This is a genomic window from Paenibacillus sp. Y412MC10, from assembly GCF_000024685.1.
Classification (GTDB): Bacteria; Bacillota; Bacilli; order Paenibacillales; family Paenibacillaceae; genus Paenibacillus_AQ; species Paenibacillus_AQ lautus_A.
In genome coordinates this window covers 3,512,475-3,743,160 of sequence record NC_013406.1, presented here as the reverse complement: position 1 = coordinate 3,743,160, position 230,686 = coordinate 3,512,475, and the positions used below count along the sequence as shown (strand labels likewise).

At 47.4% G+C, this 230,686-nt stretch carries 182 protein-coding genes and 10 pseudogenes (2 of these 192 only partly in view); 167 read left to right on the top strand and 25 right to left on the bottom strand.

Translation table 11 applies throughout. From position 1 onward, the window contains the following. Together GYMC10_RS16110 and GYMC10_RS16105 are read left to right on the top strand one after the other, a co-directional pair. Nucleotides 1-701, top strand: partial view of a carbohydrate ABC transporter permease gene (locus GYMC10_RS16110; RefSeq protein WP_015735485.1) — the 3' portion only. It extends 160 nt beyond the left edge of the window; 701 of the gene's 861 nt are visible here — the last part of the coding sequence; the start codon falls outside the window, past its left edge; its stop codon occupies nucleotides 699-701. 33 nt (nucleotides 702-734) lie between these two features. Then, the gene (locus tag GYMC10_RS16105) at nucleotides 735-2,273 is read left to right on the top strand and encodes an extracellular solute-binding protein (protein ID WP_015735484.1); all 1,539 of its coding nucleotides are present in this window, start codon (nucleotides 735-737) and stop codon (nucleotides 2,271-2,273) included. 50 nt (nucleotides 2,274-2,323) lie between these two features. On the opposite strand, the gene GYMC10_RS16100 is transcribed toward GYMC10_RS16105, so the two are convergent. After that, complete coding sequence (locus GYMC10_RS16100; RefSeq protein WP_015735483.1) at nucleotides 2,324-3,121, bottom strand: helix-turn-helix domain-containing protein; 798 nt, start codon at nucleotides 3,119-3,121, stop codon at nucleotides 2,324-2,326. 120 nt (nucleotides 3,122-3,241) lie between these two features. On the opposite strand from GYMC10_RS16100, the gene GYMC10_RS16095 reads away from it, so the two are divergent. The 8 genes from GYMC10_RS16095 (at nucleotide 3,242) to GYMC10_RS16055 (ending at nucleotide 14,094) form a co-directional block, all read left to right on the top strand. Further along, nucleotides 3,242-4,057 (top strand): phytanoyl-CoA dioxygenase family protein, encoded by an 816-nt coding sequence (locus GYMC10_RS16095; protein WP_015735482.1) that lies wholly within the window; start codon nucleotides 3,242-3,244, stop codon nucleotides 4,055-4,057. A 359-nt stretch (nucleotides 4,058-4,416) separates the two neighbouring features. Further along, nucleotides 4,417-5,193: a hypothetical protein gene (locus GYMC10_RS16090; protein WP_015735481.1), complete on the top strand. Its 777-nt coding sequence runs from the start codon at nucleotides 4,417-4,419 to the stop codon at nucleotides 5,191-5,193. 518 nt (nucleotides 5,194-5,711) lie between these two features. Continuing rightward, on the top strand, nucleotides 5,712-6,659 hold the full coding sequence (locus tag GYMC10_RS16080) for an ABC transporter permease (protein ID WP_015735480.1): 948 nt from the start codon (nucleotides 5,712-5,714) through the stop codon (nucleotides 6,657-6,659). A 13-nt stretch (nucleotides 6,660-6,672) separates the two neighbouring features. Next, entirely contained in the window at nucleotides 6,673-7,548 is an 876-nt protein-coding gene (locus GYMC10_RS16075) for a carbohydrate ABC transporter permease (protein ID WP_015735479.1), read from the top strand. Nucleotides 7,549-7,706: 158 nt separating this feature from the next. After that, entirely contained in the window at nucleotides 7,707-9,221 is a 1,515-nt protein-coding gene (locus GYMC10_RS16070) for an extracellular solute-binding protein (RefSeq protein WP_015735478.1), read from the top strand. 68 nt (nucleotides 9,222-9,289) lie between these two features. Further along, nucleotides 9,290-10,546 carry an FAD-dependent oxidoreductase gene (locus tag GYMC10_RS16065; protein ID WP_015735477.1) on the top strand — a complete coding sequence of 419 codons (1,257 nt, stop codon included), beginning with the start codon at nucleotides 9,290-9,292 and terminating at the stop codon, nucleotides 10,544-10,546. A gap of 25 nt (nucleotides 10,547-10,571) precedes the next feature. Further along, the gene (locus tag GYMC10_RS16060) at nucleotides 10,572-12,212 is read left to right on the top strand and encodes a response regulator (protein ID WP_015735476.1); all 1,641 of its coding nucleotides are present in this window, start codon (nucleotides 10,572-10,574) and stop codon (nucleotides 12,210-12,212) included. Continuing rightward, entirely contained in the window at nucleotides 12,205-14,094 is a 1,890-nt protein-coding gene (locus GYMC10_RS16055; protein ID WP_015735475.1) for a sensor histidine kinase, read from the top strand. The genes GYMC10_RS16060 and GYMC10_RS16055 overlap by 8 nt, the downstream gene beginning before the upstream one ends. Before the next feature lie 350 nt (nucleotides 14,095-14,444). Here GYMC10_RS16055 and GYMC10_RS16050 read toward each other — a convergent pair whose 3' ends face one another. After that, complete coding sequence (locus GYMC10_RS16050) at nucleotides 14,445-15,053, bottom strand: TetR family transcriptional regulator C-terminal domain-containing protein (protein ID WP_015735474.1); 609 nt, start codon at nucleotides 15,051-15,053, stop codon at nucleotides 14,445-14,447. Nucleotides 15,054-16,769: 1,716 nt separating this feature from the next. Between GYMC10_RS16050 and GYMC10_RS16045 the strand changes: the two genes are divergently transcribed. The 22 genes from GYMC10_RS16045 to GYMC10_RS15935 all read left to right on the top strand — a co-directional run bounded on the left by GYMC10_RS16045 (nucleotide 16,770) and on the right by GYMC10_RS15935 (nucleotide 39,523). Further along, complete coding sequence (locus GYMC10_RS16045) at nucleotides 16,770-17,201, top strand: hypothetical protein (RefSeq protein WP_015735471.1); 432 nt, start codon at nucleotides 16,770-16,772, stop codon at nucleotides 17,199-17,201. Next, nucleotides 17,194-17,856, top strand: a complete 663-nt coding sequence (locus GYMC10_RS16040) for a DUF998 domain-containing protein (RefSeq protein ID WP_015735470.1) — start codon at nucleotides 17,194-17,196, stop codon at nucleotides 17,854-17,856. Before GYMC10_RS16045 ends, GYMC10_RS16040 begins: the two co-directional genes overlap by 8 nt. 413 nt (nucleotides 17,857-18,269) lie before the next feature. Further along, nucleotides 18,270-18,947, top strand: a complete 678-nt coding sequence (locus GYMC10_RS16035; RefSeq protein WP_015735469.1) for a response regulator transcription factor — start codon at nucleotides 18,270-18,272, stop codon at nucleotides 18,945-18,947. Beyond that, nucleotides 18,944-19,954 carry a sensor histidine kinase gene (locus GYMC10_RS16030; RefSeq protein WP_015735468.1) on the top strand — a complete coding sequence of 337 codons (1,011 nt, stop codon included), beginning with the start codon at nucleotides 18,944-18,946 and terminating at the stop codon, nucleotides 19,952-19,954. The genes GYMC10_RS16035 and GYMC10_RS16030 overlap by 4 nt, the downstream gene beginning before the upstream one ends. A gap of 92 nt (nucleotides 19,955-20,046) precedes the next feature. Further along, nucleotides 20,047-20,760, top strand: coding sequence for an ABC transporter ATP-binding protein (locus tag GYMC10_RS16025; RefSeq protein WP_015735467.1), 714 nt, complete (start codon nucleotides 20,047-20,049; stop codon nucleotides 20,758-20,760). Then, complete coding sequence (locus tag GYMC10_RS16020; protein WP_015735466.1) at nucleotides 20,757-21,506, top strand: ABC transporter permease; 750 nt, start codon at nucleotides 20,757-20,759, stop codon at nucleotides 21,504-21,506. The genes GYMC10_RS16025 and GYMC10_RS16020 overlap by 4 nt, the downstream gene beginning before the upstream one ends. Further along, nucleotides 21,503-22,261 carry an ABC transporter permease gene (locus GYMC10_RS16015; protein WP_015735465.1) on the top strand — a complete coding sequence of 253 codons (759 nt, stop codon included), beginning with the start codon at nucleotides 21,503-21,505 and terminating at the stop codon, nucleotides 22,259-22,261. The genes GYMC10_RS16020 and GYMC10_RS16015 overlap by 4 nt, the downstream gene beginning before the upstream one ends. A 397-nt stretch (nucleotides 22,262-22,658) precedes the next feature. Continuing rightward, on the top strand, nucleotides 22,659-23,333 hold the full coding sequence (locus GYMC10_RS16010; RefSeq protein WP_015735464.1) for a Type 1 glutamine amidotransferase-like domain-containing protein: 675 nt from the start codon (nucleotides 22,659-22,661) through the stop codon (nucleotides 23,331-23,333). 142 nt (nucleotides 23,334-23,475) lie between these two features. After that, the gene (locus GYMC10_RS16005; RefSeq protein WP_015735463.1) at nucleotides 23,476-23,940 is read left to right on the top strand and encodes a VOC family protein; all 465 of its coding nucleotides are present in this window, start codon (nucleotides 23,476-23,478) and stop codon (nucleotides 23,938-23,940) included. Between the two features lie 213 nt (nucleotides 23,941-24,153). Then, nucleotides 24,154-24,840 (top strand): TetR/AcrR family transcriptional regulator, encoded by a 687-nt coding sequence (locus GYMC10_RS16000; RefSeq protein ID WP_015735462.1) that lies wholly within the window; start codon nucleotides 24,154-24,156, stop codon nucleotides 24,838-24,840. A gap of 23 nt (nucleotides 24,841-24,863) precedes the next feature. Further along, complete coding sequence (locus GYMC10_RS15995) at nucleotides 24,864-25,619, top strand: (S)-benzoin forming benzil reductase (RefSeq protein WP_015735461.1); 756 nt, start codon at nucleotides 24,864-24,866, stop codon at nucleotides 25,617-25,619. 273 nt (nucleotides 25,620-25,892) lie between these two features. Continuing rightward, entirely contained in the window at nucleotides 25,893-26,468 is a 576-nt protein-coding gene (locus GYMC10_RS15990) for a dihydrofolate reductase family protein (protein ID WP_015735459.1), read from the top strand. Nucleotides 26,469-27,184: 716 nt separating this feature from the next. Beyond that, nucleotides 27,185-27,613, top strand: a complete 429-nt coding sequence (locus GYMC10_RS33310) for a protein-tyrosine phosphatase family protein (protein WP_015735458.1) — start codon at nucleotides 27,185-27,187, stop codon at nucleotides 27,611-27,613. Between the two features lie 896 nt (nucleotides 27,614-28,509). Next, nucleotides 28,510-29,328 carry a MerR family transcriptional regulator gene (locus tag GYMC10_RS15975; protein ID WP_015735457.1) on the top strand — a complete coding sequence of 273 codons (819 nt, stop codon included), beginning with the start codon at nucleotides 28,510-28,512 and terminating at the stop codon, nucleotides 29,326-29,328. A gap of 24 nt (nucleotides 29,329-29,352) precedes the next feature. Beyond that, entirely contained in the window at nucleotides 29,353-30,525 is a 1,173-nt protein-coding gene (locus tag GYMC10_RS15970) for an MFS transporter (RefSeq protein ID WP_015735456.1), read from the top strand. 716 nt (nucleotides 30,526-31,241) lie between these two features. After that, on the top strand, nucleotides 31,242-32,228 hold the full coding sequence (locus GYMC10_RS15965) for an ABC transporter substrate-binding protein (protein WP_015735455.1): 987 nt from the start codon (nucleotides 31,242-31,244) through the stop codon (nucleotides 32,226-32,228). A gap of 151 nt (nucleotides 32,229-32,379) precedes the next feature. After that, entirely contained in the window at nucleotides 32,380-33,969 is a 1,590-nt protein-coding gene (locus tag GYMC10_RS15960; protein ID WP_015735454.1) for a helix-turn-helix domain-containing protein, read from the top strand. 167 nt (nucleotides 33,970-34,136) lie between these two features. After that, the gene (locus tag GYMC10_RS15955) at nucleotides 34,137-35,174 is read left to right on the top strand and encodes an NAD(P)/FAD-dependent oxidoreductase (protein WP_015735453.1); all 1,038 of its coding nucleotides are present in this window, start codon (nucleotides 34,137-34,139) and stop codon (nucleotides 35,172-35,174) included. Nucleotides 35,175-35,643: 469 nt separating this feature from the next. Further along, nucleotides 35,644-35,958, top strand: coding sequence for an ArsR/SmtB family transcription factor (locus tag GYMC10_RS15950; protein ID WP_015735452.1), 315 nt, complete (start codon nucleotides 35,644-35,646; stop codon nucleotides 35,956-35,958). A gap of 105 nt (nucleotides 35,959-36,063) precedes the next feature. Further along, nucleotides 36,064-37,065 (top strand): NADP-dependent oxidoreductase, encoded by a 1,002-nt coding sequence (locus GYMC10_RS15945; protein WP_015735451.1) that lies wholly within the window; start codon nucleotides 36,064-36,066, stop codon nucleotides 37,063-37,065. 258 nt (nucleotides 37,066-37,323) lie between these two features. Continuing rightward, nucleotides 37,324-37,836 (top strand): DUF6886 family protein, encoded by a 513-nt coding sequence (locus GYMC10_RS15940; protein WP_015735450.1) that lies wholly within the window; start codon nucleotides 37,324-37,326, stop codon nucleotides 37,834-37,836. A 604-nt stretch (nucleotides 37,837-38,440) separates the two neighbouring features. After that, complete coding sequence (locus GYMC10_RS15935; protein WP_015735448.1) at nucleotides 38,441-39,523, top strand: nucleotidyltransferase domain-containing protein; 1,083 nt, start codon at nucleotides 38,441-38,443, stop codon at nucleotides 39,521-39,523. Nucleotides 39,524-39,707: 184 nt separating this feature from the next. Here the strand turns inward: GYMC10_RS15935 and GYMC10_RS15930 are convergent, their stop codons facing one another. Next, a complete protein-coding gene (locus GYMC10_RS15930) occupies nucleotides 39,708-40,577 on the bottom strand; it encodes an AraC family transcriptional regulator (RefSeq protein WP_015735447.1) in 870 nt (289 codons plus the stop codon). Nucleotides 40,578-40,736: 159 nt separating this feature from the next. Between GYMC10_RS15930 and GYMC10_RS15925 the strand changes: the two genes are divergently transcribed. The 17 genes and pseudogenes from GYMC10_RS15925 to GYMC10_RS31625 all read left to right on the top strand — a co-directional run bounded on the left by GYMC10_RS15925 (nucleotide 40,737) and on the right by GYMC10_RS31625 (nucleotide 59,432). After that, nucleotides 40,737-41,897 carry a Gfo/Idh/MocA family protein gene (locus GYMC10_RS15925; protein ID WP_015735446.1) on the top strand — a complete coding sequence of 387 codons (1,161 nt, stop codon included), beginning with the start codon at nucleotides 40,737-40,739 and terminating at the stop codon, nucleotides 41,895-41,897. A 21-nt stretch (nucleotides 41,898-41,918) separates the two neighbouring features. Beyond that, nucleotides 41,919-42,044: a hypothetical protein gene (locus GYMC10_RS33020; protein WP_015735445.1), complete on the top strand. Its 126-nt coding sequence runs from the start codon at nucleotides 41,919-41,921 to the stop codon at nucleotides 42,042-42,044. 171 nt (nucleotides 42,045-42,215) lie between these two features. Beyond that, nucleotides 42,216-43,613, top strand: a complete 1,398-nt coding sequence (locus tag GYMC10_RS15920) for a catalase (RefSeq protein ID WP_015735444.1) — start codon at nucleotides 42,216-42,218, stop codon at nucleotides 43,611-43,613. A 508-nt stretch (nucleotides 43,614-44,121) separates the two neighbouring features. After that, nucleotides 44,122-44,727 (top strand): hypothetical protein, encoded by a 606-nt coding sequence (locus GYMC10_RS15915; protein ID WP_009593856.1) that lies wholly within the window; start codon nucleotides 44,122-44,124, stop codon nucleotides 44,725-44,727. Nucleotides 44,728-44,749: 22 nt separating this feature from the next. Continuing rightward, on the top strand, nucleotides 44,750-45,154 hold the full coding sequence (locus GYMC10_RS15910) for a hypothetical protein (RefSeq protein WP_015735443.1): 405 nt from the start codon (nucleotides 44,750-44,752) through the stop codon (nucleotides 45,152-45,154). Nucleotides 45,155-45,242: 88 nt separating this feature from the next. Next, nucleotides 45,243-47,234 carry a DUF2207 domain-containing protein gene (locus tag GYMC10_RS15905; RefSeq protein WP_015735442.1) on the top strand — a complete coding sequence of 664 codons (1,992 nt, stop codon included), beginning with the start codon at nucleotides 45,243-45,245 and terminating at the stop codon, nucleotides 47,232-47,234. Nucleotides 47,235-47,540: 306 nt separating this feature from the next. Next, nucleotides 47,541-48,881, top strand: a complete 1,341-nt coding sequence (locus GYMC10_RS15900) for an erythromycin esterase family protein (protein ID WP_015735441.1) — start codon at nucleotides 47,541-47,543, stop codon at nucleotides 48,879-48,881. Between the two features lie 434 nt (nucleotides 48,882-49,315). Next, a pseudogene (locus tag GYMC10_RS33305) lies at nucleotides 49,316-49,570 on the top strand (hypothetical protein); the annotation flags it as partial. Nucleotides 49,571-49,578: 8 nt separating this feature from the next. Continuing rightward, on the top strand, nucleotides 49,579-50,163 hold the full coding sequence (locus GYMC10_RS15895) for a sensor domain-containing protein (RefSeq protein ID WP_015735440.1): 585 nt from the start codon (nucleotides 49,579-49,581) through the stop codon (nucleotides 50,161-50,163). 123 nt (nucleotides 50,164-50,286) lie between these two features. Beyond that, nucleotides 50,287-52,077 carry a hybrid sensor histidine kinase/response regulator transcription factor gene (locus GYMC10_RS15890; RefSeq protein ID WP_041622193.1) on the top strand — a complete coding sequence of 597 codons (1,791 nt, stop codon included), beginning with the start codon at nucleotides 50,287-50,289 and terminating at the stop codon, nucleotides 52,075-52,077. A gap of 531 nt (nucleotides 52,078-52,608) precedes the next feature. Next, complete coding sequence (locus tag GYMC10_RS33015) at nucleotides 52,609-53,016, top strand: copper amine oxidase N-terminal domain-containing protein (RefSeq protein WP_015735438.1); 408 nt, start codon at nucleotides 52,609-52,611, stop codon at nucleotides 53,014-53,016. 138 nt (nucleotides 53,017-53,154) lie between these two features. Next, complete coding sequence (locus GYMC10_RS33010; protein WP_015735437.1) at nucleotides 53,155-53,535, top strand: hypothetical protein; 381 nt, start codon at nucleotides 53,155-53,157, stop codon at nucleotides 53,533-53,535. Between the two features lie 477 nt (nucleotides 53,536-54,012). After that, a complete protein-coding gene (locus GYMC10_RS15880; RefSeq protein WP_015735436.1) occupies nucleotides 54,013-54,429 on the top strand; it encodes a YjdF family protein in 417 nt (138 codons plus the stop codon). A gap of 817 nt (nucleotides 54,430-55,246) precedes the next feature. Further along, nucleotides 55,247-56,263 (top strand): phosphotransferase enzyme family protein, encoded by a 1,017-nt coding sequence (locus tag GYMC10_RS15870; RefSeq protein ID WP_015735434.1) that lies wholly within the window; start codon nucleotides 55,247-55,249, stop codon nucleotides 56,261-56,263. A gap of 754 nt (nucleotides 56,264-57,017) precedes the next feature. After that, a complete protein-coding gene (locus GYMC10_RS15865) occupies nucleotides 57,018-57,773 on the top strand; it encodes a hypothetical protein (protein WP_015735433.1) in 756 nt (251 codons plus the stop codon). 262 nt (nucleotides 57,774-58,035) lie between these two features. After that, nucleotides 58,036-58,701 carry a prolyl oligopeptidase family serine peptidase gene (locus GYMC10_RS15860; RefSeq protein ID WP_015735432.1) on the top strand — a complete coding sequence of 222 codons (666 nt, stop codon included), beginning with the start codon at nucleotides 58,036-58,038 and terminating at the stop codon, nucleotides 58,699-58,701. 194 nt (nucleotides 58,702-58,895) lie between these two features. Continuing rightward, nucleotides 58,896-59,432 (top strand): SMI1/KNR4 family protein, encoded by a 537-nt coding sequence (locus tag GYMC10_RS31625; protein WP_015735431.1) that lies wholly within the window; start codon nucleotides 58,896-58,898, stop codon nucleotides 59,430-59,432. 387 nt (nucleotides 59,433-59,819) lie between these two features. On the opposite strand, the gene GYMC10_RS15845 is transcribed toward GYMC10_RS31625, so the two are convergent. Next, entirely contained in the window at nucleotides 59,820-60,671 is an 852-nt protein-coding gene (locus tag GYMC10_RS15845) for an aldo/keto reductase (RefSeq protein ID WP_015735428.1), read from the bottom strand. 172 nt (nucleotides 60,672-60,843) lie between these two features. On the opposite strand from GYMC10_RS15845, the gene GYMC10_RS15840 reads away from it, so the two are divergent. The 5 genes from GYMC10_RS15840 to GYMC10_RS15820 all read left to right on the top strand — a co-directional run bounded on the left by GYMC10_RS15840 (nucleotide 60,844) and on the right by GYMC10_RS15820 (nucleotide 64,343). After that, nucleotides 60,844-61,287, top strand: a complete 444-nt coding sequence (locus GYMC10_RS15840; RefSeq protein ID WP_015735427.1) for a MerR family transcriptional regulator — start codon at nucleotides 60,844-60,846, stop codon at nucleotides 61,285-61,287. A gap of 2 nt (nucleotides 61,288-61,289) precedes the next feature. Then, complete coding sequence (locus tag GYMC10_RS15835) at nucleotides 61,290-61,607, top strand: DUF2264 domain-containing protein (protein WP_041621996.1); 318 nt, start codon at nucleotides 61,290-61,292, stop codon at nucleotides 61,605-61,607. Nucleotides 61,608-61,663: 56 nt separating this feature from the next. Next, nucleotides 61,664-62,491 carry a stalk domain-containing protein gene (locus tag GYMC10_RS15830; protein ID WP_015735426.1) on the top strand — a complete coding sequence of 276 codons (828 nt, stop codon included), beginning with the start codon at nucleotides 61,664-61,666 and terminating at the stop codon, nucleotides 62,489-62,491. 423 nt (nucleotides 62,492-62,914) lie between these two features. Further along, complete coding sequence (locus GYMC10_RS15825) at nucleotides 62,915-63,562, top strand: hypothetical protein (protein WP_015735425.1); 648 nt, start codon at nucleotides 62,915-62,917, stop codon at nucleotides 63,560-63,562. 310 nt (nucleotides 63,563-63,872) lie between these two features. After that, nucleotides 63,873-64,343, top strand: coding sequence for a serine hydrolase domain-containing protein (locus GYMC10_RS15820; RefSeq protein WP_015735424.1), 471 nt, complete (start codon nucleotides 63,873-63,875; stop codon nucleotides 64,341-64,343). A 407-nt stretch (nucleotides 64,344-64,750) separates the two neighbouring features. On the opposite strand, the gene GYMC10_RS31900 is transcribed toward GYMC10_RS15820, so the two are convergent. After that, entirely contained in the window at nucleotides 64,751-65,146 is a 396-nt protein-coding gene (locus GYMC10_RS31900) for a YmaF family protein (protein WP_081746258.1), read from the bottom strand. A gap of 829 nt (nucleotides 65,147-65,975) precedes the next feature. Between GYMC10_RS31900 and GYMC10_RS15815 the strand changes: the two genes are divergently transcribed. The 7 genes and pseudogenes from GYMC10_RS15815 to GYMC10_RS15795 all read left to right on the top strand — a co-directional run bounded on the left by GYMC10_RS15815 (nucleotide 65,976) and on the right by GYMC10_RS15795 (nucleotide 78,973). Next, a complete protein-coding gene (locus tag GYMC10_RS15815) occupies nucleotides 65,976-70,304 on the top strand; it encodes a discoidin domain-containing protein (RefSeq protein ID WP_015735423.1) in 4,329 nt (1,442 codons plus the stop codon). Between the two features lie 29 nt (nucleotides 70,305-70,333). After that, nucleotides 70,334-74,512 (top strand): DUF4855 domain-containing protein, encoded by a 4,179-nt coding sequence (locus GYMC10_RS15810; RefSeq protein ID WP_015735422.1) that lies wholly within the window; start codon nucleotides 70,334-70,336, stop codon nucleotides 74,510-74,512. Between the two features lie 193 nt (nucleotides 74,513-74,705). Next, nucleotides 74,706-74,978: a DUF2277 domain-containing protein gene (locus tag GYMC10_RS15805; protein WP_015735421.1), complete on the top strand. Its 273-nt coding sequence runs from the start codon at nucleotides 74,706-74,708 to the stop codon at nucleotides 74,976-74,978. Nucleotides 74,979-75,806: 828 nt separating this feature from the next. Beyond that, a pseudogene (locus GYMC10_RS15800) lies at nucleotides 75,807-76,193 on the top strand (AraC family ligand binding domain-containing protein); the annotation flags it as partial. 138 nt (nucleotides 76,194-76,331) lie between these two features. After that, nucleotides 76,332-76,592, top strand: a pseudogene (locus GYMC10_RS33005) (spore coat protein); the annotation flags it as partial. Then, a pseudogene (locus GYMC10_RS31895) lies at nucleotides 76,589-76,657 on the top strand (hypothetical protein); the annotation flags it as partial. The pseudogenes GYMC10_RS33005 and GYMC10_RS31895, both read left to right, overlap by 4 nt. A gap of 1,089 nt (nucleotides 76,658-77,746) precedes the next feature. Further along, complete coding sequence (locus GYMC10_RS15795; protein ID WP_015735418.1) at nucleotides 77,747-78,973, top strand: copper amine oxidase N-terminal domain-containing protein; 1,227 nt, start codon at nucleotides 77,747-77,749, stop codon at nucleotides 78,971-78,973. Between the two features lie 703 nt (nucleotides 78,974-79,676). Here GYMC10_RS15795 and GYMC10_RS15790 read toward each other — a convergent pair. The 3 genes from GYMC10_RS15790 to GYMC10_RS15780 form a co-directional block, all read right to left on the bottom strand. Continuing rightward, nucleotides 79,677-80,387, bottom strand: coding sequence for an ABC transporter permease (locus GYMC10_RS15790; RefSeq protein ID WP_015735417.1), 711 nt, complete (start codon nucleotides 80,385-80,387; stop codon nucleotides 79,677-79,679). Then, complete coding sequence (locus tag GYMC10_RS15785) at nucleotides 80,362-81,309, bottom strand: ABC transporter ATP-binding protein (protein ID WP_015735416.1); 948 nt, start codon at nucleotides 81,307-81,309, stop codon at nucleotides 80,362-80,364. Before GYMC10_RS15785 ends, GYMC10_RS15790 begins: the two co-directional genes overlap by 26 nt. A gap of 97 nt (nucleotides 81,310-81,406) precedes the next feature. Then, nucleotides 81,407-82,969 carry an FAD-dependent monooxygenase gene (locus tag GYMC10_RS15780; protein ID WP_015735415.1) on the bottom strand — a complete coding sequence of 521 codons (1,563 nt, stop codon included), beginning with the start codon at nucleotides 82,967-82,969 and terminating at the stop codon, nucleotides 81,407-81,409. A gap of 121 nt (nucleotides 82,970-83,090) precedes the next feature. Between GYMC10_RS15780 and GYMC10_RS15775 the strand changes: the two genes are divergently transcribed. Continuing rightward, a complete protein-coding gene (locus GYMC10_RS15775) occupies nucleotides 83,091-83,753 on the top strand; it encodes a TetR/AcrR family transcriptional regulator (RefSeq protein ID WP_015735414.1) in 663 nt (220 codons plus the stop codon). A gap of 113 nt (nucleotides 83,754-83,866) precedes the next feature. Here GYMC10_RS15775 and GYMC10_RS33300 read toward each other — a convergent pair whose 3' ends face one another. After that, nucleotides 83,867-84,067: an S-Ena type endospore appendage gene (locus tag GYMC10_RS33300; protein WP_410002325.1), complete on the bottom strand. Its 201-nt coding sequence runs from the start codon at nucleotides 84,065-84,067 to the stop codon at nucleotides 83,867-83,869. A 157-nt stretch (nucleotides 84,068-84,224) separates the two neighbouring features. Here GYMC10_RS33300 and GYMC10_RS15770 point away from each other — a divergent pair, with 157 nt between their 5' ends. The 18 genes from GYMC10_RS15770 (at nucleotide 84,225) to GYMC10_RS15685 (ending at nucleotide 109,731) form a co-directional block, all read left to right on the top strand. Beyond that, a complete protein-coding gene (locus GYMC10_RS15770; protein WP_015735413.1) occupies nucleotides 84,225-84,785 on the top strand; it encodes a helix-turn-helix domain-containing protein in 561 nt (186 codons plus the stop codon). A 221-nt stretch (nucleotides 84,786-85,006) separates the two neighbouring features. Further along, nucleotides 85,007-86,245: a CynX/NimT family MFS transporter gene (locus GYMC10_RS15765; RefSeq protein WP_015735412.1), complete on the top strand. Its 1,239-nt coding sequence runs from the start codon at nucleotides 85,007-85,009 to the stop codon at nucleotides 86,243-86,245. Beyond that, nucleotides 86,238-86,669, top strand: a complete 432-nt coding sequence (locus GYMC10_RS15760; RefSeq protein ID WP_015735411.1) for a universal stress protein — start codon at nucleotides 86,238-86,240, stop codon at nucleotides 86,667-86,669. The genes GYMC10_RS15765 and GYMC10_RS15760 overlap by 8 nt, the downstream gene beginning before the upstream one ends. A 666-nt stretch (nucleotides 86,670-87,335) precedes the next feature. Next, nucleotides 87,336-88,328, top strand: a complete 993-nt coding sequence (locus GYMC10_RS15755) for a LacI family DNA-binding transcriptional regulator (RefSeq protein ID WP_007132617.1) — start codon at nucleotides 87,336-87,338, stop codon at nucleotides 88,326-88,328. A 118-nt stretch (nucleotides 88,329-88,446) separates the two neighbouring features. Then, nucleotides 88,447-89,871, top strand: coding sequence for an extracellular solute-binding protein (locus GYMC10_RS15750; RefSeq protein WP_015735409.1), 1,425 nt, complete (start codon nucleotides 88,447-88,449; stop codon nucleotides 89,869-89,871). A 32-nt stretch (nucleotides 89,872-89,903) separates the two neighbouring features. Next, nucleotides 89,904-92,861: an extracellular solute-binding protein gene (locus tag GYMC10_RS15745; protein WP_015735408.1), complete on the top strand. Its 2,958-nt coding sequence runs from the start codon at nucleotides 89,904-89,906 to the stop codon at nucleotides 92,859-92,861. Beyond that, nucleotides 92,851-93,810, top strand: coding sequence for a carbohydrate ABC transporter permease (locus GYMC10_RS15740; RefSeq protein WP_015735407.1), 960 nt, complete (start codon nucleotides 92,851-92,853; stop codon nucleotides 93,808-93,810). Before GYMC10_RS15745 ends, GYMC10_RS15740 begins: the two co-directional genes overlap by 11 nt. 12 nt (nucleotides 93,811-93,822) lie before the next feature. Continuing rightward, the gene (locus GYMC10_RS15735; protein WP_015735406.1) at nucleotides 93,823-94,695 is read left to right on the top strand and encodes a carbohydrate ABC transporter permease; all 873 of its coding nucleotides are present in this window, start codon (nucleotides 93,823-93,825) and stop codon (nucleotides 94,693-94,695) included. A gap of 11 nt (nucleotides 94,696-94,706) precedes the next feature. Further along, on the top strand, nucleotides 94,707-96,737 hold the full coding sequence (locus GYMC10_RS15730) for a YIP1 family protein (RefSeq protein WP_015735405.1): 2,031 nt from the start codon (nucleotides 94,707-94,709) through the stop codon (nucleotides 96,735-96,737). Continuing rightward, nucleotides 96,730-98,934 carry a DUF5696 domain-containing protein gene (locus GYMC10_RS15725; protein ID WP_015735404.1) on the top strand — a complete coding sequence of 735 codons (2,205 nt, stop codon included), beginning with the start codon at nucleotides 96,730-96,732 and terminating at the stop codon, nucleotides 98,932-98,934. The genes GYMC10_RS15730 and GYMC10_RS15725 overlap by 8 nt, the downstream gene beginning before the upstream one ends. Then, nucleotides 98,931-99,788, top strand: coding sequence for a carbohydrate ABC transporter permease (locus GYMC10_RS15720; RefSeq protein WP_015735403.1), 858 nt, complete (start codon nucleotides 98,931-98,933; stop codon nucleotides 99,786-99,788). Before GYMC10_RS15725 ends, GYMC10_RS15720 begins: the two co-directional genes overlap by 4 nt. A 13-nt stretch (nucleotides 99,789-99,801) precedes the next feature. After that, nucleotides 99,802-100,740 carry a carbohydrate ABC transporter permease gene (locus GYMC10_RS15715; RefSeq protein WP_015735402.1) on the top strand — a complete coding sequence of 313 codons (939 nt, stop codon included), beginning with the start codon at nucleotides 99,802-99,804 and terminating at the stop codon, nucleotides 100,738-100,740. Between the two features lie 26 nt (nucleotides 100,741-100,766). Then, nucleotides 100,767-102,029, top strand: a complete 1,263-nt coding sequence (locus GYMC10_RS15710; RefSeq protein ID WP_015735401.1) for a glucoamylase family protein — start codon at nucleotides 100,767-100,769, stop codon at nucleotides 102,027-102,029. A gap of 33 nt (nucleotides 102,030-102,062) precedes the next feature. Then, nucleotides 102,063-103,340: a hypothetical protein gene (locus GYMC10_RS15705; protein WP_015735400.1), complete on the top strand. Its 1,278-nt coding sequence runs from the start codon at nucleotides 102,063-102,065 to the stop codon at nucleotides 103,338-103,340. Nucleotides 103,341-103,540: 200 nt separating this feature from the next. Further along, nucleotides 103,541-105,955: a beta-galactosidase gene (locus GYMC10_RS15700; protein WP_015735399.1), complete on the top strand. Its 2,415-nt coding sequence runs from the start codon at nucleotides 103,541-103,543 to the stop codon at nucleotides 105,953-105,955. 17 nt (nucleotides 105,956-105,972) lie between these two features. Next, nucleotides 105,973-108,174 carry a beta-glucosidase BglX gene (bglX, locus tag GYMC10_RS15695; RefSeq protein ID WP_049788707.1) on the top strand — a complete coding sequence of 734 codons (2,202 nt, stop codon included), beginning with the start codon at nucleotides 105,973-105,975 and terminating at the stop codon, nucleotides 108,172-108,174. 314 nt (nucleotides 108,175-108,488) lie between these two features. Further along, nucleotides 108,489-108,848, top strand: coding sequence for a DUF3221 domain-containing protein (locus GYMC10_RS15690; protein ID WP_015735397.1), 360 nt, complete (start codon nucleotides 108,489-108,491; stop codon nucleotides 108,846-108,848). Nucleotides 108,849-109,116: 268 nt separating this feature from the next. Further along, nucleotides 109,117-109,731: a DUF1349 domain-containing protein gene (locus tag GYMC10_RS15685; RefSeq protein WP_015735396.1), complete on the top strand. Its 615-nt coding sequence runs from the start codon at nucleotides 109,117-109,119 to the stop codon at nucleotides 109,729-109,731. A gap of 240 nt (nucleotides 109,732-109,971) precedes the next feature. On the opposite strand, the gene GYMC10_RS15680 is transcribed toward GYMC10_RS15685, so the two are convergent. Then, on the bottom strand, nucleotides 109,972-111,456 hold the full coding sequence (locus tag GYMC10_RS15680) for an alpha/beta hydrolase family protein (protein ID WP_015735395.1): 1,485 nt from the start codon (nucleotides 111,454-111,456) through the stop codon (nucleotides 109,972-109,974). A 171-nt stretch (nucleotides 111,457-111,627) separates the two neighbouring features. Here GYMC10_RS15680 and GYMC10_RS15675 point away from each other — a divergent pair, with 171 nt between their 5' ends. The 13 genes from GYMC10_RS15675 to GYMC10_RS31620 all read left to right on the top strand — a co-directional run bounded on the left by GYMC10_RS15675 (nucleotide 111,628) and on the right by GYMC10_RS31620 (nucleotide 130,648). After that, nucleotides 111,628-112,368, top strand: coding sequence for a response regulator transcription factor (locus tag GYMC10_RS15675; protein ID WP_015735394.1), 741 nt, complete (start codon nucleotides 111,628-111,630; stop codon nucleotides 112,366-112,368). Further along, nucleotides 112,365-113,765, top strand: a complete 1,401-nt coding sequence (locus GYMC10_RS15670) for a sensor histidine kinase (protein ID WP_015735393.1) — start codon at nucleotides 112,365-112,367, stop codon at nucleotides 113,763-113,765. The genes GYMC10_RS15675 and GYMC10_RS15670 overlap by 4 nt, the downstream gene beginning before the upstream one ends. Nucleotides 113,766-114,146: 381 nt before the next feature. After that, a complete protein-coding gene (locus tag GYMC10_RS15665) occupies nucleotides 114,147-114,977 on the top strand; it encodes an AraC family transcriptional regulator (RefSeq protein WP_235201633.1) in 831 nt (276 codons plus the stop codon). A gap of 256 nt (nucleotides 114,978-115,233) precedes the next feature. Beyond that, nucleotides 115,234-116,385, top strand: coding sequence for a Gfo/Idh/MocA family protein (locus GYMC10_RS15660; protein ID WP_015735391.1), 1,152 nt, complete (start codon nucleotides 115,234-115,236; stop codon nucleotides 116,383-116,385). Between the two features lie 199 nt (nucleotides 116,386-116,584). Continuing rightward, entirely contained in the window at nucleotides 116,585-117,754 is a 1,170-nt protein-coding gene (locus GYMC10_RS15655; protein WP_015735390.1) for a dihydrodipicolinate synthase family protein, read from the top strand. Between the two features lie 38 nt (nucleotides 117,755-117,792). Beyond that, nucleotides 117,793-118,614 carry a sugar phosphate isomerase/epimerase family protein gene (locus GYMC10_RS15650; RefSeq protein WP_015735389.1) on the top strand — a complete coding sequence of 274 codons (822 nt, stop codon included), beginning with the start codon at nucleotides 117,793-117,795 and terminating at the stop codon, nucleotides 118,612-118,614. A 76-nt stretch (nucleotides 118,615-118,690) separates the two neighbouring features. After that, nucleotides 118,691-119,932, top strand: coding sequence for a Gfo/Idh/MocA family protein (locus GYMC10_RS15645; RefSeq protein ID WP_015735388.1), 1,242 nt, complete (start codon nucleotides 118,691-118,693; stop codon nucleotides 119,930-119,932). Nucleotides 119,933-120,337: 405 nt separating this feature from the next. After that, a complete protein-coding gene (locus GYMC10_RS15640) occupies nucleotides 120,338-121,288 on the top strand; it encodes an ABC transporter permease (protein WP_015735387.1) in 951 nt (316 codons plus the stop codon). Continuing rightward, the gene (locus GYMC10_RS15635; RefSeq protein ID WP_015735386.1) at nucleotides 121,282-122,178 is read left to right on the top strand and encodes a carbohydrate ABC transporter permease; all 897 of its coding nucleotides are present in this window, start codon (nucleotides 121,282-121,284) and stop codon (nucleotides 122,176-122,178) included. Before GYMC10_RS15640 ends, GYMC10_RS15635 begins: the two co-directional genes overlap by 7 nt. Nucleotides 122,179-122,264: 86 nt before the next feature. Then, nucleotides 122,265-123,866, top strand: a complete 1,602-nt coding sequence (locus GYMC10_RS15630; RefSeq protein ID WP_015735385.1) for an extracellular solute-binding protein — start codon at nucleotides 122,265-122,267, stop codon at nucleotides 123,864-123,866. A 106-nt stretch (nucleotides 123,867-123,972) separates the two neighbouring features. After that, a complete protein-coding gene (locus GYMC10_RS15625) occupies nucleotides 123,973-125,415 on the top strand; it encodes a response regulator (protein WP_015735384.1) in 1,443 nt (480 codons plus the stop codon). 398 nt (nucleotides 125,416-125,813) lie between these two features. Next, complete coding sequence (locus GYMC10_RS15620) at nucleotides 125,814-127,265, top strand: sensor histidine kinase (protein ID WP_235201632.1); 1,452 nt, start codon at nucleotides 125,814-125,816, stop codon at nucleotides 127,263-127,265. 260 nt (nucleotides 127,266-127,525) lie between these two features. Then, nucleotides 127,526-130,648 carry a family 43 glycosylhydrolase gene (locus tag GYMC10_RS31620; protein WP_049788705.1) on the top strand — a complete coding sequence of 1,041 codons (3,123 nt, stop codon included), beginning with the start codon at nucleotides 127,526-127,528 and terminating at the stop codon, nucleotides 130,646-130,648. Nucleotides 130,649-131,218: 570 nt separating this feature from the next. Here GYMC10_RS31620 and GYMC10_RS15610 read toward each other — a convergent pair. Together GYMC10_RS15610 and GYMC10_RS15605 are read right to left on the bottom strand one after the other, a co-directional pair. Beyond that, complete coding sequence (locus tag GYMC10_RS15610) at nucleotides 131,219-132,355, bottom strand: choline esterase (protein WP_015735382.1); 1,137 nt, start codon at nucleotides 132,353-132,355, stop codon at nucleotides 131,219-131,221. Nucleotides 132,356-132,408: 53 nt separating this feature from the next. Continuing rightward, nucleotides 132,409-133,068: a TetR/AcrR family transcriptional regulator gene (locus GYMC10_RS15605; protein WP_015735381.1), complete on the bottom strand. Its 660-nt coding sequence runs from the start codon at nucleotides 133,066-133,068 to the stop codon at nucleotides 132,409-132,411. Between the two features lie 912 nt (nucleotides 133,069-133,980). On the opposite strand from GYMC10_RS15605, the gene GYMC10_RS15600 reads away from it, so the two are divergent. Next, complete coding sequence (locus GYMC10_RS15600) at nucleotides 133,981-134,517, top strand: dihydrofolate reductase family protein (RefSeq protein WP_015735380.1); 537 nt, start codon at nucleotides 133,981-133,983, stop codon at nucleotides 134,515-134,517. A 441-nt stretch (nucleotides 134,518-134,958) separates the two neighbouring features. Then, nucleotides 134,959-136,710, top strand: a complete 1,752-nt coding sequence (locus GYMC10_RS15595) for a S41 family peptidase (protein WP_015735379.1) — start codon at nucleotides 134,959-134,961, stop codon at nucleotides 136,708-136,710. 595 nt (nucleotides 136,711-137,305) lie between these two features. On the opposite strand, the pseudogene GYMC10_RS33225 reads toward GYMC10_RS15595, so the two are convergent. Beyond that, nucleotides 137,306-137,539: pseudogene (locus GYMC10_RS33225) on the bottom strand (GlsB/YeaQ/YmgE family stress response membrane protein); the annotation flags it as partial. Between the two features lie 154 nt (nucleotides 137,540-137,693). On the opposite strand from GYMC10_RS33225, the gene GYMC10_RS15585 reads away from it, so the two are divergent. The 9 genes and pseudogenes from GYMC10_RS15585 (at nucleotide 137,694) to GYMC10_RS15545 (ending at nucleotide 145,903) form a co-directional block, all read left to right on the top strand. Next, nucleotides 137,694-138,401 carry a response regulator transcription factor gene (locus tag GYMC10_RS15585; protein WP_015735377.1) on the top strand — a complete coding sequence of 236 codons (708 nt, stop codon included), beginning with the start codon at nucleotides 137,694-137,696 and terminating at the stop codon, nucleotides 138,399-138,401. Nucleotides 138,402-138,472: 71 nt separating this feature from the next. Beyond that, nucleotides 138,473-139,825, top strand: a complete 1,353-nt coding sequence (locus tag GYMC10_RS15580; RefSeq protein WP_261979263.1) for a sensor histidine kinase — start codon at nucleotides 138,473-138,475, stop codon at nucleotides 139,823-139,825. Nucleotides 139,826-139,938: 113 nt separating this feature from the next. Continuing rightward, on the top strand, nucleotides 139,939-140,658 hold the full coding sequence (locus tag GYMC10_RS15575) for a hypothetical protein (RefSeq protein ID WP_144374245.1): 720 nt from the start codon (nucleotides 139,939-139,941) through the stop codon (nucleotides 140,656-140,658). Between the two features lie 692 nt (nucleotides 140,659-141,350). After that, a pseudogene (locus tag GYMC10_RS33295) lies at nucleotides 141,351-141,455 on the top strand (TetR/AcrR family transcriptional regulator); the annotation flags it as partial. A 90-nt stretch (nucleotides 141,456-141,545) separates the two neighbouring features. Continuing rightward, nucleotides 141,546-141,923 (top strand): hypothetical protein, encoded by a 378-nt coding sequence (locus GYMC10_RS15570; protein WP_261979262.1) that lies wholly within the window; start codon nucleotides 141,546-141,548, stop codon nucleotides 141,921-141,923. 121 nt (nucleotides 141,924-142,044) lie between these two features. Then, complete coding sequence (locus GYMC10_RS15565; RefSeq protein ID WP_015735373.1) at nucleotides 142,045-142,677, top strand: NAD(P)-dependent oxidoreductase; 633 nt, start codon at nucleotides 142,045-142,047, stop codon at nucleotides 142,675-142,677. Between the two features lie 68 nt (nucleotides 142,678-142,745). Further along, complete coding sequence (locus GYMC10_RS15560; protein WP_015735372.1) at nucleotides 142,746-143,654, top strand: oxidoreductase; 909 nt, start codon at nucleotides 142,746-142,748, stop codon at nucleotides 143,652-143,654. Nucleotides 143,655-144,518: 864 nt separating this feature from the next. After that, nucleotides 144,519-145,445 carry an NAD(P)-dependent alcohol dehydrogenase gene (locus tag GYMC10_RS15550; protein WP_015735369.1) on the top strand — a complete coding sequence of 309 codons (927 nt, stop codon included), beginning with the start codon at nucleotides 144,519-144,521 and terminating at the stop codon, nucleotides 145,443-145,445. A gap of 143 nt (nucleotides 145,446-145,588) precedes the next feature. Beyond that, on the top strand, nucleotides 145,589-145,903 hold the full coding sequence (locus GYMC10_RS15545; protein WP_036660411.1) for a class I SAM-dependent methyltransferase: 315 nt from the start codon (nucleotides 145,589-145,591) through the stop codon (nucleotides 145,901-145,903). 104 nt (nucleotides 145,904-146,007) lie between these two features. On the opposite strand, the gene GYMC10_RS15540 is transcribed toward GYMC10_RS15545, so the two are convergent. Beyond that, nucleotides 146,008-146,937, bottom strand: a complete 930-nt coding sequence (locus GYMC10_RS15540; RefSeq protein ID WP_015735368.1) for a ketopantoate reductase family protein — start codon at nucleotides 146,935-146,937, stop codon at nucleotides 146,008-146,010. 136 nt (nucleotides 146,938-147,073) lie between these two features. Between GYMC10_RS15540 and GYMC10_RS15535 the strand changes: the two genes are divergently transcribed. From GYMC10_RS15535 to GYMC10_RS15520, 3 genes are all read left to right on the top strand, one after another. Beyond that, the gene (locus GYMC10_RS15535; RefSeq protein WP_015735367.1) at nucleotides 147,074-147,643 is read left to right on the top strand and encodes a TetR/AcrR family transcriptional regulator; all 570 of its coding nucleotides are present in this window, start codon (nucleotides 147,074-147,076) and stop codon (nucleotides 147,641-147,643) included. A gap of 601 nt (nucleotides 147,644-148,244) precedes the next feature. After that, a complete protein-coding gene (locus GYMC10_RS15525) occupies nucleotides 148,245-148,976 on the top strand; it encodes a hypothetical protein (protein ID WP_015735365.1) in 732 nt (243 codons plus the stop codon). 386 nt (nucleotides 148,977-149,362) lie between these two features. Next, nucleotides 149,363-150,166 carry an undecaprenyl-diphosphate phosphatase gene (locus GYMC10_RS15520; RefSeq protein ID WP_015735364.1) on the top strand — a complete coding sequence of 268 codons (804 nt, stop codon included), beginning with the start codon at nucleotides 149,363-149,365 and terminating at the stop codon, nucleotides 150,164-150,166. A gap of 596 nt (nucleotides 150,167-150,762) precedes the next feature. Here the strand turns inward: GYMC10_RS15520 and GYMC10_RS15515 are convergent. Beyond that, the gene (locus tag GYMC10_RS15515) at nucleotides 150,763-151,368 is read right to left on the bottom strand and encodes a TetR family transcriptional regulator (protein ID WP_015735363.1); all 606 of its coding nucleotides are present in this window, start codon (nucleotides 151,366-151,368) and stop codon (nucleotides 150,763-150,765) included. 186 nt (nucleotides 151,369-151,554) lie between these two features. Between GYMC10_RS15515 and GYMC10_RS15510 the strand changes: the two genes are divergently transcribed. After that, nucleotides 151,555-152,373, top strand: coding sequence for an SDR family NAD(P)-dependent oxidoreductase (locus tag GYMC10_RS15510; protein WP_015735362.1), 819 nt, complete (start codon nucleotides 151,555-151,557; stop codon nucleotides 152,371-152,373). Nucleotides 152,374-152,800: 427 nt separating this feature from the next. Further along, nucleotides 152,801-154,222: a hypothetical protein gene (locus GYMC10_RS15505; protein ID WP_015735361.1), complete on the top strand. Its 1,422-nt coding sequence runs from the start codon at nucleotides 152,801-152,803 to the stop codon at nucleotides 154,220-154,222. Here GYMC10_RS15505 and GYMC10_RS15500 read toward each other — a convergent pair. Next, nucleotides 154,212-154,586, bottom strand: coding sequence for a winged helix-turn-helix transcriptional regulator (locus GYMC10_RS15500; protein WP_015735360.1), 375 nt, complete (start codon nucleotides 154,584-154,586; stop codon nucleotides 154,212-154,214). The two genes, GYMC10_RS15505 and GYMC10_RS15500, sit on opposite strands and share 11 nt — an antisense overlap. A 121-nt stretch (nucleotides 154,587-154,707) precedes the next feature. On the opposite strand from GYMC10_RS15500, the gene GYMC10_RS15495 reads away from it, so the two are divergent. From GYMC10_RS15495 to GYMC10_RS15480, 4 genes are all read left to right on the top strand, one after another. Then, nucleotides 154,708-156,336, top strand: coding sequence for an extracellular solute-binding protein (locus GYMC10_RS15495; protein WP_015735359.1), 1,629 nt, complete (start codon nucleotides 154,708-154,710; stop codon nucleotides 156,334-156,336). Next, nucleotides 156,333-157,241, top strand: a complete 909-nt coding sequence (locus tag GYMC10_RS15490) for an ABC transporter permease (protein ID WP_015735358.1) — start codon at nucleotides 156,333-156,335, stop codon at nucleotides 157,239-157,241. The genes GYMC10_RS15495 and GYMC10_RS15490 overlap by 4 nt, the downstream gene beginning before the upstream one ends. Before the next feature lie 12 nt (nucleotides 157,242-157,253). After that, a complete protein-coding gene (locus GYMC10_RS15485) occupies nucleotides 157,254-158,123 on the top strand; it encodes a carbohydrate ABC transporter permease (RefSeq protein WP_015735357.1) in 870 nt (289 codons plus the stop codon). A 226-nt stretch (nucleotides 158,124-158,349) separates the two neighbouring features. Then, entirely contained in the window at nucleotides 158,350-159,687 is a 1,338-nt protein-coding gene (locus tag GYMC10_RS15480; RefSeq protein WP_015735356.1) for an O-acetylhomoserine aminocarboxypropyltransferase/cysteine synthase family protein, read from the top strand. 256 nt (nucleotides 159,688-159,943) lie between these two features. Here GYMC10_RS15480 and GYMC10_RS15475 read toward each other — a convergent pair whose 3' ends face one another. Beyond that, nucleotides 159,944-161,299 (bottom strand): LLM class flavin-dependent oxidoreductase, encoded by a 1,356-nt coding sequence (locus tag GYMC10_RS15475; protein WP_015735355.1) that lies wholly within the window; start codon nucleotides 161,297-161,299, stop codon nucleotides 159,944-159,946. A gap of 386 nt (nucleotides 161,300-161,685) precedes the next feature. On the opposite strand from GYMC10_RS15475, the gene GYMC10_RS15470 reads away from it, so the two are divergent. The 8 genes from GYMC10_RS15470 to GYMC10_RS15435 are packed head-to-tail and all read left to right on the top strand — an operon-like array spanning nucleotide 161,686 to nucleotide 170,185. Beyond that, entirely contained in the window at nucleotides 161,686-163,404 is a 1,719-nt protein-coding gene (locus tag GYMC10_RS15470; RefSeq protein ID WP_015735354.1) for a CocE/NonD family hydrolase, read from the top strand. A gap of 20 nt (nucleotides 163,405-163,424) precedes the next feature. Next, entirely contained in the window at nucleotides 163,425-164,141 is a 717-nt protein-coding gene (locus GYMC10_RS15465; protein WP_015735353.1) for an HAD family hydrolase, read from the top strand. 20 nt (nucleotides 164,142-164,161) lie between these two features. Further along, nucleotides 164,162-165,787, top strand: coding sequence for an ABC transporter substrate-binding protein (locus GYMC10_RS15460; protein ID WP_015735352.1), 1,626 nt, complete (start codon nucleotides 164,162-164,164; stop codon nucleotides 165,785-165,787). An 18-nt stretch (nucleotides 165,788-165,805) separates the two neighbouring features. Further along, nucleotides 165,806-166,747 (top strand): ABC transporter permease, encoded by a 942-nt coding sequence (locus GYMC10_RS15455; protein WP_015735351.1) that lies wholly within the window; start codon nucleotides 165,806-165,808, stop codon nucleotides 166,745-166,747. A gap of 13 nt (nucleotides 166,748-166,760) precedes the next feature. Further along, nucleotides 166,761-167,570: an ABC transporter permease gene (locus GYMC10_RS15450; protein ID WP_041622187.1), complete on the top strand. Its 810-nt coding sequence runs from the start codon at nucleotides 166,761-166,763 to the stop codon at nucleotides 167,568-167,570. An 11-nt stretch (nucleotides 167,571-167,581) separates the two neighbouring features. After that, nucleotides 167,582-168,595, top strand: coding sequence for an ABC transporter ATP-binding protein (locus GYMC10_RS15445; RefSeq protein WP_015735349.1), 1,014 nt, complete (start codon nucleotides 167,582-167,584; stop codon nucleotides 168,593-168,595). Beyond that, nucleotides 168,582-169,595 carry an ABC transporter ATP-binding protein gene (locus tag GYMC10_RS15440; protein WP_015735348.1) on the top strand — a complete coding sequence of 338 codons (1,014 nt, stop codon included), beginning with the start codon at nucleotides 168,582-168,584 and terminating at the stop codon, nucleotides 169,593-169,595. The genes GYMC10_RS15445 and GYMC10_RS15440 overlap by 14 nt, the downstream gene beginning before the upstream one ends. A 23-nt stretch (nucleotides 169,596-169,618) precedes the next feature. After that, nucleotides 169,619-170,185 (top strand): GNAT family N-acetyltransferase, encoded by a 567-nt coding sequence (locus GYMC10_RS15435; RefSeq protein WP_015735347.1) that lies wholly within the window; start codon nucleotides 169,619-169,621, stop codon nucleotides 170,183-170,185. A gap of 207 nt (nucleotides 170,186-170,392) precedes the next feature. Here GYMC10_RS15435 and GYMC10_RS15430 read toward each other — a convergent pair whose 3' ends face one another. Continuing rightward, the gene (locus GYMC10_RS15430) at nucleotides 170,393-170,935 is read right to left on the bottom strand and encodes a GNAT family N-acetyltransferase (RefSeq protein WP_015735346.1); all 543 of its coding nucleotides are present in this window, start codon (nucleotides 170,933-170,935) and stop codon (nucleotides 170,393-170,395) included. Between the two features lie 268 nt (nucleotides 170,936-171,203). Between GYMC10_RS15430 and GYMC10_RS15425 the strand changes: the two genes are divergently transcribed. From GYMC10_RS15425 to GYMC10_RS15355, 16 genes are all read left to right on the top strand, one after another. Next, nucleotides 171,204-172,082: a LysR family transcriptional regulator gene (locus GYMC10_RS15425; protein ID WP_015735345.1), complete on the top strand. Its 879-nt coding sequence runs from the start codon at nucleotides 171,204-171,206 to the stop codon at nucleotides 172,080-172,082. A gap of 139 nt (nucleotides 172,083-172,221) precedes the next feature. Beyond that, a complete protein-coding gene (locus GYMC10_RS15420) occupies nucleotides 172,222-173,058 on the top strand; it encodes a transporter substrate-binding domain-containing protein (protein ID WP_015735344.1) in 837 nt (278 codons plus the stop codon). 33 nt (nucleotides 173,059-173,091) lie between these two features. Beyond that, nucleotides 173,092-173,877, top strand: coding sequence for an amino acid ABC transporter permease (locus GYMC10_RS15415; protein WP_015735343.1), 786 nt, complete (start codon nucleotides 173,092-173,094; stop codon nucleotides 173,875-173,877). Continuing rightward, the gene (locus GYMC10_RS15410; protein WP_015735342.1) at nucleotides 173,874-174,584 is read left to right on the top strand and encodes an amino acid ABC transporter permease; all 711 of its coding nucleotides are present in this window, start codon (nucleotides 173,874-173,876) and stop codon (nucleotides 174,582-174,584) included. The genes GYMC10_RS15415 and GYMC10_RS15410 overlap by 4 nt, the downstream gene beginning before the upstream one ends. Beyond that, entirely contained in the window at nucleotides 174,581-175,333 is a 753-nt protein-coding gene (locus tag GYMC10_RS15405) for an amino acid ABC transporter ATP-binding protein (protein ID WP_015735341.1), read from the top strand. The genes GYMC10_RS15410 and GYMC10_RS15405 overlap by 4 nt, the downstream gene beginning before the upstream one ends. A 13-nt stretch (nucleotides 175,334-175,346) precedes the next feature. Continuing rightward, nucleotides 175,347-176,363 (top strand): LLM class flavin-dependent oxidoreductase, encoded by a 1,017-nt coding sequence (locus tag GYMC10_RS15400; RefSeq protein WP_015735340.1) that lies wholly within the window; start codon nucleotides 175,347-175,349, stop codon nucleotides 176,361-176,363. A 43-nt stretch (nucleotides 176,364-176,406) separates the two neighbouring features. Next, complete coding sequence (locus GYMC10_RS15395) at nucleotides 176,407-177,582, top strand: M20 peptidase aminoacylase family protein (RefSeq protein WP_015735339.1); 1,176 nt, start codon at nucleotides 176,407-176,409, stop codon at nucleotides 177,580-177,582. Nucleotides 177,583-177,741: 159 nt separating this feature from the next. After that, nucleotides 177,742-178,209 carry a DinB family protein gene (locus GYMC10_RS15390; protein WP_015735338.1) on the top strand — a complete coding sequence of 156 codons (468 nt, stop codon included), beginning with the start codon at nucleotides 177,742-177,744 and terminating at the stop codon, nucleotides 178,207-178,209. Nucleotides 178,210-178,245: 36 nt separating this feature from the next. After that, nucleotides 178,246-179,583, top strand: coding sequence for an LLM class flavin-dependent oxidoreductase (locus GYMC10_RS15385; RefSeq protein ID WP_015735337.1), 1,338 nt, complete (start codon nucleotides 178,246-178,248; stop codon nucleotides 179,581-179,583). Nucleotides 179,584-179,595: 12 nt separating this feature from the next. Continuing rightward, the gene (locus GYMC10_RS33000; RefSeq protein ID WP_049788702.1) at nucleotides 179,596-179,916 is read left to right on the top strand and encodes a hypothetical protein; all 321 of its coding nucleotides are present in this window, start codon (nucleotides 179,596-179,598) and stop codon (nucleotides 179,914-179,916) included. After that, complete coding sequence (locus GYMC10_RS32995; protein WP_261979261.1) at nucleotides 179,886-180,284, top strand: hypothetical protein; 399 nt, start codon at nucleotides 179,886-179,888, stop codon at nucleotides 180,282-180,284. The genes GYMC10_RS33000 and GYMC10_RS32995 overlap by 31 nt, the downstream gene beginning before the upstream one ends. A 10-nt stretch (nucleotides 180,285-180,294) precedes the next feature. Beyond that, nucleotides 180,295-180,672, top strand: a complete 378-nt coding sequence (locus tag GYMC10_RS32990; protein ID WP_049788700.1) for a M20/M25/M40 family metallo-hydrolase — start codon at nucleotides 180,295-180,297, stop codon at nucleotides 180,670-180,672. An 11-nt stretch (nucleotides 180,673-180,683) separates the two neighbouring features. Beyond that, entirely contained in the window at nucleotides 180,684-181,253 is a 570-nt protein-coding gene (gene ssuE, locus GYMC10_RS15375; protein WP_015735336.1) for an NADPH-dependent FMN reductase, read from the top strand. Nucleotides 181,254-182,133: 880 nt separating this feature from the next. Beyond that, nucleotides 182,134-183,036, top strand: coding sequence for a DUF3885 domain-containing protein (locus GYMC10_RS31600; RefSeq protein WP_144374244.1), 903 nt, complete (start codon nucleotides 182,134-182,136; stop codon nucleotides 183,034-183,036). Between the two features lie 183 nt (nucleotides 183,037-183,219). Continuing rightward, a complete protein-coding gene (locus GYMC10_RS15360) occupies nucleotides 183,220-184,113 on the top strand; it encodes a phosphotransferase (RefSeq protein ID WP_015735334.1) in 894 nt (297 codons plus the stop codon). A 154-nt stretch (nucleotides 184,114-184,267) separates the two neighbouring features. Continuing rightward, nucleotides 184,268-184,783: a GrpB family protein gene (locus GYMC10_RS15355; protein ID WP_015735333.1), complete on the top strand. Its 516-nt coding sequence runs from the start codon at nucleotides 184,268-184,270 to the stop codon at nucleotides 184,781-184,783. Nucleotides 184,784-184,870: 87 nt separating this feature from the next. Here the strand turns inward: GYMC10_RS15355 and GYMC10_RS15350 are convergent, their stop codons facing one another. Further along, the gene (locus tag GYMC10_RS15350) at nucleotides 184,871-186,268 is read right to left on the bottom strand and encodes an MFS transporter (RefSeq protein ID WP_015735332.1); all 1,398 of its coding nucleotides are present in this window, start codon (nucleotides 186,266-186,268) and stop codon (nucleotides 184,871-184,873) included. Nucleotides 186,269-186,384: 116 nt separating this feature from the next. Here GYMC10_RS15350 and GYMC10_RS15345 point away from each other — a divergent pair, with 116 nt between their 5' ends. Next, on the top strand, nucleotides 186,385-187,272 hold the full coding sequence (locus GYMC10_RS15345) for a LysR family transcriptional regulator (RefSeq protein WP_015735331.1): 888 nt from the start codon (nucleotides 186,385-186,387) through the stop codon (nucleotides 187,270-187,272). Between the two features lie 372 nt (nucleotides 187,273-187,644). Continuing rightward, on the top strand, nucleotides 187,645-188,616 hold the full coding sequence (locus GYMC10_RS15340; protein ID WP_015735330.1) for an alpha-L-fucosidase: 972 nt from the start codon (nucleotides 187,645-187,647) through the stop codon (nucleotides 188,614-188,616). Nucleotides 188,617-188,711: 95 nt separating this feature from the next. Here the strand turns inward: GYMC10_RS15340 and GYMC10_RS15335 are convergent, their stop codons facing one another. After that, complete coding sequence (locus GYMC10_RS15335) at nucleotides 188,712-189,515, bottom strand: AraC family transcriptional regulator (RefSeq protein ID WP_261979747.1); 804 nt, start codon at nucleotides 189,513-189,515, stop codon at nucleotides 188,712-188,714. Between the two features lie 1,486 nt (nucleotides 189,516-191,001). On the opposite strand from GYMC10_RS15335, the pseudogene GYMC10_RS33290 reads away from it, so the two are divergent. From GYMC10_RS33290 to GYMC10_RS15310, 4 genes and pseudogenes are all read left to right on the top strand, one after another. After that, nucleotides 191,002-191,412, top strand: a pseudogene (locus GYMC10_RS33290) (DUF6886 family protein); the annotation flags it as partial. A 162-nt stretch (nucleotides 191,413-191,574) separates the two neighbouring features. Continuing rightward, nucleotides 191,575-192,081, top strand: coding sequence for an NUDIX domain-containing protein (locus GYMC10_RS15320; protein ID WP_015735327.1), 507 nt, complete (start codon nucleotides 191,575-191,577; stop codon nucleotides 192,079-192,081). Nucleotides 192,082-192,216: 135 nt separating this feature from the next. Beyond that, nucleotides 192,217-192,426, top strand: coding sequence for a hypothetical protein (locus tag GYMC10_RS15315; RefSeq protein WP_015735326.1), 210 nt, complete (start codon nucleotides 192,217-192,219; stop codon nucleotides 192,424-192,426). Between the two features lie 292 nt (nucleotides 192,427-192,718). Then, entirely contained in the window at nucleotides 192,719-193,849 is a 1,131-nt protein-coding gene (locus GYMC10_RS15310; RefSeq protein WP_015735325.1) for a phosphotransferase, read from the top strand. 215 nt (nucleotides 193,850-194,064) lie between these two features. On the opposite strand, the pseudogene GYMC10_RS32110 reads toward GYMC10_RS15310, so the two are convergent. Next, a pseudogene (locus tag GYMC10_RS32110) lies at nucleotides 194,065-195,227 on the bottom strand (IS3 family transposase). A 532-nt stretch (nucleotides 195,228-195,759) separates the two neighbouring features. On the opposite strand from GYMC10_RS32110, the gene GYMC10_RS15295 reads away from it, so the two are divergent. The 17 genes from GYMC10_RS15295 (at nucleotide 195,760) to GYMC10_RS32560 (ending at nucleotide 210,900) form a co-directional block, all read left to right on the top strand. Next, complete coding sequence (locus GYMC10_RS15295; protein WP_015735322.1) at nucleotides 195,760-196,092, top strand: DUF4181 domain-containing protein; 333 nt, start codon at nucleotides 195,760-195,762, stop codon at nucleotides 196,090-196,092. Between the two features lie 720 nt (nucleotides 196,093-196,812). Continuing rightward, complete coding sequence (locus GYMC10_RS15290; protein WP_036662941.1) at nucleotides 196,813-197,232, top strand: hypothetical protein; 420 nt, start codon at nucleotides 196,813-196,815, stop codon at nucleotides 197,230-197,232. A gap of 401 nt (nucleotides 197,233-197,633) precedes the next feature. Beyond that, the gene (locus GYMC10_RS15285; RefSeq protein WP_015735320.1) at nucleotides 197,634-198,461 is read left to right on the top strand and encodes a hypothetical protein; all 828 of its coding nucleotides are present in this window, start codon (nucleotides 197,634-197,636) and stop codon (nucleotides 198,459-198,461) included. Between the two features lie 65 nt (nucleotides 198,462-198,526). After that, nucleotides 198,527-198,970 (top strand): hypothetical protein, encoded by a 444-nt coding sequence (locus GYMC10_RS15280; RefSeq protein ID WP_015735319.1) that lies wholly within the window; start codon nucleotides 198,527-198,529, stop codon nucleotides 198,968-198,970. A gap of 915 nt (nucleotides 198,971-199,885) precedes the next feature. Beyond that, nucleotides 199,886-200,383, top strand: coding sequence for a GNAT family N-acetyltransferase (locus GYMC10_RS15275; protein ID WP_015735317.1), 498 nt, complete (start codon nucleotides 199,886-199,888; stop codon nucleotides 200,381-200,383). 549 nt (nucleotides 200,384-200,932) lie between these two features. Beyond that, the gene (locus tag GYMC10_RS32985; protein ID WP_015735316.1) at nucleotides 200,933-201,310 is read left to right on the top strand and encodes a helix-turn-helix transcriptional regulator; all 378 of its coding nucleotides are present in this window, start codon (nucleotides 200,933-200,935) and stop codon (nucleotides 201,308-201,310) included. Nucleotides 201,311-201,327: 17 nt separating this feature from the next. Beyond that, nucleotides 201,328-201,561: a hypothetical protein gene (locus GYMC10_RS32980; protein ID WP_015735315.1), complete on the top strand. Its 234-nt coding sequence runs from the start codon at nucleotides 201,328-201,330 to the stop codon at nucleotides 201,559-201,561. Nucleotides 201,562-202,054: 493 nt separating this feature from the next. Continuing rightward, the gene (locus GYMC10_RS15265) at nucleotides 202,055-202,633 is read left to right on the top strand and encodes a TetR/AcrR family transcriptional regulator (protein ID WP_015735314.1); all 579 of its coding nucleotides are present in this window, start codon (nucleotides 202,055-202,057) and stop codon (nucleotides 202,631-202,633) included. Between the two features lie 231 nt (nucleotides 202,634-202,864). Continuing rightward, nucleotides 202,865-203,563 carry an SDR family oxidoreductase gene (locus GYMC10_RS15260; RefSeq protein ID WP_015735313.1) on the top strand — a complete coding sequence of 233 codons (699 nt, stop codon included), beginning with the start codon at nucleotides 202,865-202,867 and terminating at the stop codon, nucleotides 203,561-203,563. Between the two features lie 451 nt (nucleotides 203,564-204,014). After that, on the top strand, nucleotides 204,015-205,097 hold the full coding sequence (locus GYMC10_RS15255; RefSeq protein WP_015735312.1) for an alkene reductase: 1,083 nt from the start codon (nucleotides 204,015-204,017) through the stop codon (nucleotides 205,095-205,097). 169 nt (nucleotides 205,098-205,266) lie between these two features. After that, nucleotides 205,267-206,280 carry an NADP-dependent oxidoreductase gene (locus GYMC10_RS15250; protein ID WP_015735311.1) on the top strand — a complete coding sequence of 338 codons (1,014 nt, stop codon included), beginning with the start codon at nucleotides 205,267-205,269 and terminating at the stop codon, nucleotides 206,278-206,280. Nucleotides 206,281-206,548: 268 nt separating this feature from the next. Then, nucleotides 206,549-207,679, top strand: coding sequence for an AraC family transcriptional regulator (locus GYMC10_RS32975; RefSeq protein WP_235201787.1), 1,131 nt, complete (start codon nucleotides 206,549-206,551; stop codon nucleotides 207,677-207,679). Nucleotides 207,680-207,691: 12 nt separating this feature from the next. Then, nucleotides 207,692-208,099, top strand: a complete 408-nt coding sequence (locus GYMC10_RS15235; protein ID WP_081746302.1) for a hypothetical protein — start codon at nucleotides 207,692-207,694, stop codon at nucleotides 208,097-208,099. 182 nt (nucleotides 208,100-208,281) lie between these two features. Then, nucleotides 208,282-208,569, top strand: a complete 288-nt coding sequence (locus tag GYMC10_RS15230) for a helix-turn-helix domain-containing protein (RefSeq protein WP_015735308.1) — start codon at nucleotides 208,282-208,284, stop codon at nucleotides 208,567-208,569. A 222-nt stretch (nucleotides 208,570-208,791) separates the two neighbouring features. Then, on the top strand, nucleotides 208,792-208,989 hold the full coding sequence (locus GYMC10_RS15225; protein WP_036662945.1) for a DUF6366 family protein: 198 nt from the start codon (nucleotides 208,792-208,794) through the stop codon (nucleotides 208,987-208,989). 409 nt (nucleotides 208,990-209,398) lie between these two features. Continuing rightward, on the top strand, nucleotides 209,399-210,325 hold the full coding sequence (locus tag GYMC10_RS15220) for a copper amine oxidase N-terminal domain-containing protein (RefSeq protein WP_015735307.1): 927 nt from the start codon (nucleotides 209,399-209,401) through the stop codon (nucleotides 210,323-210,325). 29 nt (nucleotides 210,326-210,354) lie between these two features. After that, nucleotides 210,355-210,900, top strand: coding sequence for a hypothetical protein (locus GYMC10_RS32560; protein WP_015735306.1), 546 nt, complete (start codon nucleotides 210,355-210,357; stop codon nucleotides 210,898-210,900). Between the two features lie 474 nt (nucleotides 210,901-211,374). Here the strand turns inward: GYMC10_RS32560 and GYMC10_RS15210 are convergent. Next, a pseudogene (locus GYMC10_RS15210) lies at nucleotides 211,375-211,684 on the bottom strand (YbjQ family protein). A 13-nt stretch (nucleotides 211,685-211,697) separates the two neighbouring features. Here GYMC10_RS15210 and GYMC10_RS32970 point away from each other — a divergent pair. Further along, nucleotides 211,698-212,246: pseudogene (locus tag GYMC10_RS32970) on the top strand (DNA cytosine methyltransferase). 1,252 nt (nucleotides 212,247-213,498) lie between these two features. Here the strand turns inward: GYMC10_RS32970 and GYMC10_RS31595 are convergent. After that, nucleotides 213,499-214,095 (bottom strand): hypothetical protein, encoded by a 597-nt coding sequence (locus tag GYMC10_RS31595; RefSeq protein WP_235201788.1) that lies wholly within the window; start codon nucleotides 214,093-214,095, stop codon nucleotides 213,499-213,501. Nucleotides 214,096-214,627: 532 nt separating this feature from the next. Between GYMC10_RS31595 and GYMC10_RS31590 the strand changes: the two genes are divergently transcribed. After that, the gene (locus GYMC10_RS31590) at nucleotides 214,628-216,934 is read left to right on the top strand and encodes a stalk domain-containing protein (protein WP_162164394.1); all 2,307 of its coding nucleotides are present in this window, start codon (nucleotides 214,628-214,630) and stop codon (nucleotides 216,932-216,934) included. Between the two features lie 295 nt (nucleotides 216,935-217,229). Here GYMC10_RS31590 and GYMC10_RS15190 read toward each other — a convergent pair whose 3' ends face one another. Together GYMC10_RS15190 and GYMC10_RS15185 are read right to left on the bottom strand one after the other, a co-directional pair. Then, nucleotides 217,230-218,561 carry an ABC transporter substrate-binding protein gene (locus GYMC10_RS15190; protein WP_015735301.1) on the bottom strand — a complete coding sequence of 444 codons (1,332 nt, stop codon included), beginning with the start codon at nucleotides 218,559-218,561 and terminating at the stop codon, nucleotides 217,230-217,232. Nucleotides 218,562-219,301: 740 nt separating this feature from the next. Next, nucleotides 219,302-220,195, bottom strand: a complete 894-nt coding sequence (locus GYMC10_RS15185; RefSeq protein WP_015735300.1) for an AraC family transcriptional regulator — start codon at nucleotides 220,193-220,195, stop codon at nucleotides 219,302-219,304. 169 nt (nucleotides 220,196-220,364) lie between these two features. Here GYMC10_RS15185 and GYMC10_RS15180 point away from each other — a divergent pair, with 169 nt between their 5' ends. The 5 genes from GYMC10_RS15180 to GYMC10_RS15160 form a co-directional block, all read left to right on the top strand. Continuing rightward, the gene (locus GYMC10_RS15180; protein WP_015735299.1) at nucleotides 220,365-221,672 is read left to right on the top strand and encodes an alpha-L-fucosidase; all 1,308 of its coding nucleotides are present in this window, start codon (nucleotides 220,365-220,367) and stop codon (nucleotides 221,670-221,672) included. 948 nt (nucleotides 221,673-222,620) lie between these two features. After that, nucleotides 222,621-225,860, top strand: coding sequence for a glycoside hydrolase family 2 TIM barrel-domain containing protein (locus tag GYMC10_RS15175; protein ID WP_015735298.1), 3,240 nt, complete (start codon nucleotides 222,621-222,623; stop codon nucleotides 225,858-225,860). Then, on the top strand, nucleotides 225,860-227,905 hold the full coding sequence (locus tag GYMC10_RS15170) for a beta-galactosidase (RefSeq protein WP_015735297.1): 2,046 nt from the start codon (nucleotides 225,860-225,862) through the stop codon (nucleotides 227,903-227,905). The genes GYMC10_RS15175 and GYMC10_RS15170 overlap by 1 nt, the downstream gene beginning before the upstream one ends. Nucleotides 227,906-227,910: 5 nt before the next feature. Then, nucleotides 227,911-230,319 carry a glycosyl hydrolase family 95 catalytic domain-containing protein gene (locus GYMC10_RS15165; protein WP_015735296.1) on the top strand — a complete coding sequence of 803 codons (2,409 nt, stop codon included), beginning with the start codon at nucleotides 227,911-227,913 and terminating at the stop codon, nucleotides 230,317-230,319. A 47-nt stretch (nucleotides 230,320-230,366) separates the two neighbouring features. Then, nucleotides 230,367-230,686, top strand: the 5' portion of a protein-coding gene (locus tag GYMC10_RS15160; protein ID WP_015735295.1) for a glycosyl hydrolase 2 galactose-binding domain-containing protein. The gene runs 2,794 nt beyond the window's last position; the window shows 320 of its 3,114 coding nt (coding positions 1-320); it begins with the start codon at nucleotides 230,367-230,369; its stop codon lies off the right edge, out of view.

Below are 230,686 nucleotides of genomic sequence, written 5' to 3'. Positions count from 1 at the left end.
AGGAAATTACGTTTTCCGCTTACCGCACGCTGCTGACGGAGTCCAATATTCCGAAGGCGTTCCAAATAACCGTTCTCATTACGGTGATCGGAACAGCGGTCAATCTCGTCTTGACGGGACTGATGGCGTACCCGCTTAGTCGCCGGAATTTGCCGGGAAGAAACTTTTTTCTTCTCATGATCGTGTTCACCTTGTTGTTCAGCGGAGGGCTTATTCCGACCTATCTGGTCGTTAAGTCGATGGGGCTGCTCGATTCGATCTGGGCGATGATTCTGCCGAATGCAGTCTGGAGCTTTAACGTTCTTATTATGAAAAGCTTTTTTGAAGGGCTCCCGGAGGAGCTGTTCGAGTCGGCCCGAATGGATGGAGCCAAAGAGTTCCGCATCCTGCTGCAAATCGTTACGCCGCTTTCCGTTCCTGTCTTGCTGACGGTTGGATTGTTTTACCTGGTCGGCCATTGGAACGAGTTTTTTCAAGCGATTTTTTATGTGACCGATCGCACGCTGTATCCGCTGCAGGTCGTCGTCCGGGAAATTCTGATGCAAAGCCAGCAGCCGCTGGAGAACGCGGAAAATATGATGCCGACGCAGACGATGCAAATGGCATCCGTCATGATTGCGAGCTTGCCGGTCATCGTGATCTATCCGTTTCTTCAAAAGCATTTTACAAAAGGGATGCTGCTTGGTTCGATTAAAGGTTAACCGATGAAACCAATTCAGAGAGGGGATAAGATCATGAAGAAATTAGGGACTTTGCTAGTAGCCGTTTCATTAGTGGGGGCCATGCTTACGGCTTGTTCGGGGGGGAACAGCGGCGATAATCCAGGGAACCAAACGGGCGCTACAGCCAAGCCCGGAGCGGAAACGACGGAGCAGCCTAGCGGCAAACCGGTTAAGCTCGACATTATCGAGACGGGGAACAATCTTCCGTCGCCCGACAAAGACATGATTAAGCAGGAATTGGATAAGGCGCTGAATATCGACCTGAACTTGACCGTGTATCCAGCAGCGGACGATTACAACAATCAACTAAACGTTCGGATGTCCTCGGGGAACTTTCCCGACCTGTTCATGGTCGACCGGCAGCAGCTCATTCAATTTTCCAAGCAAGGGCTGCTGCTTGATCTGACGCCGTATATGGATAAGCTGGAGCAAACGGTAGCGTTCATCGGGGAGGACAGCGTCAAGAAGGGGATGGTCGACGGGAAAGTATATGGCATCTCCAAATCTCCGCAAATCCCTTACAACACCTTATGGATCCGCAAGGATTGGCTCGACAAGCTGAAGCTGGAAGTGCCGACGACCGTGGAGCAGTTGGCTTCCGTAGCGGAAGCATTCACGAAGAACGATCCGGATGGAAATGGAAAGCCGGACACCTTTGGTCTAACGGGCAGCAAGCTGAGCGCATTCTCGACCGTTTTCGGAGCCTTCGGCGTCGGAATGCCAGGCAACTTCTACGAGAAGGATGGCAAAGTCGTCAATTCGCTGCATGAACCGGCAATGAAGGATGCTCTGGCCTTTATTAAGGACATGATTGGATCCGGATCGGTTGATCCGGAGCTGCTGGCCAACAGCGGTTTGCAGCATCAGGAGAAGGCGATCAAAGGGCAGGCGGGCATCGTCTATATCGATTGGCCCAACATGACGAAGGAGCAGTTCGTGGAACAGATCAAAACCGTTAATCCGAATGCGGAATGGCTGCAAATCGCCGCTCCTTCTGGTACAGGAGGACAATTCGACGGTTCGTGGGATATCGGCGCGGCGCCTGGGAGATATGCCATTCCGAAAGCGCTTGAGAAAGACCCGGAGAAACTGCAGCGGGTGTTCGATCTGCTCAACTATATTTCGAATCCGGACGGAGGCTCGCTGCTCGTGCAGTTCGGGGTGAAGGATACGCACTTCACACTTGAGGACGGCAAGCCGAAGATGACGGACAAAGCGGGCGAAGTCGGCCATTCTTGGCTGTACCAATTCACCGGCAGACCGGAAATGGAGTATTTGCAAGCGAAGTTCGCCGCACAATCGGCTGCAATCGAATTCGCGAACGATCAACCCCGTATTGAAGCGTTGAACGGATTTGTCGACAATCCGGAGGGGTATAACCCTGCCGATGCGAATCGGTACATGGAAGAGGAGATCGCGAAGTTTATTTACGATAAACGTCCATTGACCGAATACGATGACTTTATCAAGACGCTGGAAACGTCCATGAACTACAAAGCGTTAATGGACAGCGCCATGGATCAGCTCAAGGCGCTCGGTTACGGGGACTAAATAACGGGAACGAAAGGCCGACCTCATTCGATGCAGGTCGGCCTGTTCTATTATACGCTATGCGTTTTTCGGTACGACGAAGGATTGACGCCGCACAGTTTTTTGAAGCTTTTGCTTAAATGATGTTCGTCGGTAAATCCGCAATGCTCGGCGATTTGGGCAAGGGTAAGCGAAGAGTATACAAGGAGTTGCTTCACCTTGTCCATTCTAAGATTAGTCGCGTAGGCGCTTGGCGTTATGCGGAACTCGCGTGTAAACAGTCTTGTCAGCTGTACCTGGGTTAGACCAAGCTCCACAGCGATCGACTTCAACGATAGACCGAATTCTGCTTGCTGCTGAAGCAAATGCAGGGCTCGCCCAAGGGTCGGATCCTCGCTGAACAAGGTCATCGTATGCTGCTCAGATTGCTCAATCTGAAGCAAATAGAGCAGATCCCTGAGAAGATGTTTCTTGTACGTATGACCAATCCCTGCATGCAAGTATTGGGCTTCGCGAAATTGAGAGAGGGTGGATTGGAAGCGTTTGTGGTTCAATAGCCGAAGCTTGCCGAAAGTCGGGAAATCCGCCGCACGCGGCGGCCCCTCTAGGGAATTGATCCATTGAAACCCCATGAGATGGAATGATAAACCGTCCGTTTGCCGGTAGAAGGTTAGATCGGGCGGGCATAATACGATGTCATCCTTGACCGCCCTTCCGCTTTGGCTGCCCATTCTGTAATTAAAAGCGCCTTCTTCGACGATGAACAACGCCCAATGATCATATGTATCATGCGTTTTCTGAAATTGAGGGGTATCCTTCACGTAGACATGGTATTGCAAATCGGGATCCAGAAATCCGCTGAACTCCATTGCATGACAACACCCTTTCGTATATTGAAATTATTTACAAGGGAAATCGATTTTTCTTACATTATAACATGATGGTTCGGCAAATATAATTAAATTAAATACAAGTAGGAGGTATAAAGGATGAAGACAGCCCATTTGGGAATACCGAAATTAATGGAGCAATTTCATGAACAGGGGTATTTGGTTATACCAGATATTTTGTCGCAGGAAGAGGTAAGCCGGCTGAATGCCGCGATCGACGAAATTATCTCGATTGAACCGGAAGCGCTTTCGCACAATATTTATAACAGCGTAGAACGCCATGCCGAGATTGCTGCATTAATCGATCAGCCTGCCATTCTTCCGTTAATCGTTAATTTGCTTGGCCACAACATCCAGCTTCATATCTCCCACCTCACGATCAGACAACCGAATCCAAGCGAAACCCAAACGGACACGCACAGCTTTATCGATTGGCATCAAGACGGTCCGCATCCGCAGTTTCCTGTCATTAACGGCTTGACGGCAACCTATTATATTAAGGTTTGTTATATTTTGAGCGATATGTCAGAGCCGGATCGCGGCAATACGAAAGTGATTCCGGGCAGTCACAAGCAGCCGTACAATCCGAATCACAAGGATGTGCGCCAGCAGCTTGACGGAGAGGTACAAGTGTGCGGAAAACCAGGTGATGTCTTCGTGTTCGCCCAAAACTTGTGGCATGCTGGCTCGCCGAATCGCTCCACATTCACAAGAAGGCAGCTGTTCCTGGGCTACAGCCCGATCTGGATGCGTCCTATTGACTATCACTCGGCGTCTGTGAGTCTGCTGAAGGACGCCGATCCGATACGCCGCCAGCTGCTTGGACAGATCAGCGACAACAAATTCAATTATTACGTTCCAGAGGAATCGATGGTGCCTCTCAAATCCATGCTGATCCATCCATCCTCGAAGTAGCTATCACTATCCATTCCAATGGGAAGGATTTTCATCCCTATTGTATTCGGTAGAAGAATGAAGAAAGTCAGGGTTTGTTATGTTGATACCACGGTGCCCTAACGATAGCTCAAACGCACCAGAAAACAGCTTGGCGCCGGCAGCAGCTTCAAAGTCCATTAAATATAGGGCATAATAGATTGAGATCATGTGCGGTGAACCGTAATTACAAATCATGGCAAGTTTTTTTCGATTGACGGCAATAAGAATACGTGATACCTTGATGGCAGGATAATAAAGGCAATGCAACCTTCGGGTTCAACCTCGCTGAAAAGTGGGTTGGACCCTTTTTGCATTCCAAAACTAGGGGAGGGTTCGTAATGTTGAGAACAGAATTGCTGTTACAGCGGCTGGGCGAGATCGGCAAGTCGCTCGAAACCAAGGGGGGAGCTCTTTTATTATTAGGCGTTGGTTCCGTTGGGGTCGAGACAGGACGGTTGGATGAATATTCGGATTTAGATTTCTTTGTCATTGTAGAGCCAAGGGAGAAAAACAGATATATAGACCGATTGGATTGGCTCGAGGACGTACACCCTCTTGCCTATGCGTTTAAGAATTCGGATGTTGGCTACAAAGTATTGTTCGAGGATGGTATTTTCGGGGAATATGCTGTATTCGAGGAGTGGGAGCTGGCGAATGCGACCTATACGGAAGGCAGAGTCATATGGAAGAACCCCCTGTATTCCAATACGGCCATCGCCAAACCTTCCAACCCGGTCCCCAACCTAAAAGTGGATTCCTTGGACTTTCCTTTGAATGAAGCGTTAACCAATCTATACGTGGGGCTCGGTCGCTTTGCAAGGGGAGAGCGTCTCTCCGCGACAAGGTTTGTTCAAGGTTACGCAGTGGATCGGATTCTATCCGTGCTCCATCTGCTGGAGCAAGAGGTGGACTACTTTCCCGATCCGTTTGGCAACGAGAGGCGGCTAGAGAGGAGATACCCGCGTTTTGCTGAAATCATAGGAGATATGATACAGGGATACGATCATGTTCCAGAATCGGCTCTTCGTATTTTAAATTTCATAGAAGAGGTGTATCCAGTCAATCGAAAGTTAAGCGATGAGATACGGCGATTGGCTAACCTGACTTGCCGATAGAATTCTGTCGAGGGACTAGAATTGGGGCAATTGCCGTAAGGGACAAATTGCTGACCAATTCTTTGAAGGTACACTAGAAAAATGACCCTATTGCTTTATGCAATCAGGGTCATTTTTACAAGATTAATGAGTGGCGAACCGAACCTCCATAATGCTGCGCTCCTGACGGACATATCCAGATTTATATTGATCATGCCGGCATCCCAACATGCGTCTGTTTTGGTCAAATGTGCGTTTATGACCGTCTGGCGAACGAGCTTAAAGACGCTGCCGCAATACCTTTTTAGTAATGTGGATCCCGTGAGCAAGCAATCGTTTAGGGGGGCCGATAGGATTTAAAGGACTTTAAGCGTTATCTAAAATTTTTGGCAAAGCAGCACACTACAGGGCCCGGCCAAGTCCCAAGTCCATTCGCAAACTGTGTTGGAAAAGACCAGAAATAAAAGGATCGACCTCTACTCCCTCTGGGCTGCCTCCCCTACAATAAGAGACAAGACAGAGAAAAGTAGGTGGAGATCGTGAGCAAACGTAGCGGAAGAGAAGGTACTCTCCTGTACGCCGGCGGACGGCGTTGGAAACTGATTAGAGGCAACTTGGATATGTATTTGCTGCTTATACCGGGCCTTGTGTTCTTGTTATTGTTCAAATACACGCCGATGTACGGGATCGTTATCGCCTTCCAGGATTTCAACATCTTCGGCGGCATATCCGGCAGCGAGTGGGTAGGGATGGCGCAGTTCGAGAGGTTGCTGCAATCGGATGAATTTCTGCAAGTATTAGTAAATACGCTGCTCATCAGCTTGTACAAAATAACGATTTTATTCCCGATTCCGATCGTCATCGCGCTTATGCTCAATGAAGTGCGGCGCATGTTCTTCAAGCGGACGATCCAGACGATCATTTATTTGCCGCATTTCCTTTCCTGGGTCATTATCTCGGGGTTGTTCCTTAACATCCTGTCACCTACCGGCGGTATCGTGAACGAAATCATCCGTTCGTTCGGCGGAGAGCCGATCTCGTTTTTTACCGACAACAGCCTGTTCCGCAGCTTGGTTGTCTTCACGGCCGGGTGGAAGGAAATCGGCTGGAACGCTATCGTGTTTATCGCCGCGATCGCGGGTATCGAGCAGGAGCAATACGAAGCCGCAGCCATCGACGGGGCGGGGCGGATCAGACAGATGTGGTCGATTTCGCTTCCGGGCATGCTGCCTACCATCGTGTTGATGTTCATCCTGCGGATCGGCAGCCTGCTGGAGGCGGGGACGGAACAAATTTTGACCATGTATAATCCGCTCGTGTACGAGACCGGGGACGTCATCGGCACCTATGTATACCGGATGGGACTCGGCCAGCAGGATTACAGCTTCAGTACGGCGGTTGGCCTATTCAACTCAGCGGTCGGATTCCTGCTAATCGTCATGGGCAACATGCTCAGCCGCAAATTCCTGAATCGCAGCATCTGGTAAAGGAGGAACGACCATGTATAGGAAAACTGTCAAAGATTTCATGCTAGATGGCTCTATCTACGTTCTGCTCATCGCGATGGGGCTTATTACACTGCTTCCGTTTGTAAACGTATTTTCCAAGTCGATCAGTGAAGAGTGGGCCATCCTGTCGGGCCAGGTCGGAATTTTCCCGGTCGGCTTTCAGCTCGAAACGATGAAATTCGTCGTCACGAACAGCCAGTTTCTAAACTCGCTCTGGATATCGGTGCTGATTACAGTCATCGGTACCCTCGCATCGCTGCTCATTACGGCGCTGACCGCTTATCCGCTCTCGAAGCGCGAGCTACCGGGGATGGGCATCATCATCATTTTGTTCATCTTCACGATGATGTTTAACGGGGGCATCATCCCCAACTATCTGCTCATCCGCGAGTTGGGCCTCATTAACCATCTAGGCTCACTCATTTTGCCGGCGCTCATCAGCGTGTTCAACATGCTGGTCATCAAGAGCTACTTTGAAAGCTTGCCGGCCAGTCTGGAGGAATCCGCCAAAATCGAAGGCGCGAGCAATTTAACGGTTCTGTTCCGTATTATTTTGCCGCTAAGTGGTCCCGTGCTTGCGACGATTGGTCTGTTTTACGCCGTTTATTATTGGAATGACTACTTCAACCCGATGCTGTACATCAACAGCTCGTCGCTGAAGCCGTTGCAATTGTACCTACAGGACATCGTCATGAACGCCGATACATCTTCGGCGCTTGACAAGACGGCCGACGATCTCATGAACGTGCCTGCGGAAGGCGTCCGGTCAGCAACGGTCATCGCATCCACGATTCCGATTCTGCTCGTTTATCCGTTCCTGCAGAAATATTTTATCAAAGGCGTGCTCATCGGTTCCGTAAAAGGTTGATGGCAGGCATGTAAAGCAGCTTTCCTAAGGCATTAGCTTTTCCAGCAACGGCGATGAACGTCAAGGCATGACTTCAGGTACCGGAGAATTGCCCCTTCATCGGGACGTTGCGGGAAAATTAATGATATAGATTATATTAATTGCAGGAGGGTCTCATTATGAAAAAAGCATTCAAATTGATGTCTGTCATGGCCATGTCTGCGCTTCTGGCAATGACTATGGCTGCTTGTTCCGGCAACGGAACGAACACGGACAACGAAGCGACGGCTAAACCGGATGCGGAAAAGCCAGCCTTAAAGCGACTGAACGTATGGCAGAACGAAGAATACAATGCATACCCGGTAGCCAAGCTGCTCGAAGAAAAAACGGGCTATAAAGTGCAATACGATATGCTGCCTCAAGACAAGTGGGCGGAGAAGCTGAACCTAATCATGTCCTCCGGCGAAGCGTATGACATCGTCACTTCCTATAACGACATGGCTTTATATTCGGATTATGCGCAAAAGGGTGCGCTCGTCGACCTGACGCCGCTTATCGACGAATTTGGCCCAAATATTAAGGCGGCTATCAAGCCCGAATCGATGGAAGCGCTTAAGGTAAATGGCAAGCTATACGCAATCCCGGTGACCGTTACTTATGATATCAACAGCTCCATACTCATCCGTACGGACTGGCTCGATAAGCTGGGTCTGTCCATGCCGACGACGACCGAAGAGCTGACAAACGTTCTCACGCAATTCAAGGAGAAGGACCCAGGCGGCAACGGCGACCGCAATGTACCACTTACGATCAAGGGTGACCAATCGATGATTGACAACCTCGTAGGCGCGTTCGGCATTTCCAATACTTGGAACGACGTAGACGGCAAGCTCGTGCCGCGTGTCATGGACCCGGCATTTAAGGATTATGTCGCTTACGTAGGCAACTTGTACGAGAAAGGATTGATCGACCGAGAATTCGTAGCCAACAAAGACGCTACAGCGAAGGAGAAATTCGCAAGCGGCGTAGCTGGCGCCATCGTTGTTCACTGGGCGGACATTCCGGCCATCTCGGATTCCCTTGCGAAGACCAAGCCGGAGGCCAAATTCGCTTTCGTGCCGGCGCTCAAGGGGCCTAACGGAGAAGCCGGCTTCGCGGCAAACGCCGGATTTGACCGTCTGACGTTCATTCCGAAAGCATCAAAGCATCCGGAAGATGCGATCAAATGGATCAATGAAAGCCTGGAGCCGGAAACGTTCAAAAATATGGCGATCGGCGTGGAAGGCACGCATTATAAAGTAGTAGACGGAGCATACGAGCCAATCCAGCCGATCTTCACCGACGAGCGAAACTTGGCGAATAACTACATGGCGGGAACGGATGAAGAAAACTATCCGCAATACTGGCAAGCGCGCGTTCGCAAAAACCCGGTTATGTTTGATGCGTTTAACTTCCTGAACAACGAGCAGCCAGCCGAAGTGAAAATCAAAAACGTTCTGGGTCTTGCTCCGTACATGCAGCAATATTCGAAGACGAATCAGCAATTGAGCACCATGGTTGGCGACTACACGGTCAAACTGATCGCCGGCGCGGAGTCCATCGATAGCCTTGCCGACTTCCAATCCAAGTTTATGTCAGCGGGCGGGGAAGCGGCTTCAAAGGAAATTAACGATTGGTACGCAACGACTAAATAAAAAACAGGATAAGCGGTGGTGATCCTTTTTTGCTCACACCGCTACTTCGATCTAAGGGAGAGATCATCATGAAACATGCAATGTATTCGTTCGAACGTCAAGTGAAAACCCATGCCAAGGCCGACGTTGTCGTCATCGGAGGCGGACCTGCGGGGACGGCCGCTGCCATTGGCGCGGCCAGACGCGGCAAACAGGTGATCTTGCTGGAGAAGTCCGCTCAACTCGGGGGGATGGGGACGCTTGCCAACGTAAGCGTGTTTATGCCTGTCGGCAATGTGACCGGCATCTACCGCGAGATCATCAAGGAGATGCTGGCCGACTATCTGCCCGCAGGCCATGACGAATCGGTCGCGCCGCAATATTCGCCATTTTTGCTTCGCCAATACTTGAATGACAAAATGAAAAAGGAAGGGGTATCGGTCTACTTCCATTGTGAATTCGTGGGCACGATCCGCAGCGGCAGCGGGATCGGTTCGGTTATCGTCTCGACGCGCGAAGGCCTAAGGGCGATAGAAGGCGATGTCATCATCGATTGCACGGGCGATGCGCGAGTAGCCATCGATGCGGGTGTACCTTACCGCACGGGCCGCGAGTCTGATGGACTCACGCAGCCGATGACACTTATGTTTACGATGCAGGATACGGGAAAGCCAGTAGAGAAGATACTTCCGGAAGGCTGTTATTATTACGAGGAGGTATCCGATCTGCCGCAGGGGCGCAGGTTATATTGGAAGCAGCGCGAAGACGGCGTTTTGCTCATTAATATGTCGCGCGTCAAGGCGAACGGAGCCGATATGGAGCAAGTCAATTACGCGGAGACCGAAGCGCTTAAGCAGGTGTTCTCGATCGCGCATTATTTGCAGAGAACGGGCTTCGAGACATACGCCATCGCACACATCGCACCGCAGACAGGTGTTAGGGAGACCAATCAAATTGAAGGGCTGTACACGTTGACCGAACAAGATGTTGTAAGCGGCACGCGTTTCCCGGATGTGGTCGCCCAAACAAATTACGAGATCGATATTCATAGCCCGGATGCGGGCAAGACAACCGACGAGCGCCGCGTAGACGGCTACGATATTCCGTATCGCACGATGGTGCCTGTTGGCGATATCGACAACCTGCTCGTTGCGGGCAGATCGATTTCCGCAACGCATGTCGCAATGTCTTCGATGCGCGTCCAAGCGACTTGTTATGCGCTGGGTCAAGCAGCAGGCATTGCGGCCGCGATCTCGCTCGAAGACGCCGTGCCCGTTCGCGAAGTAGACATTGACAAGGTGCAGGCCGAGCTTGCCAATCAAGACGCTAGACTGTTAGGCCGTTAAATTAGGAGAAGGGAGATGGCGGGCGATGTATCGATTGCTTATCGTGGATGACGAACCGGCGGTCCGAGCGGGCTTGCGCGCTTATTTCGATTGGGCCGCTTACGGAATTGAAGTGGCAGGCGAAGCGGATGATGGAGACGTGGCTCTTGAGATGATCGCCCGCGATCAGCCCGATCTTATACTAACGGATGTCCGGATGCCGAACATGGACGGTATTACGATGTCGCAGTGTATCTCGTCCGAATATCCGGCCATGAAGATCATATTCGTCAGCGGGCACGACGACGCCGATTATCTTAAATCAGCGATGAAGGTCAGCGCGGTCGACTATATATTTAAGCCGGTTAATTTGCAGGAGCTGAGTACGGTCATCAAGCGCGTCGTTGCCGATTTGGACGCGGAGAGCTCCGAACGGATTTATAAGCAGGAGCTGCTCGTTAAACTAAAGGAAGGTATGCCGCTCCTGCGTGAGAAGTTCCTGCTCTCCATGATCAGAGAGGGTGCGCCGAAGTCGGAATTGGCGGAGCGGGTGTCGTTTCTGGGATTGGACTTGCCCGTGAATGCTTCCTATTGGGTGATGGTCGTCTGCGTGGATGATCTTGCCGATGTGATGGCCAGCCGTTCCGAGCGCGACCGCCAGCTGCTGTGGTATTCGGTGCTGAACATTTACGAGGAGCTGCTGGATGCGCATCTGCGAGGGTATGCCTTCGAGCAACGTACCGGCGAATTTGTAGGCGTGCTGAAGGTATCGGAGCCCGGCGGCGATTCGGTATCCGAAGCGGCGGAGGCACTGTTTGCGCTGGCCGGCGATCTTCGCTCCAATCTGGAACGCTGGCTCAAGATCGGCGTGACGATCGGCATTAGCGATATGGCAGGCGGCTTATCCGGACTGGCGCCAGCTTACAAGCAAGCTCGCGAAGCGGTCGATTACAAGTGGTACCTCGGCAAAAACCGTATCATCACAATGGACAGTCTGGAGAGCGCAGAGCCGGAGGAAGGCGCCATGCGGAAATACGATTACGAGCTCAATGAGAAGCTGATTTCCGCACTCAAGGCGGACGATGAGGACAAGATTAGCGAAGCCGTGGAGATGATTTTTGCCAGCTTGTCCTACACCCGCCCGGACGGCCTGAAGTACGGCCGCAATCTGTGCATGCAGCTCGTGCTCGCGATCGGACAGCTGCTCATGGAGCTTGGCGCTGGGGACCCCGAACTGGAAGTTATGGAGGGAGAGCTGACAGAGGCGTTGTACGCGAAGGAGACGTTAAAAGATATGCGGGGGCTGATCGAATCGTATCTGGCGACCGTCGGGGAACACATTCGGGAGAAGCGGACTGGCAGGGTGGCAAACGTCATAGAGCGAGTACGCGGGTATATCGATCAGAACTACGCCAACGGCGGGCTTACCGTAGCCGATATCGGCAAGGCGGTCTATTTGTCTTCCACGTACGTCAGTCTCCTGTTTAAGCAAGAGACGGGGCAGACGGTGGGCGAATATTTGACTAAAGTGCGCGTGGATAAGGCGAAGGAGCTGCTGCGCGATCCGCAGTACAAGTTTTATGATATTTGTTACGCGATCGGATATACCGACCCCAGTTACTTCTCAAAGCTGTTCAAAAAGGTAACGGGTGTTACACCTAGCGCATACCGGGGGTCTCATGCGTAGAGCCTGGGTCGCCGTAACCGGCTTGCTTTCGCCGCTGCTCCAGCCAGCGGCGATTCGCCGTTTCTCGATCCCCCGTTCTTGGTTAATCGCGTATCTGCTGCTCATTGTGCTTCCGGCGGGCATTTTCTTGTATGGTTATTACGCGCGTTCCGCGGATATTCTGAGGAGCGAGGTCATCCGGACGATGCAGCAAGCGCTAAAGCAGGCCGGGAGCAATCTCTCCTACCGGCTGGAGCGCATCGAGGATATTAGTGACGCTGCATTCATGAACGCAAACCTGCATTCGTACTTATCCATTAATTCGGATGATCAGTCCATCGGCACACAGATCAAGGTGATTGAGGATTTGCGGTATTTGGTCGAGACCGTACAGTCTAACTCCGACGTGTTTCATGTTCGGGTGTTCGTGGACAAATCTAAGCTGTATGCAGAAGAGAGAATCAATTTCTTTACGCTGGATAGCTTGATGGTTAGACCGTGGTTTCATTCCATCATCGATGGAAACGGTGGGATCGTATGGACGGGTGTCTACGAGGAGTCGTATCTCGGCGGCTCCAATGAGACGATATTATCTGCTGCCCGAATGCTGCGGGATCCCGATAATTATGACAAAGTGTCCGGTGTGCTCATGATCGACGTCCGTCAAGACATCGTCTCCAATATTTTATCCGATCTTCAGTTCGCCCCGGGCACAGCAGTTTACCTTGTTGCTCAGGATGGCTCAATCGTTTATCATCCCGATGAGGCACTTATCGGCAAGGCGGTTGATCCTCACCTATTGGATGCGCTGAACGAGGGGGCGGAAGGAACAAAGTCGCTTCTGCTGAACAATGAACAAAGCGACGTGCTGTATACGACGCTTGCGCCGACGGGCTGGAAGCTTGTCGCCCAGGGAACGGAATCCCAGCTGTCGCCCGCTACGCAGCGACAGACGAAGCAGTCAGAATGGCGCTCGCTGATTGAATATGTCGCGTTGTTTCTGATCCTTCCGTTTGTCCTTCTGGCGATTATCGTGCGGGGGATGAACCGGCGAGTCAACCACGTGATCACCGTCATCCGAAAGGAAGGGAAGGAGGGCAAGGAAGCGATCGACGGTCTGCATGAGTTACCGGCGGTTAATGGTGACTTCCATATGCTGGAGCGAAGCGTCGACCATCTGATCCTAAGGGTGCGTACGCTCGTCGAAGAAAACTACAGAGCTGAGATTCGCGAACGGGAAGCCCAGCTGTCAGCGTTGCAGGCGCAGATCAATCCGCACTTCCTTTACAACACGCTGGATACGATCAACTGGATTGCCATCGGTAAGGGTGCAACCGACATCAGTATGATGATCGACAGTCTCGCGAAGTATTTCCGTCTCAGTCTCAATAAAGGAAATACCATCGTAAGCGTTACGGACGAGCTGAGGCTGGCAGAGGTGTATCTCGAAATTCAGCAGAGCCGATTTTTCGGCTCGTTCGATTTCAAGGTGGCTGCGGGGGATGAGTTGAAGGCATATCGCATGCCTAAGCTTATCTTGCAGCCGATTGTCGAGAACGCGTTGCTGCACGGCATACGCAAGGCGAAGGACCGGAAAGGGCTTATCGATATTACGGTGGAGTTGGATCAAAGCGATCTCGTTTTCGTGATTTCGGACAACGGCATTGGCATGGACGAGGAGATGTCCCGCAGTCTGCTGACGGAGGAGCGAGTCAGCCCTAGTGATCACACGGGCAACGGAAGCTCCTACGGCTTGTTTAACGTGAACGAGCGGATCAAGCTACACTCTGGTGAGGGGTATGGCTTGAGCATCTCGTCGAAACTCAGTGCGGGTACCTCTGTCACCGTCCGGATGAAAGCAGAGTTTATGACCTCCCGGGTTTCTGAAGAAAATAAAGTTTAGCTGCATGCGATAGGGGATCGGGGTTATCCTGGCATCGTCTACGAGCAATAATTGCAGAAGTCATTCGTTGAGTCGGCCTCATTGAAGGGTGGAGACACAGTATCGGAACCTGTTAGAAAGTCGCTATTATAGCGGCTTTTTTGTTATATCGATACAAGTTCATGTCTCGAGGACAAGAACTTGCATCGATTGCAGCAAAGGAAAAGAACATGAACCGACTATTGATTAGATAAGTATCTAGTTAAGTCTACATGCAACTTCATTGATCTAACGAACTGGAATATTGAAGATCCAACAAGCTGAAACGTACCATAAGTAACAGCAAGTCTTTTCGGGAATCGTCTACATACTCATTCATCCATAGCTTGCGAGCACAGCTCCTGAAGATGTCGGCTGACGATCTGCTCAATTGTCTCCGGCGTGTAGAGCTCCGGGCGGAGCAAAGCGAGTATCGTCAAGCCTTCGACAATCGCGGCCAATCTTAATGTTTCAAGTTGAATGTCTACCGAAGGGAGGAGAAGCTTCGCCTCAGCTAGGATTTCGAGGACGGCTTTAGTCAGGTAGTGGAGTCCGTCCGTGAGCTCGTCTTTTTTAGCTTGTAATGCCAGACTCGCGAGGGAGCGGATGGCGAAGACCCACCAGACGCCGCCGGCAGTTCGTTTTTCTGCATCCAAAGGGAGCAGTTGTAACAGAATTTCCCTCGCAGCCTTCATCGGAATAGGGCTTATTTCGAGGCGCTCTTCTGCTCTGGCAACTCCTCTTGTCAAATAATAATCCACGATAAATAGCAACAGCTCGTCCTGTGTTGAAAAATAATGCCGCAATGCGCCGGGTGATAACCCTGCCGCAGCTGCAATGGCACGGATTGACGCGTGTTCGATCCCTTTTTCTTTAATAATATTCCATGCTGATTCGGCGATCAGTTTTCTTTTTTGTTCGTGATCCACGACTTTCGGCAAGGCTAACGCCCCCTTGTTTTATTTAGCACAATGAATTAAAATAAATAACACACTGTGTTATTTAGAGTTTATTTAGTTATATCGCGTCGCAAATAAAACGTCAATAGTATTGGACTTTGTTGTGATTGACGGGAGGGAAGCAATGCTAGAGCAAATCGATGGATTTTTTCGTTTTCGTACCACCTGTTATCATTGCAGAAGAGAGTTTTATGTCATTGAGGGGACTCAAGCTTACGACCGTGTGAAACGAAATTTCAATGGAATGCATTGCTGCGAAGATTGCAAAAACAGGATCGAGCTTGAAGCACGATTGCAGTTAGGAAGACGACTGTTGACCGGCAGAGATTAGGTTGCAGGACAGAAGGGGCCATCCTGAAAAGGATGGCACTCGTCATACTTGCATGTTACAGGCAGAATTCATACTCATATAGGGAAGGAGCTTAGCTCCATTGGGTATTACATGCCTCGGCAATGTCAAGGGACAAGAACATGGCCCCAAGGAAGTCGCTAATTTAGCGGCTTTTTTGTTTTATCGGTACAAGTTCTTATCCCGAACAGCGGACAAGAACTTACGTAGCGCCAATGACAATTATCGACAAGTTAGATAAAATGCCGCGTTTATTATAGCGGCTCCTTGAGTGCGAAACGTCTGTAAACCGCACCGTAGTGCGGTTTTTTCGTGATTATCTCATCAGATACGGCATTTCCGGACATAGAATGGTTTTGTAAGAGCTTGTTCAGGGACAATGCATCCCTAGACAAACAACAATTTCAACGTATGCTCTGGAAATAGTTTCATCAGTCGACATTCTTGACCGGCAGTCAAGTGAAACTGGCTGATAAGAAACAACATCAAGTACTCTATTATCTACATTCGTTTCCAGTGGATGCTTTAAATAATCCTCTCGGTGTCGTTCTGATTTTGATTGACCAGTATCAAATCAATCAGATATTAAGCAAGCTGGATAACCGCCAGAGGCTTTAAACATTAAAAGCTTTCTTGTCAAGGGACAAGAACATGGCCCCAAGGAAGTCGATTTTTTCGATTAAATAATTATTTAACTAGAGTTTACAGCTATTGATTAAGCAATCAATCGGGTAGTTCTTGATAATCTTGATCCTCAACAGCCTCGTAAAGCTTAAACCTCTGCGGGGCTGTTCCTTTCGTGTTACTGATTTTAATTCGAGTTAATATGTTTTAATATATATTGACGTGTATATACGCCATAGTGTATATTTTGTTCAGTAGATCACCAAACATGCAGTTAACGCATTATTTACTTTTGCCGGACCCCATCGATTCAACATGTTGTGTTACCAAGGAATGGACCCGAATTGGTAGGGGTAATCGCCAAGCGCTAGGCATTAGGCATTAGGCAGCCGCATGATAACTTCAAGGAGTATATGCTGGAATACAAGAAGAAGGAGGATTTATGACAGGTATCAACAGTTTTATCGCGAACTACATGCTGAATTATCGCGAAGTCTGGAATCAAAGACTGGATTCCCTTGAAAGCTACCTAAAAAGGATGACTACAAAAGAACAGAAAAACAATCATTCGTAAAAACCGCGATCGCAGAGAACTCACTATCAAGTGTAACGACGCTGAAGCGATGGACCTGTATTGATAGGATTCACCGATGCGAATGGTATCATGGCTCCTGATATAGTAGCAAAAGCTGTAGCAAATTCCGAACGATAAGGAGAATGGGAGAATGACGAATCTTATAACGTTGGACCGACTAGTAGGTACTTGGCAAATCAGCGGCGGAGCAGAAGGAACGGTAACCTATGAGTGGATGGAAGGCGGGCACTTTTTGATACAACGCGTCCATCTTTCCCAAAATGGTCAAGAAGTGAAAGGGATCGAGATGATTGGGCATTTAAAACCCTTCGGCGAAAGCAAGAGTCCGGATATTCGGTCCCGATATTACGATACGTTAGGCAATACCTTCGATTATGTGTATGAATTGGAAGGAGATACGCTCGTCATATGGGCTGGAGACAAAGGATCGCCTTCCTATTATAAAGGGGCATTCCGCTCTGACGGAGATACCCATTCGGGGGCATGGCATTATCCTGGCGGAGGAGGCTATGAAACGACGATGACGAGAGTCTCGCCAATAGGAGGGATTGGGATTGGTTAAGCAGTTGGTCATGGCAAAACCTTTAACGGTGACAGCCTCCATATTCGCGCTAGTGTCAATTTTCTCAGGAGCATTGTTCGTGCTTCTCCTATGCAGCCTGCATCTGCTGCAGCCCGAATTTGATCCAACATGGCGTTTTATCAGCGAATATGCTCTTGGCGACTTCGGTTGGATGATGCACCTGGCTTTTGGATTGCTGGCTCTTGCTCAAATCAGCGTAGCAATTACGATATTCCCGCATATTCGTACGGTTACGGGATACATTGGACTTGTTATTCTTGGAATCAGTGCAATAGGCGTAATAATCGCAGGTATCTTCGTGACCGATCCTATCTCCGCTAGTCCGGATGATGCGACGTTTAGCGGCAGCATGCACTCTATCGGTGCGATGCTGGACTATACGCCGTTAGCCGCATTATTGATCAGTCTTTCGTTATGTCGACTTGATGTTTGGCGTCCCATGAAGCGAGTGATGCTCACAATCGCGATGATTGCAATCGTCGCGATGCTGGTATTCGTTCTTCAAATTCCGCAAGACGGGCAATTCGGACCAGAGGTTTTGGCCGGTATGTTCGGACGATTCTTAATCTTGGCGGAGATTACGTGGCTGATTGTTGTAGGGGTTCATGGAGCCAAGCTCGGAGCTTCTAAATAAGTGTAATCGAGGTAAACGCAAAAGAAAAAATACATGTTCGTAAACCGGCTGCATTGAACTTGCTGCCGGTTTGCGTCTGAAAAAGGGTTTTTCGGTTCAAGTACACATGCGGGAAGAAGGATATTAACCATGGCCGTCATTGTGGATCGGAAGAGGTTAGGCGGAGGCTCTCATAATACTTGAATAATTCATTCGGAACGCAAATCCCCGAAATCCTAGCTATATCAAGGGTTTTTGGGGATTTTCTATTGTTCGTATTAAATCTAATGTCATGAGCAGAAAAGTGCCAATCCGTTAGACGGACCTCTTTTTTATAAAACTCTATTAGCGAACGATAAAATTGTCTTAACTGGAAACTTTTTTTAATAGTGTGTTAATCTGTAGTGGACTCCATTTAAAAAGAGGGATGTTACTTGAAAAGAAACGTATTATATATTGAAGATAACGAGAAAATAGGCAGTTGGGTAAAGGAAGAATTGGAACAGCGAGGGTATTCAGTTCAGTGGCTGCTAACTGGTGAAGGAGCCGAAAAAGAAGTCAATCAGCAAGACATTGTTATTTTGGATATCATGTTACCCGGTTTAGACGGATTTACTGTGGGAAGACGATTAAAGAAGACAGCTTCTGCTGTTCCTATTTTGCTGTTAACTGCTCGAACATCGATAGATGATAAAGTAGATGGTTTGCAATTTGCTGATGACTACTTAACGAAACCATTCCATACAGATGAATTAGTCGCAAGAATAGAAGTATTAATCCGTCGTAGTGGTGGATCAACATCCGATCGCATTTCATTAGGAAATCAGATTGAAGTAGATCCGGAAGGTCAAATGATATTTGACAAATACACAGGAGAAGAAATTATATTAACAGGGAAACAGCATCAAATCTTAATGTACTTCATACGCCACCCTAATCAAGTTTTAACAAAAGAACAAATTTATGAAGCTATTTGGGAAGAAGCTTATATAACAGGCGATAAAACACTGATGGTGCATATCCACCGACTGCGTCAAAAGCTGGAACGTCATCCCGATTCCCCGGAGATTATTGAAACGTTGAAGGGTATAGGCTATCGGGTGAAATTATGAAGCAAAACAAATCATTATTTCGTCGTTTTCTAAAAGTACATTTTCTATTTATCTTTTTTCCTCCCATTACGATTATTTTCATCAGTGCGTTTTTTGGGGTTTCAGATATCCATGATAAAAATGTAAATACGTTAAATCTGTTTTACGTTACCGTACTAGTGTTTGGTTTTATTATTGTCGCATTTGTGATCTTATCTTGGCGCTTCTTCTTGAAACTTCAAAGACGTCTTGCCCGCTTACAAGAAGTCATGTCATTTTCAGCTAAAAACAACTCGTTTCCTAAAACCATATCTGTTCAAAATGATCGTATGGATGAGATAGACCAGTTAGGAAGTTCTTTTAATTGGATGATTCAGCAGCTTGAAGACAGTCGCAAACGAGAATATGAAGAGGAGTTATTACGACATCGACTCATTGCGAATTTATCTCACGACTTACGAACACCGCTTACCATTTTGAGAGGACATGTCACCCGTTTAAATAAAGAACCCATGAGTCAAGAAGGACAAAACTCGTTAACGGAGATCAACCATACGATTACAAGAGTCGGAGATCTAATGGATGATTTACTGTCCTATACATTGCTTACCTCGGGAAAACATCCTTTTGTGCCCGTTTCAACAGATATTGGACGTCTAGTAAGAGCATCTGTTGCTGCATGGTATCCTGTATTTGAAGAAAAAGAAATTCAGCTTGATGTTGATTTACCGGGAGAGGAGACTTTTTATTGGGAAGCAGATCCTAATTGGATGACACGGGTTTTGGATAATTTATTTCAGAATATTCTTCGCCATGCAGCAGAAGGGAAATATGCAAACATTGTGGTTGATGTAGAAAAAGAACAGATCATTATTGCAGACAGAGGTCCAGGTTTGGATAACTCTTCCTATGAGCTTGGGGCAGGGATTGGTTTATCGACTTCAAATTATATGTTGAAAAAAATGAAGCTGAGAGCTGACTTTACCTCAAATGAAAATGGCACAAGTGTAGTTATTGGTAGAGCGTAACCCAAAGGTAACCCGGAAGTAAACACCATGATAACCGTGATGTAACTTTGCTACTTTATAATTGGAACCATAACAGAAAGGGAGTGTTATGGTTGCTTGAAATTAATAACTTAGTCAAACATCGCGGATCTCAAGAAATCTTATCGGGTATCAGTTTTAAAGCTAGACCCGGTAGAGTAACTGGTTTTTTAGGTCCAAACGGGGCAGGTAAAAGCTCAACGCTTCGCATCCTGCTTGGATTAGATCGCGCCACATCAGGGAGTGCACTCATAAATGGCAAGCCATTCTCAGAGTTAGATAATCCTCTAGCAACAGTAGGTGCCGCATTGGATGGATCTGGAGCTCACCGCAGCCGAACAGGACGGGCCCATTTACGCTGGATTGCTCGTGCCGCAGGATTGTCTAACTCACGTGTCGAGGAAGTTTTGGAAATCGTAGGTCTTACTAATGCAGCTGATAAAAGAGTGGGAAAATATTCGCTTGGTATGGGGAGAAGACTTGGAATGGCCGCTGCACTGCTGGGTGATCCCCCAATATTGGTTCTAGATGAACCCGTAAATGGGCTCGACCCGGAAGGAATTCGTTGGATCCGGACATTTTTGCGTAAACGGGCTGAGTCTGGCAACACGGTGTTACTATCCAGTCATCTAATAGGAGAGCTTGCAGAGACAGTTGATGATGTGGTTATTATTAAGCAAGGAACAATCGTTGCAGATGGAACGTTGGATGAAGTAATAGGTAACCATTCCACGCTGGAGAAAGCTTTTTTTGCCCGGACATCTGATCATGCAGGTGGTGTTGTATGAGAGCATTCAACGCGGAACTATCTAAATTGTTCTCCCTGCCGGGCATTTGGCTTGCCATTCTTGTTGGAGCATTTTCTCCTGCGGTCATAGCCGCCTTAGACAGTATAGCTCAAAAAGAGGAGATTATAGCTGGAGTTAGCACACGGCTTTTGGAAGTTGGCTATATTGGATTAGCCCTTGGTGTACAAGGTGTCATCATCGTTGGTGTGCTTGCTGTCAGCAGCGAGTATTTGACAGAGAGCAGTGAATCTGGCGGAGGACAACAGATTACAACAAGTTTAACGGTTGTTTCATCAAGGCTTCAATTTTTGCTGGCAAAAGCAGGCGCTGTGACAGTAATCAGTATACTGCTTTGTATTGTTGCTATAATGACAACTGTGTCAGCCACGCATCTTGTTCTTGGTGAGTATTCCCCTGTATTAGAATGGTCGAAGCTGCTCGGTGCAGTTTGTTACTGGACATTCACTGCTCTATTAGCATTCGGGATTACTGTACTAACTAAGAATGGCACGATTCCGCTTGCTGTGCTCATCATAAATACATCCGTTGTTTCATTTAGTTTCCTGCTTTCTAAAGTTACAAAGTTAGCGTTATACCTACCGGATCGGGCTGGCCTTGAAATGTTTATGTTTCTGAGCGACAGATTTCTCACCCCGTTCACAGGCGGAATAGTCATGTCTGCCTGGGTAGTCGTTCTTTTCATTGCTGCAGCTATTGTATTCCATAGGAGGGACGTTGCTGCATGAGTGTTCCTTCTATTAGAAAGATAACACAAATCCTTCGTGCTGAACTGGATAAATTAGCTACATTACCATTGATATGGCTCACTCTTATGGGTACATTCATTCTTAATTTAGGATTAGCCGCAGCTTTTACTTCTATTGGTTTACAAGGGGCAATAGGGACGCAAAAAATACTGAATATAGGGTTTGCTTCGATGGGTTATCTTCAAGCAGGATTCATTATTCTTGGGATCCTAGCTACTTGTTCAGAGTATATCGGTGGACAGATTCGAACTACGTTAGCTGCGATACCTTGTCGTGGGATTCAATTATCCATGAAGCATTTGGCATTGGCAATCATAACCGTTCCCGCGGCCTTTATTATCGCTGCATCCGGTGTACTCTATACTTATATGATGATGAAAGACACAGCAGCAGTGATTGATATAGATACCATGGTAGAAGCATTAGCAGGTGCAACAGGCTATCTGACATTAACCACACTTCTCAGTGCAGCTATAGGTGCTTTATTAAGACGAACCACCCCTGCTTTAGTGGTACTGCTTGGTTATTATTTCGTTGTCAGTCCATTATCGAGAGATTTTCTGCCTAGTATTAAAATGTATTTTCCGGATACGGCAGGATATTATATGTATATGCCGCCTTCCTCTGATGAAATAAATGTCCTTTCACCAATGCAAGGGACAGGGATTTCAATGATATGGACACTTATTTTTATTACGGCAGCTATTGTATTTTACCGTAAACGAGATGCTTGAGTGTAAGTTTCATCCATTCAAAAATATAACGCTAGTGATTTTTTAAAAAATTTCTGAAAAAGTACGATGGTCTATATGATAGATGTGACGGAGTACAAAAACAAAGTCTCATTGAAAGTTATAGATGGACAAGAACCTAGACCCATAGAAAGTCGCTAATTTAGCGGCTTTTTTGTTTTATCGGGACATGTTCTTGTTAAAACACAATGACAAGAACTTGATAACATTCCCGATATGATTTGATCGACGGCGACAAACGCCCTTATATTGAACTAACGGGCAGATTAGATTAGCAATCTGTAAGAAACAATCCGCACAGAAATGTACTATATTGTAGTTAATGTCGCCCCCTAAAGTCTAAAGAATAAACGACTAACGCAAACAAAGGAGTGAAGTTATGAAATTATTGCTCACATCTGCCGGCATTAATAACAAAAGCATACACAATGCGCTAGTTGACATGCTGGGCAAGCCGATCGCCGACTGCAATGCCCTGTGTATTCCCACCGCGATGTACGGACACCCCTGGGTAGGCCCCGGCGTCAAAGCCTGGCAATTCATTAGCGGGAATTCCGAGAATCCCATGGTCGACCTAGGCTGGAAGTCCGTCGGCGTGCTGGAGCTCACAGCGCTGCCAAGCATCGACAAAGACCGCTGGGTGCCGCTAGTAAGGGAGACGGACGTCCTGCTGGTTGCGGGCGGCGACGCCCTCTACCTGTGCCACTGGATGCGGCAGTCCGGACTGGCAGACCTCTTACCGTCTCTGCAGGCAGTTTATGTGGGACTGAGTGCCGGGAGTATGGTGATGGCACCTAACATCGGGGAATTTTTCGTTGGCTGGACCCCACCCACTGGCGGCGATGAAGCGCTGAGTCTGGTTGATTTTGCAATATTTCCGCATCTGGATCACGAAATGCTGCCGAGAAACACCATGGCTGATGCAGAGAGATGGGCTGCCGGGATGCAAGGGCCAGCGTATGCGATCGATGATCAGACCGCCATCAAAGTGATCGACGGAACGGTTGAAGTTGTCTCCGAAGGGAATTGGAAACGTTTTTCGCACCTCCTATAGGAAGAATGGAGAAGAGCACAATGGAGAAAAGATTTCCTCATTGTCCTCTAGTATTTCTCCAAGCTACACCAGGGGAAAACATCGCATTTAACCTTGTTTTGATAAAAAGCTAGAAAAAGAATGAACAAAGGGATGATAAGCTATGCAGGCAAATGAGGAATTCAAAATGGAAGAAGGGCTGGAAGACATTACGGGAGTTACTTGTATTTACGTACCAGTAAGTGATGTTTACGAGTCTATTAAATGGTATCAAAAGAATTTAGGGTACCAACCTGCAAACAACGATCGTGTTGAGCCTGGGATGGTCATGGCTGTTTTGAATATTCCCAATCGGAATGGAAATCTGCCTTCACCTGGTTTAAGGCAAGTTGTACCCGCTCTGTTCCTTCACAAATCAGACGAAGCGGGCGGGCGATTACGCTTTTCATGGTCATTGGACAACGGCAAGCCCCACGCAATAGCATGTTTTATTACACCACGGATCGAAGAGCTATTAGAACGTTTTAAGAAAAACGGAGTGAATATTTTAGGAGAACGGGTCACAAGCGGACCAAACATAACGTTTGCTGACCCTGACGGTAACATATGGGAAGTTTGGCAGCCTTAATCGATTAATCAGATCAATTTCGCTAACGGGAGCTGAATAAAGAAGAGGAGGCAGCCGGTTAGAGCGATCGGTTGTCTTTTTTTAAATGTCGAGGGACAAGAATATGGACCATTGAAGTCGCTATTTTAGCGGCTTTTTTATTATATCGGCATAAGTTTATTGTACATGGCTGGGGACAAGTACTTGTGCCGGTTACCGATTAGATAGATTTATTTGAATATTTTTGAACGATCGGTCGTTAAATTATTGACAATACATTATGATAATCCTTATAATGGCATTAATTCAGATGAAGGGAGCCTGAAGGTTATCAAGAAAAGAGAGATTACATCAAGTCATATCGTCCAAGCGGCATATGAGCTGTTTGCAGAGCATGGGATAGAGAGAACGAGTTTGGGCTTGATTTCTAAAAAAGTAGGCATAACCAAATCCTCTATATACTACCATTTTGCAACAAAGGAAGAGTTGATTAGCCGAACATTTGATTATATTTTTAGGGATCATTATTTTGCTGCTTACTTTGACGCTGAATCCGTTAATAAAGACAATTTTGTAGAGACGATAATTCGGGGCGGTTTAAATATGCTGCCAAGCGATGATGAAGAGTATCGTTCAACATTAAGAGTGCTTAGTGAGTTCACGATGCTAGCCGAGCGTGATGAGCAATTTAGAGCTCCTTTATTGAAAGTTCAACAAGATTTTATCAACGGTTTCTGTAATTTAATGTCAAAAGGCAGTGATCTGGGTCTAGTTGAACCTACAAAAATCGAAGTCAGTGCTAAAATTCTTGCCCTTCTTATTGATAATTTGTCTAGATGTAAGATGATGAAGATGGATTTGGAGTATCAGATGATTTGGGAAGAAACTGTTAATAGAATTATCATTCGAGAAAATACATAGTTAACTTATAAGGAGGGATCCGGTTGAAACATATATTGATTACAGGTACATCAAGAGGTATTGGTGAATCGTTGGCTAATCAATTAATCGATAAGAACCATCACCTTATATGCATTTCTAGAACTACGAACCAACGGATTATCGATCTAGCCCAGGAGAGGGACTGCAGAATTGATTATTTTAATTTTGATTTAACAAACATTGGCGAGATTGATCAACTTTTTGAGGACATCTTCCGTCAAATTGAGCTTAATTCCAACGATAAAGCGATCTATCTTATCAATAATGCCGCCATGTTGACTCCTGTGAGCCCAATTGAACGGATAGAAACGGATAAAATAATTGAGAACATCCATTTAAATCTATTAGCACCAATGATAATAACAGCTAACTATCTTAAACGTACCCAAGATATGAATGTGGACAAAAGAATTCTAAACATATCCTCAGCATCCGCAAAATATTTATTACCCTCACAAAGCTGTTACAGCACTGCAAAAGCTGGCCTTGACTCATTTACCAAAAGCATAGACATTGAGCAAAAGCTCGTGACATATCCAGCAAAAGTAGTCGCTGTATATCCAGGTATGATCGATACCAATTTACAATCGGAAATTCGATCCGTAAGTAATGATCTTTTCCCATATGTTAATGAGTTCATTCGACTTTCTGAGGAAGGGAAGCTACAAACGCCTGAATACACTGCGCACAAATTAATTGAGATTCTGCTAAGCGAAGATTTTGGTAAGGCTGTTGTTATAGAAACCATGGATCAATAAACGCGAGTGGAAGAACACCTGCGAGACAGGTCGTTTATGGGTGTGATTTGATAGAAGAAGAAGGAGAGGCATTCCAGCGCTTCTCCTTTTCTAATTTATGCTTTAATTAATCTCCTACTACTTTTGATACAGTTCCATCATTCGTCAGCGAGTCAGTTATACAGCTAGCTGAGAACCCATTTGTGATTAGCAATCCGTAAGAAACAACCCAAGCTGAGTTGTCCTATAATGTAGTTAATGTAGAGATCCCTCATGAACAAAGGAGAACTGAAAATGAGAAAACTTGTTCTATTTTTGCACGCATCGCTTGACGGTTTTGTAGAAGGGCCGAACGGTGAAATGGACATTGGCTGGGTTTCTTACGATGCTGATTTGGAGAAGCACGCGAAAGAAATTCTGAGTACTGCCGACACTGTCATTTGGGGACGTGGAACTTATCAGATGATGCACAGTTACTGGCCATCTGTGCCCTCGAACCCATCAGCTTCGCAGCATGAACTTAATCATGCCGAGTGGATCGAAAAGACAGCCAAAATTATTTTTTCCACGACGCTGGAGAAAGTCGAATGGAACAATTCCAGACTGGTGAAAGAAGATGTCGAGGAAGAGATCAAAAACCTCAAACAGCAGCCAGGCAAGGATATGGTCATCCTCGGCAGTCCTAGGTTCGCACACTACCTTATGCAGCTTGATTTAATAGATGAGTATAAAATTACGGTTTCTCCCGTCCTGATCGGCAGCGGGTTGCCGTTATTCCAAGGTCTCAAGGAGAAGGTCAATCTTAAACTTATCGAAAACAAGACATTTGATTCTGGAGCCATAGGCCTCGTTTACCAGACGGTTCGATGACTCTGTCTCCAAAATTAGATTACGCTAACGGGACACGATATATCTCAATGAAGACATTGAAGGTAGCCGACTCCAAAGCCGGCTACCTTTTTCGATATCTATTGCCACAGCCGTGATGAATAGGAAGAAGCGGGCTTGTTATTTAGACACCTGTCGAGGGAAAAGAACATGATGACTTTGAAAGTCGCAATCTATGCGGCTTTTTATATTTATGTTATCTAGTTCTTGTCAAAACATAATGACAAGAACATGGTTACATTCCCAATATGATTTCATCGACATTGACAGCGGCAGACGCCCTGTTATTACTAACGGGCAGGATAGTCCAATCGTTCGGTGAGTAACTTCAAGCATATACATTATGAAAGCAGGGAAGTACATGAAACACGTGGAATAAATATACAGCGATTCAATAGTGGCATGACGGTGAAACTGATGTTCCTACGAAGGTCATGTTTGATTTCGTGTGCAAAGCTGTGGGTAGAGAGTTAGCTGAGTCGACTGAAGAATCTAACGAATGCAGGTGGGTTCCAAAGGGAAATGTTCTGGATTTGATCCCTTTACCCGCAATCCGCATGCGTTATGAAGCTTATTTGAACTTTAACGGCTCTGTGAATTATATGGAGTACGTCACTGCGACGAAGTCAAAATGCAATGTCAAGCTTCAAAGGAATGTTTAGTTGTACGTGTTCTTAAATCCTTAGGAGGGTGACACTATGAATGATACATGGAACCCCGAATCGCCAGGTGTGCTGCGCCTTCCTTCAGGTCGACTCGTCCGCGGCCGAGCACTAAGACGTCCACTTCCCCAAGGGCTTCAGCCCACTTTTGCACTCTACCTGCTTGGACGACAACCAGCGCCCGTTACTTGGGAAAGCCGCTGGATTCCTTGGCCGGACTTCTGGCTGCCAACAAACAAGGTTGCAGCCGCTGATGCGCTTCGCGAAGCATGGACTCGGGCTGAAGTTGAACGGGTTGAAATCGCCTGTGGGGGCGGGATTGGACGAACAGGTACGGCACTAGCCTGTCTCGCTGTGATTGATGGATTACCAAATCATGAAGCTGTCGACTATATTCGGCAGCAATACAGTCCACGAGCTGTTGAGACGCCTTGGCAACGCCGCTTTGTCTCTCGTTTCAAATAGGAAGGGCCCTATAGGTGAGGATAACGCCGTGAGGTAAAGGACAATGGTCAACTGTCGGGTGACAAAAACATAGTGACATTAGAAGCTGCTGATTATGCGGCTTTATATATTTATGTAATCAAGTTCTTGTTGTCAAAACACAATGAGTAATAGGAGGAAATAGATGATAGATATTATTATAGGAATAATATTCTATTCATTTGTAGCGGTCTTTACGATTTGGTTTAGTTTCAAACAAATTAAAAACGGTCTAAAGAAAAATCAAACCAGTACTATAATAAAAGGGTCACTTCTTCTTATGGTAGTAGCGATCCTTACTATTGCGTTCTACAATTTAGCAAAATCATTTATTTTAATTTATAGTACTTAATACAACCTGCCACAACAAGAAATTTTCATTGTGGCAGCTTTTTTTGCGACATTATGTCATCATCCTGAAAACAGGGCAACCTCAAAAAGTTGATCGAATATTTTTGTTACATACCAACCAAATGTATGGCCGGCAAATGAATTGACCCGCCTGGAGCTGATCGTTATGACCGCCAGAGGAAAAAGCTTCGATTGGAATCGGAAGCGAGGGCCGAATTTACCGCTGCAGATCAAATCTCTGCATGAGCAAGACCATTCGTGATCGCAGCAGTTGAAGCGAAACTGGTTCAAGGAAGAGGACAAGGGCTGTTCGCTCCCAGGCTCGTGCAACCCGAGCCGAATCCGTAAGTTTGATTGTTGCACTTCTCGGCCAGTAAACTAAAGTCGAATATATATGGATAGAGCTCGAGAGTACGGTTTCCTGGAAAGCGTACTCTTATGTCATGTTGCATATCTTATAAGGGCTTGACTTTCCCCTGCACAGGAAACTGTATACTCTCATTATGTTACAGATTGGAGATGATATTTTGTTCAAAATCAGTGCATTTTCCAGGCTAAGCAAGGTCTCTTTAAAAACACTGCGTTATTACGACCAGATTGGCATACTTAAGCCGAGAAAGGTAGATCACGATACGGGCTACCGGTACTATTCAGCAGATCAGCTTCTTGAGCTCAATCGAATTTTAATTTATAAGGAATTGGGGTTTACATTGCCCCAAATCACACAGCTGCTCCAGGAAGATATTACATTGGAGAATATTCAAGGCATGTTTAAGCTGAAAAGATGCGAAATTCAGCAAAATATCGATTCGGAACAAGCCAAACTTGTCAGGATTGAGGAGCGTATGCAGCTTATAGAAAGAGAGGGGCAATTCGAAACTGGCCAAGATATACGAATCAAAGCCGAAGGTGCACAAACATTTCTTTTTCAAAAAGCATACGGAAGAGAAGAAGACATTCCAGGGTTATTTCATCAATTGGATCTGTTATTAACAACGGAAATTCGCCAGTTGATCCAAGGCCCTCAAGTTGTTTTATGGGAAAACATAGACGGAAAAGAGGATGAGTTTGAGTTTGAAGTCGGTTATTTCTTAACCTGCGAGCTCCAATCATCTCTAGAGCCATTTCAACTACGGGTTCTTCCTCCTGAACCGATGATGGCTACAATGGCTTTTCATTCAAATTCAAAATTTGATGTTGCGGCCTGTGCCCATATAGCGAAATGGATTGAGAAAAATAACTATCAGATCAAAGAAAACGAAGCGGGTAGAGAACTGTATATATCGTTATCTCCAGAACGAGATGCACAATTCATCGAAATACAAATTCCAATACTAAATAGATAACTGAAGAAGGTGGGTTGGAATAAATTGAAAAATAAAGGGATCATCTACGTCTTGGCACTAGCCGTTTTTTTGATTGGAACCATTGAATATATTATCACAGGAATCATTGAGATGATGGCTGTGGACTTGGGAGTATCAACTTCCGAAACTGGGTTACTGGTGACTGTGTTTGCTCTTGCTGCGGCCATTGTCGCTCCGATTTTGATTGCAGTGACGATCAATGCAGATCGGAAGAAGCTACTAATAGCCGCCCTAAGCGTATTCATTGCCAGCAATGGATTTATGTTGGTAGATCTTTCATATGAAATAGTACTATGGGTACGAATTATACAAGGAGCTAGCGGAGGAATCGCAACCGTAGTGGCCATGGCAGTAGCGACACGACTCGTTGAAAAAGAAAGAAGAGGCAATGCTATCGGTATTATTTTGATGGGGCTTAGCAGCTCGCTAGTGCTCGGTGTTCCCATGGGCACATTTTTTAGTGAGATGTTTGGCTGGAGAATTCTATTTATATTAATCGGTTTATTAAGTGTTTTTCCATTACTTATCATCTATAAAAAGATTCCGGCAATCAAAGAAGAAGAAAAGGTTACCCTTAGAATGCAGCTCTCCATTCTAAGGAATTCATCCATTCTGACCGCCTTGGTTATTACTTTATTTTATATCGGCGGCTATTCTTCACTGTTCACTTATATTACGCCTTTCTTGCAAGCTACATCTTCTCTTTCCATAGCCCAAATTAGCGGTGTTTTATTCCTAGCGGGAGTTTGCAGCTTTGTCGGATCAAGAGTGGGTGGACAATTGGCCGATGCAAAGGGATCGAAATTTACCATATGTCTCGGACTCCTGTTACAAGGGGCGACTCTTCTTTTATTCGCTCTAGCCGGTGTCCATCTCTTGGTATTAATTCTGAATTTATTGATGTTTATGTTAGCAACGTGGAGTATTTCCCCTGCCCAGCAATTATATCTGGTTACTCTAGCGCCTCGAAATCCAGACATCGCCCTTAGCGTAAATACCTCGTTCATCCAATTTGGTTTTGCATTGGGATCTGGATTAGGCGGAGTTGTCATCAGTCGTACATCTGTCCTTTATTTAAATTGGCTGGGTTTGGCCGCTGTAAGCATAGCTTTACTTCTTTCCATCTTGTTATTTAAAAAAATGAACAATAGGATTAAAACTCCTATGGCTACTTAATAAGAAATGGACTGGACTCCGATTGAGTCAGTCCAGGAGATGGTGCGCAGTTTCGTCGGCGTGAAGCACCGATTTCGGTGGGTGGCAACTGTGGGCGACGTGCAATATTTCTGCAAAGCAAAAGTGCTGTTGATCGCGGGAGGTCGAGATAATAAAGTACCGTGGTTAAGCTGCTGCCTGATCGTGACAAGGTACTGTGTTGATAGGAGAAGCGGCCAATCAAATTGAGGCTGCGGCACTATGTTGGTGAAGGCTGGGGCTCGTATAATGGGGGGCTGGTGGTGCTAGTTGAGGTAGGGGGGATCCGCACCCGAAAAAGGGAAAGGTGAATGGTCGAAAGATAAATGTGTAGCTCTTATTTATGAACCGGCCTCCAGCCAGTTCATTGTTTGATGTCGAGGGACAAAAACATGCTCCCATAAAAGTCGCTATTGCAGCGACTTTTTTGTTTTATCGGTACAAGTTCATGTCCAGAGCCACTTGTACCGATTGCTGGAATGGACAAGAACATGGTCCGATTACCGATTCGATAGTTATCTAAATAACGTGGTGAGTAGTGACGAGTTTGTATAAAGCCTGTCGTAGAGAATGTATATTGAGCATGTAATCCAATTTGGTGTAAAATCTACTCAAGCAAAATGATAATGATTATCATTATTAATAATAAATGAATTGTTTTGCTACAAAACATAAAACTTATGGGAGTGAATTAAATCATGGCAAGATCGGGATTTATGAAAACAGGATGGATATCACTTATAACGGCAGCAATGATTACGGTGACGGGCTGCGGCTCGACAGGCGGTACTACCGATCAGCCTGGACAGGCAACCGCAGCGCCAAGTGAAGCTCCGCCTCAGACGGAAACGCGCGTTGTAACCGATGGTTTCGGAGAGGTAGAGATTCCTACAAATCCGAAGCGAATCTCAGCTCTTTATCGTGAAGATTATTTGGTTGCGCTTGGGGTAACTCCTATTGTGCAATATTATAACCCGATGTGGGGCAAGCAGGATTATTTGAAGCTGGACGTGCCGTTGTTCGACGTGACCGGCAGCATCGAAGCTATGCTTGTGTCGGAGCCGGACTTGATCATCGGCGCCGGAGAGGTTGATGCAGCACAATACGAGCTCTATTCCAAGGTTGCGCCGACGTTCCGCTTGCCGGACGACGTACTTGCGGATTCGCGCAAAACATTGACCTTAATCGCCGAATTGCTTGGTCTCAGCGACAAGGCGGAGCAGGTTCTTGCCGATTACGAAGCCCGAATTGTCGACGTAAAGGCGAAGCTGAACGCGGCAATCGGCGATGAGAAGCTTGTTGTTCTGCGGATGAACGTTGTAGACAAATCGATTAATATTTTCGGCATTCATAACACGTTTGTCGGACAAATCTTGTATGAGGATCTTGGTTTGAAGGCACCGGGGTTCGCCGAGGCGATGACGGAGGGCAATATCGTCTTGTCGAAAGAGGTCATTCCGGAGCTTGACGCGGACCATATTATTATGCTTCCGTCCAACGGAACGTGGGAGGAAGAGAGCAATGCGAAAGCGCTTGAGGAAATGAAGGCAGATCCGCTATGGCAAACCGTTCCTGCATTTAAGAACGGCCATGTATATCCCGTAGAGAGATCGTATTGGCAGACGGGAGCCATTACGGCCAACGGATTGAAGATGGATGATTTACTTCGATTGCTGGCTTCTTAGCAGGACATAAGAGTGATTAAGTTCATTGGCAGGACTCATCGCCATAAGTGAGAAAGAGCCGCTTTTCAACGAAGGTTGATGGGTGGCTCGTTTTGATTTACACTATGTTCATTGAGAATGAATATCAATTAAAAAGGGGTTGATAGTAACGATGGATATCGAACAGCGCAAACAAGCTGGGACTGCCCCTTTAGTCCATTATGTGCTGCGATCAATCCGCTTGATCGATGCGGGCGAGCAAGTAGAAATTAGTGATTTGGACGGCAGCGATAAAAACGATAAGGAAAGCTTTGAACTGCTCATTATAATGAGCGGGAAGGGACAAGGAAAATGCTATTTGCAGGGGCCTGGGAGATCTTTATCTGTTGATCAAGAGATTATGAACTGCAGCTATTACCGTGTGTGCTTCGTAACGAGCGGCTATGATGCAGCTTCGAGCTTGCTGCCGGATAAGCAAGAGCTTGCCTGCGCACCTTTCGCTAAGACAATGGAGCTGCTTGATGAGATATATGGACTCCGCGGGGCGACAGGCGGGCTCGAGCTGTTCCAACGATTTGTAAGATTTCAAGAACTGCTGCTTTTTCTATTCCGTCAAAATGCACCTGCAGCCGAGGATAAGGGAACGGATATCGAGCGGCATGGGATAGAGCTCAGCATACGGCATATTCATCAGTATTACCGTGAGATTCTGACCGTGGAGGAGTTAGCCTCCCTCGCAGGCATTGATCGCTGGAAGTATACCCGTCTGTTCAAAGAGGCTACGGGTCAAGTACCGCTTCAGTACTTGAATGAAGTACGGATTAATGAAGCTAAGAAGTGGCTGGCAAGCACCGATGACAAGCTGCTCGATATTGCGCTGAATGCAGGTTTCAACAATGAATATTATTTCAATCGTCGATTCAAGCAGACGGTAGGCATATCGCCCGGACAATACCGCCGCAGCCGCAAGGGAAAGCTTAGAGTAGTAGCGCCGTATTTGGAGGATTTCTTGGTCGCGCTGGATATGCAGCCTATCGCCCAGTACTGGCATGCGAAATGGGGCAAGCAAGACTATCTCGGCTTAAACCATATTCCGACGTTCGACGAGAACGGCGGCAACTTTGACGCCCTTTCCGGTTATAAGCCGGATTTGATATTGCTTATGGATCGTTATGAGCAACAGCAATATTCGCAGTGCCGACGCATATCCAACACGTGCATCCTGCGTGAGCAGACCAATAATTGGCGTACGCTGTTGCGTACCGTCGCCGATTATTTCGGTCGGACAGAGTTGGCCGAAGATGCTATCGCAAAGTATGATTTCAAAGCACGGAGTGCGAGTCATACGCTTAGTCAGGTTATAAAAGGTGAAACTGTCACTTTTTTGCGTATCTCGGCGGACCACATCATTCAATATACGGAAGAAGGGCAAGGCTTTGTTTCGACTGTTCTCTATGGAGATGTTGGCTTGCGTTCCCACTCTGCAGTAGGTGTAGCTTCAAAAGCGAATAGGCCGGGCATGTTCAATCTCTCTGTAGAGGACCTACGCACGTTAACTGCGGATCATCTGTTCATAACTTTCGATAAGTGGCATAGCCAGGCAGAAGGAAAGGAGAGGGAACTGCTAGAGCAGCCAGAGTGGCGTGAGCTGCCTGCTGTACGAAACAACCACGTTTACGAGGTTGATTTTCTAACTTGGATGAATAACGGAATTATTTCCAACGGTAAAAAAATCGATGATATACTGCGTTCTTTAGCTTGATTCGGTTTTGCTTGCCACTGAAAAGTCCGCATCCTCCATTTAGTATTTTGTATAAAGCAACCGTCGATTTTCTCTATTGTTATTATCACATGGCCGAAGCTACAATTATATTGATAATGATTATCACAGCATGGACTTTACATGAGCCGGCTTGAGGAGGATATCAATTGACTGAGCAGCTTGAAATATACGATGTGACGATTATCGGCGGTGGTCCTGCGGGGATGTATACTGCCTTTTATAGTGGAATGCGGGATTTGAAGACAAAGCTAATAGAAGCGAAAGACGAGCTCGGCGGGCGGATGCTTATTTATCCCGAGAAAATGATTTGGGATGTTGGCGGGGTTCCGCCGATCCTATGCGAGAATTTAATCGCCCAATTGTCGGAGCAGGCGATGACGTTCGACCCGACCATTGTATTCGGCCAGCACATCATCGGACTGGAGAAACAAGCGGATTCGACGTACATACTGGAGGCGGCAACGGGGGAGAGGCACTGGACACGCACGGTCATTCTGGCTATCGGCCGCGGCATTCTGCGAATGGCGAAGCTGGAGCTGGAGGGAGCTGAGCGCTATGAGGTGTCCAATCTTCACTATACGGTGCAGGAATTGGAGCCTTTTAGAGGGAAACGAGTACTTATTTCGGGTGGAGGAAATTCCGCTGTCGATTGGGCGAACGAGCTGGTTCCCATCGCCGGTCAGGTCACAGTCGTACATAGGCGCGACCGCTTCGGCGGACACGAGAAGAACATTGTTCGAATGAAGGAGTCTTCTGCCGATGTGCTTACGCCGTATGAAGTCACTCAGTTATTCAGCGGCAACGGAAAGACGATTGAACGGGTGACGATTACCCATCTCGAATCAGGGGACTCGCGCCAGATAGAAATAGACGAGGTTATCGTCAACCACGGGCTGAAGTCCGATTTTACAGGTATCAAGGATTGGGGACTGGATATGGACGAATGGAACATATTCGTCAGCCCCAGACTTGAGACGAACTTGCCGGGCATTTTCGGGGCTGGCGACTTCGCCAATTACGAAAGCAAGCTCAACCTTATTGCAGGGGCGTTCACGGATGCGGCTTTGGCGCTTAATAGCGCCAAACGATACATGGATCCCGAGGCACCAAGAATGGCATATGTATCGTCGCATAATGAGAGGTTTAAAGAACGAAACAAAGCGCTTGGCGTATCCGATGAATAGCAGGGTCTGCTATCATTAGGGCGGACGAGAAATCTATTCTACGGTGTATGAGAGATTGCACTGGATGTGGACTGGTGTCCGCAACTAAATCGATTTTGCCCAAATCATTTAACCGAACAAGTTCTTGTCCTCCGACAGATAATCAGCGTATTGTGTTGAGGAACAAGAACATAGTCCCATTGGAAGTCGCTATTAGCGACTTTTTAGTTTTATCGGTACAAGTTCATGTACCGAGGCGAGGACAAAAACTTGTACGATTGCCGTAAAGGACAAGAACATGAGCAGATTACCGATTAGATAAGTATCTAGCTAAGTTTACATGCAATTTCATTGAGCTAACGGGCAGGATAATTGAAGATCAAACACGCTGAAACGCATCATATAGTAACGGCATACGCTTGATTTTATCAAGAATATAGTTAAAATTAAGTTTAAGCGATTAAACGAACGAACGGAAAGGATGGATCGAATGAGCCAGCGAACCGAGCAAGTTCTGCAACAATTCAAAGAGACCATCCCGCTCTTGGAAGTGCTGACCGATGAAAACCGTCAAGCTATTATTATGGTGCTAGCACAGAACAAATCGGGACTTAATGTAAATGCGATAGCAGGACACATCAATTTATCTAGACCAGCCGTCTCCCATCATCTGAAGGTGCTGAAACAGTCTGGTTATATTCAATCCGAGAAAAAGGGCGTAGAAAATTATTATATTTTGACAGTCCGCAAACCGCTTGAACAACTCAAAACCTTGATTAATGCCATAGAAGCAGAGTGCACTTAGCCTCAGTGACAACCCAAAGACTTAAGTTGAATACGGTAGAGCAGATCATTTTCGCTCGATAGGTTCATTTGTTTAAACCAATAATCCTAATGGGAGTGATATTAAATGAAGGTTATAACCATTGAGAAATACGGTAAAAATGTACCCTTAGTGTTGACAGAACAACCAGTACCTCATATCGGAGAACATGATGTGTTAGTGGAAATTCATGCAGCCAGCTTAAACCCTATCGACTATAAAATTAAGGAAGGGAAAGTAAAACTCCTGCTGAGTTACAAGTTCCCACTAATTTTAGGCAATGATTTCTCCGGCGTTATAGTTAAGGTTGGCAAACGGGTGAGTGCATTTAAACCTGGTGATGAAGTTTATGGCAGACCACGAAAGAGTCGTATTGGCACATTGGCGGAATACATTGCAGTACACGAGGAAGATATTTGGTTAAAGCCGCAGAATCTAAACTTTGAAGAAGCTGCATCTATTCCACTGGTCGGACTTACGGCTTACCAAGCCTTTACCGATATTTTGCATCTCCAAAAGGGCCAAAAAATTCTGATTCATGCAGGATCAGGAGGCGTGGGGACGTTCGCCATTCAACTGGCCAAATTGATGGGAGCTTTTGTTGCAACAACAGCAAGTGATAAAGGGTATGAGTTGGTCAAATCGATGGGCGCCGATCTGATCATTAATTATAAAAAAGAAAATTTTGAAGAAGTGCTTACTGGATATGACGCTGTTTTTGATACGCTAGGAGGAGCGGCTTTGGAAAAGTCGTTCCGTGTCCTGAAGCCAGGAGGACAAATCGTATCCATCTCTGGCTTGCCAAACGCAAGATTTGGAAAAGAAGCAAAGTTGGGTTGGATGAAAACGGCCATTTTGTCCATCGTGAGCCGTAAGATCACAGCACTTGAGAAGAAGTACCATACAAGATATCATTTCCTTTTTATGAAATCGAGTGGAGCACAATTGAAGGTTTTAAAAGAATATATTGAAGGTGGCCACATTAAGCCCGTTATCGATAAAGTGTACCATTTGGAAGAGACAGCGCAAGCATTCTCGTACCTGCAAGGCGGAAGTGCCAAAGGTAAGGTAGTCATTAAAATAAAGTAACTCCTATGCAGCGGAGAGCCAGGAAATTTTATTGTCGGGGCGACAAGAACTAATCCCATTGAAAGTCGCTAATTTTGCGGCTTTTTTGTTTTATCGGTACAAGAGAGTTCTTATCCAGAGTCGAGGACAAGAACATGAGACAATTACCGATTAGATGAGGATCTAACTAGATTTTTCCTGCCGTTTCATTAAGCTAATGAGCAGGATAATCCAATATTTTTATGGAATATAAAAATAAATGGTATGAGGGGGGCGCACATGCTTTTTCACTTCAGTGAAGACGATAGAATCAATATATTTGTACCGAAAGAGAAGCAAAATCGTCCGGATTTTCCTGCGGTAGTTTGGGCACTTGATGAAGAGCACGAGTTTACGTACTATTTCCCTAGGGATTGTCCCCGAATTGTGTGTAGAAAAGATGAGGCGACAACAGACCAACATTTACAACTCTTCTTTAATAATTCAATTGCCAATACCATAATTACAGTAGAAAGTGACTGGTATTCGAGGATATCAAAGCAAAGCATATTTCGATATCGTTTTGACGATGAGGGTTTTGAGCTTTTTGATAAAACAGCTGGCTACTACATTTCTCGTCAAGTAGTGAAACCCAAATCAGTTGAAAAATATGAAAATTTGTTGGAGAGATTATTCCAAAAAGGAATTGAATTAAGAATCACATCAAATTTATATCCGCTTAAGGAAGCAATATTAGCTTCCGACTTCACAGGATATGGGATACATAGATTTAATAACGCAAAAAGACTCTAAATTAAGCTTACTGCGAAACGTTAGTTTAACAAAGACAAGAAGGCAGCCGGTCAATTGATCAGCTGCCTTAATTATGCTAACGGGCAGTTTTATAGAAATTTTGTGACTCTAAAGTATTGCTTTAAATTCAATGTAAGTTATTCCTCATCAAGAATTATTAAGATACGCTTGCATGCGAATAATGAGATTGTGCAGCTGAGTCATGATTTAATGAAATTTTTAAATCAAAATGATGTCAAATCGGAAATACATCTTCAGTAATTTTTTTGTTAAAAGTATTATGGTGAGGTTTATTTTATTTTCCATTAAATTCTTCAATTCACAGAACAATAAGCGGATGCCCGCATAAACGGAGTTACAAAACTAAACTTGCTGCAGGCATTAATCTAACGGACTGTTTATTGGCGGATCGGCATTCCTTGTCATGCGAAAGCATAAAAAGAACTACTGAAATCCGCTTAATCGTCATATCGACGGTTTAGCGGATTTTGTGCAAAGATGAATTAAATCAACTTATACATAGCAACCGCACCTCTAAATCGATAGACTCTAGTTGAGGTTGTTGTGATGAAGGACGGCCAGCTCATACGAAGGGGTGTAACGAATGAACGAAATCATAAAGAAGAAGCTGCTGGACAAAAATGAACTGCTGATCAACATGGTGATCGAACGCGCAAGAAGAGATTTTCAAGACGATATCGCAATTATTGGGCTTACGGGTTCGTTTAGCACCGGGGACTTTCACGAAAAGAGCGATCTTGATTTAATTATCATAAATAATACAGAAAAGGGATGGGGAATATCCGATTGCTTCATCTTAGATGACGTTGGCTATGACATCTATTGCACTCCATGGGATACAAGAATACACGCACAATCCATCTTAGAGAGTCCCAACGTGTCGAGCCTAACCGAGCTCAAAATTCTCTATTATGCAAAGTCTGAGGATTTGGAGAAATTGAACGACTTTAGGCAAAAAGCTCTTGATGCGCTTGCGGAGCCGATAGGAGAAGCGTGTCTTAATCGAGCAAAAAAATGGATCGATCTGGCTAAGCAAGCATACAGCGATACGATGCTGGGTGATCATATCGGTTCAGTGAGACATGCATCTGCCGGCGTTCTGTACAATCTGGTCAATGCCTTGGTTAGCATGAATAACACGTGCATCAAACGAGGTGTCAAGCGATATTTAGAAGAAATACGCTCGTATCGCCATGTTCCAGATGACCTCGAATCCTTATACATGTCTGTCATCGAAGCTCATACCATTGAAGATATCCGAATTGCCTCTTTTAATATGTTGAACAGCGTTACGAGGTTACATAGCAAGATGTGTGATAACTTCATTGTTAAACCCGCTCCGACTTTTGATAATCTGAAGGGAACTTACGAAGAATTGTGGTGCAACTACCGCAATAAAATCTTGAACAGTGTTAAAACGAACGATGCCTCCTATGCCTTTCTTTCGGCCTTTGGAGCACAAGGATATCTTGATGAAATGGCTGCGGAGAAAGGAACCAAGAAATTTGATCTCATGCAATACTTTGATGCAAGTGATTTATCAGTAATGAAAGAGAAGTTCCTTGAAATGATGGATGAATATGTAGACGAATATGGTAAGGTCGGTAGAGAAGTCGAACGTTTTACAACCTTCGAGCAATTATATGACCATTATATCAATCATTGATCTTATATCTCTCAAATCCCAGTTCGTAATAAGTCCGGCGGAAACGCTCCGATACCGGTGAGTGATGCATCGGTTCTTTTTTAGCTTTATTCATCACTGCATGAGTGTACTATCTTTGATCATGCTTGACACGATTAACCTTTTTATCTAAGGTCCATATAAATATCAGGCGCATTCCCGTTATTTAAGTACTCGTCCATTTTTTTCGATATTGATGCGGCGTGATTCCCATTTGCGACTTAAACAATTTGCAAAAATAAGAGCTATTCGTTAATCCGATCTCCTCTGCAATAAGCGAGATCGGTTTTTTTGTAGTCGCTAGGAGCTGTATGGATTGATGAATCCTTCGGGCTGCTATGTATTCCGTGATGCTGATCCCTGTCGCTTCTTTAAAGAGATGTGACAAATGGTAGGGAGATAGATGCAGCGACTTCGCCATGTCGTCCAATCGGAAAGGAATCGTATAATTCGTCTCAATCCAGGTTAAGATGTGCTCCACCCGATGATTTTTACGGGTTTGGTAAGTTGAACTCCGTACTTTCCGCTTATCCCAGATTGGTTTCAAGGAGCGAAAAAGTGCGACAAGAAACAGCGAAATTTCTTCATATTTTTCCGTGTCGGACAGCGTCGGGAATCGATCGTTCATGCTCTTGTATGCACCTTCCAGATACGGGTCGTCGACCTCGTATAAACAAGGGAAAGGAAGATTGCCTAGATAAATAAAATTGTAAAATTCATGAAGAGCGGGCCACTGTTTAAAATAAGCCTCAAACACCGTCGGTTCAAAAATCGCAATCGAACGTTCGAAACATTGATGATCGTCGTATTCAAGCTTTAGGTGGTGGAGTTGACAGGGCTGAAATATACAAAGCATGCCCGGCTTAATCTCATAGCTGTTGTTGTTAACGATCATGGTTCCCCTTCCTTGATGAATGAACAACACCTCAAGGCCAAGATGGGAATGGAAAGTCTCTTTATGCTCGTAATTTTCGCTTTTACGTCTATAGGCAAAGTACAAGGGAGAGATACTGTAGTTGCTTGCAACGAATGACAACTTGTTTGCCTCCTTCTTCCTCGTCTTCGTACATGCATTGAATATACCATACAATCCGCAATCTAGCGTTATTTTTCCCTCATAGCAAAACACATTTACAAGTTTGCACCGGATATAATTTTTATATAAAAAATAAAGTTGGGAGGTAAAAAATAACGTATGTTAAAGGTTGCGATTATAGGTACGGGTGCAATTTCGCCCAGTCATATCGAAGCATATCTGCAGTTTAAGGACCGCTGTAAAATTGTTGCCTTATGCGATCTTTACCCAGAGAAGGCTGAAGTAAGGCGGGAGCAGTACGGACTGGAGGCTAAGATCGCACACGATTATAAGGAACTGCTTCAAGACGGAATCGATCTCGTGTCCATTTGTATGCCTCCGTACGTTCATGCGCAGGTTGCGGTCGATTTCCTGTACGCAGGAAGCCATGTCATTGTTGAGAAACCTATGGCAGCGTCGCTTAAGGAATGTGATGACATGATCGAAGCGGCACGGAATAACGGCAAGGTGTTGTCCGTGATTGCCCAGAATCGATTCAGAAATCCGATTATGAAGCTGAAACAAGTGCTGGATAGCGGTCTGGCCGGCAAGATTCTGCACGCCCAAGTGGATTCTTTTTGGTGGCGGGGCCATAGTTATTACGACTTATGGTGGCGCGGCACTTGGGAGAAAGAGGGGGGAGGCCCTACGCTGAATCATGCCGTACATCATATCGACGGATTGCTGTGGATGCTTGGTCGTCCTAGCCACGTACAAGCCTACATGGCTAATGTCGCGCATGACAATGCCGAGGTTGAGGATTTATCCATCGCGATGATGAAATATCCGAATGGAGCTTTGGGACAACTTACCAGTTCGGTCGTCCACCACGGAGAAGAACAGCAATACATCTTCCAAGGACAGTATGCACGGATTTCTGCCCCGTGGCGGGTAACGGCTTCCACTTCCTTGCCGAACGGATTCCCTGAACGCGATTTGGAACTGGAAGAAAAAATCCAGAAATACTATGACGAATTGCCGGATTTGCCGTACGAAGGTCATACTGGTCAGATCGACAATGTGCTGAGCGCGATCGAGCATGGAACGCCGGTGCTCATCGACGGAGAAGACGGCCGCAGCACATTGGAGTTGATCATGAGCATCTACCAATCCGCAAGCATGGGAGAGAACGTGCAACTCCCGCTACAAAAGAATGATCCCTTCTATACGCAAGAGGGTGCTCAACAAAACGTTCCTTATTTTTACCAAAAGGGCAAGAGCATTGAGAATTTTGAGGATGGGAAGATCACGACAGGAAGCAATTATGGCGAAAAAAAATGATATGGGTGGAGGCTTATGATTATGCAGAAAAGCGACGGAATGAACTATGCCCCGAAGGGGAAGCCCAGTCCGGTGGTGATACCGGGCGAATTTATCATCGCCGCTGTTGCGCTCGAACCGCTTTTATGGCGGCAGAACTGTGTCTGAAAGCGCAGCAGAAAGTTATGCGGATAACGTAGTGTGTTTACAGGATTTCTCTACTATGTGATGGAATGCACATTTACTCATTTCAATTCAATATACAATTTGACATGCTGTCATACCCGTACATAGCCATGCATATATATCCCCGAGAATGTAGGTATGGGAGGCGGGGCAATGGACGGTAACAAAGCTAACAATCAGGCAAACGATCGAAGCTGGCAAAGAGGCCATGCTCAATCACAATGGAATGCTATGCAGTCGCCGGAACACCATTCACAAACGGTGGGGGAACGGGGACCGATTCTTGAACAGGACAGCATGCTGCATGAAACACTTGAAACCTTTGTCCACGAAAAGATATTAGAGCGTCCGGTCCACGTGAAGGGGTTTGGTGCCATGGGTTATTTTGAAACCCTTCACTCGATGGCCGCTTATACGAAACTGTGCTTCTTGCAGCAGCCGGGACAACGGGTACCCGTTACAGTTCGTTTCTCACTTGCGGTCAGCAACAAAGGGACACCCGATACATCCCGCAACGTGCGTGGATTCTCGACGAAATTTTATACCGAGCATGGCGTATTCGACCTGCTCTGTAATCATATCCCCGTGTTCCTCGTACGAGACCCGATCCGGTTCCCTGAGTCAATTCATGCTTTCCTGCCATCACCAGTTAACAATCTCATCGATCCGAATCGATTCTGGGGTTTCATTGCTACAGCGCCAGAGGCAACCCATTTCGTTGTACGTCTGTACTCGGACGAAGGGACGGTCAAGAGCTTCAGCCATACGCCAGGACACAGTGTTAACACCTATGTTTGGAAAAATGCACAGAACGACCGCTTCTACGTCAAATATCGCTGGATTCCGTTGGCTGGAGAGCAATATATCGATGCGCAAGAAGCAGCTCGTTTGGCTTGCGAGAACCCGGATTATTCGGGTAAAGATCTGTATGACACGATTGCCAAAGGCACACCGGTCCAATACGGGCTGTATGTGCAGTTGATGAACCCAGAGGATGAGGCGATGCTGTCGTTCGATCCGCTGGATGACACGAAAGTGTGGGATGTGCATCAATTCCCTCTGCTGCCAGTTGGTCGACTCGTATTGGATACGAACCCTACTGATTATCAGGAGCAGATCGAGAAGTTGGCATTCTCCCCGTCAAATCTTCTGGATGGTGCCGAGCTGTCCGATGATAAAATGCTGCAAGGTCGAAGCAATATTTATTGGGATTCACAGCGGCATCGCCTTGGAACGGATTTCCGCAAAATTCCGATTAACCATCAAGCAAACTGGTCACCGACTGAACAGGTAACGAGCGGAGCAGGGCGCTATGTAGCTGGCCGGCTCGTTCGATCCGATATTCCGAAGGCCGATAATTTCACGCAAGCGGGACAATTCTACCAATCGCTCACACAAGTTCAGCAGGATCATCTTGTTCAGAACCTCGCTGATGACTTATCGGCGGTTTCTCATGAGATTCAGAGGGTTGTGTTAGGCTATTTATTCCAGGCAGATGCAACATTAGCCGATAGGGTAGCACGTCAGATCGCCGCACCGAAGAAGGGATGATTCACGCAATTACAAAAGGAGAATGCGGTCAACCAATCCATTCGGTTGGCCTTTTTTTAATGATAGCTATAGGTATATGGTGCCAAAAAAAGAAATCATGTCGAGGGACAAGAACATGGTCCCATAGAAAGTCGCTAAAATAGCGGCTTTTTTGTTTTATCGGTACAAGAACATGAGCCGATTAGCGATTAGATAAGCATCTAACTATGTATTCCAAACAAATTCATTAATCTAACTGGCAGTTTTGCGTAATGGGTGGTCATTATTATCAGGCAGATGGGGAATGTTTCCTTTATAATATTAGGTGACACTCCATTGCACTAACGGGACATGTTAGTGCAATTTAACACAAGCAGATCAAGATAAGCGATTAGCTGTTTTTTATCCGCAATTTAATCCAATTGTTCAGTGAATATTTAACTAGGTTTAAGAAGTTAAAAGGATAAGGGTGAATGATGTGCCAATAGGGTAAAGCCAGAGAAGAGAAGGAGATGGTGGAGGGATTCAAATGATAAACATAATTGAAGAGCTTAAGAAGATGTCCCAAAAAAGAGGGTATGAAAATAAAGACGATTTTCAACAGCTGCTGGAAAGATGTAAGGATATAACGTTGTCAAATGAAGATGTTGAATTTTTAATAGAACTGTATTTTAAGGCTAAAAATTTGTACATTCGCAACACAATATTGAAAGCACTTGTGTTCTGTGAAGATATTGATTTAAAGGAATTCTTCTTAAAAGCGTTTAAAAAAGAGCGCTACCTAGATATGAGATTGACTGCAATTCGAGGCTATGCAAAGTATGCAACTGAGAAAGAAGTAGAGAAACTGATGACTAAATTCATAGAAATTCTGATGAAGCGTCCTGAAAGCACGCCTTATAACTATCAAGAATATGAACTGCTTCGTTCTGCTTTTGGGCTGCCGTATCTAGTAAATCAATATGGATATGCTTGTTTTGTCCAGGCATATGAGCAGGAAGAAAAACAATATAATGCCATGCCAGATGCTTTCAAAGGACATTTTACTTTAAATGAAAGAGGGGATATTGTTCAGCTTCGCTCATTAGGAGAAAGCAAGAAGACGCTTGATGATTTTTGGAGCAGAGGTAATTGAAGTTTGAAAGGAAGTGACACTAATGATAAAACAACAACTGTTATTTAAATTCAACAGCTTCTCAGCAAATGAAGTTTTGACAGCATGGGAAAACGCGGATAAATCAAAAGATGTAATACTATTAGAATCCGCCCATTCGGATTGGTCAATAGAAGTAGACGGTATCCAAAATATCTCTCATCAAATGTTTGAACACTTTCTATCTAAAATGGATGTATTTGATAATGGAGTGCAGCTTTATTGTAAAGAGGTCTATGAAAACAGTAATTTTAAAATAGAGCATTTTATCGTGTCATTGCAGTGGATTTCATTACATGAAAACTCTATTACACTGGGATATTGGGGAGATTATGTAAACGTAGAGTTAAGATCCATCATAGAGTGTGACAATGGCCTCTGGAAGCAGAAAGACATCTATTATCAATAGTAGCACGATGCTTATATCAACGTGATCTGCTGCCTTCTTGTTCAACAAATGGACAGTGAGACCCTGGTATATTAACGGGAGGTTTACTGTGAAAATAAGGATTAAACATGCGATGCTTTTGGCAGTTAGTATTGTTTGGGTTGTTATCTTAGTCGGGTGTGGCAACGACAATGAGTTAACGATTGATCAAGTGGACGTTATGGCCAAGGTAATGGCGGACGGGGACTTATATGTGGAAGAGCTATTCACTTACACAGTACAAGGAGAGTATGAAAGAATTCCTAGATATATGGATAATTTCGGGGGAGCGAATATTGAATTTTTTGAAGCTTATGTACCACCGAATGACCGAGAGCTCGGTAATCTTGGATATGTTAATTTGGAGCGTTATCCGGTCTATTTAAGAACTAAATCGGGTTCTTATTACATCGAATTACAAGCTAAAGATGAAACGAGGCAGATTTATTATCGCTATAGGCTTGATCGAGAAGCTGTGAAATATGACGATCCTGGAGAGCTGGATTGGACCGTACTCAAAGATAACAGGTTTGATCATCACAACGTAACCGTTAGGGTATATACAGAACAGCCTGCAATAGAAAATTTATCTGGATTTGCCTACGATCGCTCAAGAGGCAGCTTGACAGAAGTAAACAATCGTTGGATCAGGTACGAAAACACGCTATTACCTGAAGGGGATAGTGCGAGGCTGAAGTTGTATTTCCCCCCAGAGATGCTGACGGAGAAGGAAACAGAAGAGACCTCAGCCTCACTCTCGGAACGACTGTTAGCTGAACAGAAGCTTCAGCAAAGATTCGAAAAGCGTGAACATTTACTGAAAGCGGGTCAACATATCAGCCGCTGGCTGACCTATGCAGCCATAGCAGGTATCGTTTATTATTCCCTTTCACTGCGTAGGATTTCATCCTGGTGGAGGGGTAGGCGGATCAGCTTCGAAGATATCGCAGCGATGGATCCAATCGATATGATTTACCTTTTCCGGAAGGGAAAGCTCCGGCTTGCAGATGGGCTGGCCGGTGTATTTTCGCTGCGCCGTAAAGGCATGGTGAGTGTTTCCTTAGTGCCATCAGCTATGCGATTCCAGGAAGATTCGAGAGCGCCGAAGAGGCTTCCCGAGTTTACATTCAAGGGTAATCGTACAGCCCTGAAAAAACCAGACCGTTACTTGCTTGGTTGGCTGTCTCACGGTACGACTGTCCTGAACCTGGATAAATTTTCTGGCCCTACGAAAACAGAGCGCAGGAATAAAGCGACTAAAGGTAAATACATAAAGCGCATGAGAAGTCTTAAAAAGGGACTAAGCCGCTGGCAGGAACTTGTGGAGACTGAGAATAGCAAAGGGATCATGTACAAGGAATACGCGGCGAGAAAAGTCATCATACCTGCTCTAGCTCTCATACATTTGGCTTTGCTCATCTATCTGTACATTGCAGACGTAACAGCTTGGGGTTGGGTTGGAATATTGGCCATTATTTTGGGCGGCGGACTCATATTGGCTTCTTATCGCTGGCGCCTCAAAAGATACATCATCGTCTTTTTGGTCGTTTGCTTTTTCGTGGCAGCTCCAATTTTGTATGATCCTCTGGTAGACGAATACTTGAACTTCGTAATTCTTTCGTTTTTACTTGTTGGGTTTTTACCCCGAGGAGCATTAGATCGGCGTTCGGCAGCTTTCCGAAGCGCTATAAAGCGGTATCGACGAAAGCTGGCTAGAGGCGGACATGACTTAGGAAGGGCTGGTAAAGACCTCAAATGGCTGGAAAAGATGAGGGAAGATGCGCTATTACTTGGTGTAGGAGAACGTTTTATGAGAAATGTAAGCAAAGAAAACCCGGATTTTACTTTCTCAGAGGCTTCTTCTCTGTTTAATAACGATGTGGATACCGCTATCGATTATGTCTTTAATCGTTCTTGGAAGGGAATACCTGGGGGGACAACTTCCGGGAGAACTTGGAGCAGTAATAGTGACAGTGGAGCAGACGGTGGGAGCTCATACGACTACAGTAGTGACAGGGGCAATGATGGAGGTTCGGGAGATGGCGGAGGGGGAGGAGATTGACTAAGTTAGTAAAAATTGTCGGTGACAAAAACATAGTAGCATTAGAAGCCGCTGATTATGCGGCTTTTTATATTTAGGTTATCAAGTTCTTGTCAAAATGCAATGACAAGAACATTGTTACATTCCCGATTTGATTTCATCGAGGCAGCAGACGTCTTTTTATTAAGTTAAGGGGGAAGGGCGTGTCATATGACATTTTGACACTGTTGTACATAACAACGAGTGCAGTAGGATACAGAAGAGAGTTCTGGGAACTAGAATATATCTCATCAAACCAAATCACAAAGTATTTAAGGAGAAGATTTTATGAAAAAGAAAATGGGTATCGCAATTGCTGCTTCGATGTTCACACTGGCTGGTTTTACAGGAAATATTCATGCAACTTCGAAAGTAGGTGCTTCTCTTATAGCTCCCTACAACTCAAATCAAAAAGCCGAGCAGATAAAATGGTTAGAAAAGCATGCCATGCCATTAAAGTCAACGGATCCAACAGCATCTCTTCAGGATTTAAGACCGCTTAAGGATATGATCGGATCAGCTACAATTGTTGGTTTAGGCGAAGCGACGCATGGAGCTCACGAAGTTTTTACCATGAAGCATCGCATTGTTAATTATTTGACAGCTGAAATGGGCTTTAAGGCCTTAGTGTTAGAAGAGGGATGGGACAGAGCATTGGGACTCGATCGCTATGTTCTTACGGGTAAAGGGGACCCAAGCCAATATCTAAGTCCTGTATTTAACACGAAAGAAATCATAGATCTGCTTCAATGGATACGCCAATATAATGCTGATCCAAAGCATAAATCCAAAATACGGATCATCGGGATGGATATCCAGACCGTGAACGAGAGTGTTTATAACAATATCCTAGCGTATGTAAAGAAATACGATCCGAAACTTGTCACTCGCTTCGAACAAAAGATGAAAGGCCTTATTCCTGTAACCAAGGATTTAGATACCTTTGGCGGTCTTAAGAAAGAAACGAAAGCACGGTATGTTTCAGATGCGAAACAAATCAGCGCTTTATTAGAGCAAAATAAACATAAACTGAATGGAAAATCCCCAGAGTTCGCATGGATCAAACAAAATGCCCGTATTATCGAGCAATTTACGACAATGACAGCCGCATATCCTGATAACCTGGGAGACTTTTATTTGAAGCACGATATTGCCATGTATGAGAATGCGAAATGGACAGAAGAACATATAGGAAAAACAATCGTGTGGGGCCATAATGGGCACGTTTCGAAAACAAACCTGATCCCTTTCGTATACCCTAAAGTAGCTGGGCAGCATTTAGCAGAACATTATGGAAAACGGTATGTAACCATTGGAACATCTGTTTTCGAGGGACGTTACAATGTTTATAACACCAGCCAACAATTCGGGCCCTATGGAATCTTAAAATTAGATGACCCGAATAGTTTCAACCACACCTTTGGACAAGTAAAATACGACCAGTTCTTTGTTGATTTACGTAAGGCAAGCGGAGTGACTAAAACTTGGCTAAACGAGCAACATCCCATTTTTGCCGGAGTAACAACGGTAGGTCCAGATATCCCAACAACTGTTGAAGTATCATTAGGTAAAACATTTGACATCATCGTTCAAATTCAGAAAGTGAAGCCATCTCAACTGAATCAATAAAATCTTAATTATGTATGCTTAAAAGTCGCTTAGTTGCGGCTTTTTTGTTTTTAACGATTTATGTTTTTGTCAAATGGCGTCAGGGATCCATCTGGTCTAAATGCCTTATATATAAAATTATGCGCACTGTAGGAGGAACGTCTGGAGTATATGGCTCCATGATATGGACTGCTGATTTGGCATAGTGCTTAATTACTTTTTCCCTTGTAAGATAGTAAGAGAATACTTGGGGATTGTACATATTAAATTTGGTTGAAAGGCGACTTTAAGGAAAGTCAAGTTATGGTGGGTAAGACTCGGATTATTCTGGTCAATTGAAATCTCGAAATAATAATTCAAATAATGAACGTAACGAGAAATACTCAGAAATACTCTTAGGGCTAGTTGTAGAGTAAGTAAATTCTACAACCTAATAGACGAAGGGAGACGTTGTTAATGTAGCTGTATCTGAAGCGTATGGTGCTGGTAAGCGTAGCGTAATAGCATCGTATAAGAAAAGACATAATGAGTTGCGGTTTGTACCTGTATTACTGGCACGCAGGGACCATTCTGAGTTTGAACAATTCTACTGTGCAGTTGGTCATGACCGTAGCTCACGCTCCGTTCATTTTATGTCATATGACATTTTGACACTGGCAGATTTGACATCAAGAGCAGTAGGATACGTTTACTACTTGCAAAGGATGTGAGCTCTTTGATGGCAAGAACCGTCGCCTGTTTTGTTCAAAACGGCTATTTCCTGCTGTTTACTTTCGTCACTGGATTGTTTTACTTCTGCTTTTATCTGGTTGCCATTATTCTGGGTTTGAGTCTTGCGTTTACTGTCGTGGGCGTTCCTCTCCTGGCTAACGTTTTGCGAACGACAACTGCCTTCCTGCAATTCGAACGAGTACAAACCAAGATCTATATGGATATCACCACCGAGCCTTGTGTTAAAGCTGTCACCCCGAAAGTGTCCAACTGGCTCCAAGCGAAAAAGGAGTTGCTGAACCGACGCAACTGGATCGCTATTGGCTGGCTGATGTTGAAGTTTCCGGTAGGGATTTTAAGTCTGGTCAGTGCGGCCTTACTCTATGTGGCGCCGCCTGTATTGATTGCGGTCCCTTTCCTCTATCCGTTTATCAGCCTTTCCATTATGGGTGCGACGGTAGACACGTTTGCCAAAGCTATAATGGTATCGGCCACAGGGGTCGTACTGATGATGGTGAGCTGCTGGCTTGCGGACCGTATGGCGCGCTGGATTGGCGGCTACACGCGTCTAATGATCAAGCATGTGAACTAATAGACGAATGCCCCGCTTAGCCTCGTAGGTCGTCGGAGGATAGTTTACTCTATAGCAGTTTACTTTATAATAGTTACGTAATGTCATACTGAAAGTCTTTAGGGGATGATGGTTTTGTTCGATATGGTCAAGCAATGGTACTGGTACGACTGGCTCATGTTTATAATCCGCCTGATATCCAGCATTTCTCTCGTGTTTACGACAATAAGTCTGCAACAATATTTCACGCTGCCGATTGTAGTCCTTGTCCTATGGCAGCTGATTGCTTTTTCCGTTCCATGGCTTTGCTTGCAGCTCGATTATAAATACTACCTATTTACCGAAATTGTGATCTCGGGTGGGCTGTGTTTGTATTTGGCTTCATTTTTTCCCCAAGCCTACTTAGCATTCCTGCTGTATGCTTTTTTCATTGCTGCTCACAGCGCCCATAGAACCTATCTCTGGTCAGGGCCTGTAACCATCTTGCTCCTGCCCGCCATAATCAAGCAGCTTGCAGAGCAGAGTGAATACTGGGTCATGGCCGTTCACATCGGGCTGGCGTATATCTTCGGATTCTCCTTCCATTTACTCGTGCTCAATCATCGTCAAGGCGAAACGATTCGCGAGCAAAATGCGGTGTTGGAGCAGTACCTGTCCCAAATCGAGCGTATCACGCTTGCCGAAGAACGGAGCCGGCTGTCCAAAGAGCTTCATGATACCGTCGGTCATGCCTACACTTCGCTCATTATGGGATTGGAAACGTTGCGTCCTCAGATGGCAACGGATACGGGAACCGAAAGTCTCGATTCCCTATTGAACCTGGCCCGCCAAAATATGGAGGAGGTCAGAGGTTACGTGCATCAAATCGAATCGCCGCATGAGACTCTCCCGCTGCTTCAGTCTTTGAGGAAGCTGGCGGAGGAGTTTCAGGAACATGCCAAGGTGCCGGTTACTTTCCATGCCTACGGGGAGGAATACCCTGTAATGAAGCAAGCGAAGACAGCGCTCTACCGCTGCCTGCAAGAGTCGTTGACGAATGCCGTGCGCCATGGACACTCGACAGAGATTAAGGTTTCCGTGCATTTCGAGCCCCAGCAAACGAGACTGGAAATTCAAGATAACGGCCGCGGGATGGAGCATGGAAGGGAGGGCTTTGGCCTCAGCGCCATGAAGGAACGGGCGATGATTTTGCAAGGCCATGTGGCCGTTTATACGGAGCGGGGAGAAGGCACTCTCGTTACCTGCACGCTACCCAGACAAACGGAGCTTAAGGATGAAGTCATCCGCCTGTTGGTCGTCGATGACCACCCCGTTATTCGTGAAAGCTTGCGGACTTTGCTGGAAGAGCAGCAGGATTTTCAGGTTGTCGGGACGGCAGAGGATGGCGAGCAAGCGATCGAGCTGTGCAGGCAAGTTAGGCCGCAGCTGGTGCTTATGGATGTTGAAATGCCGAATTTGGATGGAATCTCCGCATCCCGTACGATTAAAGAATCGTGGCCCCACATCCGGATTCTGATTCTCACCACGTTCGAGGATACCAAACAGGCTCTGGAGGCAATGCGAAGCGGAGTGGATGGATACCTATTGAAGTCCATGCAGCCGTTAGAGCTGGCTGAAACGATTCGCACCGTCCACCGCGGGGGCACGCTGATCGATCAGGGCATGTCGCACAAATTATTTGCCCAACTGGAAGCGGACAATAGCCGTGATGATCCTTCGTCAATCAAAGCGTCATCGGCCTATGATTTAACGCCGCGGGAGCTTGAAATTTTACAGTTCGTGTCCGAAGGGCTGCGATATAAAAGCATTGCTTCCAAATTGTATTTATCCGACGGTACGGTTCGAAACTATGCGTCATCGGTTTATATGAAGCTGGGGGTTCGCAACCGGGAGGAAGCGGTGCAAAAAGCCAGGGAGGCTGGGCTTCTGGAATAACCCCAAGTTATGTAACCTGGTGGCGGGTGGCGATCATAGGGAGTGATTTATGCCTTATGATCGTCACCCGTCATTTCAATTTTTAATGGCCATTTTTTACTTTAACATGAGCCGATAAGCGATTAGCTAAATATCTAACTGCTTTCCATACAATTTCATTAAGCTAACGGGCAGGATAGTTCCAATATGTGGTATTATCTATTTATTAACTTAATGACCGCGTTACTCTTATATCAGTACGGATGGGGGCGTGAAACATTAAACAGAAAAATTTTGTTGGATTGTTCGCATCAATATTTCTCATTCTCTATGGTATATGGAAACTAAATCATTTTTTCGAACCAAAAGTTGGTCCAGTAGGTAACGGTCTTAGTGATACTGATGTGAAAATAGTGTGGATATTGTTTGGGATATCAATGATTTTAGGTGTTGGTGGAGTGATCTATTTTTCTTATTCTATTTTTAAAAGAAATGATTAATTAAGCAAACGGGAGAGGATAGTTGAAATAAAGAAGAGAAGAGGTTTTAGTGATGAAGAAATTGGTATTATTTTCTTTTGCTGTTCTATGTTCTTCGCTTTTGTTACTTCCAACCAATGAGGCAGCCGCAGCAGTACAAAGTCCAAAAGGAACACAAGTTGTTGTGAATAATCATGACTTAGATTCAAAAGATATTCTCATAATGAACAATCAGGTATTTTTTAGTCTGACTTCACTCAAAGGTTTAGATGGCTTAACGTTTGCCTGGAATAATACTACTAAGCAAGCGACAGTGAAGGGGGGCGACATAAACTTGCAGTTGACTATGAATAATAAAGTAGCACAAAAAAATGGATCTCCAGTTTCATTAAGTACTGCTCCATTTATTCAAAACGGTAAAACAATGATTCCCTTACGTTTTGTTGCAGAAGCGTTGGACGGTTCAGTAACTTGGAATTAAAAGACCCAAACGGCGTTTGTTTCAAAACCAAGCACGAAACTGCTGACCGACGTTAAGAGTAGTGCATTAAGCACGGCCAGAAATGCTGCAATCAATCTTCCTAGAGTATCACAGCTCACGGAGGACTTTGAACCAATTATGGAAGCATCCAGTCTTCAATATTATTTTCCGGAAAACACCCATGACCGATTCATCGAGGTCAATAATAATGTAATCCGCTATTATAAAATTACGAAGAACACAGCTTACCTTAAGTGGCAAGCTTTCATTAGCGAAAAGACCACTACGCAAGATAACCTTTATTTCATAAACCGCGCCTTTATAAAAGAGAACGGTGCCCTGCCGAATTTTAAAGATACGACATTCGCCAACTTTCGTTGGATGCCTCATATCACTTCTACTGGATATGGTTTAATCACTAAGGAGAATTGGAATGACGTTGTTTTTAAGCAAGCCGAACTGCCTCAAGTTAATTTGAAGGAAAACTATATTATTGTTGACATTCCAGAAGAAAAATAATTAGAAGTTGTCATAAAGAGGAGTTTGCAGTTGACGCAATTATTATCGTAACGCCGCATGTCGGTATCGGTCCTTTTCGGCTAGGGATGCGCAGGGAAGAGGTGGAGCGGACTTTCCAAGCTTTGGGCCATTGGAGAGCTAATCATCGTATACCCGGAAATCCTAGCTATATAGAAATGCTGTTTAAACGCGAACATTTCAATACGATGACAATAGTCGGGTGAAGTTCATTCAACTGATAATCCGCAATACGCGGATAACATCTGCATTCCCTGCCTGTTTCAAGGTGCAATTTCATTAAGCTAACGGGCAGGATAGTGGAACGGTTTAAGAATTTTGAAAAATGTGATATAACCTTAAAGGAGTGTAAAAACACAGATCGGTTGGTAGTCCGGTCGCACAGGGTCAGTTCCAGTGTCAGTGACCTTCCCCCCTCGGGATGTCCATCACTCCAGTATAAACAGAGGGGGAGTAAGTGTGAAGCTTACCGTATTGTTTGATGAAAGTTGTAAGTACTGGATTGGTGTGATTGAGCAGGAAGAACAAGGACGTCTAAAAGCTTGTCGTCATATTTTTGGTAACGAGCCAAAGGATCCGGAGATATTAGAGTTCGTTAGCGAGAAAATGATGGAATTGATGAACCTTACGAAGGTAGGAACGGATACGAAACGAAGTAAAAACACTCGAATAAATCCGAAAAGACTAGCTCGGCAGGCGTCTAGAGAGATTGCCCAACGAGGTTTATCTAGCCATGCTCAGGAGGCAATAAAGCTGGACCTCGAATCCAGGAAACTGCAACGAAAAGTGCATAATCGTCAACAAAATCTTGTGGAAAATGAAAGAAAATATCAACTTAGAGTTCAAAAGGCGAAGAAGAAGCACAGGGGCAAATAGTCAAAACCAAGTAGCGTTTCAGATGAAGCAGGTGGGACTGGCTCCATAGCGTGAGATAAATTAATAACACCTTCAAGAGAAAACCATGTCATAAGATATGGTGACAATTTCGGGAGGTGTTTTTGCGTTGGCAACAAGAGTTAGTTAACCAGAATATTGGATGGCATTCCAGTGAAAGAAGTCATGAACCAAAGGTACAGGCGGAAAGTCGGTTTTTTTTGGTTTAAGTGAAATAAGTTTTATAAGGAGTTGAGAACAGCATGATTTACTATAAAGGAGCAGTACCTGGATCAGATAACTTCATTTATTTTAAAAGCGAAGTCAAATTGAAGGAAAGTGATGTTGTTGTTTTAGATGATATGAAGTACTTCATTGAGAGTATTGATAACGGATTGTTGATCCTTCAGAGGGTTGGGTCAATTATATCAGTAAGTGTCTAAATAGGTAAAAAAAAGCTACGGTTGTCTGAAACCAGTGACGTCTAAAAATAAAGGAGTTCGTAAGTTCGAAGAAAAGGAAATATAAACTGTCCTTAAGCTTTTTTATGTAGAAAAGATCCCAAGATGTCTAGGGACAAGACATGATCCCATAGAAAGTCGCTATTTTAGCGACTTTTTTGTTTTATCGGTACTAGTTCTTGTTAACGGACAGGATAATTCAATGTTCGTATGGAATATAAAGGTAATCGATTAAAGGAAGATTTGCGTGCTTTTTCATTTTAGCGAATACGCTAGTATCAAATTAGACGGGATGAACGGTTACAGAGGGAAGAGTGAGAAAGAAGCGAAAATGTGTTGAATGAAAGAAGGTATAGAAAATGATACGAGAAATTGAAGAGCAATTCACTGAAGAGATCCTTACCGAAGCAATAAAGCGATATGACATTAATAAAGACACTGTTCGTTCATTGGGCGGTTATGAAAGCTTTGTTTATGAATACCAGAAAAACAACGCATTTTTCATATTAAAAATCTCACATACAATTAGAAGATCAAGAAATAATATACGGGGTGAAATTGAATTTATAAATTTTTTGTCGAATAAAGGACTGGCAGTTTCAAATGCTGTTCCATCAACCAGAGGTAATATGGTTGAAGAAATTGCTGCAGAAAATGGTTCGTTCCTAGCCATTTCATACGAAATGTCTCTTGGAAAAGAAGTGTCGGATGAAGATTGGAATGAATCGCTTTACGAAAAATGGGGCGAATTTCTAGGGAAAATCCATCATGCCACAAAGGGTTATGAATGGCGTAATCCGGCATTTAAACGACAAGCCTGGGACCAAGAAGTTCAATTAAAGGCGGAGAAGTACCTGCGACCTGATGATGTAATGATTTCAATTCTAAAAGAAAGATTAACAAAACTTACTTCTCTGCCCAAGTCCAAAGATACATACGGTTTGATTCATAGTGACTTTAGTCAAAGTAATTTTTATCTGCATAACGGCGACATTTATTTGTTCGATTTCGATGATTGCAGTTATACGTATTTCGTAAACGATATTGGGATTACATTGTGTTATGCACTTTTTTTTCCGTATAAGGAATTTGAAAATAAAACGGAATATTATAGATTGTTTTTCCGCCATTTTATAAAAGGATATCTAAAGGAAAATACAATCCAAGAAGAAGAAATAGAATATTTACAAGAGTCTATTAAACTTCGTTATGTATTGCAGTATATTTATTTTCATCAAGCAAACGATGTGTCAAATTTGGATGAAGAATCAATGAACAGGTTAAAAGAGATTCAACAAATAGCCGCTTCTGATGAGCCTATGCTGCCGATTGACTTTGTTCATGACTTTAAAAGCATTTATAATAGTATTCATTAATCTGAGAGCATCGTATTTTACTAAAGTAGGGGGAAGGGCTGACTCAACACATCCGGCTCATAGGGGCCGGCCGTGTTGTCGGGTGACAAAAACATAGTAACATTAGAAGCCGCTGATTCTGATTATGCGGCTTTATATATTTATGTTATCAAGTTGTTATCAAAACACTCGGAAACCGGATTTTCAAAAAGATTACTTAAGGTTTTTCGAAAAAAGATAAGCAATAGGTTTCAACGTGAGCGTCAAATAGCCCAGCTAGTAATCAAATGGGCGCAGGTATACAGTAGATAGTAAGGGTTATGTTATGCGACATGCAGGTTGGCGGCGATGACGACCACGGCATAAAAGGCTCCAGTACTTGCGACTCTTGGAAATCCTCAAGCTGGGATAACTGTTCAGATTGTTGAATAAAACTTTATTTTACCCCCATCCAAAACAGGACGGGGGATCTGTGCACATCAATTTTCAACTTTAAAAGATACACACCTTGTGAATATAAATGGAAAGCTAATGTGTTCATCTGTCGAGGGACAAGAACATAGTCCGATTACCGGCTAGATAAGTCTCTAACTATGTTTCCATGGAATTTTATTAAGCTAACGGGCAGGTTAGTTTAAAAACAATAATTTTGCTGTCTGGTAAAAGGGAAATTATAGGCCAATTGGCGAATGTATAAAATATATCTCCTAAATATTAGTACTACAAAGATTTTACTGGTAAATAGTTAATTATCAATTACATAGTGAGGTGTAATATGAACTCCAATTGCAAGGCACCTAAATTGCTGCAACAACTTGTGGAATGGGAAGGTTCTTTTGCACATGAGGTTGCATATCTAGAAAAACCATCAGGACTTTTCCTCGGATTAGATTATAGTCAAGATGGTTACTTCTGTACTCCCGTAGACAGTATTCCATTTGCCAGCACTGGTGGAGACGGTGTACACTTTGCACTCCTAACAGATTTTGGAATAGTTAAAGATTTAGAAGAAGCTTTAGTTATTAGAGTGTCTCCTATGGATCATGAACGTGTTCGTATAGTTGCGAAAAATATAAATGATTTTTTTTCACTTCACTTTTACAATGAATCGTTAGCATGGAACGAATTCCAAAATGAAGATCGATATTTAAGTCATCTCCAAGAAGAACAAAGTAGGGAAAGTAATTCAGAATGGTTTGATCATGATCGGTGGAAGTTCGAAAAAGGAAAGGTGTTAAATGAAGTAAAGAATCGGTTCGACATTTTGCCTATTGAACAGCCATTTTCCTATATAAACAATCTTCGTATAGAAAGATCATTCCAAGTAACTGTAAATACTCTAGATTCAATAGGCACCAAACAATTTATGCCAGCAGTGTCTAATGAAACTATAGAAATGTTAGCTCTCGTTCGCCATCTTCAACATACTTGCTCTGGTGATAAAACTTTAATTGACCGAATTGCCAATGATCTTCGTTTATTAGGGTATAACCACGAGGCTGACTCACTAGTTTCTCGTCTATTCATTTAAACATCGAACAGTTGCCGGTTGACAGCTGCTCCTTTTTTTCGTTAGAAAACAATCTATACAATTCAGAATTATATTTAGGTGACACTCCATTGCACTAACGGGAAACGTTAGTTCAATAGAAGACAAGAAGGCAGCCGTTAACGAGATCGGCTGCTTTTGTTCAACTAACATGCAGTTTAATGCAACTGAAGGAATTCCGGGAAATATGGGGAATTCTATTTTTACCCCCTATGGGAGATATCAGTAAAGTGAGGGAGATACGATGAGTCAAACCGCAAATAAATTTGAAAAAGAAATAACTAAAAGAGTGCGGATGAAATACCTCTTACATTTGCCAGATCAACATGAAAAAGAATCCTCAATTAAGTGGCCTTTAATCTTATTTCTTCACGGGGCAGGTGAACGTGGAGATGATCTGGAGTTGGTTAAAGCACATGGAATTCCTATGATAGCAGAACGCGATCCTTCTTTTCCATTCATTACGATCTCCCCTCAATGCCCGGAGGATTCTTTTTGGAATGCTGAACAAGACGGATTGATGGCATTAGTAGATGAGATCATTGCAAACTATAACGTAGATCCAGATCGGATATACTTGACGGGGCTAAGCATGGGTGGTTATGGGACGTGGCACTTAGCAGCAGAATATCCAGGAAGGTTCGCAGCTATCGCTCCAATATGTGGTGGAGGTAACCCCAACCGGGTACATGAACTAATAGGAACACCCACCTGGGCATTCCATGGCGCGAAGGATGATATAGTGCCCATTGCTGAATCAAAAAAAATGGTAGACGCACTTCGTGAAAACGGTGGAAATGTCTCTTTCACAATTTATCCTGAGTCGAATCACAACTCTTGGACAGAAACATACGATAATCCGGAATTATACAGCTGGTTTCTAGGTCATTCTTTAATGGTAAGGAAATGAAGTTGTTCTACACTAACGGGACACGTTAATTTAAAATAGCATGGAGCAGTTCGCCTGTAGGCAGCTGTTCCTTTTAAGCTAACGGGCAGGGTAGTACAATAATTTCGTGAATACTCTACATATGGAATGATTTACGAAGGTAGATAGAATGATAGTGCGAAGTCAAAAATGCAAAAAGGAGAGTTCTAGAATGTATGGACAATACCTCATTAAAATCCCTTGTTAAAGAAAAAGAGATCCATGAAACATATGAAGTAGCATCGAAAGAAGATATAGAAAAAACAGAAAATGATTTGAATTACAAACTACCAAAATCCTATTGTGATTTTGTATCACAGTTTAGCAATGGTGCATTTCTGTACATGATTCAAGAAGTAAGTGCAGTAGGAGATGGAAACAAACAAATCTTATCGATCCAGAGACTTTCTTTACAAAGAATGACGAGCGTTGAGACTCATAAAATGATTAATATTAGAGAGGGTGGATCAGTGGAAATAGGCCATTTAATCCCGTTTTCTCTAGATCATAATGGGAATGCGTGGTGTTTCATTGCGAACCAGATGAAGAATGAAGAATACAAAGTTGCTTATTTCGATAGTCACAACCCAAAATTGTATGGAATCTTGGATAATTTCAATGAGTGGTTAAAGGTTTTGATAGACAATAGAGAGGAAGTAATTAGAATCTTATATGACGATAATGTGATTTCTACGGAACTAGGGTTGGGATAAATACTAGTTACAGCGAGATTTTTCATAACACCATAACGTTCAATCAGGAAACGTTGGAAATTGAGTGCGTCTCTAAGAAAAGGTGTGAACGAAGTTCGTAGATATATCGTTATTCGGAAACCGATAGATCAAGAGCGAACCCTTAGCAGTGCATGGCTTATAGACAGAATAAAAGAGCCGCATATGCGACTCAATTATTACCTGTCGGGGGAGAACATGGTCCCATTGAAAGTTGCTAATTTAGCAGCTTTTTTGTTTTATCGGTACAAGTTCTTGTCCCGAGTCGAGGACAATAAGTGAATGAGTTTAAAGGACAAGCGAGTTTACAACACGAAAGGACAGGAGTTCCGACCCTGTCCTTTCTTAATGGAGAAACCGGACCAAGGTTTACAGTTCGACTCTCCAGTTGCCCATCATCTTGGCGACTCCCGGATCGCGGTACGATAAGAATAGACTCTCCTGAGTATCGAGAGTGGAAATGTGTTCCATATCGTCCGCGCCCAACTCAAAATCAAAAATGTTGAAATTTTCGACGATTCGCTCTTTTCGTACTGACTTTGGAATGACAACAACTTCTCGTTGAACAAGCCATCGCAATACGATCTGGGCGACGGATTTGTTGTGTTTTCCCGCGATCGAGGTCAGCACTTCGTTGCCGAACATATTGTTTCGTCCTTCAGCGAACGGCGCCCACGACTGGTGTTGCACGCCCTGCTCTTTTACGAAAGCAGCGCTCTCTATCTGCTGGTAGAACGGGTGCGTTTCAATCTGGTTGACGGCGGGCACAATTTCGTTATGCACAATGAGGTCCATCAGACGATCGGGCATGAAGTTGCTGACCCCGATGGCCTTGATTTTGCCGTCACGGTACAGTTCTTCCATCGCACGCCAAGTGCCGTAGTAATCACCGAATGGCTGGTGAATCAGGTACAGATCGAGATAATCAAGCTGCAGCTTCTTCAGGGATTTTGCAAATGCAAGCTTGGCACTCTCGTAGCCGGCATCCTGAACCCAAATCTTTGTCGTAATGAACAGCTCCTCACGCGGAACACCGCTGCGCTTGATCGCGCGTCCGACCGCTTCCTCGTTAAGGTAACCGGCGGCGGTGTCGATCAAGCGGTAACCGACCGACAGCGCTTCGTACACCGCGTTCTCGCACTCATCAGTATCGGGAATCTGGTAGACACCGAAGCCTAGGATCGGCATTTTCACACCGTTGTTCAAAGTTACAGTTTGCATTGCGATTCCTCCTATTGTTCAAATGTATAACAGCAACCGGCGCGTAACCCCAACATCGGGGACTGCAGCGGGAATTCCGATTACGACACAGTTGCATTACAATAAGCATAGTACCTTCGTGTTACACGAAGGCAAGAGGCTCTTATTCTTTTTTATCCAAGGGGGATTCCACATGTATACGGTCAAAGAAGCCGCTCAAATCACGGGGCTCACTGAGCACGCCGTGCGCTTTTACACGGATAAAGCTCTAGTGCCAAGCGTACAGCGCAATGAGAATAATATTCGATTATTCGACGAAGAATCGATCAACTGGCTGCATGGCATCAAATGCCTCAAGCAATCCGGGATGCCGATCGATGTCATAAAAATGTATATCGATTTATGTCTCGAGGGGGATTCTACCATTCCACAACGCTACAGACTCATGATGGAGCATAAAGAAGCTGCGCTCGCTAAGCTGGAAGAAGCCAAACAGCACGTTGCCCATTTGGAAGAGAAGACGGCACTGTACCAGGCCATTCTGGAGAACCGCTCACCAGACACGATGAATCCCGCCCACTGGGGCAGAATTCAGCATATGCACGGGGACGTGTTTTACTCGAGCTCTGCTCGTTAGGCGTGAGATACCTTTTTGACAGGACCGGCGTGCTTACCCTCGGTTATGCCTATCCGAATCTGGTGATGGCGGAAAATTATAATGCGCCGGGTTCGCCGTATTGGGCGCTTAAAACCTTTCTTGTGCTGGCACTTGCTGAAGATTCCCCGTTCTGGACCGCGGTGGAGGAGGAGCTTCAGGCAGGCCCCGCCATCTCGGTACAGCCCGAGCCACATTTAGTGGTTTGCCGAGACAAGGAGACGGGCCATGTGGCTGCATTCAACAGCGGAGAGGCGAAAATAGGTATTCCGTTCATTTTGGGCAACTTTTTCATGGAATAGGACGTCTAAATGAATAGGACTGGAACAAATTAGGGCTGATTTGAGGGGGAGGGCATTTGAAAAAGTTATTGATTAGCATATCGACGGTCATGATTTTTTTTCTTGCGAACGTCATTCCAACACAAGCATCAGGCAATGAAGTAATCGAGCATGGTATTCTAAAGAACAATCGAGTGTTGATCCCTATACGGGCAATATCTCAGAACATGGGTATCGATGTGAAATGGAACCAATTTCAAAAAACAGCTCAATTGACCAAAGGCGAAACTGTAATCACACTTGCGGTTCAATTCAAAAGGGCCTTAGTAAACCAGGACCGCGTTGATTTTGATGCTCCGGTTGAGCTCATCCAAAACACAACTTATGTACCTTTAAGGTTCGTTAGCCAAACCATGGGAGCAGATGTGAAGTGGGATCAGAAAACCAAAGAAGTCACCGTTATCCTGGATGGCAAGCAAGTCGTCGTTAAGTTGATGAAGCCGAAGTATCAAGTACCTACCAAACAAAGACTAAGTGACACTCGTATTGCGCAATTATCGGAGAAATTGAACGAGGCATCTGATCTATCGAAAGTGAAACAGGTTCGCACTTACTTCAAACCTTATTTTACGGATCGTCTAATTCAGCAAATCATAGAGCAGGAAGGACTTCACTTTAAAGAAATGAATTTTGATATGAATACGGCAACGGTAAACTATGCAAGCAATACTAGCGCGATGCTTATTCAATCCTATATTCCAGGAAATATATTAACGGGCGAGCTGCATTATGTTTTTGATCGGAAAGCGCACATTATTTATACTAATGGTGCATGGAAGGTGGACAAGGTAAGCGATCATTTGAGACAGATCCCTAATATGAGCCTGGAACCCGATCTTCAGTAGTGATATCTAACCAAATCATGCCCAGCTCAATGGATAGAGAGGATCTGGCATAGTCATTATCCATGTAAACTAAAGAAGCCGCATTTTTGATATGATCCCCTTTAAGTAGACAGTGTGTAGAAGCGCATTAAAGTCTTCTTGGAGGGGACTTTTTTCATGGGCGAAATACGAAAAACATATGACATCGAAATCAAGCGCTAGGCTGTTGCGATGTTCCTGGAGGAAGATCTTGGCTAATGTCGGGCGACAAAAACATAGTAACATTAGCAGCCGCTGAATATGCAGCTTTTTCTATTTATGTTATCAAGTTGCGTGTTAGGTCTTACTATATAAACATAGTTCGATATTACTGCTTTCTGTCTGTCCTATTGGACCTAGATCTGTTATTATAAAACAAATAACGGAAAAGGCGAGGACATCAGCATGGCTAAAAAATTGAATATCTTTTTATCTTTTCTAATATCTATTATCATCGCATTCAGCTGCGGTGTGTATTTCTCGGAAGACTTGGGTTATAGTCGGAGTGAACCAACTATAGTTAAAGCTGGGCAAACAGTGGCAGATGATGATGAGCAAACAGTGGATGCCGAAAACGAACCTTCCAACGGAGATGGCGAAAAAGGCGCAACGATTTCCACGGCTCAGAATCAAGGAGGTAACGAAACGGCCAACGACGAACCCGAAGCTACCCGAGTGACAGCGGAGAATCGTTTCAGCGACCCAAGAGAGTTCAGATACAGTGTCAATTCAGCGAACGGTATCACGCTGACGTGGCTCGTCGATAATTTGACCGGCAAAACGATCAACTACTATACCGTGAAGGTCAGCACATTTAATCCCGTTGGAGACCCTTCGTATGACGAGCACTCCGGAAAGAACTCTTTCAATCTTCAATATGTCGGTCCGGTCATACCGGGGTTAGAACTCGGTGTGTTTGAGCTCTTCACGTATCAAGGTGCTTTGGATTCAATCCGTATCGACGAAGTTGACCTGGAATACGCGGACGGCACCAAAGAAACCGTCGTCTACAATCGCACGACTAAGGACGATAGCGGGCTCAATAATAGATAGAAAAGTTTATATTGCCACTTGCATAGTATTCATGTTAGAGGAAAGAACATACATATCCATTTAAGTCCGCGTTTTACGCGGATTTTTTATGGTTTGAATTTTGTTTTGTCTCGTAATTTAGATTGAAATATCTTTGAGTGTATATCATGATATTGAATGTTCATGGTGAACAAACTAATTAATTGCAGGTGGTTCAACGCGTGAACGTGGTATGTCTGGCACTTAGGCACTTTAGATAAAGGTCCTACCGTTTCAGATGGAACCTTTTGCTAAAAAATATTAGTTCAGCGAGTGGGTCGGCAGCGCCGGGGTGAGCAGGTTGGGCGAGGAGGCGAAGCCGCCTACAAACGGGCACTTCCGGATCGGCAGCAACATCAAGACCTTCACGTCGACCGTGATGCTGCAATTGGTTGCCGAGGGCAGGATCGGGCTGGACGAACCGGCGGTAGACTACCTGCCCGAGTTCGGGCTGGACCGGCGGATCACGGTGCGGATGCTGCTGCAACACACCAGCGGGGTGTTTAACTTCACCGGCGAGTACTACGAAGACGGGACGGTCATGCCGGGGATCCCCTGGCAGGGTCAGGAGTGGGTAGACAATCGGTTCAAAACCTACCGGCCGGAGGAGCTGGTACGGCTGGCATTGTCAAAGCCGGTGCGATTCGAGCCGGGAACGGACTGGAGCTATTCCAACACCAACTACGTACTGGCCAGGCTGCTGATCGAGAAGGTCACCGGCAGCTCGCTCGCCGAGGAGATGCAGAGGCTGATTTTGTTGTAAATTTGCGTTTTGCTGGCGGCACCCTTATAAAGAGTTCAAAGTGTAATACGGACAAGTCATTGAGGAGTATTTTAAGAATAAAGAGCTACATCATGACTTTCGGTGCCGAAAAGAGCGTAGAGTACGAAGCCTTAAGAATTCTTCAGTCTATGAAATTATGGAGTATTTAATTAAAGAAAAGGGGATGGAAAAGGGTGGCCTTTTCGTAGATCACCCATGCATCCCTTATGTGAAGAACTATCATTGTAGCCCGAATAAGTATAGAGTGAGAATAGCGATAACGAAGAGTATAAAAATGTGTGGCTGTGTTGGTGCGGTTGTGAATCGAGACGTTAGAAGCGTAACAAGAATAGAAAGATAAAGGTTCAACCCATGGAAATAATCCATAGATAGAACCTTTATTCGTATTACACGCGCTTAATGTTTTCAATAATAATCCCGTGACGATGAAGTGTAGAACCGCTTACTCGAATCGGCACAGTCGTTCTGCCAGAAATAAGATGTCTATGACCATCCGCGAATTGAGTCATTTGACGGAACCGATGGAAGTGACGAGGTCCTTGACCATTGATTGCTGCTCCAGTTATACCCGAATAGCGATGTCGATGTCCGTCAGCTATTTGAGTAATCCCATTAAACGAATGTCGATGTGTGCCAATACCAGGAATAAAGCGATCTGTTAAATTGCGAAAGCGATGTCGATGTCCCTCATTAATGGAAGTGTTGCCAGACATCCGATGCTGAAAACGATCGGTGGTTTGTGAAAGGTGTGCTTTCTTGAGTGATTGCTTTCCTTTTTTCATCTTCACATCTCCTCAGAAATAAAATTAATCATAATTTATGAAGAAGTCATATGTGGGGGAACGGCGATTACCAAGATGGGTGACATTAAGCGCTGAATATCCGTTTAACTAAGGTGGTTGCTATGGTCTGATAAGACTGTCGGGGGACAAGAACATAGTCCCATTGAGAGTCGCTATTATAGCGGCTTTTTTTGTTTTACGGTACAAGTTCTTGTCCCGAGTCGAGGACAAGAACTTGTACCGATTGCCGAAAAGGACAAGAACATGAGCCGATTACCGATTAGATAAGCATCTAACTATGTTTCCGTGCAATTTCATTAAGGTAACGGGCAGGATTACTCACCAGTCTGAATTGATTGAAGAATCGCTTGTGAAAGATACATTAAAACTGGCTTATGTTGCGTTAAGCAGACCGCGCTATTTCGCAGGCGTAGCGATGCATAAAGAAAATGTTTCGGATGAAACCATTTTGGTCGCAGCAAGACATTATTGGAGGATCGTAAAAGTTGAAGAGGAACACTATAGAAGGATTCGATATTCGATAACATGAAGAAAATTCACTTCTATTTAACGAGATTCGAATAATACTGTGTCCGAAATTAGTGGAAAGCGCCTTGATAGTGGCACCAGATATGATCGAAATGCTGGCATCCATAGCCATGATTCATCGTAGAAGGCCAAATGTCCATATTTGTATATGGAAGGTAAACACATGTATATCGATGCTTCATTGCCCTCTACTTATAATGAAGTTGCCGCAGCAAATAGCATGGAAGGTCATGCGGGTTGCTTGTGGTAATTCGTGCAAATGACAAAGGGAGGGATATTCGTGGGTTTACGGCAGAGGGTTATTTTTTTAGTCATATTTGTTACCGCTTTCATAATGGTGACCACCCCTTCGGAGAGGTCCAATGCCGCAACAGGGAATATGGCTCTAGGGAAGACGGCTTATTCGTCGTCGAACGAAGTGGATTTTTTCGGACCTGAGAAAGCGGTCGATGGGGGCACCGAACATGCAAGCCGCTGGTCTTCGGAAAGAACGGACGATCAGTGGTTTTACGTTGACCTGGGTGAGCCTGTAGAAATCGGAAGAGTAATCATCAACTGGCAGACTCCGGCGGAGCAATATCAAATTCTCGTATCCGACGATGCGGTATCCTGGCGGAACGTATTCGCGGACAACCGCGTGCTCGTCGCGTCCGGGCCGGGTGAAGATACGATCGATTTCGAGCCGACAGTGGCGCAATACGTCAAATTTCAAGGGGAGACGCGACGTCCTATTGAGGGCGTTTATTACGGATACTCCTTCTGGGAATTCGAGGTATACAAAGGCAGACCGCAACTGCAGCCAATCATGGACGCGGTGAAAAACAGCATTGTCGTCTCCGAAGGGGATACCCTGCTGAATCTGCCCGCTGTACCGGAAGGTTATACGCTGACGCTGGTGAACACGGACAGCTTGCCGGTGATCGACGTACAGGGCAATATTCATGCGCCGCTTGTCGATACTCAGGTTCAGCTGCTGCTGCAAATCCAGAGCGACAGCGATCCGACATATCTCTTAACGGATAATGCGCTAGTCACCGTACCCGGTCTCTACGAGCAGACGAGCGATCGGAACCCGGAGCCGCGCGTCATTCCTTCTTTGCGTGAGTGGCTGGGCGCAACCGGCGAGTTCCGCTTGTCGGACAAATCCAAAATCGTCATCCGCGCAGATGATGAAGCGGCTCTGCGGGGGACGGCTGACATTTTGCAGCAGGACTTATTGGATTTAACGAAGTTGTCACTGACCGTTGAGGTTGGTTCTCCTCAAGAGGGAGATATCTATTTGATGCTGGATGCCGCGCAAGCGGGATTGGGGAAAGAGGGATATGAGCTGAATATCGGCGAGTATGCCTCTGTTGCTGCATCCGAGCAGACGGGAGTCATGTTCGGCACGAGAACGATCTTGCAGTTGCTCGGCCACGCTGCCGATCATACGGCGATGCCTAAGGGGCAATCGCGCGATTATCCGAAATACCCGGATCGGGGCTTTATGCTCGATGTGGGCCGCAAGTTTTATACGATCGAGTTTTTGCAGGACTATGTCAAGCTGATGTCCTACTATAAAATGAACCGGTTCCAGATTCACCTGAACGATGATGTCGGCGATGTCGGTTACTTCCGTCTGGAGAGCGAGAAATTTCCGGGAGTGACGAGCAAGGACGGCTATTATACGAAGCAGCAATTCAGAGACCTGCAGCTGCTTGGGATGGAATACGGCGTAAACGTTGTGCCGGAAATTGATACGCCGGGCCACTCCGGCGCGTTCATTGCCTACGATCCTCGATTGGGCAGCAACAATCAGCTGGATATCAAGCGTCCAGAGACGCTCGACTTCATTAAAGCACTCTTTGACGAGTATCTCGATGGCAGCAATCCGACCTTTGTCGGCCCGGATGTGCACGTCGGCACGGATGAATATTTCGGCGACGACAAGGAGGCGTTCCGCAGGTACGCGGATATGCTCCTTAACCACATTAACAGCAAAGGCAAACGCGCCCGTCTATGGGGCAGTCTGTCAGCATACGACGGCACGACGCCGGTCAGCAACAATGCGACGATGGACATCTGGTATGAGCCGTACGGAAGCGCTCAGCAGGCCGTGGAGCTCGGCTACGATATTATCAATACCAATACGAATTTGCTCTACATCGTTCCGCAGCTGTACCGCAGCTATTTGAATTACGATTTTATTTACAACGAGTGGGAGCCCAACGATTGGCTGGAGACGAAGCTTCCTTATGCGCATCCGCAGGTCAAAGGCGGCATGTTCGCGCTCTGGAACGATGTGTCCGTAGAGAAGGGCGTATCCATGGCGGACTCTCATCAGCGGATCTTGCCTTCCATGCAAGTGCTGGCGGAAAAGCTGTGGAGAGGCAACCGCATCGATCGGAACTTCGCAAGCTTCCAGGCGGATGCCGCAAGGTACGTGGACCCGCCGGGTGTTCATCAGTCACACAAGCTTCAAATCGACAATGAGCGGCAACTCGTGCTGGATTATACCTTCGACGAAGGCTTCGCGGACCGTTCGGGGAACGGCTTTGACGGCAACGCGGTGAATGCAGGCACAGAGAAGGGAATCTTCGGTCAAGCCATGAGGCTAAACGGCGGGGCCAGCTACGTGGAAACGCCGCTTCGCACGCTTGGTTTCGGCTGGACGATGTCCATGTGGATCAAACCGGACGCTGACAACCCGCAAGGAGTTGTGCTGCTGGAATCTCCGGACGGACAGCTGAAATACAACATTGGGGGCAGCGGCAAAATCGCCATCACAAAAGAAAATTACGTCAGCGAATTCAATTATAAGCTGCCGACCGATCGCTGGACCCATGTCATTATGATCGGCGACGACACGGGGACCTCCATCTTCATTAACGGCAGTGAATATACGGCTACTCTCAAAGACGGCTCCAAGCTGGAAACATTCGTTCTGCCGGTAGCCAAAATCGGCAGCGAAACGAATGCTTTTAAAGGCTTGATTGACGAACTCATCGTAAGGAACACCTACTTGGACCTGCATGGAAATCTGGCTTTGCATAAGCAAGCCGAATCCTCGCAGCCGGAATCCTCGTCCTACACGGCTGATAAAGCGGTGGACGGCAGAGGGGATACCAGATGGTCCAGCGATTGGGTGGACGATACCTGGTTCATGGTGGATCTAGGTGAAGTGAAGAACATTGATGCTGTATCTATTTTGTGGCAAACGGCTTATGGTTCGAAGTACCGCATTCTCGTGTCCGAGGACAAGGAGAACTGGACGAACGTTGTGAAAGACAGCAATGGGGAGATTAACGGAAAGCCGGGACGAGTCGTGACTACCTTCCAGAGCACGCCAGCCAGATACGTGAAGTTCGAAGGCGTGTCCAGAGCTACGATGTTCGGCTATTCCTTTGAGGAATTTGAAGTGTACGGCGAGGAATATAAACTCGGCAATCTACGGCCGATTATCGACCTGTTGACGGCTATCGAAGCCGACAAGCTTGTGGAGGACCATTACTCTCCTGAGGGCTGGGCACAGCTTCAGCAAGCGATTAGGCAAGCGACTGCGGCTATTCAAACCGCCCAGCTGTCCCGTTCTGAGGCCGAACAGGCGTATGCAGCGCTGAGCGTTGCGCGTAATCGTCTAACGATCGAAGACGTAATGGGTCTGATCGTGCTTAATGTAAACGGAAGTATCACATCCAACCTTTACCTCCCGCAGAAAGGGCAGTTCGGTACGCGCATCGTCTGGAGCAGCTCAAAACCCGACTACCTGAATGCGAATGGACAGTTGTTGAAACGTCCGTCAAGCGGGTCAGGCGACATGGAGGTCGTGCTGATCGCGACGATCAGCAAGGGAGCAGCATCCGCGGAGAAAACGTTCAAGATCAAAATCAAAGCGCTGCCTGGCTCCGGCGGCGGAGGATGGGTTCCGACTCCAGTAACTCCTGATCCGGAAGAAGGCCAAAACGGCGGTTCGAATCCGGGAGGTGAAGATCCAGGCAATGGCAATGAGAACGGCAGCGGGAACGAGAACGGCAACGGCAACGGCGGGGAGTCCGGCGGATCGACAACGGTTCGGCTGAACGATATTGCGAGCCATTGGGCAGAAGCGTCCATCAAACGGGCGGTTGAGCTTGGATTCGTAACGGGCTACACCGACAAGACGTTCAAGCCGAATAAGACGGTCAGCAGAGACGAATTCGTCGTCATGCTGGTCAAAGCGTTGAAGCTGCAGGGTGCGAACAGTTCGCTGGACTTCGCGGACGCAGGTTCGATTCAAACCTGGGCGAAGCCTTATATTGCGCAGGCCTTGGCATCCGGCCTGATCAGCGGTTATGCGGACGGGACATTCCGACCGAAGGTTTCGATTAGTCGAGCAGAACTGGCAGCAATGATTGTTCGCGGCTTGGGTCTGAAGACTGCGGAAGGGCATGAGCTCTCTTACGCGGACGCGGATCAAATCCCGGCTTGGGCGAAGCCGTACGTGGCAGCAGCCCAGGAGGCGAGAGTGATGAACGGTCGCGGAGACAACCGTTTCGCACCGGCCGCCTCGGCGACGAGAGCTGAAGCCGTGACCGTTATTCTGAATATGCTTGATGCACTTGGGGAGTTGAAGGAACAGGAGCAGAACTAATTATGCATAGAAAGAGAGCGTGAGATTAGGTGAAAACTAGACGAAGTTTGACTGCTATGCTGCTTGTCCCGGTCATGCTGTTATCGTTAATCTCCTCCGTGTATGCGGAGGAGGCGGGCGGAGAAAGCGCCGGCTTTTATAATCTGGCCCAAGGGAAAACGTACACATGGTCGGAACAGCCGGAAGGCGCTTTCCCGGATGACGGGACGAAGCTGACGGACGGCAATGCCGTCGACCCCTCGCGTGACAGCGGCAACTGGGTGGGCCACCGCAACAAGAAATCCCGTTCGGTTGTGTTTGATCTAGGCGAGCAAAAGACGGTTCAGGAGGTGAGCGCGCGTTTCCTGCACGATTGGCCGAACAACGAAACGCTTGTGCCGCTCACCGTTTCGTTCTACGCGTCGGACGATGGGGTGAGCTGGGGCGTATTGTCTCATAATGCAACTCAGTTGTTATGGGGAGACCAGACCAACATCGAGACATTTGCATGGGACGGCAGCCCTGAAACTGGAGTGGTCAAGCGTGGCGATTATACCGAAGGACTCGTATACGCTCGGTATGTGAAAGTAGTGTTCTCCATGCATCCGAGGGCATGGAGCATGATCGACGAGGTGACGATTACCGGTGCGGATGGCTTGATTTCCGGAGCGCAGCCGGTACAGCCTGAGCCTTACGCCCTCCTGCAGCCTGGAGATGCTATTGGCGGGATTCAAAACCTGGGCTTGCTGTATAACGGACACTACGCGGACGGCACAGGAAATTGGACGAAGGAACGGGCTATCCCTAATATCAGTTATGTGAACGAGCAGGGAGAGCCTGTCGATTGGCTGTTCGACGGCGTGCTGTATCTGGGCTTGACATCGGATAACGGCAGAGGCTTCGGAGCGGCAGAAGCGGCCGGCAAAGCCAGAAAACAGGAATGGGAATGGTATTTGGATAAAACGTTTAACGCTGGCGGCGATATGAGCGCGTTGAACGAGGCGACGGTCGAGGCAGGCGTGAAGCTTGGCGAGCCCAACCATAAGACGAAAGTTGTTCTGATGATTCCAGAACCGGGCGAGTATCAGTCCGACTTCGGCAGCATTGACGGCGAGGATCTGAACTTCGATGTAGGTGCGGTCGGCGATGCCGCATCGCTGGATAACAGGGCCAAAGCGATTCAGTGGTGGGTCGATGAAGTGCAAGCCAGATGGACGGCTGCGGGCTACTCGAACCTGGAGCTCGTCGGCATGTATTGGCTGGAGGAACAAATCAGCACGCATACGACCGGGCCGGAGATGGTCAAGAGATCGAGCGACATCGTTCATAACGCAGGCCTGAAGCTGTTCTGGATTCCTCATTTTATGGCCTATAAGGCATTCATGTGGAAGGATGTCGGCATTGATGCCGTATCTCTGCAGCCGAACTATTTCTTCGAGAGCTTGGACCCTTCGCGTCTGGAGGATACAGCGGATATGGCGAAGCGGTACGGCATGTCGCTGGAGCTGGAATTCGACGACCGGATGATCAACGACGCCGTCTTCCGCGAGCGGTTCATCGAGTACTTGAACAGCGGCGTGGATACCGGTCTGATGCAGCATGGATATAAAGCTTACTATCAAGGCAACAACGCTGTATACAACGCGGCGAAAAGCACAGACCCTGCTACCCGCGTGCTTTACGATTGGCTATACCTATTCGCTAAAGGCACTTATCAGAAGCAAGACGCTGCTCCGCCTGATGTTGTAGCGCTCATGAACGGGCAGCCGATCTCGGAGCATACGATCGTGCCTGATACGACACAGGCCGCATTCTCCTGGACCATTCCGGGAGATGACGGGAGCGGGATCGTTAAAGTTACGGCCAAGTATGACGGCAAGCCTTATACGGAAGGAACTGTTGTAGGTCTGACGGGTAAGCCGGGCAAACATGTGCTGGAGCTGACCGTGGCGGCTGCCAAATCCAAGACGGTTAAATTCGTAATAGAAGCTCGTTTAGGCGCTGAAGGCCTATTGGCTCTTGTTGATAAGTACGCGGACAACAAGCAGCTTAGCAATGCCGATACGGTACGCGCTATGCGCAACGCCTTGATCATGATGGAGCGTACGCAAGAGAGCGACCCTGAGCAAGCAAGGGACTATTTGCTGGCATTCAATGCGAAGCTGGAAGAAGCTAAAGGCCTTGAGTTTGTAACGGAAGGCGCTTATACGGCGCTGAAGGAAGGCGTGTATTACGAGGCTGGCAGCATCGCACAAGATAAAGAAGCAGAGGCATCCTCGACGGAAGCCGCAGGTCTGGAGCCTGCGAAGGCGCTCGACGGCGCCCCGGCCACGCGTTGGGCAAGCGAAGTGCGCGATACGGCTTGGTTCCAGGTTGATCTGGACAGCCAGCAAACATTCGATACGATCCGCATCGATTGGGAATATGCGCGCGCGGACCAATACCGCCTGAGCGTCTCTAATGATAAGCAAACGTGGGAGCCCTTGAAAGTCGGCAACAATGGCGTGGTTAAAGCTGCCGACGGCAAGAACACCCTGGTATTCCCGGCAACGACGGCAAGATACATTAAGTTCGAGGGATTGAATCGGGCAACGTTTTACGGTTATTCCTTCTATGAATTCGGCGTGTACGATCTTGCTCCGCAGCAAGAACTAAAGACGTTGGACGGCATACAAGCCGCTGTGGACGCTTCCACGAAGAAAGTCACGATTGACGGTCTGGTCATGAACGGCAAGAAAGAACATTTGTATGTGAAAGTGCTTGACCCAAAAGGCAGCATTCAATATACCGGTCAGACGGGCACTGAGGATGACGGAAGCTTCCGCATCGCCTTTACGTTGACCGGAGAAGAGCAAGGGAAGTATACGGTCGAGCTTGAATCGGATGACATGACGATTCCCGAGCTGGTAACCTTCGAATACCGCAAGGCGCCTACGAGTGGTGGAGGCAATGGAGGCGGCGGTGGAGGCAGTGGTGGTGGCAGCGGTGGTGGCAGCAGTGGAGGCAGCGGCGGAGGCGGTCAGGCGCAAGATCCGTATACCTTACAAGCGGACGGTTCAGTCAAAGCCGTGCTTGTCCCGACGATGAACGGCCAGCAGGCTGCCGCTGCGGTCGGGGCGTCGGATCTGAATGCCGCCATTCAGAGGGCAGTGGCCGACAGCAAAGGTAATAAACATGTTCATGTTGAATTGAAGTCGTCGAACGCGGCTGGGAGCTATGCTTTGGAGCTTCCGGCGGCTAATCTGACGAACCAGTCTAATCTGATTCTGCATATCTCCACGCCGTACGCTCAGCTTGTTTTGACTGGTGACATGCTGGCAGGAGTCAAGGAGAATGCTGGAAAGCTGCTCGTAATCGTAAACGATTATGCGGGCGAGTATCGCAGTAACGAAGCGGCCGGGCGGATCGGCAACAGGCCAATCGTAGAAGTTGCATTGCAACTGGACGGTGAAGCTCTGTCTTGGAAAAATGCGAAGGCACCGATTTCGATTGCCATTCCGTATTCGCTTCAAGCGGGAGAGCAAGCTGCTGATCTGCAAGCTTTCGAGTTGATGGGCAACAGCGCGGCGGCAATTAATGGCGCTTCTTATGACAAAGACAAGGATATGCTGCGATTCTCCATCGACCATGTCGGCGTCTATGCTATCGGCGGCAAGAAACCGGCTGCATTTACCGACCTTGGCAAGCATGAATGGGCGCGCGAGGCGATCGAGAAGCTGGCGGAAAGAGGCATCGTCAAAGGCAACTCGATCGAAAAAGGCACGTTCAGCCCCGCAAATCAGGTAACGCGAGCTGATTTTATCTTGATGCTGGTGAACATGCTTGACCTGCGTGCCGAAATCGCCTCGACGTTCGCCGATGTTAAGCCGAATGATTATTACTACGATGCGGTGTCCATCGCCAAGCAATTGGGAATCGCTTCGGGAGTGAACGAAGTTAACTTCGCTCCTCGTGATTCAATCAGCCGCCAGGATGCTATGGTTATGCTGACCCGAGCGCTGCAAACGACGGGGGCAATAAAGCCGTCCGCATCCGGTGGGGCGCTTGAGGGCTTCCGTGATGCGAGCCAGATTGCGTCATATGCTGCGGACAGCGTGGCAACGATGTTCGAGTATGGGCTGGTTACGGGCTCTAACGGCTACATGAAGCCAAAGAGTACGACCAGCAGGGCTGAAGCGGCGACGTTCTTGTATCGCGTTCTTCAATTAATCGAGGGGCAGCAGCAGTAGTAGACGCTGGAGCAATTGATTTAAGCACATTCCGTTTAGCGCGGCAACGCGCCCGGGGTGTGCTTTTTCGACGATACAGAATAAAACTTCGTAAACGGAGGGATGAGAGGTTGAAGAACTACTTGAATGAACAAACTATGTTATGCTGGATACAACTAAGTGCGTTCATTTCAAGAAAGGGGTTTAAAATGCCATGTGCCGAAATATCAAGACCTTATTCAATTTCGACCCGCCTGCGACGGATGAAGAAATTCAGGCTGCAGCGCTGCAATTCGCAAGGAAGCTCTCGGGGTTTAACCGTCCTTCCAAAGCGAACGAAGCGGCGTTTAACCAAGCGGTGCAAGAGTTTACCGTCGTTGCACGGCAACTGCTGGATTCTCTGGTGACTCAAGCCGAACCCCGCAATCGAGAGGTCGAGATCGCTCGGGCCCGGGAACGAGCCGCTAAGCGATTCGGGGAATCATAATCGGGTATAGACGGAATTGCATTAAAGGTACCTAGCTTTTTTGGAAACTCGATCGTTTTGACTCCTGAACGTAAAACGCTGTCGGAAGTATTGAAACTCCGCCTAAATCTTCATTGTTTTCACCGACAAAAGAGGACGTTTAACATGAAATGCCAGACGGGGGGTCATTGTTACCATTCGAGATCTCTCTCAAGTATTGTATGGGTGGGAGAATGTTATCAAGTTCTGTCGAGAGACAAGATCAAGGTCCCAAAGGAAGTCGCTTATTTAGCGACTTCCTTTGTTTTATAGGTACAAGTTCTTGTCCCGAGTCGAGGACAAGAACTTGTACCTATTACCGTAATGGACATGAAATTGGTCCGATTACCGATATGATGACTATCTAATCAGCTTGTTATTCTAAACATGATTTTGTATTATACGTGTTTTTTGATATCGTTGTCGCACATTATCACAGAGCTGCTGGGAACAATCAGTTTAAGCCACCCCAAATAAGTTGGAGGAAGTGCATGAAATGTTTAGGATCAGCGGCGATTCTCTCAGTGATCCCATCGCCCGGAAGCCTACGGACGACCAGTTGGAATGGTCCTGAAAAGTGGCTGCCGCGCAGAAACTGGTGAGTATGATTAATATGCCAAGGGTGTGGAGAGAAGACCGGACAAATAAGAAGTCTGATGGATGGAATCGGCCTGCGTTACTCGCCTATGACTCTTATCGATGGGGTAGTAAAGACCGGGCTCAAGGTGTAACGACCATTCGCTTTGGAGTCTTGAAAACCCTTGTTGTACTTGAATCTTAAGTATATTCTTGAAGAAGGGAGGTGGCCAGATGGAGAAGAAACGTTCCACCAAATATAACACACCAAAGGATTCACGTTTGCTTGAATCAGACAAAGAAATTCGTTTCGAGCTTCCTTACGAGACCGAATTTGAAAATTTATCTTATATCGGAGTCGTTTTATACGAAACATGGCATGTGCCCGGTCACCATCATGAACATTTTGAACTGTGTTATGTGGAAAGTGGGCAAGGGTGGTTTACGATAGACGGATCTTACTACACGGTTAGTCAGGGAGATCTTTTTATAACGAAACCAGGCGAAAGTCATCAGGGAGCTGCCGCTGGAGACTTGCCGTTTAGGTTGTATTACCTTGGCTTTAATCTCGAGCAGATGAGAAGCTTGGAAGTGGAATATTACAAAATCGGTTTTAATCGGGTGGAGAAGGACGATAATGGTCTCATAAAAAGCATATTCGATAACATTTTTGAAGAACTGCGCATGAAAATCTTTTTAAGTAAACCGATGGTACAAGGATTGTTTATCCAATTGCTTGTCTCCATAGCACGAATCTATAAGGCGGCTTCACCGGATGTAAGAGCCCTGCTGCACAATCATCTTAAGCAGGGGATTGCAATGCACCAAGAAATCACGGAGCTCATGATTCGCAAAAAATGGTTCCATCCTTACGAACTGAACGAACAGTACCAACTCGACCAGCTTTCAGCGAAAAATACAGTGATGATCGGACAGATGAATTTGTTCCCGGATGATACGTCGCGTAAAGGGATGTTTGATCGGACCCCAGATGAACATATTGGAGGACATAAAGCATGAAGGCGGTAACCTATCAAGGGATTAAAAATGTCGTGGTCAAAGAGGTGCCGGATCCGAAGATTGAAATTCACAAGCTTTGGAGAGGGCCCGGCAGCAATTGACCCAAGCAGAGGAATTTTTAGATCAAGCGCAAACTTCAGCAAATGCATTACGTCTGCCTGACCAACGATAAAACGGTTTTGGCACAGATAGGCTTGGCATAGAGTCTTCTTTTTCGGATACAGTAGAGTCAGGCTTACTAATGTCGAGGTATGGTCGTCTGTCTATATCCAGTATATCCCGATGATGTTTCCGAACTTACGCCGATACTTTCCGCATGGGCAAATGACCTGCGTAGATGCTCAGAGGAACGTATTTGCCTTGGACACGGTGAGTTTCCGTCAAAAGGCTTCGGCTTTTGACGAAGCTTTTTGTTTTTTGAGCTGTCTCAGACATTTTCAAAAAACTTTATCGAAACCGGATATGATTAAGCAGTGGAGCTCAATTTATACAATTTGCCAGACATTGATCACTTTTTTGGGAAAAATCCCCTTTCAGTAGACAAGAGAAAAAAGACATCTGTTAAGATGGACTTAATCTTGCCTAACGAATGAAGGGGATTTTTTCATGGATAAAAAAGAAAAGGACAAGAACATGTGCCGATGTGTCCCAAGCTGATCCGTCTACCCAGTAACCGTGTCGCCAATCACATTTACCGTGGGGAATGGGGACAGCGTGTTTATGGAGCGCTTGCCGAAGGTAGGAGTCTGCTTGAAGCTGCGAACGTTCGTAAGACGGACCATCCGGGAGTGCGGCCCTCAGGTACCTTTCCGAGCATGAAGCTTTGGGATCACGGTGATTTTAAAGTATCATTTATATTGGCATTCACACTACTCTTTGAGGTAATAGTAGTGAATAATAAAAGTTATTCTCTTTCCCAGTTGTAGCCCTTAGTATTTCGTTGGTAATGGGGCGGGCTTACGCCTTTGGGCCTGGGAAAATTTATCAATTACGATAAGCGAGATTTATGTATAAGCCATCCTTTATTTCAAATTCTGCAAATCGATCGAGCCTGTTGATCTTGTTACCAATTATTACATACCTTATAATCTCATTATGTGACAATGCGTGCACAGTAAGAAAAAGAACAAATTCAAAAAGATAGGAAATCACCCATGAGAAAATTGCTAGTATGCACGTTAGCTATCATGCTAAGTTTAGCTGCGTTTACCCCCGCTATTTACGCTTCTGAAGTCCAAGTATCCGTGGATGGGCGTGATGTACAATTCCCGGATGAGCACCCATATGTCGATCAGAGATCCAACCTTACGATGGTTCCACTTGCTTTTTTATCCGACAAGCTTGGAGCTGCTACGAAATGGGATTCAAAATTAAAACAAATCACGATCTCGCTTAACCGTGACACTGTTATTTTGGTGATTGGCGATCATCATGCACTGGTGAACGGTAAAAGAGTAGACTTTGAAGGGTCGGCAGTGCTCAAAAACGGCCGCACGATGGTTCCGTTGCGTTTTATAAGTGAAGCCCTGCATGCTAATGTGGAGTGGCAGCCCACGCGCAATCTGGTGAGCATTATGACCTCCGTGGCCAATGTTCCGAAAGGAACATGGATATGGGACAGTCACATCATCAAACAGGATCAAGAGAAAATTATAAGCTTCGCAAAAATGAAGGGTGTGACATCTATTTACCTTCAGGTGAATAGAGATATCGATCCAGCGATATATGAAGGTTTTATACGAAAAGCCAAAAGCGAAGGAATTCAAGTGGAAGCACTTGAGGGGCGTCCCGAATGGGTCTATAAGTCTAAGCAGGAGGATATTCGAAAATTCATCACGTGGGTTAAAACCTATAATTCCTTTGTTGGCCCGGAAGCAAGTTTTACAGGACTGCATTTCGATATTGAACCTTATGCGCTAAGCGAATGGACAAAGGACAACAAGGCGATTATTGAAAGCTGGATGGACAATTTGAGACTGATCGAGAAAGAAACCAGAGGGAGCGGCTTGAAAATTGCTATCGATGTTCCGTATTGGCTGAATACGATTAATGTTCCGGGGAAGGATTACAGTATGAGCGCATGGATGCTCGAGAAGTTCGATTGCCTCGTCATAATGAATTATCGGAATCATGCATTAGGCAGCAATGGAATTGTGGGAAATGCGCAGGCCATGCTGAGAGAAGCATCCACTCTGAAGAAGAAAGTTGTTGTTGCTGTAGAAACGGTCAAAAGCACAGAGGGTCCGCGGGTCTCATTCTATTCCATGAGCAATGAAGTGATGGAAAAGGAGCTTCAAACTGCCCATAATCAATTGGCTCGCTACGCAAGCTATGCCGGCTTTGCCGTTCACGATTTTAAAAGCTGGCAGGACATGAAATAAGCAGCTGGTGTTTATCTAATTGTCAGACGTTTAAGTTGAAGGGCATCAATACGGCTTGCAGATCGGGGAGAACTTTACCGCATATGCCATAGCTCAGAGCACTCCCAAATAATTAAGCTAACGGTGTCGAGGGACAAGAACAGGATCCCATAGAAAGTCGCTATAATAGCGGCTTTTTTGTATTATCGGTATAAGTTTTACAATTTTAAATGAAGAAGGAGAAGTTGATGAAATTAGATTTTTCCCCATAGACGAACTACCATCTCCTGTCATATTTCACTGTACAAAGGATAAGAGATGCAGTCCATTTCCAAGGTAAGGTCTTTACGAGAAATACGTACGTAATTATGTAATAGGCGATACAAAAGGACATTAAAAAGAAAATGGCACCCTTTGGGTGCCGCTTGAGCGTGTTATGGTTTTAATAACTGTTATATTTTATCCGGGGGATTATGTCTTTAACACCGTCGAAGACGCTGAGTTTAAGGCTCAATTACTCAACACCGCCAGTTCAAGCAGGATCGGAGATCAGGTCGACTTCGGCAATCCTCACGTGACTACTCGTAAATTTAAGACTTCCTTTGCTTTCACCCCTCGAACCCGGTGACGTGCCCTGCTTGCAAGCTACCTTGTCTCGGCTTCCGATTTTCCTACAATAGTCTCCTTCCAAATGTATTTCTATTCAGAAGTATTTTCTAGTTAATCATCGTTGCTCCCTGTTTTGCAACCATTTAAACGTCCCAATGAAGCCTGCCAGTCCTATTAAAAATACTAGAAAATAACTGGTTTCTGCCAAGGGAAATGATGCGATGCCGTTTTCCTGCAAATGCAAAGCAGGTACAGACCAGGGGAGATACTTGCCAATGGCAGTGGGACCGAATACCAATGCCAGCATTAAAGTTGTAAAAGCAAAGCCGATCGGCACCAGATAACCGCGCGATATACAGGCCAGTAGGGCAAGAGGCGCACTTAATAATAGGTGGAGAGCACCAATGATAAGTATCAGGAACAAATAATGTTGTACAATCGCAAACGAAAAGCCGGGAAGTCCAATAGCAAAACCAAGTATTAAGGCATAAGCAAAGCTGATCAACATCATTACCAAACACCAGAATATAATTGCGACATATTTGGCAATCGCTATTTTACCGCGCGATATAGGCAAAACGAGCAAATCCTTGAGCGTCCGATCAGAATACTCGCGGCCAAATGTCCAGCTTGTCACCAATCCGAACCCCAGCAGCCCAAACACGGATGCATACAAAAACGCAGTTCGTTCAAAAAAAGAAGGCCAATCGGGCTGTCCCAAGAACAACGTGATGACAAACAATATAAACAGAAGCGTGCCCCATAAAACAAAGGATCGACGCAATTTGTAAACTTCAACGCTACAGGCTGTCAGCAATGGTCTCATTCCGTTTTCCCTCCTGGGCTCCGATCACTTTGAGAAAATAATGTTCCAAATTCTCTTCTTCAATGTTAAGCATCGTGAGCGGCACTTCATGCTGAGCAAGCAATTTCGCAATATGTTCGGGATGCTTCACGGCATGATCATCCGGTAGTGCAAGGCAGTTATTTGAAGTCGAATGTACCGCATACCCGGAGTCTGAAAGAATAGCTTGAGCCTTCCGAGCATCCTTCGTATCGATCATCAACTGCTTTCGGCGGATGGTTTCAAAGTCTTTTGTTGTCAGTTCTTCAAGCAATACGCCTTTGTGAATAATGCCGATTCGAGAAGCCATTTTGGACATTTCCTCAAGGATATGGCTCGATATAAACACGGTAACCCCTTGTTGAGAAGCTAGAGCTTTCAGCATCTCCCTTATCTCGACAATTCCGGCTGGGTCAAGTGCATTAGTTGGCTCATCAAGAATCAGAACGTCCGGCTTATGAATTAACGCTTTGGCCAATCCAAGTTTCTGCCCGTTACCGAGTGACAAATCTCTTGCCTTACTATCCGCATATTGGGTCAAATTCAATTGCTCCATAATTTCGTCAACTGCCCTCGGAACCGGTAATCCTCGCAACCTGGCCATCAAACTCAAGTTTTCCCTAACCGTAAAGTTAGGGTAGGCATAAGGAACTTCCACCATGTAACCTACTCGTTTCGACAAATCGGGATTCCCATTCGCCCAGCGCTGACCAAACAAATACACTTCTCCGGAAGAAGGCTTACTCATTCCGAGAAGAGCTCGGATGGTTGTCGTTTTTCCTGCGCCATTCAACCCCAGGAATCCATAAATTTCTCCTTTTTTAACGGAAATCGAAACGCGATCTACAATGACTTTATTTCCGTATTGCTTTGTCAGGTTAACGGTTCGAATAATTTCTTCCATAGTAACAGTCCTTCCATAACCTAAATTAAACGAATATAAGACTGGCAGCGATATGAGATGTTGTAAAAGAATTCCGCCGGCCTCGTCCAAATCAGTTTTAGCGATAAATGAAATTCAAGTAATTCAAGATCGATGCGGTATCATCAATGGAGGTACGCAGTGCGATGTAACCGTCGGGACGAATCAATACGAGTTCTTCGCTTGCCACATCGTAAATTCGATAGGCATTCCCTGCTGTGTCGATTATGCCTTCCGCTCCCTCCACATGCGATGGCAGGATGGAATGCACATGGAGTTCGTCGTAGGTGAAGTTCTCCAAAGAAAGATGATCTGTGCGGTTTACAAAAGCCAAAAGCGTCCAGTGTGGGCCGCGCAACAGGTCAAATACACTTCCTGCAAACCCTGTACCTTGCAGACCCTCGGCATTAGGAGCACGATCCCCGGGCAATGAACGGATAGCATTCGTTCGAGCAGACGGTTGGGTAAGCGAACTTGACCGATAGGAAATGAGAAGCCCGCTCGTCAGATCGTCGGATATGGTGCTCAAGGATTGGGATAACGCTCCGCGTTCAGTCGCCTTTCCTATTACATCGTGCATCTTCTTCGTGCTGTCCTCAAGCACGGCTTGAGCCACTGGGCGGCGCTCCTCATCGTATGTGTCGAGCAAGGCGGTGTCCGCTCCGTGTATGACAGTCGCCAGCTTCCAGCCGAGGTTGTACGCGTCCTGCATCCCCGTATTCATGCCTTGACCGCCGGCCGGCGAATGAACATGAGCAGCATCGCCGGCAAGGAAGACCCGGCCGTTGCGGTAGCATTCAACCATACGGACGTTCACCCGGTAGATGGAAAGCCAGGAAGCATTCGTGATCCGAACAAGTCCTGCCCCGGCCCGGCGGTCAAACATGGCTTGATACGCCTCTAGTGATGGCTGCTCAGGTTCTTCGATATCTGCCGGAATTGTAGCCTGCAGCTGCCAAATATCGGATTTCGGCAGTGGTGTCACCCCGACCATCCCCTCCGAAGATGTCCAGATATGAATATGATCGCGATCCAACCCTTCCAATCGTACATCGCCAAGATACCATCGCTCCTGATCGTGTGTTTTCCCAACCAGCGGTAAGTGAATAAACTTGCGGATATTGCTTTTGCCCCCGTCAGCGCCGACGACATAACAAGCGCGAATTTGCTCTTCTCCTTGAGGTGTATTCATGGTTACCGTCACACCATCCAAATCCTGTTCAAGCCCTACAGCTTCCACGCCCAACTCGACTTGACCGCCAAGCGCCGCATAGCGGCCGCGCAATGCTTTTTCCACATCATACTGAGCAATCCAGACCGGATCACGATAGGGTGTCTCCAGTTCGGCGCTGGCTGCAACGGTAATAGCAGGCTTGTCGACACTCCTGCCATCTGCGGTATAGTAACGAACAGGCAAATCCACAACACCTGTGTCCATAATGTAATGAACGGCCTCCAAATCATCGACGACCTCAAGCGAGCGGGGCTGGATTGCTTTGGCGCGAGACGCTGCGTTATATAAGGCGCTTCGTTCTATAATACGATGGTCGACGTTTCGACGGGCAAGGTCGCAGGCAAGTGTAAGCCCTGTTGGTCCGGCCCCGACAATGAGAACATCAACAAAAGACTGCACGGTTGTCATGGATAAAATCCTCCTTGATCATTGATTGTGATATGTTGCATTGATTATACTACACCGTGCAGTGTAGTTTGTAAAGTGGAACTCATTTTTGATAGTATACCTGTAGGGGGGAAACGTAAGCATGGATAATACGGAAAACAAAAAAATCCGCAAAGGCTCTTCAGACAAACGAGCTAAAATTATTGCAGCGGCACGGGATCTGTTTCTTTCAGATGGGTTTGATCGCTCCAGCGTCGATGCGGTCGCAGCTAAAGCGGGGGTTTCCAAGAGGACCGTTTATGATTATTATGGCGACAAACAGAACTTGCTGCTTGCTGTTGTGGAAGAAACCAGTCGGGCGGTTCTGGACATGATCAAGCAAGGGATATCAGACTACCTCTGGGAATTCGAGGATCTGGAGGAGGCGCTCATCTTATTCTGCGAACAATTCGTAGCTTCGGCGAACGGTTCGTCCGATTACAGTGCTTTGATCCGTCTGGTTACAATGGAAGCCGCCAACCTGCCAGCCTCGTTTTTAGAAAAGCTGGATAGCGCAACGGAAGAGGGGATTATCAGGAGGTTTACCGAGTTTGGACAAACCGGACTGCTCGATGTGCCAGATCCTGTAATGGCTACAAAGCACTTCGCTGCCTTAACGTTTTTATTGGTATTTGATCAACCGAGAAAAACCGGGACATTAGAGGAGGAACAACTAACCAAACGTATCATCACTGAAGGCGTACGCGTCTTTCTTTGCGCTTATGGAAAACGCACCGTTCAAAACGAAAATCAACCATCATACTAATTGGAATTTTGCTAAACGATAAAAGATTGGTGGGGCCACCAATTTAACGTAAATATACATTAAGGACGTGTGGGCATTTCAAAACTGATTTCCAAGTAAATGACCGCTAATGTTCAGAGAATGTTGGCGGATCCAATATAAAAACAGAGCGAAGTCCCATTTGGAGGGATCGCTCTGTTTTTTATATCCGAAAGCATGAGGTGATACAGATCTCGCCTGTCGCCGGTGTCGGCTGTGGCCCCTGCAGCTGTAATTTGTATGGAGTTAAAGTTAGTTTTGGTAAAACTCAAGCTCGAACCGGGGTCAACCTTCAACTTTTATCGAGATTTTATTTTATATTGAACTTGTGAACAATTTAAGTACGTAAGGGAAGTATGGAAATCCACTGGACTTACAAGTGGTATCGTATGGAAAAGAATCTAGATTAACAATATACTAGCTATAACAGTTTATTGTTGAGGTGAATATTAAATGGATGAAGTCAATGAATCAAAACAAATTGTATTACAAATGGGCGGTGCCTTGAAAAAGTACAGAAAAGAAAAAAATATGAGCTTAGACGATTTAGCGGAAATAACGGGCGTAAGCAAACTTACTCTGGGGAATATCGAACGTGGCGAAACAAATCCTACTTTAGCGATTATTTGGAAAATTTCAAAAGGCATATCTTTACCGCTATTTGCTTTGTTCAAATCAGAGAACCCTGTTAGTTTGTATCGAGCAGGCGAAGGACTACGGTTTTCTAATGATGAAAAAAATTGGATCATTGAACCAGTCTTTAAAAGCAACGATATGGAAATGTGTCGGGCATACCTTCAGCCAAATAGCTCGTATTACCCTGAAGGTCATCATGTGAATACAACTGAAATCGCGACAGTAATGACTGGCTCCATTGAAATTCAAGTCAATGAAGAGATTTATACATTGAATCAATATGATACGATCAGTTTTCGTGCAGATTGTCCTCATTCTTATACCAATCATACGAATAGCGAAACAGTGCTCCATATATCCTTAAAATATGGTTTCTAAAAGTCGATAAATTCTACTTATTAAATACAACTCCGAATTCATGGCGGGAATTCAGAGTTGTTTTTTTATTGTCAGATGAGATTTGGTATATCTCAAAATATTTATTGTTAAATTTAATATATTATAATATACTTTTGTTGTTCGCGCGGATGTTATAGCAAAGTTTTTTCAATCAGCAGGTAGCAAATAATACGTAAGAATTCAGGAAGGAGAAGTGAAGAATGCCGAACAAACCAAAAAATGTACCGTCCTCTATAGGGCTGATTATTCTCGGCATTATTGTTATTGCAGCTAATTTACGTACTCCCTTAACCTCAGTTGGTCCTTTAGTGAGTTTTATAAAGGATGACGTTCATATTTCAAATACATTAGCAGGCCTGATCACAACGGTACCCTTGCTTGCCTTTGCTTTATTATCGCCTCTAGTACCAAAGTTAGGACGAAGATATGGGGTTGAGCGTATCATTTTGATTGCCCTAATCTTTCTGACTGTTGGTATTGTAATACGATCTTTATCTGGCGCAGTTAATCTGTTTATTGGAACAGCAGTTCTTGGATTCGCCATTGCCATATGTAATGTATTATTGCCAAGTATAATCAAACGGGATTTCCCAGATAAAATTGGCTCCATGACAGGAGTTTACTCCATTTCAATGAATTTATGTGGAGCAATCGCATCGGGGATCAGTGTACCGCTAGCCGTGAACGCAGGGCTAAAATGGCAGGGAGCATTGGGAATATGGGGGATTCTAAGCTTTGTATCGATCCTCTGTTGGTTACCCCAATTAAGAAATCAAGCGAATCAAACAGCCAAGACAAGTCAAAAGATGGTCAGCAACGATGTGAATGTTTGGCGATCCCCGCTTGCTTGGCAAGTAACCTTGTTTATGGGTATACAGTCTATGGTTTTCTATGTGTTGATCGCATGGTTGCCTGAAATTTTAAAGCAGCAAGGAATTGACTCCAACCAATCTGGATGGTTCCTCTCGATCATGCAGTTAGCGATGCTTCCATTTACCTTTATTGTCCCTGTTATTGCTGGGCGTATGTCTAGCCAACGATTGTTAGTGGTCATCACAACCGTTTTGCTTTTGACGGGGACGCTCGGACTTCTTTACGGAAGCTCCAATGTCATTCTGTTGTGGATCATCATACTCGGAATTGGTGGAGGCTTCGCTTTTAGTTTGGCCATGATGTTTTTCGGGTTACGCACTGACAATGCGCATCAAGCAGCGGAACTGTCTGGCATGGCCCAATCGGTCGGATATCTTCTTGCCGCAATCGGTCCAGCCCTTATAGGATATCTGCACGATGCAACAAATAGTTGGAACCTGCCACTTTTCATTCTTCTTGGGGCTTCGGTCTTACTCTTTTTAGTTGGTATAGGAGCAGCGAGTAATCGTGTTGTAGGTAGTCGAGATGGTTACGACTGCCACGGAAAGGATGATAACTATGTTTGACAAAATTATGGTGGCCATTGATAAATCTGAAATAACGGACAAACTCCTTGATGCAACCGTTGAAATAGCCCAAAATAAACAAACTCAAGTTACCTTGGTTCATGTCAGCCAGGATTATGTGGCAAATGGCATGACATATATACCAGAGAATTTTTTGGAAGACATACTGAACGAAATGGAAAAAGCGAGTTGGGAACTGTTGCACCAAGCCAAATCTAAATTAAAGTCTGCGGGGATTAACCCGGAAACAATTCATCTAAAGGGAGATCCTGGGCATGAAATATTGAATTATGCAAGGGATACAGAGCAGCAACTTATTATTATCGGAAGCCGTGGGCTAAGGGGCGTAAAAGAAATGATGCTTGGAAGTGTCAGCCACAAGGTTTCACAGCTATCAAGTTGCCCAGTCCTCATTGTACATTAACTCCTTTGGGAACTGCTGAGATGCGCGCTCGAAGAAATGCGAAATGCTATTAATAATATGGATAAATATGACACAAAGTTTACCATTTTGGTCGGAGTTAATGACACTAAGTCCCCCCTTTGGGATGATCCTGAGTTTGCTCGCCTATGACTCCGCAAGCATGCTGCTCCTCGTGGTGACCTGCAAGAACTTCGCTAGCAACATTAAAGCATACCACAGTTGACTGCTTCCCGTTCTCTCGGTATGGAACATTGCGTCATCCTTGTTCTTGGCATGCGCAACGCTTGATCGTAAAGTTGAAGTGTAACGAATCATAAAACTTAACCTTTGGGAAACTGTCGTCACGGCAGTTTCCTCTTTTTTGTCTGGGAATCAATGTCGGCGCCCAAACTCCGAGGCAGGTTGTCGGAGATAGAGGTTAACATACGATTCGTTTCACTTAAATTTCACCTCTTGTTCACCAAAATAAAAATTCGAGGAATTGTCTGGCTGAATTCGAATAACCCTTGGTATACAAGCGTTTATGCAAGAATACGAGCATGTTCAAAAATATATTAAAGCGGTTACAAAAAAATCTTGACGATGTCATTTTTCTCCATTATGATAGCGTTAAGTGAAACGTTTCAATTGATTTATATAAGTATGAGAGAAGAAGGAGTCACGTGAATGGCAACTATGAAGGATGTAGCCAAAGCGGCGGGGGTATCCTTGTCGACCGCATCATACGCGATCAACGGCAGCAGCAAGATCAGCGAAGCGACAAGAGCGAAGGTCATAGAAGCGGCCAAACAGTTGAATTATCAAAAGAACGGTTTGGCGACTGACCTGAAGCGGAGCAGCACGAAGACGATTGCGCTGATTTTAAGCGACATGTCCGGTCCGTATTATTCGGAGTTGATCCGAGGGGTGCAGGAAGTCGCGCTCGAGAACGGTTACGACCTTATTGCCTGCAGTTCGTTCGGCGGCAACGAATCGACCGCGATTAAATTTCTGAGAGAGAAGCGAGTAGACGGCGTCATCATCTCGGAACACAATCTCCATGACGAAGCGATTTTGCAATCCGCACGCAAAGGCTTCCCGATCGTCGTGCTTGACCGGTACCTCAAGGGCGATTATATCTACAATGTTCTTGTCGATAACGAGAAAGGCGGCTATATGGCGACGGAGCTGCTGATCAAGAACGGCTGCAAGCAAATCGCGTACATCAGCAGTTCAAGCAATTCCTATGATCACAAGCTGCGTTACAAAGGGTATTTGCAAGCTTTAAGCGATTACAATCTCGAATGCACATCCAACTTGAATATCAACGGAAGATTTACGATCGATGGCGGCTATATGGCAACGAAATTGCTGATCGGCCAGCGCCAGCTCCCGGATGCGATTTTTTATGCGAACGACGAGATGGCGGCAGGCGGCATTAAAGCTTTCCAAGAGGCCGGTATCCGGGTTCCCGACGATATTTCGATCGTCGGCTTCGACGATATTTTCCTCGCCGAGCACATGAACCCGCCGCTCACGACAATCCGTCAGCCCAAGTACGAGATCGGCTCGCTAGCTGCCCACCTGATTGTGCAGCTATTGGACGGCCTCGAGCTTGAGCATGAGTATGTACTGTCGACGGAGCTGGTCGTGCGAAGATCCTGCAAGCTTCGCTACTAGGCCTTCGCAAAGTTAAAGTGAAAGCGTTGCCATTATCCAAGACCCGGTTTGAGCGCCGTACGCTTTTCACGGAAGGCGATGGAAAATAAACAACAATAATCAAAAGAGAGGGATCAGTATGAAGAAAACCGTTGTATTCGCTCTTATTCTTACGCTGCTGGTCGCACTGTTAAGCGGTTGTTCGTCGAGCAAGACCGACAACGCAACGGAGCCGAACCAAGGGCAGAACCAGGAACAAACGAATAAGCCTGGCGATGATGCAAATGTCGGCTCGGGCGAGAAGATTGTGATCAATTATGTGAACTGGAACCTTGGCACCGAAGCCGAAAACAACATTGAAAGAAAAATGATCGCGGCGTTCGAAGAAGCTCATCCGAACATCGATATCCAGCTGGACGAATCGTTCGACTATTCGAAATACGGCGATTCCCTGGCGGCTGCAGCAGCTGCGGGCAAATTGCCCGACGTCATGATGCTTCCAAACATTCCGTTTGGCTTGTCGAACGAATGGCTGCTCAACCTTGAGACAATCGCTGCATCCGATCCGGAGTGGGCAAACATTCCGAAGGCGCTCGAGAACGCCACGCATTACGGCAGCGGAATCTACGCAGTTCCTGCGGGAATGTTCTTCCAGGGTTACTTCATCAATCAAGACTTGTTTGAGCAAGCAAACCTGCCGGAGCTGAACTATTCTCCGACTTGGGATGAATTCCTGAACGCGGTAAAAACGCTGAACAATCCTTCGGAAGACGTTCTCGGATTGTCCGAAGCGGTTCAAATTCCGGACTGGTACCCGGCCTCCGTGAATTCGCAGCTCGGCTGGTTCACATGGGACGGACAGCAGTATCACTTGAACGACCCGGTGTTTATCGAAGGCGTGAACAAGGCGAAGGAAATTATGCAAGGCAAATACACGTTCGACAGCCTGACCGAAGACGAAAAAGCGAAGTACAATGCCACCTGGCACGGCGATGTGTGGAATCAAGGAAAGGTCGCAGTCCGGTGGGAAGGTACATGGGCAACGAAGGATTTCAGCAACCTGAATTTCAAATCCAAGTTTATCGGCATCCCTGGCGGCAAATTTATTTTGATCGGCGATTTCATCGGTATTTCGAAGAGCACCGAGCACCAACAAGAAGCATACGAATTCGCTAAATATATGACGTTCGGCAAAGACGGCATTTTGAAGCGCATGGAGCTGAACACGGACGGATCCTATACATCTCTGCCGATGACGACGGACCAAAGCATCCTTGATCAATATTTCGCTAACGGCGGCTATGAGGGATTGAAGGAGGCTTACGATAACATCGACAACGCGATTTTGGAGGGCGTCAAGTTCATTCCGGGCGTTGTAAGATCTAGATGGGAAGCGCCAACCGGCGTCAAAGTCGGCGACAAGGAAAACGCCAACCTCGGCGATTTGATTCTTGACAGCATTAAGGGAGGTACGAAGATCGAAGATTACGCGGAGCAAATCAATAAGCTTGCGAACGATGAATACAAGGCAGCAGCCGACGCAATCTCCGCTTTGACGCAGTAACCTACGACCGGTGGCCAGAGGAGGTAGAATCCATGTTAAGGCGTAGAGGAGCCAAGATCACCTTCAGCTTGATCTTGATTGGAATCATCATGATCTCAGGCATCAGCGGCTTCATTAGCAGAGGGAATGGTGATGCCGATTCCAATTCCAATATGGTCAATAACCGCAGTTCTGCCTCTCTGGATCAAAGGGAGAAAGAAGGAATGATTCCGGCCGACGGGGGATCCTTCAGGATCGCCCCATCCCGTTTTATAGCCGATTCCAACTTACCGATTCTTGCCAGAGAGGCTGCCTACGGTTACGATGACGGCGCGATTCACCTGAAGAAGGGCGACTCCTTCGCAGCCGAAATTGAAGTTCCGAAGGAAGGCGAGTATACCCTGTCATTCGATTATTTTATTCTTGCCGAAGGATTGCAATCTACGGAATACAGCATTCAAGTAAACGGAAAATCCCCTGCTCTGGAAGCCAATCGATTTGTTCTCCCGCCGCTGTGGAAAAGCAACACGGACACGTTTCCGAAGGACCGCTATGGCAACGAAGTGATGCCGACGCAGGTGCGGGCGGACGAGTGGCAGACGATTGAATTCGCAGATCCGAACCGGATGAATCCGGAGCCGATCAAGATCAAGCTGAACAAAGGGAAAAACATCATTAAATTTACATTAATGAACGGAGAATTGTTAAACGGCAGCATTACCGTTGCAGTTCCGGCTGCATTGCCGTCGTATTCGCAATATGCCGCACAGCACATCGATAAGACAGAAGCGAAGTCGGCGATGATTGTGAAGGAAGCGGAAAAACCCGATTTCAAAAACGATACGACGATCAACCCGCTGCCAAGCAGAAACTTGGGAGTAAGCCCTTATGCGACGAACCTGCTGCTGCTCAACACGCTTGGCGGAAAAACGTGGGATATATCGGGCCAAACGGTTTATTACGACATCCATGTGGAACACGACGGCCTGTACCAAATCGGTGTTAAATATAAGCAAGAGGACAAACCGAATTCCCGAGTGTTCCGAACCTTTACGATCGACGGGCAAATTCCCTTCGCGGAAGCGAAGCAGTATCCTTTCGAGTATTCGACTTCATGGAAGACCGAAGTGCTGCAAGGAGCTGAAGGCCCTTATCTGTTTTATTTAAGCAAAGGAAAGCATCGAATCGGGATTATGGCGGATGCTAGCCCCTATTTCGATGTGATGCAATTGCTGCAGCATTCCATTAAACAAACCAATGATCTGACATTGGATATCCGCAAATTAGTGGGCAACGACGTGGATCAGAATCGGGAGTGGGAGATTACGGAGCACTTCCCGACTATTCAGGGAGATTTACTAGATATAGCGAAAGCTCTTAGTCAAGAGTATGAGAAGGTGGTCATGCTGAACGGCGGCGTAGACAGCTCCAAGGGCCTGACTGCAATGAAGATGGCGGTGGGCAGCCTGGAGAAGCTGGCGGCCGAGCCGAACCAAATTCCGCGTAAGCTGAATGAGCTGAACGGCGGGGCCGGTTCCGTGACGCAGAACTTGTCGAATGCGATCACCGATTTCGAAATGCAGCCCCTAACGGTAGATCAATTGTACATTTCGAACAAAGACGCTTCTTACCCGGAGCATAAAGCCTCTTGGGCTAGCTCCGTATATGAAAGCACAAAACAGTTCTTCCATACGTTCCGGTCGCCGAAACGGCAGGACAACGACGATGGAGTAACGTTGAACGTCTGGATGAACCGGCCTAGAAACTATATGGAGCTCCTGCAGCGAATGGTGGATGAACAGTTTACGCCGAAGACGGGCATCAAGGTGAATTTCTCGACATTGCCTAACGAGCAGCGGCTTACGCTTGCCGCCTCATCCGGAATTGCCCCCGACTTGGCTCTCGGAATCAGTAACAATATTCCATTCGATTTGGGCTTCCGGGGCGCAGCGCTCGATCTAAAGCAATTTGACGACTTCGGCCAAGTGATCGAGCCGTTCTCGCCCGGGGCGCTGCTGCCGCTCATCGTCAATGACGAAGTATACGGTGTTCCTGAAACGCAAGATTTTTACGTACTGTTCTATCGGAAGGATATATTGGATTCGCTCAACATTCCTGTGCCGGATACATGGGACGACGTCATCGAAATCATGCCGGAGCTGCAGCGGTATGGCATGAATTTCTATTCGCCGATCGCCGGCGCGACGGGAATGAAACCGTTCATGGCTACCGCGCCTTTCATTTATCAAGCGGGCGGGGATATATTCGGGAAGGACGCCTTTGAGACGGGAATCGACAGCAAGGAGTCGCTGAAAGGCATAGAGCTGATGACGAATTTGTTCAAGCTGTATGGTTTGCAGATGCAGGTTCCCGTATTTTATGAGCACTTCCGTTCCGGAAAAATGCCTCTGGGCGTCAGTAATTTCGCTACGTATATTCAAATGCAAGTGGCGGCCCCTGAACTGAAAGGCTCGTGGAAAATCGCTCCCGCGCCAGGGATTAAGCGCAACGGGGTGACGGAACGATGGGAGCCGGGTTCGGCGCAAGTGTCGATGATCTTCAAGAGCACCAAGTATCCTGACGAAGCCTGGCAATTTTTAAAATGGTGGATTTCAACGGAGACGCAGGTGCACTTTGCAAACCAGCTGCAAACGTTGTACGGCAAAGAGTATCTGTGGAATACCGCAAATAATGAAGCCTTCTCACAACTGTATTGGCCGGAAGAAGACAAACAGGTCGTTCTGGAGCAATGGAAATGGCTCAAGGAAGTGCCTAAGTCGCCGAGCGCCTATTTAATCGAACGCGAATTGAGCAACATTTGGACCAAGGTTGTATTCGACGGGGAAAATATCCGTTCAGCCGTGGAAGACGCAGTGAACGAGATCGACAAGGAAACTGCAAGAAAGATGGAAGAGTTTGGTTATATGAAACAGGGCAAGGTTGTCGCTCCTTACCGTATCGCAACCATCGAGGATGTAGAAAGTTGGGTGAGAGGAAGAGATGGAAACTAAGTCCGATACAGCAGCGCTGCCCCGAATCGACGGGATGCCACAAACCCGCAGCAAATTTAAGAAATGGAGAGAAAAGGAAGGCTCTGCCTACCTTTTCCTCGCTCCCTATTTGTTGCTTTTCTTTGTCTTTATCGTGCTTCCCGTTATATTTGCGGTCGGGCTCTCCTTCACGAGCTTTAACGCCATTCAAATGCCGAAATTTATGGGTCTCAAAAATTATATCGATCTATTTATGAGAGATAGCGTGTTTATGCAGTACGTACTGCCGAACACATTGAAGTTTTCGCTCATCGTGGGCCCGATCTCGTATATTTTATCGTTCCTCCTTGCTTGGATGCTGGCGCAAATTCAGCGCGGTCCGAGAACGGTGCTCGCCTTGCTCATCTATTCGCCGTCCCTTACGATGGGCGTCGCGATGGCGGTCGTATGGAAGACGATATTCAGCGGAGACCCGACGGGCTATATTAACAGCTTGCTGCTCCGCAACGGCTTCATCACGCAGCCGATCCAATGGCTTCAATCGCCCGAATATTTACTGCCGATCATGATGGTCGTCACGATTTGGAGCAGTATGGGCATCGGGTTTTTGGCGATGCTCGCAGGCGTCTTGAACATCAATTCGGAGATGTATGAGGCGGGATATATCGACGGGATATCGAACCGCTTTCAAGAAATCGTTCATATTACGATTCCGTCCATGAAGCCGCAAATGCTGTTCGGTGCCGTCATGGCGGTCGTTAACACATTTCAAGCAGGGCTCATCGGGGTTCAGCTGTCGGGTACGAACCCGACGCCGTCGTATGCCGGACAGTTGATCGTCAATCACATTGAGGATTATGGCTTTATCCGCTACGAGATGGGTTATGCTTCGGCCATTTCCACCGTTCTTCTCCTGGTGATTTGGCTTTGCTCGAAGATCGTATGGAAAATGTTCGCCGAGAAAGAGTAGGAGGGAACAAGTATGGCTTCTTTTCAAGGAACAAAGATGAATCCGAGCCGATTTCATATCAGTCAGTTGAAGTTCTACCTGATTCTGGCTCCCCTCTCGGTTTTCATGGTGATGCCGATCATTTTTATATTTTCTCATTCGCTTAAACCGATGGACGAACTGTTTGCTTTTCCCCCAAGGTTTTTCGTTCAAAATCCGACGATGGATAACTTTCGGTTCCTATTGTCGACGTTTACGGTTTCCGGCATTCCGGTCAGCCGCTATATATTCAACAGCGTCGTGATTACGGTCGTGACGGTGTTCGCGACCATTTATATCAGCGCAGCAGCCGGGTACGCCTTTTCGAAGAAAAACTTCAAGCTGAAGAACACGCTCTTTTCGATCAATACGCTCGCGCTTATGTTTGTTCCGGTCGCCGTCTCCATTCCGAGGTACTTCCTCGTCGTCAAGCTCGGATTGATAAACGACTTCTCGGTTAATATTCTTCCGCTCTTGGCGATGCCTGTCGGCTTGTTTCTATTGAAACAGTTCATTGACCAAATCCCGAATGAGCTGATAGAGGCTGCCCAGATTGACGGAGCAAACGACTTTACGATCTTCCGGAAAATCATCATTCCGATGACGATGCCGGCGATCGCCACGATTGCGATCCTGGCGTTCCAGCTCAGCTGGAACAGCATAGAGCCGGCGACGCTGTACGTCAATGACGAGGAAATGAAGAACTTTGCTTATTATATGTCGACCTTTACGGCGACCAACAATGAAGTGGCCGGTCAAGGGATATCCGCGGCCGCCGCGCTCATCATGTTTATCCCGAATTTGCTGATTTTTATCTTTATGCAAAGCCGGGTTATGAATACGATGGCTCATTCCGGTCTGAAATAGGTGTGAAGCAGATGAAAAAGAAGACGGTAGGCAGATGGGTGTTGCTCGTCGTAATTGCATGCTTTCTGCTCGTTCAAATCCCGGCTCCGGCTATGGCCGCTGCGCCGTACCAAACAGGGACCGAAGGCCCGGGAGGCATGATCGTCGGGACGCAAACCGCATATGAACCGGACGGAATGATTCGGCTCGACATAAACCAGCCGGCGGATCTGTTCTATGATGAGCCGACCGGAAAGTTGTATATCGCGGATCCCGGGAATGCAAGAATTGTCGTTTATGAAGAGAACAACGCACCGCAAACGATCGGAGAAGACGTCTTATCGAATCCTTCCGGCGTATATGTGGCCGCCGATCGACTCGTTTACGTCGCGGATTACGGGTTGAAGCAAATTGTCGTGTTCGACGAGCAGGGAAAGCTCGTGAAACAGTTCGGCCGTCCGGAGGAACCGATTTACGGCAAAAAGAATGATTTTGCGCCGAAGAAGGTTGCGGTGGATAAACGCGGCAACATCTACGTCATCAGCGAAGGCTCCATCAACGGTGTCGTTCAGTTGAACAACGAGGGGCATTTCCTAGGTTACGTCGGCGCGAACCGAACGAGCCTGTCGATGAAAATGCTCATTCAACGCTTCATCTTTACGGAAGGACAGAAGGCACAGCTGTTCAAATCGACGCCGCCATCCCCGACCAGCATTGTGCTCGATTATCAAGGGCTGCTTTACACGGTAACCAATGGAATTAGCAGTGACGGCATCAAGAAGCTGAATATTGTCGGCGATAACATATTATCTTCGAGCTCTTGGACCAGCGAAGCGATGGTCGATATCGACGTGGATGCGGGCGGAAACATCTATACGGTAGACGTCAATGGGCTCATCTGCGTTTACGACAGCTTCGGCAATTTGCTGTTCATGTTTGGCGGATGGGACGATAAGTATGAACGCCAGGGGCTGTTTAAAAGCGCCTCGGCCATCGACGTCACCGACTCCGGGCGTACGCTGTACGTCGCCGACAAAGAGCGGAACGTCATTAACCGCTATTCGATCACCCCGTTCGGAACGAAGGTGTATGAAGGCGTCGACCAGTACAAGCAAGGGTTATACGTGCAGAGCGAGGACATCTGGAAAGAGATCCTCAAGATGAACAGCTATTTTATTTTGTCATATAAATCGTTGGCTGAATCGTATTTCAAGCAAAACCAGAATGGCAAGGCTCTGGAGAGTTTCCGGATGGCGGAAGACAAAGAGGGCTATTCCGACGCATTCTGGAAAATCCGCAATGATTGGCTTCAACAAAACATTAATGTCGTCGTATATACCGTATTTGCCATCATCGTTGCGGGTTACGTCATCCGAATTCTGCATCGGCGGTATCGCGTGCTGCAGCCGCTCGTACGATTGAGAAACCGCGTGGCGGACATCAAGCTGGTGAAAGAAATCGGGTTCATGTTCTACTTCCTCAAGCATCCGATCGATGCGGTCCAGGAGCTGAAGGAACACAAAAGGGCGACCGTCCGCTCGGCGACGGTTCTGTATGTCTGGATGCTGCTGCTTCAAGTCATTCTGGTCTATGCCAAAGGATATTTGTTCGCAAGCGGAGATCCCGACCAAATGGACTTATTGCCGATCATGCTAACGTCGGCCGTTCCGCTATTATTCTGGGTCGTTATGAACTACATGGTCAGCACGATCAGCGACGGAGAGGGAAAGCTGTCGGAGGTTTATATCGGCACGGTTTACGCGCTGTCGCCTTATTTGATATTCGCGCTCCCGATCGCATTGATCAGCAACGTGCTGACGTATAACGAAAAATTCGTCTACGACTATTCGATGATGTTGATCCAAGGCTGGTCGCTGCTTCTCGTTTGCATCATGGTGAAGGAGCTGCATGACTATACGTTCAGGCAGACGGTGCGGAATTTGTTCCTAACGGTGTTCGGCATCGTATTGGCTGCCCTGGTTATTTTCTTGTTAGTGCTCTTATTTAATCAAGAAGTGGAATTCATTCAAACGATCATTCAGGAGATGAGAAACCGTGCTTAACAAAGTGAAACGAATAGCTGCTCTATCGTTAACGTTCCTGCTGTTGGCCGGTTTGATCTCGATCGCGGCGCTCGCGCAGCAGGGAGTGAACCAACCGGAAGCTCCAGTCGCCGGTGCGGACGCATCGGGCGATCGACTCGCATCATACGAGAAAGCTGCGGAAAACGCCCGCTTGGCGCTTTATGTAAATAAGAACACGCTCGGCATCAAAGTCCAAGACAAACAGAACGGTTATGTGTGGGACGGCACGCTGGATGAGAAGGATGACAAGCTGAACAAATCGTGGCAATCGCTCTTCGAGTCGGGCTTGAGCGTGGAATACATGGATGCCAAACGCAAAATCAGCACCGCGCCGGTAACCGGAGAGCAAGCAAAGATTGCGGTTGAGCCCATGGAGGACGGCTTCTCGGCGAACGTGAATTACGAGAGGCTGGGAATCTCGCTGAAGCTGGAAGTTAGGTTGACGGAAGACGCGATCGAATTCAAGGTTCCGGAGAATTCGATTCAGGAGACGAATAAGGACAACCGGCTGCAGTCGCTCTACGTGTATCCGTTCTTTGGGGCAACCAAGGGAGTTCAGCAGGATAAAGGATATATGCTCATTCCTGACGGCTCGGGAGCGCTCATCAGCTTGAACGAGCAGACGCTGGCGACGCAGCCCTATATCGGGAGAGTGTTCGGCGACGATCTCGGGATGAAGGGCAGCACGCAGCTATCAGAAGGAATGGCAACTCCCATAGAGCAAGTGTATCTGCCGGTGTTCGGCATCGCCCATAAGGAAGGCGGCAACGCTTTCGTTTCCATGATCACGGGCGGCGCCCCTTACGCGGAAATTCGCTCTTATCCTGGCAATGTGACCACGGCTTACAATTGGACCACGGCCAAATGGATATACAGAGAAAACTACTTCCAGTCCTTGGACAAAGAGGGCAAAGGCATCACCTTAAACCAGGAAGAGAAGAACAAATTCGACGCTTCCATGAAAGTCATGCTTCTTTCCGGCAAGCAGGCCGATTATTCCGGAATGGCAAACCGGGTGCAGAGCGAGCTTGTGCAGCGGGGGGAGCTGCCCGCCAAGAAGGACGGCGCGGATCCGCTCCCGCTCCGCATCGAATTTTTCGCCGCGGACAACCAAAAGCAATTGATTGGGAGCGAAGTAATCCCCATGACCAACGTGGACCAAATGGACGATATACTGACCGATCTGCGGGCAAATGAAGTGGACCGCATGATGGTTGTTGTCCGCGGCTACACGGAGGGCGGCGCTACCGGAGCATCTCCTACTCATTTTCCGTTTGAAGAAAAGGTAGGCAGCGGGGACGATTGGAACGCATTCGTGGAAAAGTATAAAGCGTTAGGCATTCCCGTGTACTTTTATACCGACTACGTGATGGCCGGTGCGACGGCGGACGGATACGGCAAGGGGGACATCGCCCAGTCCGTTTCCAAGCAGCTGCTTTCGTTCTATGACACGTCGTACTACCTGCAGCCGGCAGCGTCCGCGAAGCTGTTTGGGAATGAAATTTCATCATTCCAGAAGCACGGTATCGACCATATCGCGATGGACTCGATAGGCAGCAAGCTTTTTTCCGCTTATGGGAAGTCCACGTCTACTCGCAGCGGGTCGATCGAGACGTATACGTCGATGCTGCCCCGTGATTCCATCAACAGCTACGCATTTTACAAGCCGAATTATTACCTGTGGAGGTTTGCCGACCGGATCATGGATCTGCCGATGAGCACTTCAAGCTTCCTGCTGGAGAGCGAAGAGGTGCCGTTCCTGCAGCTTGTGCTGAAAGGACATGTCGATTATTACGCCCAGGCCTCCAATTTCAACGCGAACCCGCAGAAGGAGCAACTGAAAATGATCGATTACGGCAGCTACCCGTCCTTCATCCTGACCGACGAGGATCCGATCAAGCTGGCCAATACGGAGGCGTCATGGTGGCTTTTCACATCCCAGTATTCGGTTTGGAAGGATCAGGCCGTTCAAGAATATCGGACGGTTGTGGAAGCCCTGAAGCCTGTTGCGGATGCGACCTTTGACAAACGTGAAAAAGTGCGGGAAGGCGTATTTAGAAACACTTACTCGAACGGTACCGTCATCTATGTCAATTACACTATGAATGAATTTACGGCGGACGGGAACAAGATTCCGGCGCAAGGGTTCTTGGTCCGGGAAGGAGGCCGTTCATGAAAATTCGTTACCGGCTCAGAGAGGCGCTTATCGGCCTATCGTTTATCTGGATTTGGATCGTAGGTTTTTTGGTCTTCACCTGCTATCCGTTGATCCGCACCTTGCTGTTCAGCTTCAGCCAAGTAAAGATTACTGCAGACGGAGTTAAGACAACGTTCATCGGCTGGGAAAATTACCGGAACGCGCTGTTCCTGAACGTCGAGTTCGGCGATACCTTGGCTACCTATTTTGTTGAGACGCTTGTGATCGTGCCGATCATCGTCGTGTTCGCGTTAATCGTCTCCCTTCTGCTGAACGTGAAAATCCGCGGCAAAGGCATCTTCCGGACGATTTACTTTCTTCCGGTCATTATTACAAGCGGACCTGTCATCAAGCAGCTGATGGATCAAGGAGCCACTACGCTCCCGGGCATTCAGACGATTATCGAAATGAGCAAGCTTCATGAAAGCATGCCGGAGCTGCTCGCCGATCTGATCGTGTTTCTGCTGACGTCGTTTATTACGATTCTTTGGTTCTCCGGCGTGCAGATGCTGATCTTCCTAGCAGGCCTGCAGAAGCTGGATTCCTCGATGTACGAAGCGGCGAGCATCGACGGCGCCTCCAGGTGGGAATCGTTCTGGAAGCTGACGCTGCCGGCGCTGAACCCGATGATTATCGTCAATATGGTGTATACCGTCATCATGCAGTCCGTCTTTTCGCTGAATCCGGTCATTACTCAGATCCAGAGCGCGATGTATGATGCGAAATACGGAATGGGATATTCCGCTGCGATGGTGTGGATCTATTTCCTTGTCATGCTGGTACTGCTAGGCGTGCTGGTGCTCGTTACAAGGCAGCGGGAAACGAACCGTTAGGAGGTGGGATGGTATGAAAGGGATTGACCGCAGAACGATCGACAAGACGAAGCGGATCCTGTGGGGGTTTACGGGAGAAGGCATTGTCTACAAAATAGCCGTATACTTCTTGCTGTCTCTGATCGGCTTCGTCTATTTGTACCCGTTGTTTTATATGATCACCTACAGCTTCATGAATACGGAAGACCTGATCAATCCGTTGATCACCTATATTCCGTCGGGATTTTATATGGACAATTTCGTCAAGGCAGCCGAGGTCATGGACTTTCTTAATACCTTGTGGCAGAACGTTCTTGCTTCCTTCGTTCCTGCCATCGTCCAGACCGTTTCGGCAGCCGTTATCGGATACGGCTTTGCCCGTTTCCGAATTCCGGGGAAATCCGTCTTGTTTGCGCTCGTGCTGGCAACGTTCATCATACCGCCGCAAATTACGATGATTCCGCAGTTCCTGATGTTTAAAGATCTCGGATTAATCGGAAGCATATTTTCTTATATCATTCCGGCGGCGTTCGGACAGGGAATTAAAAGTGGTCTGTTCATTCTGATTTTCTATCAGTTTTTTCGGTCGATTCCGAAATCGCTCGAGGAGGCCGCACAAATCGACGGAGCCGGCGCTTACAAAATATTTGCCGTTATTTGCGTGCCGATGGCCGTGCCGGCCTTCATCATTTCCTTCTTGTTCTCGATGGTTTGGTATTGGAACGAAACGCTGCTCGCGGCGCTGTACTTGGGCGATAAGCTGACGACGCTGCCGCTGGAGCTGCAAAACTTCGCCGTAACGTACCAGAAGGTATTCCCGGCCGATCCGAATGCGCAGACCGGACGCAGCTTGAACGAAGCGATCAATATGGCCGGAACGTTTTTGAATATCATCCCGCTGCTGATCGTTTACTTCTTTACGCAGCGCTGGTTCGTAGAGAGCATTGAACGATCAGGCATCACAGGCGAATAAGATCGCTTGAGAAGGGAGGCACGGATTTGCGGCGCAGAAGATGGATCGCATGTTTAGCCGGTGCGATGATGCTGCTGACAGCAGCGGTAGGATGCTCGCAGAAGCAGCCGGACGAATTGGACCTTGAGGCCAAGGCGTCGTTCGACTATCTATGGGAGCAGACGAACCGCGAGGAAGGCTCCGAAGGCTACGGCTTGACGAGGGACCGATACCCGGGCAATCCGAAGATCGCCAGCACGGCAGCCACCGGATTCGCGCTCACGGCGATTCCGATCGGCGTGGAGAACGGCTGGATCAGCCGCGAGGAAGGCTATGACAGAGCGGACCGCACGCTCGATACGCTTCTGCGGATGGAGCATGAGCACGGATTTTTTTACCACTTCGTGAACATCGATACCGGCAAGCGGGAGTGGAACAGCGAAATTTCGAGCATCGACACCGGGCTCCTAATGAACGGCGTCTTGACGGCGGGGCAATATTTCGGCGGCGATGTTCAGAAGAAGAGCGAGCAGTTATATGAGCGCGTCGAGTGGCCCTGGTTCGTAGACAAAGGCAAAAATCAGTTCTATATGGCATATTCCCCGGAGAAAGGGTTTCAAGGCCATTGGGACTTCTATGCCGAGCAGCTGTCCCTTTACGTGCTGGCCGCCGGTTCGCCGACGCATCCGATTGACGTCTACGACGGCTTTACACGCCACAAAGCTTCGTATAAGAATTCCGAGCCGTTCATCCATTCCTGGTTCGGTTCCCTGTTCACCCATCAGTTCTCGCATGCCTGGGTCGACTTTCGCGGCTTGGTAGACCGTGACGGGGTTGATTGGTTCAACAACTCGGTCGTCGCCTCCCAGGCGAGCCGGCAGTTCGCCATCGATCTAAGCGAGAAGTTTAAAGGCGTGGGCGAGCAGTCGTGGGGCTTTACCGCATCCGATTCGCCCGCCGGTTATAACGGATTGCTCGGTTCGCCGCCTTCCGGCTATGACAATGCGGCTCATCAAGCGGACGGCACCGTTCCGCCGGCCGGGGCGCTGGGCTCGGTTGTGTTTACACCGGAAGAATCCATAGAGGCATTGAAGTATTACCTAACGGTTCCGGATCTAAGCGGCGAATATGGGCTGAAGGATGCGTTCAATCTGAATGCCGACTGGGTCGGTCCCGATTATATCGGCATCGATAAAGGGATCACGCTGCTGATGGCCGCCAATTACCGGGACGAGACGGTATGGAACATGTTCATGAAGGTTCCTTACGTGAAGAAAGGGCTTGAAGCTCTGCAATTCAAAAATAAATAGGCTATTTCAGGCGGCGAATGGAGAGAGAGTACGATGAAACAAACGACCAATGTTTATGATCAGCTTTCGGAGAAGGTGAAGGCGTTTGTCGATCGCCAGCATAAGGACTCCTACCGGTTGATCGATGCTTGCCGCAATCCGCGCACAGGCCTTTACGGCGACGCATATTACAGTTTCGCGAGAAATCCGGAGGCCCGCTGCTCGGTCTCTGCAACCGGGGTCGGCTTGATCAGCCTGGTTGTTGCCGATTACGAGGGCTGGGACGACCAGGCGGCGGAGAAGGTCAAGCTTACGCTTAATGCCGTTCTCGGCAAGGTGGAAGGCTGCAAGCCGGCTAGAGACGCCGCGACGGGCTTCTTCGCGCACTTCATCGACATAGAGACAGGCGCGAATCAGGGCTCCGAAATTTCGACGATCGATACATCGTTGCTGGTAGCGGGAGCCTTGTTCGCGGGGAAGCATTTTAAGGATAAAATGCCCGAAATCGACGAGATGGCTCATGAATTGTTAGAGCAAATCGACTGGCGTGTTGTTATTTCAGATAAGCATAGAGGCATCATCAACATGATCGTGAAGGACGGCCAAGGAATCGCCCCGCTCCCGGCTTACAACGAATATGTGCTGGTTGCCCACTTGGCGAAAATCGCCCAGCCGGAAGACCCGGACATCCAAGAGTTGTGGGATAGCACATTTGCGGAACACAAGATTAATGAATTCCCTATGAAATATTACCGGGACATTCCGGTTATTACCGATACGAACACGAAGGATCCGAGCGATTTGAAGTTCTTGTCTTCTTTTGTGCACCAGTTCCCTTATTTCTTGGTTCCGGATTATGCGAAGAGCGAGATCTACACTCAGTACTATGAGAATGCATGCACGGCTGACCGGCTGAAGTGGAAAGAGCTTACCGATGTGCCTTCCTACGTATGGGGGTATGGAGCCGGCGCCAATGACGGTCTGTACAACACTTATCATGCGGATAAAATCGAGGATTCACCTGGCAACGTCGCTTCCGCCTACATTGTTGCCGGCTTCCTGCCGGTTTACCCTGCGGGCATCCACGACCTCTATGCGTTATATCGGCTGCACATTCCGTACGACACCTATTCCAATCCGAGGGATCGGGATGATGAAGTGAAATATAGAGCGGCTTACAAATACGGATTGCATCGTTACTCCTGGTGGCATCTGGAAGGAAGGGACCGCTGGTACCCCGAGAAAGTGACAGTGATCGACTGGAGCTCCATGCTGTACGGCATGACAGCCTTTAAACGGGGGATGTCTTTCTTCACGGACCGGTTGAGATAACACCATCTATAAGAGAAGAGGTTGTTCATAAAGTCATTTTTTGATCACGAAGGGAGTCTAGAAGCGACTCGGCATCGAATCTCGTGAAAATCCGACTTTTTGAACGCGCACTATAAGTAATTGCTGTCACTGTTTGTCGAAACGTTTCGCCGTTATCATCCGCTAGACCAATTCGAATGAAAAAGGCAGGGTTTGAAACGATGATTGAAATCCAAAACAAGCAAATCCTCATCGACGGCAAGCCGCAAATCATCATGTGCGGGGAAATTCACTATTACCGGCTTAAGCCGGAGGATTGGCAGGACCGCATCGACAAGCTGAAGGAAGCGGGCTGCAATGCGGTTGCCAGCTATGTACCATGGCTCTGTCATGAGCCGGCGGAAGGGGAGTTCGATTTTGACGGTCATACGCACCCGGAGCTGAACCTCATCCGCTTTATCGATCTGTGCAAGGAGAACGATCTGTACTTTTTCGTTAGACCGGGCCCGTTCATTATGGCGGAAATGAAAAACGAAGGTTTGCCGTACTGGGTGTATGCCAAGTATCCGGAAATCATTCCGGTCGGCTGGGACGGAAACCCGGCGACGACGAAGACGGTCGACTACCTCGCGCCCGGATTTCTTGAGGCCAGCAAAAACTGGTATCGGGCGGTGATGGCGGTCGTGGCGCCCCGTCTCTACACGAACGGAGGCAATATTATTGCGGTGCAGCTGGACAATGAGATCGGCATGCTCGCTTGGGTCAGCAATTGTCCGGACCTTACGGACAACGTGCTAAGCGATTTCGCCGCTTGGCTCCAGCAGCGGTATTCCGGGGAGCAGCTGTCTGCCCGTTATCCGTTCTCCTTGGATGACGCCGAAGCGCGCAAGATCGGCATTCGCTCTCCGAAGGAAGCGTACGCGCCGGAGCTGACGCACGACTTAGGCTACTACATGCGGAACCGTGCCGCACGTTATGTTGCTATTCTTCGCTCTTATGCCGAAGAGTTCGGCGTCAAGGACGTTCCGTTCGTCGTTAACATTCACGGGACGGACGGGGGCCGCGGGTTCACGTTCCCCATCGGCATCAGCCAGCTGTATGAATCGTATACGCAGGCGCCGGGATATCTATCGGGCTCCGACATCTATTTCGGGGATTTGGACATGGTGACGTTCCAGGATCTTTATATCATCAACGGATTTATGGACGCGGTGCATACGCCGGACCAGCCGCTCACCTCCGTCGAATTCAACTGCGGCGACAGCAACTTCGGCGAGACGTACGGAGGACGCAACGATCCTTCGGCTGCCGATTTTAAAGCCCGGATGTGCATCGCGCAAGGGAACCGGCTTCTCAATTATTATTTGCTGACCGGCGGCTATAACTATCGGATGGATATGCCGCCTAGCGACGGGAACGACCGAATCGCCTTTACCGGCGAACGCCACGGCTTTGCCGCTCCGATTAGCCCGGAAGGCGAGTACAACTATACGTTCCCGCGAATGGCGCGCACGAACAAGACGATATTGGCTGTCGGGGAGAAGCTCGCACGAATGAACGAGGAACGCGACGACGTCAGCTTTGCGTTCATTCCGGATTATTACATGACGGAATACCGTTATCCGGGCAGTGAGCGCGTGAAGGAAATCCTGCAAAATATCGAGGGGAACCGTGCGCACGGCGCTTGGGAGATCATGGGACGTGCTATGCTGCTCGCCGGCTATCGGTTCGGCGCCTCCGATATTCAAAATAAGCCGCTCGATCCTTCGGCCACCCCGGTACTCGCGCTGCCGTCTGCCCGCTATATGCACGGCCATATCCAGCGGAAGCTGGCCGACTACCTGCATGCGGGAGGAAAGCTGCTCGTTTACGGCGAGCTGCCGAGCTTCGATATGGAAGGCAAGCCGTGCACGATTTTGACGGAAGCGTTAGGAGTGAAGCCGCTTGGCCTGCTCCGTGATTCGGGCCATTTCTACCTGTCGATCGTGTCTGAAGGGTGGGCGGCCCCGCGGCCGGAAATGCGCGCATACGTTGCCCAAACGTTCGATGTCGGCGATCAGACGCCGATCATGCGCGTGTACGGCAGCGGTGAAGTGACCGCGTTCGATGCGAAGGTCGGAGCGGGACGCGCGATTGTATTCGGCAATTCGTACCGGTGCGATATCGATTTGTTCCGGACAGCCTTGGAGCTTCTCGGCGCGAAAGCGGGGCTGACGCATGATTGCAAATACCACGGCATCTTTATGACTTCAACGGCAACGAACGAAGGGGAACGGTTCGTCCATGTGCTGAATTTGGACGGCTTCGATAAAGAGATCGGCATTCAGGAGAACGGCCAACCGTTGTTCGGCGGACGTAAGCTGCTGCTGCAAAGCAAAGACGGGGTTATGCTGCCGCTCAATGTGACCCTCGGCGAAGTGAAGATTGTGTATTCCACCGCGGAAATTGTCAAAGTAGTGCAGGACCGCCTCGAATTCCGGCTGACCCAGCCTGAAGATATCATCGTGCTCGAGACGGATCGCGAATTGATTCCGAACGAAAGCTTCACGGTCCGTAAGGAAGGCAGCAGAACATGGATCGTGTCGCGCCAGCACGCCAAAGTAAACGACCGCTTAACACTACATTTCGTGTCATAGGAGGGAACTACAACTTGATGCACACCGATTCAACGATTCAAACGAAAGTGGAAGAGCTTCTATCCCAGATGACCCTTGCCGAAAAAATCGGGCAAATGTACCAGACCGACCCGGGAACCGTGCTGCGTTCCTACCATTCAAAAATCGAAGTCTCGACGCCGATGACCGGCCCCGTATCCGAGCGTACACTCAGCAAGGAACTCATTTCGAATTTGGGCTCGATCTTGAGCGCGACCGATGCCGAAACGGCGTACGAAGTGCAGAAGGTGTTCCTTGAACATAATCGGCTGAAAATCCCGTTGCTCTTCATGTTCGATATTATTCACGGCTTCCGCACGGTGTTTCCGGTACCGCTCGGCCTTGCTTCCAGCTGGGAGCCGAAGCTTGCGGAAGATACCTCCAGGGTTGCCGCAGCGGAAGGCGCCGCTTCCGGCATTAACGTGACCTTCGCGCCGATGGCCGACCTCGTTCGCGATCCGAGATGGGGGAGGGTAATGGAAAGCCCCGGAGAAGATCCGTATTTGAACGGTCTAATGGCCGCAGCGATGGTAAGAGGCTTTCAAGGGGACGATCTGAAGGCGCTAGATACGGTTGCGGCATGCGTGAAGCATTTTGCGGCATACGGCGCGGCGGAGGGCGGACGGGATTACAACACCGTCGATATGTCGGAAGCTGCGCTCCGCAATTACTATTTGCCTGCTTACAAGGCGGGGATCGACGCAGGCGCCGAATTGATCATGACGTCCTTTAACGTCTACGACGGGGTGCCGGCTACAACCAACTCCTTCCTGCTGAGAAAAGTGCTCAGAGAGGAGTGGGGCTTTGAGGGCGTGGTCATTTCCGACTACACCTCGCTTTGGGAAACGATCTTCCATATGAGCTCCAAACACGGCGAAGACGCAGCGAAGCAGGGGCTGGAAGCGGGTCTTGACATCGAGATGATATCGACGGAATACATCAGCCACCTTGAGCAATTGGTTGAAAGGGGCGAGGTAGACGTTGCGCTGATCGATGAGGCGGTCAGACGCATCCTCACGTTGAAATTCAAGCTCGGTCTGTTCGACGATCCGTACCGTTACCTCAACATTGAACGCGAAAAAAAGGCGCACCTGAAGCCTGAATATCGTCAGCTGGCGAGAGAGGCTGCCCAGAAATCGATGGTACTGTTAAAGAACGATGACATTCTTCCGCTGAAGAAGGACATCAAATCGGTGGCCGTTATCGGACCATTCGCCGACAACGGCCGGATTTTGGGCCCATGGAGCGGGCTCGGTAAACCGGACGAGGCGGTTACCGTCAAGCAAGGTCTTATCAAGAAATTAGGAAATGCTGTGAAGGTTACGGCTGCAGCCGGGTGCGACTACAGCTCGAATGACGTTTCCGCCTTCGAAGCCGCATTGGAAGCGGCCGCCTCGTCAGAGGTCGTCATTCTTGCCATGGGCGAAGAGGATCATATGAGCGGCGAAGCGGGCAGCCGCGCGTATTTAACGTTACCGGGCGTTCAGTCGAAGCTGGTCGAGGAAGTGCTGAAGCTCGGCAAGCCTACCGTTCTGGTCCTCTTCAATGGACGTCCGCTGGAGCTCAAGTGGTATCACGAGCACGTTCCCGCGATTCTGGAAGCGTGGTTCCCGGGAACGGAGGGAGGAAACGCGGTCGCTGACCTGCTGTTCGGGGACGCGAATCCTTCGGCGAAGCTGACGATGAGCTTTCCGTATACCGTCGGGCAAGTGCCGGTGTACTACAACTGCTTGAATACCGGCAGACCGAAAGGGCATGAGGATAACGACTTCCGTTTCCTCTCCAAATATCTCGACATTCCGAATGCGCCGTTCTATCCGTTCGGTTACGGATTGAGCTACACCGAATATACATATTCGGACGCCGCGCTGATCGGCGATACGTTAACGCCGGGCGGCTGCGTGAAGGCGAAGGTGACGGTGCAGAATACCGGGAACTACGCCGGCGAAGAAATCGTACAAATGTACGTTCGCGATCTATGGGGCAGCACGTCGAGACCGCTGCTTGAGCTGAAGGGCTTTAAGAAAATCCATCTGGCCCCGGGGGAGAAAGCGACGGTGGAGTTTGTAATCGAGCCGGAAATGCTCTCTTATTTCACCGCCAAGAAGCAGTACGAGGTAGAAGCGGGCGATTTCAAGGTGTTCGTCGGCAAGAACGCGAGAGATTTGATCGAGTGCGGCACATTTGCCTATAGCGTATAAACTGAAACCGGGGCTGTTCCATAAGTCATCCACATGGCTATGGGGCAGCCTCTGTTGCCGGAGGACAAGAACATATTCCGATTGAAAGTCGCTATGTTTGTTTTTTATCGGTACAAGTTCTTGTCCCGAGTCGTGGACAAGAACTTGTACCGATTGCCGAAAAGGACAAGAAGATAGTCCGATTACCGATTAATAAATATATATATATAACTATGTTTCCACGCAATTTATATTAAGTTACGGGAAGTTTAACAAAACAAATTTATTCCGGGTTCGTCTAAAAAGTAGGTTGGATTTTACGAGGAGGAGTTGAAATGTTGAGAACGTTAGTTTTAGGAGCTGCTTTAGTATTTGCCATATGTATGCTTAGTGGTTGCAGTGCCTCGCCCGAAGCCAAAAAGGGGGATTATATTATTTCGAAAGAAGGCCAAAGAATCTTAGTAGCGAAGAATATTTCAAAGAAGGATTCTGAAAGTAAGACCTTCGCTGAACTCAAAAAGAGTAACATCGAATTAATCAATTATATTGTTGAGGATTCCCAACTCTATAATGAGCTTATGATAGGCGAAAAAGTTCATGTAACCCCCAAAACGAATGACAAAGGTGAATATGTTGTAATGAAATCCGATCCCCCGCAAATTAAAGCTGGTCAGATAGAAAGACTTAAAGATTGATGAGATTATTGTAACGACTAAACAATATTTTATTACTGATCTGTCGATAGATCGTCAGTCCAGGCCTTTGAGCCGTTTATTTATGACGGTATCAAGATGGATATGGTACGAGGCAGGCGTGTCGCATCCGGAAATGGCAGTGACAAAAATGTAAATTTGCATGGCTCTTTATTGTAATATAATTACATAACAATAATTGGGTACCATGTAAGCTGAATGCCCCAATAGACTGTTGTTATGAATGAACATAATTTTTAGGAGGTTATTTATGTCCAGGCAAAATAGAACCCTAATGGATTGGAATGAGGGTGTATGGCTTAACGCCCCTCAGTCTTCTACCATAGAAGATGGGATGCTGAAGATTGTGCCGGAGAAAGGCAGAGACTTCTGGAAAAAGACTTTGTACGGTTTTGAATTTGAAGATGGACCGGCATTGTTGGCAAAATGGGATCGCAATACGGGAGTTGAGGTTTCCTTCCGGCTCAACTCCTTTGTCGAATTATACGATCAAGCGGGTCTGTTATTATATCATGGCCAGGAACAATGGATTAAAGCCGGCATTGAAATGAATGACGGGACTCCTCAACTTGCCGTTGTAGTTACAGACGGATATTCAGATTGGTCGCTTACGGCTGTACCGGAATGGGAGGGGGAGGAAGTTACCTTGCGGGCATCGATCATTAAAGATGCTGCGGTTATTCGGGCACGGAGCGGTAAGCATGCTTGGAGGACCATTAGGGTCGCAAGATTTCCATACCCTTCGAATAATCAAGCCGGTCCTTTTGCCTGCTCGCCGCAGCGCGAGGGCTTTGAGGCTACGTTTACCCGTTGGGAGGTAACTGCCCCTGACGAAGATCTTCATATTGATCCACCATTACAATAATCTAAACTATATACGCAGAATGGAATTTGAAAAACGAGATTAGGCGCAGACGATTATATCACCGAGCCCTTCAGCCCCCTCAAAGTAGTGACGCGCGTCAATACCGTTCTGTGTCGAAAGTACAACGGAAAATTGCAAAATCCTTTATCGATGGGTGTTGCTTTTTAAGTATACGAGGAAAGGGGGCTTCATCCTGAATAGGATGAAGCCCCCTTGTACCAACAACCTTTTTTATAGAAACTACGGCATGGTCAACTGAGGCAGGCCTTGAGAGACCTTTTTCAGCGAGACATTAGTATCTCCTTTGACATACCGGTCGAAGAAAGCGGATGAGAGCTCGTTAATGGAGCGGTGCATCTGACGAGGGGCAGCCCCTGTTGGCGGCAGTAATGGAGAGAACAGATAAAAATCCGTGAAACTCATATGGTTCGCATTGGCGAATACAACCGAGTATGCTTCTCCTGCACCAGCCCGTTTTCGGCGATCCGCCGACTCGGCCCAAAACTGCTCGTAATCTTCCCGACTACGGCCGGAAGATTCAATTGCCTGGTCCAAGGATCGCTCGAATGCGAGGCGGTCTACGCTAAACTCCGCATTCATCTGCATATACGGCTTCCCGTATCCGCCCTCAGGCACCGGCTGGCCGTAAAGCGTTCCGTCCATATTAAGGGCAGCTTTCACTCTGCTATCCGCCAGCAGCATCTGGGCTGCCGTGGCTCCGCCAAAGGAATGGCCGAACATGCCGACCTTATCCATATCGAGTCTTTCGGAAAAGATCCCTTTATGGTCCGATTCGTTTAGCAGCTCTATTTGATCCAGTACGAACTTGGCATCTTCGACCCACAGCTGGCTCTTTTTCTCGTATGCATCGAATCCCGACAGGTTCTCAAGTTTCAACATGGCTGCCTGGTCCGGAAAGACGACGGCGGCGGCATCATAGGGATGATCGATGCCAACGACAACGTATCCTCGACTGGCCAGTTCTTCAACCTGAAACGTATTCTGGTTACGGAAGCCGGTCAGCCCGTGAGAGAACAACAGTACGGGATAACGATCCTGGTCCGTGGATAACTCCGCATCTTGCTCGGAATGGGATTGCACGTATTTCAGCTGGCCTAACAAAAACGGGGGGATGGAGATGGCCTGCCGTAAACCTTCAAGAACGACCGGGAGATGCTTTATATACGGAGATTTCCCGGTCCCTGTGCCCAGTGACGCAGGGTACCAGAATTGGATCTTAAGCTTTCTGCTATCCGCAGGATCATCCGTGGCCGGCTCTTCTCTGCGTTCGTCCTCAAGTACCATCGTGGTCGACCCGACAGGATATGGTCCTTGAGGTTCGGCAAAGGAGAAAACCGGAAGGAGTATCGGCAATGCAGCGGAAACGCCGATATACACGATCAGAAGCAGCGCGGTGATCCAGCGCTTGATTGATGTCATTACGGCAAACCGCTTTGCAGGCTGGACCGAGGGATGATCCTTCGAGTGGGTGGATTGCCGTAAATGATAAAGAGCCAGTCCTCCTACGATTAGACATTCCGCATAGGTCGGGATCATCTGCCATCGGTAGCCTTCGGTTAACATTTGGATAATGCTTAGGCCCCCGGACAGTCCGGCTGCCCAAAAGCAGAGGTGTACAGAATGTTTGTGCTTTCCCAATAACGAGACGCAACTTATGATTAGTGCCAGATTCATGATCCATAATGCCGTTTCATATATACGCATAAGTATCCTCCTGTTTTATCGTAAAATAAGCTTATCAACCGGAGCTTTAGCCTAGCTGTAGCCAACCTTACATAATCCTTACAATTAATAATGGCTCCGTCTGACCGATAATTACAGTGTATATTTTTATAAAGAGAGCTCGGCTTTGCCGTATACATATGGAGGAACGATATGGAACAAGATACTAGACTAGTAAAAGGACGGACGATCTTGATAGCGGACGACGAGTCGGACATCACGGAGCTGCTGAGGCTGTTCTTGGAGCGCGAAGGCTATCGCGTGCTGGAAGCTATAAGCGGACGGGAAGCGTGGAATATATTGCATCGGGAGCCGGTCGACCTGGCGGTAGTCGACATTATGATGCCTGAACTTGACGGCTATCAGCTGATCGCCCGGATCCGGGAGAATCACAGGCTTCCTGTCATTATTTTGTCGGCTAAAAACGGTGATGTAGATAAAGTTACCGGGCTGGGGCTCGGGGCGGACGATTTTATCTCCAAACCGTTCAGTCCGATCGAAGTCGTAGCGAGAATCAAGGCGCAGCTTCGTCGTTATTACGAACTGATGGGCGCGGAACCCGCCCAGCGGTCGGAGATGTTAAAGACCGTGTGCGGATCACTAACCCTGGATCATGAAGCTTGCGTCCTTTACAAGCGAAGCGAGGCGATAACGTTAGGCCCGCTGGAATACAAGCTGCTCAGGTTGTTGATGGAAGCGCCAGGGCGGATTTTTACAAAGCGTCAAATTTATGAAAATGTGTGGAACGAGCCGTATCTGGAGGACAGCAACACCGTCATGGTGCAGATCAGTAGACTGAGGGATAAGCTTGAGGACGATCCTCGTGAACCGAGGTTACTCATCACCATTAAGGGACTTGGGTACAAGCTCGTACCGAGAGACGTGGCACCATGAGGAATCGAAGAAGGGTCCATAACAGCCTGATGATAAATTATGTCCTGTTTTCCGTCATTCTAGGGGTTATCGGTTTTGTGGTATATGACAACATGTATGATGCCCGTGAGGAATATATAAGTCGGACACTTCCCAGGGTTGAAGCGAACCTGCTGATACGGGACGATTGGGAGAGCATCCCCTATGAAACCGTCCAATCCTTTGGCGGTTACATCCAGGTGCTGGACAAGAGCCTGAACGTTGTCTTTTCGCGGGGCAGCGGAATGGAGAAGGCAAAAGCCTGCTATACGGAAGAGGAGCTGCTTGCCCTGTTCTATGAAGGGAACGGATCGGGATATCACTCCCTTGCCCCTTTCGTTTCACCGGAAGGCCGGGAATACCACCTACTTGTTACGATACCGGGCGGAGTTGTGATGAAGGAAAGCCATTTGGTGAAGACAAACGCCGAGATAACCAAAGTTTTCACGAGATTTCTGATTGATGGATTTCTGTGGTTTGCCGCCGCATTTTTATTGAGTTTATGGTTATACGGCCGGATTACGGCAAGAAGGATCACGAATCCGCTCACGGAAGTTTCCCGCGAACTCGCACAGATTGCAGAAGGCAGGGGAGGGAAACGGCTATTTTTTCGAGCCAACAAGGAGTTAATGGATCTTCAGCTTCATTTCAACCGGATGGCGGACAGGCTTGAGCAAGCGGAGACGGCAAAGCGAAGACTTGAAGAAGAGCGCCGCCGGCTGATGATGGACATTTCCCATGATCTGAAAACGCCGATCACAACGATACAGGGTTATGCAGAGGTGCTGCGGCTCGGTATGGAACAGAGCGAAGAGCAGCGACAGAAATATGCGAACCGCATACATACCAAGGCGAGATTTATCGCCTCGCTTGTTGATGACCTGTTTGAGTTAACCAAACTGGAGAGCACGGAACTGTCATACAAGCGGAAGATAGGCGATTTAGCTGAGCTGTGCCGCACTGCGGCAGCCGATCTGTACGATTCGTTTGAACGGAAGGGAATTACGCTGGACATCCGCATTCCGGAATCGCCAGTCATGCTGTCTTATCACGAAGGTCTCATGTATAGAGCTCTTTCGAATTTATTGACGAATGCCCTGAAATACAATAAGGAGGGTGCTCATGTATGGCTGGAGCTGGAGGCATGCGTTGAAGATATCCTGCTTACCGTTGGAGACGACGGTCCGGGAATATCGGACCCTATGAGAGAGACGGTGTTCGAACCTTTCGTGCGCGGTGATCAGGCTAGGAGAAGTGACGGCGGCAGCGGGCTCGGCTTAGCCATCGCACGAAGTTCAGTTGAGCGGCATGCCGGGCAAATTTGGCTTGATCCGGAGGCGGAGGGCACCGTTGTTCATATTCGATTGACCAAGACATGAGTGTATGGAGCAAATTGGATGTTAAAGCATATTCACCGTTTCCAACTAGAAAGCGCCATGCAAGATAAACTTTCAAATAGGGGACCGCCAACATTTTTACGAAAACATACGTTAAGTTTTTAAACATGACGGGATTGTCGTTATTTATTCCTTTAATCTGAAAAAGTGTAAACTTATCGCCACTTACTATTACTGGAGTTAGGGTCTAGCCGTTTACGTTTCGGATGATAATTTCTAATTTTGAACGGATGCGCCCCGTTTAGACTCAGACGCATCCTTGGATGTGCTACGCTGATTTTGTCAAATGTTGTATAGAAGCCGCAGATCGCGCTAAAATGGCTTTAAATGTAACGGTAAAAAAACGGGGGCTTCGCCGTGACGATGAAAAGGATTGACTTGTCCAGGAATGCGATAGACTTATACGAGCAGAAACATAGGGGCGGGCATCTCGTGTCCGAGCACTATCATCAGACGCACCAGCTGCTATTTGTGCTGGAAGGGGAAGGCACTATCCGGTTAGGGGGTGAAGTACGGAAGCTTACGGTCGACGATACGGCGCTGATCGTTCCGTATTCCGTCCACTCCGTCATGTCCGACTTCAGGCTGACCTTGTTAGTGTTGGCGTTTGACGAGGCAGTGCTCGATCCGGATATGAGGGCGCAGCTGCTCCACGCCTACTTTCCGGCCTCCTGCCTGATGAAGCCGGGATTGTTTGCTGCGAGCGAACTGCGTCAGCTGCTGAGGAAAATGCTGTTCGAGCAGTCCAGGGAGCTGTCGCCGCTCGTCCGGCTTTCGCTCAAAGTCCAGCTGTCTCAGTTGCTGCTCCTGCTGGTGCGATCGGCCGGAACGGAGGCCGCCGGAGCGGGCTCCAGCTCCAACAAGCTGCGCGCCGAGAAAATTCGCAGCTATATCGATTCGAAGTATTTTGATCCGCTGACCGCGGGGGACATCGCCTCCAAGCTGGACATCAGCACGCGGCACGTGAACAACATCTTCAAAGAACGGTACAACATGACACCGATGCAATATTTGACCGAGGTACGCATCCGCGTCGCCCAGAAGTTGCTGGTGGAAACGGGTAAGGACATTATATCGATCTGCTTCGAGGTCGGCTACGATTCCGTGTCTACGTTTTACCGGTCGTTCAAAGCTGTCTCCAAGCTGTCACCAAAAACGTACCGGGAGCTGAACGCGCCCGAGCATGCTGAGTAGGCAGGGATCCTTCCGTCAAATGGACAGCGAGTGCACAATGCGATCAAACGAACCAGATAACGATCAAAGGACGACCGGCCGATTGATCGAAACATATTTCCCCCTTCATCCCCCATCGGCTAAACGTCGGCGGGGATTTTGTTTTTCGCTCGAATAATTCGCTTCCAAAATTGAGAATCGTGTTCCCGTAATCGTAAGAAAAGCGGTTTTGCATCGACTACAATACGGTTATACGAAGCGAAGGGAGCGATGAACGATGGCAGTTCGCAACATCGGCATTATTATGAACGGCGTTACCGGACGGATGGGAACCAATCAGCATTTGGTCCGTTCAATTCTTGCGATTCGCAAGCAAGGGGGCGTCGCGCTACCGGACGGCGACGTCATCATGCCCGACCCGATTCTGGTCGGACGACAGGAGAGCAAGCTGCAGGCGCTGGCCGCCGCCCACGGCGTCGAACGTTGGAGTACCGATCTTGAAGCATGCCTCGCCGATCCGTACTATGAAATCTATTTCGACAGCCAGACGACGGTGCGCCGCGCCGAAAGCATCAAGCAGGCGATCGCCGCGGGAAAGCATATTTATTGCGAGAAGCCGACGGCCGTCGATTTTGAAGGGGCTCTTGAACTGGCTCGCATCGCCGCTGAGGCCGGGGTGAGAAACGGCGTCGTGCAAGACAAGCTGTTTTTACCAGGATTGCTCAAGCTGAAACGCTTAAACGACTCTGGCTTCTTCGGGCGTATCCTGTCCGTGCGGATGGAGTTCGGCTATTGGGTGTTCGAGGGCGACTGGCAGCAGGGTCAGCGGCCATCGTGGAACTACCGCAAGGAAGACGGCGGCGGCATTATCGTCGACATGTTTGCACACTGGCGCTATGTTCTCGAGAATTTGTTCGGGGAAGTGAAGGCTGTTTCCTGTCTTGCCGCTACGCATATTCCGAAACGTCTGGATGAGCAGGGCGTTCCGTACGAATGCACGGCGGACGATGCGGCGTACGCCATGTTTGAGCTGGAAGGCGGCATTATCGTGCAGGCCAACTCGTCCTGGGCGGTGCGCGTAGACCGCGACGATCTGCTCACGGTTACGGTCGACGGCACCGAAGGCAGCGCCGTGGCGGGTTTGCGGGACTGCAAGACGCAGCATCGGGTCAATACGCCGAAGCCGGTATGGAATCCGGACATTCCGAACCCGTTCCAGTTCCGTGACCAATGGGTGGAGGTGCCGGACAACGCGTCGTACGACAACGCGTTCAAGGTGCAATGGGAACTCTTCTTGAAGCATGTCGTCATCGGCACGCCGTTTCCGTGGGATTTGCTCGAAGGCGCGAAGGGCACCCAGCTTGCCGATCTCAGCTTGCAGTCGTGGCAGGAACGCCGCTGGATCGACGTGCCGAAGCTGAGCCTGTAAAAATAAATACTAAAAAAATCGGCTTTTCAGCACCGAGAATGTTGGATGAAGCTAGGGACTGAGCAACGCAGCGTAGGTGAGCCTACGTGAGTAGCGGAAGGCCCGGCTGAATTCAAGATTCGACGTCGAGTAAGCTTCATAGCTATACTTCGTGATCAAAAGCCGATTTTTTAATTACCTCTTAAGGAGGGGAGTACAGATGACCCAATCGCTGCTCCTCCCCCGCGCAGGGGGAGCGTTGTATGAATATACTCCGGGCAAAGCAGGCTCGTACTCCGTGCCGGCCAAGCCGTTTACGGGCCGCATCGCCTTCTCGGCCGCCCATGTCGTCTGCGATCCGTTTGCGGACGCAGATCCGCTGTTTCATTCGCAGATTGATTGGAACTCGACGCTCGCCTACCGGCACCATTTGTGGTCGCTCGGTCTGGCCGTGGCGGAAGCGATGGATACCGCGCAGCGCGGCATGGGCCTCGACTGGAACCGCTCGAAGGAGCTTATCCGCGCTTCGATCGCGGAAGCGCGCTCGGTCGGTGGCAAAATCGCCTGCGGTGCGGGAACCGACCATCTGTTTCCGGGCCCGTCGGTCACGATCGCCGACGTGGAAGCTGCCTATGAAGAGCAAGTCGGCTTCATCGAAGGCGAGGGCGGTCAAGTCATTCTGATGGCGAGCCGCGCGCTTGCCGCCTGCGCGAAAGGGCCCGAGGATTACCAGCGGGTGTATGGGCGCATTTTGGGACAGGTGAAACAGCCGGTCATTCTGCATTGGCTTGGCGACATGTTCGACCCCGCTCTGGCCGGCTATTGGGGATGCAAGGACGATCTGGACGAGGCGATGGACGTTTGTTTGCGCGTCATTCGGGCAAACGCGGACAAGGTCGACGGGATTAAAATCTCGCTGCTCGATGCCGGCAAAGAAATCAAGATGCGCCGGCTGCTGCCGGAAGGCGTCAAAATGTACACCGGCGACGATTTCAACTACCCGGAACTGATCAAGGGTGATGGGCAGGGCTACAGCCATGCGCTGCTCGGCATATTCGACGCGATCGCGCCAGCCGCCGCCCAGGCGCTTCATGCGCTAGACGCAGGCGATCTGGTCAGTTATGAGGCAATTATGGAGCCTACCGTTGCCTTGTCGCGTCATATTTTCCAGAAGCCGACGTACGCCTACAAGACGGGAATTGTGTTCATGGCCTACTTGAACGGCCGCCAACCGCATTTCCGCATGATCGGGGGCGCGGAGGGATCGCGCTCGATCGTCCATTTGGCCGAGCTGTTCGTGCTTGCCGACAGGGCCGGGCTATTGGCCGATCCGGAGCTTGCCGCCGAACGGATGAAGCCTGTCTTGGTGCTGGCGGGTATTTGGCCGTAATCATTTATAGAGATGTTTGAAATCCGGGAGGGATCAGTATGGAACCGCTTCGTTCTATAGACAGACTCAGCTTGAACCAGATTACGACCGATCGGCTGAATATGCGTGAGGCCGTGGAAGCATGCGTTCGCGCCGAAGTGCCTTGGATCGCGCTGTGGCGGCATAAAGTGGCCGAGACCGGCCTGGCCGAGAGCAAGCGGCTTGTGCGGGACGCGGGCCTGCGCGTCTCCAGCCTGTGCCGTGGGGGTTATTTTCCGGCGGCCACCGCGCCTGCGCGCAAAGAGCGGATGGACGACAATCGCCGCGCTGTCGAGGAAGCGGCCGAGCTCGGCACCGATGTGCTCGTGCTCGTTTGCGGACCGGCGCCAGACCGAGATATCGATTTCGCCCGCAAGACGGTCGAAGAAGCGATCGCGGAACTTGTGCCGTTCGCCCGCTCGCACGGAGTCAAGCTCGGCATCGAGCCTTTGCACCCGATGTACGCCGCTGAACGTTCCGTCATCAATACGCTGGCGCAAGCCAACACGCTCGCGGAGCAGCACGACCCGCAAGACGTCGGTGTCGTCGTCGATGCGTTCCACGTCTGGTGGGACCCCGAGCTGTACGCGCAAATTGAGCGGGCCAGGGGGCGTATCCTCGGCTTTCACGTCTCCGATTGGATCGTGCCGGTACCCGACCTGCTGATGGGCAGAGGGATGATGGGGGACGGCGTTATCGAGTTGCGCCGGATGCGTCATGCCGTTGAAGCGGCCGGTTACGTGGGGGCGATCGAGGTGGAAATCTTCAACCGGCAGGTATGGGATATGCCGGGAGACGAGGCGCTCACGCTCATCAAGGAACGTTATTTGCAGCATGTATGAATTATAAATTTGCAGCTTTGGCGGGCTGGGAGAATCGTTCCCGGCTCGTCAAGGCATAGCTTTGGAGGGAAGGAATGTGAAGATTTGTCGCACCGCGCTGATCGGGATCGGGGGATTCGGCGCTGAACATGTGAATATCATGCAGAAGCTGGTCGAAGAAGGTAGCCTGCAGGTTGTTGCTTTTGCGGAGCCGAATGTCGACGCTCATCAGGAGTCTTACGGCAAGCTGACCGCGCTTGGGGCCGTCCATTATATGGATTACGTGCAGATGCTCACGCTGCATCCGGATATCGATTTCGTCGTAATCGTCACGCCGATCTCCTTCCACAAGCCGATGTGCATCCAGGTGATGCGGATGGGCTTTCACGTGCTGGTGGAGAAGCCCCCGGCGGTAACGATCCAGGACTTGGACGAGATGATCGCGGTGCAGCTGGAGACCGGGCGCTTGTGCCAGGTGAACTTCCAGAATACGTCGGGCCAGGCGTTCCGAGCGCTGCTGGAAAGGATCGGCTCCGGTGTGCTTGGGCAGGTGGAGCATGTGGTCGGCATTGGCATGTGGAAACGGCTTCGCTCTTACTACGATCGAACCCGCTGGGCTGGCAAACTAGTCAGCGACGGCCAGTATGTGCTGGACGGGACGTTCAACAATCCGTTCGCCCACTTGCTGCACCATAGCTTGCTGGCGGCCGGAGGAGGCGCCGCAGACTTGTACCCGGAATCGGTGCAGGCCGAGCTTTACCACGTCAATGACATCGAGGGGGACGATGTCTCCTGTTTTCGCGCCGTTATGGCTAACGGTGTGAGCGTTCATTTTTACGCCATGCTTTGTCACGAAGTCAGCGAAGTGCCTTCGATTGCCGTGTACGGAACGCGAGGGGAAGCGCATTGGAATTACCAGAACAAGCTGACCATTCGCGCACAGGACGCCGAAGAGGATTTGGCGTTTGGTCCAACCGATTTGATGTGCAGCATGTATCTGAATCTGATGGAAGCGATTGAAAACCCTGGGAAACCACTCTTCTCGCCGCTCAAGGCAAGCCGAAGCTTCGTGCTGGTATCCAACGGCGCCTATGAGTCGGCTCGCGCCGTTCGTGCCATTCCCGGCCGGTTCGTGACCGAGCGGGAGGATGGAGATTCCACGGTGCGCTTGCTGCCCAGCTTGTCCGAGAAGATGAGAGACGCGGCATCGAAGCGGCAACTGTACAGTGAATATCCGCTTCCTTGGGCGACGCCGACCCGGCTGTTCCGGATGGAGGGCTACAGCCGATTCGAGCTGCCTGCCACTATGAGCACAAATAACGGTAGACCGACCAATTAGAGGCGTTCCTTCAGGGCTCTACTTTTTACAATGTCGAGGTTTAATCTAAAGTTAAACCGTAAATCAATAGTTTCCCGAGGCAACTCCACTTTTCACTGTTTTTTGGATTCCAAAACAGTTAAAGATGGGGTTTCTTGTTGCGAGGGGAAGCCGACCATGTTACATGTATTAAAAATTCATTTTATGTATTTTTGGAGGCATGATACCTTTTTAAATGAATCAGGACCAAATGGTCTCTGGTTCTTTATTTTGTTTACCTGACTAATTCCGCACTCTACAGTTTACATACAACTACCTTTTTAAGTTATTACCAAATTGATTTAAGGGAGTACATTTTTTTATTTAATCCTGAAGGTAAAATGATAAACATGAGAGCTCCTTATTACAGTCGGAGGGATGGGAAAAATGAAAGCGGTTTTAGACAGCTCCCGAAAGTACGGCGCAACAAAAAGGAAAAATAACTTTCTGTACTACATCAAAAGAGACGGTCTGTTATATTTTCTTTTGCTGCTGCCTATGGCGTATATCCTGATTTTCAAGTATGCACCCATCTATGGCCTTGTGATGGCATTCCAAGATTACAACATTTTTGAAGGAATTAGAGGGAGCGAATGGGTAGGACTGGATGTGTTCCGGTTTATTTTTGAGCAGGACAGCTTCTACCGTGCATTGAAGAATACGCTGGTCCTGAATGTTCTGGACTTGATCGCGGGTTTTCCAGCGCCCATTCTTCTGGCGATTATGCTCAATGAAGTAAGACAAGCAAAATTCAAGAAAATGACCCAGACCGTGTTGTATCTGCCCCACTTTTTGTCCTGGGTTATTATTGGCGGTATGGTCTATCTGATGTTTTCTAACGGCGGCATGATCAACAATTTCCTGTCGAGCTTTGGTTTGGAGAAGATTGAGTTTCTGTCGCGGAAAACACCTTGGCTGATTACTTATATTGCCGTTGGCGTATGGCAAAATATCGGATGGGGCACCATCATTTATTTGGCGGCCATTACCGGAATCAATAGGGAGTTGTATGAGGCCTCCGATATTGATGGCTGCAGCAGGCTTCGCAAAATGTGGCATATTACACTGCCTGGCATTAAATCAACCATCAATATTTTGTTGATTCTCCAAATAGGCAGAATGGTTTCTATCGGATTTGACCGTCCCTTTGTGATGGGGAATTCACTGGTTAGCGATTACTCTGATGTTATCAGTACTTTCGTGTATAGAGTTGGTATTAGTTCGGGTGATTTCTCCCAGGCAACGGCGGTAGGATTGTTCCAATCCGTGGTCGGCCTGATCCTGCTGTTATCTGCAAACTTTGTTGCGAAAAAATTAGGCGAGGATGGGATATGGTGAGGGTGGCGAGCAATAGGGGCAAGAAGAAAAAAATGACTGTAGCGGATATTGCCATCATTGTATTTATCGTGGCATTGTCCTTCACATGTATCGTACCGTTTCTGTACATGATTGCGCTTTCTTTCAGTTCCAACGAAGCGATTATTTCTCAAAAGGTAGGACTGTGGCCAGTAGACTTCACAGCAGAAACGTACAAAACCATATTGAGCGATATGGATATGCTATATACGCTTGGATATAGTATTGTGCTTACGATATTTTACACTTTGGTATGCATGTTCCTGACCATATGTGCAGCGTATCCGTTAACGAAGAAGCGGCTGAAGGGAAGAAACTTTATTTTGACGGCGTTGGTCTTCACCATGTATTTCAGCGGCGGCTTAATTCCCTCCTATATTCTGGTTAAAAACCTGGGCATGATGAATTCGATTTGGAGCTTGGTTTTGCCGGGTGCCATGAGCGTGTTTAATATGATCATCCTGAAAACCTTCTTCAGCAATCTTCCGGAGAGCCTGGAGGAATCGGCAGCCATTGACGGGTGTTCGGATCTGGGCATTCTCATCAAGATTGTGCTCCCCCTTTCGTTGCCATCGATCGCCACGTTAAGCCTTTTCTATGCGGTGGACAGATGGAATGGATTCCAGGATGCGCTGTTCTACATTACGAAAAAAGAGCTGTACCCTATGCAGATGAAGCTATATCAGATCATTTCGGCCAATCAGCAGTTGGATAGCCAACAGGGAGGAGAAGGAAGTGTCGGCTCCTATATTGTCCCTGAGTCATTGAAAGCGGCCAGTGTCATGTTTACAACGATTCCGATTTTGCTGATCTATCCTAAACTGCAGAAATATTTCGTGGATGGTGTGATGACTGGGGCTATCAAGGGTTGATGGGGAAACAGATTATGATGAAGGGGGGATCCCGGCCTCGCGGATGATTTAAGAGAATCAATCACAAGAACGAAAGGGTGGTTAAAGTGTATAAGGGCATAAAGAAGAAAGCAGCAATTCTATTTAGCACAGTGCTTCTAGCCGTAGGAGTGGCAGGCTGTGGTGGCGCAGGCAATAACAATGGGGAGACGGTATCAAAAGGGTCCAACGCATCGGAAACGGGCTCCGGTTCCCCAGTAACCTTGACAGTGGAAGTGTTTGACAGAGGTATTCAGGGACAACCGGACTTGAACAACAACACGTGGACCAAATATGTCAATGAAAAATTCGGGAAGCCTAATAACGCCATTGTAAAATTTGTTCCTGTCCCCCGTTCCCAAGAAGTCGACAAGCTGAATGTGTTGATGGCTGCCAACGAGGCTCCTGATATTTCCTTCACTTATGACGGGAATACCGTAACCCGTTTCGCAAAAAGCGGTGGCCTCTATACACTGGATGAATTGTTGGAGAAGCATGGCCAGCAATTAAAGTCTTATCTGGGCGAGCAAGTTCTTTCCTACGGGAAATATGAGGGCAAACAAATCTCGATCCCAGGCAAGCGGACTCTGATCGCTTGGAACGGCATGTTTATCCGCAAGGATTGGCTGGATAAGCTGGGAATGCCTGTTCCAACGAATCGGGATGAATTATATAATACCCTCGTTGCTTTCCGTGACAAGAACCCGGGTAATGTGGATGGTGTCATTCCGTGGGCAACTGCGGCATCCGGCATGAACTACACCTTTGGCAACCTGATTCCTTCGTTCTGGGGTCCGATGTCGGAGGAGGAATTCGTTACCACCACCAATTGGCTGAAGCCCGGTACCAAGGATGCTTATAAATGGCTGAACAAACTGTACAATGAAAGGCTGATCAGCCCCGACTTTGCGCTGGATAAAACAACCAAACAAGCGGATGCCGATGTGACCAATGGCAAGGTAGGCTTCTACGCTGCCAACTGGGATTATCCACTTTCACAAAAAATTCGTGAACCACTGAAGCAAAATGCACCTGATGCCAACTATGTTGCTGTAGATACCTTCAAAAACGATGAGGGGAAATACCTGAAAGAGATGTACAATGAAAACGGGATTTTCTCCTTCATCCCGAAAAGCAGCAAGAATGCGGAACTGGCCATAAAGTATCTGAACTGGATGGCTGATCCGGAGGTGATGTTCTTCCTTCAGTTTGGCGAAGAAGGCGTCAACCATAACCTTGTAAACGGCATCCCGCAAGGGATTGCGCAAACCGGCGAAAATATGCAAACGAGCAATCTGAATATGGATTATACTCTAATTGTAAACGGTGCAGAGCTGGGCGATACCGAAAAGAATGTCCGAACGTACGCAGCAGCCTTAGCAGCCGGAGATCAGAGCTATGAAAAACTGGCTGTAGATTCATACAAGATCAATACGACGGATGGTTATACAGGCTTCTATTACGGCGTCTCGAACGAAGCTAGTATCAAGTACGGCAAAACGTTGGGTGACATGAACAAGCAGATGAGTGACAGGCTGGTCGTTGCCAAGCCGGCAGAGTTCGACGCCTTGTATGACAAGCTGGTGAAAGAATATATGGATGCCGGCGGTCAGGCTGTTCAGGATGAGAATATAAAGAATTATAGAGATATCAAAGCACAGAGCAAGTAATCCATGGCATAAGGATAAACCAGTCTGTGGTTTATCCTTATTTCGTTGCTGTTCCCGAATAATTTTGCTATTATTCGGGAGAATCCATATGTTCAGGAGGATACCCATGTACAAGGTCATGATTGTAGATGATGAGCCGTGGGCAATTAAAGGAATCCGCAACGCCTTCGATTGGGATAAATATGGATTTGAAATTATCGGACAATTTAAAAGCGCTTACACTGCATGGGATGCCATAAAAGCGAATGAACCCGATTTGGTATTTACGGATATCCGTATGCCTGAAATATCCGGACTGGATCTGATGAAGAGAGCCAAAGTAGAAGGGCTGGACATTGAGTTTGTCATCGTAAGCGGATATGCGGAATTTGAATATGCCCAGGAAGCGCTGCGCTATGGCGCACTGGATTATTTCCTGAAACCCTTGGATATCGATAAGGCTGACCCCTTCATCGCGAAACTGGCCATGCACTTCTCCAGGAGAAGCACAGCACGCAACCAACTCCTTCTGGATGCGCTGACCTCGGTGAATGAGGACGCGATAAAGAGCTTCCTACCGCTTCCCGATGATGCAGCTGTGTACTATTATCAGGTGTTGACCATCTATTTCGAGGGAGAACATAAAAATATTAGGAACCTGCTTTCTTTGGAGGGAAAGCCTGTTCATGTTGTGGAAGTTGAAGCTGGAGCCCGAAAAATGCTAGTTGTCCTGATGACGGAGCATAGGGATTGTCTGGAAGGACATTCGGATAAGCGGGTTCTGAATAAGACGGGCATCCATGTTATGGGCGTCAGCAGCATCTCTAATCAACTAAAGCATATGAGCAAGCTCATTAAAGAAGCAGACCTGTCCGCTTCCCAGGTTTTTCTTGAAGAAGCTGGGGGCGTCGTTCACTACGAGCCGAAGCTTCATCTGGTGAAGTCATGTATCGATGAAATCCACCACATCCTTCAGGGAAATCAATTTGACGATGTGGAAGCGTACATTAAAGGGCTGCAGGCATATTTCAGGGATCATCATCTGGGCATGTCTGAGGTTGTCTACCTGTGGAATCAAGCCGTCGGGATCCTTATCAAAGCATATTCTGAGGAATTGAAGGATATGGAACTGGAATTCCTGAATTATTCCGAGATCAAGGAACGATTTGAACACTTTGAGTCGCTATGCAGCTTTTTACATGAGGTTCTCGACTCCATCAGGATAGGAAACAGCCGCTCTTTGCAGGAAGGGGACATCCAGTCCTGCTTCAACAGGATGATCAATTATATCAACCATCATTTTGAGCAGAAATTGTATTTGAAGGATCTATCTGCCCAGTTCTTCATTAACCAGGTGTATTGCTGTCAATTATTCAGAAAAAATCTGGGCAAAACCTTCTCTGAATATGTGTCGGAGCTGAGAATTAAGAAAGCCCGTGAGCTCCTGAAGCGGACGGATCTGTCCATTGAAGAAGTGGCCATTAAGGCCGGGTATGTCGATTATTATTATTTCAATAAAGTGTTCAAGAAGCATTGCGGGATGACCCCCACCAAATTCAGAAAAAGTTGATATGAACGGAGCGGCGGGCCATGAAGATCAGTAAACTGAAATTGAAGCATCAGATATGGCTTATCTTTTTTTTCTCCATCATCATATTTACTGTCATGGAATTTTATTATTATTATAGTTTCTCTAATTTGACTCAGAAGAGAGCCGCCCATTACAGTAACCAGATGATAGAACAAACACGCCGCAAAATTGATTCTGCATTTAGTGATATCAGAGTCAGCACCAGCATTGCGGTCAATAGCAGACGGGTTCAGGAATTTTCTGTAGTGGATGATGATTACAAAAGGGCGTTTAATAGCGGTCCAAATGCATTGGATCTCATGGAATATATGAGATCCTTTAATTCGTATGTGAACGGAATTGTAATTAATGATATACAGGGAAGACGGCTTTACAGTTTGGCATCAGCAAGCGGAGATATTTTTTTTCTCAATCGCTACGATACCTTTATCCAGAAGTATAAGGAAGATCCCTCGCTGCGGGACAAGGGGATGTTCACTTCGATTCTAAAAGACGACAGAACAGGAACGGAACAGTTCTTTTATATAGCGCCGATTGTGGAGGCCATCGGGGGAATCTATTTCTCCCAAATTACGGGTTACTGTACCGTTTTGGTCAATATGGACAAAATGCAGGGGCTTGTAGAAAATACGGAATTAACGCCCAACTCTACCTTATACATTCTGAATAGCCGGGATGAGGTGATTGCTTCCACCAATTCCAATGCCCGAGGTGCGTTATTCAGAGATGTTCTGTCTATGGATAAGGGCCTCCTGCTTAAAGGGGTCAAAACAACTATCGATGGGGAAGATATTCTTGTCCAGGTTAAGGGTTTGGAGCAGGCGGACGGATGGCGGCTTGTGAGTATGATTCCAGTGCAAGAGCTTACTGCGGACATGAACCCTATACGGAAAGTCAGCATTATCGTGGGGATTGGGATGATTCTAAGCATGCTTATCATGGGCAGTTTCTTTATGAACAATCTGATGCGTCCGGTGATGGGACTTGTTCTGGATATGAAGAGAGTGGGGAGCCGGGACATGGACTTCCGCATTAAAGTCCGGTCTACCAATGAAGTAGGCATGCTGGCCTGCGACATTAACCGGGTAATCAATGAAAGGGAACAGATGGCAAGAGATATGATCAAGACCCAGGCCAGATTATATGAATCTGAGCTGAGTCAGAAACAGGCGGAGTTTGCTGCCCTGCAAAGCCAGATCAACCCCCATTTTCTCTATAATACGCTCAATTGCATCAGCAGCATCGGATTGGAATACGGAAGCAGGGAGATCGCGCAAATTGCATCTTGCATGTCCAAAATATTCCGGTACAGTATAAGAAAAGATGATCTTGTACGGATAAGGGAAGAGCTGGACTGTATTCAGGCTTATATGAACATTATCGCCATCCGGTATGAAAATAAATTTATCATCGAGATCGATGTGGACGAGGGACTCCTGGAGATGCAAACCCCCAAGATGATTCTCCAACCCATTGTGGAGAACGCGGTCTATCATGGGCTTGAGCGGATGGATCAAGGGGGCCGGCTTCAAGTTACCGGGAGCATAGATGCGCATGGGGACGTGTGCTTCCAAATCACGGATACCGGGAAGGGAATGGACCCGGAGCAATTGGCTTCCCTTCAGGCTAAGTTGGGCATGGCATCCCCGGAACCTGCACCAGATGGCCAACCTGCTACAAGCATCGGACTTTCCAATATCCATAACAGGCTTCGGCTATTGTTCGGAGAGGGTTACGGGATCGCCATAGAAAGCCAGATCGGCCATGGGACGACCGTGACCGTGAGGATTCAAAAGCTGTTAAACAACCGCAAACATTCGGAAGAGTAAGGTTATGTCGATACGTCAGACACACTACCTACAATGTAATGTTTTTCTTCAGGACACATCCCTTAATTGGGGTTTGTGTCCTTTTTTTTCTTCGGATTCCCGGCGATAACAATCAGACGTTGAGAGGATTAAGCATAATCCGAAGGTCAAGACACTTTTTCTAAAACGGTTACCAAAACAATTTAAGATAGTACATTTTTTAAATTTTCTCTGAAAGTAGAATGAGGACATGGCTGAAAAAATCAATGACAGGGGGATGGATGAAGTTGAAAGCGGTTTTATGGGATAGGAAAAGATTCAGGTATTTGCTGTTTTGTCTCGCAGTGCTGCTGATGCTGCCGCAATGGAACGGAGCGGCTATGGCGGCAGGGGTACCGCCAGATAGGGCGGATTTGGCATCCCGACAGGAGGGAAAGGATATGTCTGATTTCTACAATGTTATCATGCAGACAGGGGCCGACCCTTGGGTTTACAAGCATACGGACGGCTACTACTACAATGTGTTTGTCAATGCCAGCGGTATCATGATCCGCAGAGCGAAGACGATTACCGGCATTGATGCGGGCGAGAGAAGCTTAGCCTGGACACCGGTTAAAGGTACCATGTACAGTTCCAATGTTTGGGCGCCTGAGATGCACTATCTCAGAGATAACGATGGCCAATTCAAATGGTATATTTACTTCGCAGCCGACAACGGAACCAATGCAAACCATCGCATGTACGTGCTGGAGAACGCCAGTGATAATCCAATGACGGGAACCTGGGAGTTCAAAGGGAAAATTACCGATTCCACCGACCGTTGGGCAATTGACGGCACAGTGCTGACTGTAAATGAGGATCACTATTTTATTTGGTCCGGCTGGGAGGAAAACGACGGAAGCTTTCAAAATTTATATATCGCAAAGCTGAGCGATCCACGGACCATCAGTTCGGAACGGGTTCTGATTTCAACGCCTGAATATGACTGGGAAACTTCCCCGGGGAGGATCAATGAAGGGCCGGAGGTCACTGTAAAGGGCGACACCATCAATCTGATCTATTCGGCCAACGGAAGCTGGACAGACAGTTACTCCCTCGGGTTGATCACGGCCAAGATTAGCGACGATTTAATGAACCCTGGCTCCTGGGTAAAGCGGGATAAGCCGATCTTTTCTAGCGCCAATGGTGTTTACGGCCCCGGCCACCATAGTATCGTCTCATCTCCTGATGGCGCGGAGAACTGGATTATTTACCATGCTGCCCGCTGGCCGGGGTCAGGCTGGACCCGCAAAGTCTATGCACAGAAATTCACTTGGAAAGACGACATGACGCCGAACCTGGGAGAGCCGGTAGATCCGAACATACCGATTGCCATACCTTCCGGCGAGCCGATGCGGAAGCGCTATGAAGCGGAACATGCGTTGCTGGTGAAGGATCCGATTGGAGAAACTTCTCCGGCTGTCCGGCGGGAAAGCACGGCATCAGGCGGGATGAAAGTCGCGAGAATTAAGAACGCTAATGATTATGCCCAGTTTACAGTAAATGTGCAGGAGGCGGGATTCTATAACCTGTCCGTGCGCAATGCCAACGGCTCCCCCAATGCCAACGGCTCCCCCAATGCGGCGGATGCCTCCCATATATTGTCGGTCAACGGCAGTTCCGGTGCCAAATTGAACATCGTCTATTCTGGTCCGAATCGTTGGGGAGCCTGCACGGCGAAAGTCTTCCTTAAGGGAGGCGACAACATCATCCGCTTCTCGAAAGGGAGCAATCTGGCCGAAATCGACAGTATGGATCTATTTAAGCTGGATACATCGGAAATTTTATTTGAATTCCCGGGATTCACCCTGGGGTTGAACGAAACCCGCAGTTTGCCCCTGTATACGGTAACGGGCGCTACCTATACCGCTATCGATACAGGAGCTACCTTCAGTTCTTCCGACACGAAGGTAGCCATTATTGATGAAGGGGATCAGATTCAAGCTGTCGGGGCGGGCAGTACGACAATTACCGCAACATATAATGGGAAAACAACAACGGCTGCGGTAACCGTTGTCGCAGAGCCCAGATCGGTGCAGTCACTTGACATGAGCGGATTGGACAGCGTTCTTACCAGCGGACAGCGAAGCCTCCCATTACAGGTAACTGCTCGCTATAACAATTATGAAATGAAGAATGTGACAGCTGATGCTCAATATACCAGCAGCGATCCCGGGGTGGCCCGGATTGATACTGTCTCGGTCACCCCTTCGGTATATGCAGATAAACCGGGTACAGCTCTTATTACAGCCGAATACAACGGCAGCAAAACGGCAATCCATTTGACGGTAATCAAGGCTTCTGACGCGGTTCAGGTGGTTTCCGAATTGAGGACTCCTTCCGGAGTGACTCCTGATTCGCCCAGCGTTGTGGATGTTGTATACAATAGCGAGTCGATGACGGCGGAAGTTGTCAGCTGGAAGCCGGAGGGAATGGACTTCAGCTCTCTTGGTACGGTTCAGGTGCCAGTCATTCTGAAGGTGGATGGCCGAGATATTCCTTCCACTGTATCCGTAGAAATTGTTGCAGGATGGGGCCTTGATGACATTGTGGACCAGCTCCGCAATAGACTGGCGAATTTCTCTTATCCGTTGGGCACGGGGTTAGGCAACTATAGCCAATCCAAGTATGACGCTTTTGTGGCCGAGGTGGATAAAGCGGAGGAGATGGCCTCCAACCCCGATCTGAGCAAAGAGCAGTTTGACGGGCAGCTGGATAATCTCGCTCAAGCGGAAGAGGCTCTGTTAGCTTCACTTAACCTCGTACAGGATGGCGTTGTCTATAACGCTTACCGGGATTTCTCCGGCGATACGGTAGGCAAATACCCTTACGGTATCACCACCGAAGATCTGACCAATGGAGCTACCGCAACGGTAAAGGAAGAGGACGGGAATAACTTTCTTCGACTGACCACGACCGCTACCTCGGGCAAGGCAAACCTATTCCTGCCATATACAGGCGAGGTAAAGGCTGGGGCGGATCAGCGCATCGTCATCGAATACCGCGCCAGATTAAACAGCAGCTTCCCATACGCGAATGGCGCCATGATGAGAAACGACAGCGGTACCGGCAATTATTCGATGGTCACTGCTTTTGATACCGGTAAGTTTATTGTACAGAACGGCGGATCCAAGAAAGCAGTCAAAAACGTGTCCTACAATACATGGTACAAAATCAAAATGGTGGCCAACTGGGATAACAAAACCTACACCGTCTATCTCGACGATGTTCCGGTAGCTACGGATTACAATTTCCGCCATACAGGCGGTGACAAGCTGATCGGACAACGGTTCGGTATCGACGGATACGCCAATGCCTCCATCGATTTTGATGATTTCAAAGCTATGGTCATAGGAGGACCATAGGCAGCGCCAGAGGGTCTTGGGAAAGTCGATGAAACAGCGGCTGGCGCCAAGGATGGACGCATCACCGGGGTGAATGATTCCATGGAATGGTCTTCAGATCATGGCGGCACCTGGCTAAATGTAGAAGGTGATACACTTGCCAATCTGCCGACCGGAACGTACTGGGTTCGATACCGCGAAACGGACACACATAAAGCAAGTCCTTATGTGGAGTTCACTATTATGGTTCAAACCTTCGATTCAATTCATCCTATCTTGGTTAGCTCTTCCCATTCGATGGTCCCATGCCTCTTCAGGAAGAAAGGTAAATGTTTTAGTTGTCATGTATACACAAAAATAAATTTAATACAAAGGAGAAGCTTTGGTTTGTAATCTCAATGTCTGTTAGAATTCAGCCAATTACTAACATCTTCAAGTGTTTTTTTCAACGCTGAAAACACCGCTTACCATCTCAAATAGAAAACAAACCCTGAAATATGAGAGAGCCGATAACCGCGTAATAGGGTTATCGGCTCTGTGTCTGTACGACTAGCTCTTTGACATGCGACTATCAGCAACCTCTTGGTTATGTCACTTGTTGCTGGTCTTCTTGATCAAGTCCACGCCATCGTATGCCAAACTTTCCACACTTGCAGCCTTCTGCAGTATGTAATGATCAAAAAAGTTCTTCGTGTAGTCTGTAACAAGATTTCGCATCTCCATAGCATCCCGTTCGCCTCTGAGTTCCTCATTAACACTGGTAAACACGATGTCGCAGTAATCTAAATGCGCAACACGATCAACAGAGAAATAATAGGTTTCCATGCTATTGTTAGCGCCAATTATCGCATTCATGTTATAGTTTGGTTCACAAAACAGTAGCAAGAAGGGTTTCTTAAGGTCGCTGCCCTGAAGGCCGAACGCACCGCTATCCAAGCCAATCCCGCAGGCGAACCGATCGTCGTCCCGGCAAACCATCGCCGTAGTAGGCCCTCCATAAGAATGTCCGACTATGCCCATGCCGATGTCAAGCAACAATCTGCCCTTAAAGATGGAATTCAGCTCTCCAGAGTCCAGTTTGTAAAGATAATCGGCTACATACCTTACATCTTCTGCCTGTAATTCGCTATACTTTGTTAACTTGGCAAGTATCGGCAGTGTAAGCACGTTTTGGCACATCTCAATGGCTGTTTCATCGTCAGGCCGCATCTCCATCTTACCAGCCAACGCCACCATCTCCGGATCTTCAGAAAACGCCATAATGACATCCGAAAAATCCTTTGATACATTAAACAGGCGCCCATCTTTACGCTTATACATCGTGCTATTCTGATGCCCGATGCTTACCACAACATATCCCATGCTTGCCAAGTCAGTACAGATCACGGTACCCCATTCTGGAGAACCGCCCCCGCCGCAAACATAGAATAACACCGGATAGCGCTTTTCCTTCCTGGAGAGAGCAAGATCGTCGTAACACTGGGTCTTGATATCTATAGAGTAAGCATCCTTCAACGCAGCGAGAAGTGGCTGCTCATCAAGCATTTCGTAGAATTCTGGAAACATGTACGTTGATGTAGTCTTACCTTCGCTACTGTCGGACGGATAGTACACAAACGCCGTCAGTTCTCTTTTTGAATGATCTGATGCCGTATACTCAAAATCCATCTGGGTTCGACCGACAGCATAGTTGCCAATTGGTTCCGGAAATGCGTCATAAGTTTTCATTTTCTTGTTCCCCTTAATTAATAAAAGTGGCGAATGTGAAATATATATTACTTCTACTCCTTGGCTTTCTTGAGATCGTTAAGCATTTCAGCATATTTATGATCTTCAAGCAGCCCATGACTCATAAAGTCAGCAAAATACTTGCTAATCTTATGTTGCAGCTTAGAGTCCTTAATATCGAATTCCCTAAAAAACATGACTAAATTAAACTGCATCGACTCAAACATAAAAGAAATCAGGTCGTCGTCAATATCAGGTCGGAGATATCCATCAACCCTCATTCGGCGTAAAATATCCTTGATTAAGGGGAATGACTCGCCCTTTAGCACATTCAGATATATTTTAAGCAAAATGTTCTCAGGAATGTATAAAAGTGTTTCAGTGAGTTTGATTTCCAACTCGTTCAGCGGCTCGGTCACAATGCCATTTACGCTACCAAATAAGCCAGTAAGGAAAAACTGGAGGAGGGAATCTTCATTACTGTTATTAAAATACGCAGCTCTTTTCTGGGTCACATTACGTATTAAGAGACAATATAGGTCATCTTTGTCTTCAAAATACCGATAAAATGTTCCGGGGTGCATGGACAAACGATCCAAAACCATCTTCATAGTTATATCCTCGTAAAGATGATCAACAAAAAGATGCATAGCGCTATTAGATATTTCCGCGCGCCTTGCTTCATCTAAACGAAAGAAAGTACTTTTTGGCATAGATTACTCCTTTATGTGAGTCGTGAATTGATTCACACTATATCGGTAATTCATTCACATGTCAAGCAGTGTTGAAATATTAATATCATAATAAAAGATTTATATGAAGTGAAAAGGACGGGACGAACGGTTACAGAGGGAAGAGTGGGAAAGGAGCGAAAATGTGTTGGAGGAAAGTAATAAAAAAAAGATGAAAAGTGTTACGCCTCCACAATTCATGAAGCCGGTTGAGAAAATCGTGATGATCTGAGGGGGATATATGTGGAATGACATATATCGAAAGACAAGAACACGAGGACACACATCAAAGAGCCTTTAAATGATAGGAATTAAATAAGTAAATTGTGCTGATCGATTGTATTTTTAGAAGTGAGCTAAGAACATGGAATGGCCATCCATAAGAGATTTCCTCGATGTCCCATCGCATCTTACAGGAGAAAACATTGCTATCGCAGTAGTTGATGGGTGTTTTCCACCTCATCCTGATATAACAACAAACAATCAACGTGCAACTGCATCATATTAACCAAACAGAGAAACGTATTTTAACATCTATTAGAAGCCGCTAATTATGCGGCTTTTTATATTTATGTTATCAAGTTCTTGTCAATACACAATGACAAGAACTTGATAACATTCCCGACTGATGACAAGAACATGGTTACATGCCGGAAAGAATTTCATCGACGGTGGTAGACGTCCTTTGATTAAACTAATGGGCAGAATTGTTTAATTTACCATCCTTCGTTAAATTAAATTTGTATTCAGTCAGGCCAGAACTGTGCACTTAGCAATCCATGAGAAACCGGACATACTGTTGGATGATAAAATGTAGACATAAAGGAGGCTGCATATGAAACGTGCAATCTTGATGATGAATGTGCGAGAAAACCAGGGAGGAGAGTCAATCGCATGGCAAAGATTGTTTTCGCATTGAACCAGTCTCTGGACGGATTCGTTGACCACGACCACATGGCATTTCAGCCCGACCCCGTGCTATTCCGTCATTTCATCGACGACGTGCGCGGCCTCGCGGGCATCCTGTACGGGCGTCGTATGTACGAGACCATGCGGTATTGGGACGGAGACCATTTTGAATGGGATGCGCCGGAACGGGAATACGCAGCGGCGTGGCAAAGCAAACCGAAGTGGGTGGTGTCGAGGACGTTAAAGTCCGTCGGTCCAAACGCTTCTCTGATCGAGGGCGACCTCGCAGCGGCCATACGTGGGCTGAAGGCTCAGTATGAAGGGGATATTGAAGTTGCCGGACCGGAGTTGGCCCACAGTCTAACAGAGCTCGGACTCGTTGATGAGTATCGACTCTATCTCCATCCAGTCGTGCTGGGTCACGGCAAGCCGTTCTTCGCCGGTCCGCGGCCGCCGCTGCGCCTCGTGGCAAGCGATCGAATTGGCGAGAAGGTGATCAGGTTGACCTACGTTCCAGCTTAGTGTGCGGTTGACCCAGCGGCCTAAAGGGCACTTTACTTTAATAGGGATTCTCCGTCTGTAGCGGCAGTCAGAGGATCTCTTATTCATTAAAATTTGTTCAGTTATGCGAAATGACATAGTTATTCATGGAATTGACGATTGACCTTCGTTGGAAGCAAAGTTATCCGTAAAAACGGAATCTCAGACAAAGCAGTGAAGGCAAATTGAATTTTCCATTAAAACTAACGGGAAACGAAAGCACGATCAAAATAAGAAAGCAGCTGATCAAGGTGATCAGCTGCTTTTGTTGTAGTAGCAGGAAGAATTTTACTTTTTCCATTATTTGGTGTAATATATGAAGTAAAAAGGACGGGACGAACGGTTACAGAGTGAAGAGTGAGAATGTATTCTAAAAGATTTACAAGAAAAAAGATAAATTATTGAGCTGAAAGGTGGAAAACGGTGAAACTAAAAAAAAGAAGAAACCGGATGTTCTTTGTATTTATCAGTGTATTGTTTATCCTCATGACTGCAGGATGTTTTGCATCACAAGAGACTCATCAGTTTGAGCAAGTGAAAGAGCAGGAGCAGGAGTATGACCAAGGAAGTGGAATGAAATTTTCCAGCCTTTCTGAACAGAAGATCGAGGATTTTGCTAAGCTCGGTAAGGTATGGGGAATGGTGAAATATTACCATCCTAAGGTTGTATCTGGGGATATAAATTGGGACTATGAGCTATTTCGGGTGATGCCTTCTATTTTAGAAGAAAATTCGGATGTGAATTCAATTCTCTATGATTGGGTTCATACGCTAGGTAATGAGAGCATTCCCGGGGATCTTGAACAGCAATACCAGTTTTCCGAAGATTCCATACAACTCAGTCCAACCACAGATTGGTCCAAGGATGAGGAATATCTTGGAACAGATCTGAGTCTTGAATTATCTAAGATTTTAGATTCTAACATTTCAGAACGGAAAAATGCATACGTTAGCTTTAATGATCAATCACCCTTAGGGATTATGCATAATGAAAACGCTTATACTAGTATGAAATTTGATGACACCGGCTACAGGTTGCTTGGTTTATTCCGCTATTGGAATATTATCGAATACTATTTTCCTTATAAAGATGTCATCGAAGAGGATTGGGATCAAGTGCTGCTAGAGTTTATTCCTAAAATGATAGATGGGTCTGATTATGATTCCTATTTCATGACCTTAGCAGAACTAACAACTAGAATACACGATTCTCATGTTTATTTGGGTGGCAAAAATAGAGAGTCCATTACTGAGTATTTTGGAACGTATCGACTTCCCGTAAACTTTGTCGAAATTAACAATCAGATTGTTATAAGTACAGTCTATAACAAATGTGGACTTGAGGTCGGAGACATTGTATTAAAAGTAGGTGACAAGAGTATTGATGAATTATTAGAAGATAGAAGAAAATACATCTCACAATCACGAGAAGACACGTCAGCTCATTTCTTTAATGCATTATTCCGAACTCATCAAAAGAATATGGACGTTACCGTAATTCGACAGGGAAAAACGATGAATATCAGTGCGACGAGCAGCCTACAAGAGATGAATTACTTTGTTTATACGAAATCGCAAGCAATGGAGAACGGAGAGATCTACTATATTAATGCCGGTCTGTTGGTAGATGGCGAGATTGATAGCATCATGAAAAAATGGTGGGACACTAAAGGTCTGATTGTTGATCTTAGAAACTACCCTTCTAGCTCAGTTGACTATAAGTTGGCCCAATATCTGATCCCTTCTGAGGAAGAGTTTGCTAAAGCGTCACTTCCTAATCGTGCAGTACCAGGTGAATATTATTTTGAACCTCTTACCTCAGTGAAGCCTCAACGGAAAGATGACGAGGTTTATAAAGGGAAAGTTGTGATTTTAATCAATGAGCATACTATGAGTAACGGTGAGTTTACAACGATGTTACTCAGAAAAACAGAAAATTCAATAGTTCTTGGGAGGCCAACTGCTGGAGCGGATGGCAATTTATTTAGAATTACTCTTCCAGGAAATATAAAAACTGCCATAAGTGGAATCGGAATATTTTATCCAGATAAAAAACCAACGCAAAGAATAGGAGTGCAGCCTGATATTCGTCTTGATCCCACCATTGAAGGAATTATGGAAGGTAGGGACGAGTATGTTGAGAAAGCTGTTGAAATAATTAAAAATGGTTATTAAACTATTGCCTCCTACATATACAAGAACTTCATCGGTAGAACTATAAATTTAAAAATTGAATTTTTTTTAAAACCCGTTTGATGGACCCATTGAAAGTCGCTAATTTAGCGGCTTTTTTGTTTTATCGGTACAAGAAAAATAATGGGCCAGAGAAAACAGAAAAATACTAGCCTAAGATGTCGGGGACGAGAACATAGTCCCATTGAAGGTCTCGGTACAAGTTCTTGACCCAAGCCGAGGACAAGAACTTGTACCGATTACCGGAACAAGAACAAAGTCCGATTACCGATTAGATGAGTATCTAAATGAAAAGCGATTAAAACCTCATAAGTAGCATTATGTAGGACAGTTTTCGCATTTCAATTCAAGACTTAGCGATCATTTTATTAATAAGTCGTACAAACTTCGTATGGTCGTCATCCTGCGCTATTGTCACGACTATGCTCTGAAATCGCAGACATAATCAGTACAAAAATATAAAAAGGACCGTAAGTGTTCATCTTATGACCTGGCAGCATCTATATAAAAAATATCTAATGAACGACGATACCGGTTTCCGCCTCTTTTTTGTTAACGTCTTCGGAAATGCTCCGCCGCGTGCCAGAGCGAAGAAGATGAGCAGGGCAATAATCGAGCCAATAATGGATGGAATAATATGGAATCCGCTAATCGTCGGCCCCCTTGGTCCCAGCAATTCTGTTCCTAACCAGGAACCGATAAAACCCGCAATAATGTTCCCAAGTACACCGCTCGGTACGTCCCGCCCAAACAAGTTGCCGCTTAACCAGCCAATAAGCCCACCAACAATGAGTACCCAGAGCAGATCCATGGATTGTTCTCCATTCTTCGGATTTATTACTAGTTATGTTGGGCTCAGTGGAATATACCTCATCTCCCAGTTGGTGGAGGAATCTAAAGTGTCTGTGCTAAGATGAGGGTAAATTATGATTCAAGCTGGGGAACAAGGCTAGAAGGGGTGCACATTGAAGAAAATACTTGTCATTGACGATGAAGTCGCAATCAGAGATTTAATCGAGCTCGTACTGAGAAGAGAAAACTACGTCGTTCAAACGGCTGAAAACGGAAAAATAGCCCTGCAGCTGCTGGATGCTTTTGGGCCGGACCTGGTGGTGCTTGACTTGATGCTGCCTGACTGCTCCGGATATGACCTGTGCAAGGAAATCACCGGGAAACGTGCCGTTCCTGTGATCATGCTCTCTGCCAAAAATGAGGTAATCGACAAGGTGTTGGGACTAGAGCTAGGGGCGGAAGATTACATGACCAAACCCTTTGACAATCGCGAATTGCTCGCTCGGATCAAGGTGATTCTGAGAAGAAACGAGAGCAAGGAGGAATCAAGTGAAGGAACAGAAGTGAAATCTACACGCATCATTCATGAAGAGCTGACATTTGATCTCGAAAGCCGAAGGGTGCTGAAAAACGGTGTACCCGTGTCTTTAACGGCCAAAGAGTTTAAAATTCTGGAATCGTTACTCAAAAGGCCAGACAAAATCTTTACCCGGGATGAGCTGCTGCAGATCGGATGGGGATATGACTTTATGGGAGACAGTCGCAGTGTGGATATGACCATCATGCGATTACGGAAGAAGCTGGAGGATAACGCGGACGAACCGAAGTATGTCAGGACGATCTATGGATTTGGCTATCAACTTGGAGGTGGCGAGGCCTGAAGTATGCAACCCGGTTACTACTGAATTATTTATTTTTCTCCGTGCTGTCCTTTGGCATCATCATTTTTGCGGTGAATAAAGCCATCGATTACTACAGCTTCATTACCATTGAAAAACAGATGATGGAGAAGGCGGATCTGTCCGAGTTGTCCTTCCGTGAGGTGTTGGCACAGCATAGATCATCGACAGGAGAACCGCAGACAGAAGAAATCGTCAGACTTGCTCTGGAGAAGCTGAAAGCTTCAGGCAAGGAAGTACGTATCTATGATAGCTCCAAGCAGTTGCTGGGCTTGGCAGTGGATGGCATCATCATTAATGATGGCAAACCTCTTATTTTTGAAAAGAATATTGAGAAAGCCCTGAGCGGCAGTTACGCCTACACCGTAACGGAAGATCATCTGCTTTATTTTGCCACTCCCATTCAGGATCAATACTACCAAAACGCTTATGTGTATGAGTTCGTGGAGGACATTTCCTACTTTTATTCGATTATGGATCAAATCCGTTATATCCTGTTTGCGGGTGCAGGCGGATTTATTGTACTGATTACGTTATCCAGTCTGTGGATTGCCCGCAACACAACCAAGCCGATTAAGCTGTTGCTTGGCGCTGCACAAAGTTTCTCTAGACAGGAGTTTCGGAGAGTTCATCTAAACCGGAAGGATGAGCTGGGCATGCTGGCAGATGGGCTGGATTCCATGGGGCGGCAGCTTCATGATTACATTCAGTACCAGAAACAATTTGTCTCCAACGTATCTCACGAGTTAAAAACACCATTGGCAGCCATTCGTGGTTTCTCTCAATACTTGGTTGAAGGGGAGAACGAGAACAAGGAGCTGCAAAAAATCTATGCTCATCTTCTGCAGGAATCGGATCGGCTGACGCGCTTGATTAATGAACTGTTGTTGCTATCCCGATTCGACAAGGCTGGTTCTAACGAACTGGAAGCCCGGAAGACGGAAATGAACGAACTGATTCAGCAAGTCGCAATGAGTATGGGTGCCAAGGCCAAAGATAAAGGAATCGAGATTATGTTCAGGGAGGCGGAAGCGGAACCGGAGGATAAGCCTATGACGAGAGTTCACGCCAACGTGAATCCAATGCTGATGTCCCATGCGATCGCCAACCTTGTGGACAATGCCATAAAATATTCAGGCAGTCCATCGCTAATCGAATTAAAGTTGGACCATACGCCAAGCGAGGTAGTTATAAGGATACGTGATCAAGGTATCGGTATCGCGGGCGATGAGCTGGAGAGAGTGCAGGAACGCTTTTACCGGGCGAAAAATGCAAGCACAGCGAGCGGTTCAGGTCTTGGACTTTCGATTTGCAAAGAGATTGTAGAGCGGTTTAATGGATATATCGACATGGAAAGTCAAATCGGGGAAGGAACGACCGTTACGATTGTGTTACCCCGTGCGTAAACACGCGCGAAAATAGTTAACGTTACAAGATTGATACAATTCTGTTATGAGACTAAAAAATGCTTTTTTTATAATCACTTCATAAGAAGAAATCACACATTTATGGAGGGATCATGATGAAATTGATAAACAAAGCTACATCTGTTATCCTGCTGAGTATTTTACTAACGATGGCACTGACGGGCTGTCTATCCAATGGTGCCAAGCCGCCAGAAGCGGCGCAGAACTCGGCTGAAAAAAACACGCCCGACGAACAGGTCAAAGGCGAAGGAGCATCCAATTCTACTGCGCCTGCTTCAGAAAATTCGGAAGGACAAAGCGCTGAAGCCATTAAGGAAGGTTCCATGGAGAAGGAAGGCAATGTGGTGCTGAAGGAGCTTGCTTTTGTCTATAATGAGCACACCATTGCGATTTCGGATACAGCGAATGAAGATCAGATGGAACAGATGCTGGGCAAACCGGATAACCTGAAATCTCATACGTACAGTGCTGGCGATGGAACAAACATGGATACGTTAATCGGTTTTACAGAAAAGGTTTATACGTATCCTGGTCTGGAGATTAAAACAATCAGTATACCGGAGGGGAAACAAGACTCCATCTTTCATATCGAAATTACAGATCCTAAGTACGCGACAGTGCGAAACATTAAAGCAGGAGATAGCCTGGATACACTCAAAAACGCCTACCCTGAGGGGAAACTGCTTGGTGATGGAGCCCCTAATGAGGAGGATGACTTCCGTTATGAGCCATCCAATTATGTGGATGTGATGTCGTTTCATATCAAGGATGCCAAGGTGGAGAGCATTCAGATCTACAGCCTTCTGGACTAATATTTAGTGATCGATGTTGGTAAGCATTCATACGATTCACCTTTAATACCTGCCCGGGAGGGGCAGGTATTTTCTCGTATTTTCTCGTTTATAGCTCGTTTATAGAATAGTATCGAGCTGACAGGTTGTCTCTTAAATAACTTAGACATGGTACAATTTTGCCATACACAACTTTTATCCAAGTGATGAACATAAGATCCTTCAAAAAACAGTCGAGACATGGACAATGCATTATGCATTCATAAAGGTGATGTGATTAAAGAGTTAACGGAAATCCACGTTGTCTTCCGACGATGTCAAGGGACAACAAAATGGTCCGATTACCGGTTGATGAAGATCTAAACAGATCCATATTTGTAGAGCTTACATTGAGATTAAAGAATTTGTACATACGGATGCTTCTGCAGCCTATTCTTTTGGAATTATAAAATAAAGTAGTTTCTTTGTGCTTAGGTTAAGATAAGTCCCCTGTTTAAGCACTAATGCTACCCGCGTACGTTCTTTAATTAGTAATTAGAAATGGAATATACTGATGAGGACGTAGCCCAAGCGAAGGCGCGAGAGCGTCTTTTTATTGAACTAACGGGCAGGATACTTTAAGGTCATGCGAGGTGAACCGTATCACAAGTAGAGCGAATATTTAGCAATACCTTATTGTTGACAATAAATAAACGATCATTTATTATTGATTCATGAGATATAGAGATGATAACAAAGTCGAAGCAATATTTGACGCGACCGTACAGCTAATTAATGAGATCGGTTTCTCTGAAACGTCGATATCAAAAATTGCCAAAAGAGCGAGTGTATCGGCAGCGACGATTTATATTTACCATGAGAACAAAGAGGATCTGCTCTACAAGACTTACTTGAAGATTAAAGACAAGATGAGCGAGAAAATGTTTCAGGGAGTGGATCATACCCGAACAGTTTACGAACGATTTGAAGCTATCATCCGTAACTATGTTGATTTTATTCAATCGTACAAAGAATATTTTTTGTTTCTGGAGCAAATCATGAATTCGCCTTTGCCCCAGAAATGGTGCCTAGAGGATACGGCAAGTCAGTTTCAGCCGATCTTCGAGATGTTTGACGCTGGCATCCGACAAGGGATATTGAAGAAGGAGGATATTAACATGCTGGTTGTTTACTCCATCTTGCCAATAGCCGAATTGTTGAAAGCACATTTGAAGAACGGGAGCATATTGAATAGTAAACAATTAGATTCTGCCATCAAGATGAGTTGGGACGCAATTAAGGCATGATCTATAATTCCCGAGTATAACAAAGTATTTTAGCGATGCCTGGCATCGCTTTTCTCTCCACTAATAATAAATGATCGTTCACTTATTAAGATGGAGAGAAGATTAAAGGAGGCAAAGAACAATGAAGTTTACCATCTTTGGAGCTAGCGGGGGTACGGGCTTACAGCTAATTGACCAAGCGATCAACAAGGGGCATACCGTAAAAGCCTTTGCACGTGCCGCAGATCGAATCCCGTTTACCCGGGAGGGATTAACAGTTGTAGAAGGCAATGTATTTAGTGAAGAGGATGTAGGATCGGCTGTTGAGGGGCAAGACGCGGTGTTTGTAGCTTTAGGAGCGACAGCAAGAAGTCCTTCAGATCTATGCTTACGTGGGACTCGTTCCATTGTGAACGCGATGAGAAGGCATAAAGTAAAGAGACTTGTCGTTCTTACGGGATTTGGCACCAGCAGAGAAAGCAGGAATCAGCTCGGAATTGGGATGAGAATGATTGTAAAACTGGTTTCTTTAATAACGTTCCGAGAGTTTTACGATAAGGAAAGGCAGGATGGTATTGTGCGGAACAGTGGATTGGACTGGACTATCGTTCAGCCATCAAGGCTCACCAATGAGCCGGGCAAAGGGCGATATAAGCACGGTGCTTTTACTCCTTCCATGCTAGCTAAAATTTCTCGTGACGACGTGGCTAGATTCATGATCGATTCAGTCGAACATGCTCGTTACATCAAACAATCCTCGTTTATTCATGACTGACTGAAACAGCTTAGCATGTAGTAATGACCTAATTACATATAAAATATAAGCTTTCGGAGGAATAAATCATGAGACCAAACTGGACGCCTGACGATCTCCCAAACTTAATAGGAAAAACCGCTATCGTGACGGGAGGCAATAGCGGGGTAGGCTATTATACGGCATTAGAGCTAGCGAAGCACGGTGCCAAAGTGATCATTGGAAGCCGTGATCCTAGGCGCGGCGAAGAAGCAATCATAAAGATGAAACAAACGGCACCGAATATAGATGTAACAGTGGAGCCATTAAACTTGGCTGATCTGAAGTCAGTTCGAAGCTTTGCCGACACGATCCAAGGGAAAGTGAAAGGAATAGACGTCCTTATAAACAACGCTGGGGTAATGGCCGTTTCCACTCGTGAACTGACGGCCGATGGTTTTGAAATGCACTTCGGAACCAATCATCTTGGACACTTCGCGTTGACGGGTCTGTTATTGCCGTTAATTGAAAAGAACCACGGTCGAATCGTTACAGTTAGCGCACAGTCAGCTCAAATGGGTGATATAAATTTTTCTGATTTAAAGATGGATAATAAATACAGACCAATGGCAGGATACAATCGCTCGAAACTTTCAAACCTACTGTTTGCCCGAGAATTAAATCGACGTGCGAAGAAGAAAGGTATCTCTTCTATAGCAGTACATCCTGGTACGAGTCCTACAGGAATCGGGAGAAACGTACCGAAGGGAACCAAAGCATTCGGACTGCTATTAATGAAAATATTCGGAACTCCTCCTGATCAATCATCTTGGCCATCACTTATTGCGGCGACGGATTCGACAATCACCGGAGATGTTTACGTAGGGCTAGGAATGAATCCTCTAAAGGCTAAGAAACCAAAGTTTGTAGATTTTCCCAAAAAGGCATTGGATGTGCAGCTTGCGGAAAAGCTTTGGTTACAATCCGAGAAGTTAACCGGAGTAGTTTATGACTTGTAAAAAACTACCGAAGATAGCTCCTTTTTTTCGCCGATAGACTGTTAAGATGAACCGTATCACATATGCCAGGGCATTACGCAAACGTAGAAACGATAGCTCAATGAAGACATATAGAGGCAGCCGGCTTTATGGTCGACAGCTTTTTCTGGGCTAACGGGCAGGGAATTCGTGTTGGGCGACAAAAACATAGTCCCATTGAAAGTCGCTATTTGTCGAAGGACACGAACATCGTTCCATTGGAAGTCGCTAATTTGGTGGCTTTTTTTGTGTTTTCTTATGTTTGAGAGGATAGGAGGTGATAAACATAGTAAAGCCGCAGAGGTGCAAGAGCACAACATACAATCAGTCAAATTCGAGTCAACCTCGCACGGGGAAACGCCCATCGTGCTTTGGCGTTACTGTGGTCATTGCGACGCCAAGTTGAGGAAAAGGGCTTGGTGATGAACGGGGGCATTCTTATCTTCCTTGACGAAGGTTCGCCTGTCTACACTTTGCTGTTAGAAGTTAAGGTACAGAGCATAATGCCTAGTTATGTTGAAAAATTGTTAGCCGAGATTGAAACCGATCTACGTGACAGCGAAGGTGCATCCGAACGTCACAGCGGTCCGTATAACAACTCACTGATCGAACCACTTAGCGAGCGTGAATTAGAAGTTCTACACCTTATTGCCCATGGCCCATGGTCTTTCAAATCGTGTTGATAAACTTCAGGTCAAGCAGGCAGGCGGAACGAGGCTGTAGCACGCGTTCGTAAGCACCGTCTGTTGTAAACAGTTCCCCACAAATACAATACTTTAGTATCTATCTCGAACAGTGATGCGACCGATATACTTGGCTTAAGTTGTGGCCAAGGAGGTAACCCATTTGAAAGCGATGGTCTGCACTAAATACGGATCACCGGACGTTCTTGAACTGACAGAGGTTAACAAACCAGTTCCGATGGCGAACGAAGTACTGGTGAGGATTCGCGCAACGTCCGTAGCGGCAATGGATGTTCGAATTCGCAGCTCTGACTTTCCTCTATTGTTGTGGATCCCAATGCGATTTCTGCTCGGCTTCAGAAAACCCAAAAAAACCATTTTAGGAGTAGAGTTGTCTGGAATCATTGAAGATGTAGGTAAAGACGTTAAACGATTCAAAAAGGGCGATGAGATTATGGCTTATCGAGGAATGAACTTCGGTACTTACGCCGAGTATACGTGTCTTCATGAAGACGGAATGGTAGTTATGAAACCCATAAATTCAACTTATGAAGAAGCAGCGGCCTTTGCCTTCGGTGGGCTTTCGGCCCTGTATTTCTTAAAAAAGTCGAACATTCAGAGTGGTCAAAGGGTTCCTTTCTATGGAGCTTCTGGTGCAGTGGGCTCATCGGCAGTTCAGCTCGCTAAGCACTTTGGTACAGAGGTTACCGGTGTTACTAGCACTACAAATATAGACTTGGTGAAGACGTTGGGAGCTGATCTGGTCGTTGATTACACCACAGAAAATTTCGTGAACAGAAATGAGCGATATGATGTTATCTTTGATGCCGTTGGGAAAATTTCAAAAGCGAGATCCTCTAAAGTCTTAGCTCCTAATGGAACCTATGTGTCCGTGGATGGTCAGGGCATAGCGAAAGTAAGCACCAAGGATTTGCACTTCCTCAAAGAGCTTATGGAAAAGGGAAAATTGAAATCAGTTATCGACAGATGTTACCCGTTGGAGCAGATCCCCGAGGCTCACAGATACGCAGAAACAGGACGCAAAAAGGGAAATGTGGCCATTACAGTAGGCGAGTGTCGGGTGACATAAACATAGTAACATTAGAAGCCGCATAATCAGCGGCTTTTTATACACCATTTATTAAACTAACGGGCAGGATTACGTAACACCAGTATGGAATATAAATGGACTTGTAACGGATTAAGGACTTTAAATTTGATGAGAAAAGGAGGATGAATAAGGGGAGCTACGATAGTGATGCTGAGCAATATAACGGTATGGTGAACTCGGGAGGGCCAGAGGGTTCCTACAGATATATTTTACAACAACTAAAGAATCTATCTGTTCTAGCCGACCTAAGAATTTGTGACATCGGTTGTGGTCAGGGTGAATTAGCCTACCGTTTATCCGAGCTTGGAGCAAAAGTAACTGGAGTCGATTTGAGTGAAAATCTTTTAGTGTACGCCCGAAACCTTAATAGCTTTACCCCTCGTTTCCCGTCCTCACTGCCTAAGCCGCCCGTCGCATCGACAGAGTACACCCCTTAGAATAGACATTGGAAAACCCATGGGTAATCCGATGCATGCTAAAGCGTGTATTTTTATGCCAAGAAGCAGATTTGGCTTACGCTCGAAACCATCGGAAGGCTTCTTTATATTTCTTTTGCATATTCCGTATTTTCAAATGCCATCGTAAGACGCGGCAAAGGTATGCCTAACTTTTTTGCTTCTCTCACAACTTCAAGTACCGCAAAACCTGCTTTACTATTGTTGTATTCGACGAAAAGTCGCGGTAAGCTGCTCTTTGCAAAAATAACCTTGTTAAAAAGCGGGCCGAGAAGTGCCGGTGGAATCTTGGTCAGCAGTAGAGTAATCGCGTCCATCTTTGCGCCTCTTGCTTTAAGTATGGGCATCATTTCCCTCATATGCTTACCAACATTTGCGAAGGAGTCACTATGATTCATAAGTGCTGGAAAGCTTCCGCGTTTTAACACCTCGGCCTCCATCGCCGCATTCATGGCAAAGTGATTCCATAGCCAGCTTTGCATATCCTTGATCCAACTGATTTTAAAATGGGCACTTTCAAATAGTTCTTTGATCTGGTTGTTCATCTGTTCCGTGCCTGCCCGTGGTTTCTCCAGAAATATCATTTTCAAAAAGCCGCCTCTAAGCTTATTGTCCGTGATGCCGCCCCCTGCTGCTGGAAATCCAAAGACCACCTTGTTCATAGACAATGGCGAGATCGCTGATTTTAAGTCTTGCCAAAGATTATTGAAGATGAGGATTGGGGTGTTCCCGGCGGCAGTCGATAGGAGCTGTGCTGCTGATGGAAGTTGCTCCGTGTTGACACTCGCAATAATGAGATCGTAATTTGACCCTATCTCCTCATGCAGTGTGACGTTCCAGTTTTCTTTTATGAGCTGTTTCCCTCTTCGTGCGTCCCACATTTCAAGCGCGATATGGCTTCCGAAGGTTTCTTTTCTCCCTTTTCTAACGTAAAACTCAACGGTATGCCCTGCCTTTTCGAATGCCCAAGCATACTGGGTTGATATGACGCCTCGACCGAAGAATAAAATTCTCATGTTAGCCTCCCTAGAATAGTTGATCATCCAACAACGTGTTGTATAATGTTATTGTATAGATTCATAATAGGGTCATCAACCATCAGATTTTTAAGATCTGTCGCATAATCGATGAAACAGAACATGGAGGCCAATCATGAATAAGCAACCTGAAATGACGGACAAAACGAGGCAAACCTTTATTAATGTATTCTGCGATTTGTATTGCCAAAAACCAATTGAAAAAATATCCGTTCAAGAGATTGCCAAGCAATCAGGATATAATCGCAGCACCTTTTATCAATACTTTACGGATATTTATGCGTTGTTGGATTTCGTTGAAGAGCGTGTCTTAAAATCCATTCACGAGGAAATGGCGAGCCGCGAGTTTTCTACCCATACGTTCCAGGATGCGCTGCAATGCCTGGAAAATGCAGAGGAAATTTCAGTTCTGAAAGCCCTGTTGGGCGACTATGGTGCGGTTCATTTTATTGAACGGCTGAAAAGAGAAATTCCCTTTGAGCGATTGATTGTACAATTTCCCACAAACGATGTCTTGGCACCCTACATCATTGAGTTTTACATATCCACGTTACTATCTATGTTTCGCCTGTGGATACGCAACGGCAAAGATCTATCGTCGGAAGAATTGGTCAAGCTGATCGATAGCCTATTTGCAAATGGGATAAAACCGTATTATACCTTTGGCACAGTCAATGAAGGGTAAACGCCGATCAAAATGGTATTCTATACTCTATAACGTGTGGCAGTCAAAGGTGAGGTTTATGTTATGTCAAGTTTTTTCATAGGCTGCGAAGCACGATTTTTATCGGGTGGCCCTTCTCCGTCAGCACAAGAAAACAGAAGAAGTTATGAGTTCACTGATTCATGGGAACGAAGAGAACATGTCCTATCGAGAGGTGGCTAGGCGACTGGGGATTCGGAATAAGACACAAGTTGAGGTATGGGTGAAATGGCATCAAGAAGGTAGAGCTATAGAGCAAGAAGCCTTTCATAAAGGACGGCCGAAGACAAAGCTTCCCCGTTTTGAAGAAGAAATAGCCTACTTAAAGGCGGAGACCGCATACCTAAAAAAGCTGTATCCAAATCTACACGGGGAGTGACGAGCAAAGCCATTCGTTGCGAGATCATCGAAAAATTGAGACAGGAATATCCGGCTTAAGTGGCTTTTGCAGCTAGCGGACGTTTTAAAAAAATTGGATATTTAAACAACAAATATGCGAATGTTACCGTCTATATAGACGACTATAATGCTTGGGATATGTGTCAGAGATCAGAACAAATATGAAAGTAGGGAGCGCTCTTTAATGAAAAAAACAGTACTGGCATTAATCTTATTAGGAGTAATTACGGGATGTGGCACCCCGTCCTCAGATGCTCCTTCAGCAACAAATTTTAACAGTGTAACGGAGCAGCCTACTGCCAATGTAGTAGCACCTGAAACAAAGCAGTTCCAGTTGAAGTATACAACGTCTTTAACTGCCGAGCCACTAACTAAAGTCACTCCAGTAGAACTATCTAAACAATTGAAGAGCCAAGCGGTTGATGATTCCAAGGTTTTAACTTATAAAAAGAATGATGATGTAGAGAAAATTTATGCTGTACTTCATTCCAAAGACGGAACCTATGATATAGGACAGATCGGGTATGAAGGGGCCAGCGACTATTCGACAAGTACAGTTGATGTTTTGGGACAATCTTACGTTAAAGTGACCGGCTCTGTTGGAGCTAACGCACCTATTTCCAAGTATTTGTCGCTCAGTACTTCCCCCCAGGTGCTGTGTATAGAAGCACATACTGTGGAGGTTGATGTAGACCAGGACGGGATAAAGGAAATCGTTGCTACTGCAGGTACAGCAGCGGAAACATCTATCTATAAAATAGAGAATGATTCCCTGGTAAGCGTAAATCTTAATGAAGTCATGAATGCCGCTGTAGTGATGTATGACCAGGAGTACAACACTTTTAAAGCAGAAGTGACCAAAGGCGAGATCTCACAATGGAAAATTGAAGCTAACCTGCTAGTGCCTTTACTATGATTTTAAGTGAATTTTGAAGAAAGGGTGCTGCCAATGGAAATCCTGCCTATCAAAAAAAGGTTGAGGAAGGGCACTTGGCGCACTATGAGCGTGAGATTGAGTTTCTAAATGATAATTTTGAAGACTGGATGTAGAACTGATCAAAAGATGAGTTTCTTGGATAGCAAACAAGAATTCAAAAGGAGGATATTGCAGTTCCTGCCATTAGTTAGTCAAAGGGGGTATTAAGACTAAAATAATGAGCAATGTGACAATAATGTAATACTAAATTGAATATTGTTATGTTATTCGATGGGAATACATAGATGTCCCCCTTATACTGGAAATTATTAAACAAGGTGTAGTTTATTGCCACCAACCAAATTTCCAAAAGGGGGTATCCACAGATGACTGAGGTAATTAAAGCAATAATACTTGGCATAATAGAGGGGTTAACAGAATTTTTACCAGTATCGTCTACTGGACATCTGATTTTAGCAGGCAATTTGCTTAACTTTGAGGGAGACGCTGCAATAACTTTTAAAATCGTTATTCAATTGGGTGCGGTGATGGCAGTTCTAATACTTTATTGGAAAAGATATTTGGAGATTGGTGCTAATCTGATTAGATTGGATTTTTCCCAAAGTAAAGGCTTAAATGTAGTTCATATGATTTTGGCTATGTTACCAGCATTAATTATATATCTTCTCTTCAAGGACACAATAAAAAGCCAATTATTCGGCCCAACCCCCGTCTTGATCGGTCTAGTTGCAGGTGGCTTGTTGATGATCATCGCTGCACGTAGTAGGAGAACTGAAACCGCTGATACGATGGATGGGATAAATTATAAACAAGCTTTCGGGATTGGACTGTTCCAATGTTTGGCTTTGTGGCCGGGATTTTCGAGATCGGGTTCAACGATTTCAGGTGGTCTTTTACTTGGTACTAGCCAAAAAGCCGCCGCAGATTTTACGTTCCTTATTTCCGTGCCTGTTATGTTTGGTGCAAGCTTGTTGGATTTGTACGATAGTCGCGATTTGCTGAATTCTGAGGATTTCTTTCTAATGATAATTGGCTTTACGACATCCTTTCTTGTGGCAATGATTGCAGTAGCGACGTTCATCAAACTGATTAAGCGACTTCGATTGGAATGGTTTGCTCTATACCGTTTTGTCTTAGCAGCGCTCTTCTATTTAATCGTCATACAGTAACCAGTTTTGTATTTGATTATTCAAGCAATCTACCACAAGGGAAACGTTAGTTTAATTGTGGGCATGGGGAAGAAGGATAAGATGAAACTTAGAGGGACACTTACGGAGCAAGCATATCGAAATTAGCAAATAAGTACCCAGATAAATACCAAGAAGGAAAGGAATCTTTTGTTAATGAGTTAGTAGAGATGGTTAGTAAGAGAAATGAGAGGATTATACATGTGGGGGAATATGGAACCGGGGTATTATATCACCCTACAGAATTACTTTTGAATTATTTACACCAATGGTTTAGCCATTGCCGAAAAAGAGGCAAGCAAACAAACATAGGTGTCGAAGGACAAGAACATGGTCCTATTGAAAGTCGCTAAAATAGCGGCTTTTTTGTTTTATCGGCACAAATTCTTGCCCCGATTCGAGGACAAGAACTTGTACCGATTGCCATAAAGGACAAGAACATAGCCTCATTACCGATTAGATAAGTATCTAACTATGTTTCCATGCAAGCAGTTTAGTTGAAGATTAGTCACGGAGAACCATACCATACGCGCCGGCAAAAAATAGGGGGTGTGGATAGACTTAAATACCCTTTTGGATTACCCCGATTCCTCTTGTGAGCCTTGCAGATTAAGCGTACGCAAGTTCGACATCAGGAAGGGCAGCACATGCTCGATGAATTGTTCCGCCGGCTCTTCCTGCCGTTGACTCCACTTCACAACCACCCCATAAATTGACCAACTGATCATCGTCGCGACCCATTCCATTCTTCGCTGCTCTTCCGCCGGGAGGTCTTTGACATGCGCCATGCAAGAGATGATGACATTGTACAGTTGTTGCTTGGCATTGTCCTCCATCGCCCGCGAAAGGGTTCGCCGAGCATTTAGCAGCTTCGTCGTTTCAATCTGCCACTCACAGACTGCCAGCATTAGATTGCGCAACAGCTCTGTACCCTGCATTTGCGTACCGGGAGGAATCTGTGTTGATAGAATTTCCGTAAATGCGCTGGTCATGGTTAACTCAAGCAATTCATATTTATCTTGATAATGGTTATAAAAGGTGGCTCGGTTCAGTTCAGCACGATCCATAATATCCTGAATCGAGAGGTTTTCGAAGTCCATTTCTACAAGCAAATCCGTAAATGCTTTCTGAATATATTTCCTCGTTCGCTTTGCGCGAGGATCATTCGGGTTCACTAAACCCATCCCACACCATCTCCTTGTATCGTGATCCGTAGTCGGGAAGAATACAATTTGGATCTATTGTTGTCTACACAACAGATCTGCTCTTTTGCTGATTGATTCGCATTGGAGATTACTATTAATATGGTAATTGACAACTGTTGACTAGTCAACATTTATAGCTTAATTCATATGTGGGAGAGTGGGAAGGTGAAGGACTTATTCGTAGCAGGAGGTACTTCCGGGATGGGCAAAGGGCTCGCCATTTATTATTTACGCCAGGGCAGCAGAGTGACGGTGACAGGCAGCAACCGTCTCCGGGGTAAGGAATTTCTAGACGAGGCTGCACGACTTGGCGCCGCAGACCGGGCATTCTTTATTCAAGCTGATCTATTATCATTGTCTGAGAACCGCCGCGTCATTCAAGAAGTTCAACAACACCATATGTCGCTTGACGGACTGGTGCTTACAGCGATGCAACAATTTCCTAAACGGAAATTGACTCCAGATGGTTTTGAAAGCACTTTTGCGCTCTATTATGTCAGCCGATTTATTCTGAGTTATGGTTTAACGGAATTGTTGGAGAGGGGGACCAATCCGGTCATTGTAAGCATCGGAGGCACTGGAATGACGAAGGGATTCGTTCACTACGATGACCTTACACTTCAACAGGGGTATGGTCTGTTGAAGGCGACTCTGCAGGGAGGACGGGCGAATGATTTGCTGGGGGTTGCGTATGCTGAGAACCACAAGAACGGGAAGACGCGTTTCATACTTAACCATCCCGGATATACCCATAGCGGTACGAATCATTTGGCCCAGCCTTTCAAGGGAATATTGCGCGTAATGGGCAAGCTCTTCGCACAGCCGGTGGAGAGGAGTATTCAACCGATCATTAAGCTGATGGATAATCCTCCATCCCAGCCCCTCATCGCCTGGGACCGAACCAAGCCCGTTGATCTCGATCTCCCGACGCTTAGCAAGAAGGACGCACTAAAATTATATCAGTTGACCAAGCATATTCTTTAACATTTGGCCGAAATTGATGTTGGATAGGCCGCTATTGATATCTATATGAAATACAAAGAATGAATGATGAATTGACAGGTGAATAATTTCAACAGTCAGACCTTACATATTTAGATCTGACTGTTTTTTTTCTGTGTAAAGTGAACAGCCGAAAAAGGTACTAATCCGAATGTCGAAGGACAAGAACATAGTCCGATTACCGATTAGATAAATTTCTTATCAATTTGCAATTATAGGATGGAATGATGATTGGCTTGTAAACCCGTGTACCCTAATTTATCGGTATCTTCTATCCTAATGTTAATTACGGTTTCCTTCATGAAACTAAGTCACTTCATTGAAATTGACATACCCAAAAGTGCGTACTTTTCAAGTATGTCAATTGAATTTATACTGAGTCAGAAATAACGAAAGGGGGAGAGATTAATTGGAATATCGGATCAAAATAGAGGATAGCAGTCTGCGACTTGGGTCGCGAATTGATATCGAGACTACAACGTTTCGTTCTGTAGACTCTCAAGAGAAATCGCAATGGGATCTCCCTGCTGGAGTGTACCGCGCAAAAGATATCGTCCGTGAAATAAGTGCATTACTCGAGGCGGTTTGCTTACAGCTTGGGGACTCTGCAGCCGCTGAGTCGCTCTTAAGGAATCTCCAATCCAGCTTAGGAGTTTCCGGAAGAGAAGCCGTGCTGCCGTTGGCCTTAATCGCCTCGGGAGATGAAACGAAACGCCCGTTCCTCGATCAGGCGCAACAAATCGGAAACACGTTGTCTAGCTGGGCTCGAGAATATTATTTAGAGAAGTCGGCTTGGCTGATGTACGGAGAAAAATCCTTACTCCAGCTTGTTCATAGAAGCCAGTGTGACAATCATCGGTGGACGCCAGAGGTGGTGAGCATTTTAATGGGGCCTAAGGGTAGCCCCGAAATCATGCAGTTGTTTAATGAGTATCTGCATCAACTGATCCTCCTGAGAGATGCGTTGATGCCTTTTGAGAACTGGGAGGAAGTTCCTATTATGATCGTGGAGGGGGATCAAGCGAAGGGACTTCGATTTATCGAGCCGGCGCGGAATCGCTTTCTCACAGAACTGATGGTCAAACGAATGCCACACAAAGAGGTTGTACGCTTCGCGCAAAGTTTCCTAAGCCCTGAACTCTCCATGGTTGGATACGGATTTCAATACCGTCTCGGGATGGTGCTGCCTGCGGCAATCGGAAAACCGATTACCGCCACAAAAAGCTTACTTTGCTGGCATCCCGCTCATCTATTGCCGTATGAGAAGGCCGGGGGGACAGACTCCTTTGTCATCGATTATGCTGAGGGAGATTACTACGCAGTCACCCGCAGTTGGATCGGTTCCCGTACATCAGAGCAACAGAATAACAATGAAGTGAGTTTCGAAAACGAAATAGATATCGTACCCGAAGCAAATGAACAAGGCCGGGTTATATTAAATCTGAGATTGTCGGATGGGAATTACGAGTATTGTGTGGATGTTGGGCAGGCTATGCGAGGACACCGATATATGTATCGTCCTGAGCAAATCCACGTATCCGCGGAAAGTACAGCCTGGCCGGCCCGTTCCGCATGGATCGAACACTCTGCTTCGGATATATTGGGGGTGACAGGACTCGCGGTCTTTGATGATGACGGCGTTCACTACATTTCAGTTGGAGGCAATCCGCTCGTGGTGTGGGCACTGCTTGGCAAACTGTTTCCGCTAAATGTGGTTGTAATCATTGACGAACAAGCCGATGAGGTGGAGGCGCCGCATCTGGCAGGTAGTAAATTAAGAGGGTTAATTCTGTTGAATGGAAGCTATTCTCGTCAAGTTGTTACCCGTTAACCTCATGCTCTTGTATTGCGGATGGCAGTTCGTCGTCCGGAAATAACCGCATATAATCTGTCCCAAAGTCGCGAAGCTGGATTAATATAACCATGAGCGCCTCCCCCAATTGGGTTAGCGAATATTCGACCTTTGGCGGAACTACCGCATACACTTTCCGGGCGATTAATCCGTCGTTTTCCAAGTCTCTTAACTGCATCGTCAGCATTTTTTGCGTAGCTCCGGGCATCAACTTCTGAAGTTCGTTGAAGCGGTAGGTTTGTTTCGATAAATGACTTAAAATCAAAGGCTTCCATTTTCCGCTTATTAATCCGAGAGTGATTTCAGAGGTACAAAGAAAAACGCTATTGCGGTATTCGATCATATTCAATACCCCTCTTTTTTTGTTATTAAAATCGACTAATCGTCCCTGTTTAATATGAATATTATCAAACCGAGCCCATCGTTTCAAGTATGAAACCCATGCTCAAAAGGAGTAACCAGATATGTTGACCATTAAAAAAGTTGCCGTTCTGCCGCTTGTGCTGGTGATATTGATCCTTATTTCAGCTTGCTCGGGACGGAATGAAGTCTCCGATCAAATCACCGAATCGGCAAGCCGTTCTTCGAACGGTGAAACGGTAGACGGGCAGGCTGTCTACCCAATCCAAAATGGGGCCGAACTGACGTACTGGCTGCAAAGCCAGACGACGCTCAAACCGAGCGTTAACGATATTCCTTTTTATCAGGAATGGCAGAAACGGATCGGGGTACCGATTCGGTTTTCTGAGGTGTCTGCAACACAGGCAAAGGAATCGTTCAGCGTAATGCTTGCTTCAGGAAATTTACCCGACATTATCGAATATAATTGGCTGGATGGTGTATCAGGTGGGCCTGAAAAGGCATTGAAAGACGGATATATTTTAAGACTGAACGAACTCATCGACCGGCATGCGCCGAACTTGAAAAAGTATTTACAGGAGCATCCCGATATCGACAAATTGGTGAAAACGGACAACGGAGACTATTATGCATTTCCGTTTCTTAAAGAAGGCGGCATGACCACACAGTGGGCAGGTCCGGTGCTGCGCAAGGATTGGCTTCAGGAACTAAATTTGGAAGTCCCCTCAACGATCGATGAATGGCACCAAGTGTTGATCGCGTTCAAGGAGCGAAAAGGCGTACGTGCACCATTGACTTTCAGCAGCCAAACCCATGCGCTGCAAGGTTTTCTGGATGGAGCTTTTATCGGGGCGTTCGGCGTCATCCGCGATTTTTATCACGAAGACGGGAAAGTGTTGTATGGTCCGCTGCAGCCTGGATATATACAGTTTTTGAAAACAATGAATCAATGGTACGAAGAAGGATTGCTCGACCCGAACTTTACGCAGAACGACCGAAAAACGCAGGATGCGAATCTGATGACAGGGGCTTCGGGAGCAACCGTCTCCTCGGGTGCCAATATCGACAAATGGGAGGCCGCTCTTAGGGATGGAGATCCGCGAGCGACTTTCGTGTTCGCGCCTTATCCCGTGCTGCAAAAAGGGGAGACTCCGAAATTTGGACAGGAAGCGTGGTTGTACGGGGCTGAAGCGTCTGCTGCGATATCCGCCAGCAGCAAGCATCCAGAGCTTGCCGTTCAAGTGCTTGATTACGCCTACGGAGAAGAGGGCTACCTGCTTTTCAATTATGGAATCGAAGGACAGTCATTCAACTGGAAAGGCGGCAAACCGGAGCTGACAGAATTAATCACGAGTAACCCGGACAATCTGTCCTACCTAGAAGCATTGACGCTCTACACCCATACTGTAAATCCAGGTCCGTACGTGGAATCTAAGGAGCTGATCGGTAAATTGGCCGTGACGAATGAGGACCACAATTACGACAATTGGAAAACGGACAACCTTAAGCACGTACTTCCGCCCGTGTCGATTACATCTGAGGAATCGAACGAATTTGCGCGCATTATGTCTGATGTCGACACGCTAGTCAACGAGATCACACTAAAGGTCATTCTGGGTTCAGAACCGGCGGATGAAGCTTTTCGTGAGCTTACGGAGAAGTTGGAGTCTCTTGGTATCAGACGCGCGCTAGAAATTCAACAGGCTGCTTACGACCGTTTCCTGAACCGATGATCAGAAGAGTCGCCAAAGATTTTAATCGTAACAAATGGCTCTATGTGCTCGCTATTCCAATCGTCGCCTATTATGTTTTGTTTCAGTATTTGCCTATGTACGGCGCGGTTATCGCATTTAAAGATTATTCACCGATTCAAGGGGTTTGGGGAAGCGAATGGGTCGGATTGGAACATTTCAGATCTTTTATTAACAGCCACTATTTCTGGCGCTTGTTTCGGAACACCGTGCTGTTAAGCCTTTACTCCCTGGTGTTCGATTTTACAGCTCCGATTGTACTGGCGCTTTTGATTCACGAAGTTCGTTCGCGATATATCAAATCATTCGTGCAGACGGTTTCGTTCATGCCTTATTTTATCTCGCTGATCGTCGTTTGCGGCTTGGTCAAGGATCTAACCCAGAGCGGCGGCGTCGCGAATCTCGCCTTTACGTTTTTGACGGGGGGAGATGGACAGGATTTGTTGCAGCAGCCAGGGCTGTTCCGCGGCATATACGTGATGTCCGAAATCTGGCAACGGGTCGGTTGGGAGTCGATTATTTATGCAGCAGCGCTGTCGACGATCCCGCAGGCGCAATACGAGGCAGCGCGTATAGATGGCGCAAGTCGCTTGCGGCAAATTCGAAGTATAACGCTGCCAGGGCTTCTTCCGACGATTGCAATCATGTTTATTTTGCGGGTAGGTCATTTGATGGATGTAGGGTACGAAAAAATATTATTGCTTTATAATCCAGTGATCTATGAAACGGCGGACGTTATTTCCACGTTCGTCTATCGTAAAGGCTTACTCGACAATGACTGGAGTTTCAGTTCGGCCATTGGATTGTTTAACTCTGCAATCAATCTCCTGATGCTTGTTATCGCCAATGCGCTAACCCGAAAAACAAACCAAAACAGTCTGTGGTAAGGAGGGGACCCTATGCGTATATCCGACCGTATACTTGACATTGCCGTGTACTTTCTGCTGACCACGTTGGTTGCTGTTACGCTTTATCCATTGATCTACGTCTTGTTCGCCTCGTTCAGCGATGGCGACCTGCTTATGGCTAAAAAGGGACTGCTGTGGAAACCGGCCGGTTTTAGTACACTGGCTTACGAGAGAGCGCTTGGCAATCCGGCGGTTTGGTCGGGCTACTGGAACACGCTTCGACTGGTTGGCGGAGGTCTCATTCTACATGTAACGATGGCGATTATGGCGGCATACGTGCTATCGCGCTGCAATTTCATATGGGGCAAGTTCCTAATGTTGTTTATTGTCGTAACGATGTTCTTTAATGCTGGGCTCATACCGTTCTATCTTGTAGTAAAAGATATGGGTATCATGAACACCATGTGGGCTCTGCTCCTTCCGTTTGCGGTAAATACGTTTCACCTGATTATTTTGCGAACCGCCTTTTTGTCGTTGCCTGTTGAACTTGAGGAGTCGGCCCAGATCGACGGTGCCAATCACTTGACCGTGCTTCTAAAAATAGTGATCCCGTTGTCCATGCCAGTCATTAGCGTAATTATGCTATACACGGCGGCAGACAAATGGAACATGTGGTTTATCCCATCGCTATTCATACAAGATCGTACATTGTATCCGCTACAATTGGTGTTGTGCGAGATTTTGATCAACAACGGGACGGATAACATTTCTTTTGGAGCAGGTGTAGGAGAAGCTCGAAACATCGGAGAAACGATCAAATATGCTACAATCGTGATTGCGACTATGCCCATTCTGTGTATTTATCCGTTTCTCCAGAAGTATTTTGTGAAGAGTGCTTTCTTAGGAGCGGTCAAGGGATAAGGATCATACTAAGAATGCCATGATAATCGATTAAGGATCCGCTGAACGCATCACATTGACACGTTGTACGGTTGGAAGTACAATATAACTACTATATAAGTAGGAATAATTGGATATAAGTGCTGTATACGGAGTTGACCAGAAATACTGGAGACTGAAGGGGTTCCCTAGGGGACCATGCCTTCAGTCTCCTTTTGGTTTGTATAGGAGAAAAAGGAGATGAACCATGGTGACAGATCAGCAGAACCTTTCAAAAAAATGGAGATTCGATACGTTGCAAGTGCACGCTGGGCAAGAGGCGGATCCGGTGACGGGCGCAAGAGCGGTACCTATTTACCAAAGCTCTTCCTTTGTATTCAAGAATACGGAGCACGCTCGTGCTGTGCTGAATTTTGAAGAGCCGGGGAACACCTATACCCGAATCAGCAATCCGACGAATGAGGTACTGGAGCAGCGAATCGCTGCCTTGGAGGGTGGCTCTGGCGCGCTCGCTGTGGCATCGGGCTCGACGGCCGTCACGTATTCCATATTTAATATTGCAGGGGCCGGCGATGAGATTGTAGCCGCGAACACCCTTTATGGAGGAACCTACAACTTGCTTGCCGTCACGCTGCCCAAGCTTGGCATCCGGACGACGTTTGTCAGCCCGGATGATCCCGAGAATTTCCGGCGCGCCATCAACGAGCATACAAAAGCCCTTTTCATTGAATCGATTGGAAATCCGGGGCTCAACGTACCGGACCTCAGGCGCATTGCGGATATAGCCCATGAACATGGAATTCCGTTAATCGTAGACAACACCTTCGGAACGCCGTATCTGATCAGACCGATTGAGCATGGCGCCGATATCGTTGTCCATTCGGCGACGAAATATATCGGGGGCCATGGCACCACCATCGGCGGCCTGATTGTGGACGGCGGCAGGTTTGATTGGGAGAGCGGCAAATTCCCGGGGCTTACGGAGCCTGATCCAAGCTATAACGGTATCCGGTACCTGGAGAAATTCGGCGAGACCGCTTATATTACGAAGCTGCGCGTTCAATTTTTGCGTGACATCGGGGCAGCCATCAGCCCGTTCAACTCCTTCTTGCTGCTGCAAGGACTCGAGACGCTGTCGCTGCGGCTGGAGAAGCATTTGTCCAATACGAATCGCATCGTGCAGTATCTGAACGAGCATCCCGAAGTGGCCTGGGTCAATTACCCGGGACTTGCATCAAGCCCTTACTATGAACTGGGTCAAACCTACTTCCCGAAAGGCGCAGGTTCTATCTTTACTTTCGGCTTAAAAGGCGGGTTTGAGGCAGCCAATCGATTTATTGACAGCCTGGAGCTGTTCTCCCATCTGGCCAATGTCGCGGATGCCAAATCGTTGGTCATTCACCCTGCCAGTACGACCCATGCCCAGCTGTCGCCGGAGCAGCAGCTCTCCGGCGGCATAACGCCGGATCTGATCCGACTGTCCGTTGGCATCGAGGATTCGCTGGATCTTATTGACGATTTGGAGCAGGCCTTGCAGAAGGCCGGAAGTTTAGCCGGGAAACCGGCAGGAACGCTGCAATCATAAGAAGCTGATCGAGCCAGTCCGTAAGCTGACTGGCTTCTTTTTCACGAAGATGAAATTGGACCGTCAGAGGGGGCCGGTGTAGTCCGGCTATTCTAATGGAGTAATTAAAACGGCCAACGGTATCATCACATTGGCCTGGTACAAAGAAGCGCCCCCCGTTTCACTACGGGTGGGCGCTTTAGCATGCTGGGCGATGACTCCTCCAACGATCGGGACATGGAGGTTATCTGTCGGTCCTATCGATCAACGCTAGCGCTTAACGCGTGGCAGCCTGCGCCTCAGACGCTGTACGGAAGCGGTTGGGAGGGATCGGCAGACCGAAATGCTCCCGTAACGTGCTTCCGGTATATTCCCGCCGGAACAGTCCCCGTTCCTGGAGGAGCGGGACAACCCCGTCCACAAAATCCTCGAGCCCATCGGGAAGGCCGGGAGCCATGAGCATGAAGCCATCCGCGGCGCCTTCATTGAACCAATGTTCCAGCGTATTCGCGATTTTCTCCGGCGTACCGACCAAGTGGTCCCCGCTGAAGGAGCCGATAATGAGCGAATAGATTTCGCGCAGCGTAGGATTCTCCCTTGCGATGACGGGCTGATGTTTGGGATAGTCCGGATTCCTCGCCTGCAGGGTGTCCAGTCCGGCTTCCTGAGCGGTGGTTTCAGGCGTGAAGCCGGTAAAATCGACATCCTTAAAATAATCCGCCAGAAAATCCAGAATCGTCTCATCCGTAAGCAGCTCCTCAAACTGCTTGCGCTTGCGCAGCGCATCGTCCTCTGTCGCGCCGATGACCGGCGAGATCCCAAGGACAATGGATACGTCATCCGGATTTCTGCCGGAAGCCGCAATCTTCTGTTTGAAGGCTTGATAGTATTCCCGTGCATCTTCGAAATTGTATTTAATTGCGAAAATCACTTCGCCCACGTTTGCGGCAAACTGCTGACCGGCAGCGGAATTGCCGGCTTGGACCAGAACCGGCTGCCCCTGTGGGGAGCGCGCGATGTTAAGCGGCCCCTCCACGGAGAAGAATTCGCCCTGATGTTGAAGGCGATGAAGCTTATCCGGCTCGAAGAAGCGTCCGGAAGACTTGTCGAAGACAAAGGCATCATCCTCCCACGAATCCCAGAGGCCGCGAACGACATCTACGAACTCGGCAGCTCTAAGGTAGCGATGCTCCAGCTCATAATGCTCGGCAGCGCCGAAGTTCCGTGCCGTGTTGCCGGATAAGTCCCGGGTTGTGACGATGTTCCAGCCTACCCGCCCCTTGCTGATATGGTCTGCGGACATCAGCTGGCGCGCCAGGTTGAAGGGCTCCACGTAAGAGGTGGAAGCCGTGGCGACCAGCCCGATGCGGGAGGTCGCGCCCGCCAGGGCGGAGATTAGTGTGATAGGCTCGAACCGGTTCAGGATGTTAGGATGGGACTCTTCGTTAATGGCCAGACTGTCGGCCAGAAACACCATGTCGAATTTGCCACGTTCCGCAGTTTGGGCAAGCGTTCGGTAATAATCGATGTCGATGCTTGCCCCGGGCATAGCATCGTCGCGCCGCCAAGAAGAGGCGTGCATGCCGGTACCTACAAGGTAAGCCGATAATTTGATTTCTTTCTTCCGGGTCACGGTCTTCACTCCTTATGGATGAATAAAAAAAGACACTTTCCTCCAAAGATCGGGGAAAAGTGTCTCCAGTTGACTGGTAGACTTAATCTAGCATTATCAAGATCGGAATAATGGACTATATAAGCTTAACTGAATGTTAATAAGCAATGCCGCCGTTGTCAACCCGTAACTTGCTCATTATATGAATCGCTGACTTGAGGAAACACGCCAGCGAAAATAGGTTATTGACGAGACGTACAAACTGCGTTACGATATCACACAAAACCAATTGTCATTGTCGGAATAATGCCATTTACCAGTCAACTGGAGATGTCTGCTGCTAATCGGAAGATTAGCGCGGCATCTCTTTTTTTATCCTTATTTTCTGTCGGAAAGGTGAAATATCGATGTCCATTCAAGATTCAATCCGAACGGAACGGGGAATTCCCGTTCCGATGCGGGACGGCGTCCGGCTGTATGCGGATGTTTACCGGCCCAATGATGACAAGTCTTATCCTGTGCTGCTGCTGCGAACTCCGTACAACAGGGAGGATGCGCAGACGATGAATTACGCGCATCCGAGCTGGTATGCCCGGCATGGATATGTAGTGGTCGTGCAGGATGCCAGAGGCCGATGGTCCTCGGAGGGAGCGTTTCATCCATACATACATGAGGCAGAGGACGGCTATGACACCATTGAGTGGGCAGCCTCGCTTCCGTACGCCATACCGAAGGTCGGCATGTACGGATTCTCGTACGCGGGTGCCATGCAGTGGCTGGCGGCCACCAGCAGGCCGCCTCATCTGGCCTGCATCGCACCGGCTATGATCGGCTCCGACTCCTATCAGGGCAAAGCCTACCGAAACGGTGCCCTGAGCCTGGCCTTGCAGCAATCGTGGATGTTGTTCGCTGCCCAGGACACCGCGCTTCGCCGCGGACGCGGGGACTGGGCAGCCGAGCTGTCGGCGTTATACGGGGACGTGTTTTCCTTTTACAAGCGATTGCCGCTGAACGATCCGCCCGAGTCGGTTAAGGAGCTCGCACCTTACTATCTGGAATGGCTGAGGCATCCGTCCCGTGACGAGTATTGGCATGCTACTTCCTTGAAGGAAAAGTATGAATCGGTCGAGGTGCCTGCGCTTCATATTGGCGGGTGGTACGACATTTTTATTGACGGGACAATCGAGAACTTCACCGGGATCCGTAAGCGGGGGGCCACGGAGAACGCAAAGGCACATCAGTATTTGTACATAGAGCCGTGGTTTCACATGCCGTGGTCGAGATATGTCGGGGAGCTGGATTTCGGACCGGAAGCGGCCAACCGGGTAGATCAACTGCAGCTCCGGTGGTTTGACCGTTGGCTGAAAGGGAAGGAGCCGATTCATGAACTGGCCCCGGTCACCTATTTTCGGATGGGAAGCAATACCTGGCACGAAGCGGAGCAGTGGCCTCCAGCCGAAGCTCAGGATACGGCTTATTATCTTCACAGCGCGTCGAGAGCGAACTCGATCCATGGTGACGGAACGCTGACCACGAGCGCGCCGGTTGAGGAGTATCCGGACACGTATGTGTACCATCCTTCGATCCCGGTGCCCGCACTCGGCGGCCGATCCGGCGCCGTGCCCGATTTAACGCCGATGGGTCCTCGCAATCAGATACCGAATGAGGTTCGGAACGATGTGCTGGTCTATTCGACGGAGCCTCTCCAGGAGGAGCTGGTTCTTAGCGGGGAGGTAACGGTTGAGCTGTATGCTTCCACTTCGGCCGAGGATACGGATTTTGTCGCAAAGCTTGTCGATGCGTACCCGGACGGGCGTTCCTATAATATCGCGGAGGGCATCGTGAGAGCGAGCTACCGCCATGGTTTATCGGCTCCGGAGGCAGTTGTGCCGGGTGAAGTGCACCGATACGAAATATCGCTTGGGCCGACGGCAGCTGTGTTCCGCCCAGGCCATCGCATCCGCCTTCATGTCACAAGCTCGCTGTTTCCGACCTTTGACCGCAATCCGAACCGAGTGATGAATCCGGGGGAAGCGACGGAGGCCGACTTCGTGACGGCGACTCAGACGATATACCATGATGAGCTGCATCCATCGAAGCTTTGGCTGCCGATCATCCATGAATAAGACAGGGAGGTACAAGGAAATTGGCGATCAACTTCATTTGGTTTGATCTGGGATACACATTAGTGTATCAGGACAGGGAACAGGTTTACGTCCGCTACCTGGCGGAGCAAGGGGTGAGCATTCCGCAGGAGCGGATCGAAGAGGCGTACCATCTGGCGGATAAACATTTCATGAGGGATTACCCGGGGGTGCTGGCCAAGGAACGCGATACCTTTTTTCAATGGTACTTGGGCGTGCTCAATCACTCGCTGGGCTTGCATTTTGATCTGACGAAGCAATACCGGCGGATTTTGGAGGTTCAGCGGGAGCTGGAGTGCGTCGGCTGGCGTTCGTTTCCATTTACCCTCCCCGTACTGGAGACCTTGAAAAAGCACTCCTACGGGGTGGGCCTTATCAGCAATTGGGATCATACCGCAAGGGATGTACTGGAGAGAAATGGCTTGCTGCCGCTCCTGGATGAGATCGTGATCTCTTCGGAAGTGGGAATCGAGAAGCCGGATCGGGCGATATTTCAGTTAGCGCTGGAGCGCGCCGGGATATCCCCCGAGGAAAGCCTGTACGTCGGTGATAACTATTACGATGACGTCATCGGGAGTGAGCGGGCGGGCATGCAGAGTTACCTGATCAACCGGTTCGGTATGCTGGGGATCGAGGAGCTGGATTCGGTCCAGCTGATTTCATCGATACAAGAGCTTCCGCAGCGATTATCCGTTTCATCCAAATTATCTCTTAAATAAGAAAGGTAGGGGTCATACCTATGAGAAAAAATCGCAGATTGCGTCATGGCATGGGTATTTTAACGATGGCTTTATTGATTCTGTTTACGGCCGCTTGCGGCAATAACAACGCTGCCGCTCCAACAGGCAGTCCAGAGGGGGGAACCAATAGAGGCGGCGACGGCGTTGCCAATACGTCATCTCCGCCGGCACCGGAAATCAAGACGGAGCAATCCGCCGGAGCCAAGGTGCAGGGCGGCGACGTTGTCGTCATTATTTTGCAGGATCTTGATTTCCTCGATCCTCACCTGGCGGTGGCAGCCGGCACGAATGAAGTGCTGTTCAATGTGTTCGAGGGGCTGCTGAAGCCAAACGAGGAGGGCGAGCTTAATCCGGCTATTGCGGAATCTTACGAAGTTTCGGATGACGGTCTGATCTATACGTTCAAGCTGCGAAGCGGGGTAAAATTCCATAATGGGAACCCGGTAACCGCAGAGGATGTGGCGTATTCTTATTCCCGCTTGGCTGGGCTGGATACAGGAAAACCGCTGCAGTCGGCTTTCGAGGACGTTCAGTCGGTTGAGGCCAAGGACGCTTCCACGATCGAGATCCAATTGAAGCAGAACAGCTCCTCCTTTTTGACGGCATTGACCTCTGCGGTCATTCCGAAGGGATACGAGGACAGCAATAAGAACCCGATTGGCACAGGACCGTTCAAGTATAAGGAATACTTGCCCGGGCAGCGTCTCGTCGTCGAGAAGTTTCCGGATTATTATGTGAAGGATGTGCCTTCGCTCGACAAGGTCGAATTCCGGATCATAACAGATGCGGAAGCAGGACTGCTGGCTTTGAAATCCGGAGAGGTGGATGTATTCCCGCGGATCGGAACGGAGCGGCTGGAGGAGATAGCCAATGACTATACCACCCTGAGCGCGCCGCAAAATCTGGTGCAGCTGGTTGCCTTCAATAACGCCAAGAAACCGTTCAACGACATTAAAGTTCGCCAAGCCCTGAATTTCGCCATCAACAAGGATGAAATCATTCAAGGGGTTGCGCTCGGTTACGGTACGAAGATCGGTTCGAACCTGAGCCCCTTGCTTGCAAAGTATTATCAGGAAGGTCTCGAAGATCAATATGCCACCGATCTGGAGAAAGCCAAGGCTTTGCTTGCCGAAGCGGGTTATCCGAATGGGTTTGAGACGACGCTCTCCGTGCCTTCCAATTACCAGTTCCATGTGGATACGGCCCAAGTCGTCGCAGCGCAGCTGGAGCAGATCGGCGTGAAAGTCAAAATCGAACCGGTGGAGTGGGCCGTATGGCTCGAACGGATCTATAAGGGCCGCGATTATGAGCTGACGATCATTGGCCTTGACGGCAAGCTGGATCCGTATCAGATTTTGAACAAATATATTTCCGATGCATCCAACAATTTCTTCAATTATAACAACCCTGAATTCGATACTGTCCTCAGTTCGGCGGTAACCGAAGTGGATGATGCGAAACGGGTGGAGCTGTATAAGAAAGCCCAACAAATTCTAGCCGAAGATGCTGCTGCGATTTACATCATGGACCCGAACTCCAATGTGGCGCTCAATAAGAAACTTGCGGGTTACAAGCAGTATCCGCTCTATGTCCAAGATCTGTCGAGTGTCTACTTCACGGAATAGGGGGCTGGAGGTGCCCGGATGAACTACTATGCAAGACGAACGTTCACGCTGCTGCTGACGATGCTGTTTATTGTGGTGCTGACCTTCTCCGTGTTCCGCATCATTCCCGGCAATCCGGCGCTTACCATTCTTGGCGTAGAGGCCACGGATGAGCAAATTGCGATGCTGGAGGCGAAGCTCGGCACGGATCGCCCGCTTGGCGAGCAATTTATCGACTGGATTCAGGGCATTGCGATATTGGACTTCGGGGAATCCTTAAGGTTCTCCGAGCCAGTTTTGGATTTAATCGCAGCCCGTCTGCCGGTCACGTTTTCCCTGGCTGTGCTGGCTATGGCAATTACGGTATGCGTAGCCATACCGCTGGGCATACTGGCAGCCCGGACCAAGGGAAAGCTCGTGGATATGGTTGTATCGATAGGTACCCAGATCGGTCTAGCCGTTCCGTCGTTCTGGATGGGGATCATTCTGATTTTGGTCTTCGGCCTTACCCTCAAATGGGTGTCGGTCAGCACGTACGTCGGATGGTCGGAGAGTCCGCTATTCGCCCTGCGATCCTTGCTGCTTCCCGCCATCGCGCTTGCGACTCCGCAGATTGCTATCGTGGTACGGTACTTGCGGACGACGATGCTGGAGCAGCTGAACCTGGATTATGTAAGGACTGCTCGAAGCAAAGGGCTGCCTGAGAAAGACGTTCATTACCGGCATGTGCTGAAGAATGCGCTGCTGCCCGTCATTACGATTATCGGCATTCATTTTGGCGAGCTGCTCGCCGGCAGCCTGGTCATTGAGCAGGTATTTACGCTCCCGGGCTTCGGCAGCCTGCTCATAACGGCCATTGGAAACCGCGACTATCCGCTGGTGCAAGGGTTGGTACTGATCATTGCCTTTACCGTCATTACGATTAATTTCTTGGTTGATCTGTCCTACCGCTGGCTGGATCCGCAAATCCGATTAAAGTAGGAGCTAAGCTATGATGAATAGAAAATACAGCTTAAGTTTGGTGCTGGGGATGACGTTTGTATCGTTGCTGCTTGCGATCATGCTGATCAGCCTATTCTATACCCCGCACGCCGTCAACGTCATGAAGATTGCGGACCGGCTGCAAGGGCCGAGCTGGAATCATTGGCTGGGAACCGACAACTTCGGAAGAGACGTGCTTAGCCGCGTCATGGTCGGAGCCCAGACCGCGTTTATGGTTGGAGCCGTATCCGTCGGAATCGGGTTGACCGGAGGATTGATCATCGGAACCCTGGCCGGTTACGCGGGCAAATGGCTGGATGAGCTCCTCATGAGGGGGACCGATGCATTGCTTGCATTCCCCGGCATACTCATCGCTTTGCTACTCGTCACGATTTACCAGCCCAGCATGTTCCAGACGATGCTGGCCATCGGAATATTATCCATTCCGTCGTTTGCGCGGGTCATTCGCAGCGGGGTGCTGCAGCATCGCGAGGCGGAATATGTGAAGGCCGCAAGAGGCATCGGCGCAGGTCACATGAACATTATTTTTATTCAGATTCTTCCCAATATAGCGTCCTCTATCGTCACTACGGCAGCTTTAAGCTTCTCGACCGCGATTCTGGTGGAGGCCGCGCTCAGTTATTTGGGACTAGGCGTGCAGCCGCCGGACCCAAGCTGGGGAAGAATGCTGAACGAATCGCAGAGCTTTCTGGGCAAGGCGCCATGGTTTACCCTCGCACCGGGGCTGGTAATCACGCTGACCGTGCTCGGTTTTAATCTCCTAAGCGACGGGGTCCGCGATGTCCGGGATAAGAGAGGATAGAGGTGATTGGCATGGAACTGGGAGCCAAACAGGATGAACAGGTTCTTGATATCCGCAATTTGAGGATCGAATTGCAAACGTCCCGCAGGACGGCCGTGAATGTGCTGGAGGACGTGTCCCTTCAGATTAGAAAAGGAGAAATCGTGGGCGTTGTCGGCGAATCGGGCTGCGGCAAAAGCATACTGTCGCTTTCCGTGCTGGGTTTACTTCCTCCGGCCATGCGGATCAGCGGGGGGGAACTGTGGTACAAGGATAAGCTGCCGCTTCACGCTTATGACAACCGCAGGCTGCAAAGGGTTCGAGGGAAGGAAATATCGATGGTATTCCAGGACCCGATGAGCTCCTTGAACCATGGCTTGACGGTCGGTTATCAGGTGACGGAGAGCCTAAGACTCCATCTGGGCTGTTCCAAGAGCGAGGCACGGGAGCGCGCAATTATGCTGTTTCGCAAGGTGGGACTCCCCCGGCCGGAGAAACTGCTGCACGAATATCCGTATCAGCTGTCGGGTGGCATGCGGCAGCGTGTCATGATCGCGATCGCCATTTCCTGCAACCCGGGTCTCTTGATTGCGGATGAGCCGACGACGGCACTGGATGTTACAATCCAGGCCCAGATACTGGACTTGATGCGCAGGATTCGCGAGGATGACGGTACGGCGATTCTGCTCATTTCCCATGATCTGGGCATGATCGCCGATATGTGCGATCGCATTATCGTCATGTACGCCGGCAAAGTGGTGGAGCATGGAACGGCATCGGAGATCTTTGATCACCCCCGCCATCCGTATACGATAGGGCTGCTCAATTCCATTCCGACTCCCGCGAAAAAGGGCAATCGACTGTACTCCATACCCGGCACCGTCCCGGCCCTCCATGAAAGAGGAGCCGGCTGTCGGTTCGCTTCCCGGTGCGAATACGCGGCCGACCGCTGCCGGCAGGAGCAGCCACCGCTTATCCAAGTCGGGAAGCAGCATACGGCTGCTTGTTTCCTGCTCGAGGAGGTGAACGCTAATGCTGTCGTATGAAGCTCCGCTGTTAGAGCTTAGAAACATAGAGAAGTCCTACTCGCAGCAGTCCTGGCCCGGCATCAAGAAGTTCCGGGCGGTTCGCGGAGTCTCGCTGTCCATCAGGAGGGGAGAGACGCTTGGACTTGTCGGCGAGAGCGGCTGCGGCAAGTCCACCGTTGGACGGATGACAGCACGCCTTCTTGAGCCGAGTGCCGGAGAGCTTCACTATAAAGGAAGTAATATCACAGATGCGGGGGGAAGGACACTACGACAGCTGCGTCAGGAAATCCAGTATGTGTTTCAGGATCCGTACACTTCGCTGAATCCGAGATTTACCGTTGGGCGCTTATTGGAGGAGCCGCTGAAGTACAATCAGCTGGGAAACCGATTGAAGCGTAAGCGCGATGTGCTGGAGATGCTGGACCGGATTGGCCTGAACGCCTCGTATAGGAACCGGTATCCCCATGAACTAAGCGGCGGCCAGCGTCAGAGGGTTGGCATTGCGCGAGCCCTCATGATGAATCCGGAATTTGTTGTGCTGGATGAGCCCGTGTCCGCCCTGGACGTTTCCGTTCAGGCTCAAATTTTGAATCTGCTGAAATCCCTGCAGCATGAACTGTCCTTAACCTACCTGTTTATTTCCCATGATCTGAACGTGGTTCATTATGTCAGTGACCGGGTCGCCGTGATGTATCTGGGGAACATTGTCGAGATTGCGGATGTGCACGATCTGTATGACAGGCCGCTCCATCCTTACACGCAAGCGCTGGTATCGTCAATCCCGGCGGAACGGGGCGCTGCCAAGCGGGAGCAGATCATTCTTAGCGGAGACTTGCCGGATCCAACGGCTCATATCAGCGGGTGCCCGTTCCGGTCACGGTGCCTGCATGCTTTCGAACGCTGCGAGTCTGAAATGCCGGGGTGGTCCGGCGTCGGGGAAGGTCACGCCGTACGATGCCATTTGTGGGAGGGCAAATACGCAAGCCCGGAAGCCGCTCCTGTCGAAATATTATCATGAAAGAATGGAAGGGGGTATATTCGATGAGCGATACCATACGGTTGGCAGCTGCGGAAGATGCTGCGACGGTAAGGGATATCCTTTTCCGTGCCTATGAACCGATTCGGAAGTTGGAACTGAAATGGCCTGCCGCCAACGCCACGGCGGAACTCGTTGCGTCCAATATCCAGCGCAATGAATGTTATGTCTTGGAGCAGGACGGTGAAATCGCGGCGACGCTCACCTATTCGCTGGAAGGAGAGGTCCGGGACGTGACGGCCCTGCCTTTTATAAAATGGTTTGCGGTAGATCCCTTGCTCCAAGCGAGGGGACTTGGGTCGAAGTTAATGGATTGGGTTGAACGGTCCGTCCTTCTCGGACAACATCGAGCACCTGCGGTTACTTTAGCGACAGCCGCGCGTCATCCCTGGCTGGCTGACATGTATCGGCGCAACGGTTATGCTTCAATACTGGACTTCGACCCCAAGAACGGCGACGGCGTAATGCATCTTATGCGAAAAATACTGGATCCCGCATTGTATGAGGTATACATCATGGAACATCCCGAGGATCTTGCTTCCATTCATGATCGAACCCGCCCGGTTTCTTGAGGGCGGGTCTTCTTATAAGCAAGGGATTAAAGAGTTTTCAGGGCTTTGAAGTAGGCATAATGAAGTCGTTACGAATTGGCCAAACTTTCGAGAAGGATCTCAGGACGACTTCATACTTGGATAAGGGCGTTGCTGCAGAACGATATATATAATACAGATGAGAATCTCATTTTACATAAGGAAGCAGAATATTAGGGCCTCTATTTTTCATAAGGCGCTTTGTAGCAGCAAGGATCCGGGAAGTTCGATCCGGTATCCTTTGACAAGTGTTTCATTGTTGATGATATCCGTGTCATACGCCCGCTCAAAGCCCAGCCGCTCATATAACTTCACCGCAGAGGCCATCATGTCGGAAGTATGGAGATTCAGCGTGGTTGCGCCAAGCTGGATCGATCTGCGGGCAGCCTCTTGAATCAGCAGCGTGGCGATCCCGCGTCCCCGGGAACCCGGAGATACGGCAAGAAGGCGGATAATAGGCGAGTGAATCCCCATCTCCGGTTTTCCGTAAGCGGCCTCCGAGGAGAGGAAGAGTTGGACGCTGCCAACGATTTCCCCGCCAAACTCGGCGACGATCCGGGCATAAGGCGCATGGCTGTACGCCGAACTCCTAATGGAATTCCGATATTCCTCCCATCGCTCCGCAGACAGATCGAAGGCATACTGCTGATAGGATTCCAGCATCACAGCCGCAACAGCCTCGCGTTCCCACTCATGTGCATCCCGTACGATCACTTCTTGGATTGAATTCAACGCTACCACTCCTTTTTTCGGTCATTTAAACTTCAGAGGATACGGCCATATCCTGATAAGGTGAGATTAGTATAGCAGTTTATTCCAATTAAACACATTGGAAAACAAAAATATTAATGCTTGCATTAAAAAAATCTATAAGCATATTTGGATTGACAATAATTTTCCAACTGCCTAAGATAAGGATAATTTATAAGGAAACTGCGGTCTTAAAACCATCTATATTCATTGGAATAGTGTGTATAATGATGATACCGGAGGTGTTATCTTGAACATCGAAAATATTGAGGCTTTTGTCTACATCAACCACTACGGCAGCTTCAACAAGGCGGCAGACGTTCTGTTTCTATCCCAGCCGACGGTGACTGCACGCATCCAGTCGCTGGAGAGGGAGCTCGACTGCAGGCTGTTTGACCGTTTGGGCAAACAGATTCATCTGACCGACAAAGGCAAACAATTCCTTCCCTATGCCCAGCAGATCCTCCAAACCTTCCAAAAAGGGAAACACCATCTTCAATCCAAAGCGTCCATGCCCAATGAGCTCAGAATCGGAAGCACAGTTTCGGTATCCAATTACTTAATGCCCTATCTGCTTATGGTGCTCAACCGACGGTTTCCAGAGATGAACTTCAAGCTGACGACAGGCCCCACGGAAGAGCTGGCCGGCAAGCTCTCGTCCAAGGACATCGATCTGGCCTTCGTCCGCAAGCTGATGAATCCGGCGTTTCAATCCTATCCGTTCTTTGAAGACCCTATCCGCCTCTATGTATATAAGGATCATCCGCTTGCTGCTGCCGGGAGAGCCTCCATTCGGGATATCCGGCATGAGACGCTGGTCTTCTTCGAATGCGGTTCGCTGGATTGGCTGAGGATTCACCGGGTATTCGAGAGTCTGGAACAGCCGCCTAATATCGTGTTTCAGGTCGATAATTCCGAGACGGCTAAGAAGCTTGTGCTGGGGCGGGCGGGCATCTGCTTTCTTCCGGGTCGATGCGCTCAGCAGGAGGTAGCCGAGGGAAGCCTGATTCCCGTAGATATTGCCGAGACGGCAGGCATTTCTCTGCAGACCCATCTCATCTCCTTGAACGGGCACAACAATGAGTTTCTGGATTCCTTGCTGGAGCTCGGCCGCGAATTGTCCTATTGATGAAATGCATGGATGAATAGAAAAACTCTATTAGACGCGTTTCCCAAATCGCGGTAAAGTTAGTGACAACATAATTCTTACTAAAACTATAGGAATTATTAATTTACGAATCGGGACAAGATTGAAGGGGGATGAGGTCGTGAAGAAATCAATCGTGGCAGCCGTTGTAATCGCATTGGCAGGGGTGATTGCCGGATGCGGAACAGGCACGAAGAGTGGAGAGGCGCAAAAAGATAGCACGGCGAACGCTGCAGAAGGAAAAGTAACGAAGGTTGTTGTCGGCACGGGCACGGCCTTTCCTAGAATCTGCTTTATTGACGAGAACGGAAAGCTGACCGGCTTTGACGTTGAACTGGTACGGGAGATTGATCAACGTTTGCCGGAGTATGAGTTCGAGCTGCAGACCCAAGAGTTTTCCAATCTGCTGCTGAGCCTGGAAACGAAGAAAATTGATTTTGTAGCCCACCAGATGGAGAAGAATCCGGAGCGAACGGAAAAGTACCTATTCAATAAAGAGCCTTACGCCTACTGGCGGAATAAGATCATCGTCGCCAAGGAGAACGACTCCATTCAATCGCTGAATGATTTGAAGGGCAAAAAGGTACTGACCGGTGCAACCAGTGCGGCTGCTCAGATTCTGGAGAACTACAACAAGGACAATAACAATGCGATCAACATTGTCTATCAGAACGGCGCGGCGAATGATACCGTGAGCCAGATTACGACGGGCCGGGTGGATGCAACCGTAGGGGCGGACTTTACGCTGCCGCTAATCGACCCGCAAGGAAAGCTAAAAACAACGGGCGACCACCTGTCGGAGGCCGACATCCTGTTCGTATTCCGCAAGGATGACCCGGAGAGCCAGAAGCTGTCGGATGCGGTTGACAATGCGATCAAAGAGCTGAAATCGGATGGAACGCTGACCAAGCTGAGCAAGGAATGGCTGGGCGACGACTTCACGTCGTCGAATCCATGATGAGATAAACCTAGTAGAAGGGAGAAGGGGTCCATGGGTGCACCGTTCGATTACTCGTACGTATTTAGCTTTCTGCCCAAGCTCTTGTCGACGTTAGGCGTCACGATGCTGATCGTGGCAGGCTCTCTGCTGGTGGGAATCGTCGTCGGATTTCTGGTTGCCCTTCCTCGCCTCTACCGGATCCCGATGCTGAACGCATTCTCCATGGTGTACATTTCGTTCTTCAGGGGAACGCCGATTCTGATCCAGCTCTTCTTGTTCTATTACGGTCTGCCGGAGATGCTGAAGCTGGTTCATATCGACCTGTCCCGGGCGCCTGTCATGGTATTCGTGATCCTGACTTACGGGCTTCATACCGGAGCCTTCATGTCGGAGATGATCCGGGCTTCGGTAACGGCGGTGGACAGAGGCCAGGTAGAAGCGGCGTACGCCATGGGGATGAAGGGACATCAAGCCTTCCTTCGGATCGTCCTCCCTCAAGCGCTCGCGATCGCGGTTCCGGTATTTTCGAATATGGTGATTGCCCTCCTGAAGGATACTTCCTTGGCGTTTACCCTCGGGCTCATGGAGATGACGGGAAAAGCGCAAACCCTGGGCAATATCACCCAGCATTTTATCGAAGCTTATCTGGCGCTGGCTTTCATCTATCTTGTCATCAGCTTCACGCTTGAGAAACTGCTGCTGCGTGCGGAGCGGCGCCTGATGCGCCACGAGGTTCCGGAGTCGGCGGCGCGCAAGAGATTCCGTATACAAGAGAAATTATCCTACCGCCGTATCATCGCCGGAATAAGACCTGAAAAAGGAGGCGCGGAGCTGTGAAAATCGATCCATCCTTCATATGGACGGCATTTGTAAACTTGCTGTCCGCGATCCCGACAACGCTGTTGATCACCGCCGTATCGGTCACGGCCGGATTTATGATCGGGCTTATTGCGGCATTTGCCCGGATCTATAAGGTGCCTGTGCTCAGCCAGATCGCCACTGCCTACGTGACTTTTATCCGGGGCACTCCCATGCTGACGCATCTGCTGCTGATCTATTTCGGCCTGCCGGTGCTGGTGGATGCGCTGTCCGCCCAGATGGGCTGGGGCTTTAAGTCATCCTCCATCCCGATGATCTGGTTTGCGTTCATATCATTCTCGATTACGGCAGGCGCGTATATGTCCGAAGTGATCCGTTCCGGCCTGCTCGCGGTCAACCGGGGGCAGCTGGAGGCAGCCTATTCGATCGGCATGACGACGTGGCAGGCGCTGCGGAGGATCGTATTCCCCCAAGCCTTGGCAGTCAGCCTGCCAAACCTCTCCAATTCGGTGATCGGCATGCTTCATGGCTCGACCTTGGCATTTACCGTGTCGGTTGTGGACATTAACGCGCAGGCGCAGATCGTGGCTTCGACCAACTGGAAGTTCTTCGAATCGTACTTGGCGGCGGCAGCTATTTTCTGGGGGCTTACGCTTCTCATCGAAAGACTGACCGCGATCTTCGAGAGACGAATCAATCTCTACAATCGGGGGGGCGTCGCATGATTCAATTGACCGATATTTCAAAGTCATACGGCAAGAACGCGGTGCTGAAATCCATTGATCTGACGATAAACAAAGGGGAAGTGGTGGTCATTCTGGGGCCGAGCGGTTCCGGCAAAACCACGCTGCTGCGCTGCGTGAATTATCTCGAGAAGCCGAATGGCGGCGAGATTGCTATCGGCGATTACCGTGTCCAGTGCAAGCGCGCCACCAAGAAGGAGATTCATGAACTACGCCAAAGATCGGCCATGGTGTTTCAGCAGTACAATCTGTTCAAGCATAAGACGGCGATCGAGAACGTGATGGAAGGCCTGGTCGTCGTCAAAAAAATGCCAAAGGCCGAGGCAAGGCTGAAGAGCATCGCCTTGCTCGAAAAGGTGGGTCTGGCCGATAAGCTGGATGCCTACCCGAGTCAGCTCTCGGGCGGACAGCAGCAGCGGGTGGGCATTGCCAGGGCGCTTGCCCTGGAGCCGGAGGTGATCCTGTTCGATGAGCCGACGTCGGCGCTCGACCCGGAGCTTGTCGGCGAGGTGCTTGCGGTCATTCGCAAAATCGCGAAGGAGGGGATCACCATGATCGTGGTAACGCATGAGATGGGCTTCGCGAGGGATGTGGCGAACCACGTCGTGTTCATGGACGAAGGCGTGATCGTGGAGCAGGGGCCCCCGTCCGATCTGTTCCATCATCCGCGGGAAGAACGGACCAAGCAGTTCCTGAAGCGGATCACGCCTGAGCTTAACTATAGCATTTAGGAGGCCAACCAATATGGGGATTACGATAAGCGTGCTTGACCAAAGTCCAATATATCCCGGGGAAACGGCAGCAGAGGCGTTCGCGCACACCGTGCTGCTTGCCAAAAAGTCGGAGGAGCTCGGCTTCCGGCGCTTCTGGGTATCCGAGCATCACGATTCGGACCATGTGGCGGGGTCTTCGCCGGAGGTGCTCATCTCGTACCTGTTAGCCAAAACCCAAACCATCCGCGTGGGGTCCGGCGGCGTCATGCTGCAGCATTACAGTCCCTACAAGGTAGCGGAGAATTTCAACGTGCTGGCTGCGCTCGCGCCGGGACGCGTGGATCTGGGCATCGGGCGCGCCCCGGGCGGTTTGCCGCGCAGCACGCAGGCGCTGCAGCGGGGCGTGCAGGAGGACGCGTCGTTAACGGATAAAATCGTCGAGCTTCGCCAATTTGTTCATAACACACTGGAGGAGGATCATCCGCTCGCCGGGCTTCGCGCCGCTCCGCTGCCGGAGACCGCGCCTGAGCTGTACGTCCTGGGTGCCAGCGCAGGCAGCGCGGAAATTGCGGCCGGACTCGGTCTGCCCTATGTGTTCTCCCTCTTCATCAACGGGGATGAATCCGCAGCGCTGGAGGCCATTCGCGTTTACAGGAGCACGTTTGACTACTCCCATGGCAGGGAACCGGAGATTCTTGTCGCCCTGTCCGTGATCGTGGCCGATTCGGAGGAGGAAGCGGCGGAGCTGGCAGGATCGCTGAAGCTGGTGAAGATTCATCTGGCCAGCGGCCGGACGCTGACGCTGGGGACGAGGGAACAGGCCGAAGAATTCGGTCGCCAGGCAGGCGAGCCGTACACGATTGAGGAACAGGAGCCGTTCATTACTAAGGGGACGAAGGAGGTCGTGCGCGAGCAGCTGCTCCGACTTCAGCAGGCTTCGGGCGTTGACGAGATCATCGTCACCAGCAATATCCAGCCTTTTGCCAAGCGAATCCGCTCATTCGAGCTGCTGAGCGAGGCGTTGGCTGAGGTTCCTGCAGAGGCATAATGGATCCGGCCATAGATCCGTGACTATTTAGGAGGTTTTACGAATGCCAAGCCATGTTATATCCACAGACATCGACATTCAACGGTTTATTGAGATCCGGCGCCATCTCCACCGGTACCCGGAGCTGTCGAACGAGGAGTTTGAGACGACGCAGCTGATCCGGGGCTGGCTTGAGGAAGCCGGGATACGGGTCGCGGGGTATCCGCTGGGCACAGGCGTAATCGCCGAAGTCGGCGGATTTCAAGAGGGGCCGATCATAGCGCTGCGAGCGGACATCGACGCCCTGCCGGTCCATGAAGAGACGGGACTCCCGTACGCCTCGACGATTCCCGGCAAAATGCATGCCTGCGGGCACGATTTTCATACGGCTGCCTTGATCGGGACGGCGTATGCGCTGAAGCAGCGGGAGCAGGAGCTAAGAGGAACCGTCCGGCTGATCTTTCAGCCGGCGGAAGAGAAGGCCAAGGGCGCAAAGCAGGTGATCGACAGCGGGGCGCTCGAAGGCGTGCAGGCGATCTTCGGCATGCATAACAAGCCGGACCTGCCTGTTGGGACTATTGGCATTAAGGAAGGTCCGCTGATGGCCGCCGCCGACGGCTTCGTGGTTGAAGTGGCGGGGAAGGGGTCCCATGCGGCCGTACCCGAAGCGGGCCTTGACCCGATCGTGACCGCGTCGCATATCATTACGGCCCTCCAGTCCATTGTAAGCCGCAATGTGAGCCCCTTGAAGAGTGCCGTCATCAGCGTGACGAAGCTGCATAGCGGAACCGCGTGGAACGTGATTCCGGATAAAGCGCTGCTGGAAGGGACCATCCGCACCTTTGACGACGACGTCAGGCATCAGGTGCTCGAACGATTTGGCCAAGTCGTCCAAGGCGTGGCGGCAGCTTTCGGAGCGACGGCTGCCGTGCGCTGGATCGAAGGACCGCCGCCGGTCCATAACGACCGCAAGCTGGCGGAGCTCGGTTATGCCGCTGCTGCCGAAGCAGGATATGAGGCGGTGATACCGGTTCCTTCGCCGGCCGGGGAGGATTTTGCGGTGTACCAGCGCGAGGTTCCCGGGTTGTTTGTCTTCATGGGAACGGCGGGCACGCAGGAGTGGCACCATCCGGCTTTTGATCTGGATGAGCGGGCGATTCCGGTCAGCATCGATTTCTTCACGAGGCTGGCGGAGCGGGCGCTCCGGCATTACCACGCCGGCGGGGAGACTTCGCGATAAGGAGTTCTTTTGTTACTGTCGTTCAAATGGAAGCCTAGTTCATATTTCATGCATCACCGTGAAGTGTTCCTGAACATGAACGGTAGCGTTATGCGAAGGGCAGTTCCTTGTTATTTCTAACGGGCAGGTCATTATCGAGTTTGTATTGGAGGAGATCGAATGAGCAAATTCCCTATTGAAGCCTTTGTCAATACGCATGATCAACTGCTGGCCGCCGTCGCCGGCCTTAGCGAGGATCAGCTCCAATGGAAGCAGGCACCGCACATATGGAGCGTACAGGAGGTGCTCTCCCATCTGGTGGATCACAGCATCGTGATCTCGTTCCGAATCCGGGACATTCTGGCCGGAACGACGGCCCAGCTGCCCGCGTTTAATCAGGATGCCTGGGTCAGCGGCCAATATTCGAACGAAGGCAGAGCCGCGGATATTTTGGAAGCATTCCGGGCGCTGCTGCACTATAACAGCTTGTTGCTTCGTCGTTTGAGCGCGGCCGATGCGGCCAAAACCGGCATCAATTTCAAAGGGGAGACCGTCAGCGTCTCGGATATCGTCAGCGGTTTTACCCGTCACGTACAGAATCATCTCGGGCAGATCGAACGCATTAAACTGGCTGCCGCTCCCGTGTGAGACGATGGCGCTAAGATCGATAAGGAGGAATGGAACATGGCAAAGCAAAGACAATTGAAATTGGGGGCGCTCCTGCACGGTGTGGGCGGAGGAACCTCCATGTGGCGGCATCCGGATGCGCAGCCCGACGCAAGCGTCAATTTTGATCTGTATAAGCAGTGGGTTCAGAAAGCCGAAGAGGGCAAGTTCGACCTGATCTTCATCGCGGACGGCTTGTATATCAACGAAAAATCGATACCGCATTTTCTGAACCGCTTTGAGCCGATCACCATTCTGAGCGCTCTGGCCGCCGTCAGCAAAAACATCGGTCTTGTCGGTACGTTGTCCACCTCGTACAGCGAGCCGTTCACCGTGGCCCGGCAGTTCGCGTCGCTTGACAAGATCAGCGACGGACGCGCAGGCTGGAATATCGTTACCTCACCGCTGGAGGGTTCTGCCTTGAATTACGGCAAGAAGGAGCATCCGGAGCACGATAAGCGATACCGGATTGCAACGGAGTATTTGGAGGTTGCCCGGGGTCTGTGGGATTCATGGGAGGACGATGCCTTCGTGCGGAACAAGGAGACGGGCGTATTCTTCGATCCGGAGAAAATGCACGCGCTGAATCACGAAGGCGAGTTCTTCTCCGTGAAGGGGCCGCTGAACATCGCCCGTTCCAAGCAGGGGCAGCCGGTCATTTTTCAAGCGGGAGCGTCCGAGGTCGGCAAGAACTATGCCTCCAAGGAAGCCGACGCGGTATTCACCGGACATGAGTTTGTGGAGGATGCGGCAGCCTTTTATCAGGACGTGAAGGCGCGGGCGGCGGGATTCGGCCGGAATCCGGATGATGTGCTGATCTTTCCCGGCATCAGCCCGATCATCGGCAGCACGCCGGAGGAGGCCGAGCGCAAATATGAGGAGGTGGCCAGCCTGGTGACCATCGAGAATGCCCTGGATTATCTCGGCCGATTCTTCGAGCATCACGATTTCTCCCAGTATCCGCTGGATGAGCCGTTCCCTGAACTGGGCGATCTGGGCAAGAACAGCTTCCAGAGCAGTACCGACAAAATCAAAAGGGATGCCAAGGAGAAGGGGCTTACTCTTCGGCAAGTGGCGCTGCAGTCCGCCACGCCGCGCGGCGGGTTTATCGGCACGCCGGAGCAGGTGGCAGACAAGATCCAGGCTTGGTTCGAAGCCGGGGCAGCCGACGGCTTCATGATTGCCGCAGCGGTGCCGAACGGGCTGGAGGATTTTGTGGATCATGTCGTGCCGGTTCTGCAGGAGAGAGGCATCTACAGAACCGAGTACGAGAGCGACACGCTGCGCGGCAATTTGGGCTTGCCCGTGCCCGAGAACCGGTACAGCAAGGCTCAGACAGTCGCTGTCCGTTCCTAAGAGATGACGCGAATGAAGGCTGCTGTAGAGCATGAAGTAATGATGGTTTTTGCGGGGGAGCTTCGGGAAGAGCTCTCCAGGATACGGAGGGACCTTCATCAGTATCCCGAGTTATTGCACGATGTCTTCCTCACCTCGAAGCTGGATGCAGATCTCTTGGAGTCTTGGGGGATTGAGGTCAGGCGGAATGTGGGCAGACATTTCGGGATGGGGGTGGTCGGCACGCTTCACGGAACGGCAGGGAGCGACCCGACCCTTCTGCTTCGAGCCGGGATGCCCATCCGATCCGGGAGGAGAACGACGTGCCTTACCGCTCTCGGCATGAGGGAGTGATGCATGCCTGCGGACGCGATATGATCGAAGATGGCGTGCTGGAGCATGCGGATCAATGTTATGCCCTCCATATGATGCCTGAGCTGCCCGTCGGTTCGTTCGGGGTCCATACCCGTTACGCCATGGCGGCGTCAAGCCATTTTAGAGTAAATTTCTATGGAACGCCGGGACATCACAGTTCCCCGCACCTGGCCTTTGACGCACTCCAAATGGCGGCACGCTACGTTACGGAGGTCAATGCCCTGATGGCCAACCGGGTGGATCCGTCTGAAGCGGCGGTGCTGGCATTCGGCACGCTTCATGCAGATAGCTCCAATCAATGTCATCACTGCGCACAGCGAGCTCACGGGAACCTTCCGGGCGTTTAGGAATGACATCGTGGTGACGATTACGGAAGGCCTAAGGCGTCTGGCCGCATCCATTGCAGACCAAGCAGGCGGCAGCTATAAGCTGGAGCTGAGAGAAGGGATGGCCGTAGTCAATGACGGAGCCGCGCTGCGTCGTATGACGCAAGCCGCAGGGAAGGTGCTGGGTGAGGAGCAAGTGCAGGGGCTCCATCCACCAAGCTTGGCGGGCGAGGATTTCGGTTGGTACCTGGATCAGGTCCCTGGTGCCTATGGATTCATCGGCTGCGGGAATCCGGATCGGGGAATCATGCATGCGATACACCAGCCCCGATTCGATCTGGATGAGGATGTCCTGGTGCATGGGACGCGAATATGGGTACGTTTAGCCGTACATGACGTTTACGAATAAGGAGGAAGACCATGACAAAAATTGCATTTATAGCAGGAAGCCCGACTCAAGGGTCCCGTTTGTTCGGACTGACGCAATACTTAGAGGACCGCCTGGTCATTGCCGGCTACGAGATCGAATTCGTCTCGGCAGCGGATCTCCCGGCTGAGGATTTGCTGCGGGCCGATTTTAACAGTCCGGCCATCAAGCAGGCTATCGCAGCCGTTGAAGGAGCAGCTGCCGTAATCATTGCAAGCCCGGTGTATAAAGCTTCCTACTCGGGTGCGTTGAAGACGATTCTGGATCTCCTTCCCCAAAAAGGCCTGCAGGGTAAGGTTGTGCTCCCGCTCTTTATCGGAGGCACGATCGCGCATTTGCTTGCCGTGGATTATGCCCTGAAGCCGGTGGTATCCGCACTCGGAGGGACCAACATTCTCAGCGGGGTGTTTGCCGTAGATCAGTGGGTCACCCGACTAGAACTCGGCGGTTACGACATAACGGAGCAGCTCAGAGAGCGCTTGGATGACGCGCTGAACGAGCTGCAGGCAGAGCTGGCCCGATATTCGGCTGCACCGGCAGAGCGGCAGGGGCAGGTTGTCTGACGCATTGGTCCCCAGAAACGTGATCTTGAAATGAGCCGCCACGATTCGAATCCGTGGATCGTGGTTTTTGCGCTGCCATAATCACCGTGGATTAAGGGCTCTAATAGGGAATCAAGAAGCGAGGATAGAACTTCTCTATATGATCTTGTAAGTGGGACAGCAGGATGGTAGAGTTATCAACAACTTAATTTATTCATTGGAAAAATGAATTCAGGCGTGGCCGGGGATCTTCCCGTCACGAAATCAACGCTAAAGGTGCAGTGGAATATTGTCCGACAAGTCTGAGGGCGGATGTCGAGGGACAAGAACATGGTCCCATAGAAAGTCGCTAAAATAGCGGCTTTTTTGTTCTATCGGTACAAGTTCTTGTCCCGAGCCAAGGACAAGAACATAGTCCGATTACCAATTAGATAAATATCTAACTGTTTTTCCAATTTCATTAAGCTAACGAGCAGATTAGTTTAAATATAATTAATTTGTACAAGAAACCACATTTAACGTTCTGTTATTATTTTAATTGTGAGAACTCTACTTAATTTACAATCACTGCAAATCACGAACTCATTTATTTAGGGGGATAACGTGTGCAACTAGTTAATTGGTCTGAAGACATAAATTTTTTTGATTTATCAAATGAATATTCAATTCGTAGGGCCGATCATGAAGAGTGGGGACTGTGCTGGAATTTACGTCAGCCGGATAATTGGACTCGCGATTTTCTGAATGATAGTAGGATGCGGCTCATCAATGGATTTTCGTTGATCGACGATTTTCTATAATATTCAAATAAATGGATAGCGCTGAATAACGGGAAACGATAGCTCAATCAAGACATGTAGGCAGCTACTTAGTAAGACTTTAAAACGAAGGGATATACGTGGTGAATATTATAAAAGAAATGAAAGCGCATGGTCCTTACATTCGTTTTGAACTAGGACTCGACAGCTTGATGGATGAAGCATATCGAAGGGAGAGTCTTCGTCGTGCACTAGCCATTTATCGTTCAATTTTTGGTTCTGAAGACGATGTGATTTTTATTCATCGCACTAGCCATAGTAAGAGTGAAAAACGAGTTCAAAAGATCCACTTAAAGCGCTTTTTCACAACGCGATTAAGGCTAATGCAATCGCGCACTTTGCCATATGAGTTCGATGAATCGGATGACGAGCTTTACACAAGAGAATGGATTGTTGAAGTTAAAGCTAAAGAATTACGTATGCCTTATGTACTTGAATCCATTGAAAATGTCGACTTCAAGCGTAAACCGACATCCGGTGGGCGGATTTACCTATACAACAAATCAAATGACATTTTGTTTCACATGTATGACGATCGGGGCTGTGATGTTTTCAGTTCCGACAAAAGCGCTCTTCTGCCACTCTACCATCTACACCGAAAATGGATCCTGGATTATAACCGCTACGAAATTGACAGCATTTTCGATGAGGGACTCGCCGGTATCATTGAAACGGACGAAGAAAAAAAACTTCGGTGGACACTTGATAACAAAAAGGTTTCTGATTCTGGAATAAATCTAAGGCGAGTTAATACCTGTCATATATTGCATCATTTTGAGATTCCGTCCGAAAACGCCGATAAGTTTGAAAGAGAAATCTCATTAACGTCATTCGCGATTCGGCGCTTATCTATTACGGATGATCAGTTTACGTTTATAGCTACCAAAACACAAGCCTTAGCTCTTATTGATTATCAGACGCATCTCATGAGTATGTTCGGTAAAAAGTATGGAGCCTATAAAGGCTGGAGCTTTGCAAAAGCTTAACTATTTCGCTAACGGGACACGATAGCTCAATAAGAACAAGAAGGTAGCCGATCCACGTGGATCGGCTGCTTTTGTTTAACTAACGGGCAGGTTAAAATGGAAATTTGTAGAATATATTAATTGAATATAAGTGGGTACAAAGAATGAAGGTACAATAACATTTTAACGAGGAGAGTTCCATCCATGGCTATCGAGTCTAAACTCCAGCAACTCTTTCGCGAACCGATCGAACGGATCACATATCTTGATCCTGGTTATTCCGGGCATGCCAGCGATGTGTGGTTGGTCAAAACAGCTCGGGAGGAGCGTGTCGTGCGTTCGTCCAGATGGACCGAGGCACCGACACGTGAGTTTTGGTGGGGGTGTCTCGATCTATTCGGGATCGATCCCAGACGAATGCGACATTTCGAAGCAAACGTTGCCATGCTCGGTGCTATTTCGGGAATTCCGGCACCTCGGGTGTATGCGCGTGAAGTTATCGAAAATAAGGAATATCTCGTTGTCGAGAAAATGAATGGAAAGGCACTTCGGTCATTCATCGGGCAATCTGATGCGCTTCTTCATCAGTTAGGTGTCTGGCTGGCCCAAGTGCATTTAAATCGTTACGATTACTTCGGGAACCTTTCCTCCGGCCAAATTGATCGAAAAGAATCCTTTCATGCTCGTATGTCCCAAACCATTCGGCAGCTTGTCGAGCGCGATTATAAGAATGATAGCAATATAAAGATGCAGGTCGATGCTATTATCAGTGAGCTTTTTAATCTGCCTGTACCGGATCACTTCTGTCCTGTGTTTATTGATCTGGATCCGTCTCAGTTCTTAATTCAAGACGGGATGCTGTCTGCGGTCGTCGATGTTGAAGCCTATGCGATAGGCCCACGTGAATTTGATTTTGTCGGACTCGAGTATGTGCTGGATGAGTTATCTGCAGCTTCTTTCCTTAATGGTTATTCGACAATCCTGGATCCCCCCGATTTATCTAAATATCGCAAGGTGTACCGCTACTTCTACCGTTTGTTAGGAGTACAAGGGTCTGTCGATTTGAATCAATGGTTCGCGAAGCGGGCAATATTCTGATAGCCCTGCCATTCAACTAACGAGAAAGGTTAGTTGAAAATAGCATGGAATGGTTTGTCGGGCAGGCAATGTTCAATTTTCGTAATGATTTAACGCCATCAATGATTCTGATAATCATAGAAGAGGTAGTTATTATGGATTAGGAGGATGTTTGATGGGCACCAAGCTAATCGTTGTTGAGTACAATCCTAATTGGGTTAAAAAATTTGAAGAGTTAAGGGATTTTGTGTTCCCAGTATTAAGTGATCTTAAGGTCACTATAGAGCACGTTGGAAGCACTGCAATCCCAGGAATAGCAGCAAAGCCAATTGTTGATATAGATGTGGTAGTCCCTACACAATCAGATATTCTTGTTGCTGTTAAAAGACTTGCAAATCTAGGCTATGTTCATGAAGGAGATCTAGGGATACCAGGAAGAGAAGCTTTTCTCCCGCCAAGAGATGTAGATTGGCATCACCTTTATTTATGTACTGTTGACAATGCTGAGTATAAGCGTCATATTCTTTTTCGAGACTACTTGAGAAATCATCCGGTAGACGCAAAAAGATACAGTCAGTTGAAACAAATGCTTGTTAAACAATTTAAAGGTGACCGTTCCGGTTATACAAATGCAAAAAGCGATTTTGTAAGAGACATACTAAACCGTGCTGGGTGGAATGATCTTAATTAACGAGCAGTGTTATTCAACTAGGGCAGTAGTTCTTAATGAGATTTCTTGTCGGTGGACAAGAATATGGACCCATTGAAAGTCGCTAATTTAGCGGCTTTTTTTGTTATATCGGTACAAGTTCTGACGCAAATTAACGAATAACAAGGACAATGCAAATAACGTGAGGATAATCCCAAGTACTCGAAATCCCTCGAAGCTGAAGTTATCTCCCATTACGCTGCTAATGAGTAATGAAGAGAGAATGGTTCCCAGGTATCTTGAGGTATTAAATATTCCAGATGCTACACCTATAATTTCTTTTGGTGAACTTTTGAATAAGGCCGCTTGCATAGCGACACTGTTTAACCCGTTGCTAATGCCGAATGCAGCTAAAGCCAGACACACACTGATAACCGGTGAAGTCTGATCCAGTGTCATGATCACGATCCATACGGACCCAAATGTCATCAGCATTCCGGACATAAGCAATGCTGGTCGATGTCCTGATTTATCGATCCATCGTCCTGCCATTGGAGAAGCAACGAGCGAGCACAAGCCTAAGCTTAGCATGAGCATCCCGGTATGGAACTCGCTGACATGACGTACGATTTGCAAGTAGGACGGAAGCCCGAAAAAGAGAGAGTAAAAAAGCAAGTTAACGACCATGAATTCGACATTGACCCAAGTCATTGCAGGATATTTAGCGAATGTGCGTAAAGGAATAAAGGGGGCCTTCGCTTTTAACTCATGTCGCACGAAAGCTCCCAATCCAACGAAGCCAATCAGCCCGACAATAACGTTACTAAATGAAATTTGACCAGATGATTTTGCGGACAATACTCCAACGAGCAGAGCAACCAGACCCACGGTGAATAGCAGAACTCCTGGCGCATCAATCAAATCAGACCATTTGCGAAAGGACATGTTGCGAGCAACGGATGTCGTAGACGGATCATCCTTAGGAATATGCCTCCAAGCTAATAGAAAGCTTGTCACCACGAACGGAATATTAACCAAAAAAATAGCAGGCCAGCTCCACCAGTGAATGATGACCCCGCCAATGAAGGGGCCAACCGCTGCCGCTCCGGATAGGAATATGGACAAGACTGACAGTGCAGTTGCTTGTTTCTCCCTAATATGAATTCGCACAATGGCCATTCCAACTGCAACCATCATGCTTGTTCCGATGGATTGTACAATGCGGAACACGATGAGCCAACCAAAGTTTAGCGATAGTGGAGCTAATAATGATGCAACGAAGGATACAACAAGTCCGCTAAGAAATATCCTCCTCCGACCGAATAAATCGCTGGCTTTTCCCATGATCGGTTGAGCGATAGCACTCGCAATGTAGAACGAAAAAATAATCCAGGATACCACTGTAAAGTCGAGATGGAACACATTTTGTAGCCTTGGAATAGCAACTGAAACCATTGAAGAATTCAATGGGTTCAATAGAATCCCTAGTCCAACGGAGATCATCAACCACCTATTGCGAATACTCATTTTTATCCCTCCGATCTGTATGTTAGTGTCATCATCGTACTTGAAATCATTTATTTATTCCAATGCATTTTATGTTATGATTTCATTGACTCAAGGGAATGAAAGGAGAGTGTGAAATGGAACTTCTTCAACTGAAATATTTTCTCGAGGTAGCTCGTTTGGAACATATGACTGAAGCAGCACGAAGTCTGCATGTCACTCAATCGTCACTAAGCAAAACGATTGGGCGCTTGGAGGAGGATTTGGGGGTCCCGTTATTCGATCGAATAGGGAGGAAACTGCGATTGAATGAGTTTGGAAGCAGATTCTATCGCCGTGCTGAAAGGGCGTTGTTTGAATTGGAACAGGGGAAGCAGGAGATTAGCGATGTGTCCAGCCAAGAACATGGCACACTCGAATTGGCGGTGACCACCGCAAGCACATTGCCTCAGATCCTTCGAGAGTTTCGGAACAAGCGTCCCGATATCCAATTTCATGTGCAAATGCTCACCACGCAGGAAATGGTTACGCTTCTTCATAGAGGAGAGGTTGATTTTTGCTTGTCCTCACCTCCTATAAAAGGGGAAGACATTGAATGTCAAATCATGTTCATCGACCCGATTCTTGTAGCTGTTACCACAGGGCATCGGCTTGCTAACCGAAACAGCATATCTTTGACTGAGCTAAGGGATGAATGTTTTGTTGGTGTAAAAAGAGGCTACGGTACTCGTGATCTGGTGGATTCTATATGCAAATCGGTTGGATTTGTACCTACATATGTGTATGAGGGTGACGAACCTGCAAGGCTAAGTTCTCTAGTAGAAGCGGGAATTGGCATAGCCTTTATACCAAGTACGGCAAGGTATTCTGGGGAACATATCAAATATCTCAAAGTAGAGAATCATGAATTGGTACGGGAGATAGCTTTGTTATGGCATAGGAGTCGGTACATTTCGCGGGCTGCTCTCGAATTCCGTGAGGTAGTTGTGGAATATTTCGGGACGATATCCAAACAGACAAATTAATTATCCTTCTTAAACCCAGAGAATGTTGGGCGACAAAAACATAGTCCCATTGAAAGTCGCTATTTTAGCGGCTTTTTTTGTTGTATCGGTACAAGTTCTTGTCCAGTGCCAAGTATAAGAACTTGTACCGATTGCCTTAAAGGACAAAATAATAGGCCGATTTTCGATTAGATAAGCATCTGATTACTGCTGAGTTTCAGTGGGTTCGTTACCTCGCCGCGAGAATAAATAAATCGTTAAAATCCTAAAGAAAAGTAGAAATTGTATGGTAAAATGTCGTTTTTGATTGATGTATCAAGGATGATAATCCATTAAAGTGGTAGATATCATATGATGGTGAGTATTCACCGGACAATTAGAGGAGGTTATCATTTGGATAATCATGATTTGGTACAACGACAACTATGGTTTGTGAATCAGAGACTTGGGATGTTTATTCACTTTAATAGTGCTACATTTCAGTTTGCTGAAACGGAAATTAAGGATTGGGAATACGGGCATGAGAATCATGATGAACCTCGCAGATTCCCATTTGATCCAAAACTCTGGAATCCTGAGCAGTTGGACTGTGCGCAATGGGCGAAAGCGGCTAGATCCGCGGGGATGAAATTCGCTGCACTGACAGCAAAGCATCATGAAGGATTCAGCTTGTGGCCTACCCGATATACGGAGCATTGCATCCGTAATGCAACCGACAAAAGAGATGTCGTCAAAGAATATCTTGATGCATTTAGGGAGGAAGGTATTAATGCGGGTCTTTATTTCTCTATGCTAGACTTGCATCATCAAATCGGTCGAAAAAAATGCACAGCGGAAGATAAGCGGTTCATTAAAAATCAAATCGAAGAATTGCTGACAAACTATGGCGAACTTCCGTTTTTGATCATTGACGGATGGAACGCCCATTGGGGAGGCCCTAATTATGAGGACCTTCCGTTTGAAGAAATTAATGAACTCGTGAAAAGTTTGCAGCCTCAGTGCTTATTGATGAATATTAGCTGTGAATCGACTTTGGATCATACAGATATCGTTTTTTATGAAAATGCTGCTGGGCAAGAAATTGAAGAATCCTTTGTAGGTCCTGGTGCGAGCTGCAATATCTTAACTGAAACGTGGTTTTGGAGAGCTTCGGATACGAAAATGGAACTCAAAACCACTGATTGGGTATTGGATAAAGTACAGGATGCGAACAACCATAACGTGTCATTTTTATTAAATGGAGCTCCAGATCAGCGCGGCTTGTTTGATGCGAATGTGTTAGAACGTTTTAAAGAAATCGGAAAACGATATCGTCATCCGGTGGAACTCCAAAGTATTCCAGCAAACTGGCTGATTAGAAAATAACTTGATCATTATTAACGAAGCACACAGCTTAAAAAAGCGCTTGACCATTGAATGGTAGCAGCGCTTTTTCAATTGGGAGGACGTTTATTCTTGTGTTAATCCACTCGAAATACCTGATACCGCTTCCGGTACTCTCCAGGTGTAAACGAAGTTTGGCGTTTGAATAGGCGCGTAAAATAATTGTTGTCACGGAATCCGCATTGTTCACCGACTTGGATTAAAGGTATTTCTGAATTCGCTAGTAGCTGTTTAGCACGTTCGATCTGGAGACGATGCCTGTATTGCAGAGGACTCATTCCCGAATACTGTTTCAGACAGCGCGCCAAATAATCGAAGTGGTAATGCAGGTCGTTCTCCATCTGTACGGAATCAAAAGGATCTTCTAAGCAATCTGCCAAATAGGAGGCAACTTTCTCCCCAAGTAAAAGGGATCGGGCCTGTGGGCTGCTTTTTTTCATGCTGCTTTGAATTTCAATGAGGAATCGGCCAAATAAAATTTGCAGCTCGTAGGAGCGGTATGCTGAAAGGATGCTGTGCACTTTTATCATTTCCTTCAGAAGGGGGACGACCGTACGCAAATCTATCCCGGTAAATTTGGGGATGTACACCATGCCTGGAGGAGCCTCGGTATCCTGGTCCGTCCTGTTCAGCAGAGGCTGCTGCCAATTGTTTTTATCGACTAGCACAGGCTTCGACAATAGCGGATATTCAAAATGAATCCAATACACCTCCGTATTTGTATCAGTTGGGCGATAGCCGCGATGCATTTTTCCAGGCTCAAGCACCAATACCATGCCTTTTTTGATTTCATATTGAATGCCGTTTTCCTCCATATAGAGTGTGCCACTGACGCAAATAATAATGTCAAAAACATCAAATTGACGCCTTGCATGGACAATTCCCGGCGGCCATAAGGGTATGGCCGACCGTGGCTAGCAGGGGGAATGGGGGCACTTTCAGCTCAAGCACTAGCATTATCAATCACCTACAAAATTGGATGTAGAGATTGTACTATAATAAAGGCGCATTGTCAGCATCATCAAGGTCATCCATACAATAGTCAGTCATTGCACCAATTAAAGATTTTAAGGAGGCAATTGGAAGCCTAATTATTGTATAAAGGAGACTATGATTATGAATCTTAACCGATTGATTGATATGAACAATTGGTACATCTAATAGCCCTCCCAATAGGTGTAATTTACCAATTATGTGGAACTTACAATATTCTGTCATGTTGCTGTAATGGACATAAGTTGTGATGCACGATATATAAGCTATCGGGAAACGAAAGTGCAATAACTAGGGAGCAGAACGCCGCGCGGCAGGCTGCTCCCTGTTTTCATAGATTCTCTGGGCACCCTATTCCCAAATGTCAATATATCTCTATCTTAGTAGCGAGATAATCCGTTACGCTTTGCTTATCAAGGAACGCACACCATTGACGATTAAGGCGATGGAGAACACAATCACAGATATGATGCCTACTGTGTCAAGTACAGGTTCCAGGCTTGACAGTAATTCCGAAACTGGGACGTAAATTAGGCCGAAACCACCAATGACTCCGCCGAGATAGCTAAGAAACTTAGACATAGCGTCTTCACCTCCTCTATTAATAATACTTAGCTTATGCATGCAAGATCGGTAATGCGATAGACAAATAAATGTTTATTATTTTAGAACGCGATAGGAGCCCTACAATCTAAAACGAATAAATGGTTCACGAGAGTTATTGCTAACCGGCAGGGAAGCCAATACAATGAGGTTGTGAACAACCGACAAGTGGGTGGAACCATGAGATCCTTTTCGATAAGCAAAAAGATTATCGTTATGTTTGTCATTCTATGCATACTACTGACAGGGGTGGGATTTTACTGGTATCGCATGACCACGCTGACGATTCAGGACAACACAATGAAATGAGCCGACAAATTACGAATCAAATGAGCAGCCGCGTGGATACATATTTTACGGAAATGGTTAAACTGACGAAGTGCCGTATGAGCGACGAGGGGCGGTTTGAGTCAGATTGGAATGTCGGGGGACAAGAACATATTCCCAATGAAAGTCGCTAAAATAGCGGCTTTTTTGTTTTATCGGTACAAGTTCTTGTCCCGAGTCGAGGACAAGAACTTGTACCGATTGCCGTAAAGGACAAGAACATGAACCGATTACCGATTAGTTAAATATCTAACTATGTTCAATGCAATATCATTAAGCTAACGGGCAGGATAATTCAATATTTTTATGGAATATAACAATAAATGGTATGAGGGGGCGCACATGCTTTTTCACTTCAGTGAAGACGATAGTATCAATATATTTGTACCAAAAGAGAAGCAAAATCGTCCGGATTTTCCTGCGGTAGTTTGAGCACTTGATGAAGAGCACGAGTATAGGTACTATTTCCCTAGGGATTGTCCCCGAATTGTGTGTAGGAAAGATGAGGCGACAACGGACGAACATTTACAACTCTTCTTTAATAATTCAATCGCCAATACCATAGTTACAGAAGAAAGTGACTGGTATACGAGGATATCAAAGCAGATCATATTTCGATATCGTTTTGACGATGAGGGTTTTGAGCTTTTTGATAAAACAGCTGGCTACTACATTTCTCGCCAAGTAGTAAAACCCAAATCAGTTGAAAAATATGAGAATTTGTTGGAGAGATTACTCCAAAAAGGAATTGAATTAAGAATCACATCAAATTTATATCCGCTTAAGGAGGCAATATTAGCTTCTGACTTCACAGGATATGGGATATATAGATTCAATAACGCCAAAAGACTCTAATCAATTAAGCTTATTGCAAAATGTTAGTTTAACAAAGACACGAAGGCAGTCTTGTCAGATTGATCAGCTGCCTTGATTAATCTAACGGGCAGTTTTTTGGAAATTTTGTGACTCTAAAGTATTGCTTTAAATTCCAATGTATTGAAGAGGTGAAATTTTGAAATGAAAATTATCAGAGAAGAAAAAAACGTTAGAGGGCTCCCGTTGCCTAACGAAACACAATTAGTATTGTCTGAAATTATTCCTCATCAAGAATTAATAACGTGCTCGTTTGTGCTTGCATTTCAAGAAGACGCATTGTTATTAACTAATTTGAATGAAAGAGGATGGGATATACCTGGAGGGCATATTGAACCTGGGGAAACGCCAATGGAGGCAATGAAAAGGGAACTTTATGAAGAGACAGGTGCTTTGATTGAATCTCCTCACGTTCTCGGATATGAATTGATAAGACTATATAACAAGCCAGAGAAATATAAGTATCCATATCCAGAGAGCTATATGGTCTTCTATTCTGCAAGAATCATAAGGCTTGATGATTTTCAAAATACTTATGAAACAAACGGAAGAGGGCTGTTCAAACCAGAAGAGGCATTAAAAATTGCTTGGGTCGAAGCAAATAAAGCGTTCTATGAAGAAGGGCTACGAAGAGCAGCTAACAATAGGTGATTAAACTAACGGGAAACAATAAATCAACTTTCCAACCACTGGAAACGTTTTAAACAAGGGAGCTAGCATGGAAACAACGCATTAATATTTTGTAACGGAAGAAATAAATGATATTTAAAGATGGAGGAATAAATTATGGAGACGAATGAAGAAAAAATTCCAAATGATAACACCATGGAATCAATCAAAAATTTAACAGAGAAAGATGCTAAGACTTTCTTGAACCTTATATATGCACTTTTAAAAGACAACAAAAGTCCGAGCGAACATTTGATTTCAAATGTATTATCCATTATTGAGAAACAATTACCGAGAGTGGCTAAAGCAAGACAGAATAAAAACTAATCATCATGGTTCTACCACACTGTCGGGGGACAAGAATATGATCCCATAGAAAGTCGCTAATTTAGCGACTTTTTTGTTATATCGTTACAAGTTCGTGTCCCGGTTCGAGGACACGAACTTGTAACGATTGCCGAAAAGGACAAGAACATGTTCCGATTACCGGTTATTCATATATTTAATCATTTTCCAATCGCTATTTCATTAAGCTAACGGGCAGGTTAGTTACAATGTTTGGTGGAATATTAAAAGGAACCTGAATAACTTGTTCAATAGTTAAGGAAAGGAGAGACGTATGGACATACAACGTATCTCAGAAATGATAGATACAGATTGGCTTCGAACCTTATCAAACAACTATCTTCACTCTGAAAAAGGAATCATTACGAACTGGTCCTGCAATTCGATCGGTGCAGTTGACAAGAATTTTGTGACAGGTGGGGTCTACCGGATATCTGGGACAACCGAAATAGATAGTGGGGCGCAACAATCTTGGTCATTTATTCTGAAAGTAATCAATCCCGATCCCTTGCGTGAGGACCCAGCTCATTATAATTATTGGCGGCGAGAGATCTTGGCATACAGTTCTGGATTGCTTGATAATTTACCCCAAAATATACTGACTCCTAAGTGTTTTGCTATTGATGAAAAAGACAATAGATCCGTTTGGCTATGGATTGAGGATATAGAGCAAGACCAGCGGCAATGGGAGTGGGATGATTATGGTTTCGTAACAGAAAAGCTTGGGGAGTTTCAAGCCGCTTACCTACTTGGAAAGCCGTTACCGGAATTCCACTGGGTAAATCAGCAATGGATGCGTTCATGGTTAAATGAGTGTTATGCATATCAATATCAGCCTGATATTCACTCTAAACGCATTTTGTTATCTGATCAAAGAGTGGCGGCTATAATGGACCAATTTACTCAACTTGAAAAATGGATCAACGATTGGCTATATAGTATCGAGCTACTTCCCAAAACACTTGCTCACCAGGACTTTTATGAGATGAATATCATGTTAAATTCTGTTCAACAACAAGAGGGGAAACTAACCTTAATTGATTGGCAATTCACAAGTATTTCAGGAATCGGTGAGGATTTAGGTCGGTTCTTAGGTTTAAGTATTAGTCGGGGCCAGGTACCGATTGAACATTTCAAGATGTACCTTGAATTATTTATTACTTCTTATATGAAAGGGATGAGGAAGACTGGGTGGGATGGAGACGAAGACCTGCCTCGTTTCGGATTCCTAGCTGCATTTGCCTTGCGTTCGATATGGGAAGTGCCAAAAATGCTCAAAAAGCTTGAGCAAAATCCTGAATCACAAGAAAGTAAAAAACTGATGTTAATAACGGAATTGCAAATGGAACTTTCAAAAGAAGTTGAGAGACTGCGTGTTCATTCAATACTCAAGAAACTATATTGAGGAGGTAATTTCATCTGCGTTGGAAACTTAGATCAGAACTCTCAGAGTAGCTTTTGGAATACATACGATAACTGCATTTAGTCCAACCCATTGTTAAGTAAAACCAAGCAACAGAATAGGGATAAAACACAAGTCGGGTGACAAAAACATAGTAACATTGAAGCCGCTGATTTGGTCATAACCCTGTCAAGTAGACAGTACAAAAAAGACAAGATTTAAGCTGCGGCCGTTTCCCGGTATTCTACCGGGGAACGGTCGTTTAATTTTTTCTGGAATCGGTTCTGGTTATAGAACAGAATGTATTCACTCACTTGCTGTTCAACCTCAGCTTTGTTCGCTGCTTCATTCAAGTATATTTTCTCGGTTTTTAAATGAGAGAAGAAAGACTCGATACAGGCATTGTCCAGGCAATTTCCTCTCCTAGAGTGACTGCCTAGCATGCCGAGTTGTTTCAGTTTACGGTTAAATGGTTTTGACGTGTATTGAAATCCTTGATCCGAGTGTAGGATTACCCCACTCACATCCACGTGCTGACGGAGTCTATCCAGCGTTTCATGAACCAAAGCGAGGTCATTTCGTTCCGAAAGTTGCCAAGCTACAATCTCGTTATTGTATAAATCCTGAATCACAGACAGGTACACAAATTGTTCTCCAGCACGAATATAGGTAATATCTGTGACCAGTTTAGTTCGTGGCGTATCCGCCTTAAACTGGCGCTGAAGCCGATTCGGATTCACCACGGAAGCTTGTTTTCCAAAGAATCGACGCTTCTTCCGAATGACAGAACAGATTTCTAATTGTTTCATTAATCGATACACCTTTTTGTGGTTGACCCTAATGCCTTCCCTCCGTAAAGCTACCGTCATTCGAAGATAACCAAAGTAGGGATGCATGCGATGGATGGCAAGCAGATGCGATTCCAATTCATGCTGCTTTTGTCTACGTTCTTTTGCCGCTTGCAAGCTCTTTCTCCACTTGTAATAGCCTGAACGGGAAACCGCGGTTAACTTCAAGAGCCAAACAAGACGATGGCGTACTCGCAAGTCCTCTATGATCTGAAATCTAGCAGCTTTACTCGTCACTCCTTGTGTAGATTTGGATACTGCTTTTTTAAATATTCAATCTCCGCTCGCAAGTATGCCATCTCTTCTTCCATACTGGAAAACTTCGTTCTGGGGCGTCCCCGTTTGGATGTGGCAGGTTCTAGGCTCATTCCACGTTTCATTTTCGCCGCCCATACTTGTACTTGAGATTTATTTTGAATACCTAAACGTTTTGCTACTTCACGAATACTCATATGTTATTCGTTGACCAGCCGGGCCGCCTCCAATTTTAATTCCAAGGAGTACCGTTGGTAAGTTTGTCCTTTTTTAGCCATGAAAAAATCCCCTTCGTTAGGCAAGATTAAGTCCATCTTAACAGATGTCTTTTTTCTCTTGTCTACTAAAAGGGGATAATACCAATTATGCGGCTTCATATATTTATGGTTATCAGGTTGTTGTCAAAATACAATGACAAGAACTTGATAACATTTTCGACTGATGACAAGAACTTGGTTACATTCCCGATATGATTTCACCCCGCACTCGATCTCACCCCTTAGAAGGACCCATAACTATTTCATCTAGATAGGTGTTGTTATACTTAGGAAGTGTTTTTTCTCTAGCTGATCAATAGTTAACTAACCAATACAAAGGAGACCAGATGATGAAACTTTTAGCATTCACAATATTAGGTTGTGTAATTTCTTACATCTTAATATCCTTGGGGGCATTAGGATTGATTCTAGAATTAGGATTGTTAATAGGCTTGATTCTCCGAATTTACTCTTTAGTTTTAGATATCCATAAAAGAAACATCTAGTTTGAAACAAAATAATACACTACAAATAGAAAAAGAAGGAGATGCTAATGAATTTTGCTATTGTATTATTTATCGCAGCTGTGATTCAATTTGTTCTGGATAAAGGTATCAGCAAAACAGATGAGAAGATATCAGACACGGATGGTGTTATCCCATATAGGTGGTTCGTCGTGATTGGGGGAATTGCCATAATTTTGTCAGTTATTTTTGTTAAAGAACCTCCTTATCAATATGTTTGGATTGGCATATTACTTACTCTAGTGTTCGGTGTTCGATCTATCTTTCAATGGAAATATATTCGAAGTTCACAAAAACATATTATTTCACTATCGATGATGGCCTTATCTATAATTGGTACAATTGTTTACGTTTTAATATAACAAAAATACGATAGAATAAGGAATGATGCGAATAATAATTGGTTTATAATCGACACGCATTCATATCGATGAAAACGGATGAATATATGAGGTTCAGAAAAAAGGCCTAAGTTTATAGAAGTAAAGGGTTCGACATAGATGAGACTTTTTAAAGTTTACTAAGTGTCGATGCTGGCAGCGAACGCGCTTCTGACGGAACTTTCGCTTGCAGAAACGGAGATGCTTTAGATCACGATCGTAGAGGGTGAGTGGTACTTACGTCTGGACAAAGAAAAAGCCCCGTCCACCTTGTCGGTGGACGGGGCTGCGACGACCAGACATTGTCTGAGCGTCTCGTCGAATGCCAGTTCTCGTTGCGGGACAACTGCCCAGCAGTATTCAATAGTTCTTGGGAGGCCAACTGCTGGAGTGAGTTAGAAAAAATTACTCCATATGGAGTAATGGTTGAAGTAAATGGTCAAATGTCGCGGGACAAGATCTTGTTCCCATTGAGAGTCGCTATTTTAGCGGCTTTTTTGTTTTATCGGTACAAGCTCTTGTCCCGAGTCGAGGACAAGAACTTGTACCGATTGCCGTAATGGACAAGAACATGAGCCGATTCCCGATTAGATAAATATCTTACTATGTTCCCATGCAATTTCATTAAGCTAACGGGCAGTTATGTTGAGAGCAACCTAAGTTGCCCTGAGTACGTCTATGTACAAAAACAAGGGGTGGAACATGAGGAAATTATGGTGCATTTTACTGTTGCTACTCATAGTGCTTGCGATCATAGCTTGCAGCAAACCTCAGACTGAGAATCTGACTACAAAGAAATTGCAAGAACTTTACCCAGGGGATATTGCTAATGTAGATTCTATTGAGATTACGGACGGCAGCTCAGGTGAACGGAAATTGTTCACTAACAAAAAACAGATTCAAGCGTGGCTCGATCAAGTGAAAGACATGAAATTCGAGCCTGATCCTAACCAAGAAGACAGGAGCGGCTTTCTGTACACGGTATCTTTGCGGGAAGGTCGCGAGATTAAGCTCGGATTTACTCCTAATTCGCAGGGCGGGCATTATTACATCCACAATGAGGAATTGAGTACCCAAATTCAAGATTTGTTTGAAAACAGGGATTACATAAAAAACAATTAACAAGAACCGCACCAAGGCAGCATTCATAGTGCAGGAGCAATTTGCCATCATGGCAGCTGCTCCTTCTGTCGTTGAGCTATCGGGCAGGATAACGTGAAGACGATGTAGAAATATGCTGACTTACAAAGAAAGATACGAGGTCACTATGATAGCCGAGTTGATTTGCATCATAATTGGACTACTCAATGTTGCATTCCCCTATAAAATATGGTCTATTGGACAGTTTATGTTTAGACTGAGGGAAGGGAAGTTTGTTTTTCAACTGAGGAACCATCCTCTCTAGTTCATTTACTTCACCGTATTGGTGGAGCTATTTTTATCATCGTATGCTCAATTATGCTGTTCATCTAACGAGAGACAATAGCTCGAGACAGACAGCAACCGAAGGAGGCGGTATATCTATGAAGCCACTTAACAAGCAAAATGTTTATTCAAGCTTCAAAGAGCTTAACATGTTAGAACAATTAGAAGAAGAACTGAGAGCGGAACTCGGTATAGATTTTTGGGAAACGATCGGGATCGGCTTCGATTATTGGCCAGAAGATGACAATGCCGATTATGAGTGGGAAAGTATGCCCATAGATATGGTTTTGCTGGGTTCAACGGTCATTTCGGAATGCACCTTTGGCTTTCTTACGGAGTTTAGTACAGTGGATGACCTTTCAAATGCACCGATAATTCAGCATGAAGCGATAGGTCTAGATAAACATTCCACTCTTATTGCACATAACTTTATTGATTTTCTCCGATTGCTTATTACCACCAAGAGCATATTTGGATTAATGTCAGAAGAAGATGTTGAACTAGAGGGTGATCTAGAACCAACAGTTGAGTTGATTTTCAATCGCATTCAGGAAAGATTTCAAATTGAGCCCTTTGAAAGTATTAGTGCCTATAAGCAACAACTTATGCAAGAACGCGAAAAACACATTGTCGTTCAAACTTTCAATCGTATTGGTGTAAAGCGAGTAACGGACCATTTTACCCATCAAAAGGTGGACTTGGATTATGTTGAGAGTGACGAGCAAATGGAAGAGCGTTTACTAACGTTTGTGAATTCGACGAGTCTTGAGAATGTTCTTGCTTTTGTTCGTGATGTTCAAGAGACGAATTATATCGAAGTGCCTTTCCCAGAGAAAATTAGAGTAGCCGTGAAAAGTTTGCTACAGGAGCATGGGTTTGTGAATGAATTGCGCCATCTAGATACCCTGTATAAAACGAACAACTAGTTCAACTAACGGGCAGGATAGTTGACTAATGGAAAAGAATAATCATATAGATTTGGAGGGATACGGTGAACGAGGACTGGAAGAAGGAACGTGGTATGTCTTATTTTAAACAGGACGAAACCGAGAAAATCATCAGTCGTTTTGGAGAAAGCTTTTATGAAAAGGTATTACGCGATATCGTAACATACACCGAAAAGTGGAAATTGTATGATTTTGAATTTGTACATTCATATTCTGCTAATTGCGTTTTTAAATGCCGTTCTGAGCTTTATGGAAATACAGTCTTAAAAGTAGGTAAGCCAAGAAAAGAAGTAATAACTGAGTACAATACTCTTTGTGAATATAACGGCAGACGATTGTGCAAAGTTTATGAGTCTGACGTAGAGAACGGTATTATCCTTGAAGAATGCATACAGCCTGGTGATTCATTGTTCCACGGAAATGGATATGAAGAACGAATATCTATATTTTGTTCACTTTTTAACGGATTTACATATCGCCCCAATTAGAACCGCTCAATATCCTACTTATATAGAATGGGTAGATAAGAGCGTGAACTATCTAAGCAAGCGAGAGGACTGCATGGAACTATTCAAACACATAGAAAAAGCAAAAGAAATATGTTTGTCGGTTTCTGCTTTATATCCTCGTAAGATGCTGCTTCATGGTGACCTTCATCATGGGAATATTATTTCGAATACACCATAATTGACCCTAAAGGAGTAATTGGTGACCCTATATTTGATATTTCACGTTTTATATTAAATGAGTTCAGCGATACATTATCACCAGAGAAGCATCAAAAAATTGAAGAGTTATTATGTGACTTAGCTAAGCAACTTGATATTCCGAGCAAAATACTTAAGCTCTGTCTCTATGTGGAAACTGCAATTTGGCTATGTGACGATTTGGAGAAAGGCTCATCACTTGAAGAATGTTCTTTCCTTGTTGACAATGTTATTCACGCAGAAGCATTGCTACATCATGAATCATGATTTCTGTTGAAATCAATAGCTTATTACGCTAACGGGATACGAGAGAATGGGAATGATCGAATGATTCCTACGGGTGGGAATGAGATGGCGAAAGAAGTTTTGGTTTACCAGAAATTGGTGTATCCCCTACAAATCGATGTTAACGTTTCCATGCAATTTCATGTCGGGTGACAAAAACATAGTAACTTTAGAAGCCGCTGATTACACAGCTTTTTATATTTATGTTATCAAGTTCTTGTCAAAACACAATGACAAGAACTTGATAACATTCCCGACGGATGACAAGAACATGGTTACATTCCCGATATGATTTCATCGACGGCGGTTGACGCCCTTTGATTAAACTAACGGGCAGATTAGCTCAATAGTTTCATTTACAAAACAAAAAGATGTATTCTGTTATAAAAAAACCTGAAAGGAGTTATTAAAATGATTACGGTTTATTCTGATAGGTATAAAGAAGAGGTCATTAAACTAATATTGCATGTACAGAATGTCGAATATGGTGTAGGGATTAGTGTCGAAGAACAACCAGATATACTAGATATTCAATCGTATTATATTAAGGATGGGGGTAACTTTTGGGTAGCGTTAAACGATAACGATGAGGTTGTAGGCTCTATCGGTTTGCAAAAGAAAACTAACGAGGTTGCCGTACTAAAGAAATTTTTTGTTTATAAAGATTACCGTGGTAAAGAGTTTGGGATAGGAACGGGACTCTACGAAGCTTTGCTTGATTTTGCGCAGAAACATGGGTTTTCTAAGGTGATTTTGGACACTCCTTCCAAAGCCACTAGGTCACACAGCTTTTACAAAAAGGTTGGATTTAAGGAGATTGCAAAAGAGGATTTGCCAATTCAAAATGATTACCCTGATAGAGATTCACTTATTTTTGAATTAGTCTTACTCAAAAAAACAACATTGTAAGTAATGGGTTTTCGGTGCTGATACTGAGCTAACGGGTATCGTTAGTTCTTTATGAACACGACGGTGTCTACGTTAGCAAAGTAATTTCGTTGTCATGGTTAAAAGAGAGAAATGAGAGGATTAAACATGTGGAAGAATATTGAACCGGGGTGTTATGCTGTTTTCAGGTGGCGTGTGACGTGGAAAAAGTGATTGATGAGATTGTTAATCATTATGAGGCGGAAAGTAAGGGAAGAATGCAGCAAATATATATAAATGTCGGGGGACAAGAACATAGTCCCATTGAAAGTCGCTAATTGAGCGGCATTTTTGTTTTATCGGTACAAGTTCTTGTCCCGATCCGTGGACAAGAACTTGATCCGAATACCGATTAGATAAGTATCTAACTATGTTTCCATGCAAATTCGTTAAGCTAACGAGCAGGATAGTTGAATATTAATTCCGGTGAACCTTATCCATAAGTAACGGCAAGTTTTTGTTGTGCAACTCAAATCAAAAATGCAATATACGCCGGTGATATGATCGAAGTGAAAGGAGGGAGGACTTCCAGTGTATGAATGGAATGAAATGGTACAGCATATGGTGGATTGGGTGGAAGCCAATTTAACGGAAAGTTCATCGCTGCTGAAGATGTCGGAACAGTTCGGGTACTCCCCTTATTATTGTTCAAGGCAGTTTAATCAATTGACCGGGATGACATTACGGGATTACGTCTGGACCCGGAGAATTAGTCGTGCCGCCTTGGAGCTCCGCGATACGGACCAACGGGTACTGGATATTGCCGTTAAGTATGGATTCTCTTCGCAAGAGGCATTTACGAGAGCATTCACCAAGGCTTTTCAGCTTAGTCCCGCAGCCTATCAGAAAGCCCCCAGACCCATTCCATTAGCCATTCGTCTGGAGTGTTCTCGCCTTATCATTATTTGATCAAGGAGCGGGATGAGATGAGCAAAGTACATTTGCAACAGGCAGAGATCAAAGTAGAGTATATTCCAGCGCACAAGTTTATTGGGATCTGGGATATCACATCATCAAGTTATGGGGAATTCTGGCAAGGTGGACGATCCTGTGACGAGATTAGCGGCACGTTGGAAAGTATGTCCAATCTTACACTTCCAGAACAATTGGGCCAGACCGCAGGATGGTTCTACCAGAATGGACAAAAGGGATACTTTTAAGGGATGCCGGTATCAAGAGAGTACGACGGACCGATTCCGGTGGGAATGGAATGCAGGGACAAACTTGTGGAGGGACAAGAACATGAGCCCATTAAAAGTCGCTAATTAGCGGCTTTTTTGTTTTATCGGTACAAGTTCTTGTACCGAGCCAAGGACAAGAACTTGTACCGATTGCCGAAAAGGACAAGAACATGAGCCGATTACCGATTAGATAAGTATCTAACTATGTTTCCATGCAAACTCATTAAGCTAACGGGCAGGATAGTTTAAATAACCAAAAAAATATTAAGATAAGAGCAAGTGGACTGGTAGCCGATAAATGTGATCGGCTGCTTATAGGTTCATATCTCATTGTTGGGTGACAAAAACATAGTAATTTGAATGATAGGTGGTATCACTACAGCAGATAAGAATTGGTATGAGGATTATGTTTTTGTTTTCTTTACTGATCGTTCTCAATATGTTAAATTAACAATGGGAGGAGGGAAATGGAATGGCAAGAAGCAAAGAATTTGAGGAGAGCGTTGTACTGGATAAGGCGATGAAGCTGTTTTGGGAACAAGGTTATGAAAAGACATCTTTGACGGATCTGGTTGAGCATATGGGAATCCATCGGAGAAGTTTGTACGACACATTTGGCGACAAGCATACGCTGTTTCTGAAAGCTATGGATCGATTTCGCGCTAAAATTAATACGGAGCTCTCAGGAGTAGTAAAACGCTCGGAGACTGCTGCGGAAGCTATTCAGTTGATAATTAATTCAATGATAGATGGTGAAGAGGACTCACCTTCTGGCTGTTTAATGGTGAATTCGGCTGTGGAATTGGCAATGCGTGATGCCGATGTGGATTCCAAGTCCACTGAATCGTTTACATTATCAGAGCAATTGTTTAAGGATATTATTCTATGGGGGCAGCGGAATGGTGAATTCACTTCAGATTACGATGCCGGAGAATTGGCAGAACATCTACATGCAGTATGTGTTGGGTTGAGAGTAATGACAAGAACCTCCATATCCAAAGAAAAACTACGCCAAACAGCTAATATATCCATAAAACTTATAACTAAATAATTCAATATCGTTAGTATGAGTTTTCTTATTGTTAGTTTAGGCTGAGTGTTCTGAAGCTTATCACTCCAAAATAGTTTTATGAATGATAATTCCTACATGGTGAGTTAACAATGTTCTCTACATGAAGGAATTATTCTTACATTCATTCTAGAATGATCGTTCTCATACAATTCCAGCTCCCTACAACCCAATTCTATGTACCCAAACTAAATGACAAAGGAGTAGCCTAAAATGAAAATTTCTGAACAAATCGCATTTGTCTCTGGTGCAAACAGAGGCCTTGGCCGAGAACTAACACTTGAACTTCTATCCAGAGGGGCTAAGGTGTATGCTGGTGCTAGAAATCCAGAAGCCATTGATATTCCAGGTGTAATACCTATGAAGCTTGATATTACGAACCCTCAAGAGGTAGCCGCAGCTGCTAAGGTTGCTAAGGATATCACACTGTTAATCAACAATGCGGGATCGTCTACAGGCGCTTCCTTGCTTGACGGTGATCTTGACCAAATACATTTGGAGTTTAATACGCATTTTTTTGGCACACTTTCCATGGTTCGCACTTTTGCACCAATTCTAGAAAAGAACGGCGGTGGTTCGATTCTGAATATTCTTTCGGCATTATCTTGGGTTAGTTCGGGAACTGTAGGCGCTTATACAGCTGCTAAGGCAGCAGAATGGGCATTGACGAACGACCTGCGTTTAAATCTGTATCCTCACAATGTGCGAGTAGCTGGATTACATGTGGGCTACATGGAGACCGACATGACGTCGGGCTTAGAAGTTCCCAAATCCAACCCTGCCGATATTGCAAAAATTGCGATTGATGGTATCGAATCGGATAGCCTTGAAATTGTTGCGGACGATTCAAGTCGCATGATCCAAAGGAGCCTGGCCGGTGGTATAGCTGTGCTATACCCTCAGCTCTCCTAAGAAAAAGGGAGTGCAGTCAACTCTACCTCGTTAATAATGCAGGCTTTGGCTTGGTTGGTTGCTTTTTTTCCGGGACCTCTAATGGCGGTTTACTATGCAACAAGGCGTATTTGCTATCGTTCACTGAAGCATTGGAGAGTTGAGTTGTACCGGCGGGGCTTTGCAGCACTCTGTCTCGGACCACAGCGACTGGCTTTGTCGATCGTGCGGGGCTGGCCTCTTCAAAATTGTTTATGAGCGGCGTCATGGAAGTCGGTCAAATGGCCGACGAAGGATATCGTCAATTTATGCGCGGTAAGATGTTAATAATCACAGGTAGAGGATAACTGGTTTATGGCATTTCTGCCGCGGTTGCTACCGCGCAAACTGATGACCTGAGCAGTCAGAGCGGTGCAGGATAGAGTGGAGCAATGAGGGAATGGAACATAATAATTGAAGAGGAGTTTTGGGAATGGAAAAATTATGGAGTAAAACAAAAATTGGTAATTTGGAATTGCCTCATCGTTTAGCGATGGCACCCATGACACGGAGTAGAGCACAAGAAGATGGTACGCCGGGTGAACTGAGTTCCCTTTATTATGCTCAAAGAGCATCTATGGGATTCATCATTAGTGAAGGTACCCAACCATCTGAGGATGGGCAAGGTTATTTAAATTCACCAGGTATCTATACTGAAAAGCATATTGAAGGTTGGAAAAAAGTTACGGATGAAGTGCATAATGCTGGCGGATTCATGTTCATACAATTAATGCATGTCGGTCGTATGTCACATCCAGACAATACTCCACATCATCGTCAAGCAGTTGCACCTTCAGCGATTGCACCTGGTGTAGAAATGTTTACTGCTAACGGAATGCAGGAAATACCCGTCCCACGAGAATTAAGTGAAGAAGATATTCAAACTACTATTTCAGACTTCCGTAAAGCAGCCGCAGCAGCAATTAAAGCAGGAGCTGATGGTGTTGAAATTCATGGAGCCAACGGATACTTAATCAATCAATTTATTGGTGAAAATTCAAATAAACGAATCGATAAATACGGTGGATCTGTGGAGAACCGCGCTCGCTTTGCAATCGACGTAACGAAAGCAGTCGTTGAAGAAATTGGAGCAGAAAGAACCGGCTTCCGTATCTCACCTGGAACACCTCTTGGTGGGATTGATGAAGGTGATCAAGGACCTGAGGTTTATCTCCATCTTGTAAAAGAATTATCTAAGTACAATTTAGCATACCTACATGTTATGCATTTAGGGAACGAAACGCTGCTCCGTGAAATTCGTTCGATGTGGACAAATTCATTACTGGTTAATCGAGCAGGACGGGCACTTGAAGAAATTAGCGTAGATATTGATAATGGCATTGCTGATGTGGTTCCAGTTGGTGTTTGGTCATTAGCTAATTCGGTTTTAGTGGAACGTCTTAAAAAAGGATTTCCTTTAAATGAAGTTGATCCTAAAACATTATACGCGGGTAACGGAGGCGTGGGTTATACAGACTATCCAACAATGGAAGAATTAAAATCACAACAGGAGTAAATACAAGGTAAGGTTATAGATTAGATTGTAAATCAGCAATAAGGTCATACTGAAATGGCGTACAATTGAAAAATTGTACGCCATAAATTGGTTTTATTCTATGCATTTTTGAGTTTCAAGTACAGCAAGAAACCAACAATGTCCACTAACGGAAGGATGCTGATTTTTAATGAATACACACATGAAGGCAGCACAAATTGCCAAGTATTCAAAAGAAATCCAAGCTCAAGTCAATGATATTGCAATTCCAGAAATTACTGATAACGAAGTTTTAGTAAGAGTAAAATCTGCGGCAGTCAATCCACTCGAAATGTTAATTATCACAGGTAGCGTGAAGTTGATTCAAGATTATAAATTCCCATTGACGCTTGGTAATGAATTGGCAGGGGTTATTGAAAAAGTAGGTAAAAATGTGAAGGAGTTTTATGCAGGAGATGAAATTTATACACGTCTGCCATTGAAAAAAATTGGCGCTTTTGCTGAATATGCCGCAATTGACGCTGCTGCAATTGCACCTATGCCAAAAAATTTATCCTATGAAGAAGCTGCTGCTGCAGCGTTAACTGGACTTACAGCCTATCAAGGCCTGCATGAAGAACTTGAGGCACGACCGGGTAAATCGGTTTTTATTCCAGGTGGATCGGGTAGCTTTGGTCAGATGGCTGTCCCAATTGCAAAGGCAATGGGATTAAATGTCATTGTTAGTGGTAACTCGCAAGCGCGAGAACGTACTTTGGAAATCGGTGCTGACCGATATTTGGATTACACAAAGGAAAACTATGTTGACTTGTTGTCGAATGTCGATTATGTGATTGATACCTTGGGAGCCAAAGAATTCGATAATGAATTAAAAGTCATTAAACCAGGTGGTAAATTGCTCTCTCTCCGTACAGGACCCAATAAACGATTCGCTGAAGACAATAACTTCCCTTGGTGGAAACAGAAACTTTTTTCGCTTGCTGGCGCAAAATACGACAACAAAGCCAAGAAGCGCGACGTGGAATACCGATTTATCTTCGTGCGCTCTGACGGTGCACAATTAAAAGAGATAACCAACGTCATTGAAGAATACAACATTGTTCCACCGCTTCATCATAGACGATTTTCTATAGGAGAAATCAATGAAGCATTAGAACTGGTCGCTACTGGGCGTCCAAAAGGGAAGGTGATTATAAATTTTTAAGTAGAACTTGAGGAAATCTCTGTGGTGGCCCGAGAGGGGCAACGGGTAGGATAGTGAAATACTAATTTTGATTTTTATTAGAATATCCATGGTATTGTCAGACGACAAGAACATAAATACTTTCAGAGTCGCATAAAATGCGGCTTTTTTTACATTACAGTCTTTTTTCTTTTCGTCGGTTGAGTGGCTATAATGCCGTACGGTCCAGCACAAATGGCAAGCAGCAGCCTTGATCTTTGTTGAGGGACAAGTGTCGGGGGACAAGAACATGGTCAGGTATGCTGCTCCGGATCTGGAGGCATTCGCAACCAAGCTGTTCTATATGCTGGATCTAGGCAGACGCGAGGGGGTGGCGGAGACGCTTGAGGAAGCGGGAAAGGCACTCGTGGCATACGATTCTTCCGAAACCGCGATCAAGACCGGCCTGGCCAAAGTGTTGTCCGTCGCGCTAAGCAAGTTGGCTGCTCTCCATCAATGCGTCGATATCCAAGAATATGCGCCCCTGCTGGCCGAGCTTTATCAGCACGCGCATTACGATAGGGTGATGAGCGCGGCCTATTCCCAGCTCGCCGAGCTGGCGGGAAGGCTGGGGGCGAACGGAAACCTACCCGTGGTCAAGCAAGTGATGGATTTTATCCAGCGGCATTACCATGAAAATCTAAAGCTGGAGACGCTGGCGGAGATGTACAATTACAACAAAGGATATTTGGGCAGAATGTTCAAGCAGCATACGGGCGATTCCTTCCATACCTTCTTGGATAAGGTCCGTATTCAGCAAGCGATCCGGCTCCTCAGGGAAGGGTACAAGGTCTATGAGGTCTCGGAGCTCGTAGGTTATCCCAATGTGGATTATTTCCATAGCAAATTCAAGAAATATGTAGCAGCTTCCCCCTCTTCGATCAAAGGTCTCCTTCCAAGGCCACGACATTTTCATTGGAAACATCATAGATTCTTAAAGTGGGGGGATTTCATGAAGGCCAGCACAGGAATAGTGACATGCCTTTTAATGATCGGAGCACTTCTTGCAGCCAGCGGCTGCAGCAACGGATCGGACTCCGATAGCTCAGGCAGTCCTGACGCATCGCCGAACAAAGAACTCGCGCCCATGACGATCACATATGCAGCAGGGGACAATAACCCGCTTTGGGACGGCATGCAAAGCGATGTCGGCAAGCTCATCACGGAAAAAACCGGCATCTCGATGAAAGCTCAATTTCCGATAAGCGTTAATGACACGGATATGTTCGCGCTGATGGTGGCAAACAACGAATATCCGGACATCGTTTCGGCCAAAGGCAGCGTGGGCAAGCTGAAGGACGCTGGCGCATTGATCGATTTAACGCCGCTTATTGAAGAGCATGCGCCGAACATCAAGAAGGTCTACTTATTGCTTTTATGAAGCTCCTTATCCATAATTGTAACTAAGGGAGATGATTCCAAGTTGAGTGAACAGAATATCAGCACAACAGTTTCAGGGGATATCATTGTTACCCATCTAATTGGTAAGATTAAAACAGATGATGTTAATGAATGGTATAACGGCTTCGAGAAGGTTTGCCAGCAATTCATTTCCGAGGGTCGGCAATACAAATTGTTGGTGGATAGAAAAGGGTACACTCTAGATCATTTTTCCATTCAAAAAACATGGAAAGATAAGTTCTTCAATGAAACCATTCTGAATCAAAGTATTGCAATTGTGTTTCTTCTTGAAGAAGGGGAGATAATGAATGATTTGCAACAATCCAACACAAAAGAATCTGTAAATTTTTTTGATAATTATGACGAAGCATTTATTGGGTTGAATGAATATCCGATTTAAGACCGTTATGGAACTCAGTTGTACTCAATCAACCAACTGGTGTCTGATGTCATAAAGAGATGACGGGTGACAAAAACATAGCAACATTAGAAGCCCCTGAATTAGTATTATCCCCTCATGATAGACAACGAAGACATCTGTTAAGATGAACTTACATGTTGTCTGCTGGAGGGGGTTTTTTTATGGGGAAAACAGGCGTACAAATAAATGAGGAAGTTAAGAAGGATGCCATGCGGCTGGCTATTGAAGAGAACATGTCCTATCGAGAGGTGGCTAGGCGACTGGGGATTCGGAATAAGATACAAGTTGAGGTATGGGTGAAATGGCAGCAAGAAGGTAGAGCTATAGAGCAAGAAGCCTTTCATAAAGGACGGCCGAAGACAAAGCTTACCCGTCTTGAAGAAGAAATAGCCTTAAAGGCGGAGATCGCATACCTAAAAAAGCTGTATCCAAATCAACACCGGGAGTGACGAGCAAAGCCATTCGTTGCGAGATCATCGAAGAATTGAGACAGGAATATCCGGCTAAATGCTTTTGCAGCTAGCGGACGTTTTAACAGGATAGTTTAAGATCTATTCAATGTTCAATTAAATCCCATTAAATAACATAATAATGTTATAATTATACTACTGCATCAATAAATTGGTATTGGATATCTAATTAAAATTATTAACCTAGGGGGTAGGTAAGCAATGAGCAAAGATTATGAAACTCCTGAAAGAACAAGAGAAAGACTAAGACAAGAAGAATTGGAAAATAATCCATTTGGTCATATGAATCACGGAAATAGTAGGGCTCGGTATAGTATAGTCGATTTAGGTTGGAAAGGCACTTTAGTATTAACTATTGTTATTATTGTTGGTCTTATAGTTGTTCAATATTTTTATTAATGGTAGATTTAGAAACACTGGAGAAGTTGACGGTTAGGGAGATTGAAAATTTTCTATCTTTTCTCGAATACATTTAAACAACTCCAGTCATCCGATGAACCGCAAATACTCCAGATTTGAAGCCGTATATATTACGACAGATGTCGAGGGACAAGAACATAGGCCCATTGAAAGTCGCTAATTAAGCGGCTTTTTTGTTTAATCGGTACAAGTTCTTGTCCCGAGTCAAGGACAAGAACTTGTACCGATTGCCGTAAAGGACAAGAAGATGGTCCGATTACCGATTAGATAAATATCTAACTTTAGTAAGAGTGGAGAAATTCTCAAGAATCTACACTATTTAGAGATAACCTTACGTTTTTTCTTGCGTTTATACTTATATGGACTGTAAAATTCAGGAGGTTTTTTGATGAAGAAATTAGTATTATTTTCTTTTGCTGTTCTATGTTCTTCGCTTTTGATACTTCCAACCAATGAGGCAGCCGCAGCAGTACAAAGTCTAAAAAGAACACAAGTTGTTGTGAATAATAATGACTTAGATTCAAAAGACATTCTCAACAAGAACAATCAGGTGTTTTTTAGCCTGACTTCACTCAAAGGTTTAGGTGACTTAACGTTTGCCTGGAATAATACTACTAAGCAAGCGACAGTGAAGGGGAGCGACACAAACTTGCAGTTGACTATGAATAATAAAGTAGCACAAAAAAATGGATCTCCAGTTTCATTAAGTACTGCTCCATTTATTCAAAACGGTAAAACAATGATTCCCTTACGTTTTGTTGCAGAAGCGTTGGACGGTTCAGTAACTTGGAATCAAAAGACCCAAACGGCGTTTGTTTCAAAACCAAGCACGAAACTGCTGACGGACGTTAAGAGTAGTGCATTAAGCACGGCCAGAAATGCTGCAATCAATCTTCCTAGAGTATCACAGCTCACGGAGGACTTTAAACCAATTATGGAAGCATCCAGTCTTCAATATTATTTTCCGGAAAACACCCATGACCGATTCATCGAGGTCAATAATAATGTAATCCGCTATTATAAAATTACGAAGAACACAGCTTACCTTAAGTGGCAAGCTTTCATTAGCGAAAAGACCACTACGCAAGATAACCTTTATTTCATAAACCGCGCCTTTATAAAAGAGAACGGTTCCCTACCAAATTTTAAAGATACGACATTCGCCAACTTTCGCTGGATGCCTCATATTACTTCTACTGGATATGGTTTAATCACTAAGGAGAATTGGAATGACGTTGTTTTTAAACAAGCCGAACTGCCTCAAACTAATCTGAAGGAAAACTATATTATTGTTGACATTCCAGAAGAAAAATAATTAGAAATTGTCATTAAAAGGAGTTTGCAGTGGACGCAATTATCATAACGCCGCATGTCGGTATCGGTCCTTTTCGGCTAGGGATGTGCAGGGAAGAGGTGGAGCGGACTTTCCAGAGTTTGGGTCATTTGAGAGCTGATAATGGCATACCCGGTAATCCTAGCTATATAGAAATTCTGTTTATGCGCGAACATTTCGAATACGATGCCAATAGCCGGGTGAAGTTCATTCAACTGATAAATCCGCAATACTCGGGTAACATCTGTATTCCCTGCCTGTTTCAAGGTGTGGACGTCTTCACGACCAAGGCAGAGGATTTGATCCACACGTTTAGCAAATATTATTCAATGGTCGGAGATGTTGATCCGAGGACGGGATTTTCCTTTGCCATTCAAGAACTTGAGCTGTGCTTCTGGCGAGAAGGCATTATGAATGATGAAATCATAAAAGACCCGGGTTTTCTGGAGATGAGCGAGGAGAATCAGGAGCTCGAGAAGCGGTATTTCTATTTTACGACCGTATCGATTGGAGCGCTGGGATATTTCGACTTCATGGATGATTACCCAGGCAGTTAAGCAATGCGTACTCTAAAAACTAGGAGAAAGCGGGCTAATCGCCTTACTCCCTAATTCGAGCCCGCATGAGGATCGAAGAGCATGAAAATGATCTTTAAACTAACGGGATACAGTAGCCCAATCATGACAGGACGGCAGCCGACGAAAATATTCGGCTGCCGTCAGTTGCGTTCGGGCAGTAAACGTTAATAAAAAAATAAACCCGGCATAATCGGTCCGGTTTAGCAATGCCCTATGTAAAAAAAGTATGATAACATGTTCTCCTCAATAGCCAGCCGGCCGCACGGCCTCCTTCTTAACATCCTAGAATAATTCTTGTTTGTACGTCCTGTTTTCCCCATGAAAAAAACTCCCTCCAGCAGACAACCGTAAGTCCATCTTAACAGGTGTTTCTTTTTCGTTGTCCACCATGAGGGGGGAATACCATATATGCTGCTTTTTTGTTTTAAATGTGGCAAATTGTCACTGTATCGGCTATACCACTACTGCGGTTCCGCTGACGGCCACCCTCAGCATTCCCTCACAAATAACTTCATAGTCGATGTCACCGCTATAATGGCGTTTGCCCCCAGGCGCACGGCTCGATCTTCCACTCGACAAACGCTGCATCCCTTGCTTCCTGCAGCTTGTTTTCGTATGCCCCCGAGCGCCCGCCGACAATATCGGTAATGGAGGCCAGAAAGTCCCTCGCTACATTAGCGCCCATAATGACTTCGCCGGTCACAATACCGATATACCTTTGAACAGGGTAACCTTCAATGGTGTAAGTCTCATTTGTAACCATTAGAACGACCGATTTGATCGATTTACGCACAGAAGGACTTACCGGGGGGCTTGTTTGGAAGTATCAAAGGATTATCGCTCTTAATAAACCAATGGCATTTCTCTTAGAGAATGTATCCAATATGGCTCTGTAGCACAAAGACACCTTATATAGGCTCCTATCTTCTTTTACCGACATTGGGTATTACAATATGGGGTTTCGGCTTTTAAACGCTGCTGATTTCGGGGTTTCCCAAAGCCGGGAACGTTTGTTTATCGTAGGGATTCGAAAGGATTTAGGATTCTTTTTTGATTTCCCTGAACCGCCGCTAATTCGGCGAACTGTTCATGAAGCCATTGGGGACCTGCCACAGGCCGCAACGGTAACCAAGAATACCTACGAGCAACCGTTAGTTCCTAATCATACAACCAATTGGGCGAGTCCTAGTCCGGAAAGGTTACATGCCGTTATCCTTAACCCAAGGAACCAGAGGAGAGGGATGCGAAGACTACAATGGGAGGATGTAAGTCCAACCTTGACCGCTCATATAGCAAAAGATGGTCGTGAGTTCCTTCATCCTTGATCCAAGCAAGTGAGTAAGCGGGGAGGATTGTGTCACATGACTCAAATATCTAGAGAAAGATTAGAAAATCTCTTTCGTGAAGTAAATGCTTCCTGGAGTTTTGAAGATTCGGCTTTGTCTGCTCATGAAAAGGATCTATTATTTCAGAGACTTCTCGGAGATCTAACGGACGAGGACTATAATAAGGCGATTATGGAGTTCATTAGCTCTCTATCCTAATCCAATTCCCAATAAAAAACGAAGCCCTGATTCCGTGGAATCAGGGCTTATTTGAGTACGTTCCTTCAGTTGAGGGTACGGTTTCAGACGCGGGGATTCGTGTCAGTTACGCTAGTACTATCCCTATGACCATCATAATCAATCAAGGTGTAAAAAATGACTAATAGACCATTTCAACTTGGGTTTCGGACATAAAGTAACCTTTGGGTGACTTTATGTCACCCTGTTTTTGGATCTATCTGATTTTGGGTCCAGGTCATAATAAACTATTTAATTATGATTCAACAGGATCTTCATTTTAGGGTGAGTACATGGTTATTTCTATGATGGATTCAATTAAACGAACAATCGTGAAAACGGTTAGAATTAAAGCAGATGAATACGTGTAAAAGTTGTTGTTAGTAATGTATTCGAGGACAATTCCCCCAAACAGAAAACAGAATTTCAGAATATTGTCTACATTCGTAAGACGGAAACTATGGCTCGACGCTTACAGCCGCAAGGTATTCAAGCTAATTTGTTGCTGCGAAAGTTGAGTTAGTAAAATCGACTTCGAAAACGAAAAAATAATTATTATAAAATTACCAAGAGCACGTTGCACCGCCTCTTATAAGATGCCGTTCGCGAACTCAGCACGAATGGGGCAAAGCGCAAAGAGCAAAATCTTTTAACTATTAAGCAATATCCGCTAGAGTTTCTCAATTGTGAAGTCCGTATAATATGAGAAGAATAGAGCGCTTACAAGGAAAGATCTTCAAATTTTTGTCTGTGACGACAAACGACTTCTAGAGGGGGGGATAAAGGAGGGCCAATCCTTGTTGATGAGGACTACGCCGGGACCGTAAGAGGTTCGTGGATGCTAGAGGACAAAAGCTTGGTAATCGGAATGAGGAATGAATATAGTCTCTCGGAACATCATTAGAGGTGAAATTGGAAGAAGAAGACAGTTGGAGCTGGAAAGTATGGAAATTGAAAACCAGTTTCAAGAATGGGCAGACTTCGACAATTTAGGCGAAACGCTTTTTTGAAAAACTTAAGCGACAGTAGGGCAAATGGTAGCTTTCAGCTTGTCCCATTCATCTTTCTGGCTTACATACCAGGCATACATGTGCTGGCAGGTCATAATGCCGTAGATGCGAATGTACCACATCATCGTCGAGCGGTGCCTACCGGATTCGAACTTGTAATCGATCTTCTCCTGCTTGTTGGAACGCTCAATGGACGTGCAGCGTTTGTAAATCAACCTCCACTTCTCCGACCCGCGAGCGGTTCTGGGAAACAGGCGAAGATTATCGCTGCTGTGTGTATGGTATGTCCGCCCGTATTTGGCATCGGAGTACCCCCGCAGGTCAAAGAGCATCTCCACTTGCGGCGATCCTGGTGTTTTCTTATCCGCGTGACGCATCATCCATGTGACAAGACGGTTCACTCTGCCCGGTGTAGCCGTAGGCGCTTTCTCTCCTTTCTTCCCTTTCTTTGGTTTGCTCTTGCGTTTGGGTTGCTTCATCGGTTTAAGATTATTGCCTACCGCAAGCCAAAAGCGTCTGAAGAATTCATAGAAGGTCCCGACGACAGGAAGATCGTCATAGTCGAAGCCGTAAAGAATGGCATAGATAGGTGTCCGCTTCAAGACATTTACACATTCGGTTAATCCCTTTTCAGGGTTGGTCAAAAGGAACAAGAAAAAGGATCGAAACATAGATGCTGGATCTCGAGGTTCAGGGCCCCGATCCGAGTAAGTGTCTCGAAGAAACGTTGTGAGGGGAGAAAGGTCAGTCATCCATAATTTTGCTAGAAGCGGCCAGTCTTTATTGATGATGACGATACCGGGCCCAATCTGAGTACGAAGTTGCTTAAGAACAAAGCCTTGGTAGTCCGCATGCGGAACAAAAATAGGTTTCAAGAGAAGCACTCTAATCGCGATTTATAGGTTGAAAAAGGAACCCTTACAACGCAATTTTGGAAAAATGAAGGATTTGTCAAGGCTTTTTCGAAGAAAATGACCAAATATTCTAGAATATTTCCCATAATGAAAAAAGGAAATTAATGAAAAAAACCCCTACGAAGTAGGAGGAGAGTAAGTTTGGTGGTACAAGAAACCCCTTGTCCCATCTGCCTCGGCGAATGCCGAGAGGCTATGAATGAATGCGGAGGGATTATTGATGAAGGCATCAAAAAAAGTTTCGGTTCTGATACTGGCACTCTTACTTCCATTGATTGTGATTTTCTCTACGGCAGTTCCGGCTGCGGAATCCTACGAAATCGTCCCGCTCACAGATCCGGTTACGAATCCGGATACAACCGATGAGGTCAAAATCGACTTCCAGACCAAAGGGTCTCAAACGGCAGAAGGGTATCTGCCCGACAACGGGGATGCGTACGGCGAACGCGGGAATGGCTTTACGTATGGATGGACCCCAGGCATTGTTGGAGCCGCCAGAGATTACAGCTTAATCGAACCGGATCTTAAACTAGCAACCTTGAACCAATTTGGCCAAGGGATTATTTGGGAAATTGCCGTTCCGAACGGCAAGTATGAAGTGACGGTCAGCATAGGCGATATTCGATATCCGGACCAAATCAAAGGAAAATTGTTGCTCTTGGCTGAAGAGACCGTCATCTTCGAGAACAAACAAGTTGACGGCAAATGGGAACACGTCAAACCGATTGGACAAACTTACGTTTCCAAAACGGTAGAAGCGGATGTGACCGACGGCAAACTGACCCTCGATCCGAAAGATTCCGCCACGGAAAACATTAAGATCAACTACATTGAAATCAAGTCGCTTGACGTTCCGATTCCTATTGATCCCGTAGACCCTGTAATTGAAGAACCACGAGACATTGATAGGACTCCCGTAATCATTGTTGTCAATGGAGAAGAGGCGGAGTCGGATGTTCCGCCGGTTAGAGCGAACGGCCAAGTCATGGTACCTGTAGATATGATAGCTGAAGAATTTGGCGCTGATGTTGGTTGGAATGAGGAAAAGAATGCCGTTCTGATTAATTCAATGCCGAGTCAAGCAAGGCTCAAACAGCAGTCGACTCAGCTGATCGTGAACGGTTTGGAAATCGAATCGGAGGTTCGTCCATTTGTTCTGGATGGCAATTGGATGCTTCCTATTCGGGAAATATCCGAAGCCATGGCCTTGGACGTCTCCTGGGATGAGGCAACCCTGACGCTTCAAAGTAGTTTAAGGCCGCACACGGAACCTGCCATGGAGCTTCATGGGTGGGCCTCCGTGGAGGCTGATGGACAGGGCGGGACGACAGGCGGCGGCGATGCCGAACCTCGGACGGTGACAACGCTGGAAGAACTGGAACAACTGGCTGGAGACGACGAACCAAGAGTCATCGTCATTTCCGGAACGATCACATCCGGGGCTCAGCCTATCAGCGTAGGCAGCAACAAGACGATATTGGGGGAGGACCAGTACGCGACCATCCGCGGCGGCATCACCATAGACGATAGCAGCAACATCATTATTCGCCACTTGAACTTCCAAGGCATCTGGCCTATCTTCGGCCCTGCCGACGCGATCGCCGTGAGAAATTCGCATCATCTTTGGTTCGATCACTTGAACATCTGGGATGCCAGTGACGGCTTATTGGACCTCACCCAAGGAACTAACTACGTCACCGTTTCATGGAACAAGTTCTTTTACACCGATCCGGATAATCCTCACCGTATGGTCAGCTTGGACGGCGGAGGCGCGGAACATGATGCTACCGACACAGGCAAGAACAAGGTAACCTATCATCACAACTGGTTCGCCAACAATACCGATCAGCGGATGCCACGCGTCCTTTTCGGTCAGGCGCACGCCTACAACAACTACTACACGGCCAGTAACAACAATTACGCCATCGGCGTAGGCGTCTTCGCGTCGATGCTGGTGGAAAACAATTACTTCAAGAACGTAAAAAATCCGCACCAGTTTATGTACCCCGACCGTCGACCGGCGTACATCACGGCTACGGGCAATATTTATGACAACACAAGCGGATTAATGGATACGGGTGCCGTTACACCAGAGGGCTACGACAGCGTGGCGCCTTTTACCAATCCGCCCTACGCCTACGAACTGGATGATGCCGAGGATATTCCTTTTCTTGTTACTCGATATGCGGGTCTAATGGTCAACGAGGACATTACAGCGCCAGAAGCACCTGTTATTATAGCTCCGGCAGAGTCGGCGGAAATCCACATGCGTACTCCGAGCATAAGCGGAACGGCAGAACCGAGCAGCATCGTGACAATCACATTGACAGGCACTTCATCGGGATCGACAAAAAACGCAACGTTGACGACAACGGCTGAATCGAACAGTTCATTTAGTGCCGAATCAACAAGACTGAACAACGGAACGTATACCATCACCGCAACGGCAACCGATGCTGCAGGCAATGTAAGCCACGCTTCGATCAATCGTTCAATTAGAATAAAAGGACAGGCTGACAAGAAGTAAATTAATAGAGGGTTTGAACGAGCAACTCCGCTTCCGACCTGTTCCGAATTTTATCAGCGCTTAAGAAGACTATAGCTCAATAAACCATGTGGCAGCCGGTCTCGTGACCGGCTGTCTTTTTTAGATGAAATAAGGGGAAGGGGGAGAAAAGTTGGTGGGTACATCTCACTAATTTCATCGCAGATTAAATCAAGCAGTTGGTCACCAGGGGGAGCAGATTGCCCTCTATCGCCATAGTTGAATGGATCGCGATAGGAAACCCCCGACTCCATATTCAGAGTCGGGGGTTTTCCCGTTACTTCAATTTTTCCATTTCCTGATCAACCGTTTGTTGCCCCAGTTCTTGTACCTCTCTTAGGATTGTATTGACATCTTTTTGCCCTGTTACAAGTTCAGTTACTTTGTCATTCATTAAGTCAACGATGTGATCTTCTAATGGATGTAATTGACGCATTGGAGCATTTCCGTTCACATACACTGCGTCGAAGTTTTTATCTTGGTCTGGATGGTTTTCAAATGCAAGATCTTTAACCTGCTGTGATTTCAATGGAGAAATCTTTCCTTTTTTTGATACTTCCATTTGGAACTCTTCAGACGTTAAATATTTTAAAATTTGCATTGCCGCATCTTTATTTTCGGAAATGGAAGTAATACCAGCATAGTTGGCGTAAGGTTGAGTGCCATTATCCGGAAGATCTTTGAAGACCGGCATCGAAACCATGTCCCAGTTCAGCGGAAGTTGTTCTTGCGAAACCGCGATCCATTCGGTTAAAAATACATACATGGCGGAAACGCCTGCTGCTCCTCTAAAGTGATCATGACTTGGGAAATTTGCTTTAGCCATTTCCTGCACGCCAGGATTTCTGCTCAATTCAGTGAAGAGGTTAAGAATCCTCTTCCAATTATCGTTGTCTACCGTCACCTTGTTAGTTTCCGGATCAATGAAACCTTGCGATAAGGAATTCATGCGGAAGTAGTGCTTCGGAGACATCCAAAGTCCCATATACTGCGTTCCGTTTTCATTCCGATCGAATTGATGGGCGAGTGCAAACGTCTCCTCCCACGTCATGCCATCTTTCGGATATGGAATCCCGAATTTGTCGAATAAATCTCGGTTATAGAACAAAACAAGAGAATCGTTAAAAATAGGAAGGCCGTAAAGTTGGTTATCAAACGTGGCAGATTCAATAAACCCCGGGGCAAACGAAGCTAAGTCAACTCCATGTTTTTTAGCTAGCTCCGTCATATCATAAGTCAACTTCATCGGTTCGTATGCATTCAAAAATCCACCGGCTCTTGTGAAGTAAATATCAAACTTCGTTTGAGCGGCTACTAGTTGTTCCAATGAAAGTCCTCTATTCGAAATATGGTTAATCGTGTATGTAGGGAACTTTTTCTTCACGTAACTCCCTACATTTGCTTCAAATTCTTCATCGGAAAATATTGTAGAAAATGTGACTTCGGCATTTTCCGGCGCCGGAGGTTCTGCTGTCGGATCATTACCGCCCGACGGCGCAACAGTACCCTCAGTATTAACAGTACCTTCAGTATTACCGTTAGTACAAGCTGCAATTATACTTAAAATCAGAATAATTACCAACAGCAGTCCCATTCTTCTTTTCAACATTTCGTTTTCCCTCCCTTAGTTTGAAGTGGATAATCCTAAAACCCGAATCCAGACCACCCCCTCTCAAAGTCTGTGCCGTTGCCTGTAAGCGCATACAAGTTTTGCGTTCGCGTTTGCAAGTATCTGGCACTATTGTATAGGAGTGTTTCCATCAAAAATATACGGCTATAATCGTAAATATAGGGCGATCGAATCTATTGTTGATTCTCGGAACCGGGTATTGGACGGTGCTGCTCTTAATCGACAGCCCATCAAGAGGGACGATACGAGAACGCTGTGGATTATGATATCAAAAGGAAATGCAAAAAAAACAGGACCGCTTCCCTGAAACTGGAACGCGTTCCGAGTCTTTACTTGCTATCCATGTTGGACAATGCCGTTAAGCTAGGCAAGTATCGGATTGATTAAGTCGGCCAGTTTTGGAGCAATTCCTCTAAGATAGGGCAAGAAGGTTTTCTTCCTTATGTTGAAGTGAAGAAAGAACAGAATATTAATCTGCTCGGAATGGCTTATTTTAAAGACGCAAAGATGGTAGAGACAATAAAGCCGTTTGAAATTGCAGGGTATATGGGAATTAAAGGGCGGCGAGTTTCTTGAGGGGATAAGGAGCGCTGACAAGAGGCTTACAAAAATTTGAAGTAAGCGTATACACAGAGGTCCGGCGAGTCGGCCGAGATCGTCTTCGAGCTGGATCGGCGGGCGTTCTCCATCTGGAGCACACCCGCCAATCGATGTGCGGTTTATGAGAGTCCCCGCGCATACCGCTTCCGGCATTGCGAAGGGGAATGCCTCTTGTACTGCCTGAACATTTGACTGAAATAATTGACACTGCCGAAGCCGACTTTAAACGCGATTTCCGTGATCGGATCGGAGGAATGGATTAATAATTGCTCGGCGGCGTTGATTCGGAGCAAATTGACGTACTCCACGAACGTCTTGCCGGTTACCTTCTTAAAGGTTCTGCAAAAGTGGTATTCGCTCAAATTGACGATGCCGGCTGCTTGCTGTACGGTGAGCTTCTCTGGATAATGCCGCTCCACAAACGCTATAAGCTCTTTGAATCTATCGGTTAATTCCGCGCCTACCGTATCTGCGGAACCGGTTGGTCCATGCAGATGGTGATGGCGGGATAAATGTACGAGCAGCAGATGCAGCATGGACTGGATCGCAACCTGATAGCCTATAGCCTGCTGCTCGTATTCGGCGATCATCTGCTTGACAATACCAGCGATGAGCGAATTATACGCATCCGTTACCGGCAGAAGGATGGGAAAAAAACGTTTTCCGGAAGCATAAGGATTTGTGATTTGCACATGACTGGAGCCTGCCACTCGGCTTTCGGCTAGCACGGAATGAAAGACCAGCGCGTAATATTCCACCTGATGCTCGTCATCCGCAAACCCCGTATGGATCATGCCCTTGTTCACGAACATCAAATCGCCAGGTTCCGGTTTAACCGTCTCGGAGCCGATATAGAAGGTCGCGTTTCCCCTGATAAAATAGATGAGTTCCAAGTCATCATGCCAATGCAGGTGCAGTACTTCCTTGCCGGGCGGAATGATGTGGAAGACGTCAAACGGAAAGTCCTGATCGCGATGCGGGACGTCTTGCTTGATTTGATAAGGATTTGTCATGCCGCAGTCCCCTCGAAAAGCAATATCCCTTAACTTTACAGCAATATCAGCTAGAGAACTTTTAATAGGAAGCATCTATAATTATAGACTATCAACCGCTGGAATGAAAGTAATGAAAGCGATATCCAAAACAAGAACAGCCAAATAACGGTTACGGGAGGATTATCGAATGGGATTTGAAATTGAGCAGACAACAGGGGATTCAAGCTGGTATACGCATGATCGTTTCGGCATGTTCATTCATTGGGGCTTGTACTCGCTGGGCGCCAGGCACGAGTGGATGAAGGGCCGGGAATTTATGACGAATGAGCAGTACGACAAATATTTCAAGCGCTTTGACCCGGATTTGTACGATCCCGAGCTATGGGCTACTCTTGCATCGGACGCCGGCATGAAATATTTCGTAGTCACCACGAAGCATCATGAAGGCTTTTGCTTATGGGATTCGGCTCTGACTGATTACAAAGCGACCAACACGCCGGCAGGCCGGGACCTGCTGACGCCGATGATAGAAGCATTCAAGTCAAAGAACATTAGGCCGGGACTGTATTACTCCCTGTTGGATTGGCATCATCGGCATTATACGCTCGATGTCAAACATCCGCTTCGATATAATAAGGAGTTTCTGGAAGACCAGAAGCACCGCGAATGGCAGAAGTATGTCGACTACATGCATGAGCAGACGAGGGAGCTGCTGACTAAATTCGGCAAGATTGATTTGATGTTTTTCGATTTCTCTATCCCGTCGGAACAAGGCTTCCCTGGCAAAGGCAAGGAAGAGTGGCAAAGCGAGAAGCTGGTGAAGCTTATTCGCGAGCTGCAGCCGCATATTTTGCTGAATGATCGCCTGCAGGTGAAAGGGGACATCACGACGCCGGAGCAATATCAACCGCGCGAGTGGATTCAAACGAACGGCAAGCGCGTTGTCTGGGAGGCGTGTCATACCTTCAGCGGCTCATGGGGGTATTACCGCGACGAAGAAACGTGGAAGAGCGTCGACACCCTTGTGAAAATGTTAATAGACACGGTAAGCAAGGGAGGCAATCTGCTTCTTAACGTCGGACCGACAGGTCGAGGTGAATTCGATGAACGTGCCATCGATCGTTTAAAGGGAATTGGCGAATGGATGAAACGCCACAGCAAGTCGATTTACGGCTGTACGGCCGCGCCGGAGGAGCTTCAATGTCCGGAAGATTGCCGTTTTACCTACAATCCGGAGAACAACCGTCTTTATCTGCACGTTTACAGCTGGCCTTTCAAGCATATTCATCTGCGCGGTTTGACGGGCATGGTGGAATATGCACAACTGCTGAACGATGCTTCGGAAATTAAAATGAAGCAAGGCGAAGAGGAAATGACGATGGAAGCGGGCGCTTTCAACGAGGGAAGGCCGCGCGATATCCTGACGCTGCTGCTGCCGGTCAAGAAGCCGAACGTAACCGTCCCTGTCATCGAGCTTTTCTTGAAAAGCCGATGAGTAGACCGAAGCTGGGGTTGCAGGGGCCGGTCATCGCCTGGCAGGACTCATGAGCCGGGGGAGTCGAGACACTATTTTTAACTAGCTGGTAGACGAATATGGCAATCTGTTATAGCAATTTTGTTACTGCAACCTGTCTAAGCAACCTATCAAAGTAACCTATCAAAGTGACCAGTCCTAGCAAACCTGTCTTAGCAACCTACCCTCAACAGAGCGGAGGTTGCTTTTGTTTTTTTAAAATATATGGCTCATGGAGGCTTTCAGACTCTAACGGTCAACACGGAGCCTAATCGCCTTTAAATGACCTCCTTCCGGATGTCACGTTTGCAGTGGAGCTTATTCGGCTGAAAGTAGGTCATTTTTGCGGATTTTGGTCACATAGCGTTCCTCATACAGGATGAAAAGCGCTCAAACAGGCCATTTAAGCGCTGTGGTAACCGTTGAATGCTGGAGAATCACTCCAACAGTGGTCTGCACATCGAGTGGGGCATTGTAGTCGAAATTAATGCTACATTCGGTGGTCTGAACGTCCAACGGGGGCATTGTGGTCGAAATTTATGCTACATTCAATGGTTTTCACGTCCAGTGGGCGCATTATGATCATAGATTTCGGCGGTCTAGTCGCTGCGTAGACGTGGATAGCATCGGCCGTTTCACCTTCGTGAAACCCCCCTATAAACACAGTTGAATTAGCCTATAAACGAAGTCTTGAAACCGTGTAAAGTGGTCTTCAAACAACAGAAGCATTTTACCCGCAAAAGGCTGTCATAAAGTAACGGGGAGGGCATTGCCTTTTCGGACGATCTTCTGCATTGGACGAAGTATCCCGAGCCGATTATTACGGTCGGCCAACAGTTGGATATGCGGTTTATAGCACGGATCCGGGCGCCTATCTCTTTCACGCAGCGATAGATGCCACGAAATTAGAAGTCAAGGAGCTGTAGAGACATGAGATTGCGATTCAATCAGGAGTCGCCGGATTATGAGAACCCGGACGTTTTGCAGATCCATGCCGAGCCGGCGGATGCGCGGGGCATTCCTTATCAAGATAGGGAGACGGCGCTGGCGGCAGCCGCAACCTGTGACAAGAACGCCTCCTCGTACGTCCAAATGCTTAACGGCGAATGGAAGTTCCATTACGCGGCATGCCCCCAGGATGCGCCGGAGCGGTTCTATGACGAATCGTTCGAGGGTGAGGATTGGGACGCCATTCCGGTGCCGTCGAACTGGCAGCTTCTCGGCTATGGAACGCCGTTGTACAGCAGCAGCAAATATCCGTTTCCGGTTGATCCGCCATTCATACCGAAGCAGAACCCCACAGGCTCTTACCTGCGAACGTTCGAGCTGCCGGAGCAAAGGGCGGGCGGCGACGTTTTTCTTGTATTTGAAGGCGTAGACTCCTCCTTTCACGTGTGGGTCAACGGCGAGGAAGCGGGCTTCGGTCAAGGCAGCCATAACCGGATGACGTTCAAGGTGACGGACTTGATCCGCCCAGGCGTCAACAAGCTGGCCGTTCGCGTCTACCAATGGTCAACCGGCAGTTACTTGGAGGATCAGGACAAGTGGCGGCTAAGCGGCATATTCCGCGAAGTTTACCTGCTGAGCTCGCCGTCGGCGGTCCGTCTGCGCGACGCCCGTATCCGGACACGGCTGTCCGAGTCGTACGACAGCGGCGTGCTCGAGCTTGGCTTAAGACTTGCGGCGTCTTCCGGCAGCAATGGGGAGGGCTATCAGATCAGGGCCGAGTTGCTGGATGACCACGAATCGACGGTCACGGCCAGCGTTGCCGGCGTTCCCTGCCAGATCGGGAGCTCACCGGAAGCAGACATCGCCGTAGAGCTTCCTGTTAGCGCTCCCAAGCTGTGGTCGGCGGAAGAGCCGAATCTTTATACGCTGCTCGTCACCTTATCCGGCGCGGAAGGACAAGTGGAGGAGGTATACCGGTACGCGGTCGGCTTCCGGGATATCCGGGTGCGGGACGGACGGCTCCTGGTCAACGGCAGGCCGGTCATCATCCGCGGGGTGAACCGGAACGAATTCGATCCCGAGCTCGGCCGCGTCATGACGATGGAAGCGATGATCGAGGACATCGAGCTGATGAAGCGCCACAACATCAATACGGTGCGATGCTCGCATTATCCGAATGACGAGCGCTGGCTCGACCTGTGCGACCGCTACGGCCTGTTCGTCGTCGACGAAGCGGACCTGGAGACGCACGGCTGCGTCTTTCTCGGCGAAATCAGCCGATGGATCGACAATCCCGATGAAAAAACAGCTTTCGAAAGCCGCCTGGCGAACGACCCGGCATGGAAAGAGGCGTTCATGGACCGGATCGTCCGGCTTGTCGAGAGGAACAAGAACCACCCGTCCGTCATCATCTGGTCGCTCGGCAACGAATCGGGCTACGGAGCGAATCACGCTGCGATGGCGGCTTGGGTACGGGAGAACGATCCAACGCGGCCGGTCCATTACGAGCGGGCTTACGATGCGCCCGTCGTAGACATTGTAAGCAGCATGTATCCTTCCGTGGATATGCTGATTGCGGAAGGCGAGAAATCGAACGAGACCCGGCCCTATCTGATGATTGAATTCGGGCATGCGATGGGCAACGCGCTCGGCAACCAGAAGGAGTATTGGGATGCGGTTTTCCGTTATCCGCGTCTGTGCGGAGGCTTGATCTGGGAATGGGCGGATCTGTCTTTGCTCCGGTGGAAGCCGGGCGGCGGCTTCGAATACGCTTATGGAGGCGACTTTGGCGACAGCCCCAACAGCGGTCACTTCTGCGTCGACGGCTTGTTGTTTCCAGACCGTACCGTCAAGCCGGCGCTTCTGGAGTTCAAGAAGGCCATCGAGCCGGTCAATGTGCTGCCGACCGATACGGATCGTCTGCTTCGGATCCGCAACCGGTACGATGTTGTCACGCTGGAGCATTTGGCGGTCAAATGGATCGTTTACCGGGAGGGAGTGGCGGTAGAGGAGGGAGAGCTGCAGCCGCTTGCGATTGCCGCGGGAGAAGAAGCGTTCGTCGCCGTTCCTTACCGGACGAATCCGGAGCTGAATCAGGAGCAGGAGCGAAGCGGCGGCGGAGAATATTGGCTCCATCTGAACTTCACGCTCCGCGAGGAGACATGCTGGGCGCCTGCGGGGCATGAAGTGGCGTGGGCGGATATTCCTTTGACTTCATCGGCGGCAACAGGAGCTTCCTTGCAGCCTGTATCGCAATCGGCGATGAGCGCCGTCGCCTTAGAAGATGGAAGCCGGTACGTCAAGGCAAGCGGAGCAGGGTTTTCGTTAACGTTCGACAAAGTAACCGGCGCGCTGGACCGTTGGGAGCATGACGGCTTACCCCTGCTGGAGTCGGGGCCCCGCATCCAGCTGTGGAGGGCGCCGGTCGACAACGATGTTCATCTTGCGAAAAAGTGGCGGGAGGCCGGCTATCATGAGCTGGAGACCCACGTCAGAACGATGGAAGCCCGCCATGCCGCTGGCGGGCGAGCCGTCCAGGTGCGGACGGAGACGGTCCTTGGGGTGAACGGCTTGCGGCCGGCGTTCGCGGCCGTTCAGCTCTACACCGTCTTCGGCAGCGGCGACGTGACGGTCGAAACGAGGCTCGAGCCGCTCAAGGAAGGGCTTCCGCCGCTGCCCAGGGTTGGACTCCGGTTCGTGATGCCATCACGGTTCGGTCATATGTCCTGGCTTGGCCTCGGTCCTCACGAATGTTATGCGGACCGCAAGGAAAGCGGCAAGCTGGGCTTGTACGAAGGAACCGTCGGCGAACAGGTTGTTCCGTACATTAAACCCCAGGAGAACGGCAGCAAGGCCGATGTCCGCTGGGCGAGCCTGACCGATGCTGGCGGAGCCGGGCTATTGGTTACGGGGACGGATGCCCCGCTCGGCCAGTTCGGCGCACGGCCGTATTCGACCGAAGCTTTGGGCGCCGCCCGGCATCATTCGGATTTGAAGCTTCTCGGCGCGACGGAAGTCAGCGTCGACTGGCGCCAGTCGGGGCTCGGCAATCACAGCTGCGGCTATGCGCCGACTCTGCCGGATTATTTGATTCCAGCAGAGCCGGTCTCGTTCACGATTCGATTGAAGCCGATCGTTGCGGGTCCGGAGCGGGTCAACGGCGCTAGGCTGCGATTGCCGGAGCGGATCGAGTGGGAAACAAAGGAGAAGGAGCGAGTGTAATGAACGGTTTGCCTAATAAGATACTGTACGGCGGGGACTACAACCCGGAGCAATGGCCTCGCGGCGTGTGGGAAGAGGACATGCGGCTGTTCAAGCTCGCCGGAATCGACATCGCCACCGTCAACGTTTTCTCCTGGGCGCGCAATCAGCCGGACGAGGAGACGTACCGCTTCGAATGGCTGGACGACGTCCTCGATATGCTGCACGCGAATGGGGTTCGCGCTTGCCTCGGGACCGGCACCGCGGCCCATCCCGCCTGGATGGCGCGCGCGTATCCGGACGTGCTGACCGTGGACTCGCAGGGCCGCAAGAAAAAGTACGGACGGCGTCATAATTCCTGCCCGAACAGCCCGACCTTCCGCCTCTATTCGGAGCGGATGGCGCGGAAGCTGGCGGAACGGTACAAGGATCACCCGGCTTTGCTGCTGTGGCATGTCAACAACGAGATGGGCTGGCGGTGCTATTGCGACAACTGCGAGCAGGCGTTTCGAGTCTGGCTGCGGGAGCGCTATGAAACGCTCGATGCGCTTAACAACGCTTGGTACACCTCGTTCTGGGGCCATACGTTTTACGACTGGGAGGAGATCGTGCTGCCGAGCCAGCAGAGCGAGCATTTCAGCGCGTTCGGCCATGAAGCGACGGCTTTCCCGGCGATGTCGATCGATTACGACCGTTTCAACTCCGACAGCTTTTTGGCCTGCTACCAATTGGAGCGCGACGCGATTAAAGCCGTCATTCCGGATGCGGTCGTGACGACCAATTTCCAGAGCAACGGCACCTATAAGCCGCTAGATTATTTCAAATGGGCCAAGGAGCTGGATGTCGTCGCACTGGACAGCTATCCGGAGAGCGGCACGCCGATGAGCCAAATTGCGATGCGGCACGATCTGATGCGGGGGCTGAAACAAGGCAAGCCGTTCCTGCTGATGGAACAGAGCCCCAGCCAATTGAACTGGAGGGAAGTCAATCCGCTTAAGCGGCCCGGCGTCATGCGGCTGTGGAGCTACCAGGCGGTCGCGCGCGGCGCGGAAGCGGTCATGTTTTTCCAGCTCAGACGATCCGCGGGCGCCTTCGAGAAGTTTCACGGGGCCGTTATCGACCATGCCGGCCATGAGCATACGCGCGTCTTCCAAGAATGCGCCGAGCTCGGACAAGAGCTGCAGCGATTGGGCGATGCGCTGATCGGAGCGAGAACGGCTTCGAAGGTTGCCATCGTGTTCGATTGGGACAATTGGTGGGCGCTCGAGCATTCCAGCGGGCCAACGACGCGGCTCAAATATTTGCAGCAGATTCAGCGCTATTACGATGCCTTCTACAGTCTTAACGTGCAAGTCGATATGATCGGCACGGAGACAAGGCTTGACGAATACGCGCTGGTCGTTGCGCCCGTGCTGTACATGGTCAAACCGGGCTTCGCCGAGAAACTGGAGACGTATGCGGCTAGCGGCGGCACGTTCGTGACGACGTTCTTCAGCGGCATCGTGCAGGAAACCGATCTGGTGACGCTCGGCGGTTATCCCGGCGAGCTTCGGAAGCTGCTCGGCATCTGGGTGGAAGAAATCGATCCGCTGTTTCCGGGCCAGTCGAATTTTCTCGTCATGCAAGGAAAAACCAGCCTGCCGGCTGTCACGTATAGCTGCTCATTAATATGCGAGCGTCTGCATACGGAGGGCGCGGAAACCGTCGCCGTTTATGGCGCGGATTTCTATGCAGGGATGCCCGCGATTACGCGCAATACATTCGGCAAGGGTGAAGCCTGGTACATATCGTCCGATCCGGAAGAACGGTTTTTGATCGATCTGTTCTCCGAGCTGACGACCAGGAACAATATCGTTCCGGTTGCCGCGACGCCTCCCGGCGTGGAAGCGAGCGCCAGGGTGAAGGACGGCAAAAGGTACTTGTTTCTGCTAAACCATAATGACCAGCCGGCGAAGGTCAATGTTGGCAAGGCGCCGCTGCGCGAGCTGCTCGGTGGCTCGGACGTGAGCGGGGAAGCCTCGCTTCCCGCCCACGGCGTCTGGATTCTGGAAGAGCGAACGGAGTGATGGGTATGAAGACGGTTGACGGTTTGGGAACATACGAAGGAATGCTGTGGTATCGCAATCCTGCTGCGGAATGGGTGGACGCGCTCGCCGTAGGAAACGGCCGGCTGGGAGGCATGGTGTACGGCGGGATTTTTCGGGAACGCATCTCGCTAAACGAGGATACGTTATGGTCGGGACATCCGTACGATCCGAATAACCGGGAGGCGGCAGCCTATTTGGAGACGGTACAGAAGCTCGTATTCGAAGGGAAATACCCGGAAGCCCAGCGGACGATCGAAGAGCATATGCTGGGGCCGTGGTCCGAGTCCTATCAGCCGCTAGGCGACTTGTATCTCGAGCTGGAGGAGACCGGCAAAGCGGAGCATTACAGGCGCGAGCTTGACCTGAACGATGCGGTCTGCCGGACGCGGTTTACATTGAACGGGGTTCGGTATGTGCGCGAAACGTTCGTTTCCGCGGTCGATCAGGTCATGGTCGTGCGTTTTACCGCCGATCAGCCCGGCCGGATAGCCGTTTCTGCATCGCTTGACAGTCAGCTGCGGCATCAGGCGCTCCGGGTCTCCGCCGATAAGCTTGCGATGAAGGGACGAAGCCCGTCGCATGTGGAGCCGCTTCATGCCCGGAGCAACGATCCGGTCATCTATGAGGAAGGACGGGGCATCCGCTTCGAGGCGCAGCTGCTCGCCCTGCCGGAAGGCGGAGCGACGACGGAGGACGGGGAAGGACGGATCCGGATCGAAGGCGCGGACGCCGTAACCTTCCTCCTGGCGGCGTCGACCAGCTTCAATGGGTTCGACAAGAATCCCGTCCTGGAGGGGCGAAACCCCGCCGAGCTATGCCGCTCCTGCCTGGATGCGGCTGCCAAGCTTTCCTACGGCGAGCTGCTGGACCGGCACGTCCAGGATTACAGGGCGCTATACGGACGGGTGGAGCTTGAGCTTGATGCCCCCGGTCTGCAGCATCTGCCGACCGACGAACGAATTCGGGCGCTTCGCGAAGACAAGACAGACGAGCAGCTAGCCGTTCTATTTTTCCAATTCGGAAGGTATTTGCTTCTATCGTCGTCCCGGCCGGGAACGCAAGCGGCGAACTTGCAAGGGATCTGGAATCAGTCGATGAGACCGCCGTGGTCGTGCAACTATACGGTCAACATTAATACGCAAATGAATTATTGGCCAGCCGAGGTATGCAATCTTGCGGAATGTCACGAGCCGCTCTTCCGTCTATTGGAGGACTTGCGGATTGCCGGCAGGGAAACGGCGTCTGCCCATTATAAGGCAAGAGGCTGGGTCAGCCATCATGCCGTTGACCTTTGGCGAATCACGACGCCGTCCGGCGGCCCGTCGGGCGGCCCCGCAAGCTGGGCGTACTGGCCGATGGGGGGAGCTTGGCTCAGCCAGCATGTATGGGAGCATTACAGGTTCGGGGGAGACCGGACGTTTCTGAGCCAGGTCGGCTATCCGATCATGAAAGAAGCCGCGTTGTTTTTCCTGGACTACCTCGTCGAGGATGCGGACGGCTACTTAGTTTCCAATCCGTCCACCTCGCCGGAGAATACATTCGCCTTGCCGGACGGACGTAAAGCGGCCGTCAGCATGGACGCCACGATGGATATTGCCTTGCTCCGCGAGCTCTTTGGAAACTGCATGGAAGCGTCCGACCACCTGGGGATCGATCGGGAGCTGCGCCTTGAACTGGCCGCTGCAAGGGCGCGCCTTCGCCCATTCCAGATCGGCCGCCGCGGACAACTGCAAGAGTGGTTCTCGGATTTCGAAGAAGCGGAGCCCGGGCACCGGCATATGGCCCATCTCTATCCGCTGCATCCGGGCAGCGAGCTCGACCATCGACGCACCCCCGAGCTTGCTAACGCTTGCCGGGTATCGATCGACCTTCGGCTGCAGCACGAAGGGGAAGACGCGGTGGGCTGGTGCTTCGCCTGGTTGATCAGCCTGTTCGCGAGGCTGGATGACGGCGAGATGGCGCATCGTTATTTGACCAAATTGCTTAAAAATCCGTTTGACAATTTGTTCAACGCCCACCGGCATCCGATGCTGACCTTTTATCCGCTTACGATCGAAGCCAATCTCGGGGCGACGGCGGGGATTGCCGAGATGCTGCTGCAGAGCCATGCCGGCGAGCTCAACCTGCTGCCCGCGCTGCCGGAGGCGTGGAAGGGAGGCCGCGTATCCGGATTGCGGGCGCGCGGCGGCTTTACGGTATCGCTGGCATGGACGGATCGCGCCCTTAGCGAAGCCGTCATAGCATCGGCAAATGGCGAGCACTGCCGAATTCGAACCGATGGCAATGTGCAGGTAACCGCCGGAACGGAAGCGGTCGAGGTTCGCGAGATCGCTCCTTGCGTCGTGGAGTTTCGAACGGAGCCGGGCGTAACCTATACGATTACGCGGTGCTAGACAGGCGCCAGAGACTATCATTCTTTCTTGGAGAAGGAGGCATTTCATTGAAATCAACGCAGGTGAATCGTTCACAGACGGTGGATCCTTTCGCGGAAATCGCGCTTCGCGAGCATCCGCTTGTAAAGGAAGGCATGACCGAAATCCGGCCGCGCGAATGGACGAAGAGGTTGTTCGGGAGGGGGGAGACTACTGCCGAGCGAATGATCGAGCCGAGCTTCGAGGAACGGCTGAGCCGATTCGGGCAGGAATTGGCCGAGCTTCGCGAGCGATATCGCCCCTATCTAAGGCAGCTATCGCCGCCACCAGCCTATACCCGTCCCAACGGGAAGCTGACCAGCTTCAATTTCCGTTACGAGGAGGGAGG

Excerpts from the sequence above, each read along its gene's own strand:
- GYMC10_RS15520 (WP_015735364.1), top strand. The coding sequence starts at position 149,363 with ATGACTGAGGTAATTAAAGCAATAATACTTGGCATAATAGAGGGGTTA.
- GYMC10_RS15655 (WP_015735390.1), top strand. The coding sequence starts at position 116,585 with ATGACCCAATCGCTGCTCCTCCCCCGCGCAGGGGGAGCGTTGTATGAA.
- GYMC10_RS15735 (WP_015735406.1), top strand. The coding sequence starts at position 93,823 with ATGGCTTCTTTTCAAGGAACAAAGATGAATCCGAGCCGATTTCATATC.
- GYMC10_RS15670 (WP_015735393.1), top strand. The coding sequence starts at position 112,365 with ATGAGGAATCGAAGAAGGGTCCATAACAGCCTGATGATAAATTATGTC.
- GYMC10_RS15890 (WP_041622193.1), top strand. The coding sequence starts at position 50,287 with ATGGTCAAGCAATGGTACTGGTACGACTGGCTCATGTTTATAATCCGC.
- GYMC10_RS15865 (WP_015735433.1), top strand. The coding sequence starts at position 57,018 with ATGAACTCCAATTGCAAGGCACCTAAATTGCTGCAACAACTTGTGGAA.
- GYMC10_RS15870 (WP_015735434.1), top strand. The coding sequence starts at position 55,247 with ATGATACGAGAAATTGAAGAGCAATTCACTGAAGAGATCCTTACCGAA.
- GYMC10_RS15565 (WP_015735373.1), top strand. The coding sequence starts at position 142,045 with ATGAAGTTTACCATCTTTGGAGCTAGCGGGGGTACGGGCTTACAGCTA.
- GYMC10_RS15965 (WP_015735455.1), top strand. The coding sequence starts at position 31,242 with ATGGCAAGATCGGGATTTATGAAAACAGGATGGATATCACTTATAACG.
- GYMC10_RS16055 (WP_015735475.1), top strand. The coding sequence starts at position 12,205 with ATGCGTAGAGCCTGGGTCGCCGTAACCGGCTTGCTTTCGCCGCTGCTC.
- GYMC10_RS15600 (WP_015735380.1), top strand. The coding sequence starts at position 133,981 with ATGGCAAAGATTGTTTTCGCATTGAACCAGTCTCTGGACGGATTCGTT.
- GYMC10_RS16090 (WP_015735481.1), top strand. The coding sequence starts at position 4,417 with ATGTTGAGAACAGAATTGCTGTTACAGCGGCTGGGCGAGATCGGCAAG.
- GYMC10_RS15525 (WP_015735365.1), top strand. The coding sequence starts at position 148,245 with ATGAAAAAAACAGTACTGGCATTAATCTTATTAGGAGTAATTACGGGA.
- GYMC10_RS15960 (WP_015735454.1), top strand. The coding sequence starts at position 32,380 with ATGGATATCGAACAGCGCAAACAAGCTGGGACTGCCCCTTTAGTCCAT.
- bglX (WP_049788707.1), top strand. The coding sequence starts at position 105,973 with ATGCACACCGATTCAACGATTCAAACGAAAGTGGAAGAGCTTCTATCC.
- GYMC10_RS33000 (WP_049788702.1), top strand. The coding sequence starts at position 179,596 with ATGAAGGCTGCTGTAGAGCATGAAGTAATGATGGTTTTTGCGGGGGAG.
- GYMC10_RS16005 (WP_015735463.1), top strand. The coding sequence starts at position 23,476 with ATGCAGGCAAATGAGGAATTCAAAATGGAAGAAGGGCTGGAAGACATT.
- GYMC10_RS16105 (WP_015735484.1), top strand. The coding sequence starts at position 735 with ATGAAGAAATTAGGGACTTTGCTAGTAGCCGTTTCATTAGTGGGGGCC.
- GYMC10_RS15610 (WP_015735382.1), bottom strand. The coding sequence starts at position 132,355 with ATGAAAACTTATGACGCATTTCCGGAACCAATTGGCAACTATGCTGTC.
- GYMC10_RS15785 (WP_015735416.1), bottom strand. The coding sequence starts at position 81,309 with ATGGAAGAAATTATTCGAACCGTTAACCTGACAAAGCAATACGGAAAT.
- GYMC10_RS15405 (WP_015735341.1), top strand. The coding sequence starts at position 174,581 with ATGATTCAATTGACCGATATTTCAAAGTCATACGGCAAGAACGCGGTG.
- GYMC10_RS31900 (WP_081746258.1), bottom strand. The coding sequence starts at position 65,146 with ATGAAAAAAGGAAAGCAATCACTCAAGAAAGCACACCTTTCACAAACC.
- GYMC10_RS15860 (WP_015735432.1), top strand. The coding sequence starts at position 58,036 with ATGAGTCAAACCGCAAATAAATTTGAAAAAGAAATAACTAAAAGAGTG.
- GYMC10_RS15385 (WP_015735337.1), top strand. The coding sequence starts at position 178,246 with ATGGCAAAGCAAAGACAATTGAAATTGGGGGCGCTCCTGCACGGTGTG.
- GYMC10_RS15535 (WP_015735367.1), top strand. The coding sequence starts at position 147,074 with ATGAATAAGCAACCTGAAATGACGGACAAAACGAGGCAAACCTTTATT.
- GYMC10_RS15715 (WP_015735402.1), top strand. The coding sequence starts at position 99,802 with ATGAAAGGGATTGACCGCAGAACGATCGACAAGACGAAGCGGATCCTG.
- GYMC10_RS16065 (WP_015735477.1), top strand. The coding sequence starts at position 9,290 with ATGAAACATGCAATGTATTCGTTCGAACGTCAAGTGAAAACCCATGCC.
- GYMC10_RS15470 (WP_015735354.1), top strand. The coding sequence starts at position 161,686 with ATGTCCATTCAAGATTCAATCCGAACGGAACGGGGAATTCCCGTTCCG.
- GYMC10_RS15825 (WP_015735425.1), top strand. The coding sequence starts at position 62,915 with ATGGCTAAAAAATTGAATATCTTTTTATCTTTTCTAATATCTATTATC.
- GYMC10_RS15275 (WP_015735317.1), top strand. The coding sequence starts at position 199,886 with ATGATTACGGTTTATTCTGATAGGTATAAAGAAGAGGTCATTAAACTA.
- GYMC10_RS15700 (WP_015735399.1), top strand. The coding sequence starts at position 103,541 with ATGATTGAAATCCAAAACAAGCAAATCCTCATCGACGGCAAGCCGCAA.
- GYMC10_RS15540 (WP_015735368.1), bottom strand. The coding sequence starts at position 146,937 with ATGAGAATTTTATTCTTCGGTCGAGGCGTCATATCAACCCAGTATGCT.
- GYMC10_RS15165 (WP_015735296.1), top strand. The coding sequence starts at position 227,911 with ATGAAGACGGTTGACGGTTTGGGAACATACGAAGGAATGCTGTGGTAT.
- GYMC10_RS15790 (WP_015735417.1), bottom strand. The coding sequence starts at position 80,387 with ATGAGACCATTGCTGACAGCCTGTAGCGTTGAAGTTTACAAATTGCGT.
- GYMC10_RS15795 (WP_015735418.1), top strand. The coding sequence starts at position 77,747 with ATGAGAAAATTGCTAGTATGCACGTTAGCTATCATGCTAAGTTTAGCT.
- GYMC10_RS15445 (WP_015735349.1), top strand. The coding sequence starts at position 167,582 with ATGGAACTGGGAGCCAAACAGGATGAACAGGTTCTTGATATCCGCAAT.
- GYMC10_RS15750 (WP_015735409.1), top strand. The coding sequence starts at position 88,447 with ATGAAGAAAACCGTTGTATTCGCTCTTATTCTTACGCTGCTGGTCGCA.
- GYMC10_RS15730 (WP_015735405.1), top strand. The coding sequence starts at position 94,707 with ATGAAAAAGAAGACGGTAGGCAGATGGGTGTTGCTCGTCGTAATTGCA.
- GYMC10_RS15770 (WP_015735413.1), top strand. The coding sequence starts at position 84,225 with ATGGATGAAGTCAATGAATCAAAACAAATTGTATTACAAATGGGCGGT.
- GYMC10_RS15390 (WP_015735338.1), top strand. The coding sequence starts at position 177,742 with ATGAGCAAATTCCCTATTGAAGCCTTTGTCAATACGCATGATCAACTG.
- GYMC10_RS15400 (WP_015735340.1), top strand. The coding sequence starts at position 175,347 with ATGGGGATTACGATAAGCGTGCTTGACCAAAGTCCAATATATCCCGGG.
- GYMC10_RS15180 (WP_015735299.1), top strand. The coding sequence starts at position 220,365 with ATGGGATTTGAAATTGAGCAGACAACAGGGGATTCAAGCTGGTATACG.
- GYMC10_RS16045 (WP_015735471.1), top strand. The coding sequence starts at position 16,770 with ATGACGAATCTTATAACGTTGGACCGACTAGTAGGTACTTGGCAAATC.
- GYMC10_RS15415 (WP_015735343.1), top strand. The coding sequence starts at position 173,092 with ATGGGTGCACCGTTCGATTACTCGTACGTATTTAGCTTTCTGCCCAAG.
- GYMC10_RS15175 (WP_015735298.1), top strand. The coding sequence starts at position 222,621 with ATGAGATTGCGATTCAATCAGGAGTCGCCGGATTATGAGAACCCGGAC.
- GYMC10_RS15665 (WP_235201633.1), top strand. The coding sequence starts at position 114,147 with ATGAAAAGGATTGACTTGTCCAGGAATGCGATAGACTTATACGAGCAG.
- GYMC10_RS33020 (WP_015735445.1), top strand. The coding sequence starts at position 41,919 with ATGCAGAAAAGCGACGGAATGAACTATGCCCCGAAGGGGAAGCCCAGT.
- GYMC10_RS15950 (WP_015735452.1), top strand. The coding sequence starts at position 35,644 with ATGAGCCAGCGAACCGAGCAAGTTCTGCAACAATTCAAAGAGACCATC.
- GYMC10_RS15225 (WP_036662945.1), top strand. The coding sequence starts at position 208,792 with ATGAGCAAAGATTATGAAACTCCTGAAAGAACAAGAGAAAGACTAAGA.
- GYMC10_RS15575 (WP_144374245.1), top strand. The coding sequence starts at position 139,939 with ATGATGAAATTGATAAACAAAGCTACATCTGTTATCCTGCTGAGTATT.
- GYMC10_RS15605 (WP_015735381.1), bottom strand. The coding sequence starts at position 133,068 with ATGCCAAAAAGTACTTTCTTTCGTTTAGATGAAGCAAGGCGCGCGGAA.
- GYMC10_RS15940 (WP_015735450.1), top strand. The coding sequence starts at position 37,324 with ATGCTTTTTCACTTCAGTGAAGACGATAGAATCAATATATTTGTACCG.
- GYMC10_RS15690 (WP_015735397.1), top strand. The coding sequence starts at position 108,489 with ATGTTGAGAACGTTAGTTTTAGGAGCTGCTTTAGTATTTGCCATATGT.
- GYMC10_RS15515 (WP_015735363.1), bottom strand. The coding sequence starts at position 151,368 with ATGGGTTTAGTGAACCCGAATGATCCTCGCGCAAAGCGAACGAGGAAA.
- GYMC10_RS16030 (WP_015735468.1), top strand. The coding sequence starts at position 18,944 with ATGAAGCAAAACAAATCATTATTTCGTCGTTTTCTAAAAGTACATTTT.
- GYMC10_RS31625 (WP_015735431.1), top strand. The coding sequence starts at position 58,896 with ATGGACAATACCTCATTAAAATCCCTTGTTAAAGAAAAAGAGATCCAT.
- GYMC10_RS15705 (WP_015735400.1), top strand. The coding sequence starts at position 102,063 with ATGAAACAAACGACCAATGTTTATGATCAGCTTTCGGAGAAGGTGAAG.
- GYMC10_RS15685 (WP_015735396.1), top strand. The coding sequence starts at position 109,117 with ATGTCCAGGCAAAATAGAACCCTAATGGATTGGAATGAGGGTGTATGG.
- GYMC10_RS15230 (WP_015735308.1), top strand. The coding sequence starts at position 208,282 with ATGGGGAAAACAGGCGTACAAATAAATGAGGAAGTTAAGAAGGATGCC.
- GYMC10_RS15495 (WP_015735359.1), top strand. The coding sequence starts at position 154,708 with ATGTTGACCATTAAAAAAGTTGCCGTTCTGCCGCTTGTGCTGGTGATA.
- GYMC10_RS15925 (WP_015735446.1), top strand. The coding sequence starts at position 40,737 with ATGTTAAAGGTTGCGATTATAGGTACGGGTGCAATTTCGCCCAGTCAT.
- GYMC10_RS15490 (WP_015735358.1), top strand. The coding sequence starts at position 156,333 with ATGATCAGAAGAGTCGCCAAAGATTTTAATCGTAACAAATGGCTCTAT.
- GYMC10_RS31620 (WP_049788705.1), top strand. The coding sequence starts at position 127,526 with ATGAAGTTGAAAGCGGTTTTATGGGATAGGAAAAGATTCAGGTATTTG.
- GYMC10_RS15545 (WP_036660411.1), top strand. The coding sequence starts at position 145,589 with ATGAATAAGGGGAGCTACGATAGTGATGCTGAGCAATATAACGGTATG.
- GYMC10_RS16075 (WP_015735479.1), top strand. The coding sequence starts at position 6,673 with ATGTATAGGAAAACTGTCAAAGATTTCATGCTAGATGGCTCTATCTAC.
- GYMC10_RS16020 (WP_015735466.1), top strand. The coding sequence starts at position 20,757 with ATGAGAGCATTCAACGCGGAACTATCTAAATTGTTCTCCCTGCCGGGC.
- GYMC10_RS15845 (WP_015735428.1), bottom strand. The coding sequence starts at position 60,671 with ATGCAAACTGTAACTTTGAACAACGGTGTGAAAATGCCGATCCTAGGC.
- GYMC10_RS15775 (WP_015735414.1), top strand. The coding sequence starts at position 83,091 with ATGGATAATACGGAAAACAAAAAAATCCGCAAAGGCTCTTCAGACAAA.
- GYMC10_RS15765 (WP_015735412.1), top strand. The coding sequence starts at position 85,007 with ATGCCGAACAAACCAAAAAATGTACCGTCCTCTATAGGGCTGATTATT.
- GYMC10_RS33010 (WP_015735437.1), top strand. The coding sequence starts at position 53,155 with ATGGAAGCATCCAGTCTTCAATATTATTTTCCGGAAAACACCCATGAC.
- GYMC10_RS15945 (WP_015735451.1), top strand. The coding sequence starts at position 36,064 with ATGAAGGTTATAACCATTGAGAAATACGGTAAAAATGTACCCTTAGTG.
- GYMC10_RS15360 (WP_015735334.1), top strand. The coding sequence starts at position 183,220 with ATGGCTATCGAGTCTAAACTCCAGCAACTCTTTCGCGAACCGATCGAA.
- GYMC10_RS15170 (WP_015735297.1), top strand. The coding sequence starts at position 225,860 with ATGAACGGTTTGCCTAATAAGATACTGTACGGCGGGGACTACAACCCG.
- GYMC10_RS15635 (WP_015735386.1), top strand. The coding sequence starts at position 121,282 with ATGGTGAGGGTGGCGAGCAATAGGGGCAAGAAGAAAAAAATGACTGTA.
- GYMC10_RS15265 (WP_015735314.1), top strand. The coding sequence starts at position 202,055 with ATGGCAAGAAGCAAAGAATTTGAGGAGAGCGTTGTACTGGATAAGGCG.
- GYMC10_RS15320 (WP_015735327.1), top strand. The coding sequence starts at position 191,575 with ATGAAAATTATCAGAGAAGAAAAAAACGTTAGAGGGCTCCCGTTGCCT.
- GYMC10_RS15625 (WP_015735384.1), top strand. The coding sequence starts at position 123,973 with ATGTACAAGGTCATGATTGTAGATGATGAGCCGTGGGCAATTAAAGGA.
- GYMC10_RS15990 (WP_015735459.1), top strand. The coding sequence starts at position 25,893 with ATGAGAAAACTTGTTCTATTTTTGCACGCATCGCTTGACGGTTTTGTA.
- GYMC10_RS15745 (WP_015735408.1), top strand. The coding sequence starts at position 89,904 with ATGTTAAGGCGTAGAGGAGCCAAGATCACCTTCAGCTTGATCTTGATT.
- GYMC10_RS32975 (WP_235201787.1), top strand. The coding sequence starts at position 206,549 with ATGGTCAGGTATGCTGCTCCGGATCTGGAGGCATTCGCAACCAAGCTG.
- GYMC10_RS15500 (WP_015735360.1), bottom strand. The coding sequence starts at position 154,586 with ATGATCGAATACCGCAATAGCGTTTTTCTTTGTACCTCTGAAATCACT.
- GYMC10_RS15920 (WP_015735444.1), top strand. The coding sequence starts at position 42,216 with ATGGACGGTAACAAAGCTAACAATCAGGCAAACGATCGAAGCTGGCAA.
- GYMC10_RS15910 (WP_015735443.1), top strand. The coding sequence starts at position 44,750 with ATGATAAAACAACAACTGTTATTTAAATTCAACAGCTTCTCAGCAAAT.
- GYMC10_RS16015 (WP_015735465.1), top strand. The coding sequence starts at position 21,503 with ATGAGTGTTCCTTCTATTAGAAAGATAACACAAATCCTTCGTGCTGAA.
- GYMC10_RS15345 (WP_015735331.1), top strand. The coding sequence starts at position 186,385 with ATGGAACTTCTTCAACTGAAATATTTTCTCGAGGTAGCTCGTTTGGAA.
- ssuE (WP_015735336.1), top strand. The coding sequence starts at position 180,684 with ATGACAAAAATTGCATTTATAGCAGGAAGCCCGACTCAAGGGTCCCGT.
- GYMC10_RS15840 (WP_015735427.1), top strand. The coding sequence starts at position 60,844 with ATGTATACGGTCAAAGAAGCCGCTCAAATCACGGGGCTCACTGAGCAC.
- GYMC10_RS15260 (WP_015735313.1), top strand. The coding sequence starts at position 202,865 with ATGAAAATTTCTGAACAAATCGCATTTGTCTCTGGTGCAAACAGAGGC.
- GYMC10_RS15680 (WP_015735395.1), bottom strand. The coding sequence starts at position 111,456 with ATGCGTATATATGAAACGGCATTATGGATCATGAATCTGGCACTAATC.
- GYMC10_RS15185 (WP_015735300.1), bottom strand. The coding sequence starts at position 220,195 with ATGACAAATCCTTATCAAATCAAGCAAGACGTCCCGCATCGCGATCAG.
- GYMC10_RS15255 (WP_015735312.1), top strand. The coding sequence starts at position 204,015 with ATGGAAAAATTATGGAGTAAAACAAAAATTGGTAATTTGGAATTGCCT.
- GYMC10_RS15740 (WP_015735407.1), top strand. The coding sequence starts at position 92,851 with ATGGAAACTAAGTCCGATACAGCAGCGCTGCCCCGAATCGACGGGATG.
- GYMC10_RS15455 (WP_015735351.1), top strand. The coding sequence starts at position 165,806 with ATGAACTACTATGCAAGACGAACGTTCACGCTGCTGCTGACGATGCTG.
- GYMC10_RS15760 (WP_015735411.1), top strand. The coding sequence starts at position 86,238 with ATGTTTGACAAAATTATGGTGGCCATTGATAAATCTGAAATAACGGAC.
- GYMC10_RS15460 (WP_015735352.1), top strand. The coding sequence starts at position 164,162 with ATGAGAAAAAATCGCAGATTGCGTCATGGCATGGGTATTTTAACGATG.
- GYMC10_RS15350 (WP_015735332.1), bottom strand. The coding sequence starts at position 186,268 with ATGAGTATTCGCAATAGGTGGTTGATGATCTCCGTTGGACTAGGGATT.
- GYMC10_RS15675 (WP_015735394.1), top strand. The coding sequence starts at position 111,628 with ATGGAACAAGATACTAGACTAGTAAAAGGACGGACGATCTTGATAGCG.
- GYMC10_RS15650 (WP_015735389.1), top strand. The coding sequence starts at position 117,793 with ATGGAACCGCTTCGTTCTATAGACAGACTCAGCTTGAACCAGATTACG.
- GYMC10_RS15480 (WP_015735356.1), top strand. The coding sequence starts at position 158,350 with ATGGTGACAGATCAGCAGAACCTTTCAAAAAAATGGAGATTCGATACG.
- GYMC10_RS15315 (WP_015735326.1), top strand. The coding sequence starts at position 192,217 with ATGGAGACGAATGAAGAAAAAATTCCAAATGATAACACCATGGAATCA.
- GYMC10_RS15485 (WP_015735357.1), top strand. The coding sequence starts at position 157,254 with ATGCGTATATCCGACCGTATACTTGACATTGCCGTGTACTTTCTGCTG.
- GYMC10_RS15640 (WP_015735387.1), top strand. The coding sequence starts at position 120,338 with ATGAAAGCGGTTTTAGACAGCTCCCGAAAGTACGGCGCAACAAAAAGG.
- GYMC10_RS15560 (WP_015735372.1), top strand. The coding sequence starts at position 142,746 with ATGAGACCAAACTGGACGCCTGACGATCTCCCAAACTTAATAGGAAAA.
- GYMC10_RS33015 (WP_015735438.1), top strand. The coding sequence starts at position 52,609 with ATGAAGAAATTGGTATTATTTTCTTTTGCTGTTCTATGTTCTTCGCTT.
- GYMC10_RS15435 (WP_015735347.1), top strand. The coding sequence starts at position 169,619 with ATGAGCGATACCATACGGTTGGCAGCTGCGGAAGATGCTGCGACGGTA.
- GYMC10_RS15755 (WP_007132617.1), top strand. The coding sequence starts at position 87,336 with ATGGCAACTATGAAGGATGTAGCCAAAGCGGCGGGGGTATCCTTGTCG.
- GYMC10_RS15450 (WP_041622187.1), top strand. The coding sequence starts at position 166,761 with ATGAATAGAAAATACAGCTTAAGTTTGGTGCTGGGGATGACGTTTGTA.
- GYMC10_RS15915 (WP_009593856.1), top strand. The coding sequence starts at position 44,122 with ATGATAAACATAATTGAAGAGCTTAAGAAGATGTCCCAAAAAAGAGGG.
- GYMC10_RS15660 (WP_015735391.1), top strand. The coding sequence starts at position 115,234 with ATGGCAGTTCGCAACATCGGCATTATTATGAACGGCGTTACCGGACGG.
- GYMC10_RS15290 (WP_036662941.1), top strand. The coding sequence starts at position 196,813 with ATGAGGAAATTATGGTGCATTTTACTGTTGCTACTCATAGTGCTTGCG.
- GYMC10_RS31590 (WP_162164394.1), top strand. The coding sequence starts at position 214,628 with ATGAAGGCATCAAAAAAAGTTTCGGTTCTGATACTGGCACTCTTACTT.
- GYMC10_RS16100 (WP_015735483.1), bottom strand. The coding sequence starts at position 3,121 with ATGGAGTTCAGCGGATTTCTGGATCCCGATTTGCAATACCATGTCTAC.
- GYMC10_RS16060 (WP_015735476.1), top strand. The coding sequence starts at position 10,572 with ATGTATCGATTGCTTATCGTGGATGACGAACCGGCGGTCCGAGCGGGC.
- GYMC10_RS15190 (WP_015735301.1), bottom strand. The coding sequence starts at position 218,561 with ATGTTGAAAAGAAGAATGGGACTGCTGTTGGTAATTATTCTGATTTTA.
- GYMC10_RS15295 (WP_015735322.1), top strand. The coding sequence starts at position 195,760 with ATGAATTTTGCTATTGTATTATTTATCGCAGCTGTGATTCAATTTGTT.
- GYMC10_RS15570 (WP_261979262.1), top strand. The coding sequence starts at position 141,546 with ATGAGCGAGAAAATGTTTCAGGGAGTGGATCATACCCGAACAGTTTAC.
- GYMC10_RS33310 (WP_015735458.1), top strand. The coding sequence starts at position 27,185 with ATGAATGATACATGGAACCCCGAATCGCCAGGTGTGCTGCGCCTTCCT.
- GYMC10_RS16010 (WP_015735464.1), top strand. The coding sequence starts at position 22,659 with ATGAAATTATTGCTCACATCTGCCGGCATTAATAACAAAAGCATACAC.
- GYMC10_RS15720 (WP_015735403.1), top strand. The coding sequence starts at position 98,931 with ATGAAAATTCGTTACCGGCTCAGAGAGGCGCTTATCGGCCTATCGTTT.
- GYMC10_RS15285 (WP_015735320.1), top strand. The coding sequence starts at position 197,634 with ATGAAGCCACTTAACAAGCAAAATGTTTATTCAAGCTTCAAAGAGCTT.
- GYMC10_RS15935 (WP_015735448.1), top strand. The coding sequence starts at position 38,441 with ATGAACGAAATCATAAAGAAGAAGCTGCTGGACAAAAATGAACTGCTG.
- GYMC10_RS15805 (WP_015735421.1), top strand. The coding sequence starts at position 74,706 with ATGTGCCGAAATATCAAGACCTTATTCAATTTCGACCCGCCTGCGACG.
- GYMC10_RS15310 (WP_015735325.1), top strand. The coding sequence starts at position 192,719 with ATGGACATACAACGTATCTCAGAAATGATAGATACAGATTGGCTTCGA.
- GYMC10_RS15440 (WP_015735348.1), top strand. The coding sequence starts at position 168,582 with ATGCTGTCGTATGAAGCTCCGCTGTTAGAGCTTAGAAACATAGAGAAG.
- GYMC10_RS15220 (WP_015735307.1), top strand. The coding sequence starts at position 209,399 with ATGAAGAAATTAGTATTATTTTCTTTTGCTGTTCTATGTTCTTCGCTT.
- GYMC10_RS16095 (WP_015735482.1), top strand. The coding sequence starts at position 3,242 with ATGAAGACAGCCCATTTGGGAATACCGAAATTAATGGAGCAATTTCAT.
- GYMC10_RS15780 (WP_015735415.1), bottom strand. The coding sequence starts at position 82,969 with ATGACAACCGTGCAGTCTTTTGTTGATGTTCTCATTGTCGGGGCCGGA.
- GYMC10_RS15395 (WP_015735339.1), top strand. The coding sequence starts at position 176,407 with ATGCCAAGCCATGTTATATCCACAGACATCGACATTCAACGGTTTATT.
- GYMC10_RS15250 (WP_015735311.1), top strand. The coding sequence starts at position 205,267 with ATGAATACACACATGAAGGCAGCACAAATTGCCAAGTATTCAAAAGAA.
- GYMC10_RS15355 (WP_015735333.1), top strand. The coding sequence starts at position 184,268 with ATGGGCACCAAGCTAATCGTTGTTGAGTACAATCCTAATTGGGTTAAA.
- GYMC10_RS16070 (WP_015735478.1), top strand. The coding sequence starts at position 7,707 with ATGAAAAAAGCATTCAAATTGATGTCTGTCATGGCCATGTCTGCGCTT.
- GYMC10_RS32980 (WP_015735315.1), top strand. The coding sequence starts at position 201,328 with ATGAGCAAAGTACATTTGCAACAGGCAGAGATCAAAGTAGAGTATATT.
- GYMC10_RS15900 (WP_015735441.1), top strand. The coding sequence starts at position 47,541 with ATGAAAAAGAAAATGGGTATCGCAATTGCTGCTTCGATGTTCACACTG.
- GYMC10_RS15895 (WP_015735440.1), top strand. The coding sequence starts at position 49,579 with ATGGCAAGAACCGTCGCCTGTTTTGTTCAAAACGGCTATTTCCTGCTG.